We start from the raw sequence: 194,069 nt of genomic DNA, 5'->3' as shown, positions 1-194,069 counted from the left end.
GATCCACCCCGAAGGGCTTCACCGTTCGACTTGCATGTGTTAAGCACGCCGCCAGCGTTCGTCCTGAGCCAGGATCAAACTCTCCGTGAATGCTTTCACGAAAGAGCGGCACAGCAACCACCGGAATAGGGCGGTCCTGCGCACTGCGTCCTCGCTAGTGTTACTTCATAAAGGAATCTCCAACCAACCGATATCGGCTGGCCGGGGATGTCAACATATCTGGCGTTGACTTTTGGCACGCTGTTGAGTTCTCAAGGAACGGACACTTCCTTCGAGCCGCATCCCTGCGGGCCCTCCGGGCGCTTCGTTCTTTCGTGTTTCCAGCTTATCAGATGTTTTCCGCCCCGTTTTCCGGAGTTTCATTCGATCTGACTCGCTTTCGCCTTCCCGACCTGACGGCCCGTCCGACGTTTCAAACTCTAGCCGATCCCCGCTCCGAAAAGCGAATCCGCCGCAATCTCCGAAAACGCGCACAGCAAATACGAACGGAGACGCGAAAAGGACGCGACCCGTCACGGATCAACTGGGTGGTTCTCAGGGATTGGCCGCCCCGGGACCGTCCACACAAGCTGCGTGTCCGGTGCTCCCTGTCAAGCGGCTGGTGAACAGTACTCCAACTCCGCGCCCAAGACAAACGCCCACGACAGACGCCCCGGCCAGGATGGCAGCTGGACCTCAGCGGGCACCGCCACGCTGACGGCGGAACTCAACGAGGAGCGCGAGCCGCTCGTGACGAACGGCCTCCTGCCCACCCACCTGGTCACCCGCAACCGCCAGGTCGCCGAGGCCGCACTCCGCCCATGGGCCCCGGCGTTCACCCACGGCGACCTACAGCTCGCGTACGTCTTCGTCGACGGCGACAGGGTCACGGGCACCGTCAACTGGTCGGAGGCGGGCCAGGGCCACCCACCTGTACGACCTCGCCACCCTCGGGCACCGGGACGACCTCGCCGACGTCCGGCCGGCTACGGCACCGACGTCGACCTCAACGTGATCCACACCCGGTGGTCACTGCGAAGCCTGCTCGCAGTCCGCCGACTGGTCGACCACGGCTTCGACCCCTACTCGCCGGGCTGCGAGGTCGACGTACCGCGATCCCGAATGTGAGACCGGGATGTGAGACCGCGCGGAGCGACCCCGGCCGCTCACCGGGACGCAGCGAGCCTCCGACGCCGACACACCGCTTTCTGCCACCGCCGGGCACACCGCAGCGCCAGCCCGGCCCCCACTCCGACGACCACCGGAGCTTCGGCCAGCACCACAATCGTCGCCCCAGTACGAGCCCCGTCCGGAAACACCGGAACGAAACCCCCGGCCACGGCGGCAAACATCGCCTCCCCTATCAGGAAGACCGCCGCCGCACTCCCCGCACTCACCAACGGCAGCCACGCCTTGAGATACCCGAGCTGAACACCGAGCAGGAACCCACTGCCCACCACCACCACGAGCAGAGCCGGCGGCGCCCCCATGACACCGGCGATCGCCGGAACCAGGTAGGCCAACGCCGTGAACACAGCCCAGGCCGTCGACCAGCAGTACAGGTGATCGCGACTGCGAGGCCGCCCGCTCCCACCCTCCAACTCCACCATCGGTCCCCTGCCGCTCCCGGGCGCGCCAGCTGCCCACCCTTCGCTCGCGCCAATCGTCGCACACTATTTGAACGCGTTCATTCCCGCGCCAAACCCCCACCGGCTGCCACCGAACTCGCCACCCGACACCAGGAGTTACACCAAGCCGTCGGCGCGGCCAAACAGACCCGGCAGCCACGCCTCGGCCGAAACACCTACCATCCGAGCAAGACACTCGAGCAACCCGCAGCTCGGCATGGACCCCCACCATCAGGCGCCGACGAAGGCCAGGCCCAGCCTCTGCCGATCCAGTACCTGCATCAGCCTCACCGAATCCGGACGCAGCAACTTGCGGGTAGCGGCCGGGAGTTCGGCGACCCGATCAGGCGATCACTTCGCAATCGGACTGCCGGTCGGCAGTCGCGCCGTCGGACTGGAACTGATCGCCGCCTGACACAACGCCACTCTCAACCTCGCCAGGTCCGCGCCGGCGGACGGGAGGGCCATCCTGGTCCGGTCGACAGGGGCCGCGCCCCCACAGTCGCGCAACAGCGTCGCGGCCTCCGTTCACCAGCAGTCGGCAAGCCCGCGACCGGGCTCGGCCGGCGGGTACCAGACGCGGCCGCCGAGAGGATCCCGAGACACCCACGGCACCTCAAGACCCCCGGCCGACCCCCCTCGCCCCGCTGCACCCCTTTGCCCTTCGTGTACGAATCGATCGAGTGACAACGGCGGAGCGCCGTCAAAGCTAGGTCTGGGCCGGACTGACCCTGGTGGCTCACATCCCTACTCGACGATGGTGAGACACCGCATGACCGCCCTGAAGAACCCAGCCCGACTTGCTCTTGCCGCCTGCACAGCACTCACGCTGGTGACCGGAATCGCCACGGATGCCCACGCCGCCACCGGCAACTTCACCTACACCGACATCGACGGAGAGGACCACACACTCGTCGACCCGCCGAGCGGCGAGTGCATCAGCTTCGGCCTCCCCGTGACCGGCGCGGACAACGAAACAAACGTCACGGCGACCGTCTACGAGAACACCGACTGCAGCGGCGTGCCCCTGGACATGCTTCCGCCCAAGACCGGAATGTCCTGGGGAGGCACCCTCCCCAATGCCGTCCGGTTCAGCTTCCTCTCAAAACCCCACCATTGAGCAAGCCTCGCACCCGCCGCCTTCGGCGGTGACGGTCGGGCGGCCGCACGACCCGCAGCCGCCCGACCGTCCCCACCCCCGACACGACATAACGCGACACCCAGCACCCGCCCCACCCAGTGCCCGCCCCACACCCACAACATCCGCACCCCCAAAGCCACTTGGCCACCACGCCCGCCCCCCACCTCCGACCACCCTGGCGGAAACACCTATCGCGATATATCGTGTCTCTACCCGCGCCCCCGGCCCCACCGCGGGAAGACCTTCGCCAAACCCAGGACGGGAAGCATGCCCGGAGAGATCTCGCCCGCCGGAAAGCCCACCGGCTCCACCACCACACAGCCCGAGTTGCGGGCCTCACACGCGGACCGGGACCGGGTGGCCGACATCCTGCGGGTCTCGGCGGGCGACGGTCGGCTGACCGCCGAGGAGCTGGACGAGCGCCTGGAGGTCGCCCTGTCGGCCCGAACGGTCGGCGAACTGGCTGCACTCACGGCCGACTTGCCGCCCATCTCGCTCTCTGCCCACGGGGTGGCGGCGGAGGTCAAGGATGTCCTGCGGATCGAGCAGAAGTGGAGTCGGGTCGAGCGGGTGGGGCGCTGGGTGGTGCCGCGCCGACTGGAACTCGACCTGGAGTGGTGCGACGTGACGCTCGACTTCACGCAGGCGGTGATCATGCAGGACACCCTGCGGATCGACCTCGACATGCGCGGCAAGACCCTGACGCTGATCGTCGCACCGGGCATGGTGGTCGACACCGACGCCCTGATGCTGGAGCACAGCAGAGTCAGGAACCGCCAGACCCCGGACCCGACCGCACTCACCGCACCGACCACGCTGCGCGTGGAGCTGGTCGGCCGGAAGAACTTCGGCCGCGTCGTGGTGCGCCGCCCCCGCCGGACGACCGGCCGCTGGTCGCTGCGGAGGCACTCGGCCCTGCCCGCCTCCGCCTCTACAAGGTCCTTGAATTAAGCGAACCTTGACCTTCCATCAGCCGGAATCCCAAGCCCGCCGCACCACGTGCCGCTACGCTCGGACGCGGTGCACGCCGGCGCCGAACTCCGGCCCCAGGCCTCCGGCCCCGGCTGGCGGATCGGTTCCGTCGGGCGTGCAGGGCATGGGTGCCGTGACGGCGCGTACGTATGGTCCTGTTCGGTCGCACGACAGCCGCGGGATTTCGGTGATCGCGGCATCTTTGGCAGCGTTAGCGGGCCCTGGCCGGCTACGAGCGCACGCTGCCCCCGGACGACGCGTCGCACATCTTGCCCACCCGACGGCCGGGCCAAGGTCTTCCGCGCCGAAGGACAGCTCGATCAGACCGTCGCACTGCTCCAGCGGGCCGTGGCGGGCAGCAGGCGGGTGCTGCCGCCGATCGACCGGCCGGAGTGGGGGCCGACGCTGCACAGCGCCCATCTGCGCGACCCGCAGGGCACGCTGATCGCGCTTCAGTCGTACTGATCGCGGCGGCGCTCAGTAGGCTGGCGGGGTGTGCTGGAGCGCCGGAGCCGATCTGCTCGTCGGCAGCGCCGTCTCGGCGGTCGGAGTCGCCACGGTGCTGCACGCAAGGATGAGGAGTCAACTACCGCTGGCCGCACTGCCGTTGCTACTGGGGGTGCACCAGCTGGTGGAGGCGGGCGTCTGGTCGGGCTGGGCGTGGGCGCGCACGGTGTGGGCGGTGATCGCGCTGCCGCTGCTGCCGGTGTACGTGCCGGCGGCGGTGTGGTGCGCGACCGGCCGCCGCTCGGCGGCCTGGTTCACCGCCCTGGGCGCGGCCGTCGCCGTCCCGCTGGCCGTTGCCCTGGCCCGGCACCCGGTGTCGGCGCACCCGCACGGCCACACCCTCGACTACGCGATCGGCGTCCCGGCCGCCGCCCTGCTGCTGGCGGGCTACCTGGCCGCCACCGTGGGCTCGCTGCTCTGCTCGGGCGACCACCGGCTGCGCCGCCTCGGCGCGTTCCTCGGCGCGGGCGCGCTCGTCTGCGGCCTGCTGTGGCGGCTGGCGTTCGTCTCGACCTGGTGCGCGCTGGCCGCCGTCGCCTCCGTCCTGCTCTACGACTGGGCCCGCCACACCCGCGCCAACTCCGCTCCCCCGCAGCGTCGATGAGCGCCGGCCGGACGAGCTCGACGCACGTAACACCCGGTCAGTCCGACAGCCGGACGAACCGTTGGCCCGCGTCCACCAGCCGGGGCAGCGCCTGCGCGTAGCCGGGGCCGGTGCCCGCGTCGGGGTGGTTGAAGTGGCTGATCACCACCGCCCCGGCGGGAGCCGCAGCCACCGTCTGCGCCACCTGCGAGGCGTTGAACGTCGCCCCGCCGTCGCCGTTGACCGCGAACCCGGCCACGCGCTCGCCCAGTTCGCCGACGATCCGCACCGCGATGTCGTCGTAGTGCGCCGTCCCGGAACGGAACCAGCGCGGCGGCTTCCCCAGCAGCCCGGCCAGTTTCGCCTCGTTGTCCGCGACCTCCCGGTAGGCGGCCTCGGCGTCGGCGGTGCCGGTGATGCCGTACGCCGAGCGGCCGGTGACGGACAGCGGGCGGTGCGCGGTGCCGTGGTTGCCGAGTTCGAACAGCGGGTCGGCGGCCAGTTCGCCGAACGGGCCGGGGTTGGCGTCGATCCAGCGGGCGTTCAGGAACAGCGTGGCCGGCACCCGGTGCCGGCGCAGGGTGTCGATCAGCGCCGCGTCGTAGCCGTCCCCGCCGGGGCCGCCGCAGGCGTCGAAGGTCAGGGCCAGCGCTCCGTCCGGCACCTCGGCCACCACCCCGGGCAGGTCGGTCCCCCACTGGGTGGGCCGCTGCCCGGCGTACCGGGCGACCACCTCCTCCCGACTGGGCGGCGCCACCGCACCGGACGGGCTCGGCGCCACCGCACCGAACGGGCTCGGCGCCACCGCAGCCGACCCGGCAACGGACGGGCTCGGCGGCGCCACCGCAGCCGACCCGGCAACGGACGGGGACGCCGGCCCGACCGCCGCCGGGACGGCCGGCTCCGAACGGGCATGGGCGCACCCCGTCGCGAGTCCGAGGGCCGCTGCCAGTACCGTCCGCCGTCCGACCATCGCGCCGCTCCTCACTGTTCGTCACCATCCGTCGTGGCCACCGCCACGAGTGTCACTTCCGGGCCGGGCAGGTGCCATCTGCGAAGCTCGGCCGTATGGCTGCTCCCACTCGACCGCTCTATCTCCAGTGGACGACTGTCGCCCCGGTGATGGCGTTCCTGCTGCTCCTGGCGACCTGGCACCGAGAACTTCCGTGGCCGGTGGTGGCGCTGGTGGCGGTCTTCCTCGCGGTGTCGGTGGTGGCGGCCGTGCACCACGCGGAGCTGATCGCCCATCGGGTCGGCGAGCCGTACGGGTCACTGGTGCTGGCGGTCGCGGTCACGATCATCGAGGTGGCGCTGATCGTGACGTTGATGGCGGACGGTGGCGACAAGAGCGCGGGCCTGGCGCGGGACACCGTGTTCGCCGCCGTGATGATCACCTGCAACGGGATCCTCGGACTGTCGATCCTGGTCGGCGCGTTGAAGTACCGGAAGGCAGTGTTCAACGCGGAGGGCACCGGCGCGGCGCTCGGCGCGATCGCGACGCTGGCGACGCTGAGCCTGGTGCTGCCGACGTTCACCACCTCCACGCCGGGCCCGCAGTTCAACCCCACGCAGCTGGCGTTCGCGGCGACCGCGTCGATCGTCATCTACGGCCTGTTCGTGTCGACCCTGACGATCCGTCACCGGGACTTCTTCCTGCCGGTCAACCCGGCGGGCGAGGTGATCGACCCGTCGGACGAGCACGCGGAGCCGCCGTCCAGGAAGCAGACGCTGATCAGTGTCGCGCTGCTCTCGCTGGCGCTGGTGTCGGTGGTGGGCCTGGCCAAGGGCGTGTCGCCGACCATCGAGCGCGGGGTGGAGTCCGCGGGGCTGCCGAACGCGGTGGTCGGTGTGGTGATCGCGCTGCTGGTGCTGCTGCCGGAGTCGATCGCGGCGGTCCGGGCGGCGGTCCGCAACCGGGTGCAGATCAGCCTCAATCTGGCGCTCGGCTCGGCCCTGGCATCGATCGGGCTGACCATTCCGGCGGTCGCGGTGGCCTCCACCTGGCTGAGCGGCCCGCTCGAACTCGGTCTCAACGCGTCCCACATGATCCTGCTGGCGCTGACCGTCGCGGTCGGCACCCTCACCGTCATCCCCAAGCGCGCCACCCCGCTCCAGGGCGGCGTCCACCTGGCGATCCTCGGCGCCTACCTGGTCCTCGCCGTCAGCCCGTAAGGCGGAGAAGAAACGGCGGCGGGTGCACCACGCACCCGCCGCCGTTGCCGTTGCCGTTGCCCGACTGCTTACCGACGGCTTCCCGGACTGCCGAAACGTCACTCCACAGTGACGCTCTTGGCCAGGTTTCGGGGCTTGTCCACGTCCCGGCCGAGGGCCACCGCGGCGTGGTAGGCCAGCAGCTGGAGCGGGATGTTGAGCAGCAGCGGGTCGAGTTCCGGCTCGCTCTTCGGGACCACCACGCAGTGGTCGGCCAGCTTCGCCTCGATGGGCCGGTGCGCGACGGCCAGCACCCGCCCGGAGCGGGCCTTGATCTCGCCGAGCGTGGTCAGGTTCTTGTCGAGCAGCTCGTCGTCCGGCACCAGCGCGACGGTCGGCAGTTCGGGGCTGATCAGCGCCAGCGGTCCGTGCTTCAACTCGGAGGCGGGGTACGCCTCGGCGTGCACGTAGGAGATCTCCTTGAGCTTCTGCGCGCCCTCCCGCGCCACGGGGTAGCCGCGCACCCGGCCGATGAACATCATGCCCTGGCTCTCGGCGTACTCGGCGGCGAGCTTCTCGATCTCCGCCTGCTGTTCGAGCACCTCCCGGATCTGCTCGGGCAGCGCCTTCAGCCCGGCGACGATCCGCCGGCCGTCGGCGGGCGACAGGTCGTGGATCCGGCCGAAGTGCAGCGCCAGCAGCGCGAACGCCACCACGGTGGAGGTGAACGCCTTGGTGGAGGCGACGGAGATCTCGGGTCCGGCGTGCAGGTAGATGCCGCCGTCGCACTCGCGGGCGATCGCCGATCCGACGGTGTTCACCACGCCGAGCACCCGGCCGCCCTTGCGCTTGATCTCCTGCACCGCGGCCAGCGTGTCGTAGGTCTCGCCGGACTGGCTGACCGCCACGTACAGGGTGTCCGCCTCGATCACCGGGTTGCGGTAGCGGAACTCGGAGGCCGGCTCGGAGTGCGCGGGGATCCGGGCCAGCTCCTCGATCAGCTGCGCGCCCATCTCGCCCGCGTAGTACGCCGAACCGCAGCCGAGGATCTTCACCCGGCGGATCTCCCGCAGCTCCCGGGCGTCCAGGTTCAGCCCGCCCAGGTGCGCGGTGGAGAACCGCTCGTCGAGCCGGCCGGACAGCGTGCGCTCGACGGCGCCGGGCTGCTCGTGGATCTCCTTCAGCAGGTAGTGCGCGTAGCCGCCGGTGTCGTACGAGCCGATCTCCCAGTCCACGGTGGACGGCTGCCGGGTGACGGTCCGGGCGTCCTCGGTGAAGGTCCGGAAGCCGTCGGCGCGCACCGTCGCCAGCTCGCCGTCCTCCAGGTGCACCACCTGCCGGGTGTAGCGGACCAGCGCGGAGACGTCGGACGCGGCGAACATCTCCTTCTCGCCGATGCCGAGCACGATCGGACTGCCGTTGCGGGCGACCACGATCCGGTCGGCCTGCTCGGCGTCCAGCACCGCGATGCCGTACGTGCCGACCACCAGCTTCAGCGCGGCCCGGACCGCGTCCTCCAGCTCGCCGCCGTCCGCGCGGTGCGCGGCGATCAGGTGGGCCAGCACCTCGGTGTCGGTCTCCGAGCGGAACACGGCGCCGTCCGCCGCCAGCTTGGCGCGCAGCTCGTCGGCGTTCTCGATGATGCCGTTGTGCACCACCGCGATCCGGCCCTCGTTGTCGGTGTGCGGGTGAGCGTTCTCGTCCGAGGGCACGCCGTGGGTCGCCCAACGGGTGTGGCCGATGCCGACGCCGCCCTTGAACCGGGCCGGCACCGCCGCCGCCAGGTCGGCGACCCGGCCCTTGACCTTGCACACCTTCAACTTCGCCGGGACGGACTTGGTGGCGGGGGCGACGACCGCCACGCCCGCCGAGTCGTACCCGCGGTACTCCAGCCGCTGCAGGCCCTCCAGCAGGAACGGGGACGCGTCCTTGGGGCCGATGTAGGCCACGATTCCGCACATGACGTGGACTCCTGGTGGTTCGAGGGTTGTCTGTGGAGTGGGGCCCGGTCAGCCGTAGACCATCCGCCGGAGCTGGCGCACCGACAGCTGCGGCGCGGCCACCCGGCGGGCGGTCAGCTCCGCGCCGACGCGGGCGAAGATCCGATCGTTGGTCAGGCCCCTGGCCTGCAACTCACCGTGGCGGCGGCGGACGTACGCCTCCGTGGTCTCGGAGAAGTACGCCAGCACCTCCGCGACGACCCGCGACGCCTCTCCGGGGCCCAGCGCAGTGGTCCGGGCGAGGTGGGCGAGCAGGTCCTCATGAGGGTGTGGTGAGGCAGGCACGTTCGGTGAGCCTAGGCGTGAAGTGTCCATTTGCCAAAGATCTTGCCCGATTTCGGGCAGGACAGCGAGCTGACGCACCCCGCGTATACGGTTACGGCATGCGCGCACTGGACGACGAACAGGTACGGGCCCTGCGCACCAGGGGGCAGGGCATCGGCGGCGGCGTCACCTTCCGCACCGCCGTCGAGGCCGTCGAACGGGTCGTCGGCGTCCAGGCCCAGGACGCCCGGGCCGGCACGATCGGCATCGGCGTCAGGACTCGCGACCTCACCGCCGCCGACGTCCGGCTCGCCTTGGAGCAGGACCGCACGCTGCTGCGGAGCTGGTTCCTGCGCGGCACCCTGCACACCGTCACCACCGCCGACCTGCGCTGGCTACTCGCCCTGCTCGGCCCGCACTTCCTGCGCCTGAGCGCCCGCCGCCACCGCGAACTGGGCCTCGACGAGGGCCGCTGCGAGCGCGCCGAGGCGGTGATCATGGACACCCTGGCCACCCACGGCCCGTCCACCCGCGCCGAACTGACGGACCGCCTCGCCGCGGCCGGCCTCCCGTCCGACGGCCAGGCGCCGTTCCACCTGATCCGCCGGACGGCGCTGCGCGGCCTGATCTGCTACGGCCCGGTCCGGAACGGCACCGACACCTTCGTCCCGCTCGCCGACTGGGTCCCCGACGCCCCCGAGGGCCCCACCGGCGACGCCGCCGTCACCGAGCTGACCCGCCGCTACCTGCGCGCCCACGGGCCGGCCACGCCCGAGGACTTCGCGGGCTGGTCCGGCCTCCCCGTCACCGCCGCCCGACGCGCCTGGCGCACCCTCGACACGACCGGCGAACTCCTGCGCGTCCGGGTACGCGACCAGGACTGCGCGCTCCCCGCCGACCGCGCCGCCGAACTCGGCCTCGCCCCGCTGCCCGCCCCCGACGTCCGGCTGCTCCCCGCCTACGACAACTACCTGGTCGGCTACCGCTCCACCGCCCTCTCCGTACCCGCCGCCCACGAGAAGCGGATCCGCCCCGGCGGCGGCCTGATCCGCGCCGCCGTCCTCGCCGACGGACTCGCCCACGGCACCTGGACCTTGAGCCGCGGCCAGGCCGACATCGCCCTCTTCGCCCCCTCCCCCCACCTCGCCGAGGGCATCGCAACCGCGTCCGCCGCCCTCGCCCGCTTCCTGCACCGGAAATGACCGAACGGACGCCCCCACCACCGTTGCCGTACAGTGCGCGTCCAATCCGTCCGATTTTCCGACTCCGCGTCAGAGGACCTGCCCCATGCGTACGTCGGACACCTCCTCCCGCCGCCTCCCCGCCCGGGTCACGCTCGCGGCGCTCACCCCGCTCGCCCTGCTGGGCCTGGGGGCGCTGTCCGCCGACCCCGACCACGCGCGGCTCGGCGATCCCGCCCGCCTGGCGGTGCTGGCGGGCTCGGTACTCGCGCTGGTCCTGCTCCGGGCCGGCTGGCGACGGACCGTCGGCGGCGCGCTGCTCGGCTTCGTCCTGCTCGCCCTCTCCGGCAGCATCTTCTCGGACGAGCTCCTGCGGCTGCGCGGTGAGCGCCCCGAGCTCGTGGTGACGGCGGCGCAGCGCGGCGACGACCTGGTCTGCGTGCTGCGCCGGGCGGACGGGACGCCGCTGCCGCACGACGTGCTCCACGACTGCGTGCCGCCGGCGCAGCCCGGCCCGACCAGGCCGTACCTGGTGGACCCGGCCGGTTAGGTGCCGCCCGCGTACGCGGACGACAGCCGCCTCGCGGGGCCGTGGTTCGGCCCGGCCGTGCTGACGGCGTTCGCCGGGCTCTGGGCCCGGGTGGCGCTCGGCGCCGGTCGTCGGCGCCCGGACGAGGACGGCGTGCGGCGGTGCGCGGGCGCAACCGATCGGCTCCGCGGCGCGTAGTCGGATGCGACGGCCGAACGGGTAGTGGGGACGCACCCGGGGTGGGGGGCCGTCGTTGAAGGACGGTGCGCAGCGCGCGTCCGGGTGATCGTGGCCGGGCGCTTGCATCCATCGGCGGTGTTCGGTCGGGGTTTCCGGTGGTCACCGCGCAGGATGGGCCGCGTACTGTCCGTGTCGATTCCAGGGGGACCGTCCGTCATGCAACCGCGTGTGTTCGCCGTCGTCACCGCCGTCCTGCTGGCCGCGCTCGGCCTCGGGTCGGTCCTGGTCATTGATTGGGCGCCCAAGCCCGCCAACGCCGCCTCCTCGCCCTCCGGACCGGGCGGCCGCACCGCCGCCGGGCCCGGCACCGCGTCGTCCTCCCCCACCGGCGACCCGGCGGTGTGGACCCGCTCCACGCTGCGCAACAAGCTGATGGCCGAGATGGACGCGGGCGACCCCGGCGTCGCCCTCGCCGACCTGGACAGGATCACCAAGGACAAGCCGTACACCGTGCGGTTCTGCCACCCCGTGGCGCACGAGCTCGGGCACGCCGCCGTGAAGCGCTACCACCAGGATTTCCAGAAGGTCATCTCGTTCCCCCACGAGACCTGCGCGGCCGGCTACCTGCACGGCGCGGTCGAGGAGATGCTGGCCAACTCCCAGGACCCGCAGAGCGACATCCTCACCCTGTGCGCCCCCGCCAACAAGGGCCCCTGCATCCACGGCGTCGGCCACGGCATCATGTTCGTCACCAAGCAGGACATCCCCGCCGCCCGCGCCCTGTGTGACAAGTTCCCCTCCCAGAACCGCCGCATCACCTGCTCGGAGGGCGTCTTCATGCAGCTCTTCGCCCCGGACGAGGAGGACGAGAAGGCCAAGGCCAACCTCCCCGCGGACAAGCTCGCCGCCGACCCGCTCTACCCCTGCCCCGAGCAGCCCTCCCTGTACCAGTCCGCGTGCTTCTTCTACGCCCCCACCTACTTCCTCTCCTCGCACGACTACGCCAATCACCCCGAAACCTTCGCCCAGGCCCTCCAGTGGTGCCTGAACGCGAAGGCCAGTGGCGGCGAGAACGACTGCTCCCGCGGCGTGGGCTCGCGCACCATGAAGTACAACCTGGACCGCGAGGACTGGGCCGCCCAGCAGTGCGCCACCGCGAAGGACGCCTGGCAGCGCAAGGCCTGCGCGCAGGGGCTGGTCAGCTACTACACCGTCAACTACACGGACGACGGCGCAGCCGGGCGCCTCTGCGCGAAGATCACCGACAAGGAGATCCAGGGCTACTGCCGCTCGGCAGGTGGGCTCTCCAGCACGCTTGACTGAAACGGTGCGACGCGCAGGTGGGCGCGAAACCAGGGGCGCGTGGGGGCACCCCCCACGCGCCCCTGGCGGTGCTTCCCTTCCCCTTACCATTCCGCCTCATGAACGACGACTTCAGAAGTGCCGCTCAGGCCGCCGCGCAGCTGGTGGCCGACTACCTCGACGAACTGCCCTCGCGCCCGGTGTGGCAGCCGATGGACCCGGCGGAGCGGTCGGCGTTGCTGGAGTTGGAGCTGCCGGAGGACGGGGCGGGGTTCGCGGAGCTGCTGGAGACCGTTGAGCGGAAGATCATGCCGCACCCGATGGGCAACGGGAACCCGCGGTTCTTCGGGTGGGTGAACTCCTCGCCGCAGCCCGCAGGGATTCTCGCCACGCTGGCCGCGTCCGCGATGAACCCGAGTTCCGCGGGCGGCGACCACGCCGATGTGCACCTGGAGCGGGCCGTGGTGCGGTGGATAGCCGAGCTGGTGGGGTTTCCGCACCCGGCCGGTGGCGGTCTGCTGACCTCGGGGACCTCGATGGCGACCATTGTCTGTCTGGCGGCGGCCCGTAACCGTGCGGCGCGGAACGCCGGCTGGGACGTCCGGGAGGACGGTCTCGCGGGGATGCCGCCGCTGGTGGGGTACGTCACGGGCGAGGCGCACAGTTGTGTGCGCAAGGCGGCCGAGCTGCTCGGTCTCGGGTCGAAGCACCTTCGGGTGGTGGAGTCGGACGCCGACGGCCATCTGCGCCTGGACAGCCTCGAGAAGGCCGTCGCCGAGGACCGCGCGGCGGGCCGGCTGCCGTTCCTGGTGGTGGCGTCCGCAGGGACGGTCGGCACCGGCGCCGTCGATCCGTTCGAGCCGATCGCGGACCTGGCCGCCCGCGAGGGCCTGTGGTTCCACATCGACGGCGCGTACGGCGCGTTCGGGGTGCTGGACCCGCAGATCTCGCACCGCTACGCGGGACTCGAGCGGGCCGATTCGCTCGCGCTGGACCCGCACAAGTGGCTGGGGGTGCCGGTGGACTGCGGGTGCGCGCTGGTGCGGGACGCGCAGGAGTTGCGGGGCACGTTCAGCCTGGTGCCGTCGTACTTGCGGGACGAGGAGGCGGGCGGTCTCGGCTGGTTCTCGGAGTACGGCACGGAGCAGACCCGGCCGTTCCGTTCGCTGAAGGTGTGGGCGTCGATCGCGCATCGCGGCCGCTCGGGGGTGGCCCGGGACATCGCGCACTGCACGGGGCAGGCCCGGCGGCTGGGTGAGTGGGTGGAGCAGGACCCGGAGTTGGAGCTGCTGGCGCCCGTCGAGACGTCGATCGTGGCGTTCCGCTTCCGTCCGGCCGGTCTCGGCGAGAAGGAGGTCCAGCAGCTCAACTCCGTTCTGCCGGTGGCGATCCAGCAGCGCGGCCGGGTGTTCGTGACCGGCGCGGTGTACCAGGGGCAGGAGATGCTGCGGGCGTGCCTGCTGAACTCCGCGACCACGGACGCGGATCTGCGGCTGCTGCTGGACGAGGTGAAATCGGCCGGCGCGGAACTCCTGGACCGGGGCCGCACGTCCAAGTGATCGCGGGAGCGGATCAGCGCCGATCCGACGGGGGCCCGCGCAGACATTAACCGTCGGGTCACGGGGGGTTCGTGATCGTGAAACAGCGGAGCGCCACCATTCAGGCATGGATGACAAGGCGTACACCCACAGAACCGGTAAATCGCACCGTTGGCGCCGGGAGACGGTCGAGCTCGCGGCGGTCTTCGCCGCGGTCGCGGCCGCCGACCTGGTCGCCAATGTGGTGGTGCACGGGCACGACGGGCCGGTGCTGCTGCTCGCCTCCGCGGCGGCGATGCTCGGCACCGCGCTGTTCCGGGGCTGGCTCGCGCACCGGCATCCGCCCGGTCCGGCGGCCCTCGCACCACCGGGCGGACCCGAAGTGAGTTCAACGGATGAGCCGACCGCGCTGTGGCGGCTGCGGACCAGCGTCGCCGACGAGCCGGGCAGTCTGGCCCGGGTGTGCGCGGCGCTGGCGGAGCGGCGGGTGAACATCCTCTCGATGCAGGCGCACCCGCTGCCCGACTGCACGGTGGACGAGTTCATCGTCCGCGCGCCGGCCTCGCTGGCCCGGGCGGAGCTGGTGGCGGCGGTCGCGGCGGGCGGCGGCCGGGAGATCTGGACCGACCGGGCGGATGCCCATGAGCTGGTGGACGTGCCCCGGCAGGTGCTGGCGCTGGCCACCCGGACCGCGCTGGACGCGGCGGAACTGCCGCTCGCGCTGCGGCAGTTGTTCGGGCGGGCGGCGATCCGCCAGTACCCGGGCCGGGGCCGGGCGGTGCAGCCCGGCGTGGACGGGCACCTGATGCGGCTGCCGCTGCCGAACGGGGACCTGCTGGAGCTGTCCCGGCCGAATCTGCCGTTCACGCCGACCGAGTTCGCCCGGGCCCGGGCACTGGTGGAGCTGGACGCCGTACTGGGCCCGCGGGTCCCGCAGGTCGAGGCGCGGATCAGCCGCCCGGCGGGGGACGACCTGACGGTGCGCCGGGCCACGCCGGCGGACAAGGACGCGGCGGTGGCGATGCACGCCCGGTGCTCGCCGGAGTCGCTGCGCCGGCGCTACCACGGGCCGGTGAAGGACGCCGACCGCTATCTGGACCACCTGCTGGACCCGCGGCACGGGCAGACCCTCGCGGTGGAGACCGCGCAGGGCCGGCTGGTGGCGCTGGCGCACCTGATGTGGGACGACGAGGGCGCGGAGATCGCGCTGCTGGTGGAGGACGCCTGGCAGCGCCGGGGCCTGGGCGTGGATCTGGTGCGGCGGATGGCGGCGCTGGCGCTGGAGGCGGGCGTGGGCACGGTGTACGCGGTGACCACGGCGGCGAACACCGGGCTGATCTCGACCATGCGCCGGCTGTCGGCGCCGCTGGACTTCCAGGTGGAGGACGGCACGGTGGTGATCACCGCGCACCTGCTGGAGGCGGCGGAGAAACTGCCCGCGCCGTGGGCGGCCCGCTGACGGTTCGTCGGGCCCGGTGGTGGAGCGTCGCCTTCCGCCGCCGGGCCGCTCGCGGCCGTCCCCGGGCCGGTTGTGGCACGGTCCTGTCCGGGCGCGGCACGGGCCGGTAAGTTGCCCCTGCTCAAGTGTGCGGGCGGGAGTCGGTAGGCTGAGTGCGTCCCTGCCGCCCGTGGGTCGTCGAACGGCCCGGGCGGTGCCGCTGCAAGGAGGAACCCCTGAGCATGCCAGGCACCGATTCGGAAGCCGCGCGCGACGCCTCGCTGCCCGCCCGCGCAAAGATCGCCGTGACGGCCGGCAAGATGGCGGCCGCGCTGTCCCAGAAGGCCGGACGCGGCAGCGGGTCGGTGATCGGCGGCAAGGTGGCACTCAAGCTCGACCCGGATCTGTTGAAGACCCTGGCCGAGCACCTGGACGTGGTCCTGGTCAGCGCCACCAACGGCAAGACCACCACGACCCGGCTGATCGCCGAGGCCCTCAAGGCGGCCGGCCCGGTGGTCTCCAACGCCCTGGGCGCGAACATGCCGGCCGGTATCACCGCGGCGCTCGCGGGCGGTACCGACGCCAGGTTCGGCGTCATCGAGGTGGACGAGAAGTACCTGCCGATGGTCGCCCGGGACACCCGGCCGAAGGCCATAGCGCTGCTGAACCTCTCCCGCGACCAGCTCGACCGGGCCGCCGAGACCCGCATGATGGCCGAGAAGTGGCGCGAGGGTCTGAAGGACACCGAGGCCGTGATCATCGCCAACGCGGACGACCCGCTGGTGACCTGGGCCGCCTCGTCCTGCAAGAAGGTGGTCTGGGTGGCCGCCGGGCAGGCGTGGAAGGAGGACGCCTGGTCGTGCCCGTCGTGCGGCGGTGTGATGCAGCGTCCGGGCGACGACTGGTTCTGCGGCGAGTGCGGTTTCCGCCGCCCGAACCCGCACTGGGCGCTGCAGGGCACCCACGTGATCGACCCGCACCGCGGTGCCTGGCCGATCCAGCTCCAGCTGCCGGGCCGTGCCAACCTGGCCAACGCCACCAGCTCGGCGGCGGTCGCCGCGGTGTTCGGCGTGGCCCCGCAGGTCGCGCTGCAGCGCATGGAGTCGGTGGCCGCGGTGGCCGGCCGCTACGACGTGGTGCAGTACCGCGGCCGGGACATCCGGCTGCTGCTGGCGAAGAACCCGGCCGGCTGGCTGGAGACCTTCTCGCTGATCGACGGTCCGCCCGCGCCGGTGATCCTGTCGGTGAACGCGATGGACGCCGACGGCACCGACACCTCCTGGCTGTGGGACGTCGACTACGAGCGCCTGGCCGGTCACCCGATCTTCGTGATGGGCCAGCGCAAGCTCGACCTGGCGGTCCGCCTCGAGGTCGCCGGCCTGCAGTTCCAGGTCGTCGACTCGCTCGCCCAGGCGGTGGACGCCGCCCCCGAGGGCCGTATCGAGGCGATCGCCAACTACACGGCGTTCCAGCAGCTCCGCAAGGCCGTGGTGGCCTGATGAGCGACCAGTCCTACCAGCAGTACGGCCAGCAGCCGTACGGCGAACAGCCGTACGGCGAACAGCCGTACGGCGAGCAGCAGTTCGCCGATCAGCAGTTCGCCGAGCACCAGCAGCAGTACGGGCAGCAGCACTACGGCGAGCAGCAGCAGTACGGCGGGCAGTCGTACGGCGAGCCGCAGTACGACCAGCAGCAGCAGTACGACCAGCAGCCGTACGGCGAGCAGCAGTTCACCGGCCGGCAGCAGGGGTTCGACGAGCCGCAGCAGCAGTACGGGGGCGATGCGCCGGAGGCGGCGCCGAGGTACGGGAGGTCTTCGAGGATGAGTGAGAGCAGCCTGCGGGTGGTCTGGGTGTACCCGGACCTGCTGTCCACGTACGGCGACCGCGGCAACGCGCTGGTGGTGGAGCGGCGGGCGCAGCAGCGCGGTCTCGGGGTGCAGCGGATCGACGTGCGCTCCGACCAGTCGGTGCCGACCAGTGGTGACATCTACCTGATCGGTGGCGGTGAGGACCGTCCGCAGCGCCTCGCGGCGGAGCGGCTGCGCAACGACGGCGGGCTGGTCCGGGCGGCCGAGAACGGTGCGATCATCTTCTCGGTCTGTGCGGGTTTCCAGATCCTCGGCCACGAGTTCGTGAACGACCTCGGCGAGCGCGAGGCGGGCCTGGGCCTGCTGGACGTGTGGACCACCCGCGGCGAGGGCGCGCGCTGCGTCGGCGACGTGCTGGCGGAGGTGGACCCGGCGCTGGGTCTGCCGCAGCTGACCGGGTTCGAGAACCACCAGGGCGTCACGCACCTCGGTGAGGGCGTCAAGCCGTTCGCCAACGTGCAGGTCGGCCGGGGCAACGGCACCGGCGACGGCACCGAGGGCGCCTGGCGCGACACGGTGTTCGGCACCTACATGCACGGTCCGGTGATGGCCCGCAACCCCGGCGTCGCCGACATGCTGATCAAGCTGGCGCTGGACGTCAACGCGCTGCCGGCGGCCGACACCACCTGGTACGACGCGCTGCGCACCGAGCGGATCGCCGCGGCGGCCCGCCCGGCGTAGCCGCCGGCTGTTGACTCGGTGGACGGCTGACCGCCATGTGGTCAGCCGTCCCCGGCGGAACAACTTCATAGGAGAATAAGGAGAGCCCGGGCGCAACACCCTCCTCGGCGGTCGGGTCGCAGTTACGTGTGGTGCGTCGAGGAAGCCGCCCCCGCGTCGGTTTCGGCCCGGCCGGACGCAGGAACCGTATGCTGTGCAGCAGGTCCGATTCGGGCGCTATGTCCGATTCTCAACCACCAGTCCGGCCGTCCGAATCCTGCTCGGGAGTTGGCAAAGCAATGCGTATTGGTGTCCTGACCAGTGGCGGTGACTGCCCCGGCCTGAACGCCGTCATTCGTTCCGTGGTCCACCGGGGGGTGGTCGACCACGGCGACGAGATCATCGGGTTCGAGGACGGCTGGCGCGGTCTTCTGGAGGGCGTGCACCGCCCGCTGACGCTGGACTCGGTGAGCGGAATCCTCGCCCAGGGCGGCACGATCCTCGGCTCCTCCCGGGTCCAGCCGAGCCACCTGCGCGACGGCGTGGAGCGCGCCAAGCGGTACTGCGCGGACCTCGGCATCGACGCGGTGATCCCGATCGGCGGCGAGGGAACCCTGAAGGCCGCGAAGCTGATGAGCGACGCGGGCCTGCCGGTGGTCGGCGTGCCAAAGACCATCGACAACGACATCGCCTGCACCGACGTCACCTTCGGCTTCGACACCGCCGTGTCGGTGGCCACCGAGGCGCTCGACCGGCTGAAGACCACCGCCGAGTCGCACCAGCGCGTCATGGTGGTCGAGGTGATGGGCCGCCACACCGGCTGGATCGCCCTGAACGCGGGCATGGCGGCCGGCGCGCACGCCATCGTCGTCCCCGAACGCCCCTTCCACATCGACAAGTTGACCGATGTGGTGCGCGAACGCTTCGACCGCCAGAAGAAGTTCGCGATCGTGGTGTGCGCCGAGGGCGCCAAGCCCGAACCCGGCACCATGGCCTGGGAGGAGGGCACCAAGGACATGTACGGCCACGAGCGGTTCACCGGCATCGCCACCCAGCTCTCCCGCGAACTGGAGTACCGCCTCGGCAAGGAGGCCCGCCCGGTGATCCTCGGCCACACCCAGCGCGGCGGCACCCCGACCGCCTACGACCGCGTCCTCGCCACCCGCTTCGGCTGGCACGCCGTCGAGGCCGCCCACAAGGGCGCGTTCGGCCACATCACCGCACTCCAGGGCACCGACATCCGCCTGGTGCCGCTCGGCGAGGCCGTCGCCGAGCTGAAGACGGTGCCGTCCGACCGCTACCTGGAGGCCGAGACCGTCATCTGACGGCCCGCCAACTGCCGTTCCGGGGGCGCGTCGTGGTTCACCACGGCGCGCCCCCGGCGATAGCCTTCGCCGCATGGAGATCCTCGCCTACGGCGTCCAAGCAGACGAACAGCCGCTCCTGGAACAGGCCTTCGCGGGCCGGCACTCCCTACGCACCCTGGCCGTGTTCCTCAACCGCGACACCGCCCCGCTCGCCGCCGGCTACCCGGCCGTCAGCAGCAGCGTCAACGACGTCCTCGACGCCAAGACCCTCTCCGTCCTCGCCGCCGGCGGCACCCGACTGGTCGCCCAGCGCTCCACCGGCTTCAACAACATCGACCTCGACGCCGCCGCCGAACTCGGCCTCACCATCGCCCGGGTCTCCCACTACAGCCCCTACGCCGTCGCCGAACACGCCTGGGCGCTCGCCCTGGCCGTCAACCGCCGACTCACCCGCGCCGCCAACCGCTCCCGCGAGTTCGACTTCCGCCTCGACGGCCTGATGGGCCGCGACATCCACGGCATGACCGTCGGCGTCATCGGCACCGGCAAGATCGGCGAATGCTTCGCCCGCATCGCCGCCGGCTTCGGCACCCACCTCCTCGGCTGGGACATCACCCCCAACCCCGCCTGCCTCGACCTCGGCATGCACTACACCGAACTACCCGAACTCCTCACCCAGGCCGACCTGATCAGCCTCCACGTCCCCCTCGTCCCCGCCACCCACCACCTCATCGACGCCACCGCCCTCGCCCGCATGAAGCACGACGCCATCCTCGTCAACTCCAGCCGCGGCGGCCTGGTCGACGCCGTCGCCCTCGTCGAAACCCTGCGCGCCGGACGCCTGGCCGGCGTCGGCCTCGACGTCTACGAGGAAGAAACCGGCGTCTTCTTCACCGACCGCTCCATCCACGGCATCACCGACGACACCCTCGCCCGCCTCATCACCTTCCCCCAGGTCCTCGTCACCAGCCACCAGGCCTACTTCACCCACACCGCCGTCGGCCAGATCATCGACGCCACCGCCCGCAACATCGACGACTACGCGGCCGGCCGCACCAACGAGAACACCCTCGTACCGAAGAACTCATGATCTTGGGTACCGCGCCAGCCGCATTCCGGGGTCGACATTCGAGCGGGATCCCAGCTCGACTTCGCCCAATCCCTGCGGCGAGGCCCCGATGCCTGGCCCTGCACGACCTGCCAGCCGTCCCGACTGCCGTCCCGTCATCGTGCCCGGCCACGATGGCCGGGCACGATGACGCAACGCACTGTGGCTACTCGTCAGAGTCCTCGTCGCCCAGTTCGTCTGGCGGCGCCGACCGGCGGTACTGCGGATGGTCGAGGTCCAACTGCTTGGCCGCGTGCAGTGGTACCGCGTACCGAGAGCGATCTGCCCAGGCGATGGTCTGGTGGCACAGCCTCGCGGTGGCGCGGGCCAGCATCGTCCGGTCGATGCCCTCCGCGACGCCGACGGGATAGATCTCGGTCGCCGTCATGGCCCACCACGGGGTCTTGAGCTGGTTTGCCTCCCGCTCGCCTTCGTCACCACCCTTGCCCGGATCGGCGTCCCAGCGGGTGATCTTACTTCCGAGGTCGCCACCCTTGGCCTGGTAGTTGCGTGGGACGTTGAAGAGGACCCAGAACGGGTATCCGAAATCCACCTTGGCGCGGTGCAGCTTGGTCGATGTGAAGTCGATGTCCTCCTTGTCCGTCTTCGAATCGTTCTCGCGCGAGACGGGGACGTACTGGGGAACCTCCGTCGGAGCGACGTTCATCCGGATGACAGCGCTCGGCCTCCTGCGCGGGGCGTTCTTGCCCTTGCCATACCCGGGCAGCCAGGTACGCGGATCGGTGCTTTCCCCTTCCTCGTAGCTCTGCTTATCGTTGTGCAGGCCCGTCCACATCCGACGGCAGGCGTGGCCGTCGACCATGACGACGTAGCGCGTGCCTGGTTCCAGCTCGTCGCGGACGAGGCTGGCAAGGGCGTCTTCGACCTGGGCCGCGGCCTCTGCCCAGCGCTCCTTGTCCGTCTGGCCCTTGCCGTCGACGTGCAGGGCGTAGTCGCTCGCGTGGAAGGCCGCGATCGCCTCCCGGTAGGGCACCCATGCCCCGATCAGGGGAGTCCACGCCCGCAGCGTCCAGGTGCCGTCTTCCTCTTCCGGCGGGAACAGGGCGGTAGCGATGATGATGCGCTTGGTCTGCTTGCCGTCAGCCGTCTTGGTCTGCCGGCGCGCGTGGATGCCGCAGTAGACGAGGCTGCCGGCCTCGTCTCCCTTCCTGTCCTTCGCCAGGGCCCGCGCGAGGCGCTGGTCGATGATGCCGAGCGAGCGGTACAGGTCGAGCAGCGCCATGTACGCGGCGTGGTCCTTCCCCTGCTTCGGGGGGCTGATCTCCGTCGCGGGCTTTCCGAATGATCCCGGCTTCATCCCGCTCGTGAACTGGCAGACGAAGCCCTTCTTGGCCAGGAGACGGCGGACCCGGAACTTCCCGTCGTATCGCTCCTTGCGGAGCAGGAAGGCGTTCCTCTTCTCTCCGTCCTTCTTCTTCAGGGCCGGAAGCTCGGTCTCGCACCAGACGCCGACCATTACGTGCGAGTCACTGTCGGCGAAGTCGTCTGCGAAGGACTTGAACTCCACTGCTCGGTCGATGTCGTCGCCGTGTGCCAGGAAGCGCTCGGCCTTGCGGAAAACCGCGCTGATGCCGGGTGCGAGGGTGATCTCCTCGCCCGGCTGCGGGTCGCCGATGGGCGGGCTGTCCGGGAAGGCCAGGGAGAGTGCGTTGACCATACGCAGGCGGGTGCTGTGGCGGTACCACAGGCACACGATCCGCAGGTGTTCGAACCCCTGGGCGTTCACCGATGCGGTGATCTCCTCGGCCGGAGGGAATCCGATGCTGTGGAGGACCTCTCCGGCCTTGGTCCGGCGCTCCCGCTCCTGCGGGGACATCTTCTGCTTGTCCGTGGGGCGAGGCTCGAAGACCATCGGCTCCACCGCGAAGTCGACCCAGGTGGCCTTCTCGCCCAGCGCCTTGGTGACGTGCTCGGCGAGAAGCCTCAGGTGCAGGGTGCCGGGGCCCGTGCCGACGGCGAAGCTGTCGTTCTTCGCCATGAGCGGGCGGATGGCGCCGGCGTCGGGAGTGATGAACGTGGGGAAGGTCCCGTCGTCGGCGGCCTTCTGCAGCACCGCCCGTTCCACCGTGACGCGTGTCTGCAGTTCCTGCAGCAGGCTGACGTCCATCTTGTCGCGGGCCAGCAGCTCCAGGGCGCGCTGGTTGACCGCCCGGACAGTGCCGCTGCGGACCAGTTCAGTGTGGAGGATCGGCAGTCCGTCGCTGCCCTGGTGGATGTGCGTCGACTTGGCGAGGACCATGTTGCTGTCCACGCGGGTGACGTGGGCGTCCAGGAAGATGACGGGATCGACGATGTTGGGCTCGGTCTTCATGACCACCGAGAGCCGGGACATCGCGTACTGGGCCTTGGTTGTGGCGTTGACCTCGGTTCCGTCGTCGCGGACGTTGTACTTGCGGCCGAAGGGGGCGTCCCAGGCGATGAGCCCGCCCCTGCTGTCCGGCAGGTAGGTGACCTCCCGCTTGTTCGGGTTGGCCTTCCAGCCGATCGTGCGGTTCTTGTAGACCTGGTCGCCGTTGGCGTCGAGCGTGAAGGAGCCGTCCTTCTCCTTGGCGGGGACCTTCTCGGTGATCGGGACGAGGTCGTAGATGGTGAACTTCTGCTCGGCGAGCTTCTTGGAGATCACCCAGGGCACGGCCACGTACATCCAGTCGGGGCACTTCGGTTGCTTGCCCGAGGCCGGCTTTAGGAATCGGGCCATCTCGAACTCCTGCTCGGGTGTGCTCGCGATGGCTTCGGCCACCGGCGGCACTTCGAGGAGGACTGCCTGGTCGGTGTTCATCCCCTTGCTGTAGCCAACGATGCACCGGAAGACGTGGCGCAGGGTGTCGTCGTCGATCTTCTCCAGCGATACCAGGAAGTTGAGGTATCGGTCAAGGTGGACGTACCCGCCGGTCTTGAACTTCAGGTAGGTGATCGCGGTCGAGTACGGCAGGTTCTTCTGCTCGTCGTCCCCCTCGCCCGTCACCTTCTCCCATTCGTCCCGCACGCTCCGCGGGAAGATGCGCACGTACACCTTCTGCCCCTGGACGAGTTCGGGGGTGCAGCGCAGGGTGAGGGTACTCGGGAGGGGCGTGCTGCTGTCGGTCACTGCGGTGGTCTCTTTCGGGAGCGCTGGGCTATGTGGAGAGGGCGAGGTCGACGCCCGCGTAGGTCAGGAAGGCGTTGACCGCCTCGCCGTACAGTTCGGCCATCTGCCGGCGTTCTTCCGGCCCCCAGCGGCGGGCCATGCGGTCGATGATGCTGGCCAGGTCGGAGCTCCAGGTCTCGTCCTGGAAGGCGTAGTCCACGAAGTGCAGCTCCATGTTGGTGCCGCCGCGCCGGGCACGGCCGGCGAGCTGGATGAGGGAGACCAGCATCCCGGCGACCATTTGCTCTTGGAGAACGAGGTCCATGGTCGACAGCTGAGGGGAGGAGCGCAGGATGGTGGCCAAATGATCGCGTGCTGCGGCGTGGGCGTTCTGCAGAGCCGCGACGGGGTCCGACGTATCGGATGCAGACAGCGAGTTGATGCCTGCGGCGTTGACGCTGCCGTACATCCAGGTCGGATCGTCGATGATCAGCGGGGGCCTCACGCACAGGTAGATGGAGTGGATGGCCGAGCGGAGGTTGACGACGATGTTCAATCCTCTGGCGATGTTAGCCAGCGGGGCGACCAGGATGTCGCCGAATTCGGGGAACTCCTCAACCTCTTCGACAGTGATGCGGCGGACCAGCGACGGATCGGGGAGATGCCGGACGTTGCTGTGGCGGTCTTCCTCCCGGACGAGGACGCACACTCGGTGGGAGAGCCCCTTCGCCTTGGAAAGGCCGGTCGCGATGTGGCCGCACTGCTCGTAGCTGTTGGCCGTGAGAATCACGCGGGCGCGGGTCTTGTCCGTCTTGGCCAGGCGAGCGAGTTTCCGCGACAGCTTCGTCTCGTACAGGCGCTCGCCGATCTCACGCAGGGCTTCGGGCTTGTCGGCGGGGAACCTCCCAGCAACCTGGATCCGTCCCCCCGCGTTGCGGTGACCGTTCCCGTAGGTGACGGCCGAGGACTCGACCAGGATGGACTCTTCCTGCGCGTCGGTCATCCACCACATCACGGGAGCGTGGACGTGTTCCTTCACCGCCTGGGGGAAGTAGGCCGTGGCGGAGAGCCCGAAGACGGGCCGTTCCACGCCAGCGGTGATCAGCGAGACCAGCCCGCCGAGTTCCGACACGTAGGTGTGCGGGTCACCGGCCATGTGCTGGGCGGAGAGTTTGGCGTCCTTCTCCGGGTTCTTCATGCCGGTGACCCGGTACCCGTTGATGGGCTTTCCGATCGTTCCGTGCGGGAGTACCTCGGCGATGCCGCCGGAGTGCATGGAGTCGATGATGCTGTTGGCGGAGATCAGCTCGGAGTGGCGCAGTGACTGGGCGGTGTCGCGCAGTCCGGCCAAGGAGTTGTCCAGCTCGCTCATCAGTGTGCGGATGAGGAGGTGGTCGATGGCCCGGTTGCGTGCGCGGCTGTCGCTGACGATCGGGACCAGTTCCTGGTGGAGCCTGAGCTTGAGTGCGTCGCGCTGGTTGATGCCGCGCGGCGACACGACGGTGCCCAGGATTCTGTTGACACCTTCCCACTCAGGCTCCAGGAAGTCGCGTGTGCGGGCCCGCGCGTCGTCCTCGCTGATATCGAGGGCCGGCACCAGGGCGTTGAGCCGGTCGACGGCCTCACGGGGAAGCGGTTGGCCGTCGCCGACCTCGTACTCGGGGAACAGGATGCTGATGAGCTCGCGGTCCTTGGAACGCGGCAGGCGCCACCCCTCGTAGTCGTATTCGTGCCGAAGCCGAGCGACTCTGGCGTCGTCGTGGTGGTTGAGCCGGAACGCCTTGGTGCACAGTCCGGTCAGCAGGGACTCGGCCATGAGCCGGACGTGGCTGATCGGTTCGATGAGTTGGTTCTCGAACCGCAGGGGAAGGTACTTGGCCGCGGTGTCCAGGGTCTGCGGTTCCGCTGTCCACGGCTGCCGGGAGTGCAGGTCGACGGTGATGGCGCACCGGTCGACGGCGACGGCCTGGAAGGCGTCGATCTCGTCGATGATGACGAAGTCGCTGGCGCGGAGGACGAATTCGCGGACGGTGACGGAGCGGGTCGGGCGGCCGTCGATCTGGATGCCCACCCGCATGGTGCCCTGAATGAAGTTGTGGTGGTTGGTGACGATCACCGTGGCGTCGGCGGCCTGGTAAGCGGGGGTGAACTTGCCGCAGGTCGGGATCCAGGGGCAGGCCAGCATATCTCCGCCGCCCCGCAGGCCCAGGCAGTTCTCCCTGCCGGGGTGGTAGGTGCCGGAGGAATCGAGCCAATGCTGCTGCGCGCACCCATAAGCGAGGTGGTCGACGTCGCGGAGCCCTCGTTTGCCCCACTCCCCGGGGGCGTCGGGGTCTTCCTTGACCAGGGACGCGTGCTTGAGCGCCCTGTGGTGCCGCGAGGACGGCGACATCAGCGGAGCGCAGGTCGCCAACTGCTCGGTCTTGCCTGCCTTGTGCAGGATCTCGAGGTCCCGGCCGATGTCCCAGACCGAGGCGAGCGTGGCCTTGACGTCGGGGACGAGCAGGGTGACGCGGTAGTTGTTGAGCGCGGCCCACGAGCCCAGCAAGCGGACCAGCACGGACTTTCCAGTTCCGGTGGGCGCGTGGAAGATCTGGGTCAGGCCAGCCAAGAGGTCCAGCACGTCGACGGTGTCGGTGTCGCGGGCCTTGAGCCGGTCGAGCAGGCCCGTCAGCACCTTGAGCAGCCAGGGGCCCGCCTCGGTGTTCTCGTACTGGGTGTCCAGGATCCGCGCGATGTCCTTGAGCTCCTGGACGGCGACCCTGATCGTGCCGAGGCCGGGCCGGGTGGTGATGCCCGGAAGCGCGTCGTGGCCGAGCGGCTGGGTGAACGAGGGAAAGCGGGGGATGGTGACTCGCCCGTGGACGATCTCATTGCCCTCGGTACGCTCACTCGTCTCGTACATCTGGCCCGGCGCGGCAAAGTCGTGGGGCTTGCGCCGGCTGCTCGGACGCCGGAAGGGCGCGAGAAGGCTCTCGACGTAGCCGAGGTAGTCCCCTCCCAGGTGGGGGCGGGCCGCGGTGGCGGTGAGCGGATCGCCGACCAGGGTGAACAAGTGCAGCGACGTCTCCTCGTCCTCCTCGTCACCGATGTCCAGGGCGCCGAGGAGGATCCGTGCTGCGGAGGCGAACCGCCTCTCATCGGCGAGGTCGGGGTTGGCGATCTTCATCACCCCGGCCACGAGCAGGCGTTCCTCACTGCTCAGCTCAGTCCACCGGTCCCACGCCTGTGGTTTGCAGCTGGCGAAGAACGCTGCGTGGCGGAACGAGGCCAAGGGCCTGCCGTCGTCGTCGCACTGCGGGAAGTAGTGGACGGCAAGGGCCAGCGCAGCGCGGATGAAGGAGTCCTTGACGGTCATCTGGCTCACTCCCACACCACCCCGGCGCTCCGGCAGACCAGCTGGGCGAATTCGGTCATGGTCACGGCTTTCATTCCGTACTTCTCGCAGGTCACGGTCAGCAACGGGATCTGGTCGGCCCGGTGGTCGGGTACGACGAGCCACTCGGCTCCGCCCTTGTCGCCCTCGTTGCGGTGCAGGCTCTCGGCCAGGACGCGGACATTGGAGTAGTCCTTCACGTCCACGGTGAAGACGTACGTGCTCCCGTCGGGGCCCTTGACCTCAATGCGGTGGTCATACGCATCGCTCATCGGCCAGAGCCTGACGGCCTCGTCGACATCTGCCTGCCCGGCGGCCAGCCGCTCCCGCAGGACGGTATGCAGACGCAGCTCGTACAGGCCCGGCACACACGTGTAGCGCCACACACCGCGCTTGAGCGCCAGGTGCCCCTCGACCGGCTTCGCCTCGGGCACGGCGCCCGTCGTACCCAACGCGAGCGCAGCCTCCTGCGGAGCGGGAGTATCGGAGCTGTCGGGGTGCAGCTGCGGCGCGTCTCCCGAGGTGGGCCAGAACATGAAACTGGCACCGGTGTCGGCATGCCGACCATAGAGGCAGGCGACTCGGTAGTACTCGCGGCCCGCAGTCATCCGCTTGCTGACCTTCATGGGCCACTTGCACACCGTGCAGGGGAACCACCACGTGTGGTAGATCGAGTGATACGGGATCGCCTCGTAGTAGCCGATCGCGTTGAGGGGCAGGCCGCGCTTGTTCAGTTCCTCGGCCGTGCCCGCGGGGTACTTCACCAGCGTGGTGCGGTCCTTGACGTACTGGGCGTCGCCGCGGCCTTTGAGGATCTCGTACATCTGGTCCTGGACGAGCTCGTCCTCGAGCTGCTCCTCGGTGAACCGCATCCGACCGATCCGCCGGAGCCGCGCCAAGATCCGGTGCAACTGCTCGGTCTCCCACTGCAGATCGAAGGCGTTGGCGGTAACGCAACCGTCCTCGTCGACCACGGGAAAGTCGAGATCGCCGAACCCGGACCGGTCCAGCCACGGCGGAAGCAGTCCCTCGACGGGGCCGCGCAGCTTTTGGCGGAAGTCACCGAACGACAGCGGAACCCCAGGACCGTACGCAGCGAGCAAGTCCCCGTGGTACCGCATCAGCTTCTCGGCCCGGTGCCGCGAGCTCAGGTCCGGGGTGGTGACCGTCTGACAGGCTTTGATGAAGGTGAAGTTGATCAGCCGGAACGCCTCGAAGTGAGAGAACGTCAGGCCGTCGTCATCGACATGGATCGTCACGGCAGACGACCGTAGAGCACGGGTCTGACAGATCGTCAGGGAAGGGCCTCGGACCGCCCGAAATGACTATTCCGACACAGGCGTTACGGCCGGGTACATCTCCCTGTAGACATGCAGGTATGCGGCGATGTGCTGCTGCCCGAGGACAGTGACGTGCCACCGGTATTCGAGGACGTGCGTACCGCCCGGCGCCAGCCGGGGGCGCAGCTCAATGAACCCTCTGCTGGGGTGCGCCTGGCGCTTCGGCCGGTAGCCGACGGCGAGGAAGAACAAGGACTTGCCCGTCAGTTCGCTCTCGTGGAGCCCCGCCGGGCCGGCCGCGGCGACACGTAGCAGAACACCCCACAGCCATTCGGACAGCAGGTGCGCGGGGGGCGACGGTTCGGCAGGCTCTCCCAGCCCGGCGCGGGCGCAGGCGCGGCCGCGGCGGGTGATCTCCACCAGGGTGCGCTCCACCTCACCGATCCCGGGAACCTCTACCCGGTCCTTGGATACCTTGATCAGTTCCAACCGGCCCAGAGAGTGGAGGGTTGCGCCCGCGCCCTGATCGTGAACACCTGTGCTCCGTAGGCGCTGCTGAAGACGCGTGCGGCCGACGACCTCGGCGGGCCCGTCGAGAGCGAACGGCAGCTTCCGCCACTGCGCTGCCGCCGGAACACCGACCTGGCTCTGGCGGCGCATCCACATCTCCGCTTCGGTCATCTGGTCGTCCCGCAGGATCTCGCCCAGATAGATCTGTTGACGGTCATTCAGTCCCTGCCAGCGCTCGACCGCCGTTGCCGACGGAGCGTGGTGCTCCCGTACCAGCAGACGAGGAGGCTCGTCCGCCGGCCGCGTTCGCATCCAGGCATCCAGGACCATGCGGACCGGTACCCCGTACACGGTGGCCATTTGCTGCACGAGTCGGCCGGTGTGGTCCGACTCCTTCCAGTTCCAGCCGGACACGTGACGGCCCCGCTCCAGGCTCCGGATCTTGTGCGCGTCCACGAACAGGTCGCTTCCCACGGGAGTGGCACGTAGTTGGGCCGCGACCTCCTCCGCAGTGAGACCGGCACCGTACCGAAGGTCGATCAGAGTCTCGGACCCGCTAGGAGTTCCGGTGAGGTCGGCGGTGGCGCAGCCGAGAGCATTCGCCAGTCGCCGCACGTTTCTGGCCTCAGGCGCGTACCTGCCCTCCTCCCAGTACACGATCACGCGGTACGTGACGCCTATGCGATCGGCAAGCTCCTGCGAACTGAGTCCGGCCTGCTCTCGCAGCGCGCGGATCTTGGTGTGATCAACGGTCAGCAGACGCCTCGCCATGTGCGCCAGAAAAGCGCACTGAAGACTTCATCGCAACAGCTTTACGCCGAGCGGATCCGCAGCCACCCTGCAAAACCAACCGCTGGCAGGATGGCAGACGACGACGCGCCTCCACTGGTCGGCTGGGCGACGACGTGGCCCCAGACATGGAAGCGGCACCACGATCGTGATCGTTTGTGACGACGAATCAGTTCGCGGCGGCCGTGGAGGCCGAGGTAGCCCAAGAGGTGAGGTGCGGCGGGACCGCCTTCGGGAGGTCGCAGGCCTGGCGGCGAGATGCTTCCCGCGCCGGAAGACGCGGCAGACCTTCGCGAAGCTGACCGAGGCGATACCGACGGGCGTCGGACGGGCGGACGCTCGCGAAGGCCCTGCGGACTTGGTCCGCACCGGCTGCAACGCTTCCTGTCCCGCGCGGTATGGGGGCACGACGCCGTACACGAGCGCGCGACCCGTTGGGCGGTAGCAGCTCGCCGGCAACGAGACGGTGCTGGTGGTGGATGAGACCGGCGATGAGAAGTCCTCCACGGAGACGGTCGGTGCGGCCCGCCAGCACTCCGGCGCGCTGGGCGGAATCGGATTGTGCCGGGTCGCCGTCCCCCTCACCGACGCAAGCCGGTCCGGGCACGCCCTGGTGGACCGGGAGCTGCACCTAACGCGAGACTGGGCGGCGCAAGCTGACCCGTGTCCCGGACTATCTCGCGTTCGCAACTAAGCCTCAGTTGGCTGCCGTGGTGCTTCCCGGGCCCGTGAGGCGGGCTGGGAAAACACCCTCGTGCCCAGGGCCTGACCCGCGAGAGCCCGGGTCTGCGGGCGCGGCAGACTCAAGCACCGAAGAGGCGCCGCAGTTCGGCGACGGTCCGCCCCGGTTCCGTGGCATGCACCGTGGTGAGGCCCAGCGCGGCGGCAGGCGCCAGGTACCGCTCGGTGTCGTCGACGAACACGCACTGGTCGCCGGGCAGATCGAGCAGGTCGAGGACGACCCGGAAGATCTCGGGCTCCGGTTTGCGCAGACCGTGGTCCTCGGAGATCACCACGGCGTCGTACTCCAAGTCGTACCCGGCGTAGAGGTCCCAGGGCGCCCTGCCGACCGAATTCGACAGGATGCCGATCTTCACCCCGGCGCGGCGCACTTCGGCGACCACGGCGATCAGGGACGCCTCCGGGCGCAGGTCGGCGAAGATACGGCCCATCAGGTTCTCGGCCGGGACGCCGAGTCGCGCCGCGGCCTCGGTGTTCCACTCCGCCTGGGTCAGCGCGCCTCTCTCCAGCTCCTCGGTGTGACGGACCATCTCCTGGTCCAGGTAGAGGGAGTTGATCAGGGCGCCCTCCGGTAGCCCCGCACGCTTCTCGAAGGCAAGTGCGGCGGGGGCCAGCGGAGTCGTCAGCACCCCGCCGAAGTCGAGGACGAGGCCCTTGAAGGAGGTCATGAACGGGCCTTCAGGGGACCGGCGAACGACTTGCGCAGCGATGACGGCGCCGCGACGGGGAGCAGGGAAGCCAGCAGCTTTCCCTTCAAGGTGGCGGGCTCCCTGGTCAGTTGAACGTCGACACGCGTTCCGTCGCCCTCGGGAGTCATGCGGAAGATCCACCCGCCTCCCGGCCCGAAGAGCTTGGAGTCGAGAGTGCGGATGGTGACCGTGTCCCCTCCGGGCTCCCACTCGTAGCGGGCACGTTCCCAGGCGGCGGCGGTGCCCTCGGTCACCTCGGCCCAGCCCTCTCCCGTGCCGTGGACCTCGAAGTGTTCCGCGTCGATGGTGGGCCACGCAGCGGAGCGGGCGGGGCTGAAGTCGGTGAGGACGGTCAGCACCTCGGAAGGCGTCAGCGAGGAGACGAGATGGAAGTTCACAACGGTCATGGATCATCCTCCACGTACGTGGACAGGGCGGGTCGTGCCGCAGTCAGGGGTCTGTGGCGGGCTGTGAGGGCAGCACTGCCTGGTCGGGCTCCACTCTGGCGGCCATGGAAGGTCGATGTCGTCCGTCAGTTGACGGCCTGATGTGGCGTAGGTCGTGGTACCCAACGGCCTGCCGCCTGCTCGCGCGAAACTCCGGCGGTGCAGGTTGCGGTCGAAGGGGAGGTCGTCGCGGAGGCGGGTGAGCTGATGGATCGGGCGCCCCGCCCGTGCCGAACTCCCCTGTCGGGCTGACCGATGTTTCGGACAGCCCGGCCGGACTTCCTTCGGGGCGCCCCGGTAGGGTGGTGGGTCGTGGCCAGTCGTAAAACGTCGATCATGGAAGCAGCGGCGCGGGTGATCGCGCGGCGCGGGGTGCGTGGGCTGCGGGTGGAGGAGCTCGCGGCCGAGGCGGGTGTGTCCACCGCGCTGATCTACTACCACTTCAAGGACCGGACGGGGATTCTCCGGCAGACGCTGGAGTTCATCAACGACCGGGCGGAGCGGTACACGACCGAACGCGCCGCGGACGCCCCGCCGTTGACGGCCCGCGAGGAGCTGGAGCAGACGCTGCTGCTGGAGCTCCAGGACACCGCGGTGGTGCGGGAGAACAGCACCGCCTGGGGCGAGCTGCGGGCGAGCGCGGTGTTCGACGAGACGCTGCGGGAGGACCTGGCCCGGGCCACCCGGATCTGGGTGCAGGAGATCGCCGAACTGCTCGGCGCCGTCCGGCCGATGGCCTCGGCGGTGGCGCTGGCCGGTGCGGCCGAGCGGTTGACGGCGCTGCTGGAGGGGCTGAGCACGCGCTGGCTCAGCGGCAGCCTCCCGCTGACGCACGCCCGGACGCTGATGGCCGAGGCCGTCGACGTCGAGGTGGCCCGGCTCGGTTCCTGATCCACCGAGATCGGCGCGCGCCGGACGTCAAGGGCGCGCCGGATGTCGAGGGCGCGCCGGGGCACGCGCATGTTTGACCGATTTTTCAGTCAGTGCGAACCTGGACCCGCAGGAGAGGTGCTGCCCGTCGGCACCGTCACACGATCCGGAGACCCTCGATGACCCACCACCACCCCGACGCCCGCCCCCGGGTGCCCGCGGACGACGTCCCGCACGCGCGGACCTGGATGTCCTGGCCCTCCCGCCGGGGCGTGTGGGGACTGCGGCTGGGGGGCGTCCAGGACGACATCGCGCTGATCGCCCGCACGGTCGCCGAGTTCGAACCGGTGGTCCTGTGCGCCCCCGACGAGTGGACGGCGGGCAAGGCCCGGTCCCGGTGCGGTTCCGGGGTGGAGGTGATCAGCTCGGTTCCCACCGACGACCTGTGGATGCGCGACACCGCGCCGGTGTTCCGCCGGAACGGCCACGGCGGCCTGGATGCCGTGGACCTCAACTTCAACGGCTGGGGCAACAAGCAGGTCCACCACGACGACGCCCGGGTCGCCGGACTGATCGCCGCCCGCCGGGGCCTGCGGCACGTCCACACGGACTTCGTTGGCGAGGGCGGCGCGATCGAGACGGACGGCGACGGCACCGTGATGGCCACCGAGAGCAGCCTGGTCAACAAGAACCGCAACCGCGGCATGAGCCGGGACGAGGTCGAGGCCGCCGTCCTGGCGGCCTACGGCGCGGACACCATGATCTGGCTGCCCGGGATCAAGGGCCGGGACATCACCGACGACCACGTGGACGTCACCTCCCGGTTCGTCCGGCCCGGCGTGGTGATGGTCCAGCTGCCGCCCCCGGACCGCGACGACGAATGGGCCCGGGACGCCCGCGAGCAGTTCGCGATCCTCTCCACCGCCACCGATGCCCGGGGCCGCCGCCTCCAGGTCGTTCCCGTGCACGGGCCGGACACCGTCCGCTCGCGCAGCTCGAAGTTCGTCGACTCCTATCTCAACTTCCACCTCGTCAACGGCGGCGTCATCACCACCCAGTTCGGCGACCCGTACAAGGACGCCGCCGCGAAGGAGGCGCTCGCCGCCGCCTTTCCCGGCCGTGCGGTGGTGCAGCTCGACGTCGACCGGCTGATGGCCGGGGGCGGCGGGATCCACTGCTCGACGATGCACGAGCCGCTGCCGTAGCCGCTGCCGTAGCCGTCGGCCGGTTCACGCGGCGGGCTGCTGCTGGGTGACGCAGTGGATGCCGCCGCCGCCCGCCCCGAGGTAGTCGATGTTGAGCTGCTCGACCGTACGGCCGGGGAACAGCCGGGCGAGGGTGGCTCTGGCGGCGCTGTCGGCCCGGCTGTCGCCGAACTGTGCGGAGATCACCGCGTTGTTGCACAGGTAGTAATTGGGCCGCCCTGCACTGGCTCGCCCTCTCCGACGAACGCGTCCGCACCAGCCTGGAGGCCGAGTACGCGCGCTGGCGGTCCTCCTTCGTGCTGCTGTTCCAGTGCCTGGCCGAGGAGCGCGGCAGCACCGCCGACCCGGTTCCGCTCGGCGAGGCCTTCGCCGCCGCCGTGGACGGGCTCGCCGCCATCGGGTCGCTCGACGGGACGGTGGACGCCGAACGGGTGCTCCGGACGCTGCTGGACGCGCTGTCCGCCGCGGTCTGACCTGCCGCCGGGCGACGCTCCCGGCCGGATCCGGCAGGTCCCGGAACGGCTCTACAGTGCGCGGCGCGCGGCGGCGATCCACTCGGGGTCCCAGCCCGGCCGGGGGACGGACTCCAGCAGCAGCCTGGTGTAGGCGTGCTGCGGGGTGTCGAGGACCTGGGCGGTGGGGCCGGACTCGACGATCCGTCCGTGGCGCATCACGACCACCTCGTCGGTGACGCAGCGGACGACGCCGAGGTCGTGGGTGATGAACAGGTAGCCGATGCCGGTCTGTTCGCGGATGTCGGCGAGCAGGTTGAGCACCTGGGCCTGCACCGAGACGTCCAGCGCGGCGACCGCCTCGTCCAGCACCAGCACGGCCGGTCGGACGGCCAGCGCCCGGGCGATGGCGACGCGCTGGCGCTGCCCGCCGGAGAGCTGCCGGGGCAGTGCCTCGGCGGCCCGGGTGCCGAGGCCGACCTGGTCGAGGAGTTCCGCGATCCGGGCGGGGTGGTCGGTGCCGGGGTAGTGCAGCCGCAGCGTCTCGGCCAGCACGGCCCGGACGCTGGTGCGCGGGTCCAGCGAGAGGTAGGGGTCCTGGAAGACCATCTGGACCTCCCGGGCCCGGGCCAGCCGCTCGGCCCTCCCCCGCGCCCGGCCGGTCCGGGACCGGCCGTGGACCAGCACCTCGCCCGCGTCGGCCTCCTCCAGGCCGGTCACGATGCGGGCGGTGGTGGTCTTGCCGGAGCCGGACTCGCCCACGATGCCGAGCGATCCGCCGGCCGCGAGGGTGAAGGAGACCTCGTCCACGGCCCGGACCGCGCCGAAGGAGCGGCACAGCCCGCCGACGCGCAGTACTGCCTCAGCCATCGGTGCGGCTCCCTTCGATCGGATGGTGGCAGGCCGCCGGGTGCTCCCCCTGCGGGGCGGGCACCTGCTCGTGGCACAGCCCGGTCGCGAGGCCGCACCGTGCGGCGAACGCGCAGCCGGTCAACTCCTGCCGCAGGTCGGGCGGTTGGCCGTCGATGGCGGCGAGCCGGCCGGCCGGGCCGACCGGGCCCGGGGTGGCGGCGAGGAGGGCGGCGGTGTACGGGTGGCGGGGCCGCTCGAACAGTGCGGCGGCGGGACCGTGTTCGGCGATCCGCCCGGCGTACATCACGTAGACCCGGTCGCTGATCGCGGCGGCGAGCCCGAGGTCGTGGGTGACGAACAGCAGGCCGGTGCCGAAGCGTGCGCGCAGCTGCCCGAGCAGGGCCACCACCTCCGCCTGGCTGGTGACGTCCAGGGCCGTGGTCGGCTCGTCGGCGAGCAGCAGGGCCGGGTCGCCCATCAGGGCGGCGGCGATCATGACGCGCTGCAGCATGCCGCCGGACAGCTGCCCGGGGTGGCGGCGCAGCAGTTCCGGCCGAAGGCCGACGGCGTCGAGGAGTTCGGCGGCGCGGCGGTCGGCGTCGGCGGTGGTCATGACACCGTTCAGGCGGACGCTCTCGGTGAGGAAGTCGCCGATCCGGCGCAGCGGGTTGATGGCGGCCCTGGGGTCCTGGAAGATCATCGCGGCCCGGCCGGTGCGCAGGGCGCGGAGCCGTCCGGGGTCCATGGTCAGGACGTCCTGGCCGTCGACCAGGACCTGGCCTTCCGCCGTCGCGCCGGGTGGCAGCAGGCCGAGGGCGCTGCGGGAGGTGAGTGTCTTGCCGGAGCCGGACTCGCCGACCAGGGCGACGGTCTCGCCGGGGGCGACGGTGAGGTCCACGCCGTCGAGGACGGGGCGGGCGGTGCCCGGCAGTCGGAGTGTCAGGCCCCGGATGTCGAGGGCATTCATGTGGTGCTCCGAGTCATGAGGTTCTCCCGGCGACCCGGTCGGCCCAGCGTTCGCCGACGACGTTGAAGGTGACCACCGTGAGCACGATGAGCGCGCAGGGCAGGATCGCGGAGAGCGGGTAGCCGTGCTGGATCGCGGTCTGGCCGTCGAAGACCATCCGGCCCCAGTCGGGGGTGAGGGCGGGGACGGCGAGGCCGAGGAAGGACAGGCCGGCGAGGTCCATCAGGGCGTAGCCGAAGTTGACGGCGGACTGCGCGAGGACGACCGGCGCGATGTTGGGCAGGACGTGCCGCAGGCAGATCTGCGCGGCCGAGTGGCCCTGGACCCGGTAGGCGCTGACGTAGGGGCGGGTCCGTTCGGCCAGGACCAGTGACCGGGTGAGGCGGGACACGTAGGGCAGGTAGGCGATCGCGAGGGCGAGGACCGGGGCGAGCAGGCCCTCGCCGTACACCGACACGATCAGGATGGCGAGCAGCATGCCGGGGAAGGCGAAGACCAGTTCGGTGCTGCGGGACAGGACGGAGTCGAGCCAGCCGCCCCGCCAGCCGGCGGCGAGGCCGATGGCGATGCCGGCGGCCGTGGAGAAGGCGACCACGCCGAGCGGGCCGAGCAGTGAGGTGCGGGCGCCGAGCAGGAGCCGGGAGAGGGTGTCGCGGCCGGCGGCGTCGACGCCGAGCAGGTGGTCGGGCGAGGGCCCGGCGAGGGCGTTGCCGAGGTCGACGCCGTTCGGGTCGTACGGTGCCAGCCAGGGGGCGAGCAGGGCGGCGAGCACCACCAGGGCGGCGAAGCCGAGGCAGAGCAGCTGGAGCGGGCCGCCGGCGGCGGGCCGGAGCCGGGCGAGGCCGGGCCGGCGGGTGAGGGCGACGGTCATGCGCCGGACCTCCTGGGTCCCAGGGTGACCCGGGGGTCGACCAGTGGGTGGAGCAGGTCGACGATCAGGTTCACGGTCATGAACAGGGCGACGATGATCAGGGAGATGGCCTGGACGGTCGGGAAGTCCTTGGTGGTGGTGGACAGTTCGAGCAGCTGGCCGAGTCCGCCGACGCTGAACGCGGACTCCACCAGGATCGTGCAGACCAGCAGGGTGGAGACGATCAGGCCGCCGGTGGTCAGCACGGTGCCCAGCGAGTTGCGCAGGACGTGCCGGCGGATCACCTCGCGTTCCGGGACGCCGCGGCTGCGGGCGACGGTGACGTGTTCGCCGTCCAGGGCCTCCAGCATCGCCGAGCGGGTGACCCGGGCGAGCATGCCGATCAGGTACAGCGCGAGGGCGATCGCCGGGAGGGTGAGGTGCCACAGCATGTCGCCGAAGCCGTCGCCGGCGCCGCTGGTCGGGAACCAGCCGAGCTCCACCGAGAACACTCCCTGGAGCAGGACGGCCGCGACGAACGAGGGCGTGCCGAGGGCGAGCGCGGTGGTGACCAGGATCGTGGAGTCGGTCGCGCCGCCGCGCACCGCGCCGAGCCGGCCGAGCAGCAGGCCGGTCACGACGACCAGGAGCAGTGCCATGGCGACCAGGAGCAGGGTGGCGGGCAGCCGGTCGGCGAGCAGCCGGGACACGTCGGTGCGGTAGGTGAGGGAGCGTCCGAAGTCGCCCCGGAGCACGTCGCCGAGCCAGCGGAGGTACCGGACCAGGAAGGGGTCGTCCAGGTGGTACTGCTCGTTGATCGCGCGGAGGGCCTCGGGGGAGGCGGACCGGCCGGACAGCAGGAAGCTCGCCGGGTTGCCCGGTGCCAGGTACATCGCGCCGAAGACCACGAAGGAGGCGCCGAGCAGGGTGACCGCCATCTCCAGCAGGCGCCGGGCGGCGAAGCGCAGGAAGCCGCTCACTGGGCGGCTCCCACGTCCGCGGCCCACGGGTAGTACATGTACGCGATGGTGGTCGGGGCGCCGGTGATCCGGTGGTTGAGGAACAGGGCGGTGGGCCACTCGGCGACCGGGATCCACAGCAGCTGTTCGGAGGCGGTCCGCTGGAGTTCGGCCTCGATCGCGCCGCGCTCGGCCGGGTCGTACTCGGCGGTGGCCCGGTCGACGAGGGAGTCGTAGGCCTGGTCGCTGTATCCGCCGAAGTTCTGGTAGGCGCCGGTTTTGAAGTTGGCGAGCAGGTCGAGCGGGTCGGTGACGGAGTCGTAGTACGTCTCGGGGAACAGGTCCAGGCCCTCGCGGGCCTCCGGGTCGGTGAACAGCGCGGTGAAGGCGTTCGGCGCGATCGACTTCAGCCGGACGTTCAGGCCGATCCGCGCGCCGGCGGCCTGGACGGCGGTGGCGAGCAGGGAGACGTCCTGGCCGATGGCGCTGGTGGCGACGGTGAGTGTGCTGCCCTCGGCGCCGGCGTCCTTCACCAGTGCCTTGGCCCGGTCGATGTCCTGGACGGTCGGAGTGAGGTTCGCGAAGGCCGCCGTCCGGACGTCCTCGGGGGTGCCGGCCCAGGCGGCGCGGGTGGTGAGTGAGCCGGTGACGGTGCCGGCCCCGGCGAGGCCGGCCTTGACGAAGCCGGACCGGTCGAGCGCCAGGGACAGCGCCTGCCGGACCCGGACGTCGCCGAGCGGGCCCTTCAGGCTGGTGACGTTGAGGTTGACGGTGCTCAGGCCCTCGCCGAAGTACAGCGTTCCGACGCCGCTCTTCTCCAGCCGCTGGTAGCTCTCGGTGGGGATCAGGTAGCCGCCGTCGACCTCGCCGCTGCGCATCGCGTTGGTGCGGGCCGACGGGTCGGTGAGGAAACGGAAGACGGCCTTCTTGGCCTTGGCCCTGGTTCCCCAGTAGTCGTCGAAGCGCTGGAGCTCGATCGACTGGCCCTTGTTCCAGGTGCCCAGCTTGAACGGGCCGGTGCAGTCCAGGCTGCCGCCGGTGCCGTAGTCCTTGCCCGCCGACTGCACGCCGGCCCTGGCGGCGACGACCCCGGCCGCCGTCGCCATGTACTGCGGGAACTGCGAGTCGGGGCGCTTGAGCTTGACGGTGACCTGGAGCGGTCCGGTCGCGGTGACGGAGTCGACGTTCTGGAACACCTGCGCCCAGGAGGCGGCGTTGTCGGGGTCCGTCTGGCGGCCGAGGCTGTAGACCACGTCGTCGGCGGTCATCACCGAACCGTCGTGGAAGTGCACGCCGGGGCGCAGGTCGTAGACCCAGGTGAGCGGGTCGGGGTTGCCGGCCTTCTCGGCCAGGCCGGGGGCCATGGTGAGCTGGGGCGTCCAGCGCATCAGGCTCTCGCAGACGTTCGCCAGGATGGTGTTCTGCGGGTAGTCGAAGGCCTGGATCCAGTCCAGTGTGGGCGGCTCCGCGTAGGTCGCCCAGCTGAAGGAGTCGATCTCGCCCTTGGCGGGCGGGGTGCCGGCGGAGAGCCGGACGCCCGCCCCGTCGGTGCCGGCGCCGGGCGGCGGGCCGGAGCAGGCGGCGAGCAGGGCCGCGGCGGCGAGCAGGGCGGTGGCGGCGAGGGCGAGCCGGCCCCGGGGGGCGGCGCGTCCGGTAGGAGCGAGGGGCATGAGGGTGGCCTTCGGTGGGTGCGGGAGAGGCGGGCGGGCCCGGCGTTCGGGCGGGACTGGTGGCGTGGCCCGGGGGGCCTCGTGGGGCGGGGCCCGGCGGGTCTGGCGGTGCGGGTCGGCGGGTCCGGCGGGTCCGGCGGTGCGGGTCGGCGTGTCAGCCGCGGGCGGCCGGGACCTGCTGGGTGATGCAGTGGATGCCGCCGCCGCCCCAGGCCACCACCCGGGCACGGACCCCGACGACCTTGCGGCCCGGGTACGCCCCGGCGAGGACGGCCAGGGCGCCCTCGTCCTCGGGGTGGCCGGCGATCGGGACGACGACGGCGCCGTTGGCCAGGTAGTAGTTGAGGTAGCCGACCTCGACCTCGCGGCCGCCGACCTCGACGAACGCGGCCTGCGGGACGTCGACGATCTCGAAGCGGCGGCCCTGCGCATCGGTGGAGTGCTCCAGCACGGCGCGGTTGGCGCGCATCCGGGCGTGATCGGGGTGCGCGGGGTCGGCCGGGAGCTGGACGACGACCTTGCCGGGGGCGGCGAAGGCGCAGACGCCGTCCACGTGTCCGTCGGTCTCGGTGTCCAGCAGGCCGCCGTACGGCAGCCAGATCACCTTGGTGACGCCGAGTCGTTCCTTGAGTTCCGCCTCGATCTCCTCCCGGCTCATGCCGGGGTTGCGGTTGGGGTGCAGCAGGCACTGCTCGGTGGTGATCAGGGTGCCCTCGCCGTCGACGGTGATCGCGCCGCCCTCGAGGATCATCTCGGAGCGGATCGCCGGTACGCCGAGGTGGTCCAGCAGCAGCGCGGCGATCCGGTCGTCGGCCTCCCAGGGGTGGTGCTTGCGGCCCCAGGCGTTGAAGCGGAAGTCGACGCCCGCGCGGCGGCCCTCGGCGTCGAGCACGAAGATCGGGGCGGAGTCGCGGAACCACGAGTCGTCCGTCGGCAGCTCCACGACGGAGACGGCGTCGCCGCACATGGCGCGCGCCTCGTCGCCGTGGCCGGGCGGGGCGGCCATCGTCACCGGCTCGAACTGCGCGATGGTACGGGCGACTTCGGCGTACTCCTGCTTCGCCTCGGCGAGCGTGTCGCCCCACAGGTCCGGACGGACGGGCCAGGCCATCAGGCAGCCCTCGTGTTCGGCCCATTCGGCGGGCATGCGGTGGGTGGCGGTCATGGGGAACCTCTTCGGGATCGGGTGTGCGGGTGGGGCGGAGGGCCCGGCGGCCTGCCCCGCGGTGCGTCGGCACGTGCGCCGCCGGGGGAGACGCGTCGCGGCTCCTGCGGCTCGGGCGTCTCGGCCGCCTCGGACGCCTCGACGGCCGGCCGGACGGTGCCCCGCATCCTTCACCTCGCTGAAAATTCAGTCAACCCTCCGGACCGGGCTGGGCAGATTTTCCTGACGAAATAGTCAGGATCCGGTCGAGGCACGGCCCCGAGAGGGTAAGGTCGGCTCCCATGTCGGACCGACGGACAGGGATACTCACGGCCGCCACCCGGGTCATCGCCCGGCGCGGGGTGCGCGGCCTGCGGATGGGCGAGCTGGCCGCCGAGGCCGGGGTGTCCATCGCGCTGATCTACTACCACTTCACCGACCGGGCGGGTGTCCTGCGCAAGACGCTGGAGCACATCAGCGACCGCGCCGACCACTACACCACCGAGGACCGTCCGGACCGCCCCGGGGATCCGCTCGCCGAGCTCGAACAGGTCCTGCTGCTGGAGCTCCAGGACACCGCCGAGGTGCGCGAGAACAGCATCGCCTGGGGCGAGTTGCGGGCCACCGCCGTGTTCGAGCCGGACCTGCGCGAGGAGCTGGCCCGCAGCACCCACAGCTGGGTGCACGATGTCGCCGGACTGCTCGCCCGGGCCGATCCGGCCGGCACCGCCCCGGCCCACGCGGCGGCCGCGGAACGGCTCACCGCGCTGGTCGAGGGCCTGAGTGTGCGCTGGCACAGCGGTTCACTGCCGGTCGAGCAGGCCCGCCGGCTGCTGCGCGGCGCCGTCCGGGCCGAACTGGGGCGCGGGCCGGCCTGAGCCGGCCACCCCCCGGCAGCCCGGGCGCGGTCGAGTCGACAGTCCGAGCTTGACTGATTTTTCAGTCAGTGCGAGAGTTCAGCTCCGGCGATGCCGGGCGACCGTGCCCACCGCCGACCGGCGCCACCCGCGGCACCACCCGGAGCCCGCCCGCCGGACCGATCCGCCCTCGCACCACCGGAGTCCCCCGTGTCCCACCCCTCCCCCACGCGCCGCACGGTGCTGCGTTCCCTCGCCGGCGCCGGCCTGATCGCAGCGGGCGCGACCGCCTGCGCGGCCCGCGGCGACGCACCGGCGGAGCCGTCCGCGAGCGACCCCGCGTCCTCCGCCGCGCCCACCGGCCGCGCGCCCGGGCGCCGGCTCGGCAGCGAGTGGGAGAAGCACGAGCGGACCTTCATGGCCTGGCCCGCCTCCGAGGACGTCTGGGGCGGGCAGCTCGGCGCCGTGCGCAAGGACATCGCCTCGGTGGCCCGGGCCATCGGCGGGCGCGAGCCGCTGGTCCTGCTGGTCCGCCCCGGCCAGGAGGACTCGGCCCGGAGCGTCTGCGGCAGCGACGTCGAGCTGCGGTCCGTCCCGGTGGACGATCTGTGGGCCCGCGACACCGTGCCGGTGTTCGTCGAGGAGGGCGGGAAGGTCAAGGGCGTCGACTTCAACTTCAACGGCTGGGGCGGCAAGCAGCAGCACGGTAACGACGCCCGGATCGCCCGGGCCGTGCTGTCCGGGTACGGGATCGAGCGGATCGCGACCCCGCTCGTCGCCGAGGGCGGCTCCTTCGAGAGCGACGGGCAGGGGACGCTGCTGCTCACCGAGAGCTCGGTGGTCAACGCCAACCGCAACCCGGGGCGCGACCGCGACCGGATCGAGGCCGAACTGAAGCAGGCGCTGGGCGTCACCAAGGTGATCTGGCTGGCGGGCGTCCGGGGCCAGGACATCACCGATGCCCACGTCGACTGTCTGGCCCGGTTCGCCGCCCCCGGGGTCGTCCTGCTGGACCGGCCCTTCCCCGGCACCCCGCCCGACGTCTGGTCCCGCTCCGCCGACCAGGCCCGCGCCGTACTCGCACAGGCCACCGACGCGGCCGGACGCAGGCTCAAGGTGATCGAAGTCGGCCAGCCCGACCCCGACCGGATCACCGGGCGCGGCGACGCCTTCGTCTCCTCGTACCTGAACTTCTACCTCGGCAACAAGGCCGTCTACCTGCCGTCGTTCGGCGACTCCCGGGCCGACGGGCACGCCCGGGAGGTGTTCGGGGAGCTGTTCCCGGAGCGCGAGACCGTCCCGTTGCGGATCGACACCCTCGCCTCCGGCGGCGGCGGCATCCACTGCTCCACCCACGACCAGCCCGCCGGCTGACACCCGTACCGCCGGGAAGGACCGGCTGACACCCGTACCGCCGGGAACGAAGGGAACCCCGTGCAGCTGACCCCGACCGAACGCGACCGGCTGTTGATCTTCACGGCCGCCGAACTCGCCCGCGCCCGCCGCGCCCGCGGCCTGCGGCTGAACGTCCCCGAGGCCACCGCGCTCATCTCGGACACCGTCTGCGAAGCCGCCCGCGACGGCCTGCGCCTCGCCGAGGCAGTCGAACGCGGACGCACCGTCCTGTCCCCCGCCGAGGTCCTGCCCGGCGTCCCCGACCTGATCACCGAGATCCAGGTCGAGGCGGTGTTCGAGGACGGCACCCGGCTCGCGGTCGTCGCCGACCCGTTCGGCGGCGGCGGCCTCGGCGGGGCCGCGCCCGGCGCCGTGCTCCCGGGCCGCGGCGCCGAGCCCGCGCCGCGGCCGGTCCGCACGCTGACCGTCCGCAACACCGCGGACGTACCGGTCTCGGTGACCTCGCACTTCCACTTCTTCGAATCCAACCCGCGCCTGGCCTTCGACCGCGCCGCCGCGTACGGGATGCACCTGGCGGTGCCGGCCGGCTCCTCGGTGCGCTTCGACCCGGGCACCGACGTCGAGGTCGGCCTGGTGCCGATCGGCGGCGAGCGGGTGGCGATCGGCTTCGCCGGGCTGGTGGACGGGCCGCTGGACGCACCCGAGGTCCGGCGGGCGGCCCTGCGCCGGGCGGCCGAGCAGGGCTACCTCGGCATCAACGGTGACGACGACACGGAGGAGACCGCGCAGTGAGCAGCAGCATCGAGGCGTCCGAGTACGCGGCCGTGCACGGCCCCCGCGCCGGGGACCGGGTCCGGCTCGGCGACAGCGGCCTGGTCGTCCGGGTCGAATCCGACTCGCAGCGGCCGGGCGACGAGTTCCTGACCGGCTTCGGCAAGACCGCCCGCGACGGCCTGCACCTGAAGGCCGCGGCGGTCCGCGACACCTGTGACCTCGTCATCAGCAACGTCCTGGTGATCGACGCGATCCAGGGCGTCCGCAAGACCTCGATCGGCGTCCGGGACGGCCGGATCGCCTCGATCGGCCGGGCCGGCAACCCGGACACCCTGGACGGCGTGGACGTGGTCGTGGGCACCGGGACGGCGATCGTCTCCGGCGAGGGCCTGATCGCCACCGCGGGCGCCATCGACACCCACGTCCACCTGATGTCCCCCCGCATCATGGAGGCCTCACTCGCCTCCGGCGTCACCACCATCATCGGCCAGGAGTTCGGCCCCGCCTGGGGCGTCGGCGTCAACTCCCCCTGGGCGCTGCGGCACGCGTTCAACTCCTTCGACGCCTGGCCGGTCAACATCGGCTTCCTGGGCCGCGGTTCGTCCTCCCGTCCGGCGCCGCTGGTGGAAGCCCTCGCCGAGGGCGGCGCCTGCGGGTTCAAGGTGCACGAGGACATGGGCGCGCACACCCGGGCGCTGGACACCGCGCTGTCCGTCGCCGAGGAGTACGACGTCCAAGTGGCCCTGCACACCGACGGGTTGAACGAGTGCCTGTCCGTCGACGACACCCTGCGCGTCCTCGAAGGGCGGACCATCCACGCCTTCCACATCGAGGGCTGCGGCGGCGGCCACGTCCCCAACGTGCTGAAGATGGCGGGCGTGCCGAACGTCATCGGCTCCTCCACCAACCCCACCCTGCCCTACGGCCGGGACGCGGTCGCCGAGCACTACGGCATGATCGTCTCCGTTCACGCCCTCAAGACCGACCTGCCCGGCGACGCCGCGATGGCCCGCGACCGGATCCGGGCCGGCACCATGGGCGCCGAGGACGTCCTGCACGACCTCGGCGCGATCGGCATCACCTCCTCCGACGCCCAGGGCATGGGCCGGGCCGGCGAGACCGTGCGCCGCACCTTCGCGATGGCCGGCAAGATGAAGGCCGAACGCGGCCCGCTGGACGGCGACGGTCCGACCGACGACAACGAACGGGTGCTGCGCTACATCGCCAAGCTGACCATCAACCCGGCCATCGCCCACGGCCTCTCGCACGAGGTCGGCTCGATCGAGACCGGCAAGCTCGCCGACCTCGTGCTCTGGCACCCCGCCTCCTTCGGCGCCAAGCCGTACCTGGTCCTCAAGGCCGGCTTCCCCGCCTACGGCGTCACCGGCGACCCCAACGCGGCCACCGAATCCTGCCAGCCCCTCGTCCTCGGGCCGCTGTTCGGCGCCCACGGCGCCACCCCCGCCGACCTCTCCGTCGCCTTCACCAGCGGCGCCGCCGCCGAGGCCGGCACCGCCGCCCGGCCGTACGACACGATGACCACCCGGCGCCGCCGCGTCCCGGTCCGCCACACCCGCGGCATCGGGCCCGCCGACCTGGTCCGCAACAACCGCCTCGGGGAGATCCTCGTCGACGCCACCCGGGGCCTGGTCACCCTCGACGGCACCCCGCTGCACTCCGACCCCGCCCAGGAGGTCTCGCTGAACCGCCTCTACTTCCTGTGAGACGGGCCACCGGCCGTGCCGCAGGGAACACCCCCGTGCCGGGGGCGCTGGTCGGCTCGCCGTAAGCGGCGCCTAGGCTGGGTCCGAACGAAACCGACCAAACCGGACCCGCGGCACCGCGCGGTGCCGGACGGCAATGGACGAAAGCGGGGCCGCCCGATGGGCGACGGCATGACCGGGATGCACCACCACGGCGGGGGCCCCCTGCCGCCGTTCAGTCTCTCCCGGGCGATGGAGTGGTCGCCGGACTGGCCGTACCTGGTCTTCTGCGCGCTCGCCCTCGGCCTGTACCTGGCCGGGGCGATCCGGCTGTGGCGGCGCGGCGACAAGTGGCCGGTGGGCCGGGCGCTGTTCTGGACCGCCGGTGTCGGCACCGTGTTCATGGTCACCAACACCAAGCTCAACGACTACGGCATGGTGCTGTTCAGCGCCCACATGATGCAGCACATGGTGCTGTCCATGCTGTCGCCGATCCTGCTGCTGCTCGGCGCGCCGATCACGCTCACGCTGCGCTCGCTGCGCCCGGCCCGCAAGGGCAGCGGACGGGGGCCGCGCGAACTGCTGGTCGCGCTGCTGCACAGCCGGCTGGTCCGGATCGTCTCGCACCCCGCGTACACCATCCCGGTCTTCATCGCGAGCCTGTACGGGCTGTACTTCACGCCGCTGTTCGACTGGCTGATGCAGTACCAGCTCGGGCACCTGGCGATGATGCTGCACTTCCTCGCCGTCGGCATGCTGTTCTTCTGGCCGATCATGGGCGTCGACCCGGGCCCGCACCGTCCCGGCTTCGTGATGCGGATCCTCGAACTGTTCATGGGCATGCCCTTCCACGCGTTCTTCGGCGTGGCCGTGATGATGGCCTCCGGGCAGCTGGTCAACACCTTCACCGCCGAGATGGCCCCGATCGGCACCGACCTGCACGCCGACCAGCAGCTCGCCGGCGGCATCACCTGGGCGTTCGGTGAGATCCCCACCGCGATCGTGCTGATCGCCCTCACCCTCCAGTGGGCCAAGTCCGAGGAGCGCCAGGCCCGCCGCCGTGACCGGGCCGCCGACCGCGACGGTGACGCCGAGCTGGTGGCGTACAACAAGTACCTGGCCTCGCTGAACCGCAGCGCGGGGTCGGCCGGGTAGCCGCCTTCCTGTTTCTTGTGGATCCGCCCTGGAGCTCTTCCCGGGCGGATCCTTCGTTTGGAGGGTGTTCAGCCGATGCCCTGGCGGTCCGGGGTGAGCGCGAACGCCCGGTCCTGCTCGTCCGGGACGGCAGCGGTGACGGCCCGCTCCAGCAGGCGGCGCTGCGTCACCAGGGGCGCGAGGCGTGGCTCCGGGGTGATCCGCAGCAGGTCGTCCAGGGCGGCGGCGAGGCGGCGGGTGACCTGGGGCTGGCCGGCCCCGCAGATCCGGATCTCGGTGAACGCCAGATCGACCGTCGCCTCCCACCCCGGCACCGGCTGCACCAGCCGCACCGCGCCGTCCCGGTCCCGGTGGCGCAGCTCGCCCACCTGGTAGGGGGCGAGGACGGCGAGCAGCTGGTGGATCCGGTCGACGGCCTGCACGGCGGTGGTGGGGTCGTTGATCGCCGGTGACAGGGCGCGGATGGCGATGTCGACGAGCTGGCGGAAGCCGAAGCTGAGGTCCTGGTGCATGGTGCGGTCCACGCCGACGTTCAGCGCGGTGGTGATCCGCCCCGGCCGGGGCGGGGTGCCGCCCGCGACCAGGACGGTCGGGGTGCCGGGCGCGATGAAGTCGCCGATCCGCGGCACCAGGTGCAGCACCGCCCCGTGTCGCCGGGCCACCCGCATCAGGCGGCGGATGTTGACGTCCCGCAGCACCCCGGCCCGGCCCTCGTGCAGCAGCGTCGGACCGTGCGGCCGCGGGCCGGCGTCCGTGGCGGAGTCCGGGGCGAGCCAGCGGTAGGCCGTCAGCACCTGGAGCGACTCCCGGGTGACCCGGTCGATCATGTGCGGCACCCGCAGCAGCCGCATCGTCGCCTGCACGTACAGCACGAACAGCGCCAGGCTGAGCATCACCAGCGCGACCGCGACGATCGTCGACACCACCGGGACGGAGACGGCGCGCGCCGGGTCGGTGGTGTCGTCGTAGCCGAGCTGCACCAGCAGCGTGAAGACGAACGTCGCCAGGCAGGTCGAGAACGTCGCCTTGGTCAGCCGGCTGCGCACGTACAGGCGCAGCACCCGGGGGCTCATCTGGCTGGCGCCCATCTGGAGCGCCACCAGGGAGATCGAGAACACCACGCCGATGAAGGTGAGCATCGCCGCGCTGACGGTGGACACCACGCTCTTGGCGGCGGAGGCGAACGACTGCAGGTTCTCGGTGCCGCTGGTGGCCGCGGCCTCGAAGAACAGCTCCTGGTCGATCAGGTCGGTCAGCCCCGCCAGCAGCACCGCCCCCACGCAGGCCACCAACGGCGCGAACCAGAACGACTCCCGCAGGAGCTCCCGCAACGGCGACAGGGCCCGATAGCGCGGCCGCCGCCGCCCGCTGTGCTGCTCGCTCATTCCGCCAGGCTAGCCACGGGCCGGGCGCGGCCCCGGCAAGGACGCGGGCGAGCCCGGGGCCGGGCTGATTCAGCGCCCGCCGACCGCAGCCGACAGCACGTCCAGCAGCGGCGCGGCGTCCGTCCCGTCGGGGCCGCTGAGGCAGAGGCGGTCGGCCAACTGGCCGTAGCGGTGGTGGAGTTCGCGGGCGACGGCGGTGGGCTCGCCGGTGATGGCGAAGGTGTTGAGGACGGTGTCGTCGATCAGGCGGCCCATCTCCTCCCAGCGGCCGCGGACCGACATGGGGTGGAGTTCGTCCTGCAGGGCGGCCCAGCCGTGGGTCTCGAGGACGGGGCGGTAGGTGGGGGTCGAGGCGTAGAAGGCGAGGCGTTCGCGGACCAGGCGGAGGTTGGTGCGGTACTCGTCCTCGTCGTGGCCGGTGGCGACCAACACGTTGGCGACCACTTCGAACGGGCGGGTGGTCCAAGGGGCGTTCTCCGCCTCGGACTTGGCGCGGGCGGCGCGGACGGCGGGCAGGACGGCGGTGGCCAGGTGCTGCGGCGAGCCGAACGGGTGGGCGAGGAGGCCGTCCGCGACCGCGCCGGCGGTGGCCGTCATCAGCGGTCCGACGCCCGCCAGCAGCAGGGGCGGTGGCTGGTACGGGAGCGGCGCGGGTGCGAACACCGGTGTCATCAAGGTGTGTTGGTAGAACTCGCCGCGGAAGGCGAGGCGTTCGCCGGTCTGCCAGCTGTGCCAGATCGCACGCACGGCCGCCACGTAGTCGCGCATCCGGGCGGCCGGGCGGTCCCACGGCATGCCGAAGCGGCGTACGACGTGCGGCTTGATCTGGGTGCCGAGCCCGATCGCCGCTCGCCCGCCGGAGCTCTCGTGCAGGCCCCACGCCTCGTAGGCGAGCATCATCGGGGTGCGGGCGAAGGCGATCGCCACGCCGGTGGCGAGGCCGATCCGCTCCGTCCGGTCGGCGGCCCGGGCCAGTTGCAGGAACGGGTTGTGCGAGGTCTCGGACAGCACGAACCGGCCTGCCCCGCGCTCCTCGGCGGCCCGGGCCAGGTCGGGCGCGGTGGCGGGCAACGGCGGTGCGGCGAGGTCGATCTGCATGGGCGGACGCTCCTGCGGGCGGTGCGGGGTTGTGACAGCCCGATGCTATGCGCGGCCGCCCGCGCCGCCCTTCGGCGGGCTGTCAGGACGGGAGGGCGAAGGGTGACGGGGTGACGAGGGAGGTGTGGCCTTGGGTGTCCACCATCTGCTTCACCTCGTCCGGGTCATCGGGGTTGACGGAGTAGACCACCGCGGTGTCGCTCGCCGGGTCGAGCCACACCGTCACCTCGCCGTCCGCCTTCACCAGCACCTTGTTGAGCTCCGGGGCGGCCACCCAGACGGCGTTCGCGGGCACGTACGGCGCGAGCGAGGCGGGCAGGCCGCCCGGCGGGCCGGTGAACACCGAGAGGCCGCCGGTCGGCAGGTCGTCGGCGGCGAAGGTGGGGGCGGCCATGGGGCTGCTGGTTCGACCGTCGAGCAGGTGCTTGACCTGACCGGCCTTCAGGTGCAGCACCGCGTACAGCGGATACGGCTGGTCCGGGAACGGCACCATCTCCCGGGCATGGGCGCCGGGCGCGTGCATCACGAACTGCGCGCTCTCCAGCTCACCGAAGCGGTGGAACCGCGTCACCATCGGCACCAGGTCGGTGCGCAGCCCGGTGGTCTGGGCGTCGTACTCGGCCTGGTCGGACGTGGTGGTCGCGAGATCCCAGGCCGTCAGGGCGCCGATGGGGGCGCCGAGAATGAGGACAGCCATTGCCAACATCGTTCCTCGCCGCACTGTCCGTCCCCCTCGCCCCGGGCAGCCCGGAAGCCACCCACGCCCGCTTGTCGGCACCATGCTGGCCGACGGCACTGCGGTGATCATCAGCTCGGAGGATGAGCCGTCCCGTCCGGGTACGCCTGAAGAACGAGAAATCAGGTCGGCAGCACGAACGGCGACGGGGTGATGAGGAAGGTCTGCCCTTCCGCCGTCCGCTTCTGCACCTCGTCCGGGTCGAGCGCGTCGATGCACTGGATCACGACGGTGTCGCTCGCCGGGTCGAAGGACACCGACACCCCGCGGTGTGCCCGCACCAGCACCTCGTCGAGCTCGGGGACGGCCACCCAGGCGGCGTCGGCCGGCACGTACGGCGCGAGTGAGGCGGGCAGGCCGTCGCCGCCCGGCAGGTCGTCGGTGTCGAAGGTGGGCGCGTCCGCGGGCTTGCCGCGCCGGCCGTCGAGCAGGCGCCGGACCTGACCGGGCTTCAGGTGCAGGACCGCGAACATCGGGCGTTCCTGGGTCGACTGCGGCGTCCAGGGCAGGTCGCGCGGCCAGTGCATCACCCACTGCGCGCTCTCCAGCTCGCCGAAGCGGTGGAACCGCGTCACCACCGGTTCGAGGTCGGTGCGCAGTCCGGTGGTCGCGGCGGCGGCGTACTCGGCGGCCTCCTCGCCGGGCGTGCTCCCGTCGCCGCAGGCCGCCATGGCGCCGATGGCCGCGCCGGCCACCAGGAAAGCGCCTACCACCTTGATTCCCCGTCGCACTGTCCGTCCCCCTTGCCCCCGGCGGCCCGAGGCCGCCCCCGCCCGTTTCCGGGCCCATGCTGACCGATGATACGTATGGCGATCATCAGCTCCGACGGTGACGCCTCCGGTCTGGTTGCGTCCGGGAACGACATCGGGCTGTCCGTCGTCGATGGCCTGCTCCGGGCATGCTGACCTGGGCGGGGTCCGACCGGTGAGGTGCTGGGCGCCACGCTCTCCCCCGCCGGGCCCGCCCGACTCGCCGGGCTGCTCGACCGCCTCCTCAGCGACCGCTACGGGCGCCTCGTTCGACGGTCCGCCACCAGCTCCGGCCGCCGCGCCGGCGGCTGTTCCGGCCGTCCCCTCACTTGTCCTTCGCGTCGCAGAGCGCGTCGTCCACCAGCTTGTTCTCGGCCGCGGCGATCCGCGCCACGTCCTCCGGGCCCGCGATCTGAACGCCCGACAGCGAGACGGCGACGGCCCGGCGGCCGTCGGCGGTGACGCCGGTGGCGGTGATCCAGCCGGAGTCACCGCCCTCGTGGCCCCAGTACACGCCGCCGCAGGACAGCGGGCGGGAGAACAGGCCGAGTCCGTCGCGGGCGCCCGGCATCAGCTGCTCGAAGTCCTGGCCGACCGGCACGGTCTGCTGCATCAGCGCGAGTTGGGCCGGCGGCAGCAGGCGGCCGCCGAGCAGGGCTTGGAGGAAGCGGCCGAGGTCGGCGGTGGTGGAGATCAGGCCGGCCTCGCCGTTGGTGCCCGCGCCGACCTGTTCGGTGACGTCCACCAGCGGTCCGCCGTCCTGGAAGCGCTGGTAGGTGGCGGCGTGCGGCTGCGGGAGGGCCGGGTCGGTGCCCGGCCAGGAGGTGTGGTCGAGGCCGAGGGGCCGGACGATCCGGTCCCGCACCTCCTGGTGCCACGGGTGTCCGGTGACCCGCTCGATCATCATGCCGAGCAGCACGTAACCGGTGTTGTCGTAGTTCCACTTGGTGCCGGGCTGGAAGTCCGGCTGGTGGGCCATCGCCCGCGCGACGGTCTGCTGGGGCGTGTAGGTGTCGTTGCGGTGCTGCTGGAAGTCGTCCGCCGAGGTGTAGTCCGGGTAGTCGTCGTGCAGGCCGCTGCGGTGCTGGAGCAGGTCCCGGACGGTGATCGCCCGCCCGTCGTTGCCGTTGCCGGACACCACGCCGGGCAGCCGGCTCTCCACCGTGTCGTCCAGCGAGAGCTTGCCGTCGGCGACGAGTTGCAGGACGACGGTGGCCACGAAGGCCTTGGTCACGCTGGCGATCCGGAAGTAGCCGTCGGCGGGGACGGCCTGGCGGGTCGTGGTGTCGGCGACGCCGCCGACGGCGGTTGCGTCCGGGCCGTCGGGGCCGGTCAGGCGGGCCTGCACGCCGGTGACGCCGAGGGCGGTGAGCGCGTCGACGTCGCGCTGGAGCCGGGGGTTGGTGCGCGGGCCGTCGTGTCGCTGGACGGCGGCGTTCGCGCCCAGCAGGCCTGCGGTCAGGGCGCCGGCCGCGAGGACGGCCGGCAGCAGGATACGGCGGCGGGAGCGGCGGGGGGTCTCGGTCGTTGTGCTCGTCATGGTCGTTGACGCTAGGCCTGGCCGGGGTGCGCGGTCGGTACCCCGTACTGGTGGGAAAAGGGTGCAGCTGGCTGTAGTGCCGAACCCGGTGACGATGGCTCAGACTTGCCCGAATGAGTGATCAACGGGACGGCCGGTTGCGGGCGTTGTGGCGCGACCTGGGGTATCTGCTGGGCAGCCTCTGCACGGGCGCGGCCACGCCGGTCGCGCTGCCGGTGCTGCTGATACCGCGGGCGGCGCGCGGCTGGGCGGCCTGGCACCGGCGGCGCGCGGACCGGCTGCTGCGCGACGCGCCCTCCGGGCCGGTCCGGGTCTCCTGGTGGCGGGTGCTGCTGTGGATCGTGGCGAACACCGTCGGCGGCCTGGCGTTCGGGCTGGTCGCCGCCCTGTGCGCGGGCAACACGCTGACCACGGCCGTCACCGTCCCGCTCTGGTGGGCACTGCCGCCCGGCACCCGCGCGGGCGGCTTCGCGGCGGGCGTCCCGCTGACCGGTTGGGGCACCGCGTTGACGCTCGGGACGGCGCAGGCGGCCGTGTTCGCGGCACTGACGTACTTCGCCGTCCCGCCGCTGGCCCGGCTGCACGCCCGGCTGTGCGTCCTGCTGCTGTCGCCGTCGGCGGCCGAGCGGCTGGCCGTCCAGGTCGCGGCACTCACCGAGACCCGGGTCGGCGCGATGAACGCGCACGGTGCCGAACTGCGGCGCATCGAACGGGACTTGCACGACGGCACGCAGGCCCGGCTGGTGGCGATCGCGATGCGGCTCGGGGTCGCGCGCGACCTGCTCGGCGAGGAGCCGGAGGTCGTTTCGAAGCTGCTGGCGGAGGCGCAGCAGGGCACCGAGGACGCGATGGCGGAACTGCGCGCCGTGATCCGGACGATCTACCCGCCGATCCTCGCCGACCGCGGCCTCACCGGGGCACTGGCGGCACTGGCCGCCGGGGCGGCGATCCACACCGACCTCGACACCGGCCCCCTCGGTTCCGTCCCGGCGGCGGTGGAGGCCGTGGCATACTTCACCGTCGCCGAGTCGCTCACCAACGCCGCCAAACACAGCGGCGCGGCCCGGGCAGTCGTCCAAGTACGCCGGGACGGCGGCCGGTTGACGGTGCGGGTCTCCGACGACGGGTCGGGCGGCGCGGACGAATCGCGCGGCACCGGCCTCGCCGGGATCCGGCACCGCGCGCTGGCGCTGGACGGCGCGGTGCACGTACACAGTCCGGTCGGCGGGCCGACCACGATCGAGGTGGAGCTGCCGTGCGGGTCGTGATCGCCGAGGACAACGTGCTGCTCTCCAGCGGGCTCGAACTCCTCCTCACCGCCAAGGGTTTCGACGTCGCCGCCATCGCCGAGGACGCGTCCGCCTTCCTCGCCGCCGTCGCCGAGCACCGGCCGGACGTCACCATCGTCGACGTCCGCCTCCCGCCCGGCTTCCGCGACGAGGGCATCCGCGCGGCCATCCGGGCCCGCCGCGACCACCCCGGCCTGCCCGTGCTGGTGCTCTCCCAATACGTCGAACGCCAATACGCCGGCGAACTGGTCTCCGACGGGCGCGGCGGCGTCGGCTACCTGCTCAAGGACCGCGTCGGCCGGGTCAGCGAATTCGTCGACGCCCTACGGCGGGTCGCCGCCGGCGGAACGGTCATGGACCCCGAGGTGATCGCCCAACTCCTCACCCGCCCCGCCCACGACCCCATCGCCACCCTCACCCCCCGCGAACGCGAAGTCCTCGCCCTGATGGCCGAAGGCAACGACAACACCACCATCGCCACCCGCCTGTTCATCACCGACAACGCCGTCCACAAACACATCGGCAACATCTTCACCAAGCTCGCCCTCTCCCCCTCCGACACCGGCCACCGCCGCGTCCGCGCCGTCCTCACGTACCTCAGCCACGACTGACCCTGCGGGAGGGGGCGGCCGCCCTCCCGGCGGGGCGCCGGAAAGCGAAGCGCCTCCGGCAAAGGAAACGGCGAGACGAGACTTGCCAGCGACAGCCACCACCACATCCGCACCTCCCCCACCACAACTGACCCTACGGGGGGGGCAGCCGCCCTCCCGGCGGGGCGCCGGAAAGCGAAGCGCCTCCGGCAAAGGAAACGGCGAGACGAGACTTGCCAGCGACAGCCACCACCACATCCGCGCCGTCCTCACGCACCTCAGCCACGACTGACCCTGCGGGGGGCGGCCGCCCCCCGGCGGGGCGCCGGAAAGCGAAGCGCCTCCGGCGAAGGAAACGGCGAGACGAGACTTGCCAGCGACGGCCACCACCGCGTCCGCGCCGTCCTCACGCACCTCAGCCACGACTGACCCTGCGGGAGGGGGCGGCCGCCCGTCGCGGAGGCTGAGGGGGGACCTCGCTGCGAGGGGTCGGAGTTCGTCGTGACGGGGTGTCAGGGGCCGACGGGGAGGAGGGTGCCGCCGGTGAGGTGGAGGAGTTCGGTGGCGGTGGTGGGGAAGACGGTGTGGGGGGTGCCGGCGGCGGCCCAGATCTGGGGGTAGTCGGTGAGGGCCTGGTCGACGATGGTGGGGAGGGGGCGGGGGTGGCCGGTGGGGGCGACGCCGCCGATGGCTTGGCCGGTGGCTTCGCGGACCTGTTCGGGGGTGGCGCGGCGCAGTGGTCCGCGGCCCCAGCGGGTGGCGAGGGCGGTGGTGTCGACGCGGTGGCGGCCGCTGGTGAGGACGAGTACGGCTTCGCCGTCGGAGTGGAAGACCAGGCTGTTGGCAATGGCGCCGACCTCGCAGCCGAGGGCGGCGGCGGCTTCGGCCGCGGTGCGGGCGGAGTCGTCGAGCACCCGGACGGTGCCGGGGAGGCCGGCGGCGGCGAGCGCGTCGGCGACCAGGGCGCTGCGGGCGGGCAGGGCGGGCGGGGCTGTCGGTTCCACCAAGGCTCCTGGGGGTGCAGGGAATTCGATCGGGTGTTCCGGGCACGGAACGTTCGGCGTTCAGAACGATAGACCTCCGGCGAGCACCCGAGTGACGGTCCGTCATGCCAGCGGCTGGTCACAGTCGTTCGCTACTGGCGAGTGTCATTGATCAACATCGCCTCCGCGTGGCATTGTCGCCCCACACCCCGCGGCCGACAACCGGCCCCGCAGCGCTGGGAGATGAGCGGATGAGCACGCAGAGCCCGTGGACGGCCCGGACGGTGGCCGGTGCCGGAGTCGAACTGCACTGCCGGGACTGGGCGGGTGCGGCCCAGGCGCGGCCGGTTCTGCTGCTGCACGGGCTGGCGGGGCATGCGGGCGAGTGGGACGCGCTGGCGGCGGCGCTCGCGCCGGCGCATCGGGTGGTGGCGGTCGATCAGCGTGGTCACGGCCGTTCGACCCGCCGTCCGGGGGATCTCGGGCGGGACGCGTTCGTGGCGGACGTGGTCGCGGTGGCGGACGCGCTCGGGCTGGAGCGTCCGCTGCTGGTGGGGCAGTCGCTGGGCGGGCACACCGCGCTGTTGGCGGCGGCCGCGCACCCGGGCCGGTTCGCGGGGGTGGTGCTGGTGGAGGCGGCCGCGGGGGTGTCGCCGGATGCGCCGGCCGAGATCGGGGAGATGCTGGCCGCCTGGCCGGTGCCGTTCGCGCAGCACGCGTCGGCGGTGCGGTTCTTCGGCGGCGGGCCGCTGGGTGTGGCGTGGGCGGACGGTCTGGAGCAGCGCGCGGACGGCTGGTGGCCGCGGTTCGATCCGGAGGTGATGGTGGCGGCGCTGGCCGAGAACGCCGTCCGGGAGCGCTGGGACGACTGGGCGGGCGCGGCGCACTGCCCGGCGCTGCTGGTGTTCGGCCAGCACGGCATCATTCCGGCCGCGGATGCCGACCGGATGCTGACGCTGCGTCCGGACGTGCACGCGGCGAGCCTGCCGGGCGCCGGCCACGACGTCCACCTGGAGCACCCGGCCGAACTGCACCGTCTGGTGGCCGAGTTCCTGCACGGGCTGCCCGCCTGAGGGCGTGCGCCGCGTCAGACGCTGACGACGGTGGTGCCGGCGGCTTCGAACGCGGCGAGTTCGCCGGCGGGGGCGCCGGTGTCGGTGACGAGGGTGTGCAGGCTCGCGGCGGGGGCGACGTGGGCGAAGGCGGTGCGGCCGAGCTTGCCGGCGTCCGCGGCGACGACGGTGCGGCGGGCGGCGGCCATGGCGGCCTTCTTCATGGTGGCGTCGTCGAGGTTGTGGGCGGTCAGGCCGTCGGCGGCGCTGAGGGCGCAGCAGCCGAGGACGGCGGTGTCGAAGCGCAGGGCGTTGATCGAGGCGAGGGCGAGGGGGCCGGTGAGAGCGCCCTCGGCGGCGCGGGGGCGGCCGCCGGGGACGAGCAGGGTGGCCGGTCCGGGGGTGTCGCCGAGGACGTGGATGGCGGGCAGGGACAGCGGCATCACGGTGACGGGTCGTTCGCGCAGCAGGCGGGCGACTTCCAGGCAGGTGGTGCCGCTGTCGAGGAGGACGGTCTCGCCGTCGGCGATGAGTGCGGAGATGCCGGCGGCGATGCGGCGTTTGGCGTCGACGGCTTCGCGGGCGCGCAGTGCGAAGGGGGGTTCCTCGCCGCGCAGCAGCAGGGTGCGGGCGCCGCCGCGGAAGCGTTCGAGGGCGCCCTGGGTGGCGAGGGTGTCGAGGTCGCGGCGGATGGTCATCTCGGAGGCGCCGGTGAGTTCGGCGAGTTCGAGGACGGTGGCGCTGCCCGCGTCCCGGACGGTCTGGGCGATCAGGGTGTGGCGCGCCGCGGTGTTCATACCGGAATTGAACCGCACCCCGGATCAAACAAGCAAGCTGTTCGATATCAGGGTTTCGCACATCAAGCATGTTCGTTATGGTCGGTGGCATGGAACGCTCGCTCCGGGCCGCCCGCGTGGCGACCTACGTCTACTTCGTCCTGTGCGGCACCCTGATGGGCGCCTGGGTCGTGCACATCCCCGCCGTCGAAGCCCGGGTCGGTATCAGCCACGCCGCCCTCGGCGGGCTGCTCGTCCTGCTGGGCCTGGGCGCCTTCGGCGGCATGCAGGCCGCGGGCCGCCTGACCGACCGCCTCGGCGCCCGCACCGTCGTCCCCGCCTCCGGCGCGCTGTGCGCCGCGTCCCTGGTATTGCCCGCCCTGGCGCCGAACCCGTGGACGCTCGCCGGGGCGCTGCTGGTCTTCGGCTTCGCCAACGGCTGCCTGGACGTGAGCATGAACGCCCACGCCGTACACGTGGAGAAGGCGTACGGGCGCCCCGTCATGTCCGGCTTCCACGCCACCTTCTCGGTCGGCGGCGTGCTCGCCGCCGGCGCCGCCGCCGCGGCCACCGCCGTCGGGGCCGGGCCGGTGGCCACGCTCGCCGTCCTCGGCGCGCTCGGCCTCGCCACCGCCCTGCTCACCGCCCGCGCCCTGCTGCCCGATGCCTCGGCTGCCGAGGCCGCCGAACCGGACGGGGAAACCACCGGAGCGCCCATGACCGCCGACAGCGGCAAGGTCCGCCGACAGATCCGGGTCTTCGCCGTGCTGGCGCTGATGGTCATGCTGTGCGAGGGCGCCGCCAACGACTGGAGCGCCCTGCACCTCAAGGACGTGCTCGGCATGCCCGCGTCCACCGCCGCCTTCGCGTACGGCGCCTTCGCCGCCGCGATGACCACCGGCCGCCTGCTGGCCGACCGGGTCGTCACCCGCCACGGCCCGACGGCCGTCCTGCGTTACGGCGCGGCCACCGCCGCCGTCGGTATCACGATCGCCGCGCTCACCCCGTGGGTGTGGGCCGCGTTCCTCGGCTGGGCGCTGTTCGGCCTCGGACTGTCCGGCTGTGTCCCGCAGCTCTTCAGTGCCGCCGGTCATGCCGACCCCGCCGCCGCGGGCGCCAACGTCTCCCGCGTCGCCGGACTCGGCTACCTCGGCATGCTCGCCGGACCGGCCGTCATCGGCTGGCTCACCCACTTCACCGCCCTCAACCGCACCTTCCTGCTGCTCACCCTGATGTGCGCCACCACGGCCGCCGCCGCCGGGATCCTGCGCACCACCGCCACCCCGGGCGGCCCCGCGGCCGGCCTCGCACCCGCCGACGACCGGCTCCCGGCCGACGCGGCCTGACCCCCCGGCACCTCGGACAGGCTCGGCAGGGAATCCCTGCCGAGCCTGTGGCGCGGGCTGCTACCGGTACGTCAGCGCACGGCGTACGCGTCGGTGACGGTCTGGGTGACCTTGGCGCCGTTCGCCGTGGCCAGGGTGATCCGCAGGCTTACCTTCTTGCCGGCGGCGCCCGCGTGGTCGAGGGTGGCGACCTTGTCGGCGCCGACCGCGGCGTCCGTCCAGGTGGTGCCGCCGTCGTAGGAGTAGGCGAGCTGGGCGGTGGTGAGCGGGCCGGGGGTGAAGCCGTTCTGGCCGGTGGCGGAGAGCGCGATCCGCAGTGGTCCGGCGGCGGCGGTGTTGTTGCCGTCCAGGTCGATCCGGTAGTCGGGGAACAGCAGCGGCAGCGCCTGCGAGTACGCGGCCGGGTCGGTGGCCGAGCGGAAGCCGAACTCGGTGCGGACGGCGGTGGAGCGCTGCCACAGGTCGCGGTGGTAGAACCGGGCCTGGTCGAGCACCAGGGTGTAGTCCTTGGCCTCGTTCGGGAGCTGCCAGACGAACGACGGGCCGAACCAGGAGCGTCCCAACGAGGTTCCGTCGCTGAACAGTTCGACGCCGGCGGCGTCGCCGAAGTAGGACTGGCTGCCGGTGTGGTCGGCGTTGCCGTCGCCCCACAGGGTGCGGGTGAAGTCGACCCCGATCAGGTCGGCCTGCCGTTCGCCGACCAGCAGCGCGGTGCCGTCGGCGGCGCGTCCGGCGGTGGGGCGCAGCACGCCCTGGTACCACTCCTCGGTGCGCTGCTGTCCGGCCTGGTAGCGGCGCGGCAGGTCCTGCATGAACTCGGTGAACGGCCAGCTGCTCTGTCCGTCGTGCAGCCAGGTGGTGTCGTCGGCGGTGTAGTGGGCGGTGCGGGTGGACGGGGTGGCGACCAGGCCCTGGCCGACGGCGCTGCCCGCGTACGGGTTCCACGGGCGTTCGATGCTGAGGTAGTCGCTCATCCGGACGGGCGTGCCGGTGGAGTGCCAGTTCTCGGTGACGGTGCCGAGGTCGCGGTCGCGGACGGTGTGGCGCTGCTTGGCGCCGATCGAACCGGCGTCGTGGAACGCCAGGTTGTAGACGTAGGGGCTGTCGGCGGTGGAGGTCCAGGCCAGGGTGACGGCGCCCTTGCCGAGGGCGGTCTTCAGTGCGGCGGCCTCGGCAGCGGTGATCGGCAGCACGGGGGCGTCCAGGCTGACGTCGTTCTTGCCGTACACGCCAGGGCTCTGGCGGTAGGTCAGGACGCCGACGGCGCCGGCGTTCTTGGCGTTGGTGGAGACGACGCGCTGCGAGGTGCCGTCGTCCGGGACGAGGACCAGCTTGCCCGAGACACCGGCGGCGGTCAGATCGGCCTCGGAGGCGCTGGCGGCGGTGGCCAGCAACGCGCTTCCGGTGCCGGGCAGTTGGGCCTCGGCGGCGAACTGGGCGTAGTGCGGTTCCAGGGTGAGGCCGGCGCCCTTGAGCACCACTTCGGGGGCGGCCATCCGCAGGTAGCTGCCGAATTCGAAGCCGCCGGTGCGGGCCTTGCCGGAGCCCCAGGCGGAGAGTTCGACGGGCAGCATGCCGGTGCGCACGCCGGTGGAGTCGACCCACTTGTCGCCCCACCAGCGGCCGAGTTCGAGTGAGGCGCCGCGGACCCGGAGGTCGCGTTCGGCCTGCACCTCGATCCGGGTGGCCTGGCGGGCGTCGAGGGTGAGGACGGTGTCCTTGGTCAGCTGGATCTCGGGCATGGCGAGCGCGGTGACGGCCTTCGGGGCGGCCTCGCCGCTGCTGTCGCCGCGCTCGGGGGTGACCACGTAGCCGCTGAGCGAGTAGCTGCCGGGGCGCAGCCGGTAGACGATCTCGCCGTTGGCGTTCGGGGCCTGCCGGCTGCCGGTGGCCTGGCCGAGGTCGACCATGGTGATGCTGCTGCCGACCTCGGACGCGGCGGGCTTGCCGTCGCGGTCGATCAGCTTGACCCGGACGGCGAGGGTCTCGGGCTCGACGTAGGCGTTGAACGGGGTGGAGACGGTGCTCCCGTTGTCGGCGGTGGCCAGCACCCGGCCGGTGATGTCGCCGTACTGGCCGCCCGTCAGGTGTGCGGTCGGGTCGAGGGTGAGCGGCACCTGCGCGGTGGCCCCGGCGGCGACGGTGATCCTGTCGGTGCCGAGCTTGACCACCTTCGAGGTGATCGCCGTCTCGTCGTCGCCGTCGGTGCGCTGCACGGTCAGTTTGAGCGTGACGGGCTTGTCGGAGGTGTTGGTGTACGGGAGTTGGACGGTGCGGGTGTCGGACTTCTGCTGCGGCCAGGCGAAGTCGCCGAAGCCGACGGCGGGTGCGCCGAGCACGCTCTGCGTGGTGGCGAGGTCGGCGCGAAGCCGGCCGCCGCCGGTCTGCTGGACGTCGCCGGGGACGGTGGCCAGCGCGGAGGACACCAGGGCGGCCTTGATCTGCGCGGCGTTCCACTCGGGGTGGCGCTGCTTGACCAGGGCGGCGCTGCCGGCCACCAGTGGGGTGGCCATCGACGTCCCGGACATCTGGGTGTAGGCGTAGACGCCGCGTCCGCCGGTGGCGGCGCCCTTGACGTCGACGCCGGGTGCGGCGATCTCCGGCTTCAGGGTGTGGCTGCCGGTGACGGAGCCGTGCGAGGAGAAGGAGGCGGTGTTGTCCTTGCGGTCGACGGCGCCGACGGTGAGCACGGCGGGCGCGCAGCCGGGCGAGCTGACGGACTGGTACTGGCCGAGGTTGCCGGCGGCGACCACGAACAGCGCCTTGGACTGCTCGGCGATGTGCTGCGCGGCGACCGACATCGGGTCGGTGCAGTCGGTGGGTTCGGGGCTGCCCAGCGACATCGAGACGACGTCGGCGCCGGAGTCGGCGGCCCACTGCATGCCGGCGATGATCTGCGACTCGGTGCCGGAGCCGCCGTCGTCGAGCACCTTGCCGACCAGCAGCCGGGCCTGGTCGGCGACGCCGCGCTCCTTGCTGCCGGACGCCTTGCCGGTGCCGGCGATCTCGGAGGCGACGAAGGTGCCGTGGCCGACGGCGTCGTGGACGTCCTCGTCGGGCGTGTCCGGGTTCGCGCCGGTGAAGTTGCGGCGGCCCTCGACCTGTCCGGCGAGGTCCGGGTGCTGGTCGTCGATGCCGGTGTCGAGGACGGCGACCTTGACGCCCTGTCCGCCGAGCCCGGCGGCCCACGCGGCGGGGGCGCCGATCTGCCTGGTCTCGGCGTCGTTGGTGGTGCGGACCTTGCGGTCCAGCCACAGCTTGGTCAGGCCGTCGCGGCCCTTGCCGTCCGGCCCGACCAGCTGGTTCCAGGTGCGGGCGGCGTCCTCCTTGGCCGGGGCGAACGCGACGCCGTCAACTGCCTTGAGCCGCTTGGTCCCCGAGGCTTTCGCGCGCGCCTGCGGGCTGGCGTCGGCGGCCTTCGCGTCCCGGTAGGTGGCGATCAGGGAGAACGTCTTGCCGTTCTGGTCGTCGTAGCCCTGGCGCAGCAGCGAGGTGACGTTGAACAGTTGCCGGTCGACGGTGCCGGCGGCGAGCGCGGCGGAGGCGTGCTGCGGGACGACGTACTGGTCGCCGTTCTCCTGCTGGGTGAACGTCAGCGGGACGTTGCCCTGCTCGTCGGGCAGCACGGTGACGACGGTGCGGCCGTCGGTACCGGTGCCCAGCTGGACCCGGTCGCCGGTGATCAGGGTGACGGTGTGCGGGGCGGCGCTCTGGCGTCCCGTCAGGGTGGAGCCGGGGTTCTGGGGCTGGGCGGCCCATGCCTGGTCGATCGTGGTGAGCGTACCGGTGGCGAGGATGCCCGCCGCCACCAGTGCCATCGCGCCACGTATGCGCGCCGGCCGTGTCATGAACGCCTCCAGGTGTCGGGTTATGGCCGGTGAGCCTGGCAGAAAACCGGGCTGACCGGTCATGATGTGGCCTGGCGGGTCACCGCCCGGCGGCAAACCGCCACCGCCTTCGCGAGCGGTGCGAGCGGCACGGGCGGCGGCCCTGAGCACGGCGAACGGAGCGCGGATGCTGTCGGCGATAGGTCTGGACGAGCACGCCGAGCGGGTCTACACCCACCTGGTGGCCCACGGCCCCGCGACCCGCGCCGAACTGGCCGCCCGCTGCGGCCCCGTGCCGACCGGCTCGCTCGAACTGCTCCAGGCCTGCGGGCTGGTGGCCCCCGGCGCGGGCCGCCGCTACACCGCCGCTCCCCCGGCCGTCGCCCTCGAAGCCCTGCTCACCGGCCAGCGACACGCCCTGCGGGAGGCCGAGTTGACGGCCTCCACCCTCACCGAGGCCTACCGTTCGGCGACCGCCCGGGAGGGCCAGGCGCACCGCGACCTGATCGAGGTGGTGGCCGGGCGCGCCGCCATCAGCCACCGCGTCACGCAGCTTCAGGCCGGCGCGGAGCACGAACTGCTCGCGCTGGTGACGGGCCGCCACCAGGTGGTCGCCGCCGACGAGACCGGCGCCGAGTCGGCGGCCGTCGAACGCGGCGTCGGCTACCGGGTGGTGCTGGAGCGCCGCGCCCTGGACGAACCGGGCGCCGCGCACCCGCTGTTCGAGGCGATGGACCGTCAGCAGCAGATCCGGGTCGTCGAGCAGGTCCCCACCAAGCTGATCATCGCGGACCGTTCACTCGCCCTCGTCCCGCTCACCGCCTCCGCCTCCGACCCCGTCGCCCTGGTGGTCCGCGCCCCCGCGCTGGTCACCGTCTTCACCGTCCTGTTCGAACAGACCTGGGAGTGGGCCCACCCCCTCGGCCGCACCCTCGTCGTCGGCCCCGCCCCCGCCGGCGACCCCGACGAGACCGACCGCCGCATCCTCGCCCTCCTCCTCTCCGGCGCCACCGACCCCGCCGTCGCCAAACAGCTCAGCCTCGGCCTGCGCACCGTCCAGCGCCGCATCAGCCGCCTGATGTCCCTCGCCCGCGCCGACACCCGCATCCAACTCGGCTGGCAGGCCCACCGCCGGGGCTGGGTCGACTGAGGCCCCTGCCGCCCCCTCACAGTTCCTTGTAGGTGAACTCGCTCACCGGGCCGGTCGGGGACGAGTAGCCCTGCGACAGCACGGTGACGTCGACGGTATGGGGCTTGCCGGGGCCGGTGGTCGGGTCGGGGGCGGTGGCGACGAGCTCGCTGGGCGCGCCGGTGCGCTTGATCCGGACGGACGGGGAAGGGTTGTCGCCGAAGAAGACCTGGGCGTCGGATTCGAAGTTGACGCCGGTGATGGTGACGGAGTGGCCCTTGCGGCCGCTGTCCGGGTCGATGCCGGTGATCACCACCGGGGCGGGTCCGCCGTAGGCGAACTGGCCGAAGGGCACGGCCGGCGAGGTGCCCAGGTTGGTGGTGACCCGGACGGCGACCACGCCCGCACCGGGCGGCGCGAGGACGCTGATCGCGGTGCCGTCGCCGCTGACGACCGGGTCCTGACAGGGGACGGTGCCGAAGTCGACCGCCGTGCCCGCGCCGAAACCGCTGCCGGCGATGACGACCGCACTGCCGGCCTTGCCGGCGTTGCTGCTGACGGCCCGCACCACCGGGCCGGACAGCACGTCGGGGGCGCCGAGCAGACCCAGGTAGGTGGGGTTCGCGTGCTGGAAGGCGACCTGGCCCATGAAGTCCTGGAGCGTCTTCTTGACCATGACGTGGTCGTAGTCGCTCTGGTAGTCCGGGTGCAACTGGTTCGGCGTGCCCGGCTGGGCGTAGCCGTGCGGCCCGGGCAGCGCGGCGATCGCCGTGATCACGGCCTTGACGTCCTCGTTCGCCTCCGGGCCGGGCGGATGGGGGTACCACTTCTTCGCGTCGTCGAGCGAGGTCCAGGCCTGCGGCACCAGGTCCCAGGCGTTGAAGTAGCGCTCGTTGGCGGCCCAGCTCAGGGAGTTGACGTACTTCACGAAGTCCGGGCCGCCGGCAGTGGGGGCGGCGAAGGTGTACAGGGCGAACTTCGGGGTGACGCCCTGCCAGGTCTGTGCCTGGAGGTAGGGCGCGACCATGGTGGCGAGGCAGCCGCCCAGACTGTGACCGATCACGTGGACGGTGGGGTTCGACGCGGCCCCCGCCAGGGCGTCGGCGAGTGCCTGCACCAGGGTGGTGCCCCCCGCCGTCATGGTGACGACCTGGGTGAACGCCTCCATCGCCCCCTTGGAGACGGACACCGGGGCCGGTGGCGAGCCGACGGCGGTGAACGGCACCACCGTGCCCACGCCGAGGTCCTCCAGCAGGTCGGTGACGTTGCCGACCGTTCCCCGCAGGACGACGGCGAACGCGTTGGAGGAGCGATTCGCGGCCAGGAACGCCATGTTCGCGTTGTCCGGGCTCAGTGCCAGCCACGTCAGGGACCAGCCGTTCCCGGTCGCGAGGGAGGGCTCGGCCAGTTGCTCACTGACGCCCAGAGAGATCCGTTCCTGCTGCTCCGCCACCGTCTCGCCCGAGGGACGCGGCGTGGCCCCGGTCGCGGCGATCGCCGCCAGTGTCATGGCCACCTGCGGCATGGTGGGTGTGCTCTGCTCCGTCGACATGCGTGCTCCGTGCTCCTGGGAAATGGATCCGCCTCACCGGACCGGGAGGTCGTGTCCCCTCTGCGTTCCGCCGGCGCCGTCCGACGATGTGTCCGGGCCCGGGACGTCATGCCATCGGCCGTACGCCCTCGCGGTCCGTCCGCTCCCGGCAGTGGTTTGATGCGGCGCCCCTGGTCCATCGACATGGCTTCGGCCCGACCCTCGATGGTTTCGAGGACCGGGCCGCACGGCGTGATGGTGTCCGGGGAGGCCTGCGGGGGTCAGGGGCAGTGGACGGTGAAGCTGCCCTCGTGGGTGCCGGCCACGCTGCTGCCCCAGTTGCCGAGAACGTCCTTCATCTGGACGCCGTAGTAGCCCCACACCTTCCAAGTGCCTTCCTGGCAGATGTATCGGGCGCTCTCCGAGTAGGCCGAGCTCGAACCGGACGCGCCGGGAAAGGTGCCCTCGTACACGGTGCCGTCCGGTGCCGTGAGCTTGTAGTAGCTGGGCTCCCAAATACGACAGCCATTGGGCGGCGCGGACCAGCCGATGATCTTCCACCAGCGACACTCGGTCCACAGGCCCGCATAGACGTTGGAGGCTCCGCCGTCGTACAGGCAAAGCCAGCTCTTCATCTCCTTTGTGTCATCGGAGTTGGAGTCGATCCACTCCCCCGCGCAGTGCGGTTCGTCGACGGATCGGGGCGCCGCGGTGACGGAGACGGGAACTGCCTGCACGGTCCGATTCGGCGGAGCCGGGGCGGCAGTGGCGGTTGCCATTGGGACGAGAAACGCGACCGCGGAGGCAAAGGCTGCCAACCGCACCAGTCCGGCGAAGCGCACGAAAGGGCTCCTTTTCGCGAAGGACGGCGAAGAGGGAAATCCGGACCGGCCCTGGGCGACGTGAAATGTCCGATGCGCCGCCCACATCAAGCCCGAGCAAAACCCTCACCTTGAGGCCTCAAAGTGACACCCCGCGCAGGCACCGGCAAGGGCGATTCGCCGGTTCCACCCGAAAGAGTGCGCCGTCGCGCGCCCGCCTCACTCACCTCGTTGACCGCCGGGCCGTCAGGACGCGACCTCCGCCAGCAGGGCCGCCTGCGGGAAGCGCTCGCCCGGGCCGGGTTGGCGGACGCTGCGGGCGGTCTCGGTGAGGCCGGCCTCGGACAGCAGGGCGGCGAGGGTGTCGAGCGGCCAGCGGTGGGCGGTGGTGACCTTGTGGTCGAAGGGGACGGGGTGGTCGGTGTCGCCGAGGGTGGGGTCGGCAGCGAAGAGGCCGAGCAGCAGGCGGCCGCCCGGGGCCAGGACGCGGCGCAACTCGGCCAGGACGTACGGGACTTCGGCGGGCGGGAGGTGGATCAGCGAGTAGCGGGCGAGCGCCGCGCCGAGGCTCGCGTCGGCGAACGGGAGGGAGAGCAGCGAGCCGCGGACGAAACTCTCCCCGGGGTGGCGGCGCCGGGCCTGGGCCAGCATCCCGGCCGACAGGTCGAGCCCGACGGCGCGGATCCCCAGCCCGCCGAGCAGCGCCGTCGCCTCGCCCGGGCCGCAGCCGAGGTCTCCGACGGGCAGCCCGTCGACTGACACGGGCGGCGCCGCGACCAGCTCCCCCATCAACGCCAACTCATCGCCCCGGCTGGCGAGTTCACCCGTGAACATGGTCGCGTACAGCTCCGCGACCGCGTCGTAGGCCTGCCCGACCCCGGCCTGCTTGTCCGTCATTTCCCGCGCCTCCCGCCGATCGAAGATGCCGAGCCTATGACCCAGGGGCAGGCGCAGGAGCCTCGGGGGCCCGGAGCAGCAGCACCAGGCCCAGGCCCAGGTCGACGACCACGGTCACCGCCTGAAGCCAGTCGGGTGTCTTCCCTGGCGAGTAGATCTCCAGGTAGTCGGAGAGCGCGTGCACCAGCGCCAGCGGCCAGATGCTCCCGATGTACAGGCGCGCGCCGCACAGGCAGAAGCCGAACGCGCCGGCCTCCAGCACCTGCCACAGCGTATTGCCCAGGGGCGAGCCGAAGAACAGCCAGTTGCCGAGGTGCCCGACCCCGAACAGCACCGCCGTCAGCACCACCGCGGGCACCCGACCCAGCGGCCGTGCGACCTCCAACACCAGTGCCCTGCTGCTCAGTTCCTCACTGACCCCGACGCTGAGCATCAGCACCACGCCGCCCACCAGGGTGGCTGTACTTCCCTCGATCCCGGGCAGCGCCGCCAGCCCCGCGAGCGCCACCAGTGGCAGCAGCACCACCCAACGCGCCGTCGCCCCAAGGCTCGTGACCCCGCCGGCCGCCAGCAGCCCCCAGGCCCGGAGCAGCACCAGCATCACCGCCGCGCCCGCCAAGTTGGCGACGGTCGGCCCGAGTTGCGGGAACCACCCCGGATCCAGCGGCGGTAGCGCCTTCGCCACCACCACGATCGTCGCCTGCCAGACGGCCGCAACTCCGACCGCCCCCAGCGCCGGATTCCGGCGCACCCAGCTCCCGCATCGCGTCAGCACCGCTCGACGGTAGGGGCGACCCCTTCAACTCGGCTTAAGCGCCACCACATTGGGACCTTCGACGACTGTCAGCCGCACCGGCCGGCCGAGTGATGGACGTGCTCACGCCCCTCGCGATCCTCGAACTCGAGCCGGAAGGGCAGCCCCGTCTCCCCCAGCGCCGCCAGCAGCTCGGCGACACGCTCCGGGTCGACGTACCCGCTGAACAGCACGGGTTCCCCCGGCGTCAGCTCAAGCTCCGCGAACTCGCGTTCGACCCCGAACTCGGTCCAGCCCGACCGGCGCACCCGCCAGCCGGCCCGGAAGAACAGCTCGGCCGCTCCCTGCGTGTCGGCCGCGCCCGGCAGGAATCCCCGGACGTTGCTGCCGAGATCGAGCTGCGCCATTGCGGCGTCGTCAAGGCGCGGGCCGCCCGTCCCGCCGGAGGTGAAATGCATGCCGAAGGGTACCGAACGGCCGGCCGGCCGACCCCTGCGGAAAACCGGTCGCGGGCGGCCGGGCCGGGGCGTCCGAGCTCTGCGTGTGGCCGGCGTAGCGGTCTCCCGCCGATTCAGTGGCCCCCGGGCTCCGGGGAGTCCGGGTGGGCCACGCCGTCGGGGACGGGTTCGTCGGCACGGACAGCCTCGGCCAGGTCGGCCGCCGCTCCGCATGTCGGCCCGTCGATGGTCAGTGACAGTTCGGGGCCTGCTGGTTGCAGATCCTGATGTGGCTGACGCCCGGCAGATCGGCGCGGGTCTGGTTCAGGTTGACGGCGCCGTGGCCGAGTTCCGGGGCACTCGGGACGGTGCGCCTCCCACCCAGGAGGGGGCTGCCCTCCTGGACGTTCGCAAAGAGAGTGTCCGGCTCACGGAAGAGCGCGGCGATTCAGCCCTGCCCGAACGCCCAGCAGACGAACCCCAGGGTTGCGGCCGTGATCACGATGCCGACGTACATCGGCAGTCGTGGGGCCTGGGGATCGGCCTGGGTTGCCGCGGCGAGAAGGACGATGCTCGCCGGCATCAACAGGAACAGCCCGAAGATGCAGCCGAGAACGGAGACGGCGAACAGTATCCAACCGATGATCACGCAGCCTGTCCAGAAGTTGGCGGCCTCCCGGGCGAACAGCGGCACGGCGGTGGTCACGGCGCCGAGCACCAGCGGACCTCCCATGGTCCACGCGTCGATGAGGACCACCCAGAGCACGACCGGTGCGGCACACAGCACCGCCAGCACCGCCGTGAACCGCGCCGCCCGCGGTACCGGATCCGGCCGCTCCGTGGTGTCTACGGCTTCCATGCTCCCCCCCATTATTGAACGCGTTCAAACGCGACGGGGGAACCGTACCAGGCCCGTCCCGCCACCAACAGCTGCACCGAGCGCCGGGAACTGAGGAGGCGTCAGCCCGCATGTGCGGCGCCGACGAGCGAAGGCGCAAGGCGGTCGTCCGCGCCGCGCCGCCCGGCGCCGCCTCGGGGTGCGGGAGAAAAACCGGTTGCGGGCGGCCGGGCCGGGGTGCCTATGCTCTGCCCGTGGCCGTCGTAGCGATCTCTCGCCGATTTAGTGGCCCCCCGGCTCCCGATGGGTGCCGCTGGGGTCGGTTTTCGCCGCGCCGGTGACGCAGTCCGGCTGAGCGGGTCGGTCCCGGGCGGCGGGTTGCGCCCAGGGGCCGGGGGGTGTGTGTTCCCCCTCGAATCCCCTGCTCAGGCCCGGAGGCCCGTCATGTCCGCTCTGCCCGCTTCCTCTCCCCGTCCGCTGTCCGCCGATCAGCTCGCCCGTGATCTGGCCGTCCGCGATCTGACCGATCCGGCCGCCGGGCCGCACGGCGTGCAGCTCCTGGTGGATCGCGCCACCGACGCGCTGGCCCGGCACTGGTCCTGCCCGGTGCGGGTGCACCGCGGCGAGCGGATCGTCACCGTCGCCGACAACTACGACCACCTCAACTACCGTGCCGACGACGTCACTCGGGACACCCGCTACACCCGCTACGTGGACGACCGCCGTATGCTGCGCAGCCACTCCAGCGCACTCGTCCCTGGCGCCCTGCGCGCCCTCGCGGCGGACCCGGCTGCCGAGTCCGTCCTGCTGGTCTGCCCGGGCCTGGTGTACCGCCGCGACAGCATCGACCGGCTGCACACCGGCACCCCGCACCAGCTCGACCTCTGGTACCTCACCCGCCGCCAACTGCCCACCACACCCGCCGACTTGACCGAGATGATCGCCGCCCTGGCCGACGCCCTGCTGCCCGGCGCGGAGTACCGCACCGAGGACCGCGTGCATCCGTACACGCTGGCGGGGCGGCAGTTGGACGTGAACCTCGGCGGCGAGTGGGTGGAGATCGCGGAGTGCGGGCTCGCCCACCCGGAGGTGCTGGCGGGGTCCGGGCTGGGGCCGGAGTGGAGCGGGCTGGCGCTCGGGATGGGGCTGGACCGGGTGCTGATGCTGGTCAAGGGGATCCCGGACATCCGGATCCTGCGCTCCACCGACCCGGCGGTGGCCGCCCAGTTGACCGATCTCGCCCCGTACCGTCCGGTCTCCGCGCTGCCGGCGATCCGCCGCGACCTGTCCATCGCGGTGGACCGCGTCGACCTGGCGGAGGACCTCGGCGACCGGGTCCGCGACGCGCTCGGCGCGGACGCGGACTGCGTGGAGGCCGTCGAGATCCTCTCCACCACCCCGTGCCACGCCCTTCCCCCGCAGGCCCTGACCCGCCTCGGGGCCCGTCCCGACCAGCACAACCTGCTGGTCAAGGTGATCCTGCGCCACCTCCACCGCACCCTCACCGACAGCGACGCCAACGCCCTGCGCGACCGCGTCTACGCCGCCCTCCACCAGGGCACCGCCCACCAGTGGGCAGCCAACTCCTAGCGGAATTACGGCCGCAGGGCCGCCGCGACCAGGCCCTCCAGCGCCTCGCGCCGGAGGGTCTCGCCGCGCACCAGCCCGTCCAGCACCAGCCCGTCGAAGCCGGCGAGCAGGGTGAGCGCGCGGTCCTCGACGTCGCGGACGCGGTGCGCGGCGAGGAAGTGGCGGACGAGCTCCCGGCCGGTGTTCTCGCGCGGGGTGAGGATCTCGCGCAGCTCCGGGTCGCGGACGCTCTCCAGCACGCAGGCGTACCGGGCGAGCGAGCGGCGGCGGCCGTCGCCGGTGAGCCGGTGGTGGGCGAGCAGCGCGAGACCGTCGACGAGGTCGGCGGCGGTGCGCGGCGCGGCGGCCTGTGCGGCGGTCAACTCCAGTTCGTGCTGGTCGAGTTCGACCAGCCGCCGGACCAGCGCGGTGAGCAGCGCGGCGCGGGTGCGGTAGTAGGCCGAGGTGGTGCCGTCGGGCAGGGCGGCCGCACGGTCGACGGCGCGGTGGGTGAGGCCGCGGATGCCCTGGTCGGCGAGGACGCCGAGGGCGGCGTCGGCGAGCAGGGTGCGTCGGTCGGTGGCCATGCCCTCATCTAACACCCCGCCATGGGCGGGCCCGTAAGCTCCGCTACCGTCCTTTCTACATCTGTAGAAGAACTGGGGGTTCGACGGTGCGTGGTACTGCGGTGGTGGTCGGTGGCGGGATCGGCGGCTTGGCGGCCGCGCTCGGACTGCGCCGGGTCGGCTGGGACGTGACGGTGCTGGAGCGTTCCGAGGTGCCGGACGACGCCGGGGCGGCGATCTCGCTGGCCGCGAACGGGCTGCGGGCGCTGGACGAGCTCGGCGCGGGCGAGGCGGTCCGGGCCGCCTCGCACGGTCAGTACCGGGGCGGCACCCGCAGGCCGGACGGGCGTTGGCTGGCCCGGATGGACGGGGCCGCGCTGGAGCGCGCGGTGGGCAGCCCGATCGTCGGCATCGCCCGCGCCGAACTGCACCGGCTGCTGCGGGCCGCACTGCCCGCCGAGTCGCTGCTGATCGGCGTCCGCGCGCTGACGATCGACCAGGACGGGCCAGGGCAGAACGAACCAGCGCAGGACGGACCTGGGCAGAACGGGCCTGGGCAGAACGAACCGGCGCAGGACGGGCCTGGGCAGGTCCGGGTCGGCTGCTCGGACGGCACGCGGTACGCCGACCTGGTGGTCGCGGCGGACGGCGTCGGCAGTCGGCTGCGCGGCCTGCTGCTGCCGGAGCACCCCGGCGCGGTGGCCACCGGTGCGGCCGTGCTGCGCGCGATCACCGATCAACCGGTGGCGCTGGACAGCGAGTTCGAGCTGACCTGGGGTCGCGGCGCGGAGTTCGGCCACATCGTGCTGCCGGACGGCCGGGCCGAGTGGCACGCCGTCCTTCCGCTGCCGCCCGGCACCCGGTTCGCCGATCCGCTGGCCGAGTTGCGCTCGCGCTTCGGCGGCTGGCACGAGCCGATCCCGGAACTGCTCGCGGCCACCCCGCCGGACGCCGTGCTCCACCACGACCTGCGCGAACTGCGCACCCCGCTACCGACGTTCACGGTCGGCCGGGTCGCGCTGCTCGGCGACGCGGCGCACGCGATGACCCCGCACCTGGGCCAGGGCGCCTGCCAGGCGCTGGAGGACGCGGTGACCCTGGCGGCCGCCGTCGCCGGCGCGCCCGACCTGCCGTCCGCACTCTCCCGGTACGACGCGGTGCGCCGCCCGCGCGCCCAGGCCGTCGCCCGGGCGGCCCGGCAGGCGGGACGGATGGGGCCGGGACTGTCGCACCCGCTCGCGGTGGCGGTCCGCAACACCGCGATGCCGCTGATGCCCCCGGGGCCGACGCTCCGGGCGATCCTGCGCCACCACGTCTGGGAGCCGCCCACCCTCGACCGGACGCCGCCCCGCCCCGGCGAATCGACCACCCAACTCGCATAGCAGGGGCGGCAGTCGGGCAGTCAGCAGATGACCGTACCTTCACCCGCGGCCCCGCCCGCCCACCGCCGCCCGCTCCGAGGAGGAACGCCGTGGCCCCGCAGAAATCCCCGTCCGGCAAGCCGACCGGCATGGGCGGCGCACCCCCACCGCCGCCCGGCCCGGCCAACCCGCCACCCCCACACACGAAGTATCAGGTGTAGCGGGCGACACGTTCCCGGAGGGCGGCCTCGGTCTGCGGCCACTCGGTGTCGATGACCGAGAAGATCGCGGCGTCCCGCAGCCCGCCGTCCTCGCCGGGCACCCACGAGCGGGCCGACTTCCGCAGCACGCCCTCGAACCGGGCCCCGACGGCGGCGATCGCCGCCCGCGAACGGGCATTGCGCGCATCGGTCTTGAGGTCCACCCGGGCCACGCCCCACTGCTCGAACGCGTGCTGGAACAGCAGCAGCTTCGCCTCGGCGTTGATGCCCGTCCCCTGCGCCGAGGCCGCCAGCCAGGTGAACCCGACCTCCACCGCGAACAGCACCTCGGTGTCCGGCAGCGTCCGCGGCTCCCAGTACGCCGTCACCCCGACCGCCCGGCCACTCCCCACCGCGATCTGTGCATACGGCGCCAACCGCCCGTCCGCGGCCCGCGCGTGCTGCGCCTCGATGTACCCGGCCACCTCCTCGCCCCGCGGCACCCAGGTGAACCCATAACTGTCCCGGGCTTCCTCCACCGCCCGCGCCAACTCCCCGGCATGCCGCTGCTCCAACGGCTCCAGCCGCACCAACTCCCCTTCCAGCACCGGCCCTTCGAGTCGGTACACCATCCGCCGCTCCCCCTCGTCCACGCCCTTGCCGACGACACCTGAGCCGTCGGACACCCCGTCGTCGGCCGCCCGTTCGATGCGCGGCCCGGTCACGGCTGCAGCGAACCGTCACGGACAGGCAGCCGTCAATCGATTTGCGATGCCACATCACGACATAGTCGGGTTTCCTGGTGCCCAGTTGTCGCCTCCTGGCCTGAACTTCCGCAGGTTCAACAACATCGGCCGACCAATGTGGCTAGCGTGTCGTCCCGTGGTCGACAGCAAGAGATCCTCACCTGCGAACTTTTGGGACGAAGGCCTGGCGCGCCGGGCGAAAGCCCTTGCCTGCACTGCCCCGCTACAGGCGTTGGACGGCAACAAGGGCAGCCTGCGATGGGTCGACGCCGAGATCTATCAACTCGCCGAACTCGCACTTCACACCATTGACCACGTCACCGTTGCCATGGACTTCGATTCCGGTGCCGACCAGGACCGGGTACTGACCCACACGACCCGTTTCGCCGCGATCCAAGCCCCGGACCGACTGGAGAAGGAGCACCGGGAGATCGCCCTCCACGTCCTGCAACGACTGATCAACATCGGTACGGTCGACCGAAGTTTCAGCCAGGTCTACGGTGCCGTGGACAATGACGGTGTCTACCGGCGCTTCTCCTTCGAGTTCAACCTGCTGGTCGAGCGGGTCGGAACCGACGGCAAGATCTACCTACGCGCCACTGACGAAGCAATCAACGTCCTCGTCGGGGCCCTCGACACCGATGTCGAGTCCGCCCAGATCGCGGCTGAGGTCAAACTCGAGAGCCTGATCAGACGAGGTCGGCTTGCAGAGGCCAAGCTGGCTGCCGAACAGGCACGTTACCGAACGGTGCAGTACGGCGAGATGCTGCGCCAGCTTCTCGAAGCCACCACACGCAACGTCCGGGCGGTGGACTGGGAAAACGAGGTTCCCGCCCTACTCGAGCACGCTCTGGACCACATCGAGGATCGTTACAGGGCTGAGCACCATATCCTGACCAACATCAGCAAGGCGCGCGACGAATCGGATGAGGAACAGCACAAGCAGCGGGCCGCTGAGCTGGTAGTGATCGTCCGCGACTGTATCCGGCGCCACATGCAGTTGCAGAACCGGCTGCTCACTGCCGGCGACCTTTTCCGCTCCGAACAAGACCGGCAGCAGTTCGTCGAGCCTCCCCGTACCGCCGCAATCGACCTGCACGGACAGTTGCTGACGCCAATGCTCGGACTTTCGGTCCGAGACGCAATAGCACTCGGGGCCAATTTCTTCCGCGACGCCGGCGGCTTGAAGCGACCCACCGTTCTCGGCCTGCCCTCACTCGTGACGCGGCTGCTGCGGCCGCCGGCCGAACGGCAGCGCCTCGGCACCGAGATCCCGGAGCCGGAAGTACAGCGCACCGAGGATCGCATGCCATTCACCATCGATGACTGGGCCACCACCGACGACCTGCTCAATCTGCACCGCCGCCCCCGCCGGCTGAGTCAACTGCTCGCGGAGGCCGAGGAGATCGCGCCCAGCACCGCCGACCTCCTGCTTCATCGCGCCGTCCACGCGTTCAGTCCCCAGGCCAACCAACACCGGCTTCAGGGAGATCCAAGCGTCCTGATCGCCGTCCGAACTGGCGAGCCGTTCGATCTGCCCCGGTTCGGTGGGGACGATCTACTCCTCCAGACGGCGGAAATCCAGCTCACGCCAGATAGCACGGAACCGAATAGCACCATCGACCTTGCCGAGGAGGCTCCCTCATGACCGTCGCCACAAGCACCGCCGACGCCGAGGAAGCCGCCCAACTGCTCGCCTTCGGCCTCCGGCCGAGGTACCACCCATCTCAGGACGCCGACTACCAAGCGCTCGTGACGCGCCACCAGGAAAACCAGGACTTCCAGCTGCTGACTTCCCGGATCGCAGCCGGGTTCGGCCTGCGGGTGGTCAGGGTCTCGGCCGCGACCGGCGTGGTCCTGGCCTCCACCGAGGGTTCGGTGTTCGAGATCCGCATGGAGGACTACTCCCGCTCGGCGGCTGTGGACAAGCCAGGCGAGAAAGTGCTCCACGGAATCGTCCACCTCGCAGTGGCAGCCCTGGTTTTCCCTCGCCCCGCAGATCTGGCCGACGACAATTATGTGGGCCGGGTCACGGCTCGTGTCGTGGACCAGACCGTGCGGGAGATCTGCCGAAAGCTCAAGTCACGGGCCGAACAGGTCGAGCATTCCTTGGATACCCCTGCGGACGCCCCTGAGCTGGACCGTGCATGGCGCGCGTACAGCCGCCGCCCCGAGGTCTCCACTACCAAGGACAACCGCGCAGCGCCGAACTCGACTACGAGCATCATCAGCAGAGCGCTGAGGTTCCTCACCGAACAAGGTCTGCTGGTAGAGCTCGGCGACGTGGACGGCGAGACCGTCTACCGCAGTACGCCACGCTACAACGTGCAGATCCGCGAATTGGCCTCCACTACGGCGTTCAAGGAACTACTTCAGTTGAAAGTCGTTCCTATTCTTGCGGAACCGCACGGAACCCTGTACATCGGCTCGTCGTCGGACGAGCAAAGTGGCGAGACGACGCAGGGAGACTCCGGTGTATGAACTCTCCAGGGTCCTACTGAAGTCCGTTGGCCCGGCCGGGGCACGTTACCAAGACGTCCTACTCGATCTCAGCGGGGTCGGACGCCCGGTAGCGGACGACCAGCTGGCATTCTTCGGGGGCGGGACGGCTGCCCGCCGGCCATCACCCGCGACCGTCCTGTTCCTGGAGAACGGCGGCGGGAAGTCAGTCCTCATCAAGCTGATCTTCTCGGTGGTCCTGCCCGGACGCCGGATGGCGGTCGGGGCCGCGGGCAGCGGCGTACTGGAGCGCTTCGTCCTGGAGGGCGACACCGCCCACATTGTGCTGGAGTGGACCCACGTCCGGAGCGGGCGCCGACTGATCACCGGGAAAGTCTCCGAATGGAAGGACCTCAGGCCAAGCAGCGACTCCCGCAATCTCGTCGAACGCTGGTACCACTTCCGGCCCAACGCCCGTCTGGGTCTGGAGAACCTGCCGATCTCCGACAGCAACCGGTACGTTCGTCTCGCTTCCTATCTCGACGCGCTCAGGTCCGCACTCGACGATCCCGCCATGGAGTACGCACAGTTCGAACGGCACAAGGAATGGACAGACCGCCTAACCGAACTCGGCCTCGACCCGGAACTCTTCCGCTATCAACGCAGTATGAACGCCGATGAGGGCGAGGCGGCCGAAGCCTTCTCCTTCACGAGCGACACCGCTTTTGTCACCTTTCTGCTGAACGCCGTCCTACCCGCCGGACCTCCGCGTCAACTGGCCGAACTGCTGGAAACCTACGCGGGCCAACTAGGGCAACGGAGTCAGCTGGTATTGGAACGCGACTTCGTCGAAGGCGCCTTAGAGATCCTCGCGAAGCTCGCCACCTCCCGGAGCGCTGCCGAGACTGCCCGGCGGCACAGGCACCACGCGGCGCGGAACATGGCAGTGCTACTGCGGCAGTTGCACGCGCGAGCCGAGGCCGAGTCCGAGTCCGTTCACCGCATGAAAATCGAATACGGGCAGCTCACCACCGACCTGGCGCAGGAGAAGAAGGAGCACTCCGCCTTCTGCACTACCATCACAGAACTGAAACGCTTGGTCGCCTCACTTCGGCTGAACGAGGCAATCGCCGAGCACCAGGACGCGAAGCGGGAGGCGGCTCTGGCCGCCACTACCGCCAAGGCCTGGCAGCTCACACCTCTGCTACTCCGTCAACTCACCGCCGAACAGCGGCTCAAGGATGCCCGCGCCGTGGTCGCGGCGGCGGAACAAGCTGCTCAACCGGCACTGATCGCTCGCGACCGTGCGGCAGCGCGGCTCGCCGTCGCGCTGAAGAACGCTGTCCAAGCGCTGCTCCGCCAGTCCGACATCGCCGACCAGACCGCCCAAGAAGCCACCGGACAGGCTATTGCCGCGCAGAACGACCACAACGCGGCCATCGGCCGGGCCGCTAAACACGAGTCCGCGGCAGCGGCAGCCGAGGCGCGGATCCGCGAGGTCAACGACTCCATCGGTGCGGCAATCGAAAGGGGGTTGCTCCCGATTGGCACTTCGGTGCCCACAGCGCTCGAGCAGGCATCGGCGGCAGCGAAGGCGAACTCCACCCGGATCGCCGTGCTGGAAGCCGAACGCGACCAATTGGAACACGATCAGAAACTGGCCTCCGACGCACTGCAGGCCAATCTGCTTCGCCAGGCCGAACTGATCCGTGCCCAAGACTCCGCCGAACGGGACTTCACCTCAGCAACACACCGTGCCGAAGCACTCCGCACGGATCCGGCGTTCGGCGAGTTGCTCGGCTACTCGGCCGACGTCCTCGACACCGCCGCGGACACCCTCGCAGTTGAACTCACCCAGGTACAGGAGCAGGCCACCGCCGCCATCACGAAGCTGCAGGTGGCCGATGCCCAGGACCAACCGAAGCGTCTTGCTCTGGAGACCAACGAACTGCTGCCTGCCGAACCAGAGGTGGTTCTCGCAAGAGACTCCCTGCGCAACGAGGGCATCACCGCGTGGGCTGGATGGGAATATCTGGCTGCGATCCCCAATGTGAATCGCCGCCGCTCGCTGGCCGAGAAGGTGCCACACCTTGCTGTCGGCATCCTGCTCAACGACCCCGAACAGTTGCCCCAGGCCCAGAAACTTCTGAGTGGCAGCGAACTGCACCCGCTGTCCTACCTTCCGGTCGGTACCACTGCAGCCATGACCGTCGAGCACACCCCGCCCGGTGGAGTGGACTTCGTTGTTCCGCCTCACCCCGCCCTCTACGACGAGCAGGCTGCAGATGCCGAGCGGCGGCAGTTGCAGCTGCGATACCGGAACCGGCAGCAGCAGTTGACTGTGCTCTCGACCCGCAGGGACGACGCGGCTGCTCTCCGCGCCCGGGTTCAGGAGTGGCGTCGCGAGTTCCCTCCCGGTCGCCTGGCCGAACTGCGGGAACTGCTAGCCGCCGCCGACGCACAGGCCACAGCCGGTGCACAGGAGGTCGCCTCGCTGCAGGCCGCACTTGACGGCGTCAATCTGCGCCGCACCCAGGTGCACGCAACGGTCAAGCCGCTGCAGCTCGCACAACCCCGCCTCGACGCCACGGTTCACCAGCTCACCGAACTGGCCGCGCAAGAGGCAAGAGTCTCCGAATGGCAAGCCACTGCCACACGGGAGCACACTGCTGCCGACCAGGAACGCACTGCGGCTCGCACCGCCGCCGAACTCGCTGCGGAGTTCCGGGCCCGCGCAGCCGACCGGGTTCGTGATGCCGACGGGCACCGGGCTTCCGCAGCACGACTGACGGAGGAAATCACCGGTCTCGGCACAATCCAACCCGTCGAACGGGTGAGCACGGAGCCTCCTTCCGAACCGCTGGAGGTACTTCGGCGCAGCCACAAGAGCGCCTCCGAGGCGTATCTGCGGGCCTCGGCCGGCGATCAGCTGATGATTGACCTCACCCGTGCGGAGCACGAGGCCGACGAGCTGACGCTCGAACTCGGCGACCACCCAAGCAATGTGGTGGCACGCGCGCGCCAGTTGCTGGACTCGCCCGAGGGAGCCGATCACGCCTCGCGTGAGGCCGCCCGCCGACTGGCCGAGCTGTCCGATCCCGAACAGGCCAGTCGTGCAGCCGAGTCGCACGCCAAACTGGTTGTTCGCCGTGAGGAATACGAGCGTTTCCCGGCCCCGCCGGGGGAGATCGACCTCACCCCTTGGGAGCCTCCCCGGCACATCTCGCACGGCCTTCGGCAGATCACCGAAGCGACATTGGCGCGGGACCGGGCTGCGCTCAACGTAGAGGAGATGGGCCTCCACGGCACCAGGCTGGAGCGCTCCCTGGCCGAGGCCCAGGAGACGCATCGAATGTTCGCGAAGTTCCACGCCGACTGGCCCGAGTTCGCCGACGCCGAACCTGCCGAGATGGTCGATGCCCCGCCGCCCTTCCCGGGGGACCTTGCAGTGGCGCAGACCCAGCATCGCGCCGCCCGGAGCGCCTATGACGAGGCCCGTCGGCAGGCCGCCGCCGCACAGGAATCCGAACGAAAGGAAGCCGACCGGCTCGCCAGACATGCGGGCCAGGAGCGTTTCCTGCTCCTTCGCACGGCAAGCCACAAAATCATGCTCAACACGGACCGCGGCGATCTGCCCGGCTTCGCCGCGGAATGGGCCGATGCCATGACACGCCGGCTGCGGTCACTGGTCAACGACCTCTCGACGATCGACCGCCACCGGACTCAGATCGTTCACCAGTTCGCACAGCAGGTCGGTGAGGCACTGCAGATTCTGAAACGAGCCCAGCGTTTCTCCGCTCTGCCCAAGGGTTTGGGAGACTGGTCCGGGCAGCAGTTCTTGCGGATCAAGTACGACGAAGTGGACGAGGCGGTCCTCCGGTCCAGAATGGCCGAGATCGTCGATGCCGCCGCCGAGGAGACCATGACGGCCATCGCCGCGGGTCGTGAGCTGCGCCGCTCCGGTACGTCGCTGATCCTCAAGGGCGTAACGAGCGCGGCCGAACCCAAAGGCTTCGAGGTCTCCATCCTCAAGCCGGACTCCGTGCTGCGCACCGAGCGGGTCCGGGTATCAGAACTCCGCTCGATCTTCTCAGGCGGTCAGACCCTCACCACCGCAATCATCCTCTACTGCACCATGGCGGCACTCCGCGCCAACGACCGTGGCCGAATGGGCAACCATCACTCCGGCACGCTCTTCCTCGACAATCCGATCGGACGGGCCTCTGCCACTTATCTGCTGCGCCTCCAGCAGTCTGTTGCCACCGCACTTGGCGTCCAGCTCGTCTACACGACTGGCCTCTTCGACACCACAGCACTCGACGTTTTCCCACTGGTCATCAGGATGCGCAACGACGCAGACCTCAGCGCGGCGCGAAAGTACCTGTCCGTAGAGGAAGTGTTCGGGCGTTACCTGGACGAGCAGTTGAACGGCGACGACGATCGCGCGGCCATCACTGCGACCCGCTATTTCATCAAGGAGAAGGGGACCAATGCCGACTCGCCCGAGTGACCCACAGGAGGACGGCGAACTGAGCGAGCAGGCAGTGGAGTTGCTGGACCGACTGCGTGACCGAGCTCGGGACTTGGGCTGGGACGGCACCAAACGGGGATATTTGTCACTTACCGAGGTCTTCGACGCCGCCCAAGGTCTGCCTACGCCGTCGGGCCGTGAACGAGCCCTTCCCAGGCGCCTCCTCTCCGACTACCTGAAAGAACTCAGAAGTCATGGGCTGCTGGAGTATTCGGACAGCGCGACAGACCGTGAGAAGACACCGCTGCCGCTACGTGTGCGGCTGTTGCCGTACCGATCCTCAGTCCGACAGGTCCCACCCGAACCGGTCTGGCACAGCAGAATGTCTTGGGCTTCCCCGTATTGGGACAGGCACTACACCACCGTCACCATTCGTGCGGCGTACACAGCGATGAACTCCTGGTTCCACAGCAGCCCGACCGGTCGGCCACTGCCTGTCCGGGAACGCGCGCTGGAGATCTTCGGCGGTGAGGCCTTCTTCCAACAGGCCAAGCACCCGGCTGAGAAGGTCTTCGATGACCTCAAGCCAAAGCCGATCCTCTCCAACGCCGATGAACTGATGCCTCTCGTCAATGCTTTTCAGGTGGACCCGCCGCTGCTCACCCGGGCTTTCGACACGGTCCCGCTGGACGAGGAAGGCGGCGGCTACCACCGAACCGGCCCAGGGCGCGGTCTCCTGGTGGTGGAGAACGCAACCACGTACTGGTCGATCTCGCACATGCTGAAGCACATCGACCACGGACTCGGCTATGTCGCCTGGGGAATCGGCAACACTTTCACCGCTTCGATCGGCAGCCTCGGCCCGGACGACGGTGTCTCGCACGTGGTCTACTTCGGCGACCTCGACACCACTGGCCTGCGCATCCCACTGACTGCACTCAGGCGCAAGCTTCCGTGGCTGGAAGACATTCGGCCAGCAGTCGGCCTGTACGACATGCTGCTGCGCCACGGCCGCCCCGGACGAGCCATGCCGAAGGAGGCGCGGATCAAGCCTGCGGAGGCAATCCGGCTCGCCGCCTGGCTGGACCCCCGACACCGGGCGCAGGCGGTCGATCTACTGCTGCGCGGAGAGCGTCTCGCCCAGGAATGGGTCAGCCTCGATCGGCTCAGCACGGAGACGGACTGGTACACGGACGTACGCTGACGTAACCCCGCATCGCCTACCTCGTTCATCAAACGGCCAGTCCTGTCGATGCCGAACGCACACAGGTCCGCTAAGTCGAGGGAGCGACACACCCCATGAGGTCAACCAGCTCGAGCCCGGTCCGGGTCCGAGTCGATCGTTCGTCCCTCGTCCAGCAGGTCGTGGCCGGCGTGGAGCATTCCTCCGTAGTGGCGGTGACAGGAGGTATCGGGGTAGGGAAGACGTCTCTGGTCCATTGTGAAGTGACAGCAGAATTGACTGCCCGTCGACTTTGGCCACGAGCATGGACGCCCGGCCGCGTCGGCGACCGGCGGGAGCAGTTGGAGAAGTTCGCAAGAACCGAACTTCCGAATCTGCGCCGCCCGCTCGTCCTCCTTCCGACGGTCGATCTCACCCCTGATGACCTTCCCAGGGTGCTGGATGACTCCGGCGTCCGAGTCATCGTCACTTCTCGCGACAGCCGCCAATGGCTCCCGCCCGTCCTGACCGTGGAGATCGGCCGTTTCACGCCTGACCAGTCGGTCGACTACTTGACCCGCTCCGTCACAGGGTTATCCGCAGAGGACGCGACATATCTCGCCGCGCGGCTCGGCCATCTCCCACTGGCACTCTGCTACGCCGCCCTATGGCTCCACAGAGGCTGTGCCGTCCGTACCTTCGTCAATCTGATCGAACAGCATCCCGATCTGGCTTTCGGGGACGTTGGCCCTGACGACTACCCATCCACGCTCATCGCCGAAATGCAGTTGGTCGTCGACGCGCTCCCCGCCTCAACCACGCCGACGACCCGCGACGCTCTCGGTGCACTCGCAATCGTAAAGGGCGGGCCGCTCCCGATTCCGAACCCCAGCGGCCACATCCACCGTTCCCTCTGGCGCCCTGCCAGCACTGAACTGTCCGCGCCATCGCCATACCGGTTTCACAAGGCGCTGCAGCCAGCGGAGTCGGTCGGCCTGGTCCAGCGCTATGCCGATCGAGTCACCATGGACTTACTGAAGGCCGATCTGATGCGTGGCCTGCTCAGCGTGTCGGAGCGCAGCAGGGCGGCGGGGTTGGCCGGGTCCGCGTTGCTGAACCGTGTGCCAGCCAACGAGGGTACGGCCGAGTGGATCGACTGGCCCTGCTGGGCAGAGTGCGTCGACGCACTGATGGCCATCGATCCGGCGGACATGACGTCACGGGAAGGGCGCTTCAGTCTGCTCGGAGCAGCGGACTTCGCGCTGGCCCAGGGACGCTACCAAGAGGCTCACGCCCGGTTGTTGACGCTCCGCAGGGCATGGTGGCCACCTGGAAGCGGCTACCTGGCCGTGCCGATCGAAGTCCGCCTCCGCACCCTTGACCTCCTCTCCCTCGCAGCCGCGCGCCTCGGCAACGGCCAGGCCTGGCGGTATGCCACTGCCGCATTCCGCTATCGGCTTCCGCGGCAAGGGGAGTTCCACGCCGACACCATCGCCAGCGCCCTGAGCATGGCCGTGGTCACCCGCAACCTGTGCCGGCTGACCACTCTTCGGGATGCCGCCGAGGCGGGCCGGCACGACCGGCTGGCCCTGCGGATCGACTCGCTCAAAGCGGAGATCCAGCTGCAGTCGTATCACAATGCCGAGCTGGTGACAGAGTTGATGCAAATCGTCGACGCCCAGTCGAGGGTTCTCGGCGCCGGCCATCCGGAGACACTGTTCAGCCAACACTCTCTCGCCCGTGCCTACGCCGAGAATGGCCAGGCGCAACGAGCCCTCGATCAGTACGAGTCGGTGGTCTCAGGCCGGAGCGCGACCCTTGGCGAGCACCATCCCGACACCAGGTTCAGCATCGCCGCCCTGGACGCTCACCGCAAGGAAATGCTCCCTACCTGACCGCGACGGCGGGCCCGCCCCTCGTTCTGGGCGGGCCCGCCGGGTCTTGAACGGTCAGGCGTCGGGGGTGAGTTGGGCGAGGACCTCGAGGAGGGCGGCCTCGGCGGCGGTCTTGTCGAGGCCGAGGTCGGTGAGGATGCCGGTGCCGGCCTCGTGTTCGAGGAGGGCGAGCAGGAGGTGTTCGGTGCCGACGTAGTTGTGGCCGAGGCGGAGGGCCTCGCGCATGGAGAGTTCGAGGACCTTCTTGGCGCCCGCGTCGTAGGGGATGAGGGCGGGGACGTCCTCGGCGGCGGGCGGGAGGGCGGCGAGGGCGGCCTCGCGGACGGCGTCCAGGGTGATGCCCCGGCCGACGATGTAGGCGGTGCCGAGGCCCTCGGGTTCGGCGAGCATGCCGAGCACCAGGTGCTCGGGGCGGATCTCGGGGCTGCCGGTGTCCTTGGCGGCCTGGTGGGAGACGACCACCACGTTGCGGGCGCGCGGGGTGAAGCGGTTGAAGCCCTGTGCGGTGTCGATCTCGCGGACCTCGCCGGGGTCCTTGGGGACGAAGCGCTTCTGGGCGGCCTGACGGGTGACGCCCATGCTGCGGCCGATGTCCGTCCAGGACGCGCCGGAGCGGCGGGCCTGGTCGACAAAGTGGCCGATCAGGTGGTCGGCGATGTCGCCGAGGTGGTCGGCGACCAGGACGGCGTTGGACAGCTGGTCCAGCGCTTCGGGGTACGACTTCTTGATGCCCTCGATCAGGTCGTCGAGCCGGATGGAGGTCTTCACTCCAGAGGTGTCAGCCATGAGGCAACCTTAGGTTGACAGTTGGGGGGTGTCAACCGATGGTTGACACCTGTCGCAGCGGCCGTTTTCTACCCGTCGGTAGGGGGTGTTTCGGTCGAGTTCACCCGCCCGCCGCCCGGTGTCTTGTCCGCGTCACGAAGGCCCGAGTTGACTGCACAACATCGATCGCCCCACACCCCCGGAGCCTCCATGCCCGCCACCCGCACCACCCGCCTCGCCGCTGTACTCGCCGCCGCCGCAGCCCTGTTGACGGTTCCTCAGGCCGCCGCGCACGCCGAGAGCGCGCCGCTCACCGTCGCCCCGCTGAACGTGCTCACCTACAACACCTTCCTGATGAGCACCAACCTTTACCCCAACTGGGGCCAGGCCTACCGGGCGCAGGCCATCGCGGGCGCGGACTTCTTCCCGGGCCACGACGTGGTGGTGCTGCAGGAGGCCTTCGACAACGCCACCTCCGACGCGCTGGTGTCGAAGGCCTCGGCCGCGTACCCGTACCACACGCCGGTGGTCGGCCGCTCCACCAGCGGGTGGGACGCCACCTCCGGCAGCTACAGCAGCACCACGCCGGAGGACGGCGGGGTGGCGCTGCTCAGCAAGTGGCCGATCCTGCGCAAGGAGCAGTACGTGTTCAAGGACGCGTGCGGCTCGGACTGGTGGTCCAACAAGGGGTTCGTCTACGCGCAGATCAACGTGAACGGGCAGCGCACCCACGTGGTCGGCACCCACCTGCAGTCCACCGACTCGGGCTGCTCCAGCGGCCAGGCCGCCGACATCCGGGGCAAGCAGCTGCGCGCGATGAAGGCGTTCCTGGACGCCAAGCAGATCCCGGCGAGCGAGCCGATCGTGGTGGCCGGCGACCTGAACATCGACTCGCACGGCAGCGAGTACCCGGCGCTGCTCTCCAACGGCAGCCTGGCCCCGGCGAGCACCCGGGACGGCTGGGCGAACTCCTTCGACACGGTCGACAACTCGATCGCCGCCTACCGCTACCCCGGCGAGCCGAAGGAGGACCTCGACTACGTCCTCTACCGCGCCGACCACGCCCGCCCGGCGCAGTACACCAACACCGTGCACCGCTTCCACAGCGCGCCGTGGACGGTCAGCAGCTGGGGCACCTCGTACACCTATACCGACCTGTCCGACCACTACCCGCTGATCGCGGGCTGACCGGTTCCGTCAGCACGCGGACGGCTGCCGCCAGGGACTCTCCCCGGCGGCAGCCATCCCCAGAAGGGTCAGCGGCGCGGCTGGGCGAACCGGACCATGTTGCCCGCCGGGTCGCGGAACGCGCAGTCGCGCACCCCGTACGGCTGGTCCATCGGTTCCTGGAGCACGTCCGCGCCGGTGGCCCGGATCTTCTCGAACGTCGCATCGCAGTCGGCGGTACGGAAGTTGACGGCGCGCAGCAGGCCCTTGGCGAGCAGTTCGGCGGCGGCCTGCCGGTCGGCGTCGGTGGCGCCCGGGTCGGCGACGGGGGGTTCCAGCACGACCTCCACGTCGGGCTGGGAGGCCGAGCCGAGGGTCACCCAGCGCATCCCCTCGAAGCCGACGTCGTTGCGCACCTCCAGCCCGAGCGCGTCCCGGTAGAAGCCGAGCGCGGCGTCGTGGTCGTCGACGGCGATGAAGCACTGCGAAAGCTTGATGTCCATGCCCCCGACGCTACTGATCGGCGCCCGCTTCCGCTTCTCCGTTCCTGATCGGCTTCGCCGCGTCGGCGCCGGTACGACTGGCGACCGCGCTGCCCGGCCGGCCGGTGTCGGTGCCGCGGATCGGGCGGGTCAGGTACATCGCGACGCACGCGGTGATGTGCTCGGCGGCGCTGTGGTCGCGGGCCCGGTAGGCGCTGGGGCTCTCGCCGACCAGTTCGGTGAAGCGGGTGCTGAACGACCCGAGCGAGGTACAGCCGACGGCCATGCAGACCTCGGTGACGGACAGGTCGCCGCGCCGCAGCAGCGTCTTCGCCCGCTCGATGCGTCGGGTCATCAGGTAGCTGTACGGCGTCTCGCCGTACGCGGCGCGGAAGCTGCGCTGGAAGTGGCCGACCGACATCAGCGCGACCTTGGCCAGCGCCGCGACGTCGAGCGGTTCGGCGTAGTCGCGGTCCATGGTGTCGCGGGCCTTGCGGAGCCGCTTCAGGTCGTCGATCTGCACGCCGCCCAGGGTAATCGCCCGGCGTGAGGCGGCCACCCCACCGTCGATCAAAAGGTGATCACACCGGCCCGACCCGGAAACGCCTCAACAGGCGGACGGTTTCGGCGAATTGCCCGACACGCCGGTGCGTCGCGCCGCAGTTCACCGGCATCTCCCGCTAGTTTTTGAGTCACGCGAGGGAGCCCGGTGGAGTGGCCGAGAGGCGAGGCAGCGGCTTGCAGGGCCGCGTACATAGGTTCGATTCCTGTCTCCACCTCCTCGCTCCCTTCGAGGTCCGCCCCCGCCCGGAAGAGGCCGGGCGGCATCGAAGGAGGAGTGGTTTTCCGATGCCCATCGCCACCGTCAATCCGGCCGACGGCCGTACCGTCGAGGTCTTCGATCCGCTGGACGAAGCAGGCGTGGAAGCCCGGTTGGCACGCGCCCAGTCCGCGTTCGAGTCCTGGCGGCTGAGCGCGTTCCCGCAGCGCACCGAACTGATGCACCGGGCAGCCGAGTTGCTGGAGAAGAGCAACGAAGAGATCGCCCGCACCATGACACTGGAGATGGGCAAGCCACTGGCCCAGGCCCGCGCCGAGGCCGCCAAGTGCGCGAAGTCGATGCACTGGTACGCGGACCACGCGCAGGCGCTGCTCGCCGACGAGCATCCGGCGGCGGCCGACATCGCGGACTCCGGTGGCGCGTCGGCGTTCGTCCGCTACCGGCCGCTCGGCCCGGTGCTGGCGGTGATGCCGTGGAACTTCCCGTTCTGGCAGGTGATCCGGTTCGCCGCACCCGCGCTGATGGCCGGCAACGTCGGGCTGCTGAAGCACGCGTCGAACGTGCCGCGCACGGCGCTCGCGCTGGAGGAGCTGTTCGCCCGCGCCGGGTTCCCGCAGGGGTGCTTCCAGACGCTGCTGATCCCGTCCCGCGCGGTGGAGGCGGTGATCCGGGACGAGCGGGTGACGGCGGTGACGCTGACCGGCAGCGAGGGTGCGGGCCGTGCGGTGGCACGGGTGGCCGGCGACGAAGTGAAGAAGACCGTCCTCGAACTGGGCGGCAGCGACCCGTTCCTGGTGCTGCCGTCGGCGGACGTGCCGGCCGCGGTCGCGAAGGCGGTGACGGCCCGGGTACAGAACAACGGCCAGTCCTGCATCGCGGCGAAGCGTTTCATCGTGCACACCGACGTCTACGACCAGTTCCTGGCCCGTTTCACCGCCCGGATGCGGGACCTCGTGGTCGGCGACCCGATGGCGGACGCCACCGAGGTCGGCCCGGTCGCCACCGAACAGGGCCGCACCGACCTTGAGGAGCTGGTCTCCGACGCCGTCCGGCACGGCGCGAGCGTCACCTGCGGCGGCGAGCGGCCGGACGACCCAGCGCTGACGGACGGCTGGTACTACCTGCCGACGGTGCTGACCGGCATCACGCCGCGGATGAAAATCCACCACGACGAGGCGTTCGGCCCCGTCGCCACCGTGTACCGGGCCGCCGACCTGGACGAGGCGGTGGCGATCGCCAACGACTCACCATTCGGCCTGAGTTCCAACGTCTGGACACGCGACGAGACCGACCGGGAGCGCTGCGTGCGCGACCTGCGCGCGGGCGGCGTGTTCTTCAACGGGATGACGGCCTCCCACCCGGCGTTCCCGTTCGGCGGGATCAAGCGCTCCGGCTACGGGCGGGAGTTGTCCGGTCACGGCATCCGCGAGTTCTGCAACATCACCACGGTGTGGTCCGGCGGCTGAGAACGCGCTGCGTGGTCCGGCGGCCGACCGCCGCCGGACCTGCACCCATCGGTGATCACGCCGCGTGGCGGGCCTGATGGCGCGGGTGGGCGTGTTCGTGGCGGCCCCAGAACTGCGAGACGAAGGCCACGATGGTCGCGCCCCACACCACCGAGAACACGATCAGCAACCAGAGTTCGGTCACCTGCGGGGCGACCAGGGCCAGGCCCAGCGAGAGGGCCAGCAGGAAAACCAGCGAAGAGTTGTGCTTTTCGGTCAGCCAGGCGTACGTCCCCCGCACCGGACGAGGTCCCGAGGCTCCGGCAACAGTCGCGGGCATGGCTCTCACCTCCGCAGAGTTCAGCATTTGTTCGAGTATCGCGCCGGTCAGCGCGCCCGGCAGCCCGGGTAGCATCACCGCGAGCACCGACGAGGGGGTCGCGAGTGTCGATACGCGGGGGGCTGCGCAGCCTGGAACGACAGGCGTCCGCGCTGCCGGACGGCGCCGAACTGTTCCGGCTGCGCCCGGACGGGCGGGTGCTGCGGGCCGACCGGGCGGGGGCGCGGGAACTCGGGCCGCAGGACCCCGACAGCGGGCTGTTGCGCTTCATCGACGACCAGCAGTACGCGCACTACTTCATCGGCGACGCGGCGACCTCGCCGCAGCGCCCGTCGAACGCCACCTACAAGCTGGGCCTGGTCGCGCCGCACACCGCGTTCACCCCGCACGCGCACGGCGGTGAGCACCTGGTGCTGGCGCTCGGCCCGGCGTCCTGCGGGCTGTACGACGCGCGGCGCCGCCGGGTGGTGGCCGTTGACCTGGCGCCGGGCACGCTGATCCGGATCCCCGAGCTGATGCCGCACTCGTTCGGCAACCGCAGCGGCAACCGGCTCGCGATCCTCGCCGCGAACACCGGCTACGGCATCGACCACGAGGACTACGCGATCACCGCCGAGGTCGCCGAGCAGCGCGGCAAGCGCGAACTCGCCGCCGCGCTGCGGGAAGTGACGTCCCGTCAGAGGATGGGTACGGTGACCGTGCGGGAGCGACTGGCGCACCGGCTGCACCGGATCGCGGCGGCCCTCGAGGACTCCCGGTGACGTCGGCGCCGTCGAAGTCGCCGACCACGCCCACCACTTCGACCATCTCGCCCACTGCGCCCACCACTTCGACCATCTCGCCCACTGCGCCCACCACGTCACCCGCCTCACCGACCGACTCTCCGATCGAGCACGCCCCGACCCGGGAGAACGCCCGATGATCTGTCCGAACTGCCGGACCGACCGACGCCAGCGCGAGCGCACCGGACACACCTGCTCGCACTGCAAGAGCAAGTTCGCGCTCGACCCGAAGGTGGAGCCGGGCCGGCTGCACGACCTCAAGTTCCGCGAGCTGGTCGCCAAGGGGACCACCGGCGACCTGCGGATCACCGTGGAGCAGCTGTACTGGCTCAACGAGCGCCGCCTGCACCGCTTTCCGGGCGGCGAGGAGCGCGCCGGGAGCGTCGTGGGCGGCGCCGTGCTGGTGGTGATCGCGGTGATCACCGGCTCGCTGACGATCGGGATCGGCAGTTTCGCCTGGTTCCTGCTGGGCCCGGTCACGCTGGTCGCCGCGAGCCTGGCGGTGCAGCAGTTCCGGGGCGCGGGGCGGCTCCGGTCCGATGCTCCGATGCGGCCGCAGGTGTCCTTGACCGATTTCGAGCGCCGGGTGGTCGGCCGGTGGCGCGAGGTCTACCGCGAGCTGCCGGCCGGGCTGGTGGAGCACCCGCCGATCGGTGCGAAGCCGACGACGGTCAAGGCGCAGGCCGTGGTGCTGTGTGAACTCCCGCCGGTGGCGGCCTTCCTGCGCACCAACAACTTCGCGGAGCGCCACCGGGTGCTGCTGGTAGACGAGTTGGCGAACGTCCCGGCCGCTCTGCCGGTGGTGGTGCTGCGTGATCTGTCACTGAGGGCGCTGGCCCGCACGGTGGCGGTCCGGGAGGCGCTGCCCGGGCGGCGGGTGGTGGACTGCGGGCTGCTGCCGCGCACGGTGTTCGCGCCGGCCAAGGCGGTCCGGCTGCGCGACAACGCGGGGCCGCGCCGGGCGCCGTCGGCCCTGGGCGCCTCGCCGGGCTGGCGACGGCTGGCCGACCGGGAGCGCGACTGGCTGGCGAACGGCTGGTACTCGCCGCTGATCACCCTGCCGCCGCCGAAGCTGCTCGCGCTGGTCGAGAAGGCCGTAGAACGGGCCGTCGCCGTACCCGCCCCTGCCGCGGAGACTCCGGCCGAGACCCGGCGGCGCGCCGAGCGGATCGGCTTCCTCACCTGGCCGCCGGGCGGTGCGCGGTGATCTGTCCGCACTGCCGGGAGAGCGTGGGCCGGCGCGAACGGCACGGGCACCGCTGCTCGCGCTGCCGCCGGCCGTTCGCACTGGACCCGAAGGTGGAGCCCGGCCGCCTGCACGACCTCAAGTTCCGGGAGCTGGTGGCCAAGGGCACCGGCGGCGGCCTGCGGATCACCGTGGAGCAGCTGTACTGGCTCAACGAGCGTCGCCTGTACGGGTTTCCGGGCCCGAAGGAGCACCGCAAGCACCTCGTGATCGGCACCGTCGCCGCGGTGTGCGCGGTGGCGGCCGGTTCGGTGGCGGCGGGCATCGACAGCGAAGCCTGGTTCCTTTTCCTGGGCTTCTGCGCGGCGGCCGCGGCCACGCGTGCGGTGCGCGATTTCCACCGGGCGTGGCGCACACGGGCCGGGGCTCCGCTGCATCCGCGGCTGACGCCGACCTGGTTCCAGTACCTGGTCATCGACCGCTGGCGGGAGGTCTACCTCCGGCTGCCGGACGGGCTGTTGCAGCACCCTCCGCCCGACCCGAAGCCCGGCACCGTCGAGGCCCGGGCCGTGCTGCTGTGCGAACTCCCGTCCGTGGCGGGCTTCCTGCGCGCCAACGAGTTCGCCGAACGCCACCAGGTGCTGCTGGTGGACGAGTTGGCGAACGTCCCGGCCGCGCTGCCGGTCGCGATGCTGCGCGACCTGTCGCTGTCGGCGCTGGCCCGGACGGTGGCGGTCCGGGCCGCATTGCCCGGGCGCCGGGTGGTGGACTGCGGACTGCTACCGCGCGCGGTGTTCGAACCCGCGAAGGCGGTGCGGCTGCGTGACCGGACGGGATCGCCGGCTCCGGCGGCGCTGGCGGCCTCCCCGGGCTGGCAGCGGCTGACCGGCCGGGAACGCGACTGGCTGACGGCCGGCTGGTACTCGCCGCTGATCGCCATGCCGCCGCCGAAGCTGTTCGCCCTGGCCGAGAAGGCCGTCCAACGGGCCCTCGCCGACCCCACAACGGCGGCCGAGACCCGGCGCCGCGCCCAGCGAATCGGCTTCCTCACCTGGCCGCAGGCCCTGCCCGTGCCGCCCCCGACCGCCAACGCCCCGCAGGCCCGGCCCGCGCCGCCCCCGGCCGCCGACGCCCCGTCGGCCCAGCCCGCGGACGGTGCCCGATGACGGAGGGACGCGGGTTGACCCCGATACCCGACCGGCTGCTCGACCGGGCCGTCCGGCGGGCCGCCGAACGCTGCGCGCATCCGGGCCATCTCGCCTTCACCGCACGGCAGTTGTATTACGAGACGGACCGCACGCTGCTGCCGCTGCACCGCGGCCCGCACCGCCTGCGCTACACCACCCGGCCGCTGCTGTCGGCGGAGCGCTTCGCGGCCTCCCTCGCCCGGCAGCCCCAACTACCGGTACTGCCCGACCTGGTGGCGCCCCGCCCGCACCGGCCGGGACCGGAGGGCGACCTGTACGACTACGCGTTCCCCCGGCTGCTGGTCTGTCAGGATCCGGCAATCGCCGCGATGCTGCTCGCCAACCGCCTGCACCTGGAAGGCGCTTGTCCGATCCTCACTCCGGAACGGCTGCCGCTGGACGCCCGACTGCTGGCCGCGCTGGAACGGGCGGAGGGCGCGGTGGTGCACGTGCTGCACGACGCCTCGCCCGCCGGGCTGGAGCTGTTCCGCCGGGTAAGGGAACACGCCGGCCCCCGACTGCGGGTGCGCACCATGGGCCTGCTGCCCCGCCACGCCGCCGCCCTGCACCTGGCCGCGCTCGCCGGTCAACCACCCTGCGACGCCGACGACTTGCCGCCCGAACTCCCGGCCGCGGAGCGCAACTGGCTGGCCCGGGGGAGGGTCGCGGAGCTCGCGGCCGTCCGCCCGGCCCGACTACTGCGGACCGTGCTGCGCACCGTCCGCGGCGGCGGCTTCGCCCCGCCCGCCCGTCCGGCCGCGCCCACCCGGGCCCGCGACACCGGCTTCCTGACCTGGCCGACGCCCTGACCCCCGAGGACTCCGGACAATGACCCAGCCACCCGAAATCACCTACAGCGACGAGCTGTTGGCCGACGGCACGGTGCACCGCCGGTACTCCGACGGCCGCAACGAATGGCGCACCCGCCACCCCGACGGCCGGATCCACTGGCGCGACGACCGGGGCGACTCCGGCACCGACGAGCGGCTCGGCCGCGACCTGGTCAAGCGCTCGCACACCGACGGCCGGAAGAGCTACGGGCGCGACATCGGCTACGGCCGCACCGTGTGGGGCCAGGGCCGCTACGTGCTGGTCAACCGCAGCTCGTTCCCCGGCCGCCTCGGCGTGGTGCTGGGCGCACTCGGCCTGGGCGCCGGCATCGCGGCCGCGCACTACGCACCGGAACTGCTGTCGATGGACGAGGAGGAGGAATTGCGCCGCCAGGCCGAACGCGCCCGCTCCTCGGGCGGCGACGGCGGTGGTGGTGACGGCGCCGGTGGTGACGGCGGCAGTGGTGACGGCGGCGGGTTCGACGACGGGTTCGACGACCACGGCGGCTTCGGCACCGCCGGGGACGGCGACGACGGCAGCGGCCCGGCGGACGGCGGCGCCTGGGACGGTGATGACTTTGGCTGAGTCGCACCGCCTGGCCACGCCCGCACCCACCGGGCCGCGGGCCCCGCACCGCCCGGCCCGCTACTCCGTGCTGTCCCTGCCCGCCACCGGCCCCCGGCGCCCCGAACCCGGCCTGGTGGCAGGCCCGTTCGAGACCCAGGGCCGCTGCGTCTCCGCCGCCCTGCTGACCGGAATGCCCGGCTTCGCGGACGGCCCGTTCGCCGTGGACGGCCGCACCGCCGTCGGCGAAGTCACCCTGCACAACCGGGACGAGCTGCACGCCGCGCTGGCCGCCGCCGGGCACCCCGCCGAACCGGCCTGCCCGGACGGTGAGTTGCTACTGCGCTGCTGGCTGGCACTCGGCCCGGACGGGCTGCGGGCGGCGGACGGCCTGTTCACCCTCGCGGTGTTGGACGGCCCCGATCTGATACTGATCCGCGACCAGATGGGCGCCCGCACAGCATTCCACTGCCGCACCCGGGACGGCGGCTGGGCGGTCTCCAGCTCGCTCCTCCACCTGCGCCAACGCCCGGACGTGGACACCGGGTTGGACCTCGCCGCCGTCCGCTCCTTCCTCACCTTCGCCTACCTGCCCGGCACCGAGACGCTGCTGCGCGGGGTGTCCGAACTGCTGCCCGGCAAGGTGACCCGCCTGGGCGCGGACGGCGAGGTGCGGGTCGAGGAGTACTGGGAGCCGCAGGCCGGTTCACCCGATGCTGATTTGACGATCAGTCACCATGGCTCTGTTCTCCGGGAGTTGCTGGAGCGGGCGGTGGCCCGACGGCTGCCGGACGGGGAGGACGTGGCCGTCCTGCTGTCCGGCGGGGTGGACAGTTCGCTGGTGACGGCACTGGCCGCCCGGCTGCACGACCGGCCGGTGCACACCTACTCGATCAGCTTCGGCAACGAACTGCCCAACGAGCTAGGCTACTCGGGCCTGGTCGCTACGCACTGCGGCACCCGCCACCGCGTCCTGACCGTGCCCGGAGAGCAGGTCGCGGCCCGCCTCGCCGACACCGTCGCGCTGCTGGACAGCCCCGTCGGCGACCCGCTCACCGTGCCCAACCTGATGCTCGCCGAGGCCGTCGCCGGCGACGGGCTGAGCGTGTCGCTGAACGGCGAGGGCGGCGACCCGGTGTTCGGCGGGCCGAAGAACCTGCCGATGCTGGTGTTCGAGCTGCTCCGCGACGACCCGTCCGAACTAGCCCGCGCCGACGCCTACTTGCACACCTACCGCAAGTGCTGGGAGGACCTGCCGGTCCTGCTCACCGGCGAGGCCCTGGCCGAACTCGACGCGCTCGGCCCCGCCGCACACCCGCGCCGGCACGTCGCGCCGTACCTCACGGACCGCCGAATGCCCTCCCTGCTCGACCAGTTGCTGCACTGCAACCTGCGCACCAAGGGCGCCCACCACATCCTCACCAAGGTGGAACGGCTCACCTCCTCGCAGGGCATCCAGGGCCGCTCGCCGCTGTTCGACCGGCAGGTGGTGGAGCACGCGTTCGCCACCCCGCCGACGCTCAAACTCCGGGCCACCGAGGAGAAGTGGATCCTCAAGGAGGCCGTCCGCGACCTGCTGCCCGACACCGTCACCTACCGCCCCAAGAGCGGCATGCGGGTGCCCGTGCAGCAGTGGCTGCGCGGCCCGCTCGCCGAACACACCGCCGACCTGCTGCTCGGCCCCACCGCCCGAGCCCGCGGCCTGTTCCGAGCCGACACCGTGGAGACCTGGATGCGCGGCGGCGGCCTGCTGCTGCCCCGCCAGGGCGGCAAGCTGTGGCTACTGCTCACCCTCGAACTCTGGCTGCGCGCCTACGACTTGTGACCACTGACGCACCGCCGCCCACCCTCGAACCCTGGCTGCGCGCCCACGACTTGTGACCACTGACGCACCGCCGCCCACCCTCGGACCCTGGCTGCGCGCCTACGACTTGTGACCACTGACGCACCGCCGCCCACCCTCGAACCCTGGCTGCGCGCCCACAACTTGCGCCCCTGATGGAGACCGCCCGATGAAGCTGACCGACCCCCGCACCGGCGCCCACCGCCGCACCCTCGAGGCCTCCCGCGGGCCCGAGGTGGCCGCCGCCGTCGCCACCGCCAGGGCCGCCCGGCCCGCCTGGTCCGCGCTCACCCCGCGCGAGCGGCACCGCCGGCTCACCGCCCTCGCCGACCTGATCGAGCAGCACGCGGACGACTACCTGGCCGCCGAGTGCGCAGGCACCGGCAAGCCCGTCACCGAGGCAGCAAATGAGATCGCCGAGGTCGCCGACCTGTTCCGGTTCTACGGCGGCGCCGTCCGGGCCGGCACCTCCCCCGCCGCCGGCGACTACCTGGCCGGGCACCAGAGTTGGGTCCGCTGGGAGCCGGTCGGCGTGGTCGCGGCCATCGTGCCGTGGAACTACCCGCTGCTGATGGCCGGTTGGCGCTGCGCCCCCGCCCTGGCCGCCGGCAACACGGTGGTCCTCAAGCCCGCCGAGACCACCCCCGACAGTGCGCTGCTGCTCGCCGAGCACGCCGAACAGGCCCTCGGGCCGGGCGTGTTGACCGCCCTGCCGGGCGACCGGGAGACCGGCCGGCTGCTGGTCCCGGCCGGCTGCGACCTGATCGCGTTCACCGGCAGCCCCGCCGCGGGCGCCGACATCACCGCCCACGCCGGCCTCACCCCCGTCAGCCTCGAACTCGGCGGCAACAGCCCGGTGTTGGTGCTGCCCGACGCCCCCGCCGACACCTGGCAGCAACTCGCCGCCGCCAGCACCTACAACGCCGGCCAGAGCTGCGCAGCGCCCGCCCGGGTCATCGTCCTCGACGAGGCGTACGAGCACGCCGTCACCGCGCTCGCCGCCGCCATGGCCGAACGCCACGCCGGACGCGACTTCGGTCCGCTCAACAACCCCGACCAGGCGGCCCGTTACGACCGGATCGTGGCCAAATCGGCCGCCCGGACCGCCCTCACCGCGCCCGGCCGCACCGACGGCCTGTGGCGTCCCGCGACCGTCCTCGCCGACCTGCCCGCCGACGACCCCGCCGTGGTCGAGGAGGTCTTCGGCCCCCTCCTCACCGTCCAGCGCGCCGCCGGCCTCGACGAGGCCGTCGCCCTCGCCGAATCCGTCCCGCAGGCCCTCGCCGCCTCCGTCTGGACCACCGACCTCACCACCGGCCTCGCCCTCACCGACCGCCTCTCCGCCGGCGAAGTCTGGCTCAACTGCCACCTCGCCCAGTCCGCCGAACTCCCCCACAGCGGCCGCCGCGGCTCCGGCGCAGGCACCGACCTCTCCACCCTCGCCCTGCGCGAATACCAACGGCCCAAGACCGTCACGGCCCGCCTGGTCTGACCCACCTGCGTGCCACACTGCTGACAACCCACGCCCCGCCCCGCCGGGGCGGGCTCCAGGACCCTATCCGCAGGGACGGATCGCCCTGCGCAGGAGGCATCGTGAAACTGCTCCTCACCTCCGCCGGAGTGAAGAACCCGAGCATCCGGCAGGCCCTCGTCGACCTCCTGGGCAAGCCCGTCGAGGAGGCCGACGCCCTGTGCATCCCCACCGCCAGCTACGGACACCCCATGGGGAGCCCGGCCGGAGCGTGGCGCTTCATCACCGGACGGTCCACCACCCCGATGTGCGAACTCGGCTGGAAATCCATGGGCGTCCTGGAACTCACCGCCCTGCCCAGCATCGGCGCCGAGCGCTGGCTGCCCTGGGTCCAGCAGGCCGACGTCCTGCTCGCCAACGGGGGTGACGCGCTGTACCTGTGCCACTGGATGCGCCAGTCCGGCCTGGCGGAGCTGCTCCCCTCCCTGCACGAGAAGGTCTGGGTCGGGCTGAGCGCCGGCAGCATGGTGATGACGCCCCGCATCGGGGCGGAATTCGTCGAGTGGAAGTCGCCCACGGGCACCGACGAGACCCTGGGCCTCGTCGACTTCTCCCTCTTCCCGCACCTGGACCACCCGGCCCTGCCGGAGAACACCATGGCCGACGCCGAACGCTGGGCGGCCGCCCTACCGAACCCGGCCTACGCCATCGACGACGAGACCGCCGTCAAGGTCGCCGACGGAGTCGTCGAGATCGTCTCCGAGGGCCACTGGCGACTCTTCTGAACGCTCGGACAGCCCTCTCCCCCGGGCCCGGTGGGACGATCAACGAATGGATGAGCAGCAGTTGACGGGCGGGCTGGCCAACGCCGGCGCGGTGCTACGACGCGGAGCGGTAGTGGACCGCCCGGCCGGGCCCAACGCGCCTGCCCTGCACGGGTTTCTGCGGGCGCTGCAAGCGGGCGGGTTCGCGCACGCGCCACTGCCGGCGGGTGAACCGGCGGGCGGGCGCGAGCAGTTGGAGTTCCTGCCGATCAACGGCCGCTCCTGGAGCGAACGTTGAAGGCTTGACGCACGAACGGCGGGCGCACGGTCCGATGGAGCGGTCCATGCGTCACCGGCACGCCAAGGCGGCGGCGATCAGGTCGGCCCGATCGGGGACCGGCGCGGGCGGAACGTCGATCAGGTGGAAGCCGAAGTGCCGGTAGCTCTCGCGGTGGACGCGCTCGAAGTCCAGTGAGGCGCGGTAGTCGATCCGGCGGGCGGCGGTGCGGGTGACGAATCCGATCGGGCTGATCAGGAACACCTCGCGCCGATAGGTCCGGGTGTCGACGATCCGTTCCAGCTCGGCGGCGAGCGCTTGCGGGACGGGCCGGCCAAGGTAGACGGCCAAGGCGTGGGTGCACACCGGTGAGCGGTCGAACAGCCGGTGGCGGCCGGGCGGCGGGGCCGGGTTCTGCCGGGCCTGTTGCAGGGCGAGCACCAGGGAGACGAAGCCGTCCGCGGTCCACGGTTCCGGGTCGCCCGCGGCCTGTTCCCGGGTAATGACGTCGGTCGCGGCCTCGGGCACCACGTCGTGGCCGCGGGCGGCGAGTTCGCGCAGCACGGTGGTCTTTCCGGCGCCGGGCGCGCCGGTGAGGATCCAGCGGGGCATGACGGGCGGCCACTCCCTTCGGTCCCGGTCGGGGCGTCAGCCTAGCGCGCGCGGGGCGGGCCGCCGGGCGGGTGAGGGCCGGTTCGCGGGGTGCGGGTGGCGGGAACGGCTGGCGGGGTGAGCGGTGGTGGCGGAGTGATGCTGGCGGTGTCGAGCACCCGGCGGGTGTTCGACGAGGGGTGGCTGCTGGAACGGAAGTGGGACGGGATCCGGGCGCTGGCGGTGCGGGACGGCGCGCGGGTGACCCTGCGGTCGCGGACCGGACAGCAGCTGGAAAGCGCTTACCCGGAGCTGGTGGCGGCGCTCGCCGCGCAGCCGGTGCCGAGGTTCGCGGTGGACGGCGAGATCGTCGCCTTCGAGGGCGGGCGGACCAGTTTCGCCCGGCTCCAGCAGCGGATGGGGCTGCACGATCCCGTACGCGCGCTGGCCAGCGGCGTCGCGGTCGAGTACGTGCTGTTCGACCTGCTGGCCCTGCAGGGGCACGACACCACGGGGCTGCCGCTGCTGGACCGCAAGCAACTCCTCACCGAGGCGGTCGAGTTCAGGAAGCCGCTGCGACTGTCCGAGTACACCGCCGCCGAACCGGGCGTCCCCGTCCCGCTCGCCGAGGCGTGCGCGCACGGCTGGGAGGGCCTGATCGCCAAGCGCGCGGCGGGGCGGTACCTGGCCGCCCGGTCCGGCGACTGGCTGAAGCTCAAGTGTGAGCGCGGGCAGGAGTTCGTGGTCGGCGGCTGGACCGAACCGGCAGGCAGCCGCGAGGCGTTCGGCGCACTGCTGCTCGGCTACCACGAACCCGGCCACCAGCCCGGCCTGCTGCGCTACGCGGGCAAGGTCGGCACCGGCTTCGACACCCGCACGCTCCGCGCCCTGCACCGCGTCCTACTCCAACTCGCCGCCCCCGTCAGCCCGTTCGACCCGGCCGAGGACGTACCGCTGCGCACCTCGCACTGGGTGCGGCCCGAACTGGTGGTGCAGGTCGGCTTCACCGAGTGGACCCGCGACGGCCGGCTCCGCGCGCCCCGTTACCAGGGCGTACGCACCGACCGCCCGGCCGCCGAAGTGGTCCGCGAACCCCCGGCCTGACGCAAGAGCCCGGCCCGCACACCGCTGCACCGGATGGCCGACCCGGCGCGCGACGCTCCCGGGCAGTCCGTACGGTGCCGTTGCAGGGGGTTGACCGGGGGGCTACCCGAGCGAGAGGTAATCACTGGCATGGCTGGGAAGTTCGAACTGTACGTAGACGATCAGGGTCTCCACCGCTTCCGCCTGAAGGCGAGCAACGGATCGATCGTGGTGACCGGAGAGCCGGAGGAGTCCCGCGAACAGTGCCTGAAGAGCATCGAGTCGATCCGGAAGCTCGCACCGTACGCGCAACTTCAGGAGACCGGCGCGAACGCGTGACCCGGGCAGTGTGAGCGCGGAGCACCAGCGGCGTGAGCACCGGGCACGAACGGCGCGCGCCGGCACGTGCGGCGTGAGCGCCGAAAAGCACACCGCCAAGCACACCGCCAAGCACACCGCCGAGCACACCGGGCCCGCACCTGCGGCCCCTGTGGCGAGCCTGTGACCGACCCGGCGGGTTGTCACGGGCTCGTCGCCATCACGGTTCGCCGGCCCGCACTGCGGCATGCTGAAGGCAGCGAATGCGGACCGGACGAGGGGGTTGGCGATGGCGGGGCGTGAACTGCTGGCGGCGGCGGGGGTGCTGTTCCCGGACGAGCAGGGCCGGGTGATGGTGGCCCGGGTGTCGTACCGGGCGAAGCACCCGATCGAAGTGCCGGGCGGCGGCTGGGACGCGTCCGACCCGTCGCCCCGGCACACCGCCGTCCGGGAGATCCAGGAGGAGTTGGGCATCACCCCGGTGCTGCGCGAACTCGCCTGCCTGGACTGGTCGCGGGACCACCACCGGCCGCCCATCGCGGCGTTCCTGTACTGGGCGGACCCGCTCACCGAGGCTCAGCTGGCCCGAATCCGGCTGGAGGCCGAGGAGTTGGACGCGCTGGTGTACCTGACGCCGGAGCAGTTGATGTCGGCGCTGCCGCCGCTGCTGTCCCGGCGGGTCGGGTCCTGCGCGCTGGCGCCGCGTTCGGCGGCGCCGCTGGAGCTCGCGGACGGCCGGCCGGTCGGCCACACCGCCCTGCACCTGCGCCCGTGGCCCGCCCCGGCATACACCGGCCCGGCCGGGATCGCGGCGCTGCTGCCGCCCGGCAGCGACCGGCCCGCGCCGCCGCCACCGATGGACCGGGACACGTACATCGCGAGCCGTCCCCGGATCCGGGCGAAGGCGCGGACGCTGTTCACGGACGAGCAGGGCCGGGTGCTGCTGGTGCGGCTGGTCCCGTGGAACGGCCAGACAGCGTGGGTGCTGCCCGGCGGCTCGATCGAGGCGGACCGCGAACTGCCCCGCGACGCCGCCCGGCGGGAGACCCTGGAGGAACTCGGCTGGCAGCACGAACCGGGCCGGCTGCTGGCGATCGACTGGATGCCCTCGGTCGCCGACGAACTCCCGCGCACCGTCCTGGTGTTCGACGGCGGGACGGTGACGGCCGAGCAACTGTCGACGATCCGCCTCCAGGAGGAGGAGATCGCCGAATGGGGCCTGTTCACCCCCGAGGAGGCGCAGCGCCTGCTGATCCCGCCCATCGCGCACCGGCTGGCCGCGTGCCTGGCCGTCCGCGCCCTCCCGGCCGGCGCGGGCCCGGCCGAACTGCTGAACGGCGTACCGCACTCGGGGTCGCCGGCGGTCGTCGCCGAACCGGACGGGTCGCACGGGTAGCGGGACGGGTCGCACGGGTAGCCGGGCCCGGTCGCACGGGTAGCGGGACCGGTCGCACGGGTAGCCGGGCCCGCGCGGCGGGAAGGTACGAGCAAGGAGGTGGCGACGATGGAACGGTCGGCGGAGCAGGTGCTGGGCCTGGACGGTTGCGTGGTGCGGTCGTTGGGCGGCGGCGACCGGTTGGTCTTCCACCTCGACGGCGGGCTGCGGCTGACGGTGCGCAACGACTTCCGGCTGCTGCGCGGCGCGAAGGTCGACCACTTCTACCCCACCCTCGGCGTCATCCCATCCGGCGCCCTCGGCCCGCTGGCGCACGCCACGGTCACCCGCGCCACCGTCACCCCCGCCGGGGGCCTGCACCTCGTCTTCGACACCGGCCACCTCCTGGCCGTCGCCCCCGACCCGGCCCCCGGCGGCCCCGTCCACCCGTGGCAGCTCGCCTCCCCCACCGGCCCCCTGTTCACCGGCGGGCCGGACGGCGGCCCGGACGGCGGGCCGGACGACGGGCCGGACGACGGGCCGGACGGCGGGCCACCTGCTTGAGCGGGGGTGAGCTCGGCCGGAGGTAGGAGGATCGTTAGGCTCCGACCATGATCATCCCTCCCGCCCGCACCACGGTCTTCGACATCGACGGCACGCTCTGCTTCGACGGGAGGACGATCGACGCCCGGATCATCTCCGCCCTCGACGCCTGCGAGCGGGCCGGCCACGAGCTGGTGTTCGCCTCCGCCCGGCCGATCCGTGATCTGCTGCCCGTCCTGGAGGGCGCGTTCCCCTGCTCGACGCTGATCGGCGGCAACGGCAGTCTGGTGTCGGTCGGCGGGCGGGTCCGGATGCGCGCCGCGTTCTCGGCCGCGAAGCTCGCCACCCTGCTGGCCGAGGCCGAACGGTTCAAGGCCGGCTATCTCGCCGACGGCCCGTGGGACTACGCCTACACCGGCCCGGCCGATCACCCGATCCTCGAGCGCGTCGACCAGAACCGGGTGGCCCGCCGCGTCGAACTCGCCGAACTCCCGGCCGTGGTGAAGCTTCTGGTGGTCTCCGCGACCGACCTGCCCGCCCTCGCCGCGTCCTGCCGCGCGCTCGGATTCTCCGTCAACCACCACTTCGACGAGGGGATCATCGACTTCGCGCCCGGCACCACCGACAAGCGGGAGGCCCTGGTCTCGCTGGGCATCGACCACTACAACGCCTTCGGCAACGACATCAACGACTTCTCCCTGCTCCGCGACGCCCACCACGCCGTCCGCGTCGGCGCCCACCCCGCCCTCGACGGCGTCGCCGCGGTGACGGTCGCCCCGCACCCGGAGGCCGTCGCGGCGGAGATCCTGCGCCTGGCGGCCACAGCCTGACGCCGTAGCAGCCCGGAGCGCCCCGGAACCTTCCAAGGCGAGGCAGCGTCACTAGGATGGCGGCTGGTCAGGGCGGGTTGGGCAAGGCAATGGGGGCGGGGAATTGTTCGGAATCATCAGACCGTGTCGGCACCGGTTGTCGGAGCGGCTGCACGCGTCCTGGATGGCACACCTGTGCGGGTTGTGTCTGGCTCTGCGGGACGATCACGGGCAGTTGGCGCGGACGGCGACCAACTACGACGGCCTGGTGATCTCCGTGCTGGTGGAGGCACAGTCGCCGCGCGCCGCCGATCGCCGGACGGCGGGGCCGTGCCCGTTGCGCGGGATGCGGACGGCGCCGGTGGCGCGCGGCGAGGGGGCGCGGCTGGCGGCGGCGGTCTCGTTGGCGCTGGCGTCGGTGAAGGTCCGGGACCATGTGCTGGACGGCGACGGGGTGTTCGCGCGCCGGCCGGTCGCGGCGGGGGCACGCCGAATAACCCGGCGCTGGGAGCGGCAGAGCACGGGCAGTGCGGCGGCGGTCGGCTTCGACACGGGGGTGCTGCTGGCGGCGGCGGGCCGGCAGGAGGAGGCGGAGCGGCTGGTGACGGCGGGCGGTCCGCTGCTGCTGGCGACGGCGCCGACCGAGGAGGCGACGGCGGCGGCGTTCGCGCACACGGCGGTGCTGGCGGGCCGTCCGGGCAACGCGGCGGCGCTCGCCGAGGCGGGCCGGCTGTTCGGACGGCTGGCGCACCTGCTGGACGCGGCCGAGGACGGGCAGCAGGACGAGGCGCAGGGGCTGTGGAATCCGCTGGCAGTGTCGGGCACCTCGCAGGAGGAGGCACGACGCCTGTGCCGGGACGCCGTGCACGGCATCAAACTCGCCCTGGCCGAGGTGGAGTTCACCGATCGGGCGCTGGTGCACCGGCTGCTGGCGCACGAGACCGGCGAGGCGGTGGACCGGGTGTTCGGCCGCGCCGGGCATGTCTGCGCGAGCACCGCGCCGCAGGGCACGGACCCCGACGCGCCCGCCGGTCCCCACCAGCCGCCGGGCCCGCCGAAGCCGCGCCGGGACACCATCGTGGGGTGCGCGGTCTGGCTGACCATGGCCTGCACGTGCCAGCTGCTGTGCTGCGAGCACGACAACCCGTTCTCCCGGGAGCGCCAGCAGGGCTTTTGCCAGCGCAACTGCGGCTCCCTCTGCGACTGTTGTGACTGCTGCAGCGGGTGCGACGGGAGCTGCTGCCAGTGCTGCGGCGACGACGGCTGTTGCAGTGCGTGCGACGGCTGCGGGTGCGACGGCTGCGGCGGATGCGACTGTTCGTAGTCCCGAGAACCGGAACGAGTGGAGCAAGTCATGGGTGACACACCGGAGTTCACGGCAGCGGCCGAGCTCGCCGACTGGGGCTGGCCGGACGTGCTGGCACTGGGCGGCGGCGCGGCCGACCCGTTCGAGACCAGCTCGTACGGCGTGACGTGGCGGCCCAAGGACCGGCACTTCGGCGTGTGGCACGAGGGCCGGGTGGTCGCGCACGCCGGGCTGGCGGTGGGGACGGTGGAGGTCGGCGGGCAGCGCTTCGACGTCGCGGGCGTCGGCGGCGTCATCGTCGAAACCAGCCTGCGCGGCCACGGCCTGGCCCGCCTCGCCGTCACCGGCGTGCTGGACGCCGCCCGCGCCGACGGCCTGGACCGGGCGCTGCTGTTCTGCCTCCCGAGCCGCGCCCCGCTCTACACCCGCCTCGGCTTTCTCCCCCTGCCCGAGCCGGTGACGGCCGACCAGCCCGCCGGCCCGGCGCCCGTCCCGCTCGGCGCGATGTGGAAGCCGCTGACGCCCGGGGCCGATTGGCCCGCCGGCCCGGTCCGGCTGCACTCGCTGCCGATGTGAGCCGTCGGTGATTCGCCGACCGGGCCCGGAAGTTGACCACTGGACTACGGTGTCGGGCATGAACGCGGACGGCTGGCTGACGGACACCCGGGACTCCTACGACACCGTCGCGGTCAGCTACGCCGACTGGATCCGCGAGGCACTGGCCGGGGCGCCGTACCTCCGCGCCGCCCTGGCCGTGTTCGCCGACCTGGTGCGCACCTCCGGCGGCGGGCCGGTGGCGGACGTGGGCTGCGGCCCCGGGCATGTCACCGCCCACCTGCACGAGTTGGGCCTCGACGCGTTCGGCATCGACCTGTCGCCGGGGATGATCGGGGTGGCCCGGCGCGATCACCCGGGCCTGCGGTTCGAGGTGGGCACCATGACGGACCTCGACCTCGCCGACGGGTCGGTCGCCGGACTGCTCGCCTTCTGGTCGCTGATCCACATCCCCGACGAGGTGGTCCCGGCGGTCCTCGACCAGTTCCGGCGGGTGCTGCGTCCCGGCGGGCCGCTGCTGATCGGCTTTCACGTCGGCACCGGGTCGCGGCTGAAGACGCAGGGCTACGGCGGCCACCCGATGCGGGTCCACGTCCACCGCCGCTCGCCCGACCGGGTCGCGGCGTGGCTGCGCGAAGCCGGGTTCACGGTCGAGGCCCAGCTGCTGACCGACCCGGACGCCGAGGTGCCGGGGGCCATCCTGTTCGCCCGCCGCCCGCACCGCAGCGATCAGGCGTGAACTGCCAACCGTTGCAAGGCTGTTGCCCGGACCGTGACGGGCGTCACGGACCGGCCCGCCCGCGACGTGATCAACTCGTCGAATGTCTGCCACCGCCACGCGACCCGCCGCCGCCCTCGTCCTCACCGCCGCCGCGCTGCTCGTCGGGTGCGGGTCGGTGACGGCCACCGGCGGCGGGTCGGCCGCGCCGTCGGCGAGCGCGGGGCCGTGCGGGGTGCCGCTGGAGCGGCCGTTGGACGGGTGGTCCCGGGACGGGGTGCGGATTCTCGCGGTGAACGACGCCTGCGCGGAGTTCGAGGTGACCAACGCGGGCAGCGAGGCCGCGGACTTCTCGGTGCTGTTCGGGTGGACGGGCGTCGGCCAGCGCCTGGACACCAGCCCGACCGGCACGGCAACGGCGGTACCGCCGGGCGCGACCGTCCGCGGCCGGGTCGAGGTCGGCACCCCGAACCCGGCGCGCACCACCGCGTCCCTGCCGCCGATCGTCCCGAACGTGAAGATCACCCTGGTGCGCAGCGTCCCGACGGCCGAGGCGCCGTCGAAGGGCGGCCCGTGCCCGGCGTCGGGGGTGCGGCTGTACGCGGACCAGGGCGATGCGGCGATGGGGCTGCGAGTGGTGGGCCTGCACCTGGTGAACTGCGGGACGTCACCGGTGACGGTGGACGGCTACCCGCAGGTGCAGGCACTGGACGAGCAGCACCGGCCGGTGGACGCGCTGCAGGTGCTGAAGGGCGGTGCGGCGATCGCGGCCGGCACCGGCGCGGACAACCCGCCGCAGCGGATCACGCTCGGGCCGGGCGAGGGCGCGCGGTCCACGGTGGTGTGGCGCAACACCAACAACGACACCGCGGTGGACCCGGTGAACGCCCCGTACCTGCGGGTCCGGGCGACGCCCGACGCGGCACCGGTGATGGTGACCCCGGAGCTGGACCTCGGCACCACCGGCCGGCTCGGCGTCGGCGCGTGGGCCCGGGAGAACTCCCCGTCCTGAGCCGCTGACCGATCGGTCTCGGAAAACGCTTTCCACCTCTCCGAACCGGTCCCGGAAAGCGCTATCCGACGTGCACCCGCGGCCGCCGGCTGCGATCGGGCTCGGCCTCGCGCAGCACCTCGCGGGTGACGGGCGCGACCTCGCCCTGGCCGAACAGGAAGAACCGCAGGAACTGGGCGAACGGGCTGCCCTCGGTCCACTCGAAGTAGATGTGCGGCAGCTGGCCGGTGGTGTCGCGGACGTGCAGCAGTATCGCGGCGAGCGAGTTCGGCACGCTGGAGTGTTCGAGGGTCAGCACCCGGTAGCGGTCGTGCAGCACCTCGCCGCGGACCTTCAACTCGGCCTCGAAGTCGGACGGGTCGAGCACCGTGACCTCGACGAACACCAGGTCGTCCTCGACCGGGATGTCGTTGTCGGCGCGGATCTGGTGCACCTTGTCGCGGTACTCGGCGAGGTCGCGGGTGGCAGGCTTGGTGGCGATGAAACGGATCGTCCGGTGCGCGGTGTCCCGCACGAAGCGTTCCGCGACGGCGTCCAACTGGACGTCGGTGACCCGCAGTTCGAAGGACCGGGCGAGCCGGGAGGCGAGCGAGACCAGCACGATGGCCGCGATGAAGCAGGCGCCGATCTTCACGCCGTCGGGGCGTTCGGCGATGTTGATGACGGTGGTGTAGACGAACACCGCGGCGATGATCGCGAAGCCGATCGTCCACCGGTGCTGCCGGGCGGCCCGCGCGGCGATGGTGACGGCGATCGCGGCCGAGGTGATCAGCACCAGCACGCCGGTGGCGTACGCGCCGCCCTGCTTGTCGACGTTGGCGTCGAACAGCCAGGTGATCACGAAGGCGATGCCGGTGAGCACCAGCACCATCGGCCGCACGGCCCGGGCCCAGTGCGGGGCCATGCCGTAACGCGGCAGGTAGCGCGGCATCAGGTTGAGCAGTCCGGCCATCGCGGACGCACCGGCGAACCACAGGATGGCGATGGTCGACAGGTCGTAGACCGAACCGAACGCGTTGCCCAGGTAGTGGTGGGCCAGGTACGCGAGGGCGCGGCCGTTGGCGGGGCCGCCGGTCTTGAAGTCGTCGGCGGGGATCAGCAGCGTGGTGATGAAGCTGGTGGTGATCAGGAAGCAGCTCATGATCACGGCGGCGGTGGTGAGCAGCTTGCGGGCGCCGCGGATGCGCCCGGTGGGCCGGTCCTCGGTGTCCTCGGGGTCGCCCTCGATGTGCGGCATCACGGCGACGCCGGTCTCGAAGCCGGACAGACCGAGCGCGAGCTTGGGGAAGACCACCAGCGCGACGCCGATCATCACCAGCGGATTGCCGTGCTCCACGCTGAGCGCGTGCGTCCAGTCGGTGATCACGGACGGCGCGGTGATCACGTGCCACAGGCCGACGGCGACCACCACCACGTTCAGTGCCAGGTAGACCGCGACCAGGACGACCGCCACACCGATCGCCTCGCTGAAGCCCTTCAGGAAGACGCCGCCGAGCAGCGCGATCAGCAGCAGGGTGATCACTACCTGGTGGCCGCTGAGCACGCTGTTCAGGTGCGGGTTCTCCACCAGGTGCGCGGTGGCGTCGGCGGCGGACAGCGTGATGGTGATCACGAAGTCGGTGGCGGCGAAGCCGAGCAGCGCCAGGACGAACAGCTTGCCCTTCCAGAACGACAGCAGCCGCTCCAGCATCGCGATCGAGCCTTCGCCGTGCGGGCTCTCCTGGGCGACCCGCCGGTAGACGGGCAGCGCGCCGAGCAGCGTGACGGCGACCAGCACGATGGTGGCGATCGGGGAGAGCAGGCCGGCGGCGAGGGCGGCGATGCCGGGCTGGTAGCCGAGGGTGGAGAAGTAGTCCAGGCCGGTCAGGCACATCACCCGCCACCAGCGCTGCCCGTGCTGCTGGTCGGTGGCCTGGGCGTGCGGGCCGGGGTGCTGCTTGGCCATGTCCGACAGGCCTTCCAGCAGCCAGGCCCGAAGGCGCTCGCGCGCCGAGCCGGCGTCCGCGGGGGCGGAATCGACCACTGTGCTGCTCCTGTCGCGAGGTCGGTAGCCCCGGGCCGCCGGACGATCCGGCCCACCGGGCGGACTCCCACGTCAATGTAGGTCACCTCCGCCACCGTCCAGGGCAGGCTGGAGCGTAACGTCCCCCATCTGCCCAGGTCGGGACCGGTCCCCGCTGCTTGACGTCCCCTTGGGGCGGCCTTGGCCCACTGTTTGCCCGCCCGGTCGGGCACGAACCGGGGCGACCGACGGACGACCGAGGGGCGACCGAGGGACGACACCTCAACGGTTCAGGCACGTCCGAGCATCGCCGTCAAGGGCCGACCGGCCCTGCTTCGGGGCCGGTCGGAGGCGGGTACCCCTCCCGGCCCCCGGGTACGGTTTAGCAGACTGCCGGGTGTCTGCGTCCGGGCTCCGGCCCTGACGTCCGCGAATTGCGCGAGGAGAGTTGCTGCCATGTCCGAGGGATCGGCGCCGATCAGGGTGTTCCTGCTGGACGACCACGAGGTGGTCCGCCGCGGGGTGCACGACCTGCTGGACTCCGAGCCCGACCTGGAGGTGGTCGGCGAGGCCGGCACGGTCGAACAGGCCCTCGCCCGGGTGCCCGCGCTGCGCCCGGACGTCGCGGTGCTCGACATGCGGCTGCCCGACGGCGACGGGGTCTCCGTGTGCCGGGAGTTGCGTTCACGGATGCCGCAACTCGCCTGCCTGATGCTCACCTCGTTCGACGACGAGGAGGCGCTGCTCGACTCGATCATGGCGGGCGCGGCCGGCTACGTGCTCAAGCAGATCAGCGGCACCGACCTGGTCACCGCGATCCGTACCGTCGCCTCCGGTCAGTCCATGCTCGACCCGGGCGCGGCGACCCGCCTGATGGCCCGTCTGCGCGGCGAGGCCCCGGCGCCCGCCCCCGACTTCCCCAACCTGACCGAGCGGGAGCGCGAGATCCTGGCACTGATCGGCGAGGGACTCACCAACCGGCAGATCGGCGAGCGGGTGTTCCTCGCCGAGAAGACCGTCAAGAACCACATCTCCCGCCTGCTCGCCAAGCTCGGCGTCGAGCGCCGGGTGCAGGCCGCGGTCATCGCCACCCAGACGCTGTCCGCGCCCTCCTCGGAGCGCGGCGCCTGATTCCCCTGCGGTTCCGCGCCACCAGGGGTGGTGTCGGAACCGCTCGCTAGGGTTCCCACCGGGCGGCCGGACGATCACGGCGGCCGCCCGGAGCCATCGGCATGTCTGGAGGGGCAGTGCGGCGCTGGGAGTTGGTCGGGGACGGTTCGTCGAAGTTCTGGGAGGCGGCGACCGACGGCGCGTCCGTGCAGGTCCGCTACGGCCGGATCGGCACCGAGGGACGCCTCCAGGTCAAGGAACTCGCGGACCCGGCCGCCGCCGAGGCGCACCTCGCGAAGCAGATCGCCGAGAAGGAGCGCAAGGGGTACCGGGAGACGGGGGGCGCTCAGGCTCCGACCGCTCCGACCACTCCGACCGCCCCGGCCTCCTCGCCGACGCCGTCCGCCGAGGCTGCGCAGACCGTCAAGAGCGTGGCGGCCGTCGAGCAGGCCGTCGAGCAGGGCGCCGGGGACGTCGAGACCGTCGAACAGGGCGCCGGGGACGCCGAGTTCGCCGAACTGCCGGACGAGGACGCTTTCGTGCTGCCGGAGTCCTGGTACCCGCTGGTGGTGCCGCGCCGTGGCGGCGGGGTGCCGGCCGGGCCGGCCCGGCCGGTGGTGGACGCGGCGGCGGCCGAGGAGCTGGAGCTGCTGCGGATCGCCAAGAACGAGACCTGGATCGAGCGGGTGCTCGACGACGCAAACTCCGAGCAGTACCTGGTGCGGGCCGCCCGCGCGCACCTGCGCGGGATGCCGGACGCGATCGGCGCCGCGGCGGTCGCGGCGATGCTGCGCGAGACCTGGCAGAAGGGCGGAATCCAGGAGGTCCTGGACTCCTGGATCGCCCGGTTCGGGCTGGGTTTCGCGGCCCGCGCCACGGTGGCGTCCTTCGAGTTCGACTCGAGTTGCGCCCGGCCCAACCACCACCGGGCCGGGCTGATCTCGGAGGGATCGGGCCGCCGGGAGCTGCGTGGGGCGGAGTTCGCGTTCACGCTGGCGCAGGGGGTGCGGCGGGCGCTGGCGCTCGCCGACGAGCCCGAATACCGTTCCGTGCTGGCCGAGTTGGCGGCGATCCGGACCCGGCGGGACCGCCGGGCGGCGACCGCGTTCCTCGCCCCGGAGGTACCGGGCTGGGTGGACGAATGCCTGGCCGAACTGCCGGCGTTCGGAAAGATCAGCGAGGTTTCGGTCGCCCAGCTGGTGCACTCGGTCGGCACGGCGGAGCAGGTCGCGCGGATCGCCCAGCAGCCGCTCCGCCCCTGGATGAACTGGCCGCCGAGCCAACTGCCCACCCTGGCCGACGCGGTGGGCCCCGCATGCGTGCCGCTGTTCGGACGCGCCCTGGACACCCAGTACGACCTCGACAAGATCCGTCAACTCGCCCTCCAGATAGCCGAGTTCCCCGGCGACCGGGCGTTCCGGCTGCTGCTCGACCGGATCGAGGTCCGCCACGTCCGCCCCGGCCTGCTGCACGCGATGCGCCGCTTCCCGGTGCGCGCGGTGCGGCTGTTGGCGGAGTTCGCGCGGCAGCGGGTCGGCGCGGAGGCCGCGATCGCACGGCAGTTGCTGGTCAGTCACCTCGGCTCGCTCCGTTCGCAGTTGCCCGAGGTGCTGGCGCGACTCGACGCCGACACCGCCGAGTTCGTCGCCTCGCTGAGCAACACGCAGCAGCAGTTGCCGGAGGCGGAGGCCGCCGCACTGCCCAAGCTGCTGACCTCGCCGCCGTGGCTACGCCCGCGTCCCGCCCGGAAGCCGAAGGTGCTGACCGGGGTCACCGCCGACGGCACCGCCCAACTCCTTTGGAAGGAAGGCGAGTCGGAGCAGTGGCGGGAGGACACGCAGTCCCCGTGGACCTTCGGTCCGGGCTTCGACTGGGCCGCCGAGGCGGAGATCCGGCTGAGGGAGGCCGGCGGCCTCTGGTACGGCGCGGAACTGCTGGCGCACGGCCCCGAGGAGATCGTGGGCCAGTACCTGGAGGGCTGGCGGCCCGGCGAGTACTGGAACGCGGCGGAGTCGCTGCGCCCGGTGGTCGCCAGGTTCGGCCTGGCCGCGCTGCCGTTGCTGCGCGACGGTGCGGCGGCCCAGCCCGGGCACGTGGTGCCGCTGCTGCTGCCGTTCCGCGACGTCACCGTCGCCGGGGTGATGGCGGACGCCCTGGTGCGCCTCAAGTCGCAGCGGGCGACGGCTCGTTCGTGGTTCGTCCGGCACGGCGTCGAGGGTGCGCTGCTGCTGGTGCCGAACGCGGTCGGCAAGGCCGGCCGGGCCCGGTTGGCCGCCGAGAACGCGCTGCGGCTGGTCGCGGCGCAGCAGGGCGTGGACGTCCTGCTGGCGGCGGTGCAGGAACGTTACGGCGATGCGCCGGCGGCCGTGGTGGCGGCGGCGCTGAGCGCGGACCCGCTGGTCAACGCGCTGCCGGCGAAGATGCCGGAGTTCCCGGACTGGCTGCTGCTCGGTGCGCTGCCGCAGTTGGTGCTGCGTTCCGGTGCGGCGCTGCCGCGGTCGGCGGTGCGGCACGTGGTCACCATGATGTCGCTGTCGAAGTTGCGCGACCCGTATCCGGGTCTGCCGCTGGTGGCGGACCTGCTGCGGCCGGAGTCGGCGGCGGAGTTCGGCTGGGCGCTGTTCGAGGAGTGGCGGCAGGCGGGGATGCCCGCGGCGGACAGCTGGGCGCTGTTCGTGCTGGGCGAGTGGGGCGACGACGAAACCGCGCGCCGGTTGGCCCCGGTGCTGCGCGAGTGGCCGGGTGCGGGTGCGCACCACCGCGCGGTGGAGGGCCTGGACGTGCTGGCGGGGATCGGCAGCGACGTCGCGCTGATGCAGTTGCACGGCATCGGGCAGCGGGTGAAGTTCAAGGCGCTGAAGTCGCGGGCGCAGGAGAAGGTCGCCGAGATCGCGGAGGCGCTGGGCCTGACGGGCGAGCAGCTCGGCGACCGGCTGGTGCCCGATCTGGGGCTGGACGCGGACGGTACGACGGTCGTCGACTACGGTGCGCGGACGTTCACGGTCGGGTTCGACGAGCAGCTGCTTCCGTTCGTGCTGGACTCGGACGGCAAGCGCCGCAAGGATCTGCCCGCGCCCGGTGCCCAGGACGACCCGGAGCTGGCGCCGGCCGGACGCAAGCGCTTCGCCGCGCTGAAGAAGGACGTCCGGGCGCTGGCGAGCGTGCAGATCCAGCGCCTGGAAGCCGCGATGGTCGCCGGACGGACCTGGTCGGCGGCCGAGTTCCGTACCCTGCTGGTCGATCATCCGCTGCTCCGGCACCTGGTCCGCCGGCTCGTCTGGAGCACGGCGGACACCGCGTTCCGGGTCGCCGAGGACGGCGCCTTCGCCGATGTCCGCGACGAGGCGTTCACGCTCCCCGAGGACGCCGTCGTCCGCCTCGCCCACCCCCTGTACCTCGACGTTCCCGCCTGGTCCGCGCTCTTCGCCGGCCACGGGCTGCTCCAGCCGTTCCGCCAACTCGCCCGTCCGACGGCCGTATTGACGGCGGAGGAGGCCGCCGGGCACCGGCTGCACCGCTTCGAGGGAGCGAGAATACCGGTGGGCCGTCTGCTGGGCATGACCAAGCGCGGCTGGCAGCGCGGCACCCCCGAGGACGCGGGGGTCGAGCGCTGGTTCCACAAGCCGCTGCCGAACGGCCGGCACCTGGTGATCGCGCTCGAACCGGGCATCTACGTCAGCGTGGTGACGGAGTTCCCCGAGCAGACCTTCAGCACGGTGTGGCTGGACACCCGGGCCCGCGACTACTACCGGTCCCGCCGCGAGTGCGGCGAGCGCTTCGCCGACCTGGACGCCGTCACCGCCTCCGAACTCCTCGCCGACCTCGAGGAGTTGACCGCCGACTGAGCACCCCTCCGGCGGCGGGGCCTTGCCGGGGGTCAGCTCATGCCGACCAGCATGTAGAACATGCCGATGGCCATCACCGTGCGCCGCGCCGAAACCAGGCGGAGCAGGGCGGGCGGCCCGGGTGCGCGGTCACGGGCCGGGTGGCGGCCCGTGGCCGGGCGGGGCAGCAGGAGTGCGGCGACTCCGACGGCGGCGTACCCGAGGAAGTACGTCGCCAGGAGAAGCAGCGTCCAGGCCGGCACCGCGGCATGAGCGGCCTGGACACCGCTGCCGCCGGCGTGGTGGTGCTTCGGAGCCACTGCGAGGGCGGCCATCGCGGACGCGCCGACGACGTGGTGGGCGTAGTGCGCCCAGGCACCGGGCGGCACCGCGTGGCGCTCCTGGTGACGCCCGGCGGGTGCCGGGCTTCGGCGTACCGGCCAGGCCGCGGACGCGGCGAGCAGGGCCGCCCACAGGCCCTGCGGCAGTGGGTCGAACGCCGGTGCCGTCATCGCGACCACCGCGAGCGCCATCACGATCTCGGCCGCCTCCAGCCGGCGGTCCGCGCACCGGCCGGCCGCGATGCCGGACACGCCGTGCACCGCGCACCAGCCGGTCAGGGCGATCAGCAGGGCGGTGGCGATCACGGGTTCCCGCACCGGAACCTCCCGTCCGCCGCCCGCGCCGCCACCGGCTACGCGTCCTGCACCAGCAGCCGCGCGTTGACGGTCGGGTTGCCGGCCTGCGCGAGCGGGAACGCGGTGCCGACCTCCTCGGAGTGCCCGGGCACGTCGATGCGGACGGACAGCGTCCGGTCCTGGATCTGTTCCTGCGGCATTCGGAAGTCGAGGTTGATGATGCCGTGCTTCACGCAGGTCGGGCACTTCCGCGGCATCTTCGGCTGGAAGAAGTAGCGCTTCGCGACCGGCGCGCCGTCGGCGAGCAGCGTCACGACGAACGACCCGGGGATGTTCAGCCGGTCGATGCCCTTCACCCGCACCGACACCGGGTCGGTGCTGCGGAACGCGAAGGGGCTGGCGGCGTCGGTGCTCCCGGACAGGTTCTCCATGACACGCTCCGCGGGGCCGGGGACGTCCAGCCGGTCGTACGAGACGGTCGTCTCGATCGTCTGGTCGGCGGTCGTGGTGAACGGCGGCAGTGCGTTGAACGGCGCGGTGAGCCAGCCGGTGTCGGTACCCAGAGTGGATCGGAAGCCGGTCAGTGTGGTCGCCTGGGCGCGGGTCTGCCAGCTCAGCCAGAGGCGGTCGATGTTGCAGTGGAAGAACCAGAACACCGGGTCGAACGATGAGACGTTCTGGTCGGCCATCGTCGGCCCGATCGATCCGTGGCCGCCGTCGTGGGCCTGGATCGAGAAGTCCTGGTACCCGTTGACGTTGTACGCGCCCCACAGCGACTGGGCCAGCGAGGTGGTGATGTCGTCCGGCACCCCGAAGTCCTGCATGTTCTGGGTGATGGTCGCGACGGGGAACCGCTGGGTGGTGTACGGGAAGTACCCGGTGACGGGCTGCGGCGTCGCGTTGGCGCCGGGATCGGCCGGCAGAACGTACTGGTCGAGCGGCGGGTGCTGGAGCCGGTCCGGCAGGGCGGTCGTGATGTCCCAGTAGGGGAGCGTCACCGTCTCGCAGCCCGGGACGGAACGCAGCGCGTCCTCGAAGTTGATCAGGTACTGGCGGTGCCAGGGATTGAACCGGTCTTCGTGGTGCAGGCACCAGCTCTCCGGGAGACCGTGCTGCCCGGCCAGCACGAAGTAGCTGTCCGCCGCGGCCGGGTCGCGGGCCATCAGGCCGCTGAACGCGGTCTTCAGCAGCGTGAACTCGGCGTCGGTCAGTGTGGTGACGTCCTTGCGCAGCCTGGTCGGGGCCGGGCCACCCGCCGGGGGCCCGCCGCCCGTCGCCGTACCGAGGGGGTAGCCGTTGACGATCCAGTTCTTGAACGTCTGGACGCGATCGGCGCTCCACTTCCCGGCCTGGTCCGGGGGCATCTGCGCGTTCGGCGGAGAGGTCTGCGCGAGGATGGCGAGCCCGTTCTTCCTCACCCCGTCGTAGGTTCCGAGCTCGATCCCCTTGGCGGCCATGTGGTCGACGTCCTCGGGCCGGAAGAAGAACCGGATGTCCGCCAGATAGGTGGGCGCCGCGACGACTTGATCGGCGGTCGGGTCTCCGGGGGTCGTGGTCATGCTTCCTCCGCTGGTCTCCGGACGGGAGTGGCGATGCCGGCTGCGCGGTGCAGCGACGCACAGGGTCCATGGTCGGAGGGTCTGCGGCCGCCTGCCAGGCGGGCTGGTCCGCACAGGGCGCGGCCGCACGGAGGACGCCTGGATCCCCGTCCGACCGTCGTACGATTCCGGGCCCTGGTGGTCGAGGGAAGGGGAGCCGAGGGCGGGCGCGGGCCGGAAACGGGAGCGGCATACGCTGATCCGGTTTCGCGCGTCTCGCGCGTTCCGCATGTTCCGCATGTTCCGCATGTTCACGAGAGGGGCAGTTCAGGTGAGTTCACTCCACGAGCCGCACAGTGTCGAGCCGTTGGGCGAGGAGTTCCGCGCGGAGGCGGACGAGGTGCGCCGGTTCTGGGGCGGGCTCGGGCTGCCCGGGCTGATCGACGTCCACACCCACTTCATGCCCGAACGGGTGCTGCGCAAGGTGTGGGAGTACTTCGACGCCAACGGGCCACTGGTCGGCGGCCTGGCCTGGCCGATCACCTACCGCACCGAGGAAGCCGAACGCACGGCCGTGCTGCGGGAGTTCGGTGTCCGGGCGTTCACCTCGATGCTCTACCCGCACAAGCCGGGCATGGCCCGCTGGCTGAACGACTGGGCCGTCGACTTCGCCCGCCGCACCCCGGACTGCCTGCACACCGCCACGCTGTACCCCGAGCCGGACACCGGGGAGTACGTCCGCGAGGCCCTCGACGCGGGGGCCCGGGTGTTCAAGGCGCATGTGCAGGTCGGCGACTACGATCCGGCGGACGAGCAACTCCGGTCGGCGTGGGGGATGTTGGCGGAGGCGGGCGTCCCGGTGGTGATGCACTGCGGCTCCGGGCCCGCGCCCGGCCGGTTCACCGGTCCCGAGTCGGCCGCCCGGGTGCTCGCCAGCCACCCCCAACTGCGGCTGATCGTCGCCCACTTGGGCATGCCGGAGTACCAGGAGTTCCTGGACCTCGCCGAGCGCTACCCGCAGGTGCACCTCGACACCACCATGGCGTTCACGGACTTCACCGAGAGCTTCATGCCCTTCCCCCGGCCCGCCCTGACCCGGCTCGCCGACCTCGGCGACCGCGTCCTGCTCGGCACCGACTTCCCGAACATCCCCTACCCCTATCTGCATCAACTCCGCGCCCTGGAACGGCTGGACCTCGGATCCGACTGGCTGCGGGCGGTCTGCCACCACAACGCCGCGAAGCTCTTCGACCTGTGACCGCCCTGCCGCCGTCCACCTGCGGATGTATGCCCACGGGCGGACGCCGGCGGCGGGACGGCTGGCTACCATCACCCGCATGGATCGGGATGTGCCGCGCGCGCCGTGGCTGAGGCGACTTCCGTCGGGGGTCTGGACTGCGCTGAGCTGGTGCGCAGCCGGGCAGTTGGCGCTGCTGCTGTTCATGTCGACGACGTTCGAGATGGCCCCGTCGTTCGGACTCCGGCACCCGGGCTTCCTGGTGGACCTCGTCCCACGGACGGCACTCGCGGTGGCGCTGGCGCTGCCGGTCTGCTGGGCCCGGCGCCGGCCGGCCCAGGTGTTCGGGGTGCTGCTGGCCGAATCGGTGGTCGTGCTGGCGCTCGGCGAGCGGACGTGGCCGCTGTTCATGGCGCTGAACGTCCTGCTCGGCTACCTCGCGGCGGTCCGCCCGGGCCGGGTCTCCGTACTCGCCGGGGTGACCGAATTCGCCGTCTGGTTCGGCGAATTGCTGGTGGTCCGGCACGACGCGCCGGAACTCAGCGACCTGGCGAGCACCGCCACGGCGTTCGCGGCCGGCATCGCGATCCCGTGGGCGGTCGGCAACGCGGTACGCCAGCAACACCGGTACAGCGCGGACCTGCGCACGTACGCCGCCCGTCAGGCGATCACCGTCGAACGGCTGCGGATCGCCCGGGAGTTGCACGACGTGGTGGCGCACAGCATCGGGGTGATCGCGATCCAGGCCGGCGCGGCGAGCCTGGTACTGGACGTGGAACCGGCCGGGGCGCGCCGGGCCCTGGACGCCATCGAGGCCACCAGCCGCGAGACACTGTCCGGCCTGCGGCGGATGCTGGTCTCGCTGCGGCACGCCGAGACCGGCGGCGAGGACCCCTCGATCGCCCCACCGCTCGCGGGACTTGAGGCCATCGACCGGTTGACGGAGACGATGGCGCAGGCCGGCGTCGAGGTGGACGTGCGCCGGCAGGGACGGCCGCGCCCGCTGCCGCCCGAGATCGACCTGGCCGCCTTCCGGATCGTCCAGGAGTCGGTCACCAACGTCCTGCGGCACGCGGGCGCCGACCGCTGCGAGGTCCACATCGCCTATGAGGAGCGGGAGTTGACCATCGAAGTGCTCGACGACGGCCAGCGCGGTGCACCCGGCCGACGCGCCGGCAGCACCGCCGGCACCGGCTACGGGATCCCCGGAATGCGCGAGCGGGTCGCCCTGCTGAACGGCCGGTTCAGCGCCAACTCCCGCCCCGGGGGAGGCTTCCGGGTCGCCGCTAGGCTGCCCGTATGATCGCCCCCGACACAGACTCCGCACCCGCCGTCCGGGTACTGCTCGCCGACGACCAGGAACTGGTGCGCGCCGGGCTGGGCATGGCCATCACCCACTCCCCCGGCCTGGAACTCGCGGGCGAGGCGGCCACCGGCGCCGAGGCCGTCCAACGGGCACGCGAGGTCCGCCCCGACGTCGTGGTGATGGACATCCGGATGCCCGGCATGGACGGCATCGAGGCCGCCCGGCTGCTCACCGCGGGCGCCGGCGCGGCCGACCCGCCGGTGCGGGTGCTGATGCTGACCACCTTCGACGACGACGAGAACGTCTACGGCGCCCTGCGGGCCGGAGCGAGCGGCTTCCTGGTCAAGGACATGCCGCTGACGGACATCCTCGCGGCGATCCGCGTGGTCGCCGCCGGCGACGCGCTGATCGCGCCGAGCGTCACCCGCCGCCTGATCGCCGACCTCACCGGCCTCACCGACCGGCTCACCCCGGCCCCGCCGAAGCGCAGCCTGCCGGGGATCACCGAACGCGAACACGAGGTGCTGACCCTCGTCGGCCGCGGCCTGTCCAACACCGAGATCGCCGAGCAGCTGTTCATCGCCCCCGCCACCGCCAAGACCCATGTCGCCCGCCTGCTGACCAAGTTGGACGCCCGCGACCGCATCCACCTGGTCATCGCCGCCTACGACGCGGGCCTGGTGTCCCCGTCCGGCTGAGCGCGCCGAACGAGGACACCGACCGCCTGCGCTACGGGAGTTGGACGGACACCTCCGGCTGGTCCGGGGACGGCCCGTCCAGCAGCGGCTGCGGCTTGCCCTTCAGCTGGAGGTCGAAGAAGGCGGCGAGGTACGTCCGGGTGACCGCCAGCCCGCGCACCGGGTCGATCGCCCCGGGCTTGCCGGGCATGCCCGCGGCCTTGGCGAGCAGCTCCAGGTCGCTGAAGGTGCCGTGGTCGGCTCCGGCGACGGTGAGCCAGCGCTTCCAGCCGTCCAGCCGGGACCAGGCCTCGTCCCAGCTGGGGTCCGTGCCCGGGTCGTCGTGCACCCCGGCGGCGAACAGCAGGAACGGCCGTCCGTCGAGGCCGCCGGCCGGGACGCGCGCGAAGAACGTGCCGTCCATGTTCACGCCCGCCCGCACCCGGCGGTCGTTGGCCATGGTCACGGCGGCGGCGTCACCGCCGATGGAGTGCCCGGCCATGCCGATCCGCCGGTGGTCGATCAGGTGGGCCCGCTCCCACGGCGAACTGTCCGACGTCAGCCAGTCGATGACGAACGAGGCGTCCTTCGCCCGGCTCTCGGCGATGGCCGGCAGCCCGCCCTCCGGCGGCTGGTCGCAGATCGCGCAGGGGAGCGTCCGGCCGTCCGGGAAGGTGACGCCCGTGGACTCGTAGGTGTGGTCGATCAGCGCCACCACGTAGCCGCGGCTGGCCAGGTCCTCGGCGACGCTGCTGAACAGGGCCCGGGGGAAGGTGAATCCGGGCGAGAGCAGCACCAGCGGGAAACGGCCGCCCACCGGGCGCGCGTCCACCCGCGCCCAGGTGCCGACGCCGGCCACCGCCTCGGGTGGAATGGGGGCGCTCGGCGTCTTCCTCTCCAGCAGCAGCCGGGCCTCCTCGGTGGTCATGTAGGGCGCGGGCGTCCCGCTCCCGGCCCGGGCCGGGTAGTACATCGACACCATCAGCTGCCGCGGTCCCGCCGACGGCACCCACGGGTCCTGGCGGTTCCGGTCGACGAGGTGCAGCACGTCCCGCCCGACCGCGTACGGTCCGGTCGGGCGCGGCAGCGAGGCCGAGAACCCGGCCGCCACAGGGGCGGCGGCGGACACCGGCGGGGCAGCGGCGAAGGCGGGAGCCGCAGCGACGACCGGCAGCGGCAGGACGAGGGCAAGCGCGGCGGTCACGGCCGCGCGGCGGAAACTGGTCATGTCCCCGAACTTAGGCTTCAAACACGGTGGTTGACGTCCGCCCGGGAGCGGATCAGCACGTCCACTCCCGGGCGGATCCGGCCTCCTCCCACAGGCGGACCACGCCCGGGTGCCGGCGGCGCGGCTGACCCGTTGGGAGCGGCCGTGCTGCCACAGCTACTACCGCCGGGCGAGTGGTGGGGCGACGAAAGGCCGGCCCCGGGGGGTTCGCTCCCGGGGGCAGGCTTCCGGCGGCTCTCAGGCGAAGACCGTGTCCTGGATCGTCGCCAGGCGTGCCCGGTCGGTGTGGGCGTTGACCCAGTCGGTGATGTTCTTCACGGCCTGGTCGGTGTCGCCGGAGCGCTGGTAGTCGTTGAGCTTGTAGCCGGCGATCAGGCCGTCCACGCCCGCCTCGCCGAGCAGTCGGGCGGCGCATGCGGCGGCGCCGGAGGAGGAGCCGATGGTCCAGGAGAAGACGCCCGTCAGGTAGCCGGAGTCACGGATCGCGGTGCTCTGCTTCAGGCCGGCGACCTTGTCGCTGCCGTCGTTGCCGCAGGTCCCGACGGCGGTGGCGAAGATCGCGGAGCCGTCGTCGACCAGCCGGTGCTGGAAGTTGACGCCGCCGCCGTTGTAGGAGAAGGCGATGCTGGCGTCCTGGTACGTCCCGGTGACCATCACGCCCTCGGACGGGGTGAGGTCCCGCTTGAGGTCGTCCCAGAGGGTGCGCTTGTCGTTGCCCCAGGTCACCTCGTAGATCACCTGGATGCCGTTCGCCACCAGCTTGTCCCTGGCCAGCGCCTTCAGCGTGCCGAGGTCGCGGTTCTCGGGGTTCTTGATGTCGACCCAGACCAGCGTGAGGTTGCGTCCGGCGCGGCGCTGGGCGGCCATCTCGTCGAAGATCGCCGACACCCGCTTGCGGTCCACGTTGCCGCTGTCGACGTTCTCGGACGCCGGGTTGCCGACGTCGCACGCCACCCATTCCCAGTTGTCGACGAAGCAGCCCCCGTACGCGTGGTTGGCGGCGTCGACCTCGATGGCGTTGTATCCGGCGTCGAGCGCCGAACCGACCCGGTCCGCGGAGTTGAGGTTGTGCGCGATCGCGTAGATCGGCCGCAGCCGCGAGCCCGGCCACGGCTGAACCGCCTGGCGGCCGAGCCGCTGGGCCGGACTGTCGTGGCAGTCCCAGATCTGCAGCGGGTTGCCGAAACGGAAGTCCGCGTTCGGGACGTCCAGACACTTCCCGCTGCCCGCGTTGACCAGTTGCCGGCCACCGAAGGGCGACGGCTCGTCACGCCACACCTGCGCGGGCGTCCCGTTGCAGTCCCACTGCCAGACGGAGGTGCCGTCGGCCGAGGCGCCCCACTTGACGTCCAGGCACTTCCCCGAGCCGACGTTCACCCACGACACCCCGTTCCCCACCGGCCGCGAAATCCACCGCTGCGGACCGGAGTTGTTGCACCCCCAGATCTGGATCACGTTCCCGGTGACCGGCGACCCATTGGGCACGTCCACGCACCAGCCGCTGAGCGTCAACGACTCCGGATAGCTGTACGGCACCTGTCTCGGCGTCGGCGGCGTCCCCGACCCGCCATCCGGCGGGGGCGTGTTGCAGGACGGCGGCGGCTCGGGCGCATCACACGGACTGGCCGCGTGCACGGCGGGCGCGGTGACCAGGAACGACGCCACCAACGTCAGTAGTGACACGACCGCCATCGGAAGTTTGCGTAGCATCAGGCCTCTCTCCACGGCCGGCGGGACCGCCCGGTGTGCGATGTCCCGGTATGAGCCCCGACCGTACGTTCGCCCGATTGCCACCCACTTGCCACCCACTCAACGCGCCCGCCTTGAACGGTCCGCCTCGGCCGGTCAGCGTGCCAGCAGGTCGATCACGCCCGTGAGGTCCTCCTCCCCGCTGGCCCCGGCCAGCCGGCGGCGCATCAACTCGAAGTAAGGGGTGAGGAGTTCGGGGCTGACGCCCTGCTCCTCGGCGGTGCGCAGGAAGGTAGGGGTGCCGGCGACCTGCATGGCGAGGTTGGAGACGACGCCGGTGGTGTAGTCGCCGGTGCGGAGGTGGTCGGCGGTCTGGTGGACGGACGGGGCCATCGCGGTGAGCCAGTCGGCGAGGAGGGGGGCGAGGGTGGTGGGGTCGATGTTCTCCTTGCGGATCAGGGCGAAGGCGTGGGCGGCGCCGGCCAGCATTCCGTACATGGCGCTGAGCAGGGCGACGTCGTGCAGGGCGGCGAAGCCCGGGTCCTCGCCGACGTAGGTGGTGGCGAGCGGGACGGCGAGGGTCGGCCGGTGGCGGTCGAACAGGTCGTGCGAGCCGCTGTAGAAGACGTAGCCGCCGGCCTGCGGGATGCCGACCATCGGCGGGACGGCCATGATGCCGCCGTCCAGGTAGCGCGCGCCGCGCTCGCGGGCCCACTCGGCGCGGGCGCGGGCCTGGGCGGGGGTGCTGGTGGTGAGGTTGACCAGGTCCCGGCCGGTCAGGTCGGTCCCGGCCAGGACGTCGCCGACCGAGGTGTCGTCCAGCAGGCAGACGACGATCAGGCTGTTCGCGGCGACCGCCTCGGCGGCGGCGTCGGCGACCTTCGCGCCCTCGGCGGCGAGGGCCTCGGCGCGGGCGGGGGTGCGGTTCCAGACGGTGAGCGGGTGGCCGGCGGCAAGCCAGGTGCGGGCCAGTGCGGTGCCCATGGTGCCGAGGCCGAGCAGCGTCACCGGGGTGCGGTCAGCGGTGGTGGTGGTGTTCTCAACAGTGTTCTGTGCCATGCCGATTAGGCTGGTCCAGGACCCGGAAGTGATCAAGTACGCACTTGGCAGTGGGTGGTTACCCCGGGGTGAGTGAGCAGGTCAGGAGGGTGGGGCATGACGACGCTGAACCGACCGGGTACGCCGGAGGGACACGTCTGCGGGATCGACGCCGCGATGGAGGTGATCGGCGGCAAGTGGAAGGTGCTGATCCTGTGGGCGCTCCACGAGCAACCGTGCTGCCGTTTCGGCGAGTTGCGCCGACTGCTGCCGGGCATCACCGAGAAGGTCCTGGCCTCCCACCTGCGCGAGCTGGAGGCCGACGGTGTGGTGCGCCGGGTCTCCTACGACGAGGTGCCGCCCCGCGTCGAGTACTCGCTGACGGAGGACGGCGCGCGCCTCAACGACGCGCTCCAGCCGCTGGCGGCGTGGGCTCGCGAGCGGCAGACAGCGCGGGCGGCGACGGAACGGGCCTCGACGGAACGGGCCTCGAGGGAACGGGCGTCGACGGAACCGGCGGCGGCGGAACCGGACGAACAGGCGCTGCTTTGAGCCTCAGAACCGAAGGCTCTCCCGCCGGTACGGCCCGTCGATCATCGCCCGCCAGTGCTCGGGCCACATAAGGGGGTCCTCGTGCAGGACGAGGTCCTCCCCGCGCCGCAGCAGCCAGACGGTCTCGTAGTTGTAGGTGAGGACCGCGTCCACCGGGAGCTCCGCCAGCAGGCCCAGAACCAGCGCGATGATGTCCTCCTCCTGCGGGCCGGACGGCTCGTACCGGGCCGGCTCGATCCACAGCTCGATCTTCGAGGGCACCCCGAACTCGCGGTCGACGGTGTCGACCGGATACCCCGACCGAGCCGAAACGTGGATCCTCGTCCCGCGCGCGGTCGCGGCCCCGGAGACGTCGAGCAGCTCCCCGAGAGCGGGGGGCTCTTCGCTGAGGCCCTTCTCCCGGTACAGCCGGCTGACCCTGGCGGCGATCTGCTCCGCCGGTTCCTCGGTCGCCAGATACAGCTGGTGCGCGATCGTCACAGCCACGCTCCCCTTCGGTCGAACGTCAACGCCACTTGGCGGAGATCATTCTGAACGGACCGCACAAGCGCCGACCACCGAATTCCGGAACCGCAGAGGCCTCAATGCCTCAGTGGGGCCGTCCAGTTGAGGGTGGTCCCGCCGTTGGGCGGGGCGGTGACGGTGAGGGTGCCGCCGAGGGAGTGGGCGCGTTCCTCGAGGTTGCGCAGGCCGCTGCGGCGGCCCTGGGCGGGGATGCCGACGCCGTCGTCCTGGACGGTGAGGACGACCTGGCTGCCGGTGGCCTGGAGGGCGACCTCGACGCGGCCGGCCTTGGCGTGCCGGGCGGCGTTGCTGAGCGCTTCGCCGAGGACGGCCACCAGGTGGTCGGCGACGGCGGGCGGGACGTCGGTGTCGAGCAGGCCCTCCATGCTGAGGCGGGGGGCGAAGCCGAGCGCGGAGTGGGCTTCTTCGACCACGTGGACGGCGCGGGCGCGCAGGCCCTGGCCGGCACCGGCCTCGCGGACCCGCAGTCCGAAGATCGTCGACCGGATGATCTTGATGGTTTCGTCCAGGTCGCCGACCGCCCGCAGCACGCGGTCGGAGGCCCCGGGGTGGTCGATGAAGCGGGACGCGCTCTGCAGCGTCATGCCGGTGGCGAACAGGCGCTGGATGGCCAGGTCGTGCAGGTCGCGGGCGATCCGGTCGCGGTCCTCCAGGACGGCCAACTGTTCGGCGTCGCGCCGCCGTTCGGCGAGCTCCAGGGCCAGCGCGGCCTGGTCGGCGAAGGCCAGCAGCGGTTCGATCTCACGCTCGGTGAACTCCGGTTCACCGCTCGCCCGGACCAGCAGCAGCACGCCCTCGGTGTGGCCCTCGGCCCGGCCCAGCGGCACCGCGACGGCGGGGCCGAGGCCCGCGTAGCGGTCGGCGCGGGCAGGGAAGCGCGGGTCCTCGGCGAGGACGTGCGAGGTCACGGGCGCGCCCTGGGCGCAGGCCGCGCCGGAAATGGTGCCCTCCAGCGGGACGTCCGCGCCGGCCCGGCCGGTCAGGTCGCCGCCGAGGGAGAGCTCCATGTGCAGGCCGTTGCCGTCGGGCAGCACGGTGAGCACGTCGGCCTGCCGGGCGCCGCTGATGTCGCACGCCCGCTGGGCTATCAGCTCGACCACCTGGGTGCGGGAGCTGCCGGACAGCAGGCGGCGGTTGATCTCGGCGGTGGCGGTCAGCCAGCGCTGGCGGCGCTGCGCCTCCTCGTACAGGCGGGCGTTGTCAATCGCGACGCCCGCCGCGACGGCGAGGGTGGCGATGACCGATTCGTCGTCGTCGTCGAATCCGGCGGCGCCGCGCTTGTCGGTCAGGTAGATGTTGCCGAACACCTCGTCGCGGACCCGGACCGGCAGGCCCAGGAAGGTGCGCATCTCGGGGTGGTGGGCGGGGCAGCCGGTGGACGCCGGGTGTTCGCGGAGGTCGTCCAGGCGCAGCGGTTCGGGGTGGCGGATGAGTTCGCCGAGCAGGCCCTTGCCGGTGGGGTAGGGGCCGATCTTGGCGATTTCCGCTTCGTTGAGGCCGACAGTGAGGAACTGGGAGAGGGTGTCGCCGTCGGCGCCGATCACGCCGAGTGCCGCGTATTTGGCGTCGGCGAGGACGGCTGCCGCCTCGACGATCCGGCGCAGCACCTGGGTGAGTTCCAGCTCCCGGCCGACCGAGAGCACGGCCTCCAGCAGGCTGTGCACCCGGTCCCGAGTACCGCGGGCCACGTCGATCCGGGCCTGCAGTTCGGCCAGCAGTTCGTCCAGCCGGAGCTGGGGAAGCCGCGACCGCGGTTCCTCCTCGCGCACTGCGTTCCTCCTCGTCCGTTGGCCCCCGTTCGACGCCCGATTCTCGCAGATTGGACAGTGGGGGTGGACCGACGGGTCGCCGGGGGCGTCGCGGTCGGGCAGGGCGCGGGTGGAAGCGGGCCTCCGGCGGGCGGCGTTCGCAGGTCAGCCGGGTGCCAACGACCCGAGCCGCGGCGGGCCCACGTCCGCGTCTCGACCGTCTGCGGCGGCCATGGCAACCCGGACGGCGAGTGCGGCCAGTGCCTCGGGCGCGCCGGGCTGGTGGCGGATGCCGGGGAAGGCGTTGACGTCGACGGCGATCGGGCCGTCGGGTCCGGGCAGCAGGTCGATGCCGTACACGTCGAGGCCGAAGGCGGGGCCGGCGGCGAGTGCGAGGGCGCGTTCTTCGGGGCCGGGTGTCCAGGGGCGGCGGACGGGGCCGCCGGGGTGGAGTTCGGAGCGGCGCTGTTCGGCGAACACCTGCCCGTCGACCACCCAGAGTTTGCGGTCCCAGCCGTCGCCGGCGATCGGCCGCTGGGTGATGACCGGTTCGGGCGCCCAGCGATCGATCAATGCCTGCCACTGTTCAGGAGTGTCGGCCCGGGCCACCAGGTCTTCGCGCCGGCTGTGCCGGCTCTTCACCACCACGGGGCCGGTCCAGCCGAGTTCGCCGAGCGGGCCGTCGGCGACGGTGGGCGCGAACGGCAGGCCGGCGCGGCGGGCGCGCTGTTCCATCGCCATGCGGTCCTGGCAGAACGCGGTGGCGGCGACGGAGTTGAGCACGGCGGTGCCGGCCTGTTCGTAGCGGCGGGCGAGTTGGAGCGCGGCGGCACTGCGTGCCTTGAGCAGCAGCAGGTCCGCGTCCTGGCCGGCCGGCACCGTCGAATGGCCGTCTGCGGCCAGGAGTTCGCGGGTGGCGGCGAGCAGCGGGTGGTCGGGGTCTCGGGCCAGGACCGCGATGCGCAGCGCCCTCACCGGGCGGCCGAGGCCGAGGCGGGCGCAGGGGCGGGCGCGGGCGCGGGGGCGGGGGCAGGCGTGAGCAGCGCACCGGCGTCGGGGGTCGGCCAGGAGGAGCCGGTGCGGGCCAGGCGGACCACGGCGTCGGCGACCCGTTCGACGGCGTGCGGTACTTGCCGGAAGCTCGGGAAGTCGTTGATGTCGACGACGGTCGGTCCGTCGGGTCCGATCAGTACGTCGAGGCCGTACAGGTCGAGGCCGAACACTTCGCCGACCTGCGCGGCGAGTGCGGCGACTTCGCGGGGCAGCGGAACGGGCCGTTCGGTGGCGGGCCGGTGCGGGTGCAGCGGCGAGGTGCGCTGGGTGGCGAAGAACTCACCGCCCGCGCAGTACACCTTGAGGTCGAGTCCGTCGTTGGCGATGTACGGCTGCGCGATCTGCAGGCCCCCGTCCGAAGTGCCCGCCAGCTCGGCGAGCTGGGAGGGGTGCTGGACGAGGTGGACGGCGCGCCCGGAGGAGCCGTCGGCGGGTTTGACGACCAGCGGGTAGTGCCGTTCGGGTATCGCGGCGAACGCGGCGGGGTCGGCGGCGGCCCAGGTGCGGGGCATCGGCAGGCCGTGCAGGGCGGCGACCACGGCGGTCTGTGCCTTGTCGCGGACCGGCCGGATCGCCCGGGCGTCGTTGACGGTGGTGAGTCCGGCCGCGGCGGCGGATTCCAGCAGGCCGAGGCCGGGCCCGCCGGAGACGGTCTTCAGCACCCAGGCGTCATGGGTGCCGCTGCGTATCAGCCGGGCGAGGTCGAGCAGTTCGGCGCCGGGGCGCAGTACGTCCACCCGGTGGCCGGCCGCCCGCAGGTGGTGGACCACCTCCAGCGGCATCCCGTCGTGGCGGTAGTGCTCCTCGACCAGGAAGCAGAACCTCATTTGTGCCCACCCATTCCCCTCTGTCCCCTCACGCGCGTGCTGTGGGGGCCGTTCGCATCGGTCCACCCTGCCACGGATCTTTGTTCGGAAAGCGTGCAGGGTGTCCGGGAACGGCCACAGCCGCGTCACAGGCGCATTGCCGCAGGTCTGGAACCCAATGCCCGGGGCATGACGTTGACATGACGTTCCGTTGGCACACTTTTGAGGGGGCCCGTGTGCATCATTTGCTGCGTCCGCACGCCCGGCACGATCTTACGGACCGTCCGGCGCCGGCCGTGCTGGCCTATCCGGCGAACGACGTCCTGGTGGTCTCGGGTCTGCCCGGCAGCGGCAAGAGCACCTTGATGGCGCGCTGTGCCCGGGCCCGGGTGATCGATTCCCAGCACACCCGGCAGCGTTTCGCCGCCGCCCTGCCGGGCGTTCCGTACGCGCTGTACCGGCCGCTGGTGCGCGGCGCCCACTATCTGCGGCTGCACGCGGCGCTGCGGGCGGGCGGGCCGCTGGTGGTGCACGACTGCGGGGCGTTGCCGTGGGTGCGCCGGGCGATCGCCCGTGCCGCGCACCGGCAGGGGCGGCGGCTGCACCTGTTGTTGCTGGACGCCACGGCCGCGCAGGCCGCGGACGGTCAGCGGCGGCGTGGCCGCCGGGTGTCGCGGTACGCGTTCGCGCGCCACCGCCGGGCGGGTGCGGCGCTGCGCGCGCTGGTCACGGCGGATGCGCCGCTGCCGGCGGGGGTGGCGTCGGTGGTGCTGCTGCCGCGCGCGTCGGCGGCCCGGCTGGCCGCGATCGAGTTCACCGCGCCGTGCGGCGGCGCGGCCGCACGGCCGGTGAATTCGCAGGTGGCGGCGGGTCGGCGGGTGCCCGCGCCGCGTCTGGTGGCGGCCCCGGCCCGGACGGCTGCGGGCGCTGCGGCGAACGGCTGAGCCGCCCCGCGCGTCGCCCGCCGCCCCGCAGGGTGCTGGCTAGTCTCCGGCCATGCACACCCCCTCCCCCTCCCCCGGGCCGCAGCGCGGCCCGCAGGCGCGGCGGATCGCCGACCGGCTGTCCGTGCAGTTCCGCGTCCCGATCGAGCCGCAGTACGAGCAGGCCGGGCACCGCTGGACGCTTCGCTGGTACGACGGGCCGACCGTCGCCGCGGTGCGCTGTGCGCTGGAGCGGCTGTTCCCGGACGGGGACCGGTTCGCGGTGCGGCGTGATCTGACCACGCGGGCGCTGGTGCTGGCCGCGATCCGGGAGACCCGGGCGGGGGCGATGCACCGCTCGGTGGGCAGTTGGGGGCAGCGCTACCACCTGGAGCAGTTGCTCGCCGATCAGGAGCATCCGGACCGGACCGCCGATTCGCGTGAAGCGGCCATGCTGGAGCGGCTGTTGGCGGCCGCGTCGACCGCCACCGCCCGCGGCTCCAGCGCGCCGGACCTGGCCCGCGCGTTCGACCTGGTGGCCCGCGACGGTGTCGCCTGGCTGCTGCCCGAGCACCGACTGGCCGGCCCGGCCGACCAGGACGCGCTGGCGCTGAGCCCGCTGGAGTACCTGACGTTCCGCTATGCGACGGGCGTGCACCGCGCCGCGTGGGAGACGGCGCTGGCCACGCTGCCGCTGCGCGCCGCCGTCGCCGCGACCCACCGGGATCCGGAGCCCGACCGGGACGCGGCCCGTGCCGCTCTCACCCTGCTGCCCGCGCTGCGCGCCGAGGCGTGTGCCGAACTCGACGCGGTCGAGGCCCGGTTGGCCGCCGCCGCCGGCTCCGGCAGCGTGTCGACCCCTATTCTGCCTGTTCACGGGCGCTCGCGGTAGGACCGGGAGCACAGCTGTTTTCCCTTGTCCGAGCGGTTCGCTCGGGCGCAGACTCGTCCGCATTCCCCCCGTTGGACGAGTTGATGGGAGTCGTGTGTCCGCACACGTCGATCAGGAAATGGCCCTGCGTGCCCGGGTGCTGCTGGCCGGCAGCGAAGCCCCCACCCCGTGGCAGGCCTACCGGGCGCACCGCCTGCTGGCCCGGGACAACCCGCAGGTGCACCTGCCGAAGCTGGCCCTCGCGGCCATCGAACTGACCCGCCACCACCCGGTATTGCTCCGCCGTGACATCCAACTGCGCCTGCTGGACGAGGCGTTGGAGGCCGCGGCGGCGATCGCCGCCGACGACCCGTTCCGTCCGCAGGCCCTGGCCAGGATCCATGACGAGCACGCGAAGCGGATCAAGGAGCTGGGGATCCCGATGAGTTGACGCCCGCACCGGACGAGGGCCGGTCGGTCGGCCGGGTCTGGTAGTGCTGCTTCTCGAGCAGCAGGCCGTCCTTGAAGCAGAACCGCGTCACGTCCTGGCCGTCGCCGGTGCTGATCTTCAGGTCACCCGCGAACCAGCGGCAGTGCGCGCCGTCCGGCACCGGCGGGCCGTACTTCTTGAAGTCGCCGGTCAGGAAGTCGCTGCCGACCGGCAGCCGGGCGTTCACCATTCCCTCGGACTGGCCGACCTCCACCGAGTCGTACAGCTTGGTCGACACGGTGGCGTCGCGCATCGAGCTGACGAACATCAGCACGCCGATCACGCCGACCACCGCGACCACGCCCAGCACCGCGGCCGCGCCCAGTGCGCAGCCCATCGCGGGGCTCCGGCGGCGTTTCTCGGGGCCGATCAGCTCCCCGGCCAGTTCCCGCAGTTCCTCTTCCTCGGGGATCGCCGCCAGCGCCCCGTCCGAGGTGTACGGAAGCCGTCCGGTCAGCCGGAACCCGCCGTCCGGCTGCGCGGTGGCCTGTATCGCGCCACCGAGCAGCCGGGCCCGCTCGCGCAGGCCGGTCAGGCCCTGGCCGCCGGACACCGCCGAAGTGCCGTCCCCACCGGGGCCGTTCACCACCTCCACGATCACCGAGTCCCGCTCGTACCGGACCGTCAGCACGATCAGCGCGCCCTGCGCGTGCTTGTGCGCGTTCGTCAGGCCCTCCTGGGCGATCCGGTACGCGGCGTGGCCGGTGGCGGCGGCGAGTTCGCGCGGCGCGCCCTCGTGCCGCAGCTCCACGTTCGTGCCCGCCGCCTGCGAGTTCTCCGCCAGCCGGTCGATCGCGTCCACGCCGCCCGCCGCCGGCGCCGAGTCCTCCTTCAACAGGCCGACCACCTGGCGCAGTTCACGCATCGCGCCGGTCGCGGCCTGCCGCAGCACCCCGACCGCCTCGCGCTGCCGCTCGCCGAGCGTGCGGTCCACCTCCAGCGCGCCGGTGTGCACGGCGATCAGCGCGAGCTGGTGGCCGAGGCTGTCGTGCATGTCCTGGGCGATCCGGTGGCGTTCGCGCAGCCTCGCCTGATGGGCGATCATCACGCGCTCCCGGATCAGCTGCTCGTTGCGTTCGCGCAGGCTGTCGAGCAGCGCGGTCCGCTGCGCCCGGTACCGGCCGAACAGGGCGGGCAGCACGCCCAGCAGCAGGTAGCCGACCACGCAGATGCCGAGCAGCGCGGGCAGCGGGAAGTGGTCGCGGCGGTTCTGCAGCACGCCCGCCGCGAAGTTCAGCACGAAGCCGATCGTGAAGACCACCGGCGCGTACCAGGGCTTGGTGATCCGGCGGCCCGCCGAGTACCCCGCCGCGACCAGCAGCGGCAGGAACCCGCTCGGCCCGCCGACACCCACCGCCGACAGCACCAGCACCGGCCCCGGCAGCCCCCGCCGCAGCAGGAACAGCACCCCCGCCGCGCCCACCACCAGCCCCGTCGGCCACGTCCCGCCGTCCGCCATCTGACACAGCGCCGCCAGCCCGCACACCACGAGCCCGCCCAGCACCTCGCGGACCACCAGCCGCCACGACCAGGGCCCGGGAACCGCCCGCTCCACCCACTCACGCATCACCCTCAGACCCTAGCGGCCCCACACCCACCCGCCGCCCCCCGGATCCGGCCGGGACCAGCGGTCATCACGAAGTCGATCATCACAGTTCAGACACTGCTTCCCCGGCTTCATGAAGAAGCTGCGACGCTCGGGCCCATGCTCGAAGAGAACCTCGCCGAAGTCACCGTTCCGCCCATGCCCGCCGAACCGCCCACCGCAGGCGCCCCCGCCGCTCGCACGCGGCGCTGGCTGCTCCCGGTCGCAGCCGGCGTGGCGGGGGTGCTCGTCGGCGCGGGCGGCGTCGGCGCGGCCTGGTGGCTCTCCGGCTCCGAGCAGGCTTCAGCCGGGCGGCAGTCGACGCCGAAGGTGTTCACGCTGAGCGGCTGGATGTCGCTGACGGGCTCGAACGCCGCCACCGAGGACGGCTCCTGTGCCGGATTGCGGGGGTACGACGACATCTCCGAAGGCACCGCGGTCACGGTCTACGACGCGACCGGCCAGGTGGTCGCCGTCGGGGCGCTGGCCGACGCCAAGCGGGTCGGGACCACCTGCAAGCTACATGTGCTGGTACCGATGGTGCCGACCGGACCGAAGTTCTACCAGGTCGAGGTGGGACACCGCGGGAAGATCATGCTGTCCGCGGAGAACGCCGCCGCAGGCGCGTTCGCCGCCTCGCTGGGCTGAGCCGGAGGCCTTGCCCGGCCGTCACACCGGCGTCGGGCCGCGCCGTTCCCCTGGCGGGCAGCCGATCGCGGGCCAGCGGGGGCCGGTGTCAGGGTCGTTGGCCCAGGCGTACTGCTCGGTGGGGGTGCGGGTGAGGCCGTAGTCGTAGACGCCGGGGTGGCCGGCGGTCTCCCATCCGGTCCAGGCGGTTTCGAGTTCGTCGGCGAGCCGGCGGGGGCCGCCCTGGGTGGTCCAGGCGCCGCCGGTGGGGCGGGCGGAGAGGACGGCCCAGGAGGAGTGGCCGTCGGTGATCCACGCGCTGGTGCCGTCCTGGTCGTGGCCGGTGCGGACGGTCAGGTCGGGGAGGGCGACGCGCAGGGCGAAGCCCAGGCCCCACGGGTCGGCGAGTTGGGCCGGGTCGCGGTCGGTGGCGCCTCGGCGATCAGGTTCTGCGGTGCCGCGGATTTCGGCGAACGTCCGCTGCTGGTGGGCGTGTTGGGTGCGGGTGGGCATGAACCGGGCCAGGCCCTGCATCCAGCCGGTGGCGGACTTGCCGTCCTCGGCGACGGTGAGCGCGACGTGGCCGAGGCGGCCCCAGGGGGTGACGATCCGTCCGCCGGGGGCGGTCTGTTCGATCCACGCCCAGGGGATCTCCTCGACGGCGTAGGTGGCGATCACCCGGTCGAACGGGGGCCCGCCGGGCGCGCCCAAGTCGCCGTCGCCGGTGCGGACTTCGACGCCCAGGCCGGCGGCGGCGAGCCGTTGGGCCGCGGCGGCGGCGAGAGCCGCGTCCGCCTCGACGCTGACCACCCGGCCGGGCCCGGCGCGCCGCGCCAGTAGTGCCGCGTTCCAGCCGCTGCCGGTGCCGAGTTCGAGGACGCGCTGCCCGGGTTCCAGCCGCAGGCTGTCCGCCATGTCGGCGACCACGGCCTGGCAGGACAGGCTCGACGTGGGCAGGCCGTCGCCGAGTTGCGTCACCGCGGCCTCGTCCGGCGAACGGTACAACTCACTTGCCCAGCCCGCCGGATCGGCCGTCCGGTCCACGGGCTGCCAGGCCAGGCCGTCCCACCGCCACAGGCGCCCGGGCGCGAACCCGTCCCGGGGCAGTGCCGCCACCGCGTCACGCACCCACGGCGAGCCCTCGGGCCACGCGCCGCGTTCCGCCATCGTCCGGTCGAGCCGGTCGCGGTACGACGGCAGGTCCAATTCCTCTGCCACCGCGCCTACTTGCGCCGCTTGCCGGTGCCTGGCGGCGGGGGCGGTACCTGCCCGTCCGAGTTCCCGGGCGGCGGGGTGCCCTGGCCCGGGTCCGGCGCGGGCTTCTCGTGCTCACCCATCGCAACCACTCCTCCCTGACGACGACCGCCGCGCACGCGGCGAAGACCCTATCTTCCCGTCGGCCGCATCTCCCCCGCCAGGGCGCGCCAGGGTCGTACGGGGGCGCACGACCCGCGTGGGCGCTCGAACAGTGGTGACAGTGTGACGGCACGCCGAACGAGGGGCCAACGAGGAGCGAACGTGCGCCGGCCGGGTGAGGAACCGATTACTCATGGTGCGACAAGGGGATCATCGGCCGGTATGCCGACGAAGAACCGTGGCCGCAGGCCCTCGCACCGCCGCCACCTCGCCGCCCTCACCGCGCTCGCCGCCCTCACCACCGGCTGCGCCGCCCTGCACTCCCAGGACGACGGCGACACCCACGCCGCCTCCGCCCCCGCCGCGCCGCCCGCCGTCCAGCCGGCCGCCGCCGCCCCGGAGGGCGCGGCCGGACAGGAGATGAACGGTCAACTGTCCGAAGCGGAGCGGCAGTCGCGGGAGAAGGAGGCCGCGCTCACGGCCGCCCGACGCTGGGGCCTGGCCGCCCTCCCGCTGACGGCGCCCGCCGCGCCCGCCGAGAAACCGGAGCTCACCGAGGGGCCGAACGTGCTCCTCGCCGACGGCCTGCCGCCGGTCGTCCGCCGCGTCCCCACCGAGGACAACGTGGTGTTCCTGACCGTGGACGACGGCGCCGAGAAGGACCCGGAGTTCGCCCAGATGGCCGCCGAACTGGGCGTGCCGATGTCCGTGTTCGTCTCCGACTACCTGGCCCGCTCCGACTACGGATACTTCCGCGCCATGAACGACCGCGGCGTGTCCGTCAACAACCACACCATCAACCACCCCGACCTGCGCCGTCTCGGCGCCGACGCGCTCCGCCGCGAGATCTGCGACCAGCAGGACCGCCTGGAGGAGGAGATCGGCACCCGCCCCTACCTCTTCCGTCCCCCGTACGGCGAATACACCCCCGCCGCCCTGCGCACCGCCGCGTCCTGCGGGGTCACGGCCGTCGCGCTGTGGACCGAGGAGGCGTTCCCCGACCACCTCGAGTACCGCTACTCGGACGAGGTGCTCCACTCCGGCGACATCATCCTCACCCACTTCCGCGCCCCGGCCGCCGGCTGGAACGGCACCATGTCCGACATGCTGCGCCGCGTCGTCGACACCGCCACCGCCGAGGGCTTCGCCATCGGCCGCCTGGAGGACTACCTCTGACGGCACACCCGGGGAACCGGGCGACAGCGCCGATCGCACGCCGCCAGCCTGCGCCGATGACCGCCGAGCTGCTGCCGCACCTCCCCCGCCGACGCGTGCCCGTCGCCGCGCCCACCGTCCGGACGCCGCTCGGGCCGCTCACCTTCACCGCCGAGCTCGACGGCCGCGCGCTGTCCGCCGTCCCCGACACCCTGCATCACCTGCCCACCGGCGCCCGCCTCGCCCGCTGGGCGGCCCCCGAGGCGGACGTCGAGCTGCTGCTCACCCCGTACCTGCCGGAACCGACCGGCTTCAGCCGGATCGTCACGCACGCCTGGCTGCCGGCCGACCCGGACGCCGAGGAGGAGGACAACGCCGCCTGGTGGGCGGCCGGCGAGCCGCTGGGGGCGGTCCTGTCGGCGGCCGCCGGGGAGGCGGTGACGGTCAGGGGGCGACGAAGCCGGAGCGGTAGGCGATGACCACGGCGTGGGTGCGGTTGCGGGCGCCGAGCTTGGTGAGGATGTTCGCGACGTGGGTCTTGACGGTCTCCGCGCCGAGGAACAGCGACCTGGCGATCTCCGCGTTGCCGAGTCCGGCGGCCATCAGGCGCAGCACTTCCTGTTCGCGGTCGGAGAGCGGGTGCGCGAACGGGGTGGCCTCGCGGCGGTGACGGAGTGCCAGGTCGCGCACCGAGTCGGGGAACATCAAGGTGTCGCCGAACGCGGCCAGCCGGACGGCCTGCACGATGGCCTCCGGCCGGGAGCGTTTGAGCAGGAAGCCGGCGGCCCCCGCGAGCAGCGCGTCGTGGACGCTGTCGTCGTTCTCGAAGGTGGTGATGACCACGACCCGGGGAGCGGGGACGACCGTGTCGAGGATCCGCCGGGCGGCCTGGATGCCGTCGAGTGCGGGCATCCGGACATCGGTGAGCACCACGTCGGGTGTCAGGGTGCGGGCGAGTGCGACGGCCTGGGCGCCGCTCTCGGCCTCGCCGACCACTTCGATGTCGGGTTCGGCGGAGAGGATCACGGCCAGGCCGGACCGGACCAACGGTTCGTCGTCGGCGATCAGCACCCGGATGGGGTCAGCGCTCACAGGTCCCCTCCGGGGCGGTCGGTGGTTCGGTGAAAGGGCGGGCCAGGGTGATCGGCAGTCGGGCGGTCACTTGCCAGCGCCCGTCGACCGGGCCGAACTCGGCTTGGCCGCCGACGAGTTGGGCGCGTTCGGCGATGCCGCGGGTGCCTCGGCCGCCCCGGCGGGTGGGGCGGCGCGCAGCGGGCAGGGGGTTGGAGATCCGCAGGCGCAGCTCGCCCGCGGCGGCCTCGACGGTCACGTCCACGGGTGAACCGGCGGCGTGGCGGAGGGCGTTCGTGAGGGCTTCCTGGACGATGCGGTAGGCCTCGCGGGAGACCACGGCGGGTGTGGTGTCGAGGTCGCCGACGGTGAGTGCGACGGGTGCGCCGGTGGCGCGGGCGGTGTCGGCGAGGCGGTGGATGTCGCGCAGGTCGGGTTGGGGGGTGCGGCCGGGGCTCTCCTCGCGGAGCAGGCCGAGGACGTGGTCGAGTTCGTCGGCGGCCGACCGGGCGGCTTCCTCGATGGCGGCGAGGGCGCGGCGGGCGTACTCCGGGTCGCGGTCGAGGATTCGGCCGGCGGCCGCGGCCTGCAGGGTGACCACGCCGAGTGCGTGGCCGACGGAGTCGTGCAACTCCCGTGCGAGGCGGTTGCGTTCGGCGAGGCGGGCACTGTGGCGTTCGGCCTCGGCGAGTTTCTCGGCGGCGGACGGTCCGAGCAGCGCGGGCGCGGAGCGTTCGAGTACCAGGCCCGCCGCCCGGGCGGCCGTCGGCAGCAGCACGGCGAGCAGCAGGCCGGCGGCGGGGCCGAGCCAGGCCGGAACGGCGCCCAGCCATCCGGGGGGCGAGTCCAGGAACGGGCGGACGGTCAGCAGCACCACGACGGCGGGCGGGACGGCCAGCGTGGCCCCGGAGACGGGCGCGCCGAGTCCGAGGTGCAGGACGGCCCAGGCGGCGGTCCGTCCGCGCGAGGCCGTCCAGTCGTCCGGGCGCTCGCCCCAGGGGCCGACCGGGAGCAGGGTCCGGACGATCGCCGACTCGAGTTGCCGGACGGAGGGAAGGGTCGCGGCGGTGGCGGCGACCAGGGGCAGCGCGGCCAGGTAGGCGACGATCTGGAACAGCAGCGACCGGAGCAGCGAGGTGGCCGGGGCTATCGGTTCGAGGACGAGTCCGAGGGCGATGTTGGTCACGAAGCAGAACGGCGTCATCATCGCGCCGCCCAGGATCAGCAGCGCCCAGCGCCGCAGGGCCGCCCGGCCGATCAGGGCCCGGGCGGCCCGGCGGACCTCCCCCCGTAGCGTCACGCCGGGATCATCCCACTCCGGTCGCCGCCGTCCTCGGACGCCCCCTGCCCGGCGGGTGCGGCGGCGGCCTGGACCACCATCAGGGCCAGCACGGTGGCGAGCACCGCGCCCGCCAGCGTCTGGAACCCGCCGACGAGTGCCAGGCCGCGCATGTCGTCGCCCTTGTTCAGCGGGGTGCTGAGGGACGAGGAGATCAGCCAGAAGAGCCCCCAGCCGAAGGCCGTCCCGGTGCCCACCCAGGCCGTGACCAGCAGCCGGAGGGCGGGCCCGCCGTCCGGTCGCTGCCGGGTCACCGCCAGCATGGCGATCAGGCCGGCCAGGATGATCAGGGCGTACCCGCTGTCGATGATCAGGGACTGGCTCGCCGTGCGGGTGTCGCCGGGGCGAAGGGCGTGGCTGCCGAACGCCCAGGACAGCTGGATGCCCACCGGGATCAGGCCGAACGCGGCGACCCCGGCCGCGATCAGCCGGCGCGCCCCGGCGGCCGGGCCGACGGGCAGGTCGCGCAGGCGCAGCGCGAAGACGCCGGCCCAGCGTTCCCGGGCGTGCAGCACGAACCCGGCGACCAGTCCGACGGCCTGGAGGCCGAACCCGCCGTAGACGACGGCGTACACCCAGCCGTCGATGAAGTCCTGGCCCGGGTTGCCGGAGGAGGAGAAGCCGTCGGTGAGCACGCCGACCACGGCCGCGACGGGTACCACCAGGGCGATCGGTGCGAGCAGGCCGGTGGCCACCCACATCGGCAGGATCAGCAGCCAGCCGGGGATCCGCCGTCCCCAGGGGCGGGCCAGGGCGAGTGCGAGGGCGGCCGCGATCGCGTCCATGCCGAGGGTCGCCAGGTTGGCGCCGATCATGGCGCCGCTGTGCATGCCGTCGCCGTGCACGCCGATGCTGCTGCCCGCGACCCAGGCGGCCTTCAGCGTCAGGTAGGGCAGCGTGGCGGCGATCGTTCCGGCGCAGATGAGCGTCCGCAGGCGGCCCCGGTGGGTGCTTGCCGGGAGGTTCGGTGTCGTCATGGCTCCGACGATCCCAATCGCCGGGGGTGGGTCGATTCCCCCGGACAGGGGACTTGGCTCCCCCGTTCGGGGGAGCGCGGCCCGCCGGTGGGTGACGGTCCGTACCGGTCCGCGATAGGTGCGGGGGTGCCGACCGGCAAGCAGGAAGGACTGCCCGTGAATCCGATCGAACGCGCGCTGCGTGCCGTCGACCGCACCCAGCAGCGGCACCGGCCGCCGGCCGCGGTGTTCGGCGTGATCAAGAAGTACGGCGATGACCGGGGCGGGCTGCTGGCCGCGCTGATCACCTACTACGGTTTCGTGTCGCTGATCCCGCTGCTGCTCCTGCTCTCCACCGTGCTGGGCTTCGTGCTGCACGGTCATCCGGGGGCGCAGGAGGCGGTGGTCAACTCCGCGCTGGCCGATTTTCCGATCATCGGCGACCAGTTGCGGGAGAACGTGCACTCGGTGCAGGGCAGCGGGCTGGCGCTGGTGATCGGCATCCTCGGCCTGCTGTACGGCGCGCTGGGCATCGCGCAGGTGCTGCAGCACACGATGGCCGAGGTGTGGAACGTCCCGGGCGTGCGGCGGCCCGGCTACTGGCCGCGGCTGGCCCGCAGCCTGGCACTGTTCGGCGCGCTGGGCATCGGACTGGTGGTGACCACCGCCGCCGCGGCGCTGGTCGGCACCACGCTGGCGGGCACGCTCGCCCGGGTCGGCGGGCTGCTGCTGTCGGCGGTGCTGAACACCGCGGTCTTCGTGGCCTGCCTGCGGATCCTCACGCCGAAGGAGGTGCCGACCCGCCGCCTGCTGCCGGGCAGCCTGCTCGCGGGCCCGCTGTTCACCGTCCTGCAGGCGTTCGGCGCGGTGCTGGTGGCGCATCAACTGCGGCACGCCACCGCCGTGTACGGCTTCTTCGCGACGGTCATCGGCCTGCTGTCCTGGCTGTACCTGGCGTCCCAGATCACCGTGTACGCGTCCGAGACGAACGTGGTGCTGGCCCGCCGGCTGTGGCCGCGCTCGCTGCTCCAGCCGCCGCTGACCGGACCTGACCGGGACGTGCTGGAGTCGCTGGCCCTCCAGGAGGAACGCCGCCCCGAGCAGCGCGTGGCGGTCGAGTTCGTCGCGCCCGAACCGGAGCCGGAGGAGACCGAACCTGTGCCCGAGCCGAAGCCCGAGCCGGAGAAACGCGGCGACGAGGAGGGGCCCGAGGAGCGGCGGTAGCCTCCCACAGCCGCCCGACGGAAACGTCGCATTCGCTCAAATCGCTTCGCTTTCACCGCAGTTGACCGGACACTGTTGGCGACGGCCGGGCCACCGGCCGCACCTGATTTCCTTCCGGCGCCGCCGCCCGGCGGTGTCGGCCGTCGAGGAACTTGGGAGAGCCCATGAGCAGTCCGATGAGCAGTCCGATGAGCAGTGGGAGCGAGGCGAAGGCGCCCGGCCGGTCCGGGCGGTGGCGGCTGATCGGGGCCGGCGCGGCGCTGCTGGTCGCGGTGGCGGCCGGCGTGGCGTGGTGGCTGTGGCCCGCGGACGACACCTCGCCGCGGGTGGTGGCGGGGACGGTCCAGGCGGTGGTGCTGCCCGCGGACGAGGTCAGCAAGGCAGTCGGCAGCACGCTGAACGAGCAGACCCGGGCGAGCGAACCGGCGCCCCCGCTGCCGGCCGACCCGCCGGGCTGTTCGGTGGCGGTCGGACCGGCCACCACCGTTGTCTACCAAGGGGGTTGGACGGCGTTCGTGTCGGTGGCGCAGCAGGACTCCGCCGCGTCGGCGGACCACACCGCCACCCAGACCGTCGGCCGGTACGCCACCGCCGACCTGGCGGCGGAGGTGTTCGGCACGCTCGCCGACGGGCTCAAGGCGTGCACCGCCGCCGTCCGGGACGCCTCCGGCGCGAACGCCTCGCGCTGGACGTACCGGGTGGACAGCGCCACCGACACCGCGCTGACCTGGACGGCCACCCAGGACCACGGCGACGGCTGGGCGTGCTACCGGGAGGCCCGGCTGGCCGGGTCGACCGTGCTCCAGTCGGCGGTCTGCCAGGCCGGTGACGGCCGCCCGGCCGCCCGCGCGCTGGCCGACCGGATGGCGGAGCGTGCCAAGTGACGGGCCGGCTGCGGAAGTTGGCGTCCCTCGCACTGGCCTGCACGGCCGCCCTGTTCGCCCTCGCGCTGCCGGCCGGCGCGGCGCCCTCGGACGGCGCGGCCTCCTCGGACGGCGCGGCCGCGATCGAGCCGGTCGCCCCGAGCAGCGCCTACTCCCCCACCCTCAACAACCAACTCACCACGTTCAACCGCCAGTTGGCCGAGCTGCCGACCCAGCAGAGCCTGGACGGGCAGCAGGCCGACCTGGACCGGCGGACCAGCGCGTACAACGAGCAGTCGAAGGCGGTGCTCGACGCGCTCGACGCCAACGACGAGAAGATCCGGCAGCACAACGAGGTGGTCGCGCAGTACCCGAACGGTGCGCCGCCGTCCGTCGCGGATGCGCTGAACGCCGAAGCCGATGCGATCAATTCCGAACAGAAACAGCTCAAGGACAAGGCCAACAAGATCGCAGACGAAGGCGAAGCGATCAAGTCCGGGCAGGCGGACCTGGACAAGCGCAAAGGCGAACTGGATTCCAAGCGCAGCACCTTGCAGAGCGCCCGCGGCTACCTGGTGGACCAGATGGCCACCGAGTTGCTCGCTCGGCTCGCCACCCCGCCCGCCGCCACCGACCCGGGCACCGCCGTCGACCGCGCCCGGCCGTCCGTCACGGCCACCCGCACCGACGGCGGCGACCGGGCCTCCGGCGCGCTGCGTCGCGGGCCGTTCGACTCGTACGCCGGCCGGCACGGCGTCACGGTCGACCCCCGGCCGGTCGACGCCGTGCTGTCCCCCGGCGCGCTGACCAAGTTCGCGATGGCGAACGCGGGCACGGCCGGGCCGACCCGCCGTTTCGACGCCCTGGCCACCCAGGGCGACGGCACCTACCGCGGCCTGTCGCTGCGCGACCCGTCCCGGCCACCGACCGCCGCCGAGCGCGCGTTCGACGACACCGTCAACACCGGCGGCACGGCGGTCACGCTGCTGAACGGCAAGCGGGCCGTGATCAGCGGCACCGACGAGGTCGAGGCCCCGACACCCGCGTCCGCCGTCCCGCCGCCCCGCAACCTCGCGCTCGGACTGGCCGGCCGGGTGCAGCCGTTCGCCGAACGGTACGGCTACGAGCACCTGATGGACCTCACCAAGGCCCAGCTGCGCCGGGAGCTGATCGGCCGGCTCGAGGACCCGAACTACCGGATCCACGTCTCGCTGAAGGACCTCAGCAAGGCCGACCTGCCCAACGTGCTGGCCCGCGGCCGCGCGTACGAGGACGGCATGCGCACCTTCCCGTTCGACGCCAACGGCCGGATCCCCGCCTACGCCGCCACCTGGGAACGCGCCCCGGGCGTCACCGATTGGGAGATGTACCTGATCCACACGCTGCCCGGCGTGCTGGAGCGCACCACCTTCTACGACGAGAACGACAACGCGGTGCCGGACCCGTTCTGATCCGTCTCCCGGCTGTCGGTGGCCGCCGATACCGTCCGGGCCATGACTGATCGTGAGATGTACGCCCCCCTGCGGTTCTTCGAGTACGACCACCGGCCCGGCTCGTACTGCCTGCTGCTGTCGGACGATCGGATGGTCGCGGTGGACGAGGTGTTCGAGGCCGCCGGGCAGCCGAACGGCGGCTACAGCTGGGAGGCGGTGGCCCGTTCCGCGGTGCGTTCGCGCGCGCCGCACTTGGAGGGCCGGTTCGGCTACGACCCGGAGGCCGGCATGTTCGTGGCGTACGGCGAGGACGCGGCGGCGCTGCGCGAACTCGGCGCGCTGCTGTCCGGCGCGTTCCACGACCGGCCGACGCTGCGCGAACTGATCGACGCCGCCGAGCCCGACTGGTTCGACTGATCGGCGCCCCAGCAGACCGCGGACCCGCCGCGTCCCCGGAAACGCGGACACGCCGACGGCCGCTCCCTCCCGAGGTGAGGGGCGGCCGTCGGCGTGTACGAGTGGTCCGGCGGGGCGGACCGGTCAGCGGGTGACCGTATTACTTGGTCAGACCGGCGACGACCGAGCAGACCGGCCAGGCGCCGGGGCCCTGGGAGGCGAGCACCTTCTCGGCGACGGAGATCTGCTGCGCCTTGGTGGCCAGGTTGGCCTGCGGGGCGTACGCGGTGCCACCGAACGCGGCCCACGTGGAGTTGGTGAACTGCAGACCGCCGTAGAAGCCGTTGCCGGAGTTGATCGCCCAGTTGCCGGTCGACTCGCACTGGGCGACCTTGTCCCAGGTGGACGCGTCGGCGGCGTGGGCCCCGGTCGCCGTGACGAGTCCGGCCACCGGCAGAACGGCCACTGCGGCACCCGCCACGATGGCGGCACGGACGCGCTTGCGGGTACGGCTGCCCTTCTCGGCGGTGGTGGCGGTGGTCGTGGCGGTGGCGGTCTCGTTACGGAAGATCATGCGAATCCTTTCGGCTGCCCCGGGCAGGCAAGGCGGAACCAGGGCCCTGGCGGGCCTGCTGCTTCACGCTTGTTGATCGGACGGTGCGGTCGGTTGACCGACCTGCTCTCCGTCGCGGTCACCCTGCCCGTGCGGTGCGACTCGGTGGCCGCTCCGGGGCGTTGATGTCGGGTGATCCCGGGTAGTGCGCCCTGCACTGGTTACGAAGCTACGGGCGTTCTGGCCGATGTCCAAGCATTCGAAGGTCTGTGCAGGTCAGAGCCGCATTACCGGCGGTAAATAGGGCTTCCGCGGCCCGTCGGCCCGCGATTTTCCGGGCCCGGCCGGCCCGCCTTGTGACCGGCCTCACCGGCTTTCGGCCTCCCCCACCGGCGCACCGCACACGCCGCGCAGTCGACCGGCGACCGACTGCCGATCGCCCGCCCTTCCGGCGGTGGGCCGGGCCACAACGGTCACGGTCCGCTCACTCGCCGGGCACCGACCGTGGCGAAATCGGCGCCTCAGGGCGGTGCGCCTCAGGGCGGTGCGCCTCAGGGCGGTGCGCCTCAGACAACGCGGCTCAGGAGAGCGCGGTGAGCACCCGCGGCCCGTCCTCGGTGATCGCCACGGTGTGCTCGGAGTGCGCGCCGCGCGAGCCGTCCGCCGAGCGCAGCGTCCAGCCGTCCCGGTCCACCCGCAGCTCCGCCGTTCCGGTGCACCACCACGGCTCGAGCGCCAGCGTCAGCCCGGGGCGCAGTTCCAGGCCGCGCCCCGCCCGTCCGACGTTGGCGATGTGCGGGTCCTCGTGCATGGTGCGGCCCAGGCCGTGGCCGCCGAAGTCGGTGTTGATCCGGTAGCCGGCCGCGTGGCCGACCTTGGCGATGGCCGCCGACAGGTCGCCCGTGCGGTTGCCGGGCACCGCGGCGGCGATCGCCGCGTCCAGGGCGGCCCGGGTGGAGTCGATCAGGCGGACGTCCTGCTCGGCGGCCGTGCCCGCGATGACGGTGACGGCGGAGTCGGCGACCCAGCCGTCGATCGACACCGCGAAGTCCAGGCTGATCACGTCGCCGTCGCGCAGCACATAGGGGTGGGGCTGCCCGTGCAGCACCGCGTCGTTCACGGACAGGCAGATCACGTTGCGGAACGGGCCGCGGCCGAACGACGGCGCGTAGTCCCAGTAGCAGGAGACCGCGCCGCGCTTCTCGATCAGCTTCCTGGCCTGGTGCTCCAGGTCCATCACCTGGCGGCCGGGCTCGACCATCGCGGACAGTTCGGCCAGTGTCTCGGCGACGAACCGGCCGGTGACGGCCATCTTCTCGATGGCCTGTGGGGTCTTGTACTCGATCACGACACGCTCCCTGCACAGCGGCAGCGCGCCGCCCGCTCCGAGGCTGCCGGTATTTGAATACCGGCGGGACGGGGACACCCTAGCAGCAGAACGGTATTTAAATACCGCCCACTTCAGCTGCCGCCGGGCCCGCTCCCCAGCATCGCCTCGACGGCGGCGCGCGCCTGCCGGGCCGGGGCGTCGGTACCGGCGATCGCGGCGGTGACGATGGCGCCCTCGGCGAGCAGCTGGACGGGCGCGGGCTCGGCGAGGCCGGCGGCGGCGCACCAGTCGGCCAGCTGCCGATGGAAGGCGTCCTTGTGGGAGCGGACCTCCTCGAGCACGGCCGGCGAGGCCGGACCCATCTCACCGAACGCGTTGATCCAGGCGCAGCCCCGGAAGCCCGGCTCGGCACACCAGTCGGCCAGCCAGTCGAACGCGGCCAGCAGCCGGGCCCGCGGCTCGGCGTGCGCCTCGGCGGCGGCGGCGGTGAGCCCGCCCCGCCAGCGCAGGTCACGGCGGCGCAGCACGGCCACCACCAGGTCGTCCTTGGTGGGGTGGAGGCGGTAGATGCGCTTGAGGGGCAGCCCCGAGGCGGCCCGCACCTCGTCCATGCCGACCGCGCGGATGCCCTTCTCGTAGAACAGCGCTTCGGCGGCGTCCAGCAGCTTCTCGTGGTCCTGCCGGGTCTGCTCTTCGGTGAGCGGGGCGGGCATCGGCGCACTCCTGCGGGGGATTGACGTGGAGAACGGTCGTTCCCTAGCCTAGCGTCCGACGCCGATGGAGAACGGCCGTTCTCCACCTTCCGAACGAGGGGCCCACCATGACCGAGGACCGCCCGCCCTACCCGCCGTTCACCCGCGACAGCGCGCTCGCCAAGGTCCGGGCCGCCGAGGACGCCTGGAACAGCCGCGACCCGCAGCGCGTCGCCCTCGCCTACACACCCGACTCGGTGTGGCGCAACCGCGACACCTTCCTCACCGGCCGCCCCGAGATCATCGCCTTCCTCACCGCCAAGTGGGCCCGCGAACACGAATACGCCCTGCGCAAGAACCTGTGGGCGTTCGACGGCGACCGGATCGCCGTCCGCTTCCAGTACGAGTGGCACGACGACGAAGGCCAGTGGTGGCGCAGCCACGGCAACGAGCTGTGGGAGTTCGACCCGACCGGGCTGATGCGGCGGCGCGAGGCCAGCATCGACGACGTCCGGATCGACGCCGCAGACCGCCGCATCCTCGGCCCCCGGCAGGACGACGAACCCGAGCTGCCGGTGCGATAGGCCCTCTCTTCCGGATCTTGCCGGGCTCCCGGGCGGGGCGACGGCGGGCCACCGCGATCGGTAGCGTGGCGGCATGGTGCGAATCCCCCTCACCCCCGAGCAGATCGAAGCCGGCCGGCGCCTGGGCGCGCTGTTCCGCGAAACCAGGGCCGGCCGCGACCCGGTCGCCGTCGCCCAGAGCGCCGGCATCTCCCCCGAGACCCTCCGCAAGATCGAGATGGGCCGTCTCCCCAGCCCCGGCTTCGGCACCGTGGTCGGCCTGTGCGCCGCGCTCGACGTCCCGCTGGACGACGCCGCCCAGGTCTGGCTGGGCGTGGTCGCCGACGACCGGCGCGCCGCCGGCTGACCCCACTCCAGCACGGTCGCCCTGACCGGGGCCCCGCCTCAGACGGTCGCCAGCACCGCGTACCGCTCGTCCGACACCGGGCCGCCCCACAGTTCGGCGTCCTGCGACAGCGGCTCCACCCGCAGTTCACGCACCAACGGCCGTACCGCACGGGCAAGTTGTTCCGCGCTCGCACCACCCGCCCACGGCAGCTCGCCCACGCCCTCCGCGTACGGCTCCGACTCCGCGCCCGCCTCGCGCCACCGGCCCTCGATCAGCACCAGCCGGCCGCCCGGGCGCAGCAGGGTGGTCCAGTGCCGCAGCGCCGCCTCCGGGTCGGGCAGCGTCCACAGCAGGTGCCGGCAGAGCACGGCGTCGAACCGTTCGGCTCCGACGGGCGGCCGCGAGGCGTCCCCCACCATGAACCGCCCGGCAAGCCCCGCCCCGGCCAGCTTCGCCCGGGCCCGCTCCACCATTTCGGCCGCCAGGTCCACCCCCGTCACCCGGTGCCCGGCCTCCGCCAGCAGCCGCGACAGCGACCCCGTCCCGCACCCGGCGTCCAGCACGTCCAGCGGCCCGCCCGGCACCCACTCGGCCACCCGCCGTACCCAGGCCTGTCGGGTGGCCTCGGCCCCCAGTCCGTGATCAGGCTCCTGGTCGAAGGCGGGAGCGGCGTCGTTCCAGTACTCGGCGATGGCGTGCAGGCGGGTGTCCATCCGAGCACCCTCCCATCCGCCGCTGACAATCCGCGGCCCGAACGGATCGTCAACTTCCGCTTTCCTCCTCCGGATTGCTCGACCCTGGACGCCGAAGGTCAGGGCGAACCGAACAGGCTCTCCGCGCACCGGTATTCGAGCAGCGTGGTGTCGGCTTCGATGTCCGCCACCGCCTGCCCGGGATCGCCGCTCGCCGTGCCGTCCAGGCGGAGGCTCAGTTCCCGGAACTCGTCCGCCAGCCTGAGGATCACCGTCCGGACATACGGGGCCGCCTCCGAACTCGCGGACTGCAAAGCGATGTTCGCCGCCCGCGCCGAGGCGGCCTGCCCCGCGCTTCCCGTCCCCGCCGACGCCGACGCCGACGCTGACGCCGAAGCTGCCCGGTACGCGTCCAGCGCCCGCCGCGCCTCGCCGCAGCCCGCCGGTGCGGCACCGTGGGAAGCGGACGACGAGGGCGCCGGGGGCGGCACTGCCGGATCGCGGTCGGTACCGTGCGGGACGAACAGAACGACACCGGCGAGCACGGTGGCAGCGGCCGCGGCGAAAGCCAGCCCGGGCGTCAGCCGAACGCGCCGCCGACGTGCCACCTCCACCCTTCCGCGCGGGCCCACCCAGGCAGCCATCTTCAGCTGCACCATCGGGCGCAGCACCACGAACCCGGTCTCCCGCACCGGCGCGTCCGCCGCACGCTCCGCCCCGACGGTCGACTCGACGCCGACGAGCGACGCCAAGTAGCGCCGCCACCAGGGCACTTCGGGCCCGAGTCGGGGGCGGAACGGGACCGGCGTCGGCCCATCGGCCATGAGCGAGTCCCGGTAGCGACGTCCGAAGCTCATGACCCGACCTCCCCCGGCCGTCCCGGCACCGGCACGGGCCTCTGGTCTTCGGGCTCCCCGGCCACCGGCGGTTCTTCGCCCCTCAGGACGGCCTGCGCGGAGGTGAACGACCCGATCTGCCGCAACAGCGCGGGCGCCGAGGCCCCGGCCGCCACCGCCGCGTACAGTCCGGTGATCTGGGAGTGCAGCAGCCACCCCGTGACCGCCCCGAGTGCGATCCGGCTCAGCCCGGCCGCCAGGTCCGCCGAGAAGTCGACGTAATGGCGCAGCGGCGGCATTCGCCGCCGTCTCTCCTGCCGCGCCCGGTGCCGCGCCGCCTGCCACGCCAGCAACCGCCCATTGGCGACCACCAGTTCGACCACCGCTCCCCCGACGGCGCCGTAACCGGCCGCGTGAGCCCAGTCCAACTCTCCTCCGCCCAAGACAGGTTGATCCTCCGCGAGTGAGCATCCTGCATCCCCGGCCGCCAGTTCAAGACGGCCCCGCCGCAGATCGGGCCGAGACCTGGCATCCGTTCCCGGACGGCAACCTCCGCTTTCCGCGCAGGTAACCGGCGTGGAGTCTCAGGTCTCGACTCGGCCCGTACTCCGCGTGCGGGTCGGGTGGTTGCCGCACAGCAACTGCGCGATCCGGTCGGTGACTTCGACCAGCCAGTCCGGGTCGCCGTGCTCCCGCCCCCAGTGGGCGGCGCTCACCGCGCGGGCCTGGGCCCAGCGGCGGACAAGGCGGTGGTCGAGTTCGGCGGCCTCGGCGTAGATCGCGAGTCGGCGCAGCACGGCCCGCCGCAGGTCGCCTGCGGCGAGCAGGTCGTCAAATCGGCTGCGGAGCAGGGTGATTGCGTCGTAGGCCGGGTCGCCGACGTAGCCCTTGGGGTCGATGGCCAGCCAGGGTTCGCGCTCGGCGGGCAGGATGTTGCCGAGGTGCAGGTCGCCGTGGACGAGGGTGTCTGGCTGGTCGGGTCCGAGTTCGCGGACGGTGGCGATCGCGGTGTCCACCACGTGGCGCGGCAGCGGCCGGGGCAGCCGGTCGGCGTCCCTGCGGAGGTCGGCCGCCCACTGCCCGGACCGGTCGGCGAGGCGTGGCAGTCCGGGCGGCGCGGGCACCGCCAGCCGGTGGGTGAGGCGTCCGGCGATGGCGACGGCTTCGTCCACGGCGACGTCCGGGTGCTCGGCGAGGGTGCGCCGGCCGGCCCGCTCCAGCAGCATCGCGAACCGGGCGTCGTCGCGCCGGAGCAGCCGCACCGCACCACGGCCGCCCCAGACGGCGAACGCGTCCGCCTCGTGTGCGTTGCCCGGGTGCGGGAACGAGACCTTCAGCACGGCCGGCCCCCGTCGGCCGTCCGCACCGGCACCACGACCCCGACCTGCCCGTGCCCCGCCGCCCCGTCCGGCCGACACCCCCACCGCTCCAGCAGCCCCCCGACCAGCGCAGGCAACACTGTCACCCACACCCGCCCCGGTTCACCCTCCCGAGCCACGGTGCTCCGCGCGAAGTCCTCCGGAATCCCGATCACGGTTTCACCTTAACTCGCAACGAAGGACCGGCCGTTGGGAGGTCGAATACGCTGCCCGGATACGGGTCCTCGCCGACCTGGCCGAGGCTGAACCAGATCTCCGGCGGCGCGAGTTCCTGGAGAACTTCCCCTTCGCCACCGGCCTGGTCGAGGAGCCCTGACGTCGATGGCCCTCCCTGGTCGGGCGCGCCGGGCGCGGTCGCGGTCGCGGTCAGCGCAGCTTCGTCCAGAGGAGTCGCTCCGCGCGGGCCGGGTCGTGGTGGACGCCGGACGCGGTGGCGTTCAGGCGCATGACGGCGCGGCCGGGGAGGTAGGGGGGCCAGGGCGGCAGCTGGTCGGCGGTGGGGTGGCCGTGGTGGGCGAAGGTGGTCCAGGCGCTGCGGAGGTTTTCGGAGAGCAGGGGGTTGTTCAGCAGCGGGTCGTTCAAGTGGCCGAAGACGGGGCCGAGTTCGGCCATGTGGCAGGCGCCTAGGGCGCCGTCGAGGGCCGGGGAGGGTTCGGTGAATTCGTAGAACCAGGTGTCCGCGCCGTGGGCGGCGCGGGCCTCGGCGATGCGGAGGGCGGGCACGCGGTAGCCGTGGTCGGTCATCACGGCCGAGAACAAGTCGGCGGCGGTGGCGTGCGGTCGGGTCTCGGCGTAGGTGGCGCGTGCGGCCACGGGGTCGAGGCCGAGGGCGGCGAGGAAGCCGTGCAGGAAGCCGTCGTTGATGCGGTCGGCCATGCCGAGCGGGACGAGGAACAGTCGGAATTCCTCGGCGGTGACGCCAGTGAGCAGGTCGAGGTGGCGGCCCGCGCCGGCGGCGATGGCGTCGACGGGGCGTTCGGGCAGCGTGGCGGTACCGGCGACCGGAAGGACGGTGGTGCCGCCGCCGGCGGACTCGCCCCACTGGGCGGGTTCGGTGCTGCGGGCGATCTCCTGGGCGAGTCGGCTGTTGGCCGCGGCCAACTCCGCGGGCGGGACGGCGGCGAGGCCTTCGACGGTGCACTCGACACCGGCGAGTTCGGCCAGGCGTTCGGTGATGCGGCGCCCGGTCTCGGGGGTGTGGGCGTGGTGTCCGGCGCCGCTCTGGGTGATGGCGCGCCGGAACAGGCCGTCGGCCGAGGGCATCGTCATGAGCGCGGTGATGCCGATCGCTCCGGCGGACTGCCCGAAGACGGTGACGTTGCCGGGGTCGCCGCCGAACGCGGCGATGTTGTCGCGCACCCATTCCAGCGCGGCGATCTGGTCCAACAGGCCGAGGTTGGCGGTGCCGTCGGGCAGCAGCAGGAAGCCTTCGGCGCCGAGCCGGTAGTTCAGGGTGACGCAGACGACGCCGTCGCGGGCGAGGACGGTGCCGTCGTAGGTGGGCAGCGAGCCGGAGCCGTTGCGGAAAGCGCCGCCGTGGATCCACACCATGACGGGCAGTCCTTCGCCGGACGAATGCGGCGACGGCGTCCAGACGTTGAGGTTGAGGCAGTCCTCGCCCTGCGGGCCGGCCTCCACCAGCAGTCCGGCCATCGCGGGGGCGTAGCCGGGCTGCGGGGCGCTGGGGCCGGGGACGAGCGCGTCGCGCACGCCGCTCCACGGTTCGGGGGCCCGGGGCGGCCGCATCCGGTCGGCGCCGAACGGCGGTGCGGCGTAAGGGATTCCCAGGAAGGCCGCGGTGCCGTCGTGGAGGCGGCCGCGGACCTGGCCGTGGCGGGTGCTGACTATGACGCTGCTCATCGGATGTCCAGTTTCGAAGGGGCTCGGGGCAAATGGAGCCTTTCGCCCGATCAGCGCCTCCGCAACCGAATTCCCGCTGCCGGACGCCCAGTTCAGCCGCTGAACGCCAGCCGCAGCGCCAGCACCGCGACCAGCCCGTAGCCCGCCGCGTACGTCGAGCGCCGCACCCGGGGGCCGAGCTTCGCGCCGGCGAAGGCGCCCGCCGCGGCGAGGAGGTGCTGCCAGACCAGGGAGGCCAGGAAGACGCCGGTGACGAAGGCGGTGGCGCCGGCCCGGGCGTCCGCGCCCCGGGCGGTGATCAGGGCGGTGAAGTACAGGGCGGTCAGCGGGTTGACGAGCGTCAGCAGCGCGAAGCGGACGAACGCGCGGGCCGCGCTGCCGACCGACGGGGCCTCGGCGGGTTCGGTGGGTTCGGCGGTGCGGCGCAGGCCGAGCAGGCCGTGGACGGCGATCGCGCCGAGCAGCAGGGCGGAGACGGCGCGCACCGCGCTCTCGTGGCCGGTGAGCAGGTGGGCGACCCGGGGGCCTGCCAGTACGGCGACCGTGGCGTACGCGCCATCGACCGCCGCGACCGCCGTCGCCCCGCCGGCGGCGGGGGCCCAGCCGCGGCGGCCCTCCTGCAGCAGCAGGACCCCGACCGCGCCGAGTGGCACCGCCACCCCGAGTCCCGCCACTACGCCTTCGACCGCCGCGCTTGTCGCCATCCCCTCACGATGGCGGCCGGACCCGCCTGCCCGCACCTCATTTTCGCCCCACCCGGCAGCCAACACCCTTGCGAACAACGAGAGTTCATTCGACCTGCGGCGGGCAGCCCGCTCCCCCGCGCCGCTGGTGCGCGGCCTGCCGCGCGAGCACCGAGCGGTAGGAGAGCAGGGACAGCACCGACTCCGCGGACAGCACGGACGCAGCGCTCCGCCAGGAGCCCACCGACAGCACCGAGCACGACGAGCCGACGCTGCCGAGTGACAGCGCCGAGCCCACCGATCCGATCGACAGCACGGAGTACGCCGACCCGATCGACAGGAACGACCCCACCGATCCGATCGAGAATCCCGCTTCCAGCGCCCTGCGCCACGCGTCCCGGCAGTCCACCACGACCAGCCCTCCACACATCCGAAGCGATTAACCGAATGTCAGTCATATCCGACGGGCGGGCCACTCGGCGCCCGGGGGCGCCTGCTTGGATGGGGGCCGGTCGCCCGATGGGCGGAAAGTCGCAGGTCGGAGGAGGTTAGGGATGGGCGCGATGGGCGCCGAGGTGCTGTCGCTGGGGCTGCTGGGCGTCGTGCTGGTGAGTGCGGTGCGGCGGCCGTTCGGGTGGCCGGAGGCGGTGGTGGCGGTGCCGGCGGCGGGGCTGCTGGTGGCGGTCGGCGCGGTGTCCCCGGCCGCGGCATGGGGCGAGCTGGGGCGGCTCGGACCGGTCGTGGGGTTCCTGGCGGCGGTCCTGGTACTGGCCCAACTCTGCGACGACGAGGGGCTGTTCGAGGCGTGCGGCCGCTGGATGGCGAGCACCTCGGGCGGCCGTCCGGTGCGGCTGCTGGGCCAGGTGTTCGGGGTGGCGGCGGTGGTGACGGCGGTACTCAGCCTGGACGCGACGGTGGTGCTGCTGACGCCGGTGGTGGCCGCGACGGCGGGCGTCCTCGCCGTCCGGGCCCGGCCGCACGTGTACGCGTGCGGGCACCTGGCCAACACGGCGTCGCTGCTGCTGCCGGTGTCGAACCTGACCAATCTGCTCGCGTTCACCGCCAGCGGCCTGACCTTCGGCCGGTTCACCGCACTGATGGCACTGCCGTGGCTGGGCGCCGTCGGCGTCGAGTACCTGCTGCTGCGCCGTTTCTTCGCCGCCGAACTCGCCGTCCCGGCCGCCCGGCCCGCACCCACCGAACGCCCCCGGCTGCCCCGGTTCGCGCTGCTGACGGTGGCGGGCACGCTGGCCGGCTTCGTGGTCGCCTCGGCGCTCGGCGTCTCCCCGGCGTGGGCCGCGGCGCTCGGCGCAACGGTGCTGGCGGTCCGGGCGCTGGCGGCGGGACGAACGGACACCCGCCGGATCGTGCACGCGGCGGCGGTGCCGTTCCTGGCCTTCGTGCTGGCGCTGGGCGTGGTGGTGAAGGCGGTGGTGGACAACGGACTGGCCGGGTGGCTGGCCGCGCTGGTCCCGTCCGGCGATTCGCTGCCGACGCTGTTCGCACTGGCGGGCCTGGCCGCGCTGCTGGCCAACCTGGTCAACAACCTGCCCGCCACGCTGCTGCTCGTCCCGCTCGCCGCACCGTCCGGCCCGGGCGCGGTGCTGGCCGTCCTGCTGGGCGTCAACATCGGCCCCAACCTGACGTACGCCGGCTCGCTCGCCACCCTGCTGTGGCGGCGCATCGTCCAGGACCGCGCGATCGACGACGGCGGCCTGCGCACCTTCACCCGCCTCGGCGCACTCACCACCCCGGCCACCCTGGCCACCGCCGTCCTGGCGCTCTGGGCGTCCCTCCGCCTGCTCGGCACCTGAGGGCGCCCACGCACTCGCGTGACGCCGCCGCCCGACGCGCCGGTCAGTGCCGCTTTCGGGCCGCCCGCGCCGCCACCTCGCCGGCGATCAGCAGCGGCAGGGCGTACAGCACAGTTCCCGCCACCGCCATGGCCCACATCCAGGCCGTGAACTGGTCCGCGCTCCGCGTGCCGAGCACTGCGGCGACCAGAGGCAGCACGACGATCCCGCCCCCGAACGCGATGTCCAGCGCCAGCCACTCGCCGTTCCGCCCGAGGTAGCGGCCCAGGCAGACGGCCGGGACGGTGCCGAGGGCGACCGGCCCCAGCAGCAGCCCGACGAGCCCGGTCATCATCCCGAGAAGCATCCCGGCGAGAAGCCCGACGGGAGCCAGCGCCAACCAGCCGACCACCAGCCCCCACAGACGCGCCCTTCGCCGCCAGTCGTTCACCGCAGCCGGATTCGCCACCGCTCCCCCCTGATTCCGATGGTTCGCGGCCACATCATGGCACAGATCTGAACGCGTTCAATACCGCTCGCGCCGTTCCACCGACCGGCCGAACGGCCACGCCGCCGACCGGCCGAACAGCCTGGCCGGGCGGGATGAATGTCCCGCCGCCCCCACCGGTCGCGCCTGGCAATGGCCGTACCGCAGGCCATAGGGTCGTTTTCTGCCCGGGCCGGGGAGATTCCCCCGCAGGTCCGGAGAAATCTCCCCGCACTTTTCCGTTATCCGCCGCCCGCCGGTGGATCTCCGATGGTGTGAGGGCACGACGCGAGAACACGAGGACGGGCCGGGCTGTGGACAGTGGGCAGGTGACGACGCTGGTCGGTCGGGCGCAGCACGGCGACCGGCAGGCGGTGGCGGAGCTGGTGGGTGACCACCTGCCGCTGGTGTACAACGTGGTGGGCCGGGCGCTGTCGGGGCATCCGGACACCGACGACGTGGTCCAGGAGACCATGCTGCGGGCGGTGGACGGCCTGCCGGGGCTGCGGGATCCGGCCGGGTTCCGCAGCTGGCTGGTGGCGATCGCGCTGAACCAGGTGCGCCGCCGGTTCCGGGACGAGGGCGACGAGGGCGCGTTGCGCGAGGCGCCGGACGCGGCGGCGGTCGCGGATCCGTCCGCCGATTTCGTCGGGCTGACGATCGTCCGGCTGGGGCTGTCGGAGCAGCGGCGGGAGGTCGCGGAGGCGACGCGCTGGCTGGACGAGGGCGACCGGGACCTGTTGGCGCTGTGGTGGCTGGAGGCGGCGGGCGAGCTGTCCCGGGCGGAGCTGGCGGCGGCGCTGGAGGTGTCGCCGCAGCATGCGGCGGTGCGGGTGCAGCGGATGAAGGGTCAGCTGGAGGCGGCCCGGATGGCGGTGCGGGCGCTGGCCGCGGTGCCGGGGTGCGCGTGGCTGGCGGAGCTGACGGCGGGTTGGGACGGTGTGCCGAGCGCGTTGTGGCGCAAGCGGATCGGCCGTCATGTGCGCGAGTGCGCGGTGTGCGGCGAGCACCGGCGCGGGCTGATGCCGGCCGAGGGGCTGCTGGCGGGCCTGGCGATGGTGCCGCTGCCGGACGGCCTTTCGGCGTTGCCGACGGGTTTCGCGGGAGGCGCGTCCTCGCACCGTCGCGCGCCCCGGGACGAGTCGCAGCGCGGCGGTTCGCACCGGGCCGGGTCCCGGCACGGCCGGCGGGCGGCGGCGCGCCGGGGGCCGGGCCGGGTGGGGTTGCTGGTGGGCGGCGGGGTGGCGGCGGTCGCGGCGGGGCTGCTGGTGGCGGTCGTGCTGCCGGGCTCGTCGCCCACCTCGGACGGTCGCCCGGAGGCGCTGCGGCAGCCGGTGGTGGCGGGTGCGGAGCAGGCGGAGGCGCTGGCCGCTCCGGCGGCCGCTTCGGCCCCCGCCTCGCGGTCGGCGTCCGCTTCACCGTCGTCTTCCCCGTCCGCATCGCCCTCGGCGTCGCCGTCCAGCAAGCCGACGGTCTCGGCCCGGCCCTCGTCGCGGGCGCTCGCGCCGTCCACCGGGAAGCGGGCCGGGGATCTCGGGCAGCAGGTGCTGGATCTGGTCAACGCCCAGCGCGCGCAGGCGGGTTGTCCGGCGCTCTCGGCGAACGGGCAGCTGGCGGAGGCGGCGCAGGAGCAGTCGGACGACATGGCGGACCGCGAGTTCTTCGACCACACCAACCCGGACGGCGAAGGCCCGCAGCAGCGGATCGACGCCGCCGGTTACGAGTGGAGCGGCTGGGGCGAGAACATCGCGCGCGGGCAGAAGGACCCGGCGGCGGTGATGGCCAGTTGGATGAACAGCCCGGGCCACCGGGCGAACATCCTGAACTGCGAGTTCACCGAGCTGGGCGTGGGGGTGCACCAGGGCGCGGGTGGGCCCTGGTGGACGCAGGATTTCGGTACTCCGAGCTGATGCCTCGCGGCCGTGGATGCCGCAGCCGTCGCCGTTGACGCTGCGGGCTTGTCCACTGCGGGCGGGTGCTGCCGTCGCCGTTGACGGCCCCCCGCGCCGGGCGGGTCAGTCGGCGGCGGGACCGGTCAGTCGGCGGCGGCGCGGCTGCTCTCGCGGGGGCGCGGCACGGCGTCGGCGGCGTCCGCGGTCAGGGTGCTCTCGGTCATTGCTGCCTCGCGCAGGTCGGCGAGGGCGTCGTCGACCGAGTCGTGGACGTCGAAGATCCGCTGGATGCCGAAGAGCTGGAGGATCTTGCGGGTGTGGGTCTCGGGGCCGGGGAGGACCAGCCGGAGCCGGCCGCCGCGGGAGGACAGCATGCGACGGGTCGCGACCAGGACGGCGAAGCCGGTGGAGTCGCAGAAGTCGACCCGGCTGATGTCCACCACCATGCGCAGACAGCCTTCGGTGACCAGTCGCTGGAGGCGCTCCCGAAGTGCGGAGACTCCACTGATGTCCACCTCGCCGGCGACCTGGACGACCGTCCAGCCGTACCGTTCCCCGTAGCTCACGCTCAGTGCCACTCTGGTGCCTTTCTCCTGGGATCGCTGGGGGTATGCGGCCTCTGCCCGATTCCTGCGGTCCGAACCCTGTTGCAGGTGACGATTTCGCGGTCAGCGGGAGGAATTTCCGCGAAATGTCATGGCGGGGATCCGTTCGACGGGCGAATTCCATGCTCCACCCGACGATCTGCACAGGATTTCCTCCGCTTGGCGGTACCGGGACCGCCGCCCGCCGGTCCGGGCCGGGACGCGCCGGGCGGGGGCCGGTGACAGGCTGGGAACGGAGTGCCCGGCGAAGGGAGACCACCATGATCACCACCGATTTCGTGCCCGGTTCACCGTGCTGGCTCGACCTGGGCACGCCGGACGTGTCCACCGCCGGGGACTTCTACGGGGCGGTGCTGGGCTGGGAGTTCGAGCCGATGGAGGACAGCGGCGGCGCCTTCGGGCTGGCCAAATCGGGCGGTCGGACGGCCGCCGGGATCGGGCTGCTCACCGAGCGGGGCGCCCGCTCGGCGTGGATGGTGTACTTCTTCACCCCGGACGTCCACGAGACCGCCGCGTCCGTCATGCGGGCGGGCGGCACGGTGCGGCTGGAGCCGCAGGACGCAGACGGCTGGGCGTCGGTCGCGCAGTTCAGCGACCCGCAGGGCGGCCAGTTCGCGGCCTGGACGCCGGGCCGGGCGCGCGGCCTGGAGGCGACGGACGACCCGGGCGCGCTGTGCTGGACGGAGCTGTACACCACGGACGCGTCGGCGGCACTGGCGTTCTACGAGACGGTGTTCGGCTGGCAGCGCCAGGACATGCCGATGCCGGGCGGCGGGGGCGCGACCTACACCATCGTCACCCCGGCCGGGCAGCCCGCGGAGCGGATGCACGGCGGCGTGCTGCAGGTGCCGCCGGACCAGCTGGCGGTGTCCCAGGGCGTGCCATGCTGGCACCCGGTGTTCACGGTCACCGACTGCGACGCGGCCGCCGCCACCGTGCGCGCCAAGGGCGGCGAGGTGCTGACGGGCCCGGTGGACGCGCCCGGCATCGGACGGATGGCGATGTGCGTGGACGGCGCGAGCGCGGACTTCGTGCTGATGACGCCGGCGCCGCGCGAGTCCTGACGCGTCGTCAGATTCCCCGAGCCGCGCGCAGGCGGTCCCCAGTGCTGCCTGGGGCGATCAGCGGGGCGGGGTAGTCGGCGGGTCGGCGGCCGGCCTGCCAGGGGCGGTGGATCAACCGACCTGGCAGCTCGGCGAGTTCGGGGACCCAGCGGCGGACGTACGCCCCCTCCGGGTCGTAACGGTCGGCCTGGGCGATCGGGTTGAGGACCCGGTTGGGGCGGGTATCGGTGCCGGTACCGGCGACCCACTGCCAGTTCAGCTGGTTGTTGGCCACGTCGCCGTCGACCAGGTGGTCGAGGAAGTGCCGGGCGCCGAGCCGCCAGTCCAGGTACAGCGACTTGGCCAGGAAGCTCGCGGTGAGCAGCCTGGCCCGGTTGTGCATCCAGCCGGTCTCGGCGAGCTGCCGCATCCCGGCGTCGATGATCGGGTATCCGGTGCGACCCTCCCGCCAGGCGGCGAGTTCGGCCTCATCGGTGCGCCAACTGTCGTTCCGGGCACGGTAATCGGCGTGCGCGGCGGCCGGCCGGGCGGCCAGCACCTGATGGTGGAAGTCGCGCCACACCAGCTGCCGGACGAACGCCTCCGCGCCGGGTCCGCCGCGCCGCTCGGCGAGGTGGACGAGTTCGTTCGCGGACAGGCAGCCGAAGTGCAGGTACGGCGAGAGGTGCGAGGTGCCGTCGGCGGCGAGGTCGTCGTGCAGCTGCGCGTACTGCGCGGTGTGCCAGTGCTGCCAGGCGCGGCGGGCGGCGCTCTCGCCGGGCTCGGGGAGGCTGCGGGCGGTGGGCTTGGCCACCTCAACTACGTTGCTTTTCAGCCCTGTTGGAGTGTTGAGGGTGTGCGGCGCGGGCAGCGGGGTGCGGCGGCGGACCTGTTGCCAGGCCCGGTGGTACGGGGTGAACACGGCGTAGTGGTCGCGTCCGGCGGGTGTCACGGCGCCGGGCGGCACGGCCGTCAGCGATCCGTCGTGCACCCGCAGGCGGTCGCCGAGCGCGTGGCGCAGCCGCTGTTCGCGCCGCCGGGCGTAGCCGCTGACCCCGGCGGCGACGTGCACGCTCGCCGCGTCGAGTTCGGTGGCCAGTCGGGCGGTCTGCTCGGCGGTGTCGCCCTCGCGCACCAGCAGCCGGCCGCCGGCGCGGCGCAGCGAGGCGTCCAGGTCGGTGAGGCAACCGGCAAGGAACGCGCGGCGGTTGGGCGCGGCGAAGCCGGCGGCGGCGATCGCCGGGTCGGTGACGAACAGCGGCACCACCTGGTCGGCGGCGGCGCGGGCGGCGTGCAGGGCGGGGTTGTCGTGCAGGCGCAGGTCCTGGGTGAACAGGACGACGGCGAGGGTCATTTCGGTGTGCGGCTTCCGTACTCGGGCCCGGTGGTTGGGCGTTGGGGTGCGCGGACCGGGGCGGGCCGCGGGGGACGGTCGTCCCGTCCGGTCATCGGCGCGCGCGCCGTTCCGGATGAGCGTTCCGGGGGCGCGGGAACAACTCGGCGGGCGGTCTCGTTCACCCGAGGTCCCCGCTGCCTCGCCGCCCTGGGAGCGTCGTGCCCGAAACCGCGTCCACCGTCCTTCCGTCCCTCACGATGCAGGCCGAACGCCTGATCGAGTTGGGGGTGCACGAGCTCGCCGGCCTGTCCGCCACCGGGGTCCGCGCCTTCGCCGAGGCCGCCGAGACCGGCGACGGCGCCCTGCTCGCCATCCACCCGGACCGCGCACCCGCGTCCGCGCTCGCGCCGCTGCTGCGCCGCGACGACCGGCCGGGCTTCGTCGTCGTCGACATGCCGGACGTCGACGACTTCGCCCCGCTCGACACGGTGGCGCTGCCCGACTCTCCCCTCTATCTGCTCACCGGCGTCGACCGGGGCGACCGGATGGCCAACTGGAGCCCGGACGAGGCGCTGCCCGCCCTCACGGACGAGGCCCGTACGCCGCTGCTGCTCACCGAGGGCATCCACTGGGTGCTCCAGCAGCCCGACGCACTGGAACGCAATCGCTGCTTCATGACCATCGGCTCGCGGCTGCGCAAACCGAACGGCACCCTCGACGCCCGCACCCCGGCGATCTGGATCAGCAACGGCACCGGGCGGGACGGCCGCGAGCGCCGCAACGCCCCGAAGGTCGGCTGGTGTTGGGCGGGCAACCGGCACACCTGGCTGGGCTTCGCCTCCGCCACCGGCCGGGGGCGGCAGGGCGGGTAACGTCGGGTCCGAACGGTTGCGGGCCCAGACCGGCCCGCGCACCCTCGACGCGGCAGGAGCGACAGCGTGCACCAGCTCACGTACGGCGACATCAAGGCCGCGGGCGACCGGATCGCCGGACGGGTCCGGCCCGTCGCGGTGGCCCCGCTCGACGTTCCCGGCGTGGGCGGTGAGGTCTGGGCGGCGCTCGAACTCCTGCAGCACACCGGGTCGTTCAAGGCCCGGGGCGCGCAGAACTTCCTGCAGGCGCACCGCGAGGCCGGCACGCTCCCCGACCCGGGCGTGACCATCGCCTCCGGTGGCAACGCGGGCCTGGCGTGTGCCTGGGCGGCGCAGCAACAGGGCGTCCGGGCCACGGTGTTCGTGCCGGAGAACGCCCCCGCGGTGAAGGTGGCCCGGCTGCGCGGCCACGGCGCCAAGGTGCGACAGGTGGGCCGCGAGTACGCGGAGGCGCTGGCGGCCTGCGAGGAGTACGCGGAGGCCTCCGGCGCGCTGGCCGCGCACGCCTACGACCACCCGCTGATCGCGGCCGGCGCGGGCACCCTGCTGGACGAGATCCGCCGTCAACTCCCTTCGCTGGGAACGGTGGTGGTCTCGGTCGGCGGTGGCGGCCTGTTCGCGGGCGTGGCCACGGCGGCCCGCGAGCACGGGGTGCGCACCGTCGCCGTCGAGCCGGAGGGTTCGCAGGCGCTGCACGCCGCGATGGCGGCGGGCCGTCCGGTGGACGTCCCCGTCGACTCGGTCGCCGCCGACGCGCTCGGCGCCCGGCGGGCCTCCGCGATCGCCCTGTGGGCCGCCGGGCAGGACGGCGCAAGCACCGCGCTCGTCCCCGACAGCGAGATCGTCCGCGCCCGTCAACTCCTCTGGGACGGGCACCGGTTGGCCGTCGAGCATGCCGCCTCGACCGCGCTGGCCGCACTCACCGGCGGCGCGTACCGGCCGGCCGAGGGCGAGCGGGTGTGCGTGGTGCTGTGCGGGGCGAACACCGATCCGAGCACGCTCGGCTGACTCCTTTGGCGTGCTGTCGGACGGCGGCACTACGGTGCCGCCCATGACCTCTCACCACACCCCGGTCGCGGACGACTGGGACCGTCAACTCGCCTACGCCTTCGGGCTGATGCTCGGCCGGCCACTGCACGAGTACGACCAGAACGCGGTGTACGTGGCCGGCGTCAGCGGCAATCTGATCCACGAGGTCGAGTTCGACCGGGACGCCGCCTGGGTGCGGCCGCAGGCGCTGAGCGGCGCCGAACCGGTGCACTGGGACTGCTCGTTGTTCGACGACAGCCTCCGCACCCCGGTGTTCGACGCCGCCGGTTCGATCTTCGCGATACCCGCCGATCGCGACTCGCCCGCCCTGCCGGAGCCGTTCGCCTCCGCCGTCGCCGCCGCCTGCTTCGGCGACGGCCTGATCCGCGGCGCCGACCTCGCCCCGCTGGTGGCGCAGCACGGCGTCAACCTCGCTGAATTTCCCGGCAGTTGGGTGGTGTTCTTCGCCCGGCTGCGCTCCGACGGCACCCTGCTGGACGCGTTCCGCGCCGCGCTCGACACCGGCCGCACCCCCGAGGACCTGGTGCCGTTCGAGGCCGAGCCCGAGGAGAGCTGGGAGGAGGGCCTCGCCACCATCGAGCACCCCGGCCTGCGCGCCCACCTCGCCTACTTCCTCACCGACGGCGAGGAGGGCCTGATGCCGATACTCGAGGGCGCCTCCGCCCGGGGCCTCGACAAGTACGGCTGCGAGCCGGTGATGGGCTGGGAGGACGGCTTCGGCCAACTCGACCTGACCATCGTCCGCCTGAGCCCCCTGGCCGCCGGCGCCTGACCCCCGCTGTTTCAACCACTGTTTCAGTCACTGCTTCGGTCACTGCTTCGGCCACTGCTTCGGCTACTGCTTCGGTCACTGCTTCAGCCGCTGTTTCAGTGCGCGTCCGCCACCTGGCCGTCCGGCGCCGGGTGGCGGTCGCGGAAGGTGAACGCCTCCGGGCCGCTGCCGTGTTCGCGTATGTGGGCGATCCGCCCCATCGCCTCGGTGACGCTCGGGTGGTGGCCGGCCGGCACCCACCACAGCGCCTGAAGCGGACGGTCGGCATGCTCGAACCACTCCCGGCGGCGGCTCAGCACCCGCAGGTGGTCGCTGCGGAACACGTACTCCCACAGCGCCTCGACCGACTCCCACACCGAACAGTTGATCAGGACCTGCTCGTCCCTGATCTCCGGGTACGCGGCCTGTGCCCTCGCGTCCGTGGCGTCCACCATCCGCCAGACGAAGCCCGGGCTGCGCTCGGCGAGCGCGTTCATCTCGTCGAGCTGTGCGATGAACTCGGCGACCCGCCGGGAGGTGGGCCGCGCGACGAGGCGGCCGACGTTGATCTGCGCGAGGTGATAGCCAGTCATGGGCCAAGCATGGCGTGGCCCACAATCTAACGTCAACGATTTTTGTTTTTAGACAGGGCGACGCAACATCCACCCGCGCACGTCTCCATCGCGGGTGTCCACTCCTCCCCCGCCAGACCGTCCAGCAGCGCCAGGTTCATCCCGCACACCAACCCCGGGAACTCCTGCGCCAACGCGTGGAACGGGCAGTTCCGCAACCGCAGCACCTCGCCGTCCCAGAACGGCGCGTACCCGCGCGCTCGCAGCACCTCCTCCAGGTCCGCCCCCGTCGCGGCTGCCACTCCTTCGGCCTTCGCCGCCGCCTGCAACTCCCGCTCCAGCCCCGCCCGTTCCACCGTCTCCGCGAGCAACCGCCCCGCCGTGTCGTACGAACGCGGCGGCACCGACACCGCGAACTCCCCCTCCACCCGCCGGTACAGCTTCGCCGGCCGCCCCGCACCCGGCCCCGTCCGCCCCGACAGCCGCCGGTACGACACCACCAGCAGCCCCGCCTCGACCAGCTTGTCCAGGTGGAACGCCGCCAACGACCGCGAGATCCCCGCCGCCTCCGCCGCCGCGTCCCGCCCCACCTCCTCCGGCGCCGCCGCCACCAGCCGGTACAGCCGGCGCCGCACCGGATCACCCAGCGCGCCCAGCGCCGCGTACGAGTCGCCCTCGTCCTCAGAAGCCATCCACCGAGTCTATGACCAACGGTCGTGTTCAAAAGAACCCTTCGTGGCGCGAATCCACTGCCCGCACCGACGACGTTGCGCCATGCTCCGGGATTCCCCGCCACCACTATCTACACCTCTGTAGAGTGATCTCCACCGATCGGACTCGAAGGAGGCCCACCGTGCTCCCTCCGCAGCTTCAGACCGACCCCACCTGGTCCCCGCCGGAACCCGAAGTCCGCCCCGCCTACCAACCCGTCGAAGTCCGCCTCGACGACACCGCCACCTGGACCCTCGGCCGCATCAACGCCTGGTGGCACGCCCCGGACGGCACCCCGTGGTGCCGCCTCCGGTTGATCGGCGCGGCGGCGTACTGGTGCCTGTACGACCCGGAGCGGATCCTCGTCCTGCCGACGAACGGGACCTGACGGTCTCACGGGGTCTCGGTAGCCGGTTCTGCGTCAGCCAGCACCAGGTCCACCAGCAGCGGGACGAGTTCGGGGGCGACGGTCGCGAACTCCTCGACCAGCTCATCCCACGGCGCGAGCGCCAACGCTTCGGCGAGCAACAGCCGCCCCTCGGGGGACGGGCCACGGCGGGCCGCGATCATCGCCAACGCCCGTCCCCGGCTGGTGGGGTCCGTCAGCACGTCGGCGAGGGCCCTGGCGGCCGACCACTGGCTGTCGCCGGCCAGGTGTGGGGTGGTGCGCTCCTTCAGCCCGAGTAACTCACCTCGGCCAGCAGCGCGGCCGCTCGCGTGAAGTCGCCTGCGACCGCAGCCTCGGCAACCCGGAGATGCGTCGCCTCGTCCGGACGACCGACCGCGCTCAGACCCAGCGCCAGATCGACCCTGGCCACCACAACCACGGTCTTCTGCATGACGTCCTCCCCCGAATCCCCCCAATGGTGCCCACACTTCAGCAGAGACCGGCCACCGAACGCAAAGGAGAAGTGTCGGCGCCGTCCGCTACGTTCCGGACGTCAAACCGGACCACCCTCGACGGACGGATCCATGAGCTACCACCTGCACCTTCGCGCCGTCCCACCGGCGGACGTCCGCCCGGACGGGGCCTGGCTGGAGGCCTTCATGTGGGCGTCCTGGGCCGACCACCACAACGAGTGCACCGCAGGAATCGCCGACTCGATCGAGAAGGACTTCGGCCGCGTCAACCAGCTCTACACCGGCACCCCGGACGGCCCGGAGGACGCCGCGGATCCGAGCGGGCTGCCGATCTACGGCGGTGAACTCGTGTTCCACGGGGACGGTCCCCCGTTCGTGATCCTGCGGCCCGACCGGGTGAGGGAAGCCGCCCTGTTCCTGCGCACCGCCGACTTCGACGCGCTCTGGACTGCCTCCGGCACCGCGCTGCAAGACTGCGGCGACCTGGCCCTCGACCGGGAGAACTACCTGAGCCACCACCACGGGCTCGCCACCTTCTACCGAACGGCCGCCCGATCCGGGAACGCAGTCGTCAAGGCGTTCTGGTTCTGAGTGGCGGGGAGTCGTCCGAGCCCGGGCGCGGAAGCCTCGCATTGCCTCTGCCCCGAAGGCCACTCACACTCGCCGCTCCGATCACCGACCAGCCGAGCCGGATCACCGACGTCCCCGAGCCCAACGAGAAGTGGCCGCTGCCCCACGGCGAGGCCTGGGTGTTCCGTGGCGAGGGCAACCAGGAGATCGGCCCGCACCGTCTTCCTGCTCGGCGCGGCCGCCGCCGTCCTACTCCTCCGCCGACCGCTGTCAGCCAACACCCCGAGGCCCGTCCGCCGTAAAAACGGCCGGGCCTGACGGGCGGCCGGTCAGCGACGCGTGCCACAGCTCGGGCAGAAGGCCGAGTTGGCGGGCAGCTCCGCGTGGCACGAGGTGCACTGCGGGGGTTGGGCGAGGCGGAACCCGCAGGACGGGCAGAACGGGGTGCCGTGGGTGTCGGCGCTGCACTGCGGGCAGACGAGTTGGCGGGCGGCGGTGACGTCGAACTGCTGGGCCTGGGACTGGCCGTGCCGGTACGCGTTCTCGACCACGGCGTCGTTGAGGCCGCGCTGCTGGGCGGCGACGGCCTCGGCGGCGGTGTCGGGTGCGCAGTCGAGGCACAGGCCCTGGGCGGCGCTCCAGCAGCGTTCGCAGACGTAGTGGGTGCAGCGGGCACAGCGGTTGAAGTGCTGCTGCGCGTTGGTGACGGCGCGTTCGAAGGCGGCGTCGCGGCCGCTGCCCCAGCTGGCGCCGGCCAGGCCGTCGGCGGCGTTGGTGAGGCCGCTGGAGGCGCTACCGCCGAGCAGGCTCCAGGCGGCGCTGACGCCCTTGTTGATCCAGCTCGCGGCCTGCCCGGTGCGGAAGGGCTCGAACGGTGAGCGCCAGGTGTCGTAGCAGCGCGAGCAGGAGAACTCGAACTGGAATCCCGCGCCGGTTCCGTGCTGCTCGCTCAGGTCGCGGTAGTTGTTGCTGAAGTAGATCTCACTCATGGCCGCCGCCGTTCCCCCACACTTCTCACATGTTCGCCTCGGTCACACAGGCTCCCACGCGGTTGCGCGGAGCCGGAACCGGTGCCCGGAAAGAACGTTGACGGTGCGTCAACGACCGAACAGGACTGGTCCCAGCACGGAGGGACGGAACAGCGCGCTCGGCGGTTCCACCATCGACACGACGCGGTGGAAGGTGGCGGAGACGGTGGCGTCGGTGGTGGCGCGGATGAGGACGCGGTCGAGGTAGCGGTGCTGGAGCCGGACGACGGGGCCGCGCTCGCCGCCGATGGTGCCGGCGAAGCGGACGTCCTCGTTGCCGGCGATCACCCAGGGGTGTTTGGTGACGGTGCCGATCGCCCGGCGGGCCTCGCGGACGGTGGCGGTGCCGAGTCCGCCGTGCCGGCGGGCGGCTTCGCGCAGCGCGCGGGCGCCGAGCGCGGCGACGCTGATGCCCTGCCCGTAGACCGGGTTGAAGGTGCAGGAGGCGTCGCCGAGGGCGAGGAAGCCGGACGGGTCGGTGCGCTCGTGGCGCCGCCACACGCTGGGGCCGGGCACGAACCCCCGGGCGGGGCCCACGGGTTCGGCGTCGGCGATGGCCTCGGCGATGGCGGGGTCGCGGAGTTCGCCGAGCTGCTTCTCGAACTCCTGGGGCTGGATGGACGGTTCGAAGCCGCGCATGCCTCCGAGGCTGACGATCCAGCGGTTGCCCTCGACGGGCAGCAGGACGGCGAACCGGCCGTGTTCGGGGGCCCGGGTCTGCACGTCGAGGGCGAGCTGGTCCTCGCGCCCGGGCGGGCGGTGGTAGAACCGGCTGGCGTAGGCGACACCGGCGTCGATCCGTTCGACGGGCGTGGTGGGGAAGCCGAGGCCGATCAGCCACCGCCCCGACCGGGTGCCGCGCCCGGCGGCGTCGATCACCAGCTCGGCGGACAGGTCGGTGACGGGAGCGCCCTCGCGGCCGCGTTCGCGCACCTGCACGCCGGTGACGCCCCGCCGGCTGCCGAGCAGGCCGACCACCTCGGTGCCTTCCAGGATCTCGATCGACGGCTCGCCGCGGACCCGGTCCAGCACGGTACGGTCGAGCAGTGGCCGACTGCAGCTGAGGATCGTCACCTCGCTGTCGTAGGCGGCGAGGTGGCCCACCGAGGTGAGCACCCGCAGGCCGCTCGGAATGGACACCAACTGGGCTCCGGCGTCGAGCAGTTCGGCGAGCGCACCGGGCATCAGCTCGTCGATGGTGCGGTGCCCGGCCTCCAGCAGCAGGTGCCCGTGCCGGGCCTGCGGGACGCCGGCCCGGAAGGCCGCGCCGTCCGGGTAGCGGTCCCGTTCGACCACCACCACCCGCCGCGCGACGCCGCGCAGCGCCCACGCGGCCAGACACCCGGCCAGCCCCCCGCCGATCACCACCGCCGTGCCGCGGTCCCCGACCGCCCTGTCCGCAGGACTCATGACCCGTACATTAAGCGACCCGGCGCGCACCGTCACCGGGACGCGCACCCCACCGTCAGCACCCGCCCGAAGCGCACCGCCCGAACTTCGCGGTCAGCGCAGCAGGATCGGGTTGGTCAGCGCCGCCATCCGCCCGTCCGGGTGCCGGACTTCGACCCGCACGAAGGACGTCTCGGCCGCCGACGTACTCCGGCCCGCCGCCCAGTCCGCCTTGCCGCGCTCGGTGTGCACGCGCACCCGCGGGTCGGGGACGCCGGACAGCCGCAGGCGCAGCTCGACGGGGCGGCCGGCGGTGGCCAGGTGTTCGCCGATGCCCGCCCGGCGGCCGTCCGCCTCGGCGGTCAGCTCCAGTTCCACGGTGGCGGATTCGGCGATCCAGCTGCGCCCTGCGCGGAGCGCGGCAAGGATCGCCGGGGCGCTGAGCTGCTCGGCGAACACCACGCTCTGCGGGGTGCCGAGTTGGCCCGCCAGGTGGGTGTCGCTGTTGCCCAGGGCGGGCTGCCAGTGCCCGGCGTGCACGCCGGCGGCCAGGCGGCGGCCCCATTCGGCGTGCGCGGCTTCGTTGTCCGCGTTCCATGGCCGGTCGGAGGTCCACTCGCCGTTCCACACCTCGACCGCGTCGAAGCTCTCCAGCGGGAACATCAAGTCCCCACCGGGGTACGGCGCGTGGGGGTGCGCGGCGACGCACAGCCCGCCTGCCGCCCGCACTTCGCGCAGCGCCCGGCGGAACGCCGGTTCGCCCACCCGGTGCTGCCAGTCGACGAGTTGGCCGGGGCGCAGTCCGAGCGCCAGCCAGTGGCCGGTGCGGGTGGTGACTTCCTGGCCGGGCAGGATCAGCAGGTCGTCGCCGTCGAGTCCGTCCCAAGTGCCGGGCGGGGCGGGGCAGTTGTGTTCGGTGACGATCAGGAAGTCCAGCCCGGCGGCGCGGGCCGCCGCGGCCAGTTCGGCGGGGGTGAGCTCCCCGTCCGAGTGCACCGTGTGCACGTGGCAGTCGCCCCGGTACCAGCCCGCGCCCCGCACCCGTCCACCTCCCCGTGGCCGTACCGTCAACGGCGCTGCGCGGCACGGGAGTTCCACCGACGGATCAGCCCAGGGCGAACCACGAAAAAGGGGCGTCGTCCAGCGCCTTGCCGAGCAGAAAGGCGTCGTTCGCGGACAGCGGCGGCAGCGCGTCCAGCGGGAACCACTCCACGGCGAGGGATTCGTCGTCGTTGACGTGCGCGATGCCGGTCAGGAACCGGCAACGGAAGGCAACGTTGAGGAACTGGACCTGGTCGCCGTTGGCGCAGACGGACGCGGGGAGGGTGTGGACGCTGGTGATCCGCTCGGGGCGGACGGTGACGCCGGTCTCCTCCAGGACCTCCCGCACCACCGCGTCGGCGGGCTGCTCGCCGGGTTCCATGATGCCGTGCAGCAGTGCCCAACGTCCGCTGTCAGAGCGGCGGTTGAGCAGGATCCGCCCGTCCTCCACCACCACCGCGGTCACGCCGGACAGCCACAGCGGAGCGTGCCCGATGTGCTCACGCAGGTCGAGGATGAACTTCGGGGTCGCCATGCCCCGCACCCTACGCGCGAGAGACAGAACGCGCAGACACGGCACGCCGCCGCCGGTCCCCGTGAGGGGGCCGACGGCGGCGCGACCGGTCAGCAACTGCCGTGGCGTCAGGCCAGCGTGGCGAGCGCGTCGTTGAAGGTCTTCGACGGGCGCATCACGGCGGCGGCCTTGGCCGGGTCGGGCTGGTAGTAGCCACCGAGCTCGACGGGCTGGCCCTGGACGGCGATCAGCTCGTCGACGATGGTCTGCTCCTGCTCGGCGAGGGACTGCGCGAGCGGGCCGAACGCGGCGGCGAGCGCGGCGTCCTCGGTCTGGGCGGCCAGCTCCTGGGCCCAGTACAGGGCCAGGTAGAAGTGGCTGCCGCGGTTGTCGATGCCGCCGAGGCGACGCGACGGCGACTTGTCCTCGTTGAGGAAGGTGCCGGTGGCGCGGTCCAGGGTGTCGGCGAGGACCTTGGCGCCGGCGTTGCCGGTGGTGGTGGCCAGGTGCTCGAAGGAGGCGGCCAGCGCGAAGAACTCGCCGAGCGAGTCCCAGCGCAGGTAGTTCTCCTTGACCAGCTGCTGGACGTGCTTCGGGGCGGAGCCGCCGGCGCCGGTCTCGAACAGGCCACCGCCCGCCATCAGCGGGACGACCGACAGCATCTTGGCGCTGGTGCCCAGCTCCAGGATCGGGAACAGGTCGGTCAGGTAGTCGCGCAGCACGTTGCCGGTGACCGAGATGGTGTTCTCGCCGCGGCGGATGCGCTCCAGGGAGTACTTGGTGGCCTCGACCGGAGACATGATCTCGATGGTCAGGCCCTCGGTGTCGTGCTCCGGCAGGTACTTCTTGACCTTCTCGATCAGCACGGCGTCGTGCGCACGGTTCGAGTCCAGCCAGAACACGGCCGGGTCGCCGGTGGCGCGGGCGCGGGTGACGGCCAGCTTGACCCAGTCCTGGATCGGCAGGTCCTTGGCCTGGCAGGCACGGAAGATGTCGCCGGGCTGGACGGCCTGCTCCAGGACGGTCTCGCCATCGGCGTCGACCAGGCGGACGGTGCCGGCGGCGCCGATCTCGAAGGTCTTGTCGTGGCTGCCGTACTCCTCGGCGGCCTGGGCCATCAGGCCGACGTTCGGCACCGAGCCCATGGTGGCCGGGTCGAACGCGCCGTGGGCGCGGCAGTCGTCGATGGTGGCCTGGTAGACGCCCGCGTAGCTGCTGTCGGGCAGAACGGCGAGGGTGTCGGCCTCCTTGCCGTCCGGGCCCCACATGTGGCCGGAGGTGCGGATCATGGCCGGCATCGAGGCGTCCACGATGACGTCGCTGGGGACGTGCAGGTTGGTGATGCCCTTGTCGGAGTCGACCATGGCGAGGGCCGGGCCGTCGGCGAGCTCGGCGTCGAAGGAGGCCTTGATCTCGGCGCCGTTGGCGAGCTTGTCCAGGCCGGCCAGGATGCCGCCGAGGCCGTTGTTCGGGTTCAGACCGGCGGCAACCAGCTCGGGGCCGAACGCGGCGAAGGTCTTCGGGAAGAAGGCGCGCACCACGTGGCCGAACAGGATCGGGTCGGAGACCTTCATCATGGTGGCCTTGAGGTGCACCGAGAACAGCACGCCCTCGGCCTTGGCGCGGGCGACCTGCGCGGCCAGGAACTCGTTCAGCGCGGCGGCGCGCATCACGGCCGCGTCGACGACCTCGCCGGCCAGCACCGGGACGTTCTCGCGCAGCACGGTGACGGCGCCGTCCTCGGTGACCAGCTCGATGCGCAGCGCGCCGTCCGCGGCGATCACGGCGGACTTCTCGGTGGACGCGAAGTCGTTGGCGCCCATGGTGGCGACGTTGGTCTTGGAGTCGGCCGACCAGGCACCCATGCGGTGCGGGTGGGTCTTGGCGTAGTTCTTCACCGACAGCGGGGCGCGGCGGTCGGAGTTGCCCTCGCGCAGCACCGGGTTGACGGCGGAGCCCTTGACCTTGTCGTACCGGGCGCGGATGTCGCGCTCCTCGTCGGTCTTCGGCTCGTCCGGGTAGTCCGGCAGGGCGTAGCCCTGGGCCTGCAGCTCGGCGATGGCGGCCTTCAGCTGCGGCATGGACGCCGACACGTTCGGCAGCTTGATGATGTTCGCGCCGGGGGTCTTGGCGAGCGCGCCCAGCTCGGCGAGGGCGTCCGCGATGCGCTGGTCCTCCTGGAGGAACTCCGGGAAGACGGCGATGATCCGACCGGCCAGCGAGATGTCACGGGTCTCCACGCTCACACCTGCGGTGGCGGCGTAGGCCTGGACAACCGGCAGGAAGGAGTACGTGGCGAGGGCGGGGGCCTCGTCCGTGTGGGTGTAGATGATGGTCGAGTCAGTCACCGTAGCTCCAGCTTCCACGTCTGCAACGTCTTGACGTCAAGATATCTCGACTCGGGGGCATCTCCGCAACCAACCCCCCACTCGGCGTCCGTCCACCGGTCTCAGTGCGCCTTCGCGCGGGCGGCGATACCGGTCTCAGTGCGCCTTCGCGCGGGCGGCGATGTTGCGTGCCATTCCACCGAACACCACCGCGTGGAACGGCGCGACCGACCACCAGTACGCCTGGCCGGCCAGGCCGTGCGGGTGGAACAGGGCGCGCTGCCGGTAGCGCGCGCCGTCGCCCTCGGGGGTGACGGTCAGCTCCAGCCAGGCCAGGCCGGGCAACCGCATCTCGGCGCGCAGCCGCAGCAGCCGGCCGGGTTCGATCTCCTCGACCCGCCAGAAGTCCAGCGAATCGCCGACCCGCAGCCGCCCGGGCGAACGGCGTCCGCGCCGCAGCCCGACGCCGCCCGCCAGCCGGTCCAGCGCCCCGCGCACCCACCAGGCCAGCGGGAACGAGTACCAGCCGTGCTCGCCGCCGATCCCCTCCACCACCTGCCACAACGCCTGCGGCGACGCGTCCACGTGCCGCTCCCGGACGTCCTGGTACAGGCTGCCGCCCGCCCAGTCCGGGTCGGTGGGCAGCGGGTCGCTGGGCGCGCCCGGCAGCGAGGCCGAGGACCAGCGGGTGGTGACCTCGTCGTCGCGGATCCGGCGCAGCGCGAGGGTGACGGCCCGGTCGAAGCCGATCGCACCCCCGGGCGGGTCCGGGATCCACCGGGCGAGATCGTGCTCGCCGCACACCACCTCGTGCCGCAGCGACTCGACCAGCGGCCGGGCCAGCCCACCGGGGACGGGCGTCACCAGGCCGACCCAGAGCGCCGACAGGCCGGGCGTGAGCACCGGCACCGCGACGACAAGCCGGCGCCGCAGGCCCGCCAGCCGGGCGTAGCGCTGCATCATCGCGCGGTACGTGAGCACCTCCGGCCCGCCGATGTCGAACGCCCGGTCGGTGTCCGGCCCGTCCGGCAGCCCGGCCGCGCCGACCAGGTGTCGCAGCACGTCACGCACGGCGATCGGCTGGATCCGGGTGTCCACCCAGCGCGGCGCGACCATCACCGGCAGCCGCTCGGTCAGGTGCCGCAGCATCTCGAACGACGCCGACCCGGAGCCGATCACCACCGCCGCCCGCAGCTCCGTGACGGCCACCCCGCCCTCGCGCAGCGCCCGGCCGGTCGCCGCCCGGGAGCGCAGGTGCGGTGAGAGCTGTCCCTCCGGCACGTCCGGGGGCACCAGTCCGCCCAGGTAGACGATCCGCCGCACCCCGGCCCGCGCCGCCGCGCGCCCGAACGCGCGGGCGGCCGCCCGGTCCCTGGCCTCGAAGTCCGGCCCCGTGCCGAGCGAATGCACCAGGTAGTACGCGACCTCGATGCCGTCCAGCGGCCCGTCGAGCGTCTCGGGCCGGGTGACGTCCCCCGCGACGGCCTCCACCGCGCCGCGCCACGGGTGGTCCCGCAGCCGTGAGGGCTCCCGCACCAGGCAGCGCACCTGGTGGCCGTCCGCCAGCAGTTCGGGCACCAGCCGCCCACCGAGGTACCCCGTCGCCCCCGTCACCAGACACCGCACCTGCCACCGCCTCCTCGCTCGGCCGGGCCGATCCCCGCCCCGGCCCGGTCAGTTCAGCCGATCATCCTCGGCCCGGCCATCGCGGGTCGCCGCGATCCGGGCGCGGCGGTGCGCGGCGACGCGTTCGCGGGTGGCGCAGCGGCGGGAGCAGTAGCGGCGTTCGAGGCCGCTGCCCTGGGTGAGGTACACGTTCCGGCAGCGTGCCGCGGCGCAGCTCCCGCCGGGCGGGCGGCCGCGTTCCCACAGCAGGACGGCGAGGGCCAGGCAGGACGAGGCGATCAGCCAGTCGTCCCACGGGGCGTCGTCGTCGTGGTCGAGGTGGGGGTGCCAGCCGGTGGCGCCGCCGTGGGTGGTGAGCCGCAGCGGGCCGGTGCGTTCGCGCAGCAGGCGGTTGAGGGCGGCGGCCGCGCGGTCGGTGTCGGGCGCGTCGAACACCTCCCGGAGGCGGGCGGCGGCGGTGCGCAGCGCGTCGGCGTCCTCGGCGGTGAGGTGGACGGGCTCGGGTTCGCCGTGGGCGCGGAGGATCGCGGCGAGGGCGGCCGGTTCGGGGGCGTGGTCGGCGGCGAAGGCGTTGATGACGGCGGTGGCGCGGGCCGCCGAGGTGAGGACGGACGGTTTCGGCGGCGGTTCGGTGGCGGGGGTGGTCGGCACGTCGGCAATGTAACGCATCTTGTCGAGTTTTCCGTTACCGACGTAGCGTCCGGCGGGTGATCAGGAGTTCTTTCCCCGGACGGTGTCTGGCGGGGGCCGCGTTGGCCCGAACGGGTGACGAGATGTCGGGGCCCGCCCTGCTGCTGGCCGGTTTCGCCGCGGCGGGCTCGGCGGGCGAGGCCTCGGCCCTGCTGGCGGCCCTGACCGCCGCCTCGGCCATCGGCGGCCCCCTGCTCGGCGTCCACCTGGACCGGGCCCGCCACCCCGGCCGCCTGCTCGCCCGGGCCCTCGCGCTGTACGCCGCCGGCCTGCTCGCCGTCCTCGCCGCTCTGGGCCGGCTCCCGCTGCCCGCGGTCCTTGCGCTGGCCGCCGCCACCGGCCTGCTCGGCCCGGCCCTCTCCGGCGGCTGGACGGCCCAACTCCCCCGGGTGACCCCGCCCGACCGGCTCCCCCGCGCCACCGCCCTGGACGCCATGACCTACGACGCGGCCGCCCTGGCCGGCCCCGCCCTGGCCGGGCTGCTCGCGGTCGCCCTCGACGCGAACGCGGCGGTCCTGATCGCGGCGGCCCTGATCGCCGCAGCCCTGCCGGCGGCCTGGACGCTCCCCGCCCGCAACGCCGCCGCCCGGGCAACGGGATCGGTGCGCTCCGAACTCGCCTCCGGCCTAAGGGTGTTGACGTCCCGTACGACGCTGGCCCGGGCGACGCTCGTCTCGGTCGGCGCCTGCGCGGGCCAGGGCATGCTGGCCGCCTGCCTGCCGCTGCTCGGCGAACGCGCGCTCGGCGGCGCGAGCCGCGGACCGCTGCTGCTGACCTGCACGGCGGTGGCCGCCCTGCTGGCGAACGCGGCACTCGCCCGACGCCCCCACCTGCTCCCGCCGGACACGGCCGTCCGCATCGGCGCGCTGCTGCAGGCAGCCGCACTGGCCCTGGCCGCAGCCGGCGCGAACGGCCACCCATGGGTGCTGCTCGCGGCGGCCACCCTGGCGGGCCTCGGCGACGGCCCACTGCTGACCGGCCTGTTCGCCGTCCGCCACCGCGAGTCCCCCGCCCACCTGCGCGGCCAGATCTTCACCACCGGCGCCAGCCTCAAAATCACCGCCTTCGCCCTCGGCACCGCCCTGGCCGGCCCGCTCGCCACCCACTCCGTACCCGCCGCCCTCACCCTCGCCGCCACCCTGACAGCCGCCCCGGCGCTGCGCCACCGTCCCAGCCGCAGCCCGGCCTGACACCCCCCGTCACGCTCGGTGCGGCGCCCGTCACCCCATGTACCTTTTGCGGCTATTGTGCGGTCTGCCATCCCCCGGTTCGCACTCAAACCAGAGGTGTCCACATGACGTCCGCACCCGACCGTTACCAGGACCTGGCGGCACTGCCGTTCGTCGGCGGCTATCCGACCGAGGAGTCTGCGCAGGCCCTGGAGGACGAACTGTTCTTCCAGCGCGCCGCCCAGGTCTACCTGTGGGCGCTGCCGACGGTGAGCGCGTGCGCGATGCGGGACGGGCTCGGTGCGGTGGTCGGGCGCGGGTACCAGGTGATGGCGGTGTTCGAGAAGCGGCTGAAGCCCCGGACGCTGATCACCACCCCGAACTGCGACGTCATCTACGGCATGGCCTTCGCGGACCTGGGCGTGACCGGCCCACTCGTCGTCGAGGCCGCGCCCGGTGTTCAGGGGCTGGTGGACGACTTCTGGCACCGCCCGCTCACCGGGCCGGTCATCGACGGGCGGCAGTTCCTCGGCGACATCGGCCTGCCCGGCCCGGACCGGGGCGAGGGCGGCCGCTACCTGATCGTCCCGGACGGTGCCGAGCCGGAGAGCGCGGGCGAGTGGGACGACTTCTTCGTCTACCGCAGCCGCACCGACAACATCTACTTCCTGCTGCGCGGCTTCTTCAGCTCCGTCGACGACCTGTCACCGGGCATCGCGGCCATCGAGGGCATCCGCTTGCGCCCGCTGCACGGCGACGCGGAGCCGATGCACTTCGCCCATGCCTCCGACACCCCGGCCGACGCACTCTTCCCCCGGGACGGCACGTTCTTCGACGTGCTCGACGCCTTCGTCCAGGCCGACCGGGTCGACCAGGTCGACCCCTACATGCACGGCGTCCTGGCCTCGCTGGGCATCCGCAAGGGCGGGCTGTTCGCCCCGACGCGGCGTCAGCGCGAACTGCTGGACCTGGCGGCGTGGACGGGCTGGAAGACGGCCAAGACCCTGGCCTCGCGCTACGACCGTGAGCCGGGCGCCCGGTGGTGGGCCGACCGCCAGTGGATCGCCCACGCCAAGACCGCCCAGGACGACTTCTTCCACACCCTGCTGGACGAGGAGTTCCGCGACCGCGCCACCGGGCACACCGACGTGAACGCCAAGGCGCACATGTTCGTCAACCACTACTCGATGAGCACCGGCATGATCACCTCGGTCGTCGGTCTCGGCGCCAAGTACGCGGGCGCCTACCGCGACCACGACGGCGACCTGCTCACCGGCGAGCACACCTACCGCATCGACCTGCCCGCCGACCCGCCGGCCCGGCTCTTCTGGTCCCTCACCCTGTACGACGCGGAGACCGCCGCCCAGATCGACGTCCGCGGCCAGACCTTCTCGTCCCTCAACGGCATGGACGACATCGCCCCCAACCCGGACGGGTCGGTCACCCTCCGCATCGGCCCTGAACGCCACCCGGCGGGCGCCCCGAACTGGATCCGCACCGTCCCCGGCCGCGGCTGGTTCGCCGTCATCCGCTGGTACGGCCCGGAACAGGCCTTCTTCGACCGCCGGTACAAGCCCGGCGACTTCGTCAAAGACGCCGGCGACCACAGCAACGCCTGAGCTCCGTCAGCGAGTTACGCGCCCGAGGCGGTCCGGATCGTCCGCCCGGTGACGGTGTCGGGCGTCAGGCGGACCCAGCGGCCGTGCGCGGGGGGCTGGGGGAGCTCGGCGAGCAGGGCGGGGTCGGTGACGTACTCGAGGGGGCCGGTGATCAGGACGCTCCAGCCCTCGTGGAGGTCGGCACCGGCGCGGTCCACCTCGAACGCGGCCTCGCCGCCCGTCGCGGCCCCGCCGACCGCGCCGGGGGCGAGGGCGCCGTCGGGGTTGGTGCGGTAGAGGATCGTCCGGTCGTGCACCAGGTAGCCGACCGGTCGGACCACGGGGCCGTCGGGGCCGGTGCGGGCGAGGCGGCCGAGGCCGCCGGTGCCGAGGCGGCTCCAGCATTCGGGGACGGTGAGTTCACCCAGGACGGGGGGTCCGACCAGCGGCGGGCCGTCCGGACGGGGCTCGGTGGCGTGGACGCGTTCCGCGGGGCGGCCGGAGACGAGTTCCTGGTAGTCCAGGCCGAGGACCGCGGCCAGCCGGAGCAGCGCGGGCCGGTCGAAGTCGCATCCGAGTTCGAGCACCCGGCGCAGGTAGGCGATCGACATGCCGGCCCTGGTCGCGGCCTGTGCCTCGGTGAGTCCGAGGTCGGCGAGGCGGTCGGCGAAGCGCCGGGCGAGCGGTGCGGCAGGTACGTGTTCGTCGGTCACTTCGGTCACCTCCCTGATGGTGGTGGTACCTCCATGGTGCGCGCCCGCGCCCGGCTCCGTCAGAGGCCTTGGGCCCGTTTGGGCCCACCGCGGCGCCCGCCTCCGCCGAAGGGACCAACGGCCCACCCGGGCGGGCCCGGCGACCCATGGCGGCCCCCGGGGGGTGGGGGAAGAGTGGTCAACGACTCCCGAGGCGGGCGGCAGGGCCCGCCGGGACTCAAACAGCGAAAGGCATCGCCATGACTCGTCCCGTTCTCGCCGCCGTAGACGCGTCCGTCCGCAGCCGGGCCGCCGCGCACTGGGCCGCCCAGGAGGCCGGCCGGCGAGGGGCGCCGCTGCGCCTGCTGCACGCCTGGCCCTACATGGGCCGGAAGGTCAACGACCTGGTCAAGATGGACGAAGTGGAGATGGGCGCGCAGAACATGCTGGGCGACCTCGTCCAGGAGCTGGCCTCCGCCTACCCGGGGGTGGCGGTCTCCTCGGAGCTGGTGCCGGACTCGGCGATCGACGGCCTGACGGCCGCCGCCGAGCAGGGGCAGCTGCTGGTGATCGGCACCCGGGGCCTGGGCGGGTTCCGCGGCCTGCTGGTCGGCTCGGTGAGCCTGGGCGTGGCCGGCCGGTCGAAGACGCCGGTGGTGATGGTCCGCGAGGGCGGCCCGGCGCCGGAGTCGGACGAGCCGGAGGTGACGGTCGGCTTCGACGCGCTCGAACCGGCGGACGCCGTCCTGGAGTTCGCGTTCGAGGAGGCGCAGCTGCGCGGCGCCCGGGTGCGGGTGGTGCACGGCTGGGAGCTGCCGCCGACCTACGGTTACGCGGGCTGGGTCCCGGTGGAGAGCGAGCGCCAGGAGCTCGGTGCGCTGGCCGTCGGCATGGTCTCCGACGCGGTCGCGCCGTGGCGGGAGAAGTACCCGCGCACCCTGGTGCTGGAGGACGTCCGGACCGGTGGCGGCGCGGCCGCGCTGGTGGAGGCGTCGGCGCAGTCGGACCTGGTGGTGGTGGGCCGCCGCACCCGCGCCCTCAACATCGGCCCGAAGCTCGGTTCGGTCGCGCACGCGGTGATCCACCACGCGCAGGCCCCGGTGGCGGTCGTCCCGCACGACTGACACCTCCTCAAGCCCCCGGTCCCTCCCCCGGGCCGGGTCGCCAGGCCGCCCCGTCACCACCCACCGCCTCCGGGTGGCGACGGGGCGGCCACATGGTTGCGGGCAGTGTCGTACCCGGCGGGCAGGCTGGCCGCCATGGACAACGACGAGTTCTGGCAGCTGATCGACTCCGCCCGGGCGGCGACCACACCGGCCGTGCCGTTCGAGCGGGCGCTGGTGGACGTGCTGGCCGCCCGCCCGGAGGCGGAGATCCTGCGCTTCAAGGTCTGCTTCGTCCGCCTGCGCGACGCCCTGTACCGGCGGGACATCTGGGCGGCGGCCTACCTGATCGGCGGCGGCTGCTCGGACGACTCCTTCATGGACTTCCGGGCCGGCGTGATCGCCGAGGGCCGCGCCTGGTACGAGAAGGTCCTCGGCGGGCCGGACGTGATCGCCGAGCACCCGGCGGCGGCCGGCGAGAACCGCTTCGACGCGGAGGACGTGTTCTTCAACGAGGACGTCAACTACGCGGCCTCGTACGCCTTCGAGCGCCGCACCGGCGACCGGGACGCCTTCCACCGGGCCTACGAACTCCACCTCGCCGATCAGGGCATCGACCGCATCAAGGAATTCGCCGAGCGGGACGCGGGCATGGGCGAGTCCTTCGACTTCGACGACGACGCCGAGATGCACCGCCGCCTGCCCCGCCTGGCCGCGCTCTACCTCGTGGATTGACCGGCACTGCAAGGCAGTTGACGATGCGTCAGCGGTCGAAGCGGAACGCCAGCAGCGTCGCGTCGTCCTCCGAGAGCGGGCCGGACATGTCGCGGACCACGGCGTCCACCAGGTCCTGGAGCTCGGGTTCGGCGGCGTGTGCCTCGACGGCCGCGCAGAGGGCGGCGAGGCGGACGTCGATGTCCTGGTCGCGTCGTTCGATCAGGCCGTCGGTGTAGAGCAGCACGGTGTCGCCGGGCCGGACGAGCGTCTCGACGGCCCGGTAGCCGACGGTCGGCAGCACGCCGAACGGCGGGCCGACCTCGGCGGGCAGCAGGGTGGCGCGGCCGCCGCGCAGCAGGACCGGTGGCGGGTGGCCGGCGCAGATCCAGCGCAGCAGGTGCCGGTCGGGGTAGTAGCGGGAGACGATCGCCGTGGCGGTGGACTCGTCGCTGTCGTCGCTGGCGATCCGGTTGAGCCAGCCGCCGAGCGACTCCACGAGCGCGCCGGTGAACGCCAGCCCGGCCAGCGCGTGCCGCAGCATGGACATCAGCGCGACCGCGTCCAGCCCGTGACCCCGGGCGTCGCCGACGGCCAACAGGGCGCGGCCGTCCGGGAGTTGACGGACCTTGAACCAGTCGCCGCCGACCGGGCCCTCGGCCGGGCGGTAGGCGACGGCGGTGGTGACGCCGAGGCCGACCAGGGTCGCGGAGCGCGGCTGCAGCGCGTCCTGCAGGCGCTTGACGACGGTGTGCTCGGCGTCGGCGCGGCGGGCCTGGCGCTCGGTCTCCTCCTGCTGCTCGCGCAGCCGGCGCTGGCTCTCGTACAGCTCGGTGACGTCCTGCAGGACGGCCCGCAGGCCCTCGATCGGGCCGTCCTCGTCGCGGACCACCTCGGCCACCAGCCGGATCCGGCGGGGGCGGCCGATGCCGTACAGCTCGGTCAGCACGTCGATGTCGGCGCCGGTGGTGAGCAGCTTGTCCAGGGCGCGGTACAGCGCGGGGCGGGCGGTCTCGGTGACCCGGGCCAGCACCTCGGGGACGCTCAGCGTCGCGGTGTCCGGGGTGCGGCCGAGCAGCACGGCCAGGCCGGGCGAGATGTCGAGCCGCCCGTCGCGCAGGCTCCACTCGGCCCAGCCGACCCGGGCGATCCGCTGCGCGGCCCGGGCCGCCTGCTCGGTCCGGTCGTCGGTCCACAGCAGCAGCAGGCGGCGGCCGAGGCGGTGCACGGTGAGCCGCTCCCGGCGGCTGCGGGCGGTGCCGTCCGGGCCCGCGCCGTCCCAGCGCACCGGCAGGGCGCGGGCGGCGTGCCCGGTGCGCAGCACCTCCTCGACGGCGTCCGCGACCTGCTCCGTCCACAGCCCCGGGTACGCCTCCCGCAGCGACACGCCGTGCCCAGCGGCAAAGGGCCCTGACAGTTGCTCGGGGTGGTGCGGGTGCCGGACGACGGCCTCGTTGGCGATCACCACGGCCAGGTCCAGCACCGCGCCGTCGCCGTCCCGGACGGGTTCGGCGAGCACGGCCGCCTGCGGGACGGCGTCCAGCAGGCGGTACAGGTCCTGCTCCGGCGGGCGGGCCAGGTCCGGGTCGAGCGCGGCGTCGGGGACGATCGGCGGCGGGCCGGGCGCGAGCTCCGGCGAGCGGCCCGGGTGCTCCTCGCGCAGCCGGCGGACGGTGCGGCGCAGCGCCTCGCCCCAGTCGGCCTGCCCGGCTCGCCCGTCCAACCCCCGCCCCTCTCCGCTCGGCGTTCCCTGTCACTGTTCCGGCCCGCCCCGTCGCCCGGCGACCGCACCGGCCCGGACGGGTGAGCCCCCGCCGGCTGCCGGATCGACACTACGTCACCACCCTTCCGCGGGCCCGGGAACCCCCAGCTCAGGCGGGGCGTTGTCGGCACGGAACGATCTTCGGTTCGAGTGGAGGACCCGCATGTCAACGGCCTTGGCCAAGGGCGCAAACGTTCCCGTGCTCCGGGACGGCAAGGGCCCGACGACCGTCCTGGTCGGCCTCGGGTGGGAGGCCGCCGGCGCGTACGACCTGGACGCGAACGCGCTGCTGTGCGACGCCGACGGGAAGGCACTCTCCGACCAGCACTTCGTCTTCTTCAACAACCTCACCAGCCCCGACGGCGCCGTCACGCACCTCGGCGACCCCGGCGACGGCACCGACCGCGAACGCCTGAGCATCGACCTGACCTCGGTCGAGGAACGGGTGCAGCGGATCGTCTTCACGGTGGCGATCTACGACGCCGACGAGCGCCGGCAGGCGTTCGGCTCGGTGCGCGGCGCGTACGTCCGCGTGGCGGACGCGGCGGGCACCGAACTGGCCCGCTACGAGCTCGGCCCCGAGGTGACCACCGAGACCGCCGTCGTCTTCGGCGAGCTCTACCGGAACGGCGGCGGCTGGAAGTTCCGCGCCATCGGCCAGGGTTACGCCTCCGGCCTGGCCGGCATCGCCACCGACTTCGGCGTCGCGGTCCTCGCCCCGGCGGCTCCGGCGGTTCCGGCGGTTCCTGCGGTTCCTGCGGCTCCGGCGGCTCCGCCGATGCCTGCCGCCGCGCCCGCGCCGGTTCCGACGCCCACCGTGGCGGTGGCGGTTCCCACGTTTCCCGAGACCTCCGGAGGCTCCCCGGTGACGTGCTTCTTCGACCCCGCGCACGGCCCCGGCAGCACGGCCGTCCTGTGGTCCCCGCAGTGGGGCGTCCCGCGTCAGATCCAGGCCTGCGGCGCCTGCGCCCAGCGCGTCCAGACCACCCCGCCGCCGTACTACACCGCCCCCGCCGCCGGATACCCGCAGCAGGGCTACCCCGCCGCCACCCAGCCCGCGCTCCCCCAGCAGGGCGGCTACCCGCCCGAGCAGCCCCAGGGTCGTCGCTTCGGCACCGGCGCCCTGATCGGTGCGGGCGCGGCCGGCGTGGTCGGCGGCGTCCTGCTGGCCGAGGCGTTCGACGACGACGGCCCCGACGTCGTGGTGAACAACTACTACGAGGACTGACCCCGCCCTCTTCCTGCTGCGCCCCGGCCACCGTCCCCCGGCCGGGGCGCAGTCGCGTCTGCGCCACCCGGCGTCGACAAATCGCTTGCCGGACCGAACAGTTCAGGGTGTATGAATCGTGCGCCCAGGTAAATCGCGAGCCTACGAACAATGGGGGGTTCCGCACCCATGCGGAGGAACGTCTTCAAGCGCGCCACCGCGGCCCTGCTCGGCGCCACCGCCATCACGTTCGCGGCTCCCGCCGTCACCGCCACGGCGACAACACCACCGGCCACCCAGGCCACAAACCTGCCGAGCGGTCACACGCTCATGCCAGGGCAGAGCATCATCAGCGGCGAGACCGAGCTGCTGATGCAGCCGGACGGCAACCTGGTGCTCTACCTGAACAACGACTCCGGCCGCCACGGCCCGGCGCTGTGGGCCAGCGGCACCTACGGCAACCCCGGCGCGTACGCCTACATGCAGCCCGACGGCAACTTCGTGGTCTACCGCCAGAACGGCGGCCCGGACTCCGGCGGCGCCCTGTGGAGCACCGGGACGTGGGGGCACCCGGACGCGGTCATCTCCCTACTGAACGGCGAGCTGGGGCTCGGCGGTCCGGGCGGCTACTGGCAGACCCTCCTCAGATTCGGCCCGGAGGCCGGTGGCGCGAACGACAGGTTCGGCCCGCTGCCCTCGACTCTGGACGGCCACCGCTGGATCGAATCGAACTCGGTCTGGCTGGTCATGCAGGCCGACGGAAACCTGGTGCTCTACCGCAAGCGCGACGGCGCCGCGCTGTGGTCCACCGGAACCTACGGCCATTTGGGCAAGTACACATACGCGACCGCCAGCGGTTCGGCAGACGAGAATGCGCTGCAGGTCTTCGAACTCGACACCGGGTCCTCGCGGCTCTGGTCGATCCCGCTCAAGGGCCGACCCGGCGACTACGCGAAGGTGCAGGACGACGGCAACTTCGTGCTCTACGGCAGCGACGGCACCGCCCGGTGGAGCACCGGCACCTGGGGCAACTGGTAGCCGGTCGGCCTTCCCCGCATAAAATCGACAAATCGCTTGCCGGGAGGCGCAGTTCAGGTTGTATGAATCGTGCGCCCACAGAATCGTGGGCCCACGGACAAGGGGGGTTCCGCACCTATGCGGAAGAACGTCTTCAAGCGCGCCACCGCGGCCCTGCTCGGCGCCGCCGTCATCGCCCTCGCGGCGCCCGCCGTCACCGCCACGGCGACGACGCCGCCGGCCACCCGGAGCACGGACCTGCTGAGCGGTCAGAAGCTCGCGACGGGTCAGAGCATGATCAGCGGCGCGTCCGAGCTGGTGATGCAGTCGGACGGCAACCTGGTGCTCTACCTGGACAGCGACACCGGCCACCGCGGCCCGGTGCTGTGGGCCAGCGGCACCTACGGCAACCCGGGCGCGTACGCCTACATGCAGCCCGACGGCAACTTCGTGGTCTACCGCCAGAACGGCGGCCCGGACACCGGCGGCGCCCTGTGGAGCACCGGGTCCTGGGGCCACCCGGACGCGACCGCCCATCTGCTGAACGGCTGGCTGGCGGTCTCCGGTCAGCAGGTGTACTGGCAGACCCACACCGGATACTCCCCGGCCCCCGGCACCGCGAACGACACGCTCGACGCACAGCGCCCTGCTCTTCCGTCCGGCACCTGGATCGAGTCGAACTCGGTCTGGCTGATCATGCAGCTCGACGGAAACGCGGTGCTCTACCGCAAGCGCGACGGCGCCGTGCTGTGGGCCTCCGGGACCAGCGGCCGTCCGGGCACGTTCCTGAGGCTCGCGGGCGCGCCGGACGCCGGTGCGCTGGGGATCATCGACCCCAGCGTCGGCACCATCTGGTCCCTCCCGATCGCGAACCGGCCCGGTGACCGCGCGAAGGTGCAGGACGACGGCAACTTCGTGCTCTACGGCAGCGACGGCACCGCCCGCTGGAGCACCGGCACCTGGGGCAACTGGTAGCCCGCCGTCCCGCCCCGGGGTGGCGCCGCGCAAGATCGATAAATTGCGTGGCGGGCCGAGGAGTTCACGGTGTATGAATCTTGCGCCCACGTGAACCGTGGGCGCAAGGAACAAGGGGGGTTCCGCACCCATGCGGAAGAACGTCTTCAAGCGCGCCACCGCGGCCCTGCTCGGCGCCGCCGTCATCACCTTCGCGGCGCCCGCCGTCACCGCCACGGCGACGACGCCGCCGGCTTCGGAGAGCACGAGGCTCCTGAGCGGCCAGAAGCTCATGCCGGGGCAGAGCATGATCAATGGCCAGTCCGAGCTGGTCATGCAGTCGGACGGCAACCTGGTGCTCTACCTGGACAGCGACACCGGCCACCGCGGCCCGGTGCTGTGGGCCAGCGGCACCTACGGCAACCCGGGCGCGTACGCCCACATGCAGCCCGACGGAAACTTCGTCGTCTACCGCCAGGGCGGCCCGGACGCCGGCGGTGGCCTGTGGAGCAGCGGGACCTGGGGCCACCCGGGCTCTGAGGCCTATCTGTGGAACGGCTGGCTGGCAGTCTCCGGTCAGGGGTTGCGGTGGGACACCCATACCGGACTCACCCAGACACCCGGCGGCGCCCCGGGCGACACGCTCGACTCAGGCCGCACCACGCTGTGGTCCGGCAGCTGGCTCGAGTCGAACTCGGTCTGGCTGATCATGCAGCTCGACGGGAACCTGGTGCTCTACCGCAAGCGCGACGGCGCCGTACTGTGGGCCAGCGGTTCCCAGGGCCACCCGGACAACTACGCGCACGTCTGGGGATCGACGAGCAACCCGGCCCTGTTCCTCTCCAGCGTCCAGGCCGGCAAGACGTGGGAGCTCCCGATCCAGGGCCGGTCCGGTGACCGCGCGAAGGTGCAGGACGACGGCAACTTCGTGCTCTACGGCAGCGACGGCACCGTCCGCTGGAGCACCGGCACCTGGGGCAACTGGTAGCCGGAGCCGTCCGGCCCGGCGTCCCCGGCCGCCCCGGCGTCACAGACCTCGCTCCGTGGCGCCGGGGCAGGCCCTGGGCAATTGCCCCGAAGTGACGGGGAGGGAGTTGGCCTGCGCGAGCCGCACCGGGCCCGGGGTTCGGCCACCTCCTCCGCCGGCCCCGGCGTCGATGCTGCGCAGGCTCTTGACGGTGCACCGACCAGCACCTACGGTGCGGACACCGGCGGCCCCGGGCGGGTGGCCACGGCATACCCCGTTCCGTGCCAGGAAGGGCGGCCGCGTTGCCACTTCACCCGCTCCCCCACTCCGGCGGCATTGGACCGCTCCCGACTCCAGGTCGGCCTGATCCGTGCGGTCCGCCGCCCGGGCCGACGCTCGCTCAGGTCGCGGCGCACGCGGGGGTGTCCAGCGCCACCGCGTCCCGGGTGCTGAACCGGTCCGCGCCGGTCTCGGCGCAGGTCGCCGCCCGGGTCGAGTCCGCCGCCCTCGAGCTGCGGTACGTCCGCCACCGGGCGCCCACCGCGAGCGCGCGGGGCACGGGTGCGATCGCCGTGGTCGCGTTCGCGGACGTGCTGCGGTTCCATGCCGATCCGTTCCCGGTGCGGCTCCTCGCGGGGGCTCAACGCGTCGCGCCCGAACGGGAGTTGGCCGTGCTCATGGCGGGCCCGGGGCCGGCCAGGCCGTCGCTGGTGCGGTACCTGTGCGGCGGGCATGTGGACGGGGTGCTGCTGGTCGGGCGGTGGGGCGATCCCGCGCTGCCGGGGCTGTTGCAGGCGGCGGGCGTGCCGGTGGTCGCGCTGGGGCGGCCGCCGCAGTCGCAGCGCCTGGCGCACGTGGACGCCGACAACCTGCGCGGCGCCCGCGCCGCCGTCCGCCTGCTGCACCGGGCCGGTCGCCGCCGGATCGCCACCATCGCCGGGCCACCCGACACCGCGGCGGGCGCGGACCGCCTGGCCGGCTACCGCCGCGCCCTGCTCGACCACGCCGACCAGGCCCGCTGCGCCGTCGCGTACGGCGACTTCGGATCCCGGTCCGGCGAGCACGCGATGCTCCGGCTGCTCGGTCAATTCCCGGACGTGGACGCCGTGTTCGCCGCCTCCGACGCGATGGCGGTGGGCGCCCTGCGCGCGCTGCGCCGGCTGGGCCGCCGCGTCCCGGACGACGTCGCCGTGGTCGGCTTCGACGACTCCCCCGCCGCCGCCACCGCCCGCCCCGGACTGACCACCGTCCGCCAGCCCGTCGAGGACCTCGGCGCCCGGGCCGTCGAACTCCTCCGCGACCCGTCCCCGTCCCGCTCCGTCGTCCTGCCCACCCACCTGGTGGTCCGCCAGTCCTGCTGAGCCCGCCGCGAACCTGCGATCATGGGCGGCCGAGGCCAATACGCGTGCGGAGGTGGGACGGTGACGAGCGAGACGTGGCGGGGGTTGCAGCCGTTGCGGGTGGCGCCCGGCTGGGTGATCGACATGAACAGCCTCTACGCCGTGGACCCTTCACCGGAGACCATGGAGTGGCTCTACGGGTCGGTGCTGGTGAGTGGTCACCTGGTTCGCGGCGGGCTGTGCTTCGACGCACGCTGGGAGCCGGAGGGGGATCCGGAGGGGCGCTACGAGGTCGACTTCCTTGTCCTGGCCGGGTTCAAGCGGAAGGGTGTTCCGGCCGGTGTGCACACCTACCTCGGTAGCTGGAGCACCCGGAGTCGGCCCCAACTCGTGGCGGTCCTGGAGGAGTTCATGTTCACCAGGAAGCCGCCGGCCGACCTCACGCCGCCCCCTCCGGATACCGCAGGCAACAACTGACCGGCCCGCGACGAAATGGGCAGCTACTGGAAGGCGGATCCGCCAGCAGCACCACCCGGTCCGCCGCCGGGTCGAAGCCCAACACCGGGTGCCCGTAGTCGCCTTCGGCGGCCAGCTGCACCGCTTTGCCGAGTCGGCGGCCGATCGTGCGCAGCAGGTGGCACAGGTGGTCGACTCCGGTCTGGCCCTGCAACTCGCGCAGGTCGACGTCGAAGTCGATCTCCTCGTCGGACAGCAGCCGGAAGATCGCCAGCACGCCGGGGACCGGCCGCACCCGCAGCTCGACCGTCTCCGCATCGGCGGGCCGCGCCAATACCTCGGCGGCGCGCGGAAGTTGCTCGGCGACGCCGCCCACCATGTACTCCCACGTCCATCCCGCCGTTCCGACCAGGTCGAACAGCGCCTGCCAGTCCGCCACCGAGGCGCCCGGCACGGACACGTCGGGCAGCGCACCCATCAGGTCGGGGTCGAAGAACTCCCTGACGTCGTCCCACAGCAGATCCGGCATCCCGCCATGCTGCCCGACGGCGGCGGATGTGACGAACTCCCTTCCACTCATACTGTCCTGACTGTCTATAGTGTCCATGAACAGTATGAGACGAGGCGAAGGGGGCGCCACCGTGCGCGTGGTGTTGTCGAACAGTTCCGGGGTCCCGCTGTATCAGCAGATCAAGGACCAGATCGGGCTCGCCATCCTCTCGGGGGAACTCACCGAGGGCACCGCACTGCCGTCCGTCCGGGCGCTGGCACGCGACTTGCGGATAAGCATCATCACCACCGGCCGGGCCTATGCGGAGCTGTCGGCGGACGGGTTCATCACCACCGTCCCCGGCAAGGGCGCGTTCGTGCTGCCGCTGGATTCGGCGCTGGTTCGGGAGCAGTTGCTGCGGCAGGTGGAGGACGGGTTGCAGGCGGCGCTGGACGCGGCGGGGCGGGCTGGGCTCGAACGGGAGGACGTGATCCGGATGCTCGACGGACTGATCGAGGCCGAGCCGGAGCACGCGCACGAAGGGTCGAGGGACGCGCACGAAGGGTCGAGGGAGGTGGCCGATGCCAAGTGACCTCGCTTTCGCCCTGCGCGGAGTGCACGCCACCGCTGGCCCCGAATTCGCGCTGCGCGACGTGAGTTTCGAGCTGCCGACCGGGTACGTGATGGGGCTGATCGGCGCGAACGGCGCCGGCAAGACCACCACCATCCGCTGCCTGCTGGGCATGCGCGGGATCGACGGCGGCGAGATCGAGCTGCTCGGCCACCGGGCGCCGGGGCCGGTCGAGTTGCGGCAGGACGTCGGGGTGGTGCTCGACCACTCCTACCTGGTGGGCGAGTGGCGGCTCGCCGAGGTCGAGCGCACGCTGCGCCCGTTCTACCAGCGCTGGGACGGCGACCGCTGGCGGCACTTACTGGACGAGTTCGGCCTCGACCCGCGGGCGAAGGTCAAGGACCTGTCGCGCGGCATGTCGATGAAGCTGATGATCGCCGTCGCGCTGTCACACCGGGCGCGGCTGTTGGTGCTGGACGAGCCGACCAGCGGGCTGGACCCGGTCGCCCGGGACGAACTCGTCGGCATCATCGGAGAGTTTCTGCTCGACGAAGGACACAGCGTGCTCTTCTCCACGCACATCACGACCGATCTTGACCGGATCGGCGATCATTTGACGATCATTCACGGCGGCCAGATCATCCGTGCAGGGACTAAAGACGAGATCCTGGACGCGTACCGGGTGGTACGCGGCGGGCCGGACGACCTGACCGGCCTGATCGGCGTCGAACTGATCGGCCCCCGCCGGACGGCGACCGGCGCCGAGGCGCTGGTGCACACCGAGGAGGCCGACCTGCTCGGCCGCGACGTGCTGGTGGAGGCGCCCACCCTGGAGCAGATCGCCGTCCACATCGGCGCCCCGGCGCGGACCGGCGGGGTGACGCGATGACCGCCCTGGCCCGGGTGACCGTGCTGCACCTGCGCACGGTCGCGCCGTACCGCACCCAGGGGCTGCTGGTGTTCGGCGTGATGGTCCTGGTGCTGGCCCACCAGCCGGCCCGGCTGCTGCCGGTGCTGGCCGTCCTGCTGGCCCCGCTGATCGCCGTCCACCCGTTCGTGGTGGCCGACCGGTCGGGGCTGGCGACGCTGTACGCGGTGCTGCCGGTGCCGCGCCGCACCGTGCTGCTGGGGCACTACGTCTGGGCGCTGGCCGGGTTCGTCGCCACCGTCGGCGCGGGCACGGCGGCGGCCGTCCTGATCGCCCGCACCGGGGGCACGCCGCTCGGCACGCACGACGTGCTGATGGTGCTGACGCTGTGCTGGGCGCTGTTCGCCGTCAACATCGCGATCCAGTTCCCGCTGCTGATCCGCTTCGGCTACGCGCGGGTGAGCGTGCTGGCCACCACCCTCCCGCTGGTGCTGGTGATGACGGCCGTGGTCCGGCTGCACCTGACGCTCGAATCCGTCCGCCCCTGGCTGCCCCTGCTCTGGCCGGCCGGCCTCGCCGCCGTGGCGCTCTCCGCGCTGCTGGCCATCCGCCTGCCCGAACCCCGGCCCCGGACTCGGCCCCGGCGCCTGTCGCCGCTGCCACGTGGATCGGGCTGACGGACGGCCAACTCACCTTTCCACCAGGCTGGTTCGGTACCGCGCGGACCCACACGGTCAGTTGGCAGTGGGCTTCCAGCCGAGCAGCGGGCCGAGGCGGGTGGCGAGGTCGGTGAGGATCTGCGTGTAGTCCTCGGGCTCGAAGGTGAACGGCAGCGCGAACGCCACCTCGTCCACCTCGCGGAACGCGGCGTGCGCGTACAGCAGTTCGGCGAGCTGTTCGGAGCCGCCGACCAGGTCGGGGGCGAACAGCAGCCCGCCGGGACCCTGCGGAGCGAGGGTGCGGGCGTGCCGGGAGGCCGCGTACGCGCGGTACTTGGCGCGCTGGGCGGGCGTGGCGCTGTCGGTGGGGATCACCACCAGGCCCTGCGAGACCCGGGCCCGTTCGCCGTCGGGGTGTTCGGCCCGGAAGGCGCGGATCTGGGCGAGCTGGTTGGCGGTGAAATCCGCGCTCTCCTCGGCCTTCACCACGCTGCTGGTGAGCAGGTTCAGTCCGTGCTGCCCGGCCCAGCGGGCGGAGCGCAGGCTGCCGCCGCCGTACCAGACCCGCCCGGCCAGTCCGGGGACGTGCGGCTGGACGCGTTCCGAGTACGACTCGATGCCCTCGGTGCCGCGGAAAGCGCTTGCCGCGTCGCCGCGCAGCAGGCCGAGCAGCCGTTCGACCCGGCCGTAGCCGAAGTCCTCCCGCTCGGCGGAGTCGGGGTACAGCGCGTCCTTCACGTCCTCGTAGTGCGCGGGGATGCCGACGCTGACACCGGGGTTGAGCCGTCCCCCGGACAGCACGTCGGCGGTCGCCAGGTCCTCGGCGTACCGCAGCGGGTTCTCCCAGCCGAGCGGGGTGACGGCGGTGCCGAGGGCGATCCGGCGGGTGCGCTGGGTGGCGGCGGCGAGCACGGTGAGCGGCGAGGAGATGCCGTACTGGAGGTGCCGGTGGCGCAACCAGGCGCTGTCGAAGCCGAGTTGTTCGCCGAGTTCGATCAGCCGAAGGGTGGCTTCGTGGCCCTCGGCGGGCCGGTGTTCGTCGAACAGTCCGATGGTCAGGAAACCCAGCGAACGCAGTGGCCGGTCGGGGGTGGGCACCGGGTTCCTCCTGGGGTTCCCTCCGCGCGCGGCGACGGCCCCGCACGGCCGCCCGTCCCGCTCCCGCCACGCTCACACACCAAGGGCGGCGCGATCAACGGGGCGGCGGGCGATTGTGACGGGACGTCGCGCCACCGCAATGGCGCGAAATCCTCCCGTCACCTCGCCCGCCGCGTCCGACCGTTCCGGCCTCAGCCCCGGTTCGTTCCGCCCCTGAGGCTCAGCCCCGGTTCGTTCCGCCTCTGAGGCTCAGCCCCGGTACGTCTCCAGCAGGCGCAGCCACACCTCGCTGATCGTCGGGTAGGCGGGGACGGCGTGCCAGAGCCGGGCGAGCGGGACTTCGCCGGCGATGGCGATGGTCGCGGAGTGCAGGAGTTCGGCGACGCCGGGGCCGACGAAGGTGATGCCGACCAGGGTTTCCTTGTCGAGGTCGACGACGGCGCGGGCGCGGCCCCGGTAGCCGTCGGCGTACAGCGAGGCGCCGGCCACGTTGCCGAGTTCGTAGTCGACGGCGCGCACCCGCAGGCCCGCGTCCTCGGCCTGGCGCCAGGACAGTCCGACGGCGGCGACCTCGGGGTCGGTGAAGACGACCTGCGGGACGGCGGTGTGGTCGGCGGTGGCGACGCTGCGGCCCCAGGGCGCGAGGTCGAGGGGGCGGTCGGCGGCGCGGTCGGCGATCACCTGGCCGAAGATCCGGCCCTGGTACTTGCCCTGGTGGGTGAGCAGGGCGCGGTGGTTGACGTCGCCGGCGGCGTACAGCCAGCCGCCGGGGACGTCGGTGGCCAGGCCGGTGTCGTCGGTGGTGATCCAGTGGCCGGGGGTGAGGCCGACGGTGTCCAGGCCGAGGTCGCCGGTGTTGGGGACGCGTCCGGTGGCGAACAGGGCTTCGTCGGCGGAGAGTCGGGTGCCGTCGGAGAGGTCGAGGGTGAGCGTGCCGTCCTCGGCGCGGTGCACGGCGGTGGTGGAGACGCCGAGCCGGACGTCCACCCCGGCCTCCCGCAGCCCGTCGGAGACCAGCTGTCCGGCGAAGTCCTCGGTCCGGTCGAGCAGCCTGCTGCCGCGCACCAGCAGCGTGACCTCGCTGCCCAACGCCCGCCAGGCGGTGGCCATTTCGACCGCGACGACACCGCCGCCGACCACCGCGAGCCGTCCGGGCACGCTGCTCGCGGAGGTGGCCTCCCGGCTGGTCCACACCTTGGCCTCGGCCAGCCCGGGAAGCTTCGGCAGCGCGGCCCTCGTCCCGGTGCAGACGGCGACGGCATGGCGCGCGGTGAGGGTGCGCGAACCGCCCTCGGGGGTCTCGACGGTGACGCGCCGCTCGCCGTCCAGCCGGCCGTGGCCGCGGACCAGGTCGATGCCGACGGAGGTCAACCAGGCGACCTGCCCGTCGTCGTGCCAGTGCGAGGCGAAGTCGTCGCGCCGCTTCAGCACCGCCCCCGCGTCGAGCTCCCCGCCGACGGCCTCCCGCGTCCCGGCCAGCCGTCGGGCGTCCGCGAGCGCGGCGGCCGGGCGCAGCAGCGCCTTGCTGGGCATGCACGCCCAGTACGAGCATTCCCCGCCGACGAGTTCACTCTCGACGATCGCCACGCTCAGCCCACCGGCCCGCGCCCGATCCGCCAGGTTCTCGCCCGTCGGTCCCGCTCCGAGCACCACCAGGTCGTAGCTGTCGCCGTCCGTACCCATCAGCAGCCGCCCTCCCGCCTTCGTCGTCCGTGTCTCATGGTCCGGGGCGTCCGACGACGCACCGTAAGCCCATTCGTACACCACGAGCTTTGCGCGACGGCGCCAACATGGCCAACGTGGCCAACGTGGCCAAGTGAACTACCGCTTCGTTGTTACCGGCTCGCCCGGCCGACCGCTGACGGGGTCCAGGGTGAAGACCGCGATCTCCTTCTCCGACGTCACCGTGATCCGGTTCGGCCCGGACCACTCGGCGCCCTTGAACCAGCCGCGCCCGTCGCGCTCGTCCCACACCCCGAGATCCCAGTGGCGGGCGGACCAGCCGCTGCCGGTCAGCACCTGCACCTTGTAGATCGGGTCGATCGAGGCAGCGATGTTGGTGACCGCCAGCACCTGGTCCGGGTGCTCCGGGCCGGTCTCCCGGGTGACGTCCAGCCCGTCCCCGCCGAAGATGAACACCAGCCAGGCGAACGGCAGTCCGACGAAGAGGAGCGCCACCAACCCGACCGCGCAGCCGACTTGCGACACCCAGGTGCGGAACTCCAGCTCGACCACCAGCGAGACCACGAACAGCGCGAGCGCGATCCCACCCAGCAGCAGCGGGTGGTTGAGCCAGCGCTCGACCTCCACCAGCCCACCCGAGTACGAGGCGTGAAGTCCCGGCAGGTACACCAGGCCCGACACCAGCGCCAAGCCCCTCAGCCACCACGCGATCTTTCGGCGCCGCGCCTTTGCCATAAGTCCCCCCATGGTGATCGTTTCGGCGGACTGTACTACGGGGCGGCTTCAGGTCACGCCAGTACGGCTACCTGGCCCGGCGGGAGTTGGCACGCAGACCCACTGGACCGGGGCGCCGGGTGATCAAGTCCGGAAGTGCCAGCCGTTGAGCAGGGCGCTGCCGAGCGGGGTGAGAGCGTGCAGGACGGCGCTGCCGCGTCTGGTGGTGGTGATCAGGTCCGCCTTGCGGAGGACGGAGGCATGCTCGCTCGCGGTGGGCAGCGACGCGCGGATGCGCTCGGCGAGCTTGCCGGTGGTGCACGGGCCGTCGCCGATGGCGTGCAGGACCTGGGCCCGGGTGCGGCCCAGGAGTGCGGACAAGGCGCTGTCGATCCCGTGCCGGGCCGTCGTCAGCAGCGCGGCAGCATCGGAGACACCGCGCATGATCGGGAGGAACAGCAGGACAGGCGCCTGTTCGTCACGCACGTCCGCGTAGCTGATCGGCCTGGTCTGGCAGAACGCGGACGGGACCAGCAGCAGGCCCCGCCCCTTCAGGTCGACGGTGCCCGTGACCGCTCCTCTGCCGATCTCCAGCGTCGGCGGCTTCCAGCGGAACTCCGGCGGCAGGCCGGCGAACATCGCCTCGGGCCCGTCCTGCGCGAGCCTGAGCGCGTGGGTGGTCTGCTCGGCCCGCAGGCGGGACAGGATTCGCTGCCAGTGGGGGGCCACGGCGATGCGGTGCACGTCACGGAGGAACACCAGTAGCTCCTCACGGTCCCCCCGGTCGTACGCGATGTCGCCCCACGTCACACCCGCCCAGGGGCCCTTGCAGCGCGAGAAACGGGCCCGGGCCTCGTCGGCCCCTTCGAGTTCGTCACGCAGGAGCTCCGCCGGAGCCGCCCGCAGCGCCTCGATCCCCTCCTCGACGGACGATGCGGCGCCGGTGACGGTGAACAGGTCCAGGACGGTTTCCCGGAAGAGGGACGAGGCCGGATGGACGAGGGAGGGGGAACGGGCGTGGACCTCCTGTCGCCATGCGCCGAACATCGCCGTGCCGTGCGGCTGGTGCAAAGTCGTCAGCGCGAGGAACGTCTCGCCGAGCGGGCCCCATGTCGTCGCTATCCGGGTCCGGGCGAGGTCCTGCGGGGTGAAGTGGATGCGCAGCACGTGAGGCCCTCCCAGGTTTCTGTTCGGACGCCCACCTTCCCGGCTTCCATCGTCTCCGGTCACCCGCGAATGCTTCAAGTAGGCCTCCCCCAGGGCATTTCGGCGAGGACCGAAAGGGGTGGGCCCGCACTCACCGAGACCGCCAGGATGGATCCCGAGGGCGGCGGGCCGGGGGGCGCGAGAAACCGGCGGGTCCCCCGGGCCGAAGGGCCGCCTGACTCGAGAAACCACCTATGGAGGCAATCATGCGTATTCGTCGTGCTCTCGCTGCCACCGCTGTCGGCGCCGCGCTCGCCCTGGGTGCCGCGGCCGGGCCGGCCATGGCAGCCACGCCCGCCCCCGCCTCGTCGGGGTCCGCCGTCCAGGCCGTGTACACCTGGCAGCACACCGGCGAGTACTACTCGGCCTGGTCGACCTGCGACAACCGCCGCGCGTTCTTCATGAAGGCGTCCAACGTGAAGGCCTACAAGTGCGTCCCCGAGGGCGGCCTTTGGGCCGGCATGGTCTACGCCAGCTGATCGAACGCAGGACGCGCCCGAGGCCGGCACGGGGCGGCCTCGGGCGTGCGTGACGTAGAGACGTCGGCGATCCGCGACGCCTCTACGTCGAGCACGACAGTTTGTCAATTTCGCTCGGCTGCACGGCAGTTCGGTCCTCCGACCTGCCAGGTCGGCGCCAGTTCCGGGCCCGCCGGGGCGCGGTCGAGGCGGCCGGTGCGGGCGAGGTGGTGGACGGCGAGGCCGCAGAGCAGGCCGGTGGCGGTGAGGGTGAGCCAGGGGACGAAGAGGGTGCCGTGCTGGGCGGAGTGGTCCCAGAGGGCGCCGGTGGCGAGGTTGCCGAGGGTGATGCCGAGCCCCGACACGGTGTTGTAGAGGCCGTAGTGGGTGGCGACGAGGCGGTTGCCGGAGAGCGTGACGACCGTGTCCATTTCGAAGGGGTAGACGACGGCGCCGGCCGCCGCGAGCACCGCCACCGCGGCGGTGAGCGTGGCGAGTTGAAGGGCCGTGCCCGCCCAGCCGGCGTGCCGGGGCAGCAGGGCGAGCGGGACGAACGCCAGCCCCATCGCGGCGAGTCCGCGGACCAGGGCCTGCGACGGCGTCCAGGTGCGTTTGGCCCAGCCGGTCAGGCGCAGTTGTCCGGCGACCGCGACGGCGGCGGAGACGATGAACAGTCCGGTGGTGGCCTTGGTGCCGTCGCTGCCGAGCATCAGGTCGGCGGCGAGGGGCAGGGCGAGGTAGACCTGGAAGGTCAGCACGTACGAGCCGATCATCGCGGCGGAGAACAGCAGGAAGGGCCGGTTGGAGACGACGGTTCGCCACTGCGCCAACACGCCATCTGCCGGGGCGACTTCAGCCGGTGAGCGGCGACGGGGCGGCAGGGCGCGCCACTGGAGCAGCGACAGGGCGGCGAAGATCGCGGCCGCGGCGGTGCAGACGGCGGCGAAGTCGGCGGTGAGCAGAGCGAGTCCGACGAGTGGGCCGAGCAGCATGCCGGCCTGGTAGTAGACGTTGAAGGTGGCGAAGGCGTCGACCCGGTGCTCGCCGGCCTCGGCGGCCAGGTAGGCGCGGACGGCCGGGTTGAACAGGGCACCGGCGAAGCCGGTGGCGGCGGAGGCGGCGAGCAGGGCGGGCACCGAGTCGGCCCAGCCGAGCAGCGCGAATCCGGCGGTGCGCAGCAGGCATCCGGCGACGATGGGGGCGCGGTAGCCGTAGCGGTCGGCGATGGTGCCGCCGATCAGGAACATGCCCTGCTGGGAGAGGTTGCGGACGCCGAGGACCAACCCGACGGTCCAGGCGGCGAGTTGGAGGTCGTCGGCGAGGTGGGTGGCCAGGTAGGGCATCAGCATGTAGAAGGCGAGGTTGATGGCGAACTGGTTGGCCATCAGCAGCCGGGCGGTGGGGCTGAAGCGGCGGGTCTGCTGCCAGAGCGTCTTCATCGAGCGGCCTCCGAACCGGGCTGTGCGGCAAGGGGGTTGAGGACGGTCCGGCAGCGGGTCCAGCGGGTGACGGCGCGTTCGCGGGGGTGGCCGATCTCGTCGGGACGCTCGGGCGGTCGGTGGCCGAGCAGGCCGTGGGTGCGGCAGTAGTCGTCGTTGAAGACGGTGCCGATGTAGCGCTGGGGGCCGTCGGGGAAGATCGCGGCGATCCGGGTCTCGGGTGCGCTGGTGGCGGCGAGCCAGCGGGCCACGAGGGCGACCGCGCCGACGCTCCAACCGCCGCTGGCGTAACGGGAGATGGCGAGGGCGCGGGCGGCCCAGACGGCCTCGGGGGCGGCGACCCAGTGGACCTCGTCGAAGAGCCGGTGGTCGACGTTGCGGGGGTGGATGCTGCTGCCGAGGCCGCGCATCAGGCGGGTGGTGGCGGGCTGGCCGAAGATGGTGGAGCCGGTGGCGTCCACGCCGACCACGCGCAGCCGGGGGAAGTAGCTCCGCAGGACGCCCGCGATGCCGGCCGAGTGGCCGCCGGTGCCGACGCTGACCACCAGGGCGTCGATGCGGCCGAGTTGGGCGATGAGCTCGTGGGCGAGCGGCCGGTAGGCGGTGACGTTGTCGGGGTTGTTGTACTGGTCGGGGCACCAGGAGCCGGGGTGGGCGGCGAGCAGTTCGCGGACCTCGTCGCGCCGGGCCTGCTGCCAACCGCCTTGCGGGTGCGGGGTGTTCACGACGACGACCTCGGCGCCGTGGGCGGCGAGCATTCCGGTCATCAGGGGTTCGATGTCGGGGTCGGTGACGACGGTGACGGGGTGGCCGTAGGTGACTCCGGCCAGCGCGAGGCCCAGGCCGAGAGTGCCGGAGGCCGACTCCACGATCCGGGCTCCGGGCCGCAGTTCGCCGCGTTCGCGGGCGGCGCGGACCATGTGCAGGGCCGGGCGGTCCTTGATGCCGCCGGGGTTGCGGCCTTCGAGTTTCGCCCAGAAGCCGCGGCCCTGAGTGGTGAAGGGCTCGCCGATCCACAGCATCGGCGTGTCTCCGACCAGGCCGGCGGGTGTGTGGGCGGGCCGGGCCGCGGCGGCGATCAACTGGGCAGGGGTGGCGGGGACTTCGGGGCGTGCGACGGCGTGGGTCATGGCAGGGCTCTCCTGCGGTCCGCCGATCCGGAAGGAGGCAGACCGCTGCGGTGACGGGCGGGCGGGGCGCGTGCGGCCGGCGCGGCGCCGGGTGCCCAGCAGGGGCACGGGGGCATGCCGCGACGGCGGGCCCGGTCAGGTCCGCCAGCTGCCCAGTGCCGCTCTCGTGGTGCCGCCGCGGTCCACCATGCCGCGCGCGCACGGCCGTTGAGCCGTCGCGATGCGGGGCGCCGGGGCGAGCAGCGCGACCGAGGCGGCATGGGGACCCGTCTCGTGCTGGTCCGTCGTCACCGGCTGGTCGACCCCCTGGCACTCCTCCTGGTGCGACGGACCGTCGGGCCGATCCGACGGCGACGGGCAGTGCGCCGCCGCGCTCGGCACCGAGTCCGCGCTGGGCGAGATGCCGGTGAACGGGCCGTGCGCGCAGGCCAGCAGGTGGAGCAGCGCGGACAGCACGGCGACGACGCACAGGAGCCTCCACTCGCGTCGCCCACCGAACCGTTCCGTCACGTCACCGAACGTACCCGACCGGACACGTAAAGCTGCCGTGAGGGCGTGTGCGATTCGACGCCCGCGCCGTCCCGCTCTCGCCCGCAGCCGCACGGGCCCGGGGTTCGAACAGCGTTGACGTCGGGCCCCATTGCGGCATCACCCGCACGGGGGACGAAGCCCGCTCCGGACCGCCGCCCGCGCTACCTTCACCGCCCGCGCTACCGTCACCACCCGGACCTCGGCGCGGACTTCGTCGCCGTCAGCCTGCACAAGTGGATCGGCGCGCCGCTCGGCCTCGGCTTCCTCCACGTCCGCCGCGAACGCCTCGACGACATCGACCCGGCCTTCGCCGACGAGACCTACCCACCCGACGACCTCCGCTCCCGCGTCCACAACGGCACCCTGGACGCCGCCACCGTCCTCACCCTGCCCGCCGCCCTCGACCTCCACCACGCCCTCGGTGCCGCCCCCGCC

Annotated in this window: 181 protein-coding genes, 1 tRNA gene, 1 rRNA gene and 3 pseudogenes (1 of these 186 only partly in view); 98 read left to right on the top strand and 88 right to left on the bottom strand. The window is 72.3% G+C overall.

Translation table 11 applies throughout. The features are described from left to right. Window positions 1-90 (bottom strand): 16S ribosomal RNA (locus ACFYST_RS18445); the annotation flags it as partial. A 603-nt stretch (window positions 91-693) separates the two neighbouring features. On the opposite strand from ACFYST_RS18445, the pseudogene ACFYST_RS18440 reads away from it, so the two are divergent. Continuing rightward, window positions 694-1,107: pseudogene (locus tag ACFYST_RS18440) on the top strand (phosphotransferase); the annotation flags it as partial. A 38-nt stretch (window positions 1,108-1,145) separates the two neighbouring features. On the opposite strand, the gene ACFYST_RS18435 reads toward ACFYST_RS18440, so the two are convergent. Further along, window positions 1,146-1,502 (bottom strand): hypothetical protein, encoded by a 357-nt coding sequence (locus ACFYST_RS18435; RefSeq protein ID WP_387863549.1) that lies wholly within the window; start codon window positions 1,500-1,502, stop codon window positions 1,146-1,148. A gap of 877 nt (window positions 1,503-2,379) precedes the next feature. Here ACFYST_RS18435 and ACFYST_RS18430 point away from each other — a divergent pair. The 4 genes from ACFYST_RS18430 (at window position 2,380) to ACFYST_RS18415 (ending at window position 4,831) form a co-directional block, all read left to right on the top strand. After that, window positions 2,380-2,727: a hypothetical protein gene (locus tag ACFYST_RS18430; protein ID WP_387863546.1), complete on the top strand. Its 348-nt coding sequence runs from the start codon at window positions 2,380-2,382 to the stop codon at window positions 2,725-2,727. A 288-nt stretch (window positions 2,728-3,015) separates the two neighbouring features. Beyond that, on the top strand, window positions 3,016-3,699 hold the full coding sequence (locus ACFYST_RS18425) for a DUF1707 domain-containing protein (RefSeq protein ID WP_387863544.1): 684 nt from the start codon (window positions 3,016-3,018) through the stop codon (window positions 3,697-3,699). Between the two features lie 369 nt (window positions 3,700-4,068). Further along, on the top strand, window positions 4,069-4,185 hold the full coding sequence (locus ACFYST_RS18420; protein WP_387642220.1) for a VOC family protein: 117 nt from the start codon (window positions 4,069-4,071) through the stop codon (window positions 4,183-4,185). A gap of 28 nt (window positions 4,186-4,213) precedes the next feature. Then, complete coding sequence (locus tag ACFYST_RS18415) at window positions 4,214-4,831, top strand: DUF6629 family protein (protein WP_387642223.1); 618 nt, start codon at window positions 4,214-4,216, stop codon at window positions 4,829-4,831. A 37-nt stretch (window positions 4,832-4,868) separates the two neighbouring features. Here the strand turns inward: ACFYST_RS18415 and ACFYST_RS18410 are convergent, their stop codons facing one another. Next, entirely contained in the window at window positions 4,869-5,783 is a 915-nt protein-coding gene (locus ACFYST_RS18410) for a polysaccharide deacetylase family protein (RefSeq protein ID WP_387863541.1), read from the bottom strand. Window positions 5,784-5,878: 95 nt separating this feature from the next. On the opposite strand from ACFYST_RS18410, the gene ACFYST_RS18405 reads away from it, so the two are divergent. Beyond that, a complete protein-coding gene (locus ACFYST_RS18405; protein ID WP_387642228.1) occupies window positions 5,879-6,982 on the top strand; it encodes a calcium:proton antiporter in 1,104 nt (367 codons plus the stop codon). A gap of 98 nt (window positions 6,983-7,080) precedes the next feature. Here ACFYST_RS18405 and glmS read toward each other — a convergent pair whose 3' ends face one another. Both glmS and ACFYST_RS18395 read right to left on the bottom strand, forming a co-directional pair. Beyond that, on the bottom strand, window positions 7,081-8,922 hold the full coding sequence (gene glmS / locus ACFYST_RS18400) for a glutamine--fructose-6-phosphate transaminase (isomerizing) (RefSeq protein ID WP_387863538.1): 1,842 nt from the start codon (window positions 8,920-8,922) through the stop codon (window positions 7,081-7,083). 48 nt (window positions 8,923-8,970) lie between these two features. After that, complete coding sequence (locus tag ACFYST_RS18395; protein WP_387863536.1) at window positions 8,971-9,276, bottom strand: hypothetical protein; 306 nt, start codon at window positions 9,274-9,276, stop codon at window positions 8,971-8,973. Window positions 9,277-9,344: 68 nt separating this feature from the next. On the opposite strand from ACFYST_RS18395, the gene ACFYST_RS18390 reads away from it, so the two are divergent. The 9 genes from ACFYST_RS18390 (at window position 9,345) to ACFYST_RS18350 (ending at window position 20,320) form a co-directional block, all read left to right on the top strand. Next, window positions 9,345-10,427 (top strand): winged helix DNA-binding domain-containing protein, encoded by a 1,083-nt coding sequence (locus tag ACFYST_RS18390; protein WP_387863533.1) that lies wholly within the window; start codon window positions 9,345-9,347, stop codon window positions 10,425-10,427. 85 nt (window positions 10,428-10,512) lie between these two features. Beyond that, on the top strand, window positions 10,513-10,956 hold the full coding sequence (locus tag ACFYST_RS18385; RefSeq protein WP_387863530.1) for a hypothetical protein: 444 nt from the start codon (window positions 10,513-10,515) through the stop codon (window positions 10,954-10,956). 375 nt (window positions 10,957-11,331) lie between these two features. Next, window positions 11,332-12,438, top strand: coding sequence for a hypothetical protein (locus tag ACFYST_RS18380; RefSeq protein ID WP_387863528.1), 1,107 nt, complete (start codon window positions 11,332-11,334; stop codon window positions 12,436-12,438). Between the two features lie 98 nt (window positions 12,439-12,536). Next, window positions 12,537-13,976: a pyridoxal phosphate-dependent decarboxylase family protein gene (locus tag ACFYST_RS18375; RefSeq protein WP_387863525.1), complete on the top strand. Its 1,440-nt coding sequence runs from the start codon at window positions 12,537-12,539 to the stop codon at window positions 13,974-13,976. A gap of 106 nt (window positions 13,977-14,082) precedes the next feature. Continuing rightward, the gene (locus ACFYST_RS18370; RefSeq protein ID WP_387642248.1) at window positions 14,083-15,414 is read left to right on the top strand and encodes a GNAT family N-acetyltransferase; all 1,332 of its coding nucleotides are present in this window, start codon (window positions 14,083-14,085) and stop codon (window positions 15,412-15,414) included. A gap of 221 nt (window positions 15,415-15,635) precedes the next feature. Beyond that, window positions 15,636-16,892 carry a MurT ligase domain-containing protein gene (locus ACFYST_RS18365; protein ID WP_387642251.1) on the top strand — a complete coding sequence of 419 codons (1,257 nt, stop codon included), beginning with the start codon at window positions 15,636-15,638 and terminating at the stop codon, window positions 16,890-16,892. Between the two features lie 323 nt (window positions 16,893-17,215). Continuing rightward, window positions 17,216-17,944 (top strand): type 1 glutamine amidotransferase, encoded by a 729-nt coding sequence (locus ACFYST_RS18360; RefSeq protein WP_387643026.1) that lies wholly within the window; start codon window positions 17,216-17,218, stop codon window positions 17,942-17,944. A gap of 278 nt (window positions 17,945-18,222) precedes the next feature. Next, window positions 18,223-19,248 (top strand): 6-phosphofructokinase, encoded by a 1,026-nt coding sequence (locus ACFYST_RS18355; protein ID WP_387642254.1) that lies wholly within the window; start codon window positions 18,223-18,225, stop codon window positions 19,246-19,248. A gap of 73 nt (window positions 19,249-19,321) precedes the next feature. Beyond that, window positions 19,322-20,320, top strand: a complete 999-nt coding sequence (locus ACFYST_RS18350) for a 2-hydroxyacid dehydrogenase (protein ID WP_387863522.1) — start codon at window positions 19,322-19,324, stop codon at window positions 20,318-20,320. A gap of 184 nt (window positions 20,321-20,504) precedes the next feature. Here the strand turns inward: ACFYST_RS18350 and ACFYST_RS18345 are convergent, their stop codons facing one another. The 4 genes from ACFYST_RS18345 to ACFYST_RS18330 form a co-directional block, all read right to left on the bottom strand. Then, complete coding sequence (locus ACFYST_RS18345) at window positions 20,505-23,447, bottom strand: RNaseH domain-containing protein (RefSeq protein WP_387863519.1); 2,943 nt, start codon at window positions 23,445-23,447, stop codon at window positions 20,505-20,507. 28 nt (window positions 23,448-23,475) lie between these two features. Further along, on the bottom strand, window positions 23,476-26,784 hold the full coding sequence (locus tag ACFYST_RS18340; RefSeq protein WP_387863517.1) for a hypothetical protein: 3,309 nt from the start codon (window positions 26,782-26,784) through the stop codon (window positions 23,476-23,478). Between the two features lie 5 nt (window positions 26,785-26,789). Next, window positions 26,790-28,061 carry a hypothetical protein gene (locus tag ACFYST_RS18335; RefSeq protein WP_387863516.1) on the bottom strand — a complete coding sequence of 424 codons (1,272 nt, stop codon included), beginning with the start codon at window positions 28,059-28,061 and terminating at the stop codon, window positions 26,790-26,792. Between the two features lie 66 nt (window positions 28,062-28,127). Further along, window positions 28,128-29,363: a helix-turn-helix transcriptional regulator gene (locus tag ACFYST_RS18330; protein ID WP_387863513.1), complete on the bottom strand. Its 1,236-nt coding sequence runs from the start codon at window positions 29,361-29,363 to the stop codon at window positions 28,128-28,130. 481 nt (window positions 29,364-29,844) lie between these two features. Between ACFYST_RS18330 and ACFYST_RS18325 the strand changes: the two are divergent. Then, window positions 29,845-30,075, top strand: a pseudogene (locus ACFYST_RS18325) (transposase); the annotation flags it as partial. Between the two features lie 109 nt (window positions 30,076-30,184). Here the strand turns inward: ACFYST_RS18325 and ACFYST_RS18320 are convergent. Next, window positions 30,185-30,790: an HAD-IA family hydrolase gene (locus tag ACFYST_RS18320; protein WP_387863511.1), complete on the bottom strand. Its 606-nt coding sequence runs from the start codon at window positions 30,788-30,790 to the stop codon at window positions 30,185-30,187. Next, window positions 30,787-31,218 carry a hypothetical protein gene (locus ACFYST_RS18315; protein ID WP_387863508.1) on the bottom strand — a complete coding sequence of 144 codons (432 nt, stop codon included), beginning with the start codon at window positions 31,216-31,218 and terminating at the stop codon, window positions 30,787-30,789. The genes ACFYST_RS18320 and ACFYST_RS18315 overlap by 4 nt, the downstream gene beginning before the upstream one ends. Window positions 31,219-31,593: 375 nt before the next feature. Between ACFYST_RS18315 and ACFYST_RS18310 the strand changes: the two genes are divergently transcribed. Both ACFYST_RS18310 and ACFYST_RS18305 read left to right on the top strand, forming a co-directional pair. Further along, window positions 31,594-32,148, top strand: a complete 555-nt coding sequence (locus ACFYST_RS18310; RefSeq protein ID WP_387863502.1) for a TetR/AcrR family transcriptional regulator — start codon at window positions 31,594-31,596, stop codon at window positions 32,146-32,148. A gap of 158 nt (window positions 32,149-32,306) precedes the next feature. Then, the gene (locus ACFYST_RS18305) at window positions 32,307-33,332 is read left to right on the top strand and encodes an agmatine/peptidylarginine deiminase (RefSeq protein ID WP_387863499.1); all 1,026 of its coding nucleotides are present in this window, start codon (window positions 32,307-32,309) and stop codon (window positions 33,330-33,332) included. Between the two features lie 24 nt (window positions 33,333-33,356). Here the strand turns inward: ACFYST_RS18305 and ACFYST_RS18300 are convergent. After that, window positions 33,357-33,554, bottom strand: a pseudogene (locus ACFYST_RS18300) (agmatine deiminase family protein); the annotation flags it as partial. Here ACFYST_RS18300 and ACFYST_RS18295 point away from each other — a divergent pair. Beyond that, on the top strand, window positions 33,506-33,805 hold the full coding sequence (locus tag ACFYST_RS18295) for a TetR family transcriptional regulator C-terminal domain-containing protein (protein ID WP_387863497.1): 300 nt from the start codon (window positions 33,506-33,508) through the stop codon (window positions 33,803-33,805). The pseudogene ACFYST_RS18300 and the gene ACFYST_RS18295 sit on opposite strands and share 49 nt — an antisense overlap. A gap of 51 nt (window positions 33,806-33,856) precedes the next feature. Here ACFYST_RS18295 and ACFYST_RS18290 read toward each other — a convergent pair whose 3' ends face one another. The 6 genes from ACFYST_RS18290 to ACFYST_RS18265 form a co-directional block, all read right to left on the bottom strand. Then, entirely contained in the window at window positions 33,857-34,654 is a 798-nt protein-coding gene (locus tag ACFYST_RS18290; RefSeq protein ID WP_387863494.1) for an ABC transporter ATP-binding protein, read from the bottom strand. Continuing rightward, entirely contained in the window at window positions 34,647-35,603 is a 957-nt protein-coding gene (locus ACFYST_RS18285) for an ABC transporter ATP-binding protein (protein WP_387863491.1), read from the bottom strand. The genes ACFYST_RS18290 and ACFYST_RS18285 overlap by 8 nt, the downstream gene beginning before the upstream one ends. 13 nt (window positions 35,604-35,616) lie before the next feature. Continuing rightward, a complete protein-coding gene (locus ACFYST_RS18280; RefSeq protein WP_387863488.1) occupies window positions 35,617-36,474 on the bottom strand; it encodes an ABC transporter permease in 858 nt (285 codons plus the stop codon). Further along, window positions 36,471-37,433 (bottom strand): ABC transporter permease, encoded by a 963-nt coding sequence (locus tag ACFYST_RS18275; RefSeq protein ID WP_387863485.1) that lies wholly within the window; start codon window positions 37,431-37,433, stop codon window positions 36,471-36,473. The genes ACFYST_RS18280 and ACFYST_RS18275 overlap by 4 nt, the downstream gene beginning before the upstream one ends. Further along, on the bottom strand, window positions 37,430-39,082 hold the full coding sequence (locus ACFYST_RS18270; protein ID WP_387863482.1) for an ABC transporter substrate-binding protein: 1,653 nt from the start codon (window positions 39,080-39,082) through the stop codon (window positions 37,430-37,432). The genes ACFYST_RS18275 and ACFYST_RS18270 overlap by 4 nt, the downstream gene beginning before the upstream one ends. Window positions 39,083-39,236: 154 nt before the next feature. Next, window positions 39,237-40,247, bottom strand: coding sequence for an agmatine/peptidylarginine deiminase (locus tag ACFYST_RS18265; protein WP_387863480.1), 1,011 nt, complete (start codon window positions 40,245-40,247; stop codon window positions 39,237-39,239). A 281-nt stretch (window positions 40,248-40,528) separates the two neighbouring features. On the opposite strand from ACFYST_RS18265, the gene ACFYST_RS18260 reads away from it, so the two are divergent. The 5 genes from ACFYST_RS18260 to ACFYST_RS18240 all read left to right on the top strand — a co-directional run bounded on the left by ACFYST_RS18260 (window position 40,529) and on the right by ACFYST_RS18240 (window position 46,071). Then, window positions 40,529-41,104, top strand: a complete 576-nt coding sequence (locus ACFYST_RS18260; RefSeq protein ID WP_387863477.1) for a TetR/AcrR family transcriptional regulator — start codon at window positions 40,529-40,531, stop codon at window positions 41,102-41,104. 189 nt (window positions 41,105-41,293) lie between these two features. Continuing rightward, a complete protein-coding gene (locus ACFYST_RS18255) occupies window positions 41,294-42,457 on the top strand; it encodes an agmatine deiminase family protein (protein ID WP_387863474.1) in 1,164 nt (387 codons plus the stop codon). 60 nt (window positions 42,458-42,517) lie between these two features. After that, the gene (gene ureA, locus ACFYST_RS18250; protein ID WP_387863472.1) at window positions 42,518-43,231 is read left to right on the top strand and encodes an urease subunit gamma; all 714 of its coding nucleotides are present in this window, start codon (window positions 42,518-42,520) and stop codon (window positions 43,229-43,231) included. Then, window positions 43,228-44,937 carry an urease subunit alpha gene (locus ACFYST_RS18245; RefSeq protein WP_387863470.1) on the top strand — a complete coding sequence of 570 codons (1,710 nt, stop codon included), beginning with the start codon at window positions 43,228-43,230 and terminating at the stop codon, window positions 44,935-44,937. Before ureA ends, ACFYST_RS18245 begins: the two co-directional genes overlap by 4 nt. Before the next feature lie 180 nt (window positions 44,938-45,117). Further along, window positions 45,118-46,071, top strand: coding sequence for a cytochrome c oxidase assembly protein (locus tag ACFYST_RS18240; RefSeq protein ID WP_387643027.1), 954 nt, complete (start codon window positions 45,118-45,120; stop codon window positions 46,069-46,071). 68 nt (window positions 46,072-46,139) lie between these two features. On the opposite strand, the gene ACFYST_RS18235 is transcribed toward ACFYST_RS18240, so the two are convergent. The 5 genes from ACFYST_RS18235 to ACFYST_RS18215 form a co-directional block, all read right to left on the bottom strand. Beyond that, window positions 46,140-47,456 (bottom strand): DUF2254 domain-containing protein, encoded by a 1,317-nt coding sequence (locus ACFYST_RS18235; protein ID WP_387863469.1) that lies wholly within the window; start codon window positions 47,454-47,456, stop codon window positions 46,140-46,142. A gap of 69 nt (window positions 47,457-47,525) precedes the next feature. Then, window positions 47,526-48,554, bottom strand: a complete 1,029-nt coding sequence (locus ACFYST_RS18230; RefSeq protein WP_387642266.1) for a TIGR03617 family F420-dependent LLM class oxidoreductase — start codon at window positions 48,552-48,554, stop codon at window positions 47,526-47,528. 82 nt (window positions 48,555-48,636) lie between these two features. Then, the gene (locus tag ACFYST_RS18225) at window positions 48,637-49,251 is read right to left on the bottom strand and encodes a hypothetical protein (RefSeq protein WP_387863466.1); all 615 of its coding nucleotides are present in this window, start codon (window positions 49,249-49,251) and stop codon (window positions 48,637-48,639) included. A 161-nt stretch (window positions 49,252-49,412) separates the two neighbouring features. After that, complete coding sequence (locus tag ACFYST_RS18220) at window positions 49,413-50,003, bottom strand: hypothetical protein (protein ID WP_387863464.1); 591 nt, start codon at window positions 50,001-50,003, stop codon at window positions 49,413-49,415. Between the two features lie 361 nt (window positions 50,004-50,364). Further along, window positions 50,365-51,579 carry a serine hydrolase domain-containing protein gene (locus tag ACFYST_RS18215; RefSeq protein WP_387863461.1) on the bottom strand — a complete coding sequence of 405 codons (1,215 nt, stop codon included), beginning with the start codon at window positions 51,577-51,579 and terminating at the stop codon, window positions 50,365-50,367. Window positions 51,580-51,692: 113 nt separating this feature from the next. On the opposite strand from ACFYST_RS18215, the gene ACFYST_RS18210 reads away from it, so the two are divergent. Together ACFYST_RS18210 and ACFYST_RS18205 are read left to right on the top strand one after the other, a co-directional pair. Continuing rightward, window positions 51,693-52,847 (top strand): histidine kinase, encoded by a 1,155-nt coding sequence (locus ACFYST_RS18210; RefSeq protein WP_387863458.1) that lies wholly within the window; start codon window positions 51,693-51,695, stop codon window positions 52,845-52,847. Continuing rightward, complete coding sequence (locus ACFYST_RS18205; RefSeq protein WP_387642281.1) at window positions 52,835-53,479, top strand: LuxR C-terminal-related transcriptional regulator; 645 nt, start codon at window positions 52,835-52,837, stop codon at window positions 53,477-53,479. Before ACFYST_RS18210 ends, ACFYST_RS18205 begins: the two co-directional genes overlap by 13 nt. 491 nt (window positions 53,480-53,970) lie before the next feature. Here ACFYST_RS18205 and ACFYST_RS18200 read toward each other — a convergent pair whose 3' ends face one another. Next, the gene (locus ACFYST_RS18200) at window positions 53,971-54,462 is read right to left on the bottom strand and encodes a YbaK/EbsC family protein (protein WP_387863455.1); all 492 of its coding nucleotides are present in this window, start codon (window positions 54,460-54,462) and stop codon (window positions 53,971-53,973) included. Between the two features lie 104 nt (window positions 54,463-54,566). Here ACFYST_RS18200 and ACFYST_RS18195 point away from each other — a divergent pair, with 104 nt between their 5' ends. Next, window positions 54,567-55,514, top strand: coding sequence for an alpha/beta fold hydrolase (locus tag ACFYST_RS18195; RefSeq protein WP_387863453.1), 948 nt, complete (start codon window positions 54,567-54,569; stop codon window positions 55,512-55,514). Window positions 55,515-55,528: 14 nt separating this feature from the next. Here the strand turns inward: ACFYST_RS18195 and ACFYST_RS18190 are convergent, their stop codons facing one another. Next, complete coding sequence (locus ACFYST_RS18190) at window positions 55,529-56,290, bottom strand: DeoR/GlpR family DNA-binding transcription regulator (RefSeq protein ID WP_387863450.1); 762 nt, start codon at window positions 56,288-56,290, stop codon at window positions 55,529-55,531. Window positions 56,291-56,379: 89 nt separating this feature from the next. On the opposite strand from ACFYST_RS18190, the gene ACFYST_RS18185 reads away from it, so the two are divergent. Continuing rightward, complete coding sequence (locus ACFYST_RS18185; RefSeq protein ID WP_387863447.1) at window positions 56,380-57,615, top strand: MFS transporter; 1,236 nt, start codon at window positions 56,380-56,382, stop codon at window positions 57,613-57,615. 71 nt (window positions 57,616-57,686) lie between these two features. Here ACFYST_RS18185 and ACFYST_RS18180 read toward each other — a convergent pair whose 3' ends face one another. Continuing rightward, window positions 57,687-61,433 (bottom strand): S8 family serine peptidase, encoded by a 3,747-nt coding sequence (locus ACFYST_RS18180; protein ID WP_387863445.1) that lies wholly within the window; start codon window positions 61,431-61,433, stop codon window positions 57,687-57,689. 196 nt (window positions 61,434-61,629) lie between these two features. On the opposite strand from ACFYST_RS18180, the gene ACFYST_RS18175 reads away from it, so the two are divergent. After that, entirely contained in the window at window positions 61,630-62,592 is a 963-nt protein-coding gene (locus tag ACFYST_RS18175) for a helix-turn-helix transcriptional regulator (protein ID WP_387642295.1), read from the top strand. Between the two features lie 16 nt (window positions 62,593-62,608). On the opposite strand, the gene ACFYST_RS18170 is transcribed toward ACFYST_RS18175, so the two are convergent. From ACFYST_RS18170 to ACFYST_RS18145, 6 genes are all read right to left on the bottom strand, one after another. After that, complete coding sequence (locus ACFYST_RS18170; protein WP_387863443.1) at window positions 62,609-64,123, bottom strand: IPT/TIG domain-containing protein; 1,515 nt, start codon at window positions 64,121-64,123, stop codon at window positions 62,609-62,611. A 260-nt stretch (window positions 64,124-64,383) separates the two neighbouring features. Further along, on the bottom strand, window positions 64,384-64,737 hold the full coding sequence (locus ACFYST_RS18165; RefSeq protein WP_387863440.1) for a hypothetical protein: 354 nt from the start codon (window positions 64,735-64,737) through the stop codon (window positions 64,384-64,386). 432 nt (window positions 64,738-65,169) lie between these two features. After that, on the bottom strand, window positions 65,170-65,820 hold the full coding sequence (locus ACFYST_RS18160) for a class I SAM-dependent methyltransferase (RefSeq protein WP_387863438.1): 651 nt from the start codon (window positions 65,818-65,820) through the stop codon (window positions 65,170-65,172). A gap of 34 nt (window positions 65,821-65,854) precedes the next feature. After that, window positions 65,855-66,595, bottom strand: a complete 741-nt coding sequence (locus ACFYST_RS18155) for a CPBP family intramembrane glutamic endopeptidase (protein ID WP_387863436.1) — start codon at window positions 66,593-66,595, stop codon at window positions 65,855-65,857. 68 nt (window positions 66,596-66,663) lie between these two features. Beyond that, window positions 66,664-67,032, bottom strand: coding sequence for a hypothetical protein (locus tag ACFYST_RS18150; protein ID WP_387642307.1), 369 nt, complete (start codon window positions 67,030-67,032; stop codon window positions 66,664-66,666). Between the two features lie 427 nt (window positions 67,033-67,459). Beyond that, a complete protein-coding gene (locus tag ACFYST_RS18145) occupies window positions 67,460-67,807 on the bottom strand; it encodes a hypothetical protein (RefSeq protein ID WP_387863434.1) in 348 nt (115 codons plus the stop codon). A gap of 486 nt (window positions 67,808-68,293) precedes the next feature. Between ACFYST_RS18145 and ACFYST_RS18140 the strand changes: the two genes are divergently transcribed. Continuing rightward, window positions 68,294-69,439 carry a hypothetical protein gene (locus tag ACFYST_RS18140; RefSeq protein WP_387642312.1) on the top strand — a complete coding sequence of 382 codons (1,146 nt, stop codon included), beginning with the start codon at window positions 68,294-68,296 and terminating at the stop codon, window positions 69,437-69,439. Window positions 69,440-69,444: 5 nt separating this feature from the next. Here ACFYST_RS18140 and ACFYST_RS18135 read toward each other — a convergent pair whose 3' ends face one another. Beyond that, window positions 69,445-70,005, bottom strand: a complete 561-nt coding sequence (locus ACFYST_RS18135; RefSeq protein WP_387863431.1) for a TetR/AcrR family transcriptional regulator — start codon at window positions 70,003-70,005, stop codon at window positions 69,445-69,447. Window positions 70,006-70,091: 86 nt separating this feature from the next. On the opposite strand from ACFYST_RS18135, the gene ACFYST_RS18130 reads away from it, so the two are divergent. Next, window positions 70,092-71,366 (top strand): FAD-dependent monooxygenase, encoded by a 1,275-nt coding sequence (locus ACFYST_RS18130; protein WP_387863430.1) that lies wholly within the window; start codon window positions 70,092-70,094, stop codon window positions 71,364-71,366. Window positions 71,367-71,556: 190 nt separating this feature from the next. Here the strand turns inward: ACFYST_RS18130 and ACFYST_RS18125 are convergent, their stop codons facing one another. Continuing rightward, window positions 71,557-72,177 (bottom strand): GNAT family N-acetyltransferase, encoded by a 621-nt coding sequence (locus ACFYST_RS18125; protein WP_387863569.1) that lies wholly within the window; start codon window positions 72,175-72,177, stop codon window positions 71,557-71,559. Between the two features lie 229 nt (window positions 72,178-72,406). On the opposite strand from ACFYST_RS18125, the gene ACFYST_RS18120 reads away from it, so the two are divergent. From ACFYST_RS18120 to ACFYST_RS18100, 5 genes are all read left to right on the top strand, one after another. Beyond that, window positions 72,407-73,939 (top strand): hypothetical protein, encoded by a 1,533-nt coding sequence (locus ACFYST_RS18120; RefSeq protein WP_387863567.1) that lies wholly within the window; start codon window positions 72,407-72,409, stop codon window positions 73,937-73,939. After that, on the top strand, window positions 73,936-74,772 hold the full coding sequence (locus ACFYST_RS18115; protein ID WP_387863427.1) for a hypothetical protein: 837 nt from the start codon (window positions 73,936-73,938) through the stop codon (window positions 74,770-74,772). The genes ACFYST_RS18120 and ACFYST_RS18115 overlap by 4 nt, the downstream gene beginning before the upstream one ends. Further along, entirely contained in the window at window positions 74,765-79,240 is a 4,476-nt protein-coding gene (locus tag ACFYST_RS18110) for a hypothetical protein (RefSeq protein WP_387863425.1), read from the top strand. Before ACFYST_RS18115 ends, ACFYST_RS18110 begins: the two co-directional genes overlap by 8 nt. Beyond that, window positions 79,221-80,405, top strand: coding sequence for a Wadjet anti-phage system protein JetD domain-containing protein (locus ACFYST_RS18105; RefSeq protein WP_387863422.1), 1,185 nt, complete (start codon window positions 79,221-79,223; stop codon window positions 80,403-80,405). Before ACFYST_RS18110 ends, ACFYST_RS18105 begins: the two co-directional genes overlap by 20 nt. Before the next feature lie 320 nt (window positions 80,406-80,725). After that, a complete protein-coding gene (locus tag ACFYST_RS18100) occupies window positions 80,726-82,258 on the top strand; it encodes a tetratricopeptide repeat protein (protein WP_387863420.1) in 1,533 nt (510 codons plus the stop codon). A 54-nt stretch (window positions 82,259-82,312) separates the two neighbouring features. Here ACFYST_RS18100 and ACFYST_RS18095 read toward each other — a convergent pair whose 3' ends face one another. Further along, complete coding sequence (locus ACFYST_RS18095; protein WP_387863417.1) at window positions 82,313-83,044, bottom strand: Clp protease N-terminal domain-containing protein; 732 nt, start codon at window positions 83,042-83,044, stop codon at window positions 82,313-82,315. 189 nt (window positions 83,045-83,233) lie between these two features. Between ACFYST_RS18095 and sph the strand changes: the two genes are divergently transcribed. Then, window positions 83,234-84,211: a sphingomyelin phosphodiesterase gene (gene sph, locus ACFYST_RS18090; protein ID WP_387863414.1), complete on the top strand. Its 978-nt coding sequence runs from the start codon at window positions 83,234-83,236 to the stop codon at window positions 84,209-84,211. Between the two features lie 68 nt (window positions 84,212-84,279). Here the strand turns inward: sph and ACFYST_RS18085 are convergent, their stop codons facing one another. Beyond that, window positions 84,280-84,693, bottom strand: a complete 414-nt coding sequence (locus ACFYST_RS18085) for a VOC family protein (protein ID WP_387642332.1) — start codon at window positions 84,691-84,693, stop codon at window positions 84,280-84,282. Window positions 84,694-84,703: 10 nt separating this feature from the next. Then, entirely contained in the window at window positions 84,704-85,150 is a 447-nt protein-coding gene (locus ACFYST_RS18080; RefSeq protein ID WP_387863564.1) for a helix-turn-helix transcriptional regulator, read from the bottom strand. Between the two features lie 230 nt (window positions 85,151-85,380). Here ACFYST_RS18080 and ACFYST_RS18075 point away from each other — a divergent pair. Both ACFYST_RS18075 and ACFYST_RS18070 read left to right on the top strand, forming a co-directional pair. Continuing rightward, window positions 85,381-85,451: transfer RNA gene (locus ACFYST_RS18075), tRNA-Cys, on the top strand. A gap of 70 nt (window positions 85,452-85,521) precedes the next feature. Next, on the top strand, window positions 85,522-86,919 hold the full coding sequence (locus tag ACFYST_RS18070; RefSeq protein WP_387863412.1) for an NADP-dependent succinic semialdehyde dehydrogenase: 1,398 nt from the start codon (window positions 85,522-85,524) through the stop codon (window positions 86,917-86,919). Between the two features lie 55 nt (window positions 86,920-86,974). On the opposite strand, the gene ACFYST_RS18065 is transcribed toward ACFYST_RS18070, so the two are convergent. Next, entirely contained in the window at window positions 86,975-87,238 is a 264-nt protein-coding gene (locus ACFYST_RS18065) for a hypothetical protein (RefSeq protein ID WP_387642338.1), read from the bottom strand. 104 nt (window positions 87,239-87,342) lie between these two features. On the opposite strand from ACFYST_RS18065, the gene ACFYST_RS18060 reads away from it, so the two are divergent. The 9 genes from ACFYST_RS18060 (at window position 87,343) to ACFYST_RS18020 (ending at window position 96,164) form a co-directional block, all read left to right on the top strand. After that, a complete protein-coding gene (locus ACFYST_RS18060) occupies window positions 87,343-87,999 on the top strand; it encodes a cupin domain-containing protein (RefSeq protein ID WP_387863409.1) in 657 nt (218 codons plus the stop codon). A gap of 157 nt (window positions 88,000-88,156) precedes the next feature. Continuing rightward, window positions 88,157-89,227, top strand: a complete 1,071-nt coding sequence (locus ACFYST_RS18055; RefSeq protein WP_387863406.1) for a hypothetical protein — start codon at window positions 88,157-88,159, stop codon at window positions 89,225-89,227. Next, window positions 89,224-90,372 (top strand): hypothetical protein, encoded by a 1,149-nt coding sequence (locus tag ACFYST_RS18050; RefSeq protein ID WP_387863404.1) that lies wholly within the window; start codon window positions 89,224-89,226, stop codon window positions 90,370-90,372. Before ACFYST_RS18055 ends, ACFYST_RS18050 begins: the two co-directional genes overlap by 4 nt. Then, on the top strand, window positions 90,369-91,202 hold the full coding sequence (locus ACFYST_RS18045) for a hypothetical protein (protein WP_387642350.1): 834 nt from the start codon (window positions 90,369-90,371) through the stop codon (window positions 91,200-91,202). The genes ACFYST_RS18050 and ACFYST_RS18045 overlap by 4 nt, the downstream gene beginning before the upstream one ends. 19 nt (window positions 91,203-91,221) lie before the next feature. After that, window positions 91,222-91,809 (top strand): hypothetical protein, encoded by a 588-nt coding sequence (locus tag ACFYST_RS18040; RefSeq protein WP_387642352.1) that lies wholly within the window; start codon window positions 91,222-91,224, stop codon window positions 91,807-91,809. After that, window positions 91,802-93,613: an asparagine synthetase B family protein gene (locus tag ACFYST_RS18035; RefSeq protein WP_387863402.1), complete on the top strand. Its 1,812-nt coding sequence runs from the start codon at window positions 91,802-91,804 to the stop codon at window positions 93,611-93,613. Before ACFYST_RS18040 ends, ACFYST_RS18035 begins: the two co-directional genes overlap by 8 nt. A 187-nt stretch (window positions 93,614-93,800) precedes the next feature. Then, window positions 93,801-95,123 carry an aldehyde dehydrogenase family protein gene (locus ACFYST_RS18030; RefSeq protein WP_387863399.1) on the top strand — a complete coding sequence of 441 codons (1,323 nt, stop codon included), beginning with the start codon at window positions 93,801-93,803 and terminating at the stop codon, window positions 95,121-95,123. A gap of 101 nt (window positions 95,124-95,224) precedes the next feature. Further along, the gene (locus ACFYST_RS18025) at window positions 95,225-95,887 is read left to right on the top strand and encodes a Type 1 glutamine amidotransferase-like domain-containing protein (protein WP_387863397.1); all 663 of its coding nucleotides are present in this window, start codon (window positions 95,225-95,227) and stop codon (window positions 95,885-95,887) included. Window positions 95,888-95,933: 46 nt separating this feature from the next. Next, window positions 95,934-96,164 (top strand): hypothetical protein, encoded by a 231-nt coding sequence (locus ACFYST_RS18020; protein ID WP_387863394.1) that lies wholly within the window; start codon window positions 95,934-95,936, stop codon window positions 96,162-96,164. Between the two features lie 51 nt (window positions 96,165-96,215). Here ACFYST_RS18020 and ACFYST_RS18015 read toward each other — a convergent pair whose 3' ends face one another. After that, window positions 96,216-96,755 carry an AAA family ATPase gene (locus ACFYST_RS18015; RefSeq protein ID WP_387863391.1) on the bottom strand — a complete coding sequence of 180 codons (540 nt, stop codon included), beginning with the start codon at window positions 96,753-96,755 and terminating at the stop codon, window positions 96,216-96,218. A 138-nt stretch (window positions 96,756-96,893) separates the two neighbouring features. Between ACFYST_RS18015 and ligD the strand changes: the two genes are divergently transcribed. From ligD to ACFYST_RS17970, 9 genes are all read left to right on the top strand, one after another. Beyond that, window positions 96,894-97,838: a non-homologous end-joining DNA ligase gene (ligD, locus tag ACFYST_RS18010; RefSeq protein WP_387863388.1), complete on the top strand. Its 945-nt coding sequence runs from the start codon at window positions 96,894-96,896 to the stop codon at window positions 97,836-97,838. A gap of 129 nt (window positions 97,839-97,967) precedes the next feature. Continuing rightward, window positions 97,968-98,156 (top strand): YegP family protein, encoded by a 189-nt coding sequence (locus ACFYST_RS18005; RefSeq protein WP_387642368.1) that lies wholly within the window; start codon window positions 97,968-97,970, stop codon window positions 98,154-98,156. Window positions 98,157-98,424: 268 nt separating this feature from the next. Beyond that, complete coding sequence (locus ACFYST_RS18000) at window positions 98,425-99,531, top strand: NUDIX domain-containing protein (protein ID WP_387642371.1); 1,107 nt, start codon at window positions 98,425-98,427, stop codon at window positions 99,529-99,531. A gap of 108 nt (window positions 99,532-99,639) precedes the next feature. Next, window positions 99,640-100,074 (top strand): DUF6188 family protein, encoded by a 435-nt coding sequence (locus ACFYST_RS17995; protein ID WP_387863385.1) that lies wholly within the window; start codon window positions 99,640-99,642, stop codon window positions 100,072-100,074. 47 nt (window positions 100,075-100,121) lie between these two features. After that, window positions 100,122-100,883, top strand: a complete 762-nt coding sequence (locus ACFYST_RS17990; protein WP_387863383.1) for an HAD hydrolase family protein — start codon at window positions 100,122-100,124, stop codon at window positions 100,881-100,883. Window positions 100,884-100,986: 103 nt separating this feature from the next. Next, window positions 100,987-102,186, top strand: coding sequence for a DUF5685 family protein (locus tag ACFYST_RS17985; RefSeq protein ID WP_387863381.1), 1,200 nt, complete (start codon window positions 100,987-100,989; stop codon window positions 102,184-102,186). Window positions 102,187-102,216: 30 nt separating this feature from the next. After that, on the top strand, window positions 102,217-102,744 hold the full coding sequence (locus tag ACFYST_RS17980; protein WP_387642381.1) for a GNAT family N-acetyltransferase: 528 nt from the start codon (window positions 102,217-102,219) through the stop codon (window positions 102,742-102,744). A gap of 58 nt (window positions 102,745-102,802) precedes the next feature. Continuing rightward, a complete protein-coding gene (locus tag ACFYST_RS17975) occupies window positions 102,803-103,462 on the top strand; it encodes a class I SAM-dependent DNA methyltransferase (RefSeq protein WP_387863379.1) in 660 nt (219 codons plus the stop codon). Window positions 103,463-103,544: 82 nt separating this feature from the next. Then, entirely contained in the window at window positions 103,545-104,453 is a 909-nt protein-coding gene (locus tag ACFYST_RS17970) for a DUF4232 domain-containing protein (protein WP_387863376.1), read from the top strand. 61 nt (window positions 104,454-104,514) lie between these two features. On the opposite strand, the gene ACFYST_RS17965 is transcribed toward ACFYST_RS17970, so the two are convergent. Further along, window positions 104,515-106,476 (bottom strand): amino acid transporter, encoded by a 1,962-nt coding sequence (locus tag ACFYST_RS17965; RefSeq protein ID WP_387642388.1) that lies wholly within the window; start codon window positions 106,474-106,476, stop codon window positions 104,515-104,517. A 435-nt stretch (window positions 106,477-106,911) separates the two neighbouring features. Here ACFYST_RS17965 and ACFYST_RS17960 point away from each other — a divergent pair, with 435 nt between their 5' ends. Together ACFYST_RS17960 and ACFYST_RS17955 are read left to right on the top strand one after the other, a co-directional pair. After that, complete coding sequence (locus ACFYST_RS17960) at window positions 106,912-107,586, top strand: response regulator (RefSeq protein ID WP_387642391.1); 675 nt, start codon at window positions 106,912-106,914, stop codon at window positions 107,584-107,586. Window positions 107,587-107,687: 101 nt separating this feature from the next. Continuing rightward, window positions 107,688-111,410 (top strand): WGR and DUF4132 domain-containing protein, encoded by a 3,723-nt coding sequence (locus ACFYST_RS17955; protein ID WP_387863373.1) that lies wholly within the window; start codon window positions 107,688-107,690, stop codon window positions 111,408-111,410. Between the two features lie 32 nt (window positions 111,411-111,442). Here ACFYST_RS17955 and ACFYST_RS17950 read toward each other — a convergent pair whose 3' ends face one another. Then, window positions 111,443-112,048, bottom strand: coding sequence for a DUF5134 domain-containing protein (locus tag ACFYST_RS17950; protein WP_387863371.1), 606 nt, complete (start codon window positions 112,046-112,048; stop codon window positions 111,443-111,445). Window positions 112,049-112,083: 35 nt separating this feature from the next. After that, window positions 112,084-113,586, bottom strand: coding sequence for a tyrosinase family protein (locus ACFYST_RS17945; RefSeq protein WP_387642401.1), 1,503 nt, complete (start codon window positions 113,584-113,586; stop codon window positions 112,084-112,086). Window positions 113,587-113,896: 310 nt separating this feature from the next. Between ACFYST_RS17945 and ACFYST_RS17940 the strand changes: the two genes are divergently transcribed. The 3 genes from ACFYST_RS17940 to ACFYST_RS17930 all read left to right on the top strand — a co-directional run bounded on the left by ACFYST_RS17940 (window position 113,897) and on the right by ACFYST_RS17930 (window position 116,806). Further along, window positions 113,897-114,823: an amidohydrolase family protein gene (locus ACFYST_RS17940; RefSeq protein WP_387642404.1), complete on the top strand. Its 927-nt coding sequence runs from the start codon at window positions 113,897-113,899 to the stop codon at window positions 114,821-114,823. A 79-nt stretch (window positions 114,824-114,902) separates the two neighbouring features. Further along, complete coding sequence (locus tag ACFYST_RS17935; RefSeq protein ID WP_387642407.1) at window positions 114,903-116,105, top strand: sensor histidine kinase; 1,203 nt, start codon at window positions 114,903-114,905, stop codon at window positions 116,103-116,105. After that, entirely contained in the window at window positions 116,102-116,806 is a 705-nt protein-coding gene (locus tag ACFYST_RS17930) for a response regulator (RefSeq protein WP_387863369.1), read from the top strand. Before ACFYST_RS17935 ends, ACFYST_RS17930 begins: the two co-directional genes overlap by 4 nt. A gap of 31 nt (window positions 116,807-116,837) precedes the next feature. Here the strand turns inward: ACFYST_RS17930 and ACFYST_RS17925 are convergent, their stop codons facing one another. The 3 genes from ACFYST_RS17925 to ACFYST_RS17915 all read right to left on the bottom strand — a co-directional run bounded on the left by ACFYST_RS17925 (window position 116,838) and on the right by ACFYST_RS17915 (window position 120,761). Then, entirely contained in the window at window positions 116,838-118,013 is a 1,176-nt protein-coding gene (locus ACFYST_RS17925) for an alpha/beta hydrolase family protein (protein ID WP_387863366.1), read from the bottom strand. Between the two features lie 237 nt (window positions 118,014-118,250). Then, window positions 118,251-119,696 carry an RICIN domain-containing protein gene (locus ACFYST_RS17920; RefSeq protein ID WP_387863364.1) on the bottom strand — a complete coding sequence of 482 codons (1,446 nt, stop codon included), beginning with the start codon at window positions 119,694-119,696 and terminating at the stop codon, window positions 118,251-118,253. 162 nt (window positions 119,697-119,858) lie between these two features. Then, complete coding sequence (locus ACFYST_RS17915; protein WP_387863361.1) at window positions 119,859-120,761, bottom strand: NAD(P)-dependent oxidoreductase; 903 nt, start codon at window positions 120,759-120,761, stop codon at window positions 119,859-119,861. Between the two features lie 96 nt (window positions 120,762-120,857). Here ACFYST_RS17915 and ACFYST_RS17910 point away from each other — a divergent pair, with 96 nt between their 5' ends. Beyond that, window positions 120,858-121,292 (top strand): winged helix-turn-helix transcriptional regulator, encoded by a 435-nt coding sequence (locus tag ACFYST_RS17910; RefSeq protein ID WP_387863359.1) that lies wholly within the window; start codon window positions 120,858-120,860, stop codon window positions 121,290-121,292. A gap of 3 nt (window positions 121,293-121,295) precedes the next feature. Here ACFYST_RS17910 and ACFYST_RS17905 read toward each other — a convergent pair whose 3' ends face one another. From ACFYST_RS17905 to ACFYST_RS17890, 4 genes are all read right to left on the bottom strand, one after another. Beyond that, window positions 121,296-121,772 (bottom strand): SitI3 family protein, encoded by a 477-nt coding sequence (locus ACFYST_RS17905; RefSeq protein WP_387863356.1) that lies wholly within the window; start codon window positions 121,770-121,772, stop codon window positions 121,296-121,298. 101 nt (window positions 121,773-121,873) lie between these two features. Then, the gene (locus ACFYST_RS17900; protein WP_387642425.1) at window positions 121,874-123,586 is read right to left on the bottom strand and encodes a GAF domain-containing protein; all 1,713 of its coding nucleotides are present in this window, start codon (window positions 123,584-123,586) and stop codon (window positions 121,874-121,876) included. A 144-nt stretch (window positions 123,587-123,730) separates the two neighbouring features. Further along, window positions 123,731-124,540, bottom strand: a complete 810-nt coding sequence (locus ACFYST_RS17895; protein ID WP_387863354.1) for a RimK family alpha-L-glutamate ligase — start codon at window positions 124,538-124,540, stop codon at window positions 123,731-123,733. Further along, complete coding sequence (locus ACFYST_RS17890) at window positions 124,537-125,445, bottom strand: RimK family alpha-L-glutamate ligase (RefSeq protein ID WP_387863351.1); 909 nt, start codon at window positions 125,443-125,445, stop codon at window positions 124,537-124,539. Before ACFYST_RS17890 ends, ACFYST_RS17895 begins: the two co-directional genes overlap by 4 nt. Before the next feature lie 215 nt (window positions 125,446-125,660). On the opposite strand from ACFYST_RS17890, the gene ACFYST_RS17885 reads away from it, so the two are divergent. The 3 genes from ACFYST_RS17885 to ACFYST_RS17875 all read left to right on the top strand — a co-directional run bounded on the left by ACFYST_RS17885 (window position 125,661) and on the right by ACFYST_RS17875 (window position 127,669). Continuing rightward, entirely contained in the window at window positions 125,661-126,368 is a 708-nt protein-coding gene (locus tag ACFYST_RS17885) for an AAA family ATPase (protein ID WP_387863348.1), read from the top strand. Window positions 126,369-126,420: 52 nt separating this feature from the next. Next, on the top strand, window positions 126,421-127,239 hold the full coding sequence (locus ACFYST_RS17880) for a hypothetical protein (protein ID WP_387863346.1): 819 nt from the start codon (window positions 126,421-126,423) through the stop codon (window positions 127,237-127,239). Between the two features lie 118 nt (window positions 127,240-127,357). Next, the gene (locus ACFYST_RS17875) at window positions 127,358-127,669 is read left to right on the top strand and encodes a hypothetical protein (RefSeq protein ID WP_387642433.1); all 312 of its coding nucleotides are present in this window, start codon (window positions 127,358-127,360) and stop codon (window positions 127,667-127,669) included. Here ACFYST_RS17875 and ACFYST_RS17870 read toward each other — a convergent pair. Further along, window positions 127,641-129,275, bottom strand: a complete 1,635-nt coding sequence (locus ACFYST_RS17870; RefSeq protein WP_387642434.1) for a sensor histidine kinase — start codon at window positions 129,273-129,275, stop codon at window positions 127,641-127,643. The genes ACFYST_RS17875 and ACFYST_RS17870 overlap by 29 nt on opposite strands. 138 nt (window positions 129,276-129,413) lie before the next feature. Between ACFYST_RS17870 and ACFYST_RS17865 the strand changes: the two genes are divergently transcribed. Further along, the gene (locus tag ACFYST_RS17865) at window positions 129,414-129,941 is read left to right on the top strand and encodes a hypothetical protein (RefSeq protein WP_387642436.1); all 528 of its coding nucleotides are present in this window, start codon (window positions 129,414-129,416) and stop codon (window positions 129,939-129,941) included. A 21-nt stretch (window positions 129,942-129,962) separates the two neighbouring features. Here ACFYST_RS17865 and ACFYST_RS17860 read toward each other — a convergent pair whose 3' ends face one another. Further along, entirely contained in the window at window positions 129,963-131,138 is a 1,176-nt protein-coding gene (locus ACFYST_RS17860; RefSeq protein WP_387863344.1) for a methyltransferase domain-containing protein, read from the bottom strand. A gap of 360 nt (window positions 131,139-131,498) precedes the next feature. On the opposite strand from ACFYST_RS17860, the gene ACFYST_RS17855 reads away from it, so the two are divergent. Together ACFYST_RS17855 and ACFYST_RS17850 are read left to right on the top strand one after the other, a co-directional pair. Then, complete coding sequence (locus ACFYST_RS17855) at window positions 131,499-132,452, top strand: polysaccharide deacetylase family protein (RefSeq protein ID WP_387863342.1); 954 nt, start codon at window positions 131,499-131,501, stop codon at window positions 132,450-132,452. A gap of 56 nt (window positions 132,453-132,508) precedes the next feature. Next, window positions 132,509-132,910: a hypothetical protein gene (locus ACFYST_RS17850; RefSeq protein ID WP_387863339.1), complete on the top strand. Its 402-nt coding sequence runs from the start codon at window positions 132,509-132,511 to the stop codon at window positions 132,908-132,910. Here ACFYST_RS17850 and ACFYST_RS17845 read toward each other — a convergent pair. From ACFYST_RS17845 to ACFYST_RS17835, 3 genes are read right to left on the bottom strand one after another with little or no spacing between them, the layout of a single operon-like run. Further along, window positions 132,876-133,523, bottom strand: coding sequence for a response regulator (locus tag ACFYST_RS17845; protein ID WP_387863337.1), 648 nt, complete (start codon window positions 133,521-133,523; stop codon window positions 132,876-132,878). The two genes, ACFYST_RS17850 and ACFYST_RS17845, sit on opposite strands and share 35 nt — an antisense overlap. Next, window positions 133,513-134,802, bottom strand: coding sequence for a sensor histidine kinase (locus ACFYST_RS17840; protein ID WP_387863334.1), 1,290 nt, complete (start codon window positions 134,800-134,802; stop codon window positions 133,513-133,515). The genes ACFYST_RS17845 and ACFYST_RS17840 overlap by 11 nt, the downstream gene beginning before the upstream one ends. Then, the gene (locus ACFYST_RS17835; RefSeq protein ID WP_387863332.1) at window positions 134,799-135,818 is read right to left on the bottom strand and encodes a hypothetical protein; all 1,020 of its coding nucleotides are present in this window, start codon (window positions 135,816-135,818) and stop codon (window positions 134,799-134,801) included. Before ACFYST_RS17835 ends, ACFYST_RS17840 begins: the two co-directional genes overlap by 4 nt. A gap of 156 nt (window positions 135,819-135,974) precedes the next feature. Between ACFYST_RS17835 and ACFYST_RS17830 the strand changes: the two genes are divergently transcribed. The 4 genes from ACFYST_RS17830 to ACFYST_RS17815 all read left to right on the top strand — a co-directional run bounded on the left by ACFYST_RS17830 (window position 135,975) and on the right by ACFYST_RS17815 (window position 139,734). Beyond that, a complete protein-coding gene (locus ACFYST_RS17830) occupies window positions 135,975-137,021 on the top strand; it encodes a YihY/virulence factor BrkB family protein (RefSeq protein WP_387863330.1) in 1,047 nt (348 codons plus the stop codon). Between the two features lie 188 nt (window positions 137,022-137,209). Further along, window positions 137,210-137,905 (top strand): sensor domain-containing protein, encoded by a 696-nt coding sequence (locus ACFYST_RS17825; RefSeq protein WP_387863327.1) that lies wholly within the window; start codon window positions 137,210-137,212, stop codon window positions 137,903-137,905. Continuing rightward, complete coding sequence (locus ACFYST_RS17820; RefSeq protein WP_387863325.1) at window positions 137,902-139,335, top strand: hypothetical protein; 1,434 nt, start codon at window positions 137,902-137,904, stop codon at window positions 139,333-139,335. The genes ACFYST_RS17825 and ACFYST_RS17820 overlap by 4 nt, the downstream gene beginning before the upstream one ends. Window positions 139,336-139,377: 42 nt before the next feature. Beyond that, window positions 139,378-139,734, top strand: coding sequence for an immunity 51 family protein (locus tag ACFYST_RS17815; protein ID WP_387642452.1), 357 nt, complete (start codon window positions 139,378-139,380; stop codon window positions 139,732-139,734). A gap of 139 nt (window positions 139,735-139,873) precedes the next feature. Here the strand turns inward: ACFYST_RS17815 and ACFYST_RS17810 are convergent, their stop codons facing one another. From ACFYST_RS17810 to ACFYST_RS17800, 3 genes are all read right to left on the bottom strand, one after another. Beyond that, window positions 139,874-140,287, bottom strand: a complete 414-nt coding sequence (locus tag ACFYST_RS17810; RefSeq protein ID WP_387863322.1) for a transglycosylase family protein — start codon at window positions 140,285-140,287, stop codon at window positions 139,874-139,876. Window positions 140,288-140,846: 559 nt separating this feature from the next. Then, a complete protein-coding gene (gene map, locus ACFYST_RS17805; protein WP_387863319.1) occupies window positions 140,847-141,614 on the bottom strand; it encodes a type I methionyl aminopeptidase in 768 nt (255 codons plus the stop codon). Window positions 141,615-141,727: 113 nt separating this feature from the next. Continuing rightward, complete coding sequence (locus ACFYST_RS17800) at window positions 141,728-142,309, bottom strand: TetR/AcrR family transcriptional regulator (RefSeq protein ID WP_387863316.1); 582 nt, start codon at window positions 142,307-142,309, stop codon at window positions 141,728-141,730. 107 nt (window positions 142,310-142,416) lie between these two features. Between ACFYST_RS17800 and ACFYST_RS17795 the strand changes: the two genes are divergently transcribed. Together ACFYST_RS17795 and ACFYST_RS17790 are read left to right on the top strand one after the other, a co-directional pair. After that, window positions 142,417-142,872 carry a DUF1348 family protein gene (locus ACFYST_RS17795; protein WP_387642460.1) on the top strand — a complete coding sequence of 152 codons (456 nt, stop codon included), beginning with the start codon at window positions 142,417-142,419 and terminating at the stop codon, window positions 142,870-142,872. A 73-nt stretch (window positions 142,873-142,945) separates the two neighbouring features. After that, entirely contained in the window at window positions 142,946-143,218 is a 273-nt protein-coding gene (locus ACFYST_RS17790; RefSeq protein WP_387642462.1) for a helix-turn-helix domain-containing protein, read from the top strand. A gap of 38 nt (window positions 143,219-143,256) precedes the next feature. On the opposite strand, the gene ACFYST_RS17785 is transcribed toward ACFYST_RS17790, so the two are convergent. From ACFYST_RS17785 to ACFYST_RS17755, 7 genes are all read right to left on the bottom strand, one after another. Next, entirely contained in the window at window positions 143,257-143,913 is a 657-nt protein-coding gene (locus tag ACFYST_RS17785; protein ID WP_387863314.1) for a class I SAM-dependent methyltransferase, read from the bottom strand. Window positions 143,914-144,011: 98 nt separating this feature from the next. Beyond that, entirely contained in the window at window positions 144,012-144,749 is a 738-nt protein-coding gene (locus ACFYST_RS17780; protein WP_387863311.1) for a hypothetical protein, read from the bottom strand. Continuing rightward, window positions 144,746-145,156, bottom strand: coding sequence for a hypothetical protein (locus ACFYST_RS17775; RefSeq protein WP_387863309.1), 411 nt, complete (start codon window positions 145,154-145,156; stop codon window positions 144,746-144,748). Before ACFYST_RS17775 ends, ACFYST_RS17780 begins: the two co-directional genes overlap by 4 nt. Window positions 145,157-145,312: 156 nt before the next feature. Further along, the gene (locus ACFYST_RS17770; RefSeq protein WP_387863307.1) at window positions 145,313-146,068 is read right to left on the bottom strand and encodes an aminoglycoside phosphotransferase family protein; all 756 of its coding nucleotides are present in this window, start codon (window positions 146,066-146,068) and stop codon (window positions 145,313-145,315) included. Between the two features lie 405 nt (window positions 146,069-146,473). Continuing rightward, on the bottom strand, window positions 146,474-147,967 hold the full coding sequence (locus ACFYST_RS17765; RefSeq protein WP_387863304.1) for a carboxylesterase/lipase family protein: 1,494 nt from the start codon (window positions 147,965-147,967) through the stop codon (window positions 146,474-146,476). Window positions 147,968-148,059: 92 nt separating this feature from the next. Then, window positions 148,060-148,671 (bottom strand): LysE family transporter, encoded by a 612-nt coding sequence (locus ACFYST_RS17760; protein ID WP_387863302.1) that lies wholly within the window; start codon window positions 148,669-148,671, stop codon window positions 148,060-148,062. An 85-nt stretch (window positions 148,672-148,756) separates the two neighbouring features. After that, entirely contained in the window at window positions 148,757-149,062 is a 306-nt protein-coding gene (locus ACFYST_RS17755) for a hypothetical protein (RefSeq protein WP_387642475.1), read from the bottom strand. Between the two features lie 142 nt (window positions 149,063-149,204). Between ACFYST_RS17755 and ACFYST_RS17750 the strand changes: the two genes are divergently transcribed. Further along, the gene (locus ACFYST_RS17750) at window positions 149,205-150,464 is read left to right on the top strand and encodes an SLC13 family permease (RefSeq protein WP_387863300.1); all 1,260 of its coding nucleotides are present in this window, start codon (window positions 149,205-149,207) and stop codon (window positions 150,462-150,464) included. Between the two features lie 43 nt (window positions 150,465-150,507). Here the strand turns inward: ACFYST_RS17750 and ACFYST_RS17745 are convergent, their stop codons facing one another. Beyond that, the gene (locus ACFYST_RS17745; RefSeq protein WP_387863298.1) at window positions 150,508-150,912 is read right to left on the bottom strand and encodes a hypothetical protein; all 405 of its coding nucleotides are present in this window, start codon (window positions 150,910-150,912) and stop codon (window positions 150,508-150,510) included. A 347-nt stretch (window positions 150,913-151,259) separates the two neighbouring features. On the opposite strand from ACFYST_RS17745, the gene ACFYST_RS17740 reads away from it, so the two are divergent. After that, complete coding sequence (locus ACFYST_RS17740; protein ID WP_387863296.1) at window positions 151,260-152,840, top strand: sigma-70 family RNA polymerase sigma factor; 1,581 nt, start codon at window positions 151,260-151,262, stop codon at window positions 152,838-152,840. 125 nt (window positions 152,841-152,965) lie between these two features. On the opposite strand, the gene ACFYST_RS17735 is transcribed toward ACFYST_RS17740, so the two are convergent. Further along, window positions 152,966-153,400 carry an STAS domain-containing protein gene (locus ACFYST_RS17735; RefSeq protein ID WP_387642483.1) on the bottom strand — a complete coding sequence of 145 codons (435 nt, stop codon included), beginning with the start codon at window positions 153,398-153,400 and terminating at the stop codon, window positions 152,966-152,968. 287 nt (window positions 153,401-153,687) lie between these two features. Here ACFYST_RS17735 and ACFYST_RS17730 point away from each other — a divergent pair, with 287 nt between their 5' ends. Then, window positions 153,688-154,491 carry a VOC family protein gene (locus ACFYST_RS17730; RefSeq protein WP_387863293.1) on the top strand — a complete coding sequence of 268 codons (804 nt, stop codon included), beginning with the start codon at window positions 153,688-153,690 and terminating at the stop codon, window positions 154,489-154,491. A gap of 7 nt (window positions 154,492-154,498) precedes the next feature. Here ACFYST_RS17730 and ACFYST_RS17725 read toward each other — a convergent pair whose 3' ends face one another. Then, window positions 154,499-155,824 carry a cryptochrome/photolyase family protein gene (locus ACFYST_RS17725; protein WP_387863291.1) on the bottom strand — a complete coding sequence of 442 codons (1,326 nt, stop codon included), beginning with the start codon at window positions 155,822-155,824 and terminating at the stop codon, window positions 154,499-154,501. 239 nt (window positions 155,825-156,063) lie between these two features. Here ACFYST_RS17725 and ACFYST_RS17720 point away from each other — a divergent pair, with 239 nt between their 5' ends. From ACFYST_RS17720 to ACFYST_RS17710, 3 genes are all read left to right on the top strand, one after another. Further along, complete coding sequence (locus tag ACFYST_RS17720; protein WP_387863561.1) at window positions 156,064-156,678, top strand: DUF5701 family protein; 615 nt, start codon at window positions 156,064-156,066, stop codon at window positions 156,676-156,678. Between the two features lie 66 nt (window positions 156,679-156,744). Then, entirely contained in the window at window positions 156,745-157,686 is a 942-nt protein-coding gene (locus ACFYST_RS17715; protein WP_387863288.1) for a serine/threonine dehydratase, read from the top strand. Window positions 157,687-157,729: 43 nt separating this feature from the next. After that, window positions 157,730-158,500, top strand: coding sequence for a hypothetical protein (locus ACFYST_RS17710; protein WP_387863287.1), 771 nt, complete (start codon window positions 157,730-157,732; stop codon window positions 158,498-158,500). Between the two features lie 95 nt (window positions 158,501-158,595). On the opposite strand, the gene ACFYST_RS17705 is transcribed toward ACFYST_RS17710, so the two are convergent. After that, window positions 158,596-159,072, bottom strand: coding sequence for a DUF3291 domain-containing protein (locus ACFYST_RS17705; protein ID WP_387863285.1), 477 nt, complete (start codon window positions 159,070-159,072; stop codon window positions 158,596-158,598). Between the two features lie 32 nt (window positions 159,073-159,104). Continuing rightward, window positions 159,105-159,743 carry a helix-turn-helix transcriptional regulator gene (locus tag ACFYST_RS17700; RefSeq protein ID WP_387863282.1) on the bottom strand — a complete coding sequence of 213 codons (639 nt, stop codon included), beginning with the start codon at window positions 159,741-159,743 and terminating at the stop codon, window positions 159,105-159,107. 161 nt (window positions 159,744-159,904) lie between these two features. Here ACFYST_RS17700 and ACFYST_RS17695 point away from each other — a divergent pair, with 161 nt between their 5' ends. Next, on the top strand, window positions 159,905-160,150 hold the full coding sequence (locus tag ACFYST_RS17695) for a hypothetical protein (RefSeq protein WP_387642498.1): 246 nt from the start codon (window positions 159,905-159,907) through the stop codon (window positions 160,148-160,150). 5 nt (window positions 160,151-160,155) lie between these two features. On the opposite strand, the gene ACFYST_RS17690 is transcribed toward ACFYST_RS17695, so the two are convergent. After that, on the bottom strand, window positions 160,156-160,371 hold the full coding sequence (locus tag ACFYST_RS17690) for a hypothetical protein (protein ID WP_387863280.1): 216 nt from the start codon (window positions 160,369-160,371) through the stop codon (window positions 160,156-160,158). A 65-nt stretch (window positions 160,372-160,436) separates the two neighbouring features. Continuing rightward, a complete protein-coding gene (locus ACFYST_RS17685) occupies window positions 160,437-160,601 on the bottom strand; it encodes a hypothetical protein (RefSeq protein WP_387863277.1) in 165 nt (54 codons plus the stop codon). A 133-nt stretch (window positions 160,602-160,734) separates the two neighbouring features. Here ACFYST_RS17685 and ACFYST_RS17680 point away from each other — a divergent pair, with 133 nt between their 5' ends. After that, entirely contained in the window at window positions 160,735-161,214 is a 480-nt protein-coding gene (locus ACFYST_RS17680) for a DUF1877 family protein (RefSeq protein ID WP_387863275.1), read from the top strand. Window positions 161,215-161,522: 308 nt separating this feature from the next. Here ACFYST_RS17680 and ACFYST_RS17675 read toward each other — a convergent pair whose 3' ends face one another. The 7 genes from ACFYST_RS17675 to ACFYST_RS17645 all read right to left on the bottom strand — a co-directional run bounded on the left by ACFYST_RS17675 (window position 161,523) and on the right by ACFYST_RS17645 (window position 169,787). Then, window positions 161,523-162,182 carry a zinc ribbon domain-containing protein gene (locus tag ACFYST_RS17675; protein ID WP_387642508.1) on the bottom strand — a complete coding sequence of 220 codons (660 nt, stop codon included), beginning with the start codon at window positions 162,180-162,182 and terminating at the stop codon, window positions 161,523-161,525. A 108-nt stretch (window positions 162,183-162,290) separates the two neighbouring features. Further along, complete coding sequence (locus tag ACFYST_RS17670; RefSeq protein WP_387642510.1) at window positions 162,291-163,631, bottom strand: NAD(P)/FAD-dependent oxidoreductase; 1,341 nt, start codon at window positions 163,629-163,631, stop codon at window positions 162,291-162,293. Window positions 163,632-163,724: 93 nt separating this feature from the next. After that, entirely contained in the window at window positions 163,725-164,651 is a 927-nt protein-coding gene (locus ACFYST_RS17665) for a CehA/McbA family metallohydrolase (protein ID WP_387863272.1), read from the bottom strand. A gap of 64 nt (window positions 164,652-164,715) precedes the next feature. Beyond that, window positions 164,716-165,186 carry an NUDIX domain-containing protein gene (locus ACFYST_RS17660; protein ID WP_387642514.1) on the bottom strand — a complete coding sequence of 157 codons (471 nt, stop codon included), beginning with the start codon at window positions 165,184-165,186 and terminating at the stop codon, window positions 164,716-164,718. Window positions 165,187-165,293: 107 nt separating this feature from the next. Next, window positions 165,294-167,513 carry an NADP-dependent isocitrate dehydrogenase gene (locus ACFYST_RS17655; protein WP_387642515.1) on the bottom strand — a complete coding sequence of 740 codons (2,220 nt, stop codon included), beginning with the start codon at window positions 167,511-167,513 and terminating at the stop codon, window positions 165,294-165,296. Between the two features lie 135 nt (window positions 167,514-167,648). Next, window positions 167,649-169,118: an SDR family oxidoreductase gene (locus ACFYST_RS17650; RefSeq protein WP_387642517.1), complete on the bottom strand. Its 1,470-nt coding sequence runs from the start codon at window positions 169,116-169,118 to the stop codon at window positions 167,649-167,651. Window positions 169,119-169,166: 48 nt separating this feature from the next. Next, window positions 169,167-169,787 (bottom strand): CGNR zinc finger domain-containing protein, encoded by a 621-nt coding sequence (locus ACFYST_RS17645; RefSeq protein WP_387863269.1) that lies wholly within the window; start codon window positions 169,785-169,787, stop codon window positions 169,167-169,169. 38 nt (window positions 169,788-169,825) lie between these two features. Between ACFYST_RS17645 and ACFYST_RS17640 the strand changes: the two genes are divergently transcribed. After that, window positions 169,826-170,998 (top strand): MFS transporter, encoded by a 1,173-nt coding sequence (locus ACFYST_RS17640; RefSeq protein ID WP_387863267.1) that lies wholly within the window; start codon window positions 169,826-169,828, stop codon window positions 170,996-170,998. Between the two features lie 104 nt (window positions 170,999-171,102). After that, entirely contained in the window at window positions 171,103-172,596 is a 1,494-nt protein-coding gene (locus ACFYST_RS17635; RefSeq protein WP_387863266.1) for a DUF1214 domain-containing protein, read from the top strand. A gap of 14 nt (window positions 172,597-172,610) precedes the next feature. Here ACFYST_RS17635 and ACFYST_RS17630 read toward each other — a convergent pair whose 3' ends face one another. Then, entirely contained in the window at window positions 172,611-173,297 is a 687-nt protein-coding gene (locus tag ACFYST_RS17630) for a pyridoxamine 5'-phosphate oxidase family protein (protein WP_387863265.1), read from the bottom strand. A 230-nt stretch (window positions 173,298-173,527) separates the two neighbouring features. Between ACFYST_RS17630 and ACFYST_RS17625 the strand changes: the two genes are divergently transcribed. Together ACFYST_RS17625 and ACFYST_RS17620 are read left to right on the top strand one after the other, a co-directional pair. Next, window positions 173,528-174,391 (top strand): universal stress protein, encoded by an 864-nt coding sequence (locus ACFYST_RS17625; protein WP_387642527.1) that lies wholly within the window; start codon window positions 173,528-173,530, stop codon window positions 174,389-174,391. A gap of 135 nt (window positions 174,392-174,526) precedes the next feature. Next, window positions 174,527-175,105: a DUF4240 domain-containing protein gene (locus tag ACFYST_RS17620; RefSeq protein ID WP_387863263.1), complete on the top strand. Its 579-nt coding sequence runs from the start codon at window positions 174,527-174,529 to the stop codon at window positions 175,103-175,105. A gap of 28 nt (window positions 175,106-175,133) precedes the next feature. Here ACFYST_RS17620 and ACFYST_RS17615 read toward each other — a convergent pair whose 3' ends face one another. Beyond that, complete coding sequence (locus ACFYST_RS17615) at window positions 175,134-176,807, bottom strand: PP2C family protein-serine/threonine phosphatase (RefSeq protein ID WP_387863261.1); 1,674 nt, start codon at window positions 176,805-176,807, stop codon at window positions 175,134-175,136. Between the two features lie 202 nt (window positions 176,808-177,009). On the opposite strand from ACFYST_RS17615, the gene ACFYST_RS17610 reads away from it, so the two are divergent. From ACFYST_RS17610 to ACFYST_RS17585, 6 genes are all read left to right on the top strand, one after another. After that, complete coding sequence (locus tag ACFYST_RS17610) at window positions 177,010-178,074, top strand: TerD family protein (protein ID WP_387863259.1); 1,065 nt, start codon at window positions 177,010-177,012, stop codon at window positions 178,072-178,074. Window positions 178,075-178,242: 168 nt separating this feature from the next. Beyond that, window positions 178,243-179,091 carry a hypothetical protein gene (locus ACFYST_RS17605; protein WP_387863256.1) on the top strand — a complete coding sequence of 283 codons (849 nt, stop codon included), beginning with the start codon at window positions 178,243-178,245 and terminating at the stop codon, window positions 179,089-179,091. 117 nt (window positions 179,092-179,208) lie between these two features. After that, window positions 179,209-180,045: a hypothetical protein gene (locus ACFYST_RS17600; RefSeq protein ID WP_387863254.1), complete on the top strand. Its 837-nt coding sequence runs from the start codon at window positions 179,209-179,211 to the stop codon at window positions 180,043-180,045. Between the two features lie 130 nt (window positions 180,046-180,175). After that, window positions 180,176-181,012 carry a hypothetical protein gene (locus ACFYST_RS17595; protein WP_387863253.1) on the top strand — a complete coding sequence of 279 codons (837 nt, stop codon included), beginning with the start codon at window positions 180,176-180,178 and terminating at the stop codon, window positions 181,010-181,012. A gap of 314 nt (window positions 181,013-181,326) precedes the next feature. Next, window positions 181,327-182,352 carry a LacI family DNA-binding transcriptional regulator gene (locus ACFYST_RS17590; protein WP_387863558.1) on the top strand — a complete coding sequence of 342 codons (1,026 nt, stop codon included), beginning with the start codon at window positions 181,327-181,329 and terminating at the stop codon, window positions 182,350-182,352. Between the two features lie 60 nt (window positions 182,353-182,412). After that, a complete protein-coding gene (locus ACFYST_RS17585; RefSeq protein WP_387863250.1) occupies window positions 182,413-182,808 on the top strand; it encodes a hypothetical protein in 396 nt (131 codons plus the stop codon). Here the strand turns inward: ACFYST_RS17585 and ACFYST_RS17580 are convergent. After that, window positions 182,771-183,316 carry a hypothetical protein gene (locus tag ACFYST_RS17580; RefSeq protein WP_387863248.1) on the bottom strand — a complete coding sequence of 182 codons (546 nt, stop codon included), beginning with the start codon at window positions 183,314-183,316 and terminating at the stop codon, window positions 182,771-182,773. The two genes, ACFYST_RS17585 and ACFYST_RS17580, sit on opposite strands and share 38 nt — an antisense overlap. 121 nt (window positions 183,317-183,437) lie before the next feature. Between ACFYST_RS17580 and ACFYST_RS17575 the strand changes: the two genes are divergently transcribed. The 3 genes from ACFYST_RS17575 to ACFYST_RS17565 are packed head-to-tail and all read left to right on the top strand — an operon-like array spanning window position 183,438 to window position 185,393. Continuing rightward, on the top strand, window positions 183,438-183,869 hold the full coding sequence (locus tag ACFYST_RS17575; protein ID WP_387863245.1) for a GntR family transcriptional regulator: 432 nt from the start codon (window positions 183,438-183,440) through the stop codon (window positions 183,867-183,869). Next, on the top strand, window positions 183,859-184,737 hold the full coding sequence (locus ACFYST_RS17570; protein ID WP_387642549.1) for an ABC transporter ATP-binding protein: 879 nt from the start codon (window positions 183,859-183,861) through the stop codon (window positions 184,735-184,737). Before ACFYST_RS17575 ends, ACFYST_RS17570 begins: the two co-directional genes overlap by 11 nt. Beyond that, entirely contained in the window at window positions 184,734-185,393 is a 660-nt protein-coding gene (locus tag ACFYST_RS17565) for an ABC-2 transporter permease (protein WP_387863243.1), read from the top strand. The genes ACFYST_RS17570 and ACFYST_RS17565 overlap by 4 nt, the downstream gene beginning before the upstream one ends. A gap of 57 nt (window positions 185,394-185,450) precedes the next feature. On the opposite strand, the gene ACFYST_RS17560 is transcribed toward ACFYST_RS17565, so the two are convergent. From ACFYST_RS17560 to ACFYST_RS17545, 4 genes are all read right to left on the bottom strand, one after another. Further along, window positions 185,451-186,473: an LLM class flavin-dependent oxidoreductase gene (locus ACFYST_RS17560; protein ID WP_387863240.1), complete on the bottom strand. Its 1,023-nt coding sequence runs from the start codon at window positions 186,471-186,473 to the stop codon at window positions 185,451-185,453. A gap of 249 nt (window positions 186,474-186,722) precedes the next feature. Then, on the bottom strand, window positions 186,723-188,156 hold the full coding sequence (locus ACFYST_RS17555) for a dihydrolipoyl dehydrogenase family protein (RefSeq protein WP_387642559.1): 1,434 nt from the start codon (window positions 188,154-188,156) through the stop codon (window positions 186,723-186,725). A gap of 138 nt (window positions 188,157-188,294) precedes the next feature. Further along, window positions 188,295-188,846: a hypothetical protein gene (locus tag ACFYST_RS17550; RefSeq protein WP_387863239.1), complete on the bottom strand. Its 552-nt coding sequence runs from the start codon at window positions 188,844-188,846 to the stop codon at window positions 188,295-188,297. A gap of 168 nt (window positions 188,847-189,014) precedes the next feature. Beyond that, window positions 189,015-190,037, bottom strand: a complete 1,023-nt coding sequence (locus ACFYST_RS17545; protein WP_387642563.1) for an ArsR/SmtB family transcription factor — start codon at window positions 190,035-190,037, stop codon at window positions 189,015-189,017. Window positions 190,038-190,282: 245 nt separating this feature from the next. On the opposite strand from ACFYST_RS17545, the gene ACFYST_RS17540 reads away from it, so the two are divergent. After that, window positions 190,283-190,555 (top strand): hypothetical protein, encoded by a 273-nt coding sequence (locus ACFYST_RS17540; RefSeq protein WP_387642565.1) that lies wholly within the window; start codon window positions 190,283-190,285, stop codon window positions 190,553-190,555. 104 nt (window positions 190,556-190,659) lie between these two features. On the opposite strand, the gene ACFYST_RS17535 is transcribed toward ACFYST_RS17540, so the two are convergent. The 3 genes from ACFYST_RS17535 to ACFYST_RS17525 all read right to left on the bottom strand — a co-directional run bounded on the left by ACFYST_RS17535 (window position 190,660) and on the right by ACFYST_RS17525 (window position 193,613). After that, entirely contained in the window at window positions 190,660-191,973 is a 1,314-nt protein-coding gene (locus ACFYST_RS17535) for an MFS transporter (RefSeq protein ID WP_387863237.1), read from the bottom strand. After that, window positions 191,970-193,103: a PLP-dependent cysteine synthase family protein gene (locus ACFYST_RS17530; protein ID WP_387863235.1), complete on the bottom strand. Its 1,134-nt coding sequence runs from the start codon at window positions 193,101-193,103 to the stop codon at window positions 191,970-191,972. The genes ACFYST_RS17535 and ACFYST_RS17530 overlap by 4 nt, the downstream gene beginning before the upstream one ends. 135 nt (window positions 193,104-193,238) lie before the next feature. Then, window positions 193,239-193,613 (bottom strand): hypothetical protein, encoded by a 375-nt coding sequence (locus ACFYST_RS17525; RefSeq protein WP_387863233.1) that lies wholly within the window; start codon window positions 193,611-193,613, stop codon window positions 193,239-193,241. Window positions 193,614-193,658: 45 nt separating this feature from the next. Here ACFYST_RS17525 and ACFYST_RS17520 point away from each other — a divergent pair, with 45 nt between their 5' ends. Beyond that, on the top strand, window positions 193,659-194,069 hold the 5' portion of the coding sequence (locus ACFYST_RS17520) for an aminotransferase class V-fold PLP-dependent enzyme (RefSeq protein ID WP_387863231.1). It continues 327 nt past the right edge of the window; 411 of the gene's 738 nt are visible here — the first part of the coding sequence; the start codon lies at window positions 193,659-193,661; its stop codon lies beyond the right edge, outside the window.

This window comes from Kitasatospora sp. NPDC004614, from assembly GCF_042873675.1.
Taxonomy (GTDB): Bacteria; Actinomycetota; Actinomycetes; order Streptomycetales; family Streptomycetaceae; genus Kitasatospora.
Note: the sequence above shows the minus strand (reverse complement) of the source record. Positions and strands in the feature narration are given on the sequence as shown.

Coding starts and splice junctions, on each gene's coding strand:
- ACFYST_RS18430 (WP_387863546.1), top strand. CDS start 2,380: ATGACCGCCCTGAAGAACCCAGCCCGACTTGCTCTTGCCGCCTGCACA.
- ACFYST_RS18425 (WP_387863544.1), top strand. CDS start 3,016: ATGCCCGGAGAGATCTCGCCCGCCGGAAAGCCCACCGGCTCCACCACC.
- ACFYST_RS18410 (WP_387863541.1), bottom strand. CDS start 5,783: ATGGTCGGACGGCGGACGGTACTGGCAGCGGCCCTCGGACTCGCGACG.
- ACFYST_RS18405 (WP_387642228.1), top strand. CDS start 5,879: ATGGCTGCTCCCACTCGACCGCTCTATCTCCAGTGGACGACTGTCGCC.
- glmS (WP_387863538.1), bottom strand. CDS start 8,922: ATGTGCGGAATCGTGGCCTACATCGGCCCCAAGGACGCGTCCCCGTTC.
- ACFYST_RS18395 (WP_387863536.1), bottom strand. CDS start 9,276: ATGGACACTTCACGCCTAGGCTCACCGAACGTGCCTGCCTCACCACAC.
- ACFYST_RS18390 (WP_387863533.1), top strand. CDS start 9,345: ATGCGCGCACTGGACGACGAACAGGTACGGGCCCTGCGCACCAGGGGG.
- ACFYST_RS18385 (WP_387863530.1), top strand. CDS start 10,513: ATGCGTACGTCGGACACCTCCTCCCGCCGCCTCCCCGCCCGGGTCACG.
- ACFYST_RS18380 (WP_387863528.1), top strand. CDS start 11,332: ATGCAACCGCGTGTGTTCGCCGTCGTCACCGCCGTCCTGCTGGCCGCG.
- ACFYST_RS18375 (WP_387863525.1), top strand. CDS start 12,537: ATGAACGACGACTTCAGAAGTGCCGCTCAGGCCGCCGCGCAGCTGGTG.
- ACFYST_RS18370 (WP_387642248.1), top strand. CDS start 14,083: ATGGATGACAAGGCGTACACCCACAGAACCGGTAAATCGCACCGTTGG.
- ACFYST_RS18365 (WP_387642251.1), top strand. CDS start 15,636: ATGCCAGGCACCGATTCGGAAGCCGCGCGCGACGCCTCGCTGCCCGCC.
- ACFYST_RS18360 (WP_387643026.1), top strand. CDS start 17,216: ATGAGTGAGAGCAGCCTGCGGGTGGTCTGGGTGTACCCGGACCTGCTG.
- ACFYST_RS18355 (WP_387642254.1), top strand. CDS start 18,223: ATGCGTATTGGTGTCCTGACCAGTGGCGGTGACTGCCCCGGCCTGAAC.
- ACFYST_RS18350 (WP_387863522.1), top strand. CDS start 19,322: ATGGAGATCCTCGCCTACGGCGTCCAAGCAGACGAACAGCCGCTCCTG.
- ACFYST_RS18340 (WP_387863517.1), bottom strand. CDS start 26,784: ATGACCGTCAAGGACTCCTTCATCCGCGCTGCGCTGGCCCTTGCCGTC.
- ACFYST_RS18330 (WP_387863513.1), bottom strand. CDS start 29,363: ATGGCGAGGCGTCTGCTGACCGTTGATCACACCAAGATCCGCGCGCTG.
- ACFYST_RS18320 (WP_387863511.1), bottom strand. CDS start 30,790: ATGACCTCCTTCAAGGGCCTCGTCCTCGACTTCGGCGGGGTGCTGACG.
- ACFYST_RS18315 (WP_387863508.1), bottom strand. CDS start 31,218: ATGACCGTTGTGAACTTCCATCTCGTCTCCTCGCTGACGCCTTCCGAG.
- ACFYST_RS18310 (WP_387863502.1), top strand. CDS start 31,594: ATGGAAGCAGCGGCGCGGGTGATCGCGCGGCGCGGGGTGCGTGGGCTG.
- ACFYST_RS18305 (WP_387863499.1), top strand. CDS start 32,307: ATGACCCACCACCACCCCGACGCCCGCCCCCGGGTGCCCGCGGACGAC.
- ACFYST_RS18290 (WP_387863494.1), bottom strand. CDS start 34,654: ATGGCTGAGGCAGTACTGCGCGTCGGCGGGCTGTGCCGCTCCTTCGGC.
- ACFYST_RS18285 (WP_387863491.1), bottom strand. CDS start 35,603: ATGAATGCCCTCGACATCCGGGGCCTGACACTCCGACTGCCGGGCACC.
- ACFYST_RS18280 (WP_387863488.1), bottom strand. CDS start 36,474: ATGACCGTCGCCCTCACCCGCCGGCCCGGCCTCGCCCGGCTCCGGCCC.
- ACFYST_RS18270 (WP_387863482.1), bottom strand. CDS start 39,082: ATGCCCCTCGCTCCTACCGGACGCGCCGCCCCCCGGGGCCGGCTCGCC.
- ACFYST_RS18265 (WP_387863480.1), bottom strand. CDS start 40,247: ATGACCGCCACCCACCGCATGCCCGCCGAATGGGCCGAACACGAGGGC.
- ACFYST_RS18260 (WP_387863477.1), top strand. CDS start 40,529: ATGTCGGACCGACGGACAGGGATACTCACGGCCGCCACCCGGGTCATC.
- ACFYST_RS18240 (WP_387643027.1), top strand. CDS start 45,118: ATGCACCACCACGGCGGGGGCCCCCTGCCGCCGTTCAGTCTCTCCCGG.
- ACFYST_RS18235 (WP_387863469.1), bottom strand. CDS start 47,456: ATGAGCGAGCAGCACAGCGGGCGGCGGCGGCCGCGCTATCGGGCCCTG.
- ACFYST_RS18230 (WP_387642266.1), bottom strand. CDS start 48,554: ATGCAGATCGACCTCGCCGCACCGCCGTTGCCCGCCACCGCGCCCGAC.
- ACFYST_RS18225 (WP_387863466.1), bottom strand. CDS start 49,251: ATGGCTGTCCTCATTCTCGGCGCCCCCATCGGCGCCCTGACGGCCTGG.
- ACFYST_RS18215 (WP_387863461.1), bottom strand. CDS start 51,579: ATGACGAGCACAACGACCGAGACCCCCCGCCGCTCCCGCCGCCGTATC.
- ACFYST_RS18210 (WP_387863458.1), top strand. CDS start 51,693: ATGAGTGATCAACGGGACGGCCGGTTGCGGGCGTTGTGGCGCGACCTG.
- ACFYST_RS18195 (WP_387863453.1), top strand. CDS start 54,567: ATGCCAGCGGCTGGTCACAGTCGTTCGCTACTGGCGAGTGTCATTGAT.
- ACFYST_RS18190 (WP_387863450.1), bottom strand. CDS start 56,290: ATGAACACCGCGGCGCGCCACACCCTGATCGCCCAGACCGTCCGGGAC.
- ACFYST_RS18185 (WP_387863447.1), top strand. CDS start 56,380: ATGGAACGCTCGCTCCGGGCCGCCCGCGTGGCGACCTACGTCTACTTC.
- ACFYST_RS18180 (WP_387863445.1), bottom strand. CDS start 61,433: ATGGCACTGGTGGCGGCGGGCATCCTCGCCACCGGTACGCTCACCACG.
- ACFYST_RS18175 (WP_387642295.1), top strand. CDS start 61,630: ATGCTGTCGGCGATAGGTCTGGACGAGCACGCCGAGCGGGTCTACACC.
- ACFYST_RS18170 (WP_387863443.1), bottom strand. CDS start 64,123: ATGTCGACGGAGCAGAGCACACCCACCATGCCGCAGGTGGCCATGACA.
- ACFYST_RS18165 (WP_387863440.1), bottom strand. CDS start 64,737: ATGAAGAGCTGGCTTTGCCTGTACGACGGCGGAGCCTCCAACGTCTAT.
- ACFYST_RS18160 (WP_387863438.1), bottom strand. CDS start 65,820: ATGACGGACAAGCAGGCCGGGGTCGGGCAGGCCTACGACGCGGTCGCG.
- ACFYST_RS18150 (WP_387642307.1), bottom strand. CDS start 67,032: ATGCATTTCACCTCCGGCGGGACGGGCGGCCCGCGCCTTGACGACGCC.
- ACFYST_RS18140 (WP_387642312.1), top strand. CDS start 68,294: ATGTCCGCTCTGCCCGCTTCCTCTCCCCGTCCGCTGTCCGCCGATCAG.
- ACFYST_RS18135 (WP_387863431.1), bottom strand. CDS start 70,005: ATGGCCACCGACCGACGCACCCTGCTCGCCGACGCCGCCCTCGGCGTC.
- ACFYST_RS18125 (WP_387863569.1), bottom strand. CDS start 72,177: ATGGTGTACCGACTCGAAGGGCCGGTGCTGGAAGGGGAGTTGGTGCGG.
- ACFYST_RS18120 (WP_387863567.1), top strand. CDS start 72,407: ATGTGGCTAGCGTGTCGTCCCGTGGTCGACAGCAAGAGATCCTCACCT.
- ACFYST_RS18115 (WP_387863427.1), top strand. CDS start 73,936: ATGACCGTCGCCACAAGCACCGCCGACGCCGAGGAAGCCGCCCAACTG.
- ACFYST_RS18105 (WP_387863422.1), top strand. CDS start 79,221: ATGCCGACTCGCCCGAGTGACCCACAGGAGGACGGCGAACTGAGCGAG.
- ACFYST_RS18095 (WP_387863417.1), bottom strand. CDS start 83,044: ATGGCTGACACCTCTGGAGTGAAGACCTCCATCCGGCTCGACGACCTG.
- sph (WP_387863414.1), top strand. CDS start 83,234: ATGCCCGCCACCCGCACCACCCGCCTCGCCGCTGTACTCGCCGCCGCC.
- ACFYST_RS18085 (WP_387642332.1), bottom strand. CDS start 84,693: ATGGACATCAAGCTTTCGCAGTGCTTCATCGCCGTCGACGACCACGAC.
- ACFYST_RS18080 (WP_387863564.1), bottom strand. CDS start 85,150: ATGGACCGCGACTACGCCGAACCGCTCGACGTCGCGGCGCTGGCCAAG.
- ACFYST_RS18070 (WP_387863412.1), top strand. CDS start 85,522: ATGCCCATCGCCACCGTCAATCCGGCCGACGGCCGTACCGTCGAGGTC.
- ACFYST_RS18065 (WP_387642338.1), bottom strand. CDS start 87,238: ATGCCCGCGACTGTTGCCGGAGCCTCGGGACCTCGTCCGGTGCGGGGG.
- ACFYST_RS18055 (WP_387863406.1), top strand. CDS start 88,157: ATGATCTGTCCGAACTGCCGGACCGACCGACGCCAGCGCGAGCGCACC.
- ACFYST_RS18045 (WP_387642350.1), top strand. CDS start 90,369: ATGACGGAGGGACGCGGGTTGACCCCGATACCCGACCGGCTGCTCGAC.
- ACFYST_RS18040 (WP_387642352.1), top strand. CDS start 91,222: ATGACCCAGCCACCCGAAATCACCTACAGCGACGAGCTGTTGGCCGAC.
- ACFYST_RS18030 (WP_387863399.1), top strand. CDS start 93,801: ATGAAGCTGACCGACCCCCGCACCGGCGCCCACCGCCGCACCCTCGAG.
- ACFYST_RS18020 (WP_387863394.1), top strand. CDS start 95,934: ATGGATGAGCAGCAGTTGACGGGCGGGCTGGCCAACGCCGGCGCGGTG.
- ACFYST_RS18015 (WP_387863391.1), bottom strand. CDS start 96,755: ATGCCCCGCTGGATCCTCACCGGCGCGCCCGGCGCCGGAAAGACCACC.
- ligD (WP_387863388.1), top strand. CDS start 96,894: ATGCTGGCGGTGTCGAGCACCCGGCGGGTGTTCGACGAGGGGTGGCTG.
- ACFYST_RS18005 (WP_387642368.1), top strand. CDS start 97,968: ATGGCTGGGAAGTTCGAACTGTACGTAGACGATCAGGGTCTCCACCGC.
- ACFYST_RS18000 (WP_387642371.1), top strand. CDS start 98,425: ATGGCGGGGCGTGAACTGCTGGCGGCGGCGGGGGTGCTGTTCCCGGAC.
- ACFYST_RS17995 (WP_387863385.1), top strand. CDS start 99,640: ATGGAACGGTCGGCGGAGCAGGTGCTGGGCCTGGACGGTTGCGTGGTG.
- ACFYST_RS17990 (WP_387863383.1), top strand. CDS start 100,122: ATGATCATCCCTCCCGCCCGCACCACGGTCTTCGACATCGACGGCACG.
- ACFYST_RS17980 (WP_387642381.1), top strand. CDS start 102,217: ATGGGTGACACACCGGAGTTCACGGCAGCGGCCGAGCTCGCCGACTGG.
- ACFYST_RS17975 (WP_387863379.1), top strand. CDS start 102,803: ATGAACGCGGACGGCTGGCTGACGGACACCCGGGACTCCTACGACACC.
- ACFYST_RS17970 (WP_387863376.1), top strand. CDS start 103,545: ATGTCTGCCACCGCCACGCGACCCGCCGCCGCCCTCGTCCTCACCGCC.
- ACFYST_RS17960 (WP_387642391.1), top strand. CDS start 106,912: ATGTCCGAGGGATCGGCGCCGATCAGGGTGTTCCTGCTGGACGACCAC.
- ACFYST_RS17955 (WP_387863373.1), top strand. CDS start 107,688: ATGTCTGGAGGGGCAGTGCGGCGCTGGGAGTTGGTCGGGGACGGTTCG.
- ACFYST_RS17945 (WP_387642401.1), bottom strand. CDS start 113,586: ATGACCACGACCCCCGGAGACCCGACCGCCGATCAAGTCGTCGCGGCG.
- ACFYST_RS17935 (WP_387642407.1), top strand. CDS start 114,903: ATGGATCGGGATGTGCCGCGCGCGCCGTGGCTGAGGCGACTTCCGTCG.
- ACFYST_RS17930 (WP_387863369.1), top strand. CDS start 116,102: ATGATCGCCCCCGACACAGACTCCGCACCCGCCGTCCGGGTACTGCTC.
- ACFYST_RS17925 (WP_387863366.1), bottom strand. CDS start 118,013: ATGACCAGTTTCCGCCGCGCGGCCGTGACCGCCGCGCTTGCCCTCGTC.
- ACFYST_RS17915 (WP_387863361.1), bottom strand. CDS start 120,761: ATGGCACAGAACACTGTTGAGAACACCACCACCACCGCTGACCGCACC.
- ACFYST_RS17910 (WP_387863359.1), top strand. CDS start 120,858: ATGACGACGCTGAACCGACCGGGTACGCCGGAGGGACACGTCTGCGGG.
- ACFYST_RS17890 (WP_387863351.1), bottom strand. CDS start 125,445: ATGAGGTTCTGCTTCCTGGTCGAGGAGCACTACCGCCACGACGGGATG.
- ACFYST_RS17880 (WP_387863346.1), top strand. CDS start 126,421: ATGCACACCCCCTCCCCCTCCCCCGGGCCGCAGCGCGGCCCGCAGGCG.
- ACFYST_RS17875 (WP_387642433.1), top strand. CDS start 127,358: ATGGCCCTGCGTGCCCGGGTGCTGCTGGCCGGCAGCGAAGCCCCCACC.
- ACFYST_RS17870 (WP_387642434.1), bottom strand. CDS start 129,275: ATGCGTGAGTGGGTGGAGCGGGCGGTTCCCGGGCCCTGGTCGTGGCGG.
- ACFYST_RS17865 (WP_387642436.1), top strand. CDS start 129,414: ATGCTCGAAGAGAACCTCGCCGAAGTCACCGTTCCGCCCATGCCCGCC.
- ACFYST_RS17855 (WP_387863342.1), top strand. CDS start 131,499: ATGCCGACGAAGAACCGTGGCCGCAGGCCCTCGCACCGCCGCCACCTC.
- ACFYST_RS17850 (WP_387863339.1), top strand. CDS start 132,509: ATGACCGCCGAGCTGCTGCCGCACCTCCCCCGCCGACGCGTGCCCGTC.
- ACFYST_RS17835 (WP_387863332.1), bottom strand. CDS start 135,818: ATGACGACACCGAACCTCCCGGCAAGCACCCACCGGGGCCGCCTGCGG.
- ACFYST_RS17825 (WP_387863327.1), top strand. CDS start 137,210: ATGAGCAGTGGGAGCGAGGCGAAGGCGCCCGGCCGGTCCGGGCGGTGG.
- ACFYST_RS17815 (WP_387642452.1), top strand. CDS start 139,378: ATGACTGATCGTGAGATGTACGCCCCCCTGCGGTTCTTCGAGTACGAC.
- ACFYST_RS17810 (WP_387863322.1), bottom strand. CDS start 140,287: ATGATCTTCCGTAACGAGACCGCCACCGCCACGACCACCGCCACCACC.
- ACFYST_RS17800 (WP_387863316.1), bottom strand. CDS start 142,309: ATGCCCGCCCCGCTCACCGAAGAGCAGACCCGGCAGGACCACGAGAAG.
- ACFYST_RS17795 (WP_387642460.1), top strand. CDS start 142,417: ATGACCGAGGACCGCCCGCCCTACCCGCCGTTCACCCGCGACAGCGCG.
- ACFYST_RS17790 (WP_387642462.1), top strand. CDS start 142,946: ATGGTGCGAATCCCCCTCACCCCCGAGCAGATCGAAGCCGGCCGGCGC.
- ACFYST_RS17785 (WP_387863314.1), bottom strand. CDS start 143,913: ATGGACACCCGCCTGCACGCCATCGCCGAGTACTGGAACGACGCCGCT.
- ACFYST_RS17780 (WP_387863311.1), bottom strand. CDS start 144,749: ATGAGCTTCGGACGTCGCTACCGGGACTCGCTCATGGCCGATGGGCCG.
- ACFYST_RS17765 (WP_387863304.1), bottom strand. CDS start 147,967: ATGAGCAGCGTCATAGTCAGCACCCGCCACGGCCAGGTCCGCGGCCGC.
- ACFYST_RS17760 (WP_387863302.1), bottom strand. CDS start 148,671: ATGGCGACAAGCGCGGCGGTCGAAGGCGTAGTGGCGGGACTCGGGGTG.
- ACFYST_RS17750 (WP_387863300.1), top strand. CDS start 149,205: ATGGGCGCGATGGGCGCCGAGGTGCTGTCGCTGGGGCTGCTGGGCGTC.
- ACFYST_RS17730 (WP_387863293.1), top strand. CDS start 153,688: ATGATCACCACCGATTTCGTGCCCGGTTCACCGTGCTGGCTCGACCTG.
- ACFYST_RS17725 (WP_387863291.1), bottom strand. CDS start 155,824: ATGACCCTCGCCGTCGTCCTGTTCACCCAGGACCTGCGCCTGCACGAC.
- ACFYST_RS17720 (WP_387863561.1), top strand. CDS start 156,064: ATGCAGGCCGAACGCCTGATCGAGTTGGGGGTGCACGAGCTCGCCGGC.
- ACFYST_RS17710 (WP_387863287.1), top strand. CDS start 157,730: ATGACCTCTCACCACACCCCGGTCGCGGACGACTGGGACCGTCAACTC.
- ACFYST_RS17705 (WP_387863285.1), bottom strand. CDS start 159,072: ATGACTGGCTATCACCTCGCGCAGATCAACGTCGGCCGCCTCGTCGCG.
- ACFYST_RS17700 (WP_387863282.1), bottom strand. CDS start 159,743: ATGGCTTCTGAGGACGAGGGCGACTCGTACGCGGCGCTGGGCGCGCTG.
- ACFYST_RS17685 (WP_387863277.1), bottom strand. CDS start 160,601: ATGCAGAAGACCGTGGTTGTGGTGGCCAGGGTCGATCTGGCGCTGGGT.
- ACFYST_RS17680 (WP_387863275.1), top strand. CDS start 160,735: ATGAGCTACCACCTGCACCTTCGCGCCGTCCCACCGGCGGACGTCCGC.
- ACFYST_RS17675 (WP_387642508.1), bottom strand. CDS start 162,182: ATGAGTGAGATCTACTTCAGCAACAACTACCGCGACCTGAGCGAGCAG.
- ACFYST_RS17670 (WP_387642510.1), bottom strand. CDS start 163,631: ATGAGTCCTGCGGACAGGGCGGTCGGGGACCGCGGCACGGCGGTGGTG.
- ACFYST_RS17660 (WP_387642514.1), bottom strand. CDS start 165,186: ATGGCGACCCCGAAGTTCATCCTCGACCTGCGTGAGCACATCGGGCAC.
- ACFYST_RS17645 (WP_387863269.1), bottom strand. CDS start 169,787: ATGCGTTACATTGCCGACGTGCCGACCACCCCCGCCACCGAACCGCCG.
- ACFYST_RS17635 (WP_387863266.1), top strand. CDS start 171,103: ATGACGTCCGCACCCGACCGTTACCAGGACCTGGCGGCACTGCCGTTC.
- ACFYST_RS17625 (WP_387642527.1), top strand. CDS start 173,528: ATGACTCGTCCCGTTCTCGCCGCCGTAGACGCGTCCGTCCGCAGCCGG.
- ACFYST_RS17620 (WP_387863263.1), top strand. CDS start 174,527: ATGGACAACGACGAGTTCTGGCAGCTGATCGACTCCGCCCGGGCGGCG.
- ACFYST_RS17610 (WP_387863259.1), top strand. CDS start 177,010: ATGTCAACGGCCTTGGCCAAGGGCGCAAACGTTCCCGTGCTCCGGGAC.
- ACFYST_RS17605 (WP_387863256.1), top strand. CDS start 178,243: ATGCGGAGGAACGTCTTCAAGCGCGCCACCGCGGCCCTGCTCGGCGCC.
- ACFYST_RS17600 (WP_387863254.1), top strand. CDS start 179,209: ATGCGGAAGAACGTCTTCAAGCGCGCCACCGCGGCCCTGCTCGGCGCC.
- ACFYST_RS17595 (WP_387863253.1), top strand. CDS start 180,176: ATGCGGAAGAACGTCTTCAAGCGCGCCACCGCGGCCCTGCTCGGCGCC.
- ACFYST_RS17580 (WP_387863248.1), bottom strand. CDS start 183,316: ATGCCGGATCTGCTGTGGGACGACGTCAGGGAGTTCTTCGACCCCGAC.
- ACFYST_RS17570 (WP_387642549.1), top strand. CDS start 183,859: ATGCCAAGTGACCTCGCTTTCGCCCTGCGCGGAGTGCACGCCACCGCT.
- ACFYST_RS17565 (WP_387863243.1), top strand. CDS start 184,734: ATGACCGCCCTGGCCCGGGTGACCGTGCTGCACCTGCGCACGGTCGCG.
- ACFYST_RS17555 (WP_387642559.1), bottom strand. CDS start 188,156: ATGGGTACGGACGGCGACAGCTACGACCTGGTGGTGCTCGGAGCGGGA.
- ACFYST_RS17540 (WP_387642565.1), top strand. CDS start 190,283: ATGCGTATTCGTCGTGCTCTCGCTGCCACCGCTGTCGGCGCCGCGCTC.
- ACFYST_RS17535 (WP_387863237.1), bottom strand. CDS start 191,973: ATGAAGACGCTCTGGCAGCAGACCCGCCGCTTCAGCCCCACCGCCCGG.
- ACFYST_RS17530 (WP_387863235.1), bottom strand. CDS start 193,103: ATGACCCACGCCGTCGCACGCCCCGAAGTCCCCGCCACCCCTGCCCAG.